Genomic DNA, 230,686 nt, shown 5'->3' with positions numbered 1-230,686 from the left:
CACCGAGAGGACTCCGGGAACGGACAGGCTGCCGTCGATTTCCGACGCGATCGAGATCCTTCCTGAGGGGGAGGCCCTCGATGAGCGGGGCGTCCTGGCGTTCGAGCTGTCCCCGGATGCCGTCGCTGCCGAGACGCTCGGAATCTACCGCTGGGATCCGTTCCACCGGCGCTGGTCCTACGAGGGGGGCGATCTGGAGGAGGGGGGCACGCGCCTGTCGCTCCATTTCCGGCGCTACGGTCGGTTTGCCCTCCTCCAGGACGCATCCCCTCCCGAGATCCTGGAGGTCGTTCCCGCTCCGGGCTCCCGCTCGACCAAGCGTCGCCCGTCGATCTCCGCGCGCGTGGAGGACCAGGGGAAAGGACTCAATTACGACGGCGTGACCTTCGAGCTCGACGGGCGAAGGCTCGAGTCGGAATTCGATCCCGATCGCGGAATCTCGAAGGTCCTCGATCCACCGAGCCTCCCCTTGGGTAAGCATCACCTCAAGGTCGTCGCCGTGGACCTGGCGGGCAACGCCTCGCAGCCGAGCGAAGCGGATTTCGAGGTGCTGCAGCACTAGGACCGCTCGCGACTACCCTATGATCTCGGCGTACACGCCCCGGACGGCGGCCGTGTGACGCTGAAACGTCTGCTTGACGTGAAGCGCACGCGCCTCCGGGTCGGGCGGAGCACCCTCGAAGGCCAGACCGATCTCGGCGAGCCCGGCCGGATCGTCCGGAAGTCCGCGCAGCGGCCGATCGTGGATGAGACGCATCTCGTGGTCCAGGGCGCGGAAGAACAGGTACGCCTCATAAAGCACCTGCATCCGTGAGTCGCTCAGGTGCCCCAGCCGGTTCAGCAGAGTGAGGAGTCTGATCGTGTCCTTGTCGGGAGGATTGCGCGCACCGTGACGCAGCTGCAGGAACTCGATGATGAAGTGAATGTCGAACAACCCACCCTCTCCCAGCTTCACGCTCCTGTGTACGTCTCCACGCGTCTCCTGGATGAGTCTCCGCCGCATGCCATCCACCGCCCCGCGCAGGACGTCCGGGCCCAGACGTGAGCCCCTTCCCAGGATCAGGGCCTCGAGCGTGTCCACCGCGCGCGCGCCCAGGCCGAGGTCCCCCGCCACCGGCCGGGCCTTGAGAAAGGATTGCATCTCCCACACCTCCGCGGCATCCCGGAAATAATCCTCGAGCCCGGCGAGCGTCGTGACCAGCTCCCCTTCCCCGCCGGAGGGTCGCAGCCTGAGGTCCACGCGATAGAGCTGGCCCTCGCGACTGAGCGACGAAAGAGTCCTGACGATCCGCTCGCACCAGACCCGCGCGAGCGTCAGGGCCCGGCCGCTCCGGTCGGTCTCCTCGCAGACGAAGACGAGATCCACATCGGACGCGTAGTCCATCTCGCGGTACCCGAGACGGCCGAGACCGAGAACGGCCAGGCGCAGTCCACGCGGGGAACGCCGTCCGCGCCCGTCGAGATCGCGGCGCATCAGTCCGACCGTCGCCTGCAGCGTCGCCTCCGCGAGATCGGAGAGGCTCTTCAGGACCTCCCGCAGCGTGACCTGACGGTTGATGTCGCGCAGCGCGATCATGGCGATGGCCTCCTGGTGACGTCGGCGCAACCCGGCGGCGACGGCGCGCTCGTCGCCGCCCCGACTCCCGGCCGCCAGGAGATGCTTGCGGTAGTCCGCGGCGTCCGGGGTGCGCACGATCCGCCCCCGGTCCTCGAGCGTCCTGAGGATCGCCGGGCGGCGAATCAGGAGGGCGGCGAACAGGTCGCTGCGTCCCAGAAGACGCACGGTCGGTCCAACCAGCGCGGGGCGGGACAGGAATCGAAGCAGCTCCCCCTCCTCCGCCACGATCGTCGAGAACAGCTTCTCGAGATTCTCCAGCGCGCGCCGCGGGTTCTGGGCCTCTCCAACGGCCGCGAGGATCAGCGGTCCGGTCTTGCGTATCGCCCGGCGCACCGCGGGTGCCACCGCCGCCGCCTGGAGGATCCTGCGGATCAGCTTGACCGGACGGAGCGCGATGACCGCATCGGTCAGGCCGGAGCGCCGCAGCCGTTCCCGGAGCGTGTCATCGTCGCAACGGTCGAGCCACAGGTCGAGTTCCGCTTCCTCGAGCCGAGCCTGGGCGGCCGCCCCCACGACCGAATCGTAGAACCGGCGCACAACCTCCCGATGTCGATCGAGCTCTTGAAGAAGGGCCTCGGCCTCCCGGCCTGGAAATGTGTCATGCAGCCGCATCCGGCGCGCCGTGAGCCGGAGCTCCTCGATCCGCCGGGGCAGGGTGGCCGTCTTCCTGTTCTGCCCGAGCTGCAGGCGGTGCTCGAGGTTGCGCAGGAAAACGTACGCCTTGTTCAATGCGGCGTACTCCTCGTACTCGACAAAGCCCTTGTCGGCCAAACGATGCAGGGCCAGGAGGGTGTTGCCCTGGCGCAGCCACGGATCCCTTCCGCCATGCTGCAGCTGGAGCGCCTGCACGGCGAACTCCAGCTCCCGGATCCCGCCGCGTCCCAGCTTGATGTCCCTGTCGGATCGTCCCTCTTCACTGAGCCGCGCGTCGATCCGGTCCTTCATCTGGACGATCTCCAGGATGAGGTAGGGGTCCGGATCGGGGCGGTAGACGAGGGGCTCGACCCCGGATGTGAAACGACGCCCGAGCTCCAGGTCCCCTGCCGCGGGTCGCGACTTGATGAGCGCCTGCCGCTCCCAGGCCTCCGCCCAGTTGCGGTAATAGGCGATCGCGGCGGAGAGCGGAATGACGATGTCGCCGTCGCGGCCACCGGGCCGCAGATCCAGGTCGACCCGGAACGCGTGCCCCTCGGGTCCCGAGCCCGAGATGAGACGGGTCACGTCGGAGGCCAGCCGGGCGAAGAATTCCTTGTTGCCGATGGACGCGGCGCCCGACGCCTCGGCGCCGGACGTCTCCCCGTCCCGCGAGAACACATACAGGAGGTCGATATCGCTGCTGTAGTTGAGCTCCCGGCCCCCCAGCTTCCCGAGAGCCAGGATCGTGAACGTGGATTCCGCGAGGTGGCCCTGATCGTCGCGGCAGGTCGGCCTGCCGTAGCGCGCCTCCAGGGGGGCTCGCGCCATGAGGAGCGCCCGATCCAGGAGCACGTCCGCCAGGAGCGACAGGGCGCCCGTCACGGCCGGCAGATCCGCGACCGACAGGAGATCGGCGAGCGCCACACACAGGAGCTCGCGCTTCATGAAGCGGCGCAGGACGAGCGATGGGTCCTGACCCGAATTCAGGTGGATGGAGCGTGCCAGATCCTGCTCGAGATCCTCGCGAGTGCGTGGTTCACGCGGCAGCCCACCCGCAGGAATGGCCTCCAGGAATTCCGGATTCTGGACCAGCAGGGACGAGAGGTAGGGGCTGAACCCGGCCAGCGTCAGAAGATTCGGGAGGCGGGCCGGGTCGATGGGACGATTCGTCTCCGCCCGCAACGCCTCCAGGGCCCGCAAGGCCGAGGCGGGATCCGGAAGCCGCTGCACCTCCGCGGCCAGGCGCGACACCTCGGCCCGCGGCAGGTATTCGGATAAAAGGGCCTTGAGAGCGGCCTCTTCCAAGGACTTCCTCCCCGCGCCGGCGGCGCCAGGGTGCCATCCTAAGCCACCCGCGCGGGTGAAGGCCCCGGGTTCCGCTTAAATGTCGAAATACAGGGAGAATTCGTAGGGGTGCGGGCGCAGGCGCATCGCGTTCACTTCATGCTCCCGCTTGTAATCGATCCACATCCGGATGTTGTCCTCGGCGAACACGTCCCCCTTCAACAGGAAGTCGTGGTCGTCCTCGAGGTTCTGGAGCGCCTGTTCGAGCGACCCCGGCAGTGAGGGGATCTGCTTCAGCTCCTTCGGCCCCAGGCCGTAGATGTCCTTGTCCAGCGGCTTGCCCGGATCGATCTTGTTCTCGACGCCATCGAGGCCCGCCATCAGCATCGCCGCGAAGGCCATGTACGGGTTGCACGACGGATCCGGCGGCCGGTATTCCAGGCGCTTGGCCGAGGGACTGTTCGAGATCATCGGGATGCGGATCGCGGCAGACCGGTTGCGGCGCGAGTACGCCAGGTTGACCGGCGCCTCGAATCCCGGCGTGAGTCTCTTGTAGGAGTTGGTGGTCGGCGCAATGAGGGCGGCCAGCGCCGGAGAATGCTTCAGAAGCCCGCCTATGTAGTGCAGGCCCATCTGCGAGAATCCGCCATAGCCATCCCCCGCGAACAGGTTCTTCCCGTTCTTCCAGAGGCTTTGATGGCAGTGCATGCCGGAGCCGTTGTCGCCGAACAGCGGCTTGGGCATGAAGGTGACGGTCCGGCCGCGCTTGATGGCCGTGTTCTTGACGATGTATTTGTACATGATGACATGGTCGGCCGCCCGCGTCAGGGTGTCGAAGCGGACGTCGATCTCCATCTGCCCCCCCGTCGCGACTTCATGATGATGCGCCTCGACCGACATGCCGGCGCGCTCGAGATTGAGCACCATCTCGGTGCGCAGGTCCTGGAAGTGGTCGTGCGGCGGGACGGGAAAATACCCCTCCTTGTGGCGGGGCCGGTAGCCGAGATTCGGTTTCTCGTCCTTGCCGCTGTTCCATTGTCCTTCGACCGAGTCGAGGAAGTAGTAGCCGCAGTGCGCCTGCTGGTCGAAGCGCACGTCGTCGAAGATGAAAAACTCGGCCTCCGGCCCGAAATAGATGGTGTCGGCGATCTTGGTGTATTGCAGATAGCTTTCGGCGCGCTGGGCGATGGCGCGCGGGTCGCGGCCATAACGTTCCTTGGTCACCGGGTCGACCACGTTGCAGATCAGGTTGAGCGTGGGGACCTCGGTGAATGCGTCCAGGAACGCCGTGTCCGCATCCGGGACGACGAGCATGTCGCTCTCGTGGATCGCCTGGAATCCCCGGATCGAGGAGCCGTCGAACCCGAACCCCTCCTCGAAGCTGCTCTCGGTCAGCTCGTGGGCCGGCACCGAGAAGTGCTGCCACAGACCAGGCATGTCCATGAAGCGAAGGTCGACAATCTTGATGTCGTTGTCCTTGACCATTTTCAACACGTCCGCCGGCTTTCGCATGGGGTCTGGCGTCTCCTTCGTAGAGAGGGGTCCGGGCCAAGAAGAGGGGGCGGATTATAGCACAGCGTTTCCGGGCGTCAACGCACCCGCCGCTGCGCGCCGCCTCGATCGTCCTTGTCGGAGCAACCTGCGAATGCTAGAGTAGCGCCCCGTGAGGCGACGACTCGCACCGGCGATCGTTTTCTTCGCGGTCCTGGCGCGCGGCGGTGCCGCGCACGCCCGGGATGCCCCGGCGCCGGTACCCGCCGCCACTCCTGCCGGGGAGAGCCGACCCACCGAGTCACCGGCTCCGTCCCCTTCGCCCGCTACGCCTCCCGCGGTTGACTGCCTGTCACGACCCCTGGAGGCGGGCGAGCGCGACATTCTTCTCCGGCTCGCGTGGCGCACTCTGTCCGGTCACCTGACCGACCACCCGATCAAAGACGCCGACCTGGAGGTCTACACGTTCACGCCGTGTCTCATGACGCCACGGGGCCTGTTCGTCACGCTCAAGAAGGGGGACCAGGTCCGGGGTCTGCAGGGGGAGATCGAGCCGACGCGCCCGCTCTATCAACAGGTGATTGTCTTCACACGACGGGCCGCGACCCGCGATCCGCGCTTCCTGCCCTTGACGGAGCGGGACCTCGGGAGCCTCACGGTGTCTTTGTCCATCATCGGCGTACGCCGGAAGGTGGCGGGACCCTCCGACATCCACGTGGAGAGCGAGGGGGTGTTTCTCGAAAAGTGGGGGCGTCGGGCGCTCTTCCTTCCTGGGATCGCCTCCCGACAGGGCTGGACAGCAGAAAGAACCCTCGACGAGTTGTGCTCCCAGGCGGCCCTGCCGAAAGGATCGTGGTCGGAATCGGCGCGCATCGAGACGTTCACGACGGACGAGGTGTCCGGCGGTCCGCCGGTCGATTCACCCGCCGCTCCGCCCCCTTCCCCGGAACCGTCATCGAGCCCGCCGGTTCGGACACCGCCCCGGCAATCCTGAGGGTGGGCCAGTCCGCTAGCGCCGTTTGTCGGACGCAAGGGGTACGATCGACGACTTGAACGTGTCGAGCAGCTTGTCGATCTCCCCGACGAGGGCCGCTTCCTTCTCCGGATTCGGGTTGACGCTGTCCGTTCCGAGGGCGCGGCCGTGCGCCAGCGCCAGGACGTAGTACTCGACGTCCTCCCGCCCGCCCCAGAAGACCTTCCCCCTGAAAGGGCCTTCGCCCAGGCGGCTCTTGACCGTGTCGAGCCAGCGTCCCTCGACGGACCATGTGCCGTCGTATTTCTTCCACTCCCCCTGCGTGACCTTGAGGCTGTCCTTCTGGAACTCGAATTCTCCGCACCAGCGCAGGTACTCGCGCAGGCGCTTCAGGAGCTCCTCCTGGTCCTTGACGCGCTCGTGTTTCTGGACCGACTTGTAGGCGACCACGATTTGAATGTTGTCACCCGCCGGACCGCTGCGCAGGCGGAAATAGCCGCTGTACTGATTCTCCCCCGGGGATGTGCCGATGATGCCGGTCGGGAAGCGCCCCTGCGCGCTCGCCGCGATCGGAGCGAACTCCCATTCCTTGCGGTTGGGCACCGCCTTGCCGAAGTCGAAGGTCATGTTGTTGTATTTGTGCAGGAAGCGCTCGAGGCCGCCGACCACGTTGGAATAGATGAACAGATCGTAGGTGTTGTCCTGCATCTTGGCGGTCTGCTTCTGTCCGCTCGGATCGGTGTAGGAAATCTCGATGCCGGGGAAGGTGATCTCGTTGAGGCGGCGCGCCAGCACGAGCTCGTTCGGGATGACGGCGTACATCCGGTTCTTGAACGTCGGCATCGACGCGAAGAAGACGTTGTTCTCCACCTTGCGCGCGGAGGACTGCTCTCCCGTCGCCTCGGTTCCCACGTCGCGCTGGTACGTCTCCTTGACCGACACCCCGTCGGGATACGTCTGCTTGAAGGTGACGTCGGTGAACGTCTGGCCGCTGATGTTGTAGATGACCATCTGGGTGACCAGCGAGAACTTCTCGGTTCCGATGTCGAACTTGGCGCCGTACGACGGGTAGACGCTGAACAGCGGCGTCTGGGAGGACGCCGGGCCGGCCAGCGCCAGGAGCCATGCTGCGCAGCCAAGGGCCGCGGCGCGGGAACGTGTCATGATCGCGAAACCTCCTCGTCGTGTGTCGATCGAAAGCGCAAGATTATAGCATGCGGAATTCGCGACTTCACGCGGACGCGCGGCGCAGCAACAGCGCGGCGGCGGCGAGGCAGAGGCACGCCAGCAGGTGGGACCACGAGGATTGGACGAAGACGTTCTGGGCCTCGTCGCCGACCGCCCCGAGGCAGACCGAAAGGATGTTGATCAAGGCATGCGCCACCATCGACGGAACGAGGGAGCCGGTGCGCTGCACGAGATAGCCCAGGTACAGACCGATGATCAGAAGGACATCGAACCGCCACGGATTGAGATGGAATCCCGCAAAGACGAGCGCCCCCACCACGATCGCCGTCCTGCCGCTCTCGAATGTCTGCCGGAGACCAGCCTGCACGAACCCCCGGAACAGGATCTCCTCGCAGACGCCCGGGACCACGCCAAGCAGCAGGAGCAGGAGGAGGAAATCCAGAGGGCCGTCGAACGACCCGAGGGATTCGAACAGGGCCCGCAGACCCTCCGGCAGGGGAAAGAGGCGGTCCTGCCACAGGACCGCGTAGTTGATCACGTGGTTCAGCCCCACGGCACCGAGAACGGCCCCCGCGAGCACCCGTCCACCCGGCCAGACGATCGGAAGGACGGCGCGGCGGTCCAGGTAGAACCAGCGGATCCCGAGGAGCACGGGCGCGGCGATGAAGAAAATCTGGGTCACCAGGATTCCCCAGCGGAGGCTTGCAATCTGGAGCGGGCGTCCCGGCAGGAGGTTGAGAAGCAGGACGAGCCCCAGGATCAGGGCGATTTCGAGGCGTTCCGGGGCGCTTCGCAGGGCGCGCACGGGATGGCCGAGCGTCGCGGGGGTCGGTGCGTCCACCGGTTCCATCGAGAGTGCGTCAGCGGGACAGTCGGACGGTGACCTTCAGGCTCAGACGGACCGGCCTGCCGTCGACGCTCGCGGTGACCGGCAGCTCGATGGTCTTCTCCTGGCCGGGTCCGATCGAGCCGATATCGATGCTGGAGGCGGCCGGCGCGGGAGTCTCCCAGTTTCCGTCGAGATCGATCGGCTCGTCGAGGTCGATCGGATCCTCGAACTCGACGCGCGGGGCAACGGCCCGCAGCGGCGCCGACGCCAGCGGGCGGGACGGGGCCCCCGCTCCCCCGGAGGCACGGGCAACGGCAGGCACCGGCTCGGCCTCCAGCTCCTGGAGGAGATCCTCCCCCAGGTCGACGGATCCGTCCTCCCGCTCCTCGATTTCGGGCAGGTCGATCTCGTCCACCAGATCGATGACGTCGTCCATCGGCGGCGCGGCGGCGCGCGAGGAGGGTGGCGCCGGGCGCGCGGCGCGGGAGGGCGGGACGCTGACGGCGGCTTCGGCGGGCTCCTCGATCTCCAGGGCTTCCAGGGCGAGGTCCTCCTCGGGCTGAGGCGCTGAGGGAGCGGCCGGCCTCGCCGCCGGTACAGGCCGGGCGGGAGGAGGTGCTATGGGCCTCGGTCCCTGCGCGATCGCCCGCGGCGGAGCCTCGCCCGCCGCCTCGACCGGCGTCGTCGCGTCCGGCGCCCCCGTGCCGTCGAGCTTGTACTTTGACGCCAGGTTGTTGAGAACCAGCTTGGTGATCGCCTTGAGGGTGTCCTCGACCCCGATCCCGGTGGTCGCCACGGCCTCGTAGAAGGGGGCGTTGTGACGGTTGATCTGGGCGTTCATCTCTTCGATCGACGCGAGGTGGGGCAGGTCACGCTTGTTGAACTGCATGACCAGCGGGGTCTCCTCGATGCGCAGGCCCATCTCGCGCAGATTGTCCTCGAGGTTCTTGTAGCTCTCGACGTTGGCCTCCAGCATCTTGGACTGTGAATCGGCCACGAACACCACGCCGTCGGCCCCCTTCAGGACCAGCTTGCGCGTCGAGTTGTAGAACACCTGTCCCGGCACGGTGTAGAGCTGGACCCGCGTCTTCATGCCCCGGATCCGGCCCAGCTCGAGCGGCAGGAAATCGAAGAACAGAGTCCGGTCCGTCTTCGTCGCGAGGGACAGCATCTTCCCCTTCTTGACGTTGTCAGGGAGCGACTCGTAGGTGAACTGCAGGTTCGTGGTCTTGCCGCAGAGCCCCGGACCGTAGTAGACGATCTTGGCGGTCAGCTCGCGGGTCGAATAGTTAAAGAGAACCATTCGCTCTCCGCAGGTCCGGGAATATAACACCCGCTCCGGGGGGAGTCAACGAACGGGCCTGCTGCGCCGGAAGCTCACGACCAGGGGAGAGACGGAGAGCCCCAGACGCGAGCGCAGGCGACCGGTCATGAACCGCCGGTACGGCTCGGGAACCTTCCGGCCATTCCCGAACACGATGAACCTTGGCGGCGGCCCTCCCCCCTGCGTGATGTAATAGAAGCGCACTTCCCGCCCGCCATCCGCGGGCGGCTGCTTCTCCGCGACGATCTCCTGGAGCGCGCGATTCAGCTCGGCGGTGGTGAAGCGTCTGAGACCTTCCTGTCGCAGGGTCTCAAGCGTGTCGAGGAGCCGATCGACCCCTTCTCCCTGGAGCGCCGACAGCGGCACGATCGGCATGTACGATGCAAATCCGAGCGTATCGCGAATCGCCTCCAGCCGCTTCGTCCGCGCCCCGCCGCTCAAAGGCACCAGGTCGATCTTGTTCGCCGCCACGACGGCCGGAATCCGGTCGTGGGCCACCAGCCCGAGGATGGTCTTGTCCTGGTGGTCGATTTCCGACGAGGCATCGACCAGGACCACGGCGATCGCGGCCTCCTGCAGCGCCTGTCTTGCCTTCAATACGCTGACCCACTCGATTTCTTCGGAGCGGCCGGAGCGCCGCCTGATCCCCGCGGTGTCGATGACCCTGTAGGTCACCCCGGCGTGCTGGAACAGAGCGTCGATCGGATCGCGCGTGGTTCCCGGGATCGGGGCCACGAGAACGCGGGACTCCTTCACCAGCCTGTTGAACAGAGAGGACTTGCCGACGTTCGGCCGACCCACGATGGCCACCGGCACACCGGACTGCTCGGCGGGGCCGCGCGGGCCCGGGAGCGCTCCGACCAGCCGATCGATGAGCTGGTCCAGACCTCGACCCTGCTCGGCCGAGATCGGGACGACCTCTCCGAGTCCAAGGCGGTAGGCGTCCGCTTCGAGCCCCTCCAGGGAGCCTGCGTCTATCTTGTTGGCGACGGGCACGATCGGCTTCCCTGAAGAGCGCAGGAGGCGCGCCACCTCGAGATCGAGCCCGGTGACTCCCGCGCGGCCATCCATGACCAGGAGGATCACATCCGCCTCGTCGACAGCCTTGAGCGCCTCCAGGCGCACTCGTCGAGTGAGGTCGTCGGTCTTGCCATGGACCACACCCCCCGTGTCCACCAAGGTCACGGCCACACCGAACAGGTCGCAGGTCGCCATCAGGCGATCGCGGGTCACGCCAGGGATGTCAGAGACGATCGCCTTCCGCCGGCCGAGCATGCGGTTGAAAAGAGTGGACTTGCCGACATTCGGCGCGCCCACGATGGCGACGACAGGTGCCGGCACCGCGGAAGACCTCGAGAAATCGAGCGCAAGTGATTGAAGCCGAATGGAATATAGCACAGACGGGCAATCGGCACGTCTTGACAGCCTCTGTCGTACCTGCCTATACTTTCAGTAATTTACGCTCGTTTGCTCTGCGTCGAACGGGAGGCCGGGGGATGATCAAGACCGATATCATTAATAATGTAGCCAAAAGCGCCGATATCACGCGCGTCAAGGCGGTGGTCGCCGTCGAGGCGATCCTGGACGCCATGAAGGAGTCGATGCGCCGGGGGGAGCGGATCGAGCTGCGCGGGTTCGGCGTCTTCCAGGTCAAACCGCGCAAGAAAGGGATCGGCCGCAATCCCCGGACGGGCACGGAAGTGCGCATTCCCCCCGGCAAGACGATCCGCTTCAAGCCAGGCAAGAACCTTCGTAACTTGAGGTAGCCCGGGGGCTTCCTGGAGCGGCGCTTCGGCAACGCCCGCCGCCCGCGGTAGAATGAACGCTCCAATGGAGAGCGCACCGCGGGTCCTCGATCAGTATCCTCCTGTCGGGCGCCCGACCCCGCCCGCGCCCCCGATCGTCATTCGCGTGTCGCGCCCCCGGCTGCCTGCGTGGGTCAATCTCGTATTCTTTTTGATGACCGTGGTCGCCACGCTCGTCGCAGGGACTCTCCTGACGCTCGATGACTACACGGGGAAAACAGTTCGGGACGTCATCCTCACGCCCGGACTCTGGACGATCGGGCTTCCGTATTCTCTGAGCCTGATCCTGATCCTCGGTTCGCATGAGATGGGCCACTATGTGGCTTGCCGACGCTACGGCATCGAGGCCACGTTGCCCTTCTTCATTCCCGCCCCCACCTTTATCGGGACATTTGGCGCAGTCATCCGGATCCGCTCACCGTTCACGAGCAGACGGGCCCTGTTCGACGTTGGCGTCGCCGGCCCGATCGCCGGCTTCGTGGTGGCGATGCCGATCCTGGCGTACGGTGTCTCGCGCTCGATGATCGTCCACCAGTTGCCCCGGCAAGACGACATCGCTCTGCCTTCCTGTCTTCTTCTCGAGCTGGCCTACGCTCAACTCTTCCGGAATCTTCGTCCGGGCGACGTCATCCAGCTCCATCCCGTCACCGTGGCGGCCTGGGTCGGGTTGCTCGCGACATTCCTGAACCTTCTTCCGATCGGACAGCTCGACGGGGGTCACATGCTCTACGCGCTGTCGCGCCGCCTGCACCGGCCGATCTCCTTCGCGGTCATCGTCGGCCTGATCGCCGGTGGTTTCTTGTACGGCGGGTATCATCTCATCCTGTTCGGCGTGCTCTGGGCGGCCATCGGTCCCCGGCATCCGCCCGTGGTCGACGAGGGAGAGCCGCTCGGGTTTGCCCGCGTGCTCGTGGCGCTCCTGGCCCTGGCCATTTTCGTGCTCTGCTTCATGCCACGCTCTCCCCGGCTGGTCTGATCCTCACGGACTCCCGGGGTTTCCCGAGTCCAGGCGTTCCACGAGCCAGTCGGACGAGCCGTCCGTGGTGAAACGGACCGCCCCGTCGCGATCGGTCCGGTACACTTCCACGCCGGCGTCTTCAAGCCTGCGCAGGACCTCCGCGTCCGGATGCCCCCAGGGGTTGGTCGCTCCCACGGAGATCACGCCCAGTTTCGGACCGACCGCCCGGAGGAACGGCCCGGTCGTCGAGGTCCGGCTGCCGTGGTGGCCGACCTTCAGGAGGTCCGCCCCGATCTCGCGCCCCTCGCCGAGCAGAATCGTCTCGAGCGCCGACTCCAGATCGCCGGTCAGGAGGACGCTGTGCGCGCCGAACGAGACACGCAGGACGAGCGAGTCGTCGTTCCTTGCCGGTCCGCTGACGTCGACACCGCGCCCCGGATTGAGCACGTCCACGCGGGTGCCGCCCAGGACGATGCGCACCCCCCTGCGCGGGAAGACGATGGCCCCGCCTCCCTCCTTCGCGAGCGCTTCGATCTCCCGCACGGCCGCATCATCCACCGGCATCCTTCCAAGCCACACGGCCGCCGGCGCGAACGACCTGACGACCGCCGCGGCCCCTCCCAGGTGGTCACGATGCGCGTGGGTGATGGCCAGGATGTCGATCTTCAGCACTCCCAGCGACCGGAGCGCCGGTGCGACGACCTTCGATCCGACGTCGAACTGCGAGCGCGCGAAGCCTCCTGCGTCGATGAGCATCGTCGGCCCCGCGGGGAATCGGACCAGAAGCGCGTCACCTTGCCCGACGTCGAGGGCGGTCACATCCAGGCGGCCGTTCGAAGCGGGGGCTCGTCCGGCCACCGCCGTGAGTGCTATCGCAAGAGCCAGGAAGAGCCAGGCCGCACGCCGGACCCACCCAACGCCGTGTCCCGCCACCACGATCGCGGCCTGTCCCATCAGGACCAGCCAGACCGGCGGAGGCAGAACGAAGAACGAGCACCAGGCCGGCGTCGAGACGATCGAGGTCGCCCGTTCCAGAACAAGGACGAGAGCGCCCGCGACGTTGATCAATTCGATCGCCACGGGATGGCCCAGCGGCTCGATGAGGCAGACGAGCAGGCCGACGACCAGGAGCAGGGCCGCGAGCGGAACCGCGAACAGGTTGGCGAGGACCGCAATGGGGGTGAGCGTCTGGAAGTGCCGCGCCGAGACCAGCGCCGTCGACAGCAGCGCCGCGGCCGACACTTTCAGCGACGCGAGAATCCAGCCGATCGATGCGCTCATCCCGACCCGCAGGCGTCCAGGTTCGCCGGGCGGCTGGACGTTCCCCGCCCCGGCGGAGCGTTGCGTGACGAGAAGGAGAAGGCCGAGCGTCGCCGCGACGCTCAGCTGGAAACCGGGGTCGAAGGCCCAGGCCGGGTTGGATAGGACGATGAGCAGCGAGGCGGTGCCGATGGCGTCCCTGCCGCGCACGCCCCTCCCCTGCACCGCACCGCCCAGGGACAGAAGGGACATCAGCGCCGCTCGAGCGATCGAGCCGCTGGCGCGGACGACCCCCCAATAGAGAAGCACGCACAGCGCCAGCACGACACGCCGCGCTCTCGGAGACAAGGGCAGGAGGCGCAGGGCCATGGCCGCAAGCCCGACGAGGAGCGCCACGTTGAATCCGGACAGAGCGACGATGTGATACACACCTGCGCGGATCAGACGATCCTGGAACTCGGGTGAGAGGTCGTCCCGTTCGCCGATCAGGAGGGCGGCGAGGAAGGGGACCGTCCCGTCGTCCCGGTCCTTCGCGGCTCGTCTCAGTGTCGAAAGGAAGGAGCGCCGCGCCATCGAAGGAAAAGCCGCGATCTCGTCGCGGTCGCCGCCCAGAACCTCGAGCAGCCGCGCGCTCTTGCTCGTGCCGACGAGATCGATCCCGCGCGCCCGGAGGTAGGAGGAATAGTCGAACGCCCCCGGATTCCGGAACGTCCGGGGGGGGCCGAGCCGGGAGCTGATCCGAACCAGGTCGCCGGGCCGAGGGCCAGGGGGGTCGGCAGGCCCCGGCGCGGGAGTTGTGATCCGGACCAGGATCGATCGTGCGGGCCTGCACAGGAACGGGAGACGACCGGGGATTTCGAACGTTACGGCGCGGACGGTGAGGGACAGCCTTCCATCGGGGAGATCGTCGGCGTCGAGGAGCCGTCCCACGATCTCGACCGGAGTGACCCCCGGTCTGAACCCGTGCTCGCTCCACGTGCGCAGCATCGAGGGAACCGGATCGGCCAGGCGGTGACCGACACCCGCGGCCGCTCCCAGAAGGAACGGCAGAACGAAGAAGCGAACGCGGCGGAACGACGGAATGACACCGAGAACAGCGACGGGAGCGAGGACCGCCGGCCAGTGGAGCGGCGTCTGAAAGGGAAGGACGGTCCCGGCCGCGAACGCGGCGGCCCGCGCGAGAGACGTCGGGCCGGACGAACCCTCCTGACGGAGCGGCGCGGAAGCCACGCGTACCGGTCCCCCGGGGCGGCTCTCCACGCGGCACGTTCGATTCTATCGTCGTCGAGCGGGACGGCGCAACCGTGCGGCGGCCGCGGCGCGCGGCTCAGTCGAACAGCGTCAGGCGAGGCAGTCCGGCGACTTGACGCAGAAGTGCTGTGAGGGCCGTCCGGCGCGTGCGTTCCCGGGCATCACGAGTCATGCGGTCGCCGGCCCGCCCAAGCGCCAGGTCCGCGGCGCGTTCGAGCGCGTCGAGCTCGGAATCCGCGATCGAGCCGCGCGCCACCGTCAGGAGGTCCTCGTCGAACCGGCGCAGCCGTTCCTCGAGCAGGTGCGGGTCCAGGACACCCCCCTTCACCTCCCTGCGAAGCTGCTTCAGCTCGGCCGCGACCCGCGCCAGGCACCCGACCAGGCGGTCTCGTCCCGCCCCGGACGCTCCTGCCATGGCGGCGCGGACACGCCGCGCCAGTCGTCCCAGGTGCCGGGCCGCAGCCTCCCCCCCGGCGGCAGCCGCATCCGCGGACGGCGGGCGACCCGCTTCGGCGGCGTGCAGGGCCTGGTACAGCCCGTGCAGGGACAGGACCTCCTGCCTGCAGTACGACAGCGAGTTGATCCGGCGTCCCGCGGGCGCCCGTCGCTCGAACGCGTCGAAGATGTTGTCGATCGCCTGCAGCACGACCCGCAGCGGGACGCCGAGGTCGATCCACTCGCCGATCAGACTCCAGTCGCGCGGCGACAGCAGCATCGCCGCACCTCGGCGCCGCACGAACGCTTCCTCGACGGCCCGGTAGTACGCGGCATTTTCATGCTGGGACGTCATCGATTCCGTTCGTGGATGATGCGCAGCCCCTCGAGAGTGAGATTGGGATCCAGGTCGTCGAGGACCGTGCGCAGATCGGCCTCGAGCGCCAGGACCAGTCCACCGGTTCCGATTGTACGAACCTTCTCTCCCATCTCCTGGCGCATGCGGTCGAGAATCCCCTGCACGAGGGCGATGTACCCATGGAACAGGCCGGCCTGGAGACTGTGGGTCGTGTTGCGTCCGATGACCTTCGGCGGGCGACGGATGTCCACGCGCGGCAGGCGCGCGGCCCGCTCGAACAGGGCCTCCGCCGAGATCGTCAGGCCCGGCGCGATGGCGCCTCCCAGGTACTCCCCCTTCGCCGAGATCGCGTCGAAGGTCGTCGCCGTCCCGAAATCGACCACGATCACGGCGCTCTTGCAGCGCTCGTAGGCCGCCACGCCGTTGACGATTCGGTCGGCCCCCACCTCCTGAGGGTTCTCGTACAGGATCGGCATTCCGGTCTTCACACCCGGCTCGACGAACAGCGGCCTGAGATTGAAGTAGGAGCGCGCCATGGTCTCGAGAACGCTGTTGAGAGGCGGGACCACCGAGGCGATGATGATGTGCTGGATCGCGGACACTTCGATTCCTGCCAGCGCCAGGAGCGTGCGCGCCTGGATGCCGTATTCGTCCACCGTCCGGTCACGGACCGTGGTCAGCCGCCAGTGCGCCACAAGACGGGCCGTCTCGTACACCCCCAGGACCGTGTTGGTGTTCCCGACGTCCATCACCAGGAGCATGGTGAGCCCTCCCCCGCTCTCGTGTTCCGTCCACACCACCGCCCGGGGCCCGCTCGCCCGAGCCTCAGGGCCACAACGACTCGACGATCTCTCCGAACGGAACGCGCACCGTGCGACCGTCCGGCAGCTTAAGGAGCAGCGCGCCCTCCTCGTCCACGCCGGCCACCTGCCCCTCGAGACGCCCCCCGGGGGACTCGACCACGACTGGGCGACCGTGGGGCAGCGCCGAGAACGATTCCCACTCGCGCAGCAGATCGGACGGTCGCCCGCCGACGAGCCTCGCGTAGCGCCGCTCGAACCCCTCCAGGATGGCAGCCAGGAGCGTGGTGCGATCGACCACCGCACCCGTCTCGATCGCGACCGAGGTCGCGCGTCCGGCCACTTCGGGACCGAAGTCCTCGACCCCCTGGTTCACGTTCAGGCCGATCCCGAGGACCATTTCCCGGATGATCGGATCGGAGCCTCGGGTCTCGCCAAGAATGCCGGCAATCTTGCGCCGACCCACCACGACATCGTTCGGCCACTTGATGGTCGCCTGAAGCCGGCAGACCTCACGCAGCGCGTCGGCCACGGCGACCGCCGCCGTGAACGTGAACAACGGGGCGCGCGGAGCCGGCACGTTCGGCCGCAGGACGAGCGAGACGTAGATCCCCAGCCGCGCCGGCGAGTGCCATGTCCGCTCGCGCCGGCCGCGGCCGCCCGTCTGCTCCTCGGCCAGGACGGCCGCCCCTTCCGGCTCGCCGGCCGCGGCCAGGTCGAGCGCCCGGTCGTTCGTCGAACCGATCGTCGGGTAGTAGAACACCCGGTGCCCGAACACCGCGGAGCGCAGACGCCCCTGCAGCGCGGCCGGGGTGAGGGCCTCGCGTGCTCCCTCGCCGCTCATGCCGGCCGGAGCTCCAGCGCCAGGTCGGCCGCCCGAACCGAATGGGTGAGAGACCCGAGTGAGATGCGATCGACCCCGAGGGACGCGATCGCCGCGATCTCCTCTTCGCGAATCCCCCCCGAGACCTCGAGGAAGGCGCGGCCGCGCGCCAGGGCGACGGCGCGCTCCAGAGTCGCGCGGTCCATGTTGTCGAGCAGGATGGCATCGGCGCTGGCGCGCAGGGCTTCGCCGACCTCGTCCAGGGTCCCCGCCTCGATCTCGATCGTCAGGAGGCGTCCGTCCCGGGCCATCCCGCGCCGGGCGCGATCGATCGCCTTCTCGACCCCCCCGGCCAGGCGCCAGTGGTTGTCCTTGATCAGGACCGCGTCGAAGAGCCCCTGGCGATGCGCCGACCCGCCGCCGATCTCCACGGCGTACTTGTCCAGGACACGCAGTCCCGGGGCGGTCTTGCGGGTCCCGGAAATCTGCACGCGGGCTCCGCGCAGGAGCCCGACGGCCCGCCGTGTGGCGACGGCGATGCCGCACATTCTCTGCAGGAAGTTGAGGGCCGTTCGTTCCGCCGCCAGGATGGAGCGCGCCGCCCCCTCGACCGTCGCGATGCATTCCCCCCGCTCCCGCAGCCCGGCATCGTCGCACCGGGGTTGGAAGTCGAGGGACTCGTCGACCTGGCGGAACGCTTCGCGCGCCACGGACATCCCGGCAACGACCAGGGGCTCGCGCGCCACGATGTCGCCGCGGGCTCGGACCCCCTCCTCGATCACGAGGCGGGACGTCAGGTCGCCCGGGCCGATATCCTCGTCGAGGGCCGCGCGTACCGCGCGGCGCACCACCTCGGGATCGATCATGGAGGAGCGGATTGTCCCACACGCCCCTGGGGGGGTCAACAGCCGCCCGCACCTCCCCCCGCCGCTCCATGTCCCGAAATGCCGCGCCCGCTGCTAATTTCCACGCTTTCGAGTCGCCCCTTCCTGCTGCGCGTTCCCCGCACCGATCGCGCACCCGCCCTGGGCTGTTCGCGCTTTGCGCCGTACTGTTGAGTGCAGAAGCATCCGCGCACGCCGCTCCCGCGCCGCTCGGGAGTCGAAGGATTCCTGGCACGTTCGTTGCTTCTGGTCTTCGAGCGGGGTGCGTGACTGCGACTGCCGACTCTCCGCCGCACGGAAGGCGCTCCGATCCGCGCCGCCCGGTCGCGGGGCCGAGGCGGCGCTCATGACCCCTCCTGTCACGGGGGGAAAGCAGCAGGGGCCTTCACCCGCACGGACTGAAGCGACGTCGAATCGAAGGCGTCGTCTACGGGAGGGCTCCGCCCATGAAACCGCTGTTGACCTGCCTGACCTCGTTGCTGCTTCTTGCACTCTCACTCGCTCCCCTCACCGCGCAGGAGCTGACGACGGGCACGATCACCGGCAAGGTGACCGACCTCGCCGGCCGGCCGATCGCGGGTGCGATCGTCATCGTGGTGTCGGAGTCCGGGACGCGCACCGCCACCACCGACGCGAACGGCGGGTACATCGTTCCGTTCCTGCGTCCCGGCTCGTACACCGTACGCGTCGAGGCCGCCGGCGGGTTCACGACGGTCATTCGGAGTGATATCGCCGTCGCGCTGAACCAGCGCCTGACGCTCAATTTCACTCTCGAGCCCGGCAAGACCGAGAGCGTCACGGTCCGGGGCGCGGCACCGCTCATCGACACCACCTCGACCGCGACCGGAACCAGCCTGAAATACGACGATTTCGCGAACGCCGTGCCGCTCGGAAGATCGTTCACCGACACCTACGCGGTCGCGCCAGGTGTCGTGAGCGGCCTCGGCACCGGTCAGGGCAACTATTCGATCAGCGGCGCGACCGGCCTGGAGAACTCGTATCTGATCGACGGCGTCAACATCACGAATACCGGGTTCGGGGGGATCGGCGCCTACAACATCGTGTACGGCTCCCTGGGCACCGGGGTGACCAGCGAGTTCCTGGACCAGGTCCAGATCAAGACCGGCGGCTTCGAGGCGGAGTACGGGCAGGCCCTCGGAGGGATCATCAACACCATCGTCAAGTCGGGCACCAACGACTTCAAGGGGAGCGTCGCCTGGTACGCCACGCCTCGCAGCTGGCGATCCTCCTATACACCGGTCGATCTCACGACCGGCACCTCCAACACCCTGGCCGAAAATGTCAACGATTTCGCCTTCTCGGTGGGGGGGCCGATCAAGAAGGACACGCTGTTCTACTTCTTCGCCTTCAATCCTGTGACCACCGTCGACAGCCGGCGCGCCAACAGCCTCGACAACCCGGCTTTCGCGCCGGCGCAGGCCGGAGTGTCGGTGTTCGACGAGGGGCTGCCGACGGGGTTCGGTGGGACGACCTACGCCACCAATCGGCTCGCCTTCCCCTCCTCCACGAACACTCTCGACCGGACGCGCCGGGCCGACAACTACGCGCTGAAGATCTCCTGGCAGGCGTCGCCCAGCAACCAGGTCGATTTCACCTTCTTCGGAGATCCCGCCACGGGAAGCGACGGCCCCCAGCGCGACAATGCGCCGCAGTTCACCGATTTCGCCACCGGCGGGGGTGAAAGCAAGATCCGCTTCGGTTCCAACAACCAGTCGATCAAGTGGAGCTCGGTCTTCTCGCCGAAATTCTTCATGGAGGCGCAGGTGGCCCGGCATGCCGGCGTGTTCAAGGAAACGTCGGCGGTCAACGACTACGACTACCGCGATCTGCGCAACCTGCTCGAGTTCACCCGGGGCGCCGACAGCTATAACGACCCGGCGCTCGGCATCCAGCCCCTGCAGATCAACCCCGTAGCCCCCAACCGGGGGGGCGTCGGCTTCATCACCAACCAGGACGACCAGAACACGGTCTACACCGTCAAGCTCACCAACATCCTGGGGACGCACGAGCTGAAATACGGCGTCGAGTACGACGACATCAGCTACCAGGAGACGCCGACCTACACCGGTCCCTCGTTCAACATCCAGCTGCCGATCAGCTACACCAACGGATTGCCGGTGGACAACAACGGGGACGGTGTGCAGGACACGATTTCGATTCCCACGCGGGGGGGCGCCACGGTGGACGTGCGCAACGGCGTAGGGGCCGACCCGGCGGTGGCCTTCGACAGCGGCAACCGGTTCCGGGTGACCCGCGCGCGGCTCGGCCCGGAGATCCCGCCCACCCTGTCCAAGGAGTCGAACCTGTTCATCGAGGACAGCTGGACGGTGGCATCGCGTGTCACTCTCAAGCTCGGTCTTCGATCGACCGAGGAGAGGGTCGAGGGTGCCGGAGCCTTCACCCTGCCGTTCTCCACCGAGACGGTGCAGAAGGAGACGTTTCCCGGCTCGGGGTTCTTCGTCCCGACCCGGATCTTCACACCGGGGACGTCGAGCTACTCGCCCAACGGCTATTCCTTCGCGGGGAACATCGCGCCGCGCATCGGCGTGTCCTGGGACGTCCGGGGAGACGGCAAGAGCCACGCCTACCTGAATTTCGGGCGGTACTACGAGAGGGTCCCGAACGACCTGGCGGTGCGCGCCTTCAGCAACGAGGTCGGCATCAGCCGGCAGGAGTTCAGCGACCGCGCCCTCACACAGCCGCGAACGATCCCCGGCGGCGCGAGCGAGTGCGTCAACAGCAGCGGCGTCGACACCGGCCTCGGTGGCTGCGCCACCCTGGCCTCTGTGTTCACGCAGGGGATCGACCAGACGGCGGTGGTGGGGGGCGTCAAGCTCCCGTACGAGGACGAGCTGTCGGGCGGCTACTCCTTCGAGGTCACTCCCGATTCGTCCTTCGAGGTGCGCGGCATCTATCGCACGCAGGGTCGTGTCCTCGAAGACGTGCAGGTCAACGCCATCGAGCAGACCCAGAACTTCTATTACGGAGTGGCGTACGGCTATCCCTACGATCCGTTCGGCGGAGCGAAGGGGGTGAACGGCGGGAAGAGCACCACCTTCCCGGCCACGCCGTTCGGGCAGTACCTCCTGGCCAATCCCGGGACGAAGCAGGTCCCCTCGGGCGGTATGTTCAATTTCCCGAAGCCGGAGCGCGTCTACAAGGCGCTGGAGCTCATCTACACCAAGCGCATGTCGGACCGCTGGTCCCTGTTCGCGAACTATCGACTGTCGAGCCTGGAGGGGAACTACGAAGGGCTGTACCGGAACGACAACGGGCAGAGCGACCCGAACATCACGTCGCTGTATGACTTTCCGAACTCACCCCTGATGTCCGGCCAGTTCCTCAAGGGCCCGCTCCCCGCGGATGCACGCCACGTCCTTCACCTCTATCCGACGTACCAGTTCATGAACAAGCTGCGTCTCGGGGCGAACTTCAGCTACAGCAGCGGCGTGCCCCGCACGTCGCTCCTGGCGCATCCGAGCTACCAGAACGCCGGCGAGATCCCCGGGATCGACCCCGTGTACGCCTATTGGGCCGATCCGATCGGCAACGGCAACGCCGGCGACTTCGTCCTGCGCACGACGTCCAGCCTGCCGGCGGCCCTGTCGGACGTGGACAACGTGACCCAGGCGGTCTTCCTGCAGTCCTACACGCCGGTCAAGCGGGGCAATGTGGGCCGCACGCCGGGAATGACGACCATCGATCTGCACGCCGACTATCCCGTGGACGTCGCGAAGGGGCGCATGCGGATCATGCTGGACGTCTTCAACGTGCTGGACCGTCAGACCGTCGCGTCGTTCGACGACGATATCGAGCTCAGGACGGGCGTCACCGACCCCGATTTCGGACAGCCGATTTCCTACATGGCGCCGCGCTCCTGGAGACTGGCGGCACGCTGGGAATTCTGAGACAGGGGGTGACGACCGGAGGCCGGATTTCAGCGGAGCGATTCGATCGTCCGGGAGAGCCTGTCGATCTTCTCCTGCAGCTCCTGGTGGATCCGCCGGGCCTTGTCGACGATTTCGGGCCGCGCCTTCCCCAGAAACTCGGCGTTCTGCAGCTTGCGGGCGTGCCCCTCCCTCTCCTTGTCGAGCTTCTCGATCTCGCGCGACAGACGCCGCTTTTCGGCTTCGAGATCGAGGATTCCCGCGAGCGGCACCGCGAGGTCCACGCCCGGCGCGACCGCCCGGGCCGCGGGCCCGGCGGTCGACAGGTCCGCCGAGGCGCTCACGCCCTCCAGGCGGGCCAGCGTGGCGATCGTGGCGGCGTTGGCCGCGACGATCGTCTGCGCCTCGCGATCGCGCGCATGGTACAGGAGGGGCACACGGCGCCCCGGGTCGACGTTCAGCTCGGCCCGGATGTTGCGCACCCTGACCACGATTTCCATCAGGAGAGCGATGTCCCGTTCCGCCGCCTCGTCGATGTGCGTCTCGTCGCGCTCGGGGTAGGAGGACAGCGCGATCGTCTCTCCACGATGGGGAATGCGCTGCCAGAGGTCCTCGGTGATGAACGGCATGACCGGGTGCAGGAGCCGCAGCACCGAGTCGAGGACGTGCAGGAGCACGGTTCGCGCCCGGGCCGCCTCGTCCGGCGGGCCACCGGGGAGCAGATGACGCTTCGCCATCTCCAGGTACCAGTCACAGTACTCGTGCCAGACGAACTGATACAGGGCGTTGGCGGTGTCGTCGAACCGGGACTCGGCCAGGCGTTCCTCCACGGTCCCTGCCAGGCGCGCCAGGCGGCTCAGGATCCAGCGGTCCTCGACGCGAAGCTGGTCGAGCGGCGGCAGGGGCGGCGGCGTCTCGATCGCCCCGGTCTCTCCCAGGTTCAGGAGGACGAAACGGGCGGCGTTCCAGATCTTGTTGGCGAACGCCCGGTATCCGACCATGCGCTCCTCGGACAGGGGCAGGTCGGAGCCCGGCGTGGCCATCGCCGCCAGGGTCAGGCGCAGGGCGTCGGCACCGTAGCGGTCGATCAGATCCAGAGGGTCGACGACGTTGCCGCGGGTCTTGGACATCTTCTGCCCCTCGGCGTCGCGCACCAGACCAGTGATGTACACCCGGTGGAACGGTTCGACGGTCATGAAGCGCAGCCCCATCATGATCATCCGGCAGACCCAGAAGAACAGGATGTCGAAGCCCGTGACCAGGATCGTGGTCGGGTAATAGCGCCGCAGATCGGGCGTGTCGTCCGGCCATCCGAGAGTCGAGAACGGCCACAGGGCGGAGGAGAACCAGGTGTCGAGGACATCCGGGTCCTGCCGGAGGGCCCGCCCGCCGCAATGCCGGCACGAGGCGGGGGCCTCGCGGGCCACGTGGATCTCCGAGCAGGCCCCGCAGTGCCAGGCCGGGATCTGGTGCCCCCACCAGAGCTGGCGCGAGATGCACCAGTCGTGGATTTTCCCCATCCATTCGTTGTAGCTGTTGACCCAGTGCGCCGGAGCGAAGCGCACCCGCCCGTCTGCGACCGCCCGGATCGCCTCGTCAGCGAGCGGTTTGACGCGCACGAACCACTGCGTCGACAGGTACGGCTCGACAATCGTATTGCAACGCTGGCAGCGTCCGACGTTGTGCAGGTGATCCTGGACGGACACCAGGAATCCCTGGGCGCGGAGATCCGCGACCACGCGCCCACGCGCGTCGAATCGATCGAGACCGCGGTAGGCTTCGGGCACGTTGTCGTTCATCCTCCCCTGCTCGTCCATCACCACGAGCGACGGCAGACCGGCGCGCCTGGCCGCCTCGAAATCGTTCGGATCATGGGCCGGTGTGATCTTGACGGCGCCCGTTCCGAACTCCTTCTCGACGAACGGGTCGGCGACGATAGGCAGGGCGCGACCCACGAGCGGGAGAACGACGGTCCTGCCGATCAGGGAGCGGTAGCGTTCGTCCTCGGGGTGGACAGCGACCCCGGTGTCGCCGAGCATCGTCTCGGGGCGCGTGGTCGCCACCTCGATCCCGCCCTGGCCGTCGGCCAGGGGATAGCGGATGGTCCAGAGGTGACCGTGCGTCTCCTGCGGGATCACTTCGAGATCGGAAATGGCGGTCCGGCAGCGGGGACACCAGTTGACGATGAATTTGTCACGGTAGATGAGCCCGGCCTCGTGCAGGCGGACGAACGCCTCACGCACCGCCCGCGACAGGCCCGGATCCATGGTGAATCGCTCCCGGGTCCAGTCGCACGAGCACCCCAGCCTCTTGAGCTGGTCGATGATGACCCCGCCGTACTCGTCCTTCCACTGCCAGACCCGGCGAACGAAGGCCTCGCGCCCCAGCGCCTCCCGGCTGGTCCCTTCCTTCGCCAGCTGCCGGTCCACGACCATCTGCGTGGCGATCCCGGCGTGATCGGTGCCCGGAAGCCACAGGACGTCGTCTCCGCGCATGCGCCGCCAGCGCGCCAGGATGTCCTGAAGGGTGTTGTTCAGGGCATGTCCCATGTGCAGGCGCCCCGTCACGTTCGGAGGCGGGATCGCCATGGAGAAGGAGGGCCGGGGCGAGTCGACGTGCGCCGTGAACACACCCAGCCTGATCCAGTGGTCGTACCAGCGCCCCTCGATCCGCGCGGGCTCGAATGCCTTGTCGAAATCCATATGCGGGATCACTCTGCGCAGTCCCGGACAGCGGGTCCGCGGACAAAAAAAGAAGGCGCTGGATTGCCTCGCCCGGGGCCTCCGGGGAGCGGGCCGGCGCCTCGGGGACTAAGAGCCGCTCTCTTCGATTTCCTTGATCCTTTTTCGGACAATGGCCTCCGCGACCCCGGGGACGACCTCCCAGGCCACTTCGCGCACCACGCGGTCCGCCAGACGCTCCACCACCTTCTCGGCGATGAGATCGATCATCTCCGGCGTCAGGGACGCTCCACGGCCGTCCCTCGGAGGTTCGGCCGGCATCGGCGCGGCCGCGGAGCGCGGCCTCTCCACCGGTGACGGATCGGTCGACCCCCGTCCTGCGCGCGGGCTCTTCTCGGTCGTGACCTCGGTGTCCTGCCAGGTCTCGGCGGGCGGCGCCTCCGGCGGCGGCGCCCAGCCGCCCGTCTCCGTCGGTGCCTCCCCGGTCACGGTCGTGGTCTCCGGAAGCGCTTCATCGACCAGGTCGAACTCGGCCTCGAACGATCCCCTGAACGATTCCTCCGCCGCCCCGGCCCTCCCCGCCGCTCCTGACCGCGCCGCAGGATACCCGCTTCCCTCGTCAGGGCGAGGCATCACCTCGTCCCGGCGCAGCTTGACGGTCGACGGTGCGGACGTGCCGGCCCCCACGTCGTAGCGATCGGGCACGATGTCATCCGCATCCATCTCCTCCCCGATCCCGACATCCGCGAACCCGACGAACGATCCGCCGGCCGACGGATCAGGGGGCGCCAGGGCAGGGTGCCGCGCCGTATCAGCGTCGAGGTCTTCGTCCGGAAGAGAAGAACCGGGGGGCGGCATTCCGGCCCCCGGGCTCAGAGACCCGCCGAGAGCGACCGGAGCAGCCTCGGGCGGCGACGGGCGGGGGGCCGCCTCGGGGGCGGGCGGAGCAGGGCGCATCCCTTCTCCTGCCCTGCCCGGATCGACGCGGTACACCTCCCCGCCCGAAATGATGTCCATCCGCCCCCCCTCGTCGTCGACCGAGACCGACGGTGTCGAGGCGATCAGCTCCTCGACCTTGGCGACGAGAGCCTGCGATTCGAACGGTTTCGTGATGTGTCCGTTGGCGCCGGCGGTGTCGGCGCGCTTCTTGTCGAACGGCTCGAATGTGCCGGTCAGGAGGAGCACGGGGATGCCGGACGTCGCCGGGCTGCGCTTGATCTGCTCGCACACCTCGTAGCCGTTCTTCTCCGGCATGATGACATCCAGGAGGACGATATCCGGGCGCACCTCGGCGATTTTCTTGAGGGCCTGCCCGCCGGTGCTGACGGAGACCACCCGGTAATCGGCTTCGGAAAAGGTCAGCTCCACCACCTTCTGGATGGTGATGCTGTCATCCGCCAGCAGGATCGTCTTCACCGGTCTCCCTCCTTCCGCGCAGCTCCGCCGCGGGCACGCCCAGCGAGGCGAACAGTCTATCCGTGTCGAGCAGGGCGACCGTCTCGCCGTGGACGCGGAGGACGCGCTTCACGAAATCGCCACTCATGACGCACCGCATCCCCTCCTCCTCCTCGCCCCCCTCTACGACGAGATCCACGCCCGCGCCGAGAAGACCGAGGGGGATCTCACCCCAGTCGCACACGATGAGCCGGTCGGCATCCGCCGACCAGCCGAGGGGGCCCGTGCGGTCCCGGCCGGACCAGAGCGACTCGAACCGGCGCAGGTCGTACACCGGCAACGCCACTCCTCCTCGCAGCGCCACTCCGCTCACGAACGGATGCGTTCCGGGCACGCGCACGACCCGGGGGCGATCCGTCACCTCGCGCACGAGGGCGAGGGGCAGGGCCGCGCCGGCCCCGCCGAGGTGGAACCCGATCAGGCGATCGTCCGCACGGACGCTCACAGGAGTGCGTCCTCGTCCAGGAGCAGCCGCGAACCCGCCCCGTCCGGAAAGACACCCCGGAACGCGCGACGCGGCTGCGCGAAGATGAACGCCGGGAGCGGGGCGATGTCGCCCGGAGACACCTCGCGGATCGATTCCGCGCCGTCGACCGCCACGACCCCTCGCCGCCGCGCACCTTGCAGCAGGAGGTACACCGGCGCAGGCCCGCGACGCTCTCCGGCCGCGGCGTGCAGATCGAAAAGCGGGAGGCGCTCGCCCCCGAATACCGCCTCGCACTCTTCGAGGTGGAAGCCGGTCTCGAGCGCCGGATCGACGATTTTCGTCACCGCGTCGGCCGGCACCGCGTAACGACCCTCTCCGACGTCCACCATGAGGAGTTTCATGACCTCGGCGCCCGCCCGAGTCAGAAACTAGCCCAAAGGGTGCACCCTGTCAAGGAAAGCGTGGTTCTTTCAGCGCCGGCGGGGAGGAACGTTGGCCTTCACCCAGTCGACGACCTCCTGGGTCGTCGCCCCGGGGGTGAACATGCGTCGCACGCCGGCACGCTGCAGCGCCACAATGTCCTCCTCGGGAATGATCCCGCCGCCGAACACCACGGTGTCGCCGCTGCTCTTGTCAGCGAGCAGACGCAGGATCTTGGGGAAGATCGTGTTGTGGGCCCCCGAGAGCAGCGACAGTCCGATTCCGTCGACATCCTCCTGCAGGGCCGTGGCGACGACCATCTCGGGGGTCTGGTGGAGACCGGTGTAGATCACCTCGAAGCCGGCGTCGCGCAGCGCCCGCGCGATGATCTTCGCCCCGCGGTCATGGCCGTCCAGGCCGACCTTGCCGATCAGGAGCCGGACCTTCCGTTCCGTGCCCATGTCTAGAATTGCACCCGGCCTTCCCGGTAGACGCCGAAGACCGCCTTGAGGGCGTCGCAGATCTCGCCGACCGACGCGTACCCGCGCACGGCATCCAGGATGGCGGGCATCAGGTTCTCCTTCGTGCCGGCGACGCGCGTCAGTCTTTCCAGCGTCCGCGCGTGGCTCCCGCTGTCGCGCCGCTGCCGCGTGGCGAGCAGACGGGCGACCTGCGTCTCCTCCACCCCGGGTCCGATCTTCAGGGTGGGCGCCTTCAGGACGTCCCCTTCGGAATGGCGGTTGACCCCGACGACGATCTTGTCGCCCCCGTCGACCTGGCGCTGGTACACGTAGGCCGCCTCGGCGATCTCGCGCTGCGGAAAGCCCTGTTCGATGGCCGCGACGATCCCCCCCATCTGGTCGATGCGCTTGATGTAGCTCCACGCCTCCTGCTCCAGACGATCGGTGAGCCACTCGACGAAATAGGAGCCGGCCAGCGGGTCGACCGTGTTCGCGACACCGCTCTCCTCCGCGATGATCTGCTGGGTGCGCAGCGCGATCCGGGCCGAGTCCTCCGTCGGCAGCGCCAGGCTCTCGTCGAGGGAGTTCGTGTGCAGCGACTGCGTCCCTCCCAGAACCGCGGCCAGCGCCTGGACGGTGACCCGCACCACGTTGTTGTACGGCTGCTGGGCCGTGAGGGAGCAGCCGGCGGTCTGGACGTGCGTCCGCAGCATCCAGGAGCGCGGGCTCTTCGCGTGGAAGCGGTCGCGCATGATGGCGCACCACATCCGTCGCGCGGCGCGCAGCTTGGCTATCTCCTCGAAGAAATCGTTGTGCGCGTTGAAGAAGAACGAGAAACGCGGCGCGAAGGCGTCGATGTCGAGCCCCGCGGAGAGGCACGACTGCACGTAGCCGATGCCGTCCGCGAGGGTGAACGCCAGCTCCTGGGAGGCGGTCGAACCCGCCTCGCGGATGTGGTAGCCGCTGATCGAGATGGTGTTCCATTTCGGCACGCGATCCGCGCAGAAGGCCACCATGTCGCTGATGATGCGGAGGGAGGGCGTGGGCGGATAGATCCATTCCTTCTGGGCGATGTACTCCTTCAGGATGTCGTTCTGCACCGTGCCTTCGAGCGCCTCGAGAGGGATACCCTGCTTCTCCGCAACGGCCAGGTACATCGCCAGGATCACGGCGGCCGGCGCGTTGATGGTCATCGAGGTGGAGACCCGGTCCAGCGGAATCCCCCGGAACAGGATCTCCATGTCCGCGAGGGTGTCGATGGCCACTCCCTCGCGCCCCACCTCTCCCTCCGCCAGCGCGTCGTCCGAGTCCCGTCCCATCAGGGTGGGCAGGTCGAAGGCCACCGACAGGCCGGTCTGTCCGTGTTCCAGGAGGTAGTGGAAGCGGCGATTCGTGTCCTCGGCGCTGCCGAACCCCGCGAACTGCCGCATGGTCCAGAGCTTGCCCCGGTACATCGTCGGGTGTACGCCTCGGGTGAAAGGCGGTTCGCCGGGGAATCCCAGCTTCTCGCCGGGGTTCCAGCCCTTCAGATCCTCCGCCACGTACAGCCTCTCGATCGGCAGGCTGCTGACCGTCGTGAACTCCTTCCTCCGCTCAGGCTTCCGCTCGAGCGCCGGGCGCAGAGTCCCTTCCTCCCAGTCCCGAAGACCGCGCGGGTTCAGGGTCGAGGTCCGGCCACCGTTCTTCGGCTTCATCTCAGTCCTCTTTCAGGATCTCCTTGGCGATCACCAGCCTCTGGATCTCGGACGTGCCCTCGTAGATCTCGGTGATCTTGGCGTCCCGGAACAGACGCTCGACGGGGTACTCGTTGATGTACCCGTAGCCGCCGTGGATCTGAACTCCATCTTTCGCGGCCCGCATGCAGGCCTCCGACGCGAACAGCTTGGCCATGCTGGTCTCAAGCGAGCAGCGTCTCTGCTGGTCGCGCAGCCAGGCGGCCCGGTAGGCCAGAAGGCGCGCCGCCTCGAGCTCCGTGGCCATGTCCGCCAGCTTCCACTGGATCGCCTGGAAGTCGGCGATCGGCTGGCCGAACGCTTCGCGCTGCCGGCTGTACAGAAGCGATTCCTCGAGGGCGGCCTGCCCGATCCCGATGGCCTGCGCGGCGATGCCGATGCGGCCGCCGTCCAGCGTGCTCATGGCAATCTTGAACCCGTCCCCTTCGGCTCCCAGGAGATTGTCCGCCGGGACCTCGCAGCCGTCGAGCACGATTTCGACCGACCCGGAGCAGGTGATGCCCATCTTGTGCTCCGGCTTGCCGAGCCGCAGACCCGGGGAGTCCCGCTCCACGATGAACGCGCAGATTCCCTTGTGACGCAGCTTGGGATCGAGAGTGGCGTACACGACGAAGGTGTGCGCCGCCACACCGTTGGTCACGAACACCTTGCTCCCGGTCAGCACGTAGCGATCCCCGGCGCGGCGCGCGAGGGTGCGCAGGGAGGCCGCGTCCGAGCCGCAGCCCGGCTCGGTCAGGCAGTACGCGCCGATCTTCTCGCCGCGCGCGTGCGGCGCCAGGTACTTCCGCTTCTGGTCCTCGCTCCCGTGGCGCAGGAGCGGCGCGCAAAAAAGCGAGTTGTTGACCGACAGGATCACGCCGGTCGAGGCGCAGGCCTTCGACACCTCCTCGATCGCGATGACGTAGGACACGCCGTCGAAGCCGGCGCCGCCGTAGGACTCCGGCACCATCATGCCGCACAGGCCCATCGCGGCGCAGCGTACGTAGTTGTCGTGCGGGAACTCCCGCGATCGATCGAACCCGGCCGCGCGGGGCTTGAGCACGTCCGTGGCGAACGAGCGCACGGTGTCGCGCAGCAGCTCCTGCTCGCGCGTCAGCTGGAAATCCATGGTCTCAGGTCTCCGTTTCGACCAGACCGTAGCGGTTGTCCCGGCGGCGGAAGAGCAGGCACACGCGCTGGGAGTCGGCGTCGCGGAACACGAAGAACGGGTCGCTCAGCTCCTGGAGCCGCACGAGCGCCTCCTCGACGGACATCGGTCTCACGGCGACCCTCCCCATGGGGACGACGACCGGTCCGTCGGAGGCGGCAGGCTCCACGACCTCGGACAGATCGGGTCCGCGCCGCAACGAGTCGCGCATCGCCCGGCGCTTGCGCCCCTTGGCAATCTTGGAGTGGTGCTTGCGAGCCTGGGCGAGCAGGCGATCGATGGCCAGCCCCAGCGATTCCTCGAACTCCGCGCCGTCCGCTTTGGCCGTCAGGGTCCCGATGCGCGCGTGCACCACGATCTCGGCCCGGTGCCGGTGCTTCTCCCGCGTGAGCACGACGTGCGCGTCGGGGCTCTCGTGAAGGATGCGCTCCAGCCTCGCGAGCTTCTCTTCGGTGAAGCTCTTGAGTCCCGGTGTCAGGTCCGCCTTCCGCCCCGTGAACAGGAGTGTCATGGATCACCCGATGTCTTCCGGCGGGTCCGGCTCAGTGAAACCCCTGCCGTCTCTCGTTGGAGGAGGGGATGCGCAGCTCCTCGCGGTACTTCGCGACGGTGCGCCGCGCGATCCGCAATCCGTCATCGCTCAGGATCTGAACGATCGCGGCATCGGACAGCGGCCGGCGCGGGTCCTCCTCCCCCACGACCTTCTTGATCCGCTCCTTGACCGCCAGTGACGAGACGTCCTCGCCCTGGGCGGAGCTGATGCCCGAGTGAAAGAAGAACTTCATCTCGTACAGACCGCGCGGTGTATGCATGTACTTGTGATTGACCACGCGGCTGACGGTCGATTCGTGCATGCCGATGTCGTCCGCCACATCCTTGAGGATCAGCGGTCGCAGGTGCTCGTATCCGAAATCCAGGAAACCCTGCTGGTGTTTCACGATGCTCCGGGCCACTTTGTAGATGGTCCGCTGCCGTTCCTCCAGGCTCTTGATCAGGCGGAAGGCCGAGCGAAACTTCTCGCGCACGTACTCGCGCGTCTCCCGCGTCACCTCGGTATTGTTGCGGTCGATCATGCGCCGGTAGAAGGGGCTAATGCGCAGGCGGGGCAGCCCCTCCTCGTTGAGCACGATGGTGTATCCCTTGTCCACCTTGAGGACGTAGACGTCGGGAATCACGTAGTTGTTGTTCACCGCGTTGTACTTCTTGCCCGGCTTCGGGTCGAGGTGTCGGATCGCGTCGACGTAGTGCATGACCTCGTCCAGGCTGCAGGCCAGGACCTGGGCCAGATCCTTGAACTTGCGTCCCTGCAGGAGATCCATGTGGTCCTTGACGATCGCCTCCGCGGGAGTCCCCTCCATGTCGTGGAACGCGAGCTGGATCAGGAGACATTCCTTCAGGTCGCGCGCCGCCACGCCGGGCGGGTCCAGCTCCTGGACCAGATGGAGCGCGTGCTCGACCTCCTCGGGCGCGAAGGGGCCCATCGCCGCGATGTCCTCGAGCGACACCCGGAGATAGCCGTCGTCGTCCAGGTTGCCGATGATGGCGCGCACGATCTCCTTCTGCTTCCCCGGCACGATGCTCATGTCGAGCTGCCAGAGAAGATAGTCGTACAGGCTCTGCGGCCGGCTGAGGATGTTTTCGAGCGGCGGCGCCTCGATCTCCTCGGACGGGGCCTGCGGTCTGTAGCTGAGATCCATGTAATCCTGAAAGTACGACTCGTAATCGATCTCGTCGAAGGGGTCCTTCTCCCTCTCGGGCTCCGGTGCCTCCGCGTCGGCGGGAGCGGCGGTCTCGGCGGCGGGCCCCTCCTCCCCCTCGGGCTTGTCCGGCTCCTGGCTGCCGTCCTGCTGCTCTTCGAGGAGAGGATTCTCCGTCAGCTCCTGCGTGACCTCTTCCTGCAGCTCGAGCTTGGTCATCTGCAGCAGCTTGATCGCCTGCTGCAGCGACGGCGTCATGATGAGCTTCTGCGTCATCCGCAGATTGAGCTTTTGTTCCAGTGCCATCCACTCCTCGCTGCCGGGGGAATCCCCGTCCGCGCGCCCGCCGCGTCACGCCCCGAGCCGGGGCCGTGTCCTTCCCGACCGCTCAGTCCGCCGGGTAGGCGCTCGGGGGCGCATCGACCGGCTCGCGATCCACGAGCCGGAAGTTCGCCCCCAGGTAGATCTCGCGCACCTGCGGATCGGCCGCCAGCTGATCGGGGCTTCCCTTACGGAAGATCCGCCCCTCGGCGATGATGTAGGCCCGATCCGTGATCCGAAGGGTCTCCTGGACATTATGGTCGGTCATCAGGAGTCCGATCCCCTTCGCTTTCAATTGATAGATGATTTTCTGGATATCCGCAACCGCAATCGGGTCGATCCCTGAAAAAGGCTCGTCCAGGAGCATGAACGAGGGCGAGATGACCAGCGCTCTGGCGATCTCGGCCCTGCGTCTCTCCCCTCCCGACAGGTTGTAGGCCGGGCTCTTCGAGAGGTGGGCGATCTTCAGCTCCTCGAGCACCGTGGCCGTCCTCTGGAGAATCTCCTCCCGGGGCATGTCGAGCGTCTCCAGGATGGCGATCAGATTCTCCTCGACCGTCAGCTTCCTGAAGATGGAAGGTTCCTGCGGCAGGTAGCTGATGCCGCTGCGCGCCCGGAGATACATCGGCAGCCGGGACACGTCGTGACCTCCGAGAAGGATGCGCCCCGCGTCGGGCTGGACCAGGCCGACGACACAGTAGAAGGTCGTGGTCTTGCCGGCGCCGTTGGGTCCGAGGAGACCCACCACCTCGCCGCTCTGGATGTGCAGGGAGATGTCGCGGATGACGGGCCGCCCGCGGTAGCTCTTGGTCAGCCCTTCAATGCTGAGTTTTCGGCTCAACCGACTGAACGTCCTTGGCTTCGGGCTTGAGGGTAATCCAAGTCCTGGCGCCACGCGCGGATTCGGTCAGAATCCTATCCCTCGCCAGATCGAATGTCAACGTCTGCCCCCGCAGCGTGCGGCCGGTGGCGGAGTCCACGACCTCGGCCAGCCCGGCTTCATCCTTGAGGACGAGGGTGTCGTCCGCCGCCCTGTACTCGGCCTCGCGCGCGGTGCCGAACGCCTGGTCACGCTTCACGGCGACGGAGCCCCGGGCTTCGATCCGATCGAGCTCGCGGACGCCGGCGCGCTCCTGGAGGTACGCGTCCATGGCGTCGGCGGTGACGGTGGCGTCCTCGCGCGTCAGATGGACGTTGTCGCGGTAGTGCCCGACCGCCTGCGCATCGTCATACACCATGCTGCCCGCTGTGATGGACGTCACGATCGGCCGCGATGGACCCGCGGTGCCCGCGGCGCGGCGCTGGGTGAAGCGGGCCATGACCTTCTCGGTCGCTCTCAGCTGCCGCGCCTGTTGTTCGAGGACGATCTCCTCCGCCTGGATGCTGTTCCCCTCCTGCCAGGCCCGGGCCGATCCCCCGTAGGTCGCGCGCTGCGCGCCCTGGTCGTACAGCAGGGTGCGGGCCTGGAACGAAACCGCGGACCTGCCTCCGAACCCCGGGGTGCCGGCCCCGCCCTTCGCGGCCGGCATCGACACGCTGCGCACGTCGCCCCTCGCCTCCAGGGTCTTCTGGGTAGAGTGCACGTCGATTTCCTGGGCCGCGATACGGTCGGTCGCGCTCTTGACGACCGGGTCGCCACGCAGTTCGACGAGACCGTCCGCACCGCGATAACGCGCCGATCGGCTCAGCGAGGTATAGGGTCCGGATGTCACCCGGCAGTTCCCGGAGAGCTCCACGACGCGGACGTCGCCCCCGGGTCCGGCAAGCTCGGCGGACAGGCCATCGGCCCGCATCTCGCGCGGCTCGCCGTCCGGACCGGCGGCGCGCGTCACCACCACGTCTCCGAACGCGTGCAGCTGGCGCACCGACTTGCGCCCCTCGTCGAACTGCACCTTGAGATAGTTGGAGTACAGCACGTCGCCGCCCCGTTCGAGCCGGACGTTGTCGGTGAACACCGCCGAGTCGGTCTCGAGCGCAGCGACCATGTCCCCCGACGAGATCGACGCCGGAAGGCCGGCCGTCTCCGCCGAGACTCGCAGGAGCACGCGGTCGGGTATCTTGATCTGCCGTTCCGCGAGCATGTAATTCATCCCGCGGCCCTGCCCGGAGAGGCCGCCGACGCTGAACACGATGTCGTCCGCCGTGAAAATCATGTCGCGTTCGTTGTCGTAGAACAGCGTGCCCGTGCTGAGTTTCAGCCCCTCGGCTTCGCTCTCCACGGTCACGTCCCCCGACAGCCGCGCCCGCCGCTCGGTGACGTCGAACTGTCCCTCGATCCCGGAGACCTTGACGTCGCCGCCGTGGTCATCGTGGATGAGGAGCTCGACGCCCTGGAGGAACTTGCGATCTCCGGCGAACCCCGTGACGCTCCGGGCCTTCAGGGTGAATGCCGGGCGTCCCTCGCGGCTGCCGTTCACCTCGAACTGATCGGACCGGTCGACCACCGGCCCCTGCGTGGCGGGCGTCGGGGAGCCGGGTTCCATCGTGATGTCGGTCTGGGGCGAGCCCTTCCGGCCGTAACTCATGATCACCGCCAGGCTGAAACCCGCCAGGACCAGGAGGATCAGGAAGCGCAGGAGCATGACCGCGCGCATGGGGCGCCAGTGGATCGTCTGCGTCTCGTGCCGGGATGCATCCTTCATGTCGCGTTCAACGCCCCTTGAAGGCGGGTTTGCGCTTTTCGACGAACGCCCGCGTGCCCTCGCGCATGTCCTCGGTGGCGCAGCACAAACCGAACAGGGCCGCCTCCATCGACAGCCCTTCCTCGAGTGTCATCTGCAGCCCCTCGTGCACGGCCTGCAGAGCGAATCGCAGGGCCGCCGGCCCGCGCGACAGGAGGGTCCGCGCCAGGGTCTCGACGGCGCCGGCCAGATCCGTCTGGGGCACGACGCGGTTCACCAGTCCGATGCGGTGCGCCTCGCGGGCGTCGATCGGCTCGCCCGTCAGGACCAGCTCCAGCGCGCGGCCCGGCCCCACCAGGCGCGCCAGGCGCTGTGTGCCCCCGTACCCCGGGATGATCCCGAGCGCCACCTCCGGCTGCCCGAGGCGGGCGGATTCCGAGGCCACGCGGAGCGTGCAGGCCATCGCAAGCTCCAGCCCGCCGCCCAGAGCGTATCCGTTGATCGCCGCGATGCTCGGCTTGCCCAGCCTTTCCAGCCGTCCCAGGACCGCCTGCCCCAGCCGCGCGTACGCCGCTCCTTCGACCGGGGTCTGCGACGACAGCTCGGCGATGTCGGCGCCGGCCACGAACGCCTTGTCCCCCATTCCGGTGACGACCAGCACCCCGATCGACGCATCCTGACCGGAGGCCCCCACGGCCGCGTCGATGTCCCTCATCGTCTGGCGGTCCAGGGCGTTGAGCTTCTCGGGCCGGTTCACCGTGAGGCGGGCCACGCCGTCCTTCGCCTCGTAAATCACCCGGGTCGAGCCGCTCATCGTCGCTCCCCGCCCACCGCCAGGAAATCGTTGGGCTTCGCCGGCTCGCTCGAATAGTCGTAGAACCCCTTTCCGGTCTTGCGCCCGTGAAACCCCGCCAGCACCATGCGTTTCATGAGCGGGGGCGGGGCGAACCGTTTTTCCCTGAATTCGTCGAACATGATGTTGGCAATGTAATACGTGGTGTCGATCCCGACCAGATCCAGGAGCGTGAAAGGTCCCATCGGGTGCCCGCAGCCGAGCTTCATCCCCTGATCGATGTCGGTGATCGTGCCCACGCCCTCTTCCAGGGCGCGAATGGCGTCCAGGATGTAGGGAACGAGCAGCCTGTTCACGATGAAGCCGGTCCGGTCCAGGGCGCGGATGGGGGTCTTCCCCAGGCCACGGGCGAACTCCAGGACCGTCTCCTCGACCCCCGGATCGGTCTGGATGGTCCGCGTGACCTCGACCAGCTTCATCAAAGGGACCGGGTTGAAGAAGTGCAGCCCGACGAAGCGCTTCGGCCTCTTCGTCTGGACCGCCATTTCCGTGATCGACAGGGAGGAGGTGTTGCTGGCCAGGATCGCCTCGGGCTTGAGGGTCCGCTCGAGGCTCTGAAACGCCTCCCGCTTCGCCCCGAGATTCTCCACCACGGCTTCGATCACGATGTCGCAATCGGCCAGCGCGGCGTAGTCGGTCGTCCCGGCGAGGCGGGACAGGGTGGCCTGCCTGTCTTCGGGTCTGACCTTGCCCCTGGCGACCCCGCCTGCGAGAAACTGGTCGATCCGCTTCAGGCCGGCGTCGACGAGCGCCTGCGTCACCTCCAGGACCGTCGTCGGGTGTCCGGACTGGGCCGCCACCTGCGCGATTCCGGAACCCATGAGCCCGCACCCCAGCACGCCGACCTTCTTGATCTGCATCAACGCACCTCCGACCCTGGAACGGGCCGCTGATGAGAATTAGCGCTTCGTGCCCCCGGCCGCCTCGACAACCACGGCGATCCCCTGGCCACCGCCGATGCAGGCGCTGGCGATGCCGTAACGCCCCCCCCGCCTGCGGAGCTCGTGGAGGAGCGTCAGGACCAGCCGTGTGCCCGTGGCCCCCAGCGGGTGACCGAGCGCGATCGCTCCGCCGTTGATGTTGACCCGGTCGCGATCCAGGCCGAGCTCCTTCTCCACGGCGAGGTACTGCGCGGCGAATGCCTCGTTGATCTCGAACAGATCGATCTCGCCGAGCGCCAGGCCGGCGCGCTCGAGCGCCATCCGGATGCTCGGCACGGGACCGATCCCCATCAGACGCGGCGGCACGCCGCTCACGCCGTAGGTGATCACCCGTCCGAGAGGCTCCCCTTTCAACCCTCGAGCCGCCGAGGGGGACGCCAGAACCACCGCCGCCCCCCCGTCCACGATCCCCGAGGCGTTGCCCGCGGTGACGAAGCCCCGTCCCTGGAACGCCGGCGGAAGTTTCGCGAGCACCTCCAGGGTGGTGTCCGGGCGTCGGTGATTGTCATCCGTCACGACGATCTCCTTACCCCGATCGCGCACGGTGACCGGGACGATCTCGTCCCTGAACCGGCCCGCGCGGAACGCCGCGTCGGCGGCCTGCTGGCTGCGCAGGGCGTAACGGTCCGCCTCCTCACGGCTGATACCGCGCTCGACCGCCAGGTTCTCGGCGGTCTGCGCCATCGCGCAGCCGCAATGCGTATCCATCAGCCCCACCAGGAGGGAGTCCTCGAGCTGTGCGTGACCCATGCGCAGCCCGGAGCGCAGACCCCGCACCACGTGCGGGGCCTGCGTCATGTTCTCCATGCCCCCGGCGAGAACCACCTCCGCCTCCTGCAGGCGGAGGAGCGAGGCCGCGGTGACGATCGACTGGATCCCGGAACCGCACAGGCGATTGACGGTCAGCGCGGGGACGGCGTCGGGCAACCCGGCCTTCAGACCGACGTGCCGCGCGCCATACAGGGCGTTGCCGCTCGTCTGCATGGCGTTTCCGAAGACCACGTGATCGACCCGCCCCGCGTCGGCACCCGAGCGCCGGAGCGCCTCGCGCGCGGCCAGAGCACCGAGCTCCACCTCGGTCAGGTCCTTGAAGAAGGTGTTGTACTCGGCCATCGGCGTTCGCGCGCCGGCCACGACCACGGCATCGAAGACGGGGGCCCGGCCGCTCATCGGCTCTCCTTGGGGCGCTCGACACCGGGGCCCAGGTGGTGGTCGGCGCGCTTGATCGTCTGTCTGAAATCCTGCGCCTCGACCTTGACCAGGTGGCACATCTCGTGGAGGCGGGAGTAGACCCGCGGCCCGATCCGCTCCTTGAGCGTCGTCCCGCGCCCGGCGGACGCGTCGTCCTGGTAGTTGGTGGTCACGAGCGTGGAGCGCCCCTCGTTGTAGCGTGTCGTCACGATGTGCGACAAGGTCTCCTCCACCCAGGGGCTGAATTGCCGGCCGCCTAGGTCGTCCAGCAGGGCGACTTCGCTCTGCAGCACCGGCTGCAGAAGTTCGAGCTCGCTCATGCCCGACTGGCGGTCGAAGGTCGCCTGCAGCTGCCGCAGCAGGTCCTGCACGTCGCAGAACAGGCACGGCACCCCCTTCTCGACTCCCAGACGCCGCAGCGTCGCCACGGCGAGGTGCGTCTTGCCGACGCCCGGCGGCCCGATGAGGAGCAGGCCGCGGTCGTTCAGGGGGTATTCCTCCGCGAAGCGCCCCGCCCAGGTCTTCGCCCCTTGCAGGGAGAGCTGGTGCGGGCCGTAGGCTGCGAAATTCTCGAACTCGCAGTCATGGTAGCGCCTCGGGATGCGCGCGCTCTCCAGGAACTCCTGGATCTCGGTGCGCCCGGACCGCGGGGCGCGCCGGCAACCGCAGGGCCGCGCGCGGCGGGCACCCTCGTGCTCGAGGATGACGAAACCGGTCCCGCCGCAATGCGCGCACGGGCCCTCGTCCAACTCGCCCATCGCTCACCTCCGCCCCGGCGCCGGCGCGCAACGGAAGGCGCCGGACACGCACCTAGTTGAGGTAGCCCTGGAGCTGCTGACACTTCTGCGAGCGGTTCAGCTTCTCGAGCGCCTGGGCCTCGATCTGCCGGATACGCTCGCGTGACAGCCCCATCATCTCCCCGATCTCCTTCAGGGTCTTCGGTTCCCCTTCATCCAGCCCGAAGCGGAGTCGCAGCACCTTCTGCTCCTTCGGGTCGAGCTCGCCGAGGCACGCATACAGGTGATCCTTGAGGGACGAGCGCAGCAGGGCCAGGTCGGCCGCCGGGATCACGTCCTGCTCGAGCTTGTCCGACAGATGGAATTCGTGCTCCTCGTCGATCACCGTGGACAGCGACACGTTCTCGTCCGCCACCTGAAGGAGCCCCGTGACCTCCTCGACCGGGATCTCCAGTTTGGCGGCAATCTCATCCGGCGTCGGGTTGCGCTCCAGGTCGAGGGTCAGCTGCGAGATCGTCTTGCCGATGCGGTACAGGAGGTTGGCCTGCTTCTGGGGGAGGCGGAACGCCCCGCTCTGGTCCGACAGGGCGTGGATGATGGCCTGCCGAACCCACCAGACCGCGTACGTGATGAACTTGACGTTCTTCTTCGGGTTGAAGCGCTTGGCGGCCTCGATCAGCCCGATGTTCCCTTCGTTGATGAGGTCCAGGAAAGACAGGCCGCAGTTCCGGTATTTCTTCGCGAAGCTGACCACAAAGCGGAGATTCGCCTCGACCAGCTTGCGCAGCGCCTCCTTGTTGTCACCGCGCTGGATTCGATCCCCCAGGACCTTCTCCTCCTCGGGGGTGATGCGCGGCAGCTTCGAGATCTCTTGAAGATACTTCTTGAGGGTCTCGGAAGAGCCTGCCGTCCGCCTGCTGGGCGCCCGTTCTTCTTCCACCCGTCACCTCTTTTCGACCTTGAAGGAACGCCCCGGGGCCGAAATCCTGACCAGCGCCCGTGACGATTCGATCGCACCCTCCTGCACACGCTTTCCCAATTCGTCCCGCACCTGCGCGACGAAGCGGTCCATCTCCTGCTGCATGGTCTCGATCTTGCGGCGCAGGTTCACGATGATCTCGACGCCGGCGAGATTGACCCCCAGATCGCGCGTCAGGTTCAGGATGAACGACAGCCGCTCCAGGTCCTCCTCCGAGTACAGGCGCGTGTTTCCTTGAGTGCGCGACGGCTTGACCAGGCCTTCCCGCTCGTAAAGGCGGAGAGTCTGGGGATGGACCTCGAACCGCCTGGCCACGACGCTGATCATGTAATAGGCCTTGTCCTTGTGCGCCCCCCGTCCGGCCCGGCGTCTCGCGCGAGGTTCAGAGGCGGATGCCACGGCGCAACTCCTCTCCCGGTGCCAACACGCCGAGCTCTCTGAGCAATTGCCGGGATTTTTCGTCCGCCGCGCGGGGGGTGACGATGTGGACTTCCACGTACTCGTCCCCGCGTCCGGAGCCTCGCATGAGCGGAGCGCCCTTGCCGCGCAGCCGGAATTTCTGGCCGCTCTCCGTGCCCGGCGGGATCTTGACGCTGGCCCGGCCGTCGATCGTCGGGACCTCGATCCGCGCCCCCAGGGCGGCCTCGGTCACCGTGATCGGCACGGTGCAGTGAATATTATCACCAATTCTTCTGAAGAAAGGGTGCGGAGCCACCTGCGTGACGATGAAGAGATCGCCCGGCGGACCGCCCTGCCGCCCGGCCCGTCCCTTCCCCGGCACGCGCACGCGAGAGCTGTTGTCCACGCCGGCGGGGATGGGGATCTTGATCGTCTCCGATCTGCGCAGCACGCCGCTCCCCTGGCAATTGCCGCACCCTTCGTCGCCGAGCACGCCCCCGCCGGAGCAGCGCCGGCAGGTGGTCGCGAAGCGAAGGAGACCCGAGACATGGCTGATCCGCCCCGTCCCCGCGCAATCCGGACACGGTCGTCGCGTGCGCGAGGGCACCCGTCCTGAACCGGTGCACCGCAGGCAGGAGGCCTCGGCTTCGATGGCCATCTCCGTCGTCAGGCCGTGGAGGGCGTCGAAGAACCCGAGGCTCAGGGCGCGTGTGATGTCGTCCCCCCGGCGCGGCCCTTGGCCCACGTGCGATTCTCCGTCACTACGGCCGAAGATCTCCGAGAAGAACGACGAGAGCCCGTGGCCCCCTCCGCCCAGGTCGCCGAGATCGAATCCGAAGTCCTGCGCGGAGCCGGAGGCCCAGGGGCGCGCCGCCACGCCACCCGGAGCGAACCCCTCCCCGTACTGATGCTCCCTGTCGTGCTTCCTGCGCCTGTCGGCGTCCGACAGGACGTCGTAGGCTTCGGTGATCTGCTTGAACCGTTCTTCCGCGCGCCTGTCCCCGGGATTGAGGTCGGGGTGAAACTTGCGCGCGAGCTTCCTGTAGGCCTTCTTGATCTCGCCCAGCCGGGCCTTCCTTTCCACACCCAGCACGGCGTAGTAGTCGATCACGACCTGACCTGCACTTTGATCGAATGCACCCGTGCGTCCGAGGACCTGGGCAGGACAACCTCCAGGACACCGCGACGCAGACGGGCGCTGACCTTCCTCTCGTCGACCGGGGCGGGAAGGTGCAGGGTGCGCGAGAAGGAGCCGTAGGGTCGCTCGACGCGCAGCGCCGAGCGCGCCTCCTCCTCGAGCGGACGGCGTCCCTCCAGCGTCACGATCCCTCCCTCGACGCGGATCGTCAGGTCGTCGGGCCGGACGCCGGGCACTTCGGACGTCAGGACGAACGACTCGCGGTCTTCGCGCAGGTCGATCGGAGGACTCCAGCGGGCCAGCCCCTCGCTCGATAAATCACCCTTGCGCAGGACCGACTCGAGCAGCCGGTTCAGGCGATCCTTGAGACTCATCAGGTCGCGGAGCGGGTTCCACGGAACGGACCTGTTCACGCCGCGCCGGGGACGCGCGGCGCGGACGCTCATCGCTTCGACTCGTCGACGTCGACGTACTCCGCATCGATCACATCCCCTTCCTTGTGAGCGCCCCCCGTCGAACCCGGAGCCGCGCCTCCCGGGGCGCCCTCCTCACCGGTCGCCGCTCCCGGCGAACCTCCGGGTTGCGTCCCCGACGTCCGGTACAGGACCTCGGCCAGGCGATGGGACGCCTGCTCGAGACGCTTCAAGGCCTCGTTGATCGCGTCTTTGCCGCCGCCCTCCATCGCCTTGCGCACATCCTCGATACCGGCCCGGATGGCGCGCTCGTCGTCGGCCGACACCTTGTCCCGGTTTTCCTCGAGGAGCTTCTCGATCTGGTAGACGCGGCTGTCGGCTGTGTTGCGGGCCTCGATGTCTTCTCGCTTGCGAAGGTCTTCCTCGGCGTTCGCCTTGGCCTCCTTCACCATCTTGTCGATATCGTCTTTCGCCAGGGTTCCGGTGCCGCTGATGGTGATCTTCTGCTCCTTCGAGGTCGCCATGTCCTTGGCGGAAACGTTCAGGATGCCGTTCGCGTCGATGTCGAAGGTCACCTCGACCTGGGGAATCCCGCGCGGCGCCGGCGGGAGACCGATCAGATGGAAGCGCCCGAGCGTGCGGTTGTCCCGGGCGAGCTCGCGCTCTCCCTGAAGCACGTGGATCTCGACGCTCGTCTGGTTGTCGGTCGCGGTGGAGAAGGTCTCGCTCTTGCGCGTGGGAATCGTGGTGTTGCGCTCGATGAGCTTGGTCATGACGCCCCCCAGGGTCTCGACGCCGAGCGACAGCGGCGTGACATCCAGGAGCAGGAGATCCTTGACCTCACCCCCGAGCACTCCGGCCTGCACCGCGGCGCCGATCGCCACGACCTCGTCCGGATTGACTCCCTTGTGCGGCTCCTTGCCGAAATACTGCTTGACCAGGTCCTGGATCCTCGGGATGCGGGTGCTGCCCCCGACCAGCACGACCTCGTCGATGTCCGAGGCCTTGAGACCGGCGTCCTTGAGGGCCTGCTCGACCCGCGGGATGGAGCGCTCGAAGAGATCGTTCGCCAGCCGCTCGAACTGGGCGCGCGTCAGCTTCAGCTGGAGATGTTTCGGTCCGGAAGCGTCCGCCGTGATGAACGGCAGGTTGATCTCCGTCTCCATCACCGTGGACAGCTCGCATTTGGCCTTCTCGGCCGCCTCCTTGAGGCGCTGCAGCGCCATGCGGTCCTTGGAGAGGTCGATCCCCTGGTCCTTCTTGAACTCGGAGGTGATCCAGTCCACCACGCGCTGGTCGATGTTGTCGCCGCCCAGGTGCGTGTCCCCGTTGGTCGATTTGACCTCCACCACCCCCTCGCCGACCTCCAGGATCGAGATGTCGAATGTTCCGCCGCCGAAATCGTAGACGGCGATGACTTCGTCCTTCTTCTTGTCCAGGCCATACGCCAGGGCGGCCGCGGTCGGCTCGTTGACGATCCGTTCGACCTCGAAGCCCGCGATCCTGCCGGCGTCCTTGGTGGCCTGGCGCTGCGCATCGTTGAAATAGGCGGGAACGGTGATGACCGCGCGAGTCACCTTCTCGCCCAGGTAGTCCTCGGCGGACTGCTTCATTTTCTGCAGGATGTGGGCCGAGATCTGCTCAGGACTGTAGTCCTTCCCCCGGATGCGGACCCTGACCGCGTTGCCGGGACCGGCCACGATGCGATAGGGCACCATTTTCATCTCTTCATTGACCTCATCCATGCGCCGGCCCATGAAGCGCTTGATGGAGAAAACGGTGTTTTCCGGGTTGGTGATCGACTGCCGCTTGGCCACCTGTCCGACGAGGAGCTCCCCCTTTTCGGTGAATGCCACGACGGAAGGCGTGGTCCTGGACCCCTCGGCATTCGGTATGACGACCGGCTTGCCACCTTCCATGATGGCGACGACTGAGTTGGTCGTCCCGAGATCGATGCCGATAATCTTGCTCATGTAAGTCCTCCTTGAGTCGATATATTCTTCTTAGCCACGTCGCAGTATAAATATTGAGTGTATCATTGTCAAGTTATTATTTGTGCTTCGTACGTTCAATAAGTCGTTATTTGTAAGTTACTTGTCAGGTAGACAGCTACCCGGATGGCGCACTGCTAATCTCGACTCGATTGACAGGATTCCCATCCGGCGCGAAGGAGATACTGTATCCACCGGGCGTGATCCGATACTCGAACGGTCTGCCGAGAGGATCCAGGATGGCCTGTGGCTTGAGAAGATGGCTCGTGACGAGATATCTCAGGTTCTCGGGATATCCCCGGTTAAGCAGGAAGTAGACCTGGATCGCGAAATCGACCCGCTGCATCCGGCTGAGGGTGATCGAACCCCGGATCGAGCGCGCCTGCTCCCCGCCGATGAGAGGATTCAGGTACGGCGCAGCCGCCTCCCCTCGCAGGAGCCCGCGCGCAATGGTTTCGGCGTGGCGCGTCACGAGGCCCCCCGCCAGGAGCACCAGGATCAGATACCCGAGGGCGACAAGCGCTCTGGAGGCTGCCGGGGTTCCGGAGACCGCCCGGGCCGGGGAGGCCGCCGGTGCCGTCCTGGGGCCGACGCTCTTGACCTCCTCGAGGAGCTGGCGTCCAATCAGTTCGTAGAGGAGCCGGCAGGTGTCGAATTCGCTCAGACTGCAACGCTCGACGATCTCCTGCACCGTGCGGTGGCCGTCCACCAGCTGGTAGACCTTGCGCTCTTCATCGCTCAAGGTGATGGCGCGGGCCGCGTCGTCCTTGCCCGCGGTCGCGGCGGCCCCCTTCGGGGCGGCGGCGATTTCGACGTTGGCGTGCCGGTAGACGGCCGAGAAGGATCGTATCCCCTTCTCTATCATCGGCCATTCGTCGAGAATGCGGGCGCCCTCCATGAGGATGCTCTCCGCGGACATCGGAACGACATGCTCCTTGTCGTAGTCGACGCGCTCCTCCTGCGAGAAGTCGTACTCGCCGTCGCGCCAACGGAACAGCCGGTGGACCATGTGGCTGATCTGGATCTGCAGGGCCTCCCGCAGAATGTTGGGGTCGATGAACTTGTTCTCGACCAGGATGTTTCCCATCCGTTTCAGCGTGCTCTTCTGGATGCGCAGGGCCTCCTGGAGCTGCGCCTCGGTGATGCGCCCGGATTTCACGAGCACGGTGCCGATCCTGTCCTCAAGCCTCCGGTGCAGCGCATCGGCCGAGACGACGTTCCCCTCGACGAACGAGACGGTGACCACTTCCTTGTCGCTCTTGAGAGTCAGCACGCCGGTCTTATGCTGGATGCCGATGAGCTGGAAGATGTCCGCCAGACTGAAATCCTTCAGCGTCCCCTTCAGCGCCATGCCGCGTCACTCCTTCTCGGCTTCCTGCGACGACAGATTTCCGATCAGCCAGACGAGCAGTCCGAACGAACCGAGCACCGCGTCGGCTCCCAGATTGGCCGAGGTGATCGCCTCCGCGGGGACGAGAAGCTGGTCCTTCAGGAGGATTCCCAGCCAGACCCCGCACCAGCAGGCAAGAAGGAGCGATCCGAGCCAGGACCTGCCGCCCAGGACATGTCCGCTCCCCGGGAGCGGAAGGCTCAGCAGTCTCCGCCCGACCCAGACGCGGCGCCGGTACCGCACGACCTCTTCCATCTTCCTGCTCTTGACGGTTGGCGCCAGCCCGTCGCGCAGGATGAACAGATGCACGCACTGGGAACAGTGGTCGGGGTCCTTCGAACCGACCCGGCAGCGCCGGCAGAACGGCCTCCCGCAGCGCCGGCACCGCCGCGCCGCGGTGGAGCGGGGCGCCACTCCGAACCCGGGAAGGATGAGCGCCAGAAGGAGCCCGGCTCCGCCGGCGACTGTCGCCGGGGCCGAGAGAGCGCGCGACCAGGTCGACCGCACGCCCTGCTCGAGCCGCAGCGAGAGCGCCCGCTTCCAGATCTCCGCGCGCGTGTATCCGAGGTCGGCCGGCGTCCTCTTGGCGCGACCTTCGTTCCCCTGCGCCAGAAGCGCGGTGACCAGCGCGTCGTCGATGCGTCGCGCGGCCTTCAGTTCCTGGTCCGCCGATTCGAGGTGGAAGGCCTCGAGATGGGCGAGGTGGCTGTTGTAATGGGCGATCGCGAGGGTCGGGTCGATGTCCCCCGCCTTCTTATACAGATTCTGGGCGATCGAGAACTCCTGGCGGAGCGCGTTCAAGTTGGCGAGATTCACCATGGCGCGCGCGTTCCCCCGATCGATTGCAAGCACCCGCTTGTACAGGTTCATCGCCTCGTCGAACCTTCCGGCCATGCGGTGCATCGAGGCCAGGACGAACGGAAACATCGGGTCGTCCGGATGCTCCGTGGCCAGCCGCTCGAGCGCCTTGAGATCCTGGACGTCGTAGCCTCCGCGGAGCGTTCGAATGAGCGCCCGCGCCCCGGGATCGACCGCGGTCCCCGCGATCCAGTCCACCACGCATCCCACGGGACCCGTCCCGATCAGCAGGCCCAGCGCCAGGAGCGCGAGGAGTCTCTCCGCCCTCCTGAAATAGGGAAAGAACAGCACCGTCCAGGAGGACAGGAGCCAGACGAACGGTGCCAGGACAAGAATCGGCAGCACCATGAGCGCCCAGCCCAGCAGACGCGCCGATTCGTCGGACAGGGTCCTCGCGTAGCGCTCCCGCAGGTCGTGGAAGAACGCCGGCGAAATGTGCAGACAGATCAGCAGGAGAGCAGCGGCGACTCCGAGACACAGCCCCAGGTAGACGATGAGCAGTCCATTGCCGGTCTGCTGGTACACGGAGTCCGCGTCGCTCACCCAGATCTTGAGGGCGGACCAGGTCTCTCCGACAGCCCCCGAAAGGTCCCGGTCCCCGCGCACGAGGGCGATCGCCAGACCCAGGTGGGCCGCGACCAGCGCCGGATCGAAACGGGACGCGAGCCGGAAATTCTCCTGCGCTCCGCGGTAATCACCCTCGTCCAGGTGGCGGCGGGCCTCGGCCAAGAAGGCCCCGGCGATCTGGGGCGCTCCCCTGAGCCCTTCGCGCTTCATGAAATCGAGTGCCGTCTCGATCAGTCGGGCGGCCTCGACCGATTCCCCGCGCTGCAGCAGCGCACGCTCCTTGAACCACAGTTCGGCGAGGACCTCGCGCGCGTTCACGCCCTCCAGGAGGGGCGCCACGTCGGCGGCCGCCGTCTCCCCTGAAGGACCCGCCCCGCCGCCGGCAGGCGGGGGGATCGTCCCCGGGTTCTGGATGATCGGGTGGTTCGGATCGAGGACGATGACCTCGGGCTCCTGCCCGCGCGCGGGAGCGACGGTGGACCCGAGGAGCAGCGCCACGGCGACGGTCGCCGGGCCGCGGGTCAAGCACCTTCTCATGAAGGACGGACGCTCGACCATGGGCGCAGGGCGCGCGGACGGCTCACGACGTCTTCGATGTCTTCTGCTTCTGGAGTTTGACGACCGCGAGCTTGAGATCGTAGAGAAGCGAATCCATCAGCCTCGCCTCGTCAGGCGTCAGGTTTCCGCGCGTTTTGATCTGGAGGGCCTGAAGGAGATCGATCACCTGCCGGGCGCCGTCGAGGTCCATTTCGACCTGGCCGCTGAAGGGGTTGGGCATCTCACCCAGATTGGCCGCGGCGGTCGCCGCCAGGTTGCGAACGAGCCCCACGAAGTGGGCCGACGCGGCCTGCTCCTCCCGGGTCGACGTCGCCGCAGCGGGAGGCTGAGCGTCCGCTGCGGTGACCCGCGAATGCCCCGGGGGCGCCGGGTGCGGAGGCGGGGACTCCTCGGAAGGCGCGTCGGGAGTCCGCCGCGTCCCGTCGGGCGTGAACAGGCGCCGATCGACGACGCGGATCTCCTCGCGTTTCCTCTCGTCCTTTTTCTCCATCATCGTGCCGCGTCTCCGCCACACCGTGCTCGCGGCGCGGAGGATAGCACCGCGGCGTAGCCCCGCACAAGCGCTCGTATCGCGGCGGCGTTTCCTCCCTGCCGTTGCTCCGCCCCCCGCGGTGGACTAAGATGCGCGGCGCGCCGGGGAGACTGTAGTGTCGGAGATGAAGCGACTCACGGAGATCATGGATCGCCTTCGCGGTCCCGACGGCTGTCCTTGGGATCGCGAGCAGACCTACGAGACGCTCGCAACTTTCCTCCTGGAGGAGACGTACGAGGTGGTCGACGCGATGCGTTCCGGCGTGCCGGCCGCCCACCGCGAGGAGCTGGGCGACCTCCTGTTCCAGATCGTGTTCCAGTGCCGCATCGCCAGCGAACGCGGCGAGTTCGACATGGAGGCCGTCATGCGGGACATCGGCGACAAGATCATACGAAGGCACCCGCATGTCTTCGGGGACACGCGTTTGGGCGATGCCGACCAGGTCCTCCGACAATGGGAGCAGATCAAGGTCGAGGAGCGACGCGGCAAGCCCGACGGCTCGATGTTCGGCAGCGTCCCTCCCGCGCTGCCCGCGCTCCTGAAGGCGTTGCGCATCTCCTCGAAGGCCGCGCGCGTCGGGTTCGACTGGGCCGATCTCAAGGGACTCCTCGAGAAATTCGAGGAGGAGGCCGACGAGATGCGCCGGGCGCTGCGTTCGAGGAAGCGCGGGGCGATCCGGGAGGAGATCGGCGACCTGCTCTTCACGATCGTCAATGTCGCTCGTCACGCGGACATCGACCCCGAGCTGGCGCTCCAGGATGCGAATCGAAAGTTCGTGGATCGATTCCGTTACGTCGAGGAGCGGCTGCGGAAGGAGGGCCTCGAGACGGCGCCCGAGAACAGGGGACGCATGGAAGCGCTGTGGGAGGAGGCCAAGAGGTCGCTCAAAAAAACTTCGCCTGGCCGAAGGTCCCCATCCGACGGAACTTCTGGTAGCGCGCCTCGACGCGCTCGGCGGGCGCCGCGCTCCTGAGATCGTCCAGCGCCCACGCCAGGTGCTCGTCGAGGATCGCCGCCTGCCTCGCGTGATCGGCCTGGGCTCCGCCCGGCGGCTCCGGCACGATGCCGTCGACGATCTCGAGTTCGCGCAGGTCCGGCGCGGTGATCCGCATGGCGCGGGCCGCGTCCTTGGCCTTGCCCTGGTCCGACCAGAGGATCGCCGCGCAACCCTCCGGGCTGATCACCGAATAGACGGCGTGCTCGAGCATCAGGATGCGGTCCCCCACGGCGATCGCCAGGGCGCCACCGCTGCCACCCTCGCCGGTCACCGTCACGATGATCGGGACGCTGAGACGGGCCATCGTGCGCAGGCTCGTGGCGATCGCCTCCGCCTGGCCGCGTTCCTCCGCCCCCTTGCCGGGGTAGGCGCCCGGCGTGTCGACGAACGTGAACAGCGGCCTCTGGAACTTCTCGGCCAGGTCCATGATGCGCACCGCCTTGCGATAGCCCTCGGGTCGCGGCATGCCGAAGTTGCGGCGGACCTTCTCGCGCGTGTCGCGTCCCTTCTGATGACCGAGGACCGCAACCGGCGCTCCCTTGTAGGACGCGAACCCGGCGACGATGGCGGGATCGTCCGCGTACTTCCGGTCGCCGTGGATCTCCACGAAGTCGGAAAAGAGAAGACGGATGTAGTCCAGGGTGTAGGGTCGCTTCGGATGGCGCGCCACCAGCGCCCTCTGCCACGGCGTCAGCCGCGCGTACACTTCCTGACGCAGCGCCTGCAGGCGCCGGTCGAGTCGCTCGATTTCGTCGGCGCGATCCTCACCGCCCGGCACGCCGGAGAGCTCCTCGATCTTCTTCTCCAGTTCGCGCAGCGGCCGTTCGAAATCGTCTTCCTCGGCGGCCATGCGAGGTAGTCAAGCACACGCCTCCGAACGTGTCAAGCAACCGGATCCGATCTGCGGCCTCCGTGTCGTCGATCCCGGAATCCGCGCGTCGTGTCTGCGGAGACGGGCGATCAGGCGCGCGGGTGGAAGTCGCGGTAGATCGCGCGCAGGCGCTCACGGTTGATGTGCGTGTAGATCTGCGTGGTGGAGATGTCGGCGTGGCCCAGCATCATCTGCACCGATCGCAGGTCGGCGCCGCGCTCGAGCAGGTGGGTGGCAAACGAGTGGCGCAGGACATGCGGACTGAGCTTCCCCCTGAGGCCGACGGCGCGACCGTGCTTCTTGAGAATCTTCCAGAAGCCCTGCCGGGTCATCGGACAGCCGCGGTTGTTGAGGAACAGCGAGGGACGGGCGGCGCCATTGAGAAGCCGGGGCCGCGCCCCGTCGAGGTAGGGGCGCAGGCGATCGGCCGCACCGCGCCCCAGGGGCACCAGACGCTCCTTGCTCCCCTTTCCGACGCAGCGCAGGTACCCCGCCTCAAGGCTCAGGTCGCGGACGCGCAGGGACACCATTTCGGAGACGCGCAGCCCGGTGGCGTAGAGAAGCTCGACCATGGCGGCGTCGCGCACGCCGAGGGGCGTCGAGACATCCGCGGAGGACAGGAGCTGGTCCACCTCCTCCAGCGTCAGGTAGCGCGGCAGGGACTTGGTGGTGCGGGGTCCGCGGACCTGCGCGGTGGGATCCTCGGCGACGATCTTCTCCATCACAAGGTACCGGTAGAACATGCGGACGGCGTTCAGGGCCCGGGCGATCGACTTGGGCGCCAGTCCTTCGGCCGAGAGGCGGCGCGCGAACTCGTTGATCTCCCCCTGGCGCACCTGCCGCGGGTTCCGCCCCTTGGCCTTGAGGTAGCGGCTGAATTTGACCAGATCGCGACCGTACGCGAGGAGAGAGTTCTTGGCGAGCCCGCGCTCGACCGTGAGATAGTGCACGAAATCGTCGATCAGGAAATCGGATTTCATCGAGACCGGCCCTCGAGAATCAGCGTGACCGGCCCGTCATTGACCAGCTCCACGGCCATGAACTCCCGGAACCGGCCGGTCTCGATTTTCAGCGGGCCCTGCGAGAGCTTCTCGACGAAGGCGCGATACAGCGGCTCGGCCTCCTCCGGTGGCGCCGCCCTTTCGAATCCGGGGCGCCGCCCGCGGCTCAGGTCGCCGGCGAGCGTGAATTGCGACACGACGAGAATCTCGGCGCGCGTCTCGAGGGCGGAAAGGTTCATCTTGCCGTCTTGATCTTCGAAGATGCGCATATTAAGCACTTTGTCGGAGAACCAGTCAAGTTCGCCGGCGGTATCCCCCTTCTCCACGGCGAACAACACGAGGAGCCCGCGGCCGATCCGTCCCGCGACCTCGCCACCGACGCGCACCTCGGCACGCGAAACCCGCTGCACGACCGCTTTCATCGTCCCGGCCCCAGTCCCGATCGCAGCATTCTCATTTCATCGTTGCCGAGCAGCGCCATCGCTCCGAAGTAGACCGCCCCCCCCCCCGCAATGAGGCCGCCCAGCGACAGGACCTTGGCGGCGAGACCGTGGAGAGCGACGACGTCGACGACCCGCAGCCCGAACATCAGGACCGCGGCCATCGCCCCCGCCGCCACGAGCGTGTGCCACGCCGACCGCGCCACGCCGGCGTCCAGGTACTCCCCGGCGCGGCGCCTGAGCATCCAGGCGAGCAACGCGCTGTCCGCGAGCGCGGAGATCGACGTGGAGAGCGCGATACCGCTGTGCCGCATCGGCCCGCGCAGCGCGAAGTTGAGGAGGAGGTGCAGGAAGAACGTGAGCGCCCCGACCTTGACCGGCGTGCGCGTGTCCCGATGCGCGTAGAACGCCGTAGCCTGGATGTTCACCGCCGCGAAAGGGAGCAGTCCGATGGAGTAATAGGCCAGGGCGCTGGCGGTCAGGAGGGTGTCCTCCCGGGTGAACCGGCCGCGCTCGAACAGGACGTGGATGATCGGCACGCGCAGCACGATGAGACCGAGGGTGGCCGGGACGGTCACGAAGAGAAGCAGGCGCATCGCCGTCGACAGCAGGCCGCGCACCTTCTCGGCGTCGCGATCCGCGGTGGCGCGCGACAGGGTCGGCAGAATCACGGTGGACAGGCTGATCGCGAAGATTCCCAGGGTCAGCTCGGTCACGCGGTTGGCGTAGTAGAGAAAGGAGACGCTTCCGGACTGCAGGGAGGTCGCGAACTGCGAGTCGATCACCAGGTTCACCTGGATGATGCCGACGCCGAACACGCGTGGCAGGATCAGCCGGCCCACCTCCTTGAGACCCACGAGGTCGAGGCTCGCGGGCGGACGCAGACTCATGCCGTGCCGCCAGAGCGCGGGGATCTGCACGATCAGCTGCAGGAAGCCGCCGATGAGGACCCCCACGGCGAAACCGTACGCGGGATCTGCGAAGTGGTTGCGCAGCCCCCAGGCGCAGGCGATGATGGCCGCGTTGAGCAGGACAGGGGTGAACGCCGGCAACGCGAAGACGTCGAACCCGTTCAGGATTCCCGACATGATGGCCGAGAGCGAGATGAAGAAAATGTACGGAAACATCATCCGGTTGAGCGAAATCGTCAGGGCGACCTTCTCGGGCGAGACCGCGAACCCCCAGGCGAGGGCCTTCACCAGAAGGGGCGAGAACGCGACGCCGAGCCCGGTGATGACGGCCAGGAGCGCCGCCATGGCGTACAGCACCGAAGCGGCGAAGCGCCACATGGCCTCGCGATCCCCGGAGCGGATGTAGCGCGCGAACGTCGGGACGAAGGCGGAGGTCAGGGCACCCTCGGCCACCAGCCGGCGCAGCATGTTCGGAATGCGGTAGGCGATGACGAAGGCATCGGAGGAGTTCGCCGCCCCCAGGATGGTCGCCTGCAGGCTGTCCCGGAAATAGCCGGCGATCCGGCTCAGCATCGTCACGACGCTCATCGAGCCGGCCGCGCGGATCAGCCCGCGATCCTTGTCCATCGTCCTCCCCACACTCCCGGGCTCGCCCGGGGCGGGGGGATTCTACGTGCCGCGCACGGGGCATGCAACCTTTCCGCCCGAGGGGTGTGGTAGGCTAGTGCACGGGAGCCTTTCGGACACAGGGGACGGCCATGGCAAGTCTCAACAAAGTCATTCTGATCGGTAATCTCGGACGGGACCCGGAGGTGCGCTACACGCAGAACGGCTCGGCCGTGGCAAACTTCACTCTCGCCACCAACGAAGTCTGGACCGACAAGGGGGGCGAGCGCCAGGAGCGTACCGAGTGGCACCGCATCGTCGTCTGGGGCAAGCAGGCGGAGATCGTGCGCGAGCACCTGACGAAGGGAAAGCAGGTCTACATCGAGGGATCGATCCAGACCCGCCAGTGGGACGATCGCGAGGGGAACAAGCGCCAGACGACCGAAATCAAGGCCCTGCGCGTTCTCATGCTGGGCCGGCCCGAGCCGGGCGAGGCCAAGATGAGCGCGGCCGCCTCCACCCCCGAGCCCGCGGGCGACGAGGCCGGACCGCCACCCGAGGACGACATTCCGTTCTGAGCACGTGCCCGGGAGTCGCTCGCGACTCCATGAGGCGTCAGCCGCGGCGCCTCGCGGCCGCGGCCGAAGGAGTCGTGCCGCGCCGCGGACGGTGCGCCTCCTTCCGCAGGGGTTTCGGGGCCGGGGGCGGCACGCGGCGCGTCGCGGCCATCCGGCCGCTCTTGGCGATGTTCACGAATCGACGCATGCGTCCTACGAGAGCTCTTCGACCTTCTTCTTCGCCTCGAACTGGTAATCGGAATTGGGAAAGTCGCTGACGATCTTCTGGTAGGTCTTGAGCGCATCCCCCCGGCGACCGAGCGCCTCCTGGCAGCGCCCCACACCCATGAGGCCCTCCTCCCTCGGGAAGAAACTCTGCGCGTCCTCGGCCAGGGCTTGGTACTGGATCAGCGCCTCCGAGGGATTTCCGTGGGCCTCCTTCAGGCGCGCCAGCTCGAAACGCGCCAGGGGCGCGAGAAAATCACCTGCGTATCTCGACAGCAGCTCCTGCAGCGCCTTGCCCGCGTCCTCCGTCTTTTTCATCTCGGCCAGCGCCAGCCCCTTGTAATACAGCGCCTTCGGAGCCGCGTGCGACGATCCATAGCGCCCGAGGATCTCGTCGGCCAGCTTCACCACCTCCAGGTCTTTCGCCTCGACCGACGAAAAGGTCCTTGCGCCGGGCGTGGACTGCTGGAGCGCATCGAGCGAGACCGACACGGGGGCCCGGTACGTCTGGATGATCTCTCCGAGCACGAACGAGGCCTTGTCTTCCCGGCCCGACCACCAGACCCAGCCTCCGAAGAGACCGGCCGCCAGGATGACCAGGGCCACGGTCGCGATCGCCAGCCGCCGGGCGTGGTTCTCGACGTAGAACGTGCCCCTCTCGATGGCCGTGACCAGTTCGTCGCGCTTGATCTGGTGTCGTTCCGTCTTCTTCATCGTCCGTTCCTTCCCTCTCCGAGGGATGGTGGGCCTGGCGTGACTTGAACACGCGGCACCCGGATTAGGAATCCGGTGCTCTATCCACCTGAGCTACAGGCCCCTCCGAAGACCCTCACTCTACCCGGCGGCGTGGAAGCCCGTCAAGGAGCGTCGCGGATCCACGGAGCCCTTTCGCGCGCGCGGCCGGGTGTGCGACACTTCCCCGCCCGCGACCGACGGGACAGGAGGACGGGTGAAACGAAGCGCGGCGAGGGGGATCTCTGCGGCGTGTCTGACCGTTTCCCTGGCGCTGGGCTGCCTGCCCCAGGCGCCCGCCCCGCCTTCGGCCGGCGCCCCGCCGGTCTTCGCCGCCGGCGCCGTCGCTTCGGGGGAGCCTGCGGCAACCCGGGTCGGAATCGAGATTCTTCGTGCCGGCGGCAACGCGGCCGACGCCGCCGTCGGCGTGGCCCTCGCTCTCGCGGTCGTGCACCCGCAGGCGGGGAACCTCGGCGGCGGCGGATTCGCGGTCGTCAAGACCGGTGACAGCGTGGCGGCTCTCGATTTCCGGGAGACGGCGCCCCGGGCCGCCACCGAGACGATGTTTCTGGACCGGAACGGCTCGCCCATCGATGAGGCGTCGGTCGTGGGTCCTCTCGCCGCCGGCGTCCCCGGGTCCCCCGACGGTCTGTTCGAGCTGCACCGGCGCTACGGCCGCCTCCCGTGGCACGCCGTCGTGTCACCGGCGCTCGCGCTCGCGCGCGACGGGTTCACCGTCACACCCCGGCTGCAGGAGGCGATCGAGTGGTACAAGGAGACCCTGGCGCGCTTTCCCGAGACGGCGAGGGTCTGGCTTCAGGACGGGAAGCCGCCCGCCGCCGGCAGCCTGCTCCGTCTCCCGGAGCTCGCGGCGACGCTGCGTCTCTACCTGGAGCGCGGGCCGGACGCGCTGACGTCCGGCGACGTGGCCGCCGCGGTGGAGTCGGCGTCCCGCGCACACGGTGGCGTCCTGACCGCCGCCGACCTCGCGTCGTATCGCCCCGTGTGGCGGGAGCCTCTGCGGTTCAAGGCCTTCGGATGGGAGCTCGCCTCGATGCCCCTCCCGTCCTCCGGCGGGATCATCCTGGCGCAGAGCCTGGCGATCCTCGAGACGCTGCGCTACCCGCAGCGCCCCCGGGGGAGCGCCGAGCGCGATCATCTCCTGGCCGAGACCTGGAGGCGGGCCTACGCCGATCGCTTCGTCCTCGGCGATCCGGAGAACGCGCGCGCGGGGGAGGCGCAGCTGCTCTCGGACGGCTGGATCGCCCGGCGCGCGGCCGACATCGACCCGTCCAAGGCGACTCCGTCCCGGGACATCCGTCCGTGGCCGGGACAGCCGGTGTCCGCCGCCGACGGCGGCATGAGGCCGGCGGCGACGACGCACCTCTCCGTGGCCGACGGCTCGGGGATGGTCGTGTCGTTGACTACGACGCTCAACGAGTGGTTCGGCTGCGGTCTGTACGTGCCCGGGGCGGGATTCTTTCTGAACGACGAGATGGACGATTTCGTGACCGCGCCGGGGCGTCCGAACCTGTACGGTCTCGTCCAGGGGGATGCCAACGCGGTCCGTCCCGGCGCGCGCATGCTCTCCTCGATGAGCCCGGTGGTCGCCTGGCGCGGTGGCGAGACGATCGCGCTCGGCTCGCGCGGCGGCTCGCGCATCCCGACGGTGATCACGCAGGTCCTGCTGAACCTGATCGTCGACGGGGATTCTCTCCAGATGGCGCTCGATCGGCCGCGCATCCACCACCAGTGGCTTCCCGACGAGATCGTCGCGGAAAAGGACGCGCTGTCGCCGGACGAGATGTCCGGGCTGATCCGCCGGGGTCACAACGTGCGCCCGTCGGACGGACTGGGCGAGGTGGCCGCCGTTCGTGTTTTCACGAACAGCCGCATGGAGGCGGCGGCCGACACGAGGCGGAACCCGGGCGGGGCGGACGTTCTGGCGGCACGAGAAGCGCCCGGCACGGCCGGACCGCCTCCCTGACACGCGTCCGTTCCCGGGATTCAGCGCGCCTGCAGCAGCCCGAGGACGGCCACGAGCGCCGCTCGCACGCCGGAGCGGATGGAGCCTTCCCGTTCCGGAGCGTACTGCGATGAGTGCAGAGACGGCAGCGGCTTGCCGTCGGGGCGGGTACTCTCGTCGATGCGTTCGCGCGGGATCGTCCCGAGGTTGAACATGAAGATCGGGATCCGCTCGCGGCCGTAATAGGTGAAGTCCTCCGATCCCATGACCGGCGGGACCTCGACGACCCGGTCGTCGCCGAAGGCCTTCTTCAGCTCCGCCACGGTGCGCCGGACCAGATCGGGATCGTTGACCGTCGCCGGGGTGCTCTCGCCGATCGCGATGTCGGGCGGCTTCGGCGCCCCCGCCCCCTGCGCCTCCGCCAGGACGTTGCGGCGAATCCCGTCCAGGAGCCTTCTCCGCGTCTCCTCGGTGTAGGAGCGGACGGTCAGCTGCAGATCGACCGTGTCGGGAATGATGTTGTGTTTCGTCCCCCCATGGATCGATCCGACCGTCACGACTGCCGCCTCGATCGGGTCGATCTCCCGCGCCACGATCGTCTGCAGGGCCATGACGATGCGGGCCGCGATCACGATCGGATCGACGGTCTTGTGCGGCGACGCACCGTGCCCCCCGAGACCGTAGACCCGGATGTCCACGCTGTCGACGTTGGCGAACGCCGGCCCGGCGCGGTAGCCGATGACCCCCACCGCCAGGTCCGCTTTCACGTGCAGGGCCAGGATGACGTCCGGACGCGGGAAACGGGTGAACAGGCCATCCTTGATCATCGCCTGGGCACCCATCACCCTCTCTTCCGCCGGCTGTCCGATCAGGATCGCCGTCCCCGACCAGCGTGCCTGAAACATCTTGAGCCCCCGTGCCAGTCCGACGAGCGTGGTCATATGGATGTCGTGCCCGCAGGCGTGCATGACCGGGACCTGTCGGCCGGTATCGTCGGTCGTCGTGACCGCGCTGGCGTAGGGAAGACCGGTCTCCTCCTTGACCGGCAGCGCGTCGAGGTCGGAGCGCCACATCACCGTCGGTCCCTTGCCGTTCCGCAGCACGGCGACGACTCCGTTCCCTCCGACCCCCGTGCTCACCTCGAAGCCGGCCGCCTTCAGCTCGGAGGCGATCCGCGCGGCCGTCTCCTGCTCGTGCAGGGACAGTTCGGGATGGACATGAAGGTCCCGGTACAGAGAGTCGAGGGAGGTGTACTCCTTGTCGATGAACGAATCGACGGCCGGCGCCGAAACACCCGCGGCGTGGACCGGTGCGAGGGACAGGAGCATGCAGGCGAGAAGGGACAGGCGCCGCAGGCCTCGGGAGGCAGGCATCAGTACTGGATCAGGCTGACGACGTCCATCCCCGGCAGACGGGCGCGTCCCTCGAGAAAGGCCAGCTCGACGAGGAAACCGGATCCGAGGACGATGCCCTCCAGGCGCTTCACGAGCCTGTGCGCCGCCGAGGCGGTGCCCCCAGTCGCCAGGAGATCGTCGACGATCAGCACCCTTTCCCCCGGGCGGATCGCATCGACGTGGATCTCGAGACGATCCTTGCCGTACTCGAGCTCGTATTCCTCCACCACCGTCCGCCACGGGAGCTTTCCCGGCTTCCGCACGGGCACGAATCCCGCCCCGAGACCCAGCGCGATGGCGGGCGCGAAGATGTAGCCGCGCGATTCGATGCCGACGACCTTGTCGATGCCGCGATCCTTGAACCGATCGGCGAGAGCGTTGAGGGCGTAGTGCAGGGCATCCTTGTCGCCCAGGAGAGGGGTGATGTCCTTGAAGACGATTCCCTTCTTGGGAAAATCCGGCACGTCGCGGATGTATGTCCTGAGGTCCATGCCGCCCTCTTCACGCCACGGTCAATGGCGGATCTCGAACCCGTCCATCTCGTTGTCCAGCGCCGACTCCGAAGCGGCGGCGTTGTCCACCAGCGCCCCCGCCGGCCCCCGCCGCAGGACCTCCTGGAACTCCCGGAGAGCGTCCTCCGTTCCCGCGGCCACGACTTCGACCCGGCCGTCGGGAAGATTGCGAACGTAACCGTGGATCCCGAGGCTCCTGGCCGCGCGCGCGGTGAAGAATCGGTATCCGACACCCTGCACGATACCGCTGACCAGGAACCGGGTGGCTTTCATCGTGAGAAGAGAATGGTCGGGGCGAGTGGATTTGAACCACCGACCCCCTGGTCCCGAACCAGGTGCGCTACCAGGCTGCGCTACGCCCCGACGGCTCAGCAAAGGAGAGCGGATTCTATGCGAGTGGCCGGAGGCCGGTCAAGGAGCGTCCGGGAGGACCACGCGGCTGCCGGGCACCAGAGCGTCCTGCCCGTCGTCGAAGCGGACCCAGGCCTTGGTTCCGCCGTCGTAGTCGCGCGCCAGGACGACCAGGCGGGCGGGATGGCCGAGGGCCGTGCAACGACCCTCCCCTTCCGCGTCCCGTCCCGTCAGCACGCGGATGAACGGGTTCCCGGCGCGCTCCGACCCGACGCTGGTCGGGCCGGCGTGTCCCGGATGGATGCGAGTCCCGTCCGGGAGGGAAAGAATCCGCAGGACCGCGCGGCGCGCATCCTCGAAGCCGCTGGCGCCGGCGCCGACGGTCCCCCCGAGCGACCCGGCGAACAGGCAGTCTCCGGTGAACAGACCGACATCCTCGAGGAGATATCCGGCGTGCCCCGCGGTGTGGCCCGGAAGCGGCACGACGCGAACGGTCAGGCCGCCCCAGGAGCTCTCCCCTTCCGGCTCGAGGGCCAGGGCGGAGGGGACGTGCGGAGTCTCGGGAGCGAGCGCGTACACCGGCGCCCCGGTCCGGCGTCCCAGCTCGGCGTGCCCCTGGATGTGATCCAGGTGGCGGTGCGTGGTCAGGATCGCCGCCACTTTCAGACGGTGACGCTCGATCGCCTGGAACAGGGGACGAAGCGGCGCGCCGCTGTCGACGATGACGGCGGTGCCCCCGTCCCGGTCCGCCACGAGGTAGGCGTTCGACAGCCATCCGGGATCCATGGATCGCTCGAGGATCATCCCGCGAAGTCTATACCCTGAATCACGGCGGGGACGCCGCGTGCCACTTGACGCACCCTCGCCTTGCGGGTAGCCTCAACCGCATCATGCCCGGCAAGCATTTCGACGATCTCGCCACCGGTCAGGTCCACCGGCACACGACCGGCCGGACGATCACCGAGTCCGACAACACGCTGTTCTGCGCGCTGACCATGAACACTCAGCCGCTGCACCTCAACCAGGACTTCGCGGCGAAAAGCGAGTTCGGCCAGAGGATCGTCAACGGGATCTTCACCCTCGGACTGGTCGTCGGTCTGACGGTCTCCGATCTCACGGAGGGGACGATTGTCGCGAACCTCAGCTACGACCGCGTGGTCCACCCTCGTCCCGTCTTCCTCGGCGACACTCTTTACGCCGAGTCGGAGATCCTCGAGACACGACCGTCGGCATCGAAGCCGGACCGTGGCATCGTCCGTCTGCGTCACCGCGGCCTGAATCAGCGCGGCGAGGTCGTGATCGAGGTGGACCGCACGGTGCTCTTCCTGCGGCGACCATCGCCGTGAGGCGCCCGGGACACCGGGCCGCCCGGCGATCCGGGCGGATCCCGCGGTCCGCCCCGGTCGTGGGGATCAGGCCCCGCCGCCGCGCCCTCCTGTTCTGTCCCGCCACCGATCGGAGGAAGCTCGAAAAGGCGGCGACCCTCGGGGCGGACGGCCTGATCATCGACCTCGAGGACGGGGTGGCGCGATCGCGCAAGGCCGAGGCTCGCGCGGCGGCGGCGCGCGCGCTCACGGAACTGGACTTCGGCCGGACCGAGCGCCTGGTGCGGGTGAATCCCCCCGGCTCCGGACAGGAGGACGACGTGCGGGCGACCGCGGGGGGCCGCCGGCCGCCGGACGGCTATGTCCTCCCCAAGGTCGATTCGGCTGCTCAGATCAAGGCGTTCGCCCGGTTGCTTCTGGGTGTCGAACGGCGGGCCCGGCTGCCGCCGGGGAGGATACGCATCCTGGCCATCATCGAGTCGGCGCTCGGGATCGTCAACCTCGCGTCGATCGCCGCGAGCGATCCGCGGCTGGACGCCCTGCTGTTCGGAGCGGAGGACCTGTGCGGCGACATGGGGGCCGTGCGGACGCGCGAAGGACGCGAGGTCGCGTTCGCGCGCTCCGCCGTGGCGATCCACGCGGCCGCGCGACGCCTTCAGGCGATCGACACCCCTTTTGTCGATCTGAAGGATATCCAGGGGCTGGTTGCCGAAACGCGCGAGGCGCTCAGCCTCGGATACACCGGCAAGATGGCCATCCATCCGGGACAGGTCGAGCCGATCCAGGAGACGCTGACGCCGCTCCCGCAGGAGGTCGAAGAGGCCCGGCGCCTGATCGACGAGCACGAACGACAGCAGGAGAAGGGGACGGGGGTGTTCGCCCTGGAAGGGCGGATGGTCGACATGCCGATGGTGCGCGCGGCCCGGGCCGTCCTGGCGAGGGCGGGCGCCGCCACGGAGGCTCGCGGTCGCCGATCCTAGGAACCTGCGCCGGCGTCAGGCTCCGGATCGATCTCGACCAGGACGCGGCTGCGCTCGACCACGTCCCCCGGCGCGCACGACACCGCCCGCACGCGGCCGGCGAATGGGGCGACCACCTTCATCTCCATCTTCATGGCCTCGAGAACCACGAGAGGCGCCCCGGCGTCGACGCGTTCGCCCGGTCTCACCAGGACAGCCGCCACCTGACCGTCCATGACGGCCGTCAGACGTCCGTCGAGGCCGCCGGCGACGCGTCCGCCCGCGCGCGGTCTCGCGGACCGCACGAGGGTCACCGGGTCGGCATCGTCGATCTTGACGATCAGGCGGTCGCCGTCCCTGACGACGATCGCCGCAACCGTGCGGCCGTCGATGCGAAGCTGAAACGACGGGTCGTCCGAGCGGATCAGCGCGACATCGAATGATCGATCGTCAACGCTCGCCCGAAACCCGCCGTTTCGCGTTTCGATGCGCACCGCCCTGATCGCCTCTCCCAGGCTGTAGCGCAGGAGCATCACGGCGCTCCCGTCCGGAAGCCGTCGCCGCGATCCCACGGGCTGTGGGAGTCCTCCTCCTCGTTCTCCAGGGGGGCGTCGAACCTCGCCGAATCCGACCGCGCGCGGAGGACGTCGACGACCGCCGCGACGACGAGCGCGTCGTCGGTCGGGGGGGTCCCCGCGGGACGCCACGAGGCCAGCTCCCGCTCGGTGAACGTCGTGGTCGCTTCGCCCTTCTGGAACAGGGGGTGCGCCAGAATCGCCCTCAGATACGCGATGTTGGTCTCGACCCCGAGGATCGCCGTCCTGCCGAGCGCCTCCCGCATGCGCTCGAGGGCCGCCGGCCTGTCCGGCGCCTGGACGATGATCTTCGCGACCAGGGAGTCGTAATACGGAGTCACGCGGTCGCCGGTCGCCAGGCCCGCGTCCACGCGGATGCCGGGGCCGGACGGAAAAGACGCGTGCAGAACCCTGCCGCTGCACGGAGCGAACTCGCGCGCCGGATCCTCGGCGTTCACGCGGCACTCGATCGCGTGCCCGCGCCGCGTGACCCCCTCCTGACGCACGGGGAGCGGTTCGCCGGAAGCGATGCGGATCTGCGCCTGCACCAGGTCGACTCCCGTGACCATCTCCGTGACCGGATGCTCCACCTGGATACGCGTGTTCATCTCGAGAAAAAAATACCGGTGGCCGCGGTCGACGAGAAATTCGATCGTCCCGGCGTTGACGTAGCCGCAGGCGCGCGCCGCGGTGACCGCGGATCGCGCCATCTCGGCGCGCTGTCCCTCGTCCAGGAGCGGTGAAGGCGACTCTTCGACGATCTTCTGGAAACGCCTCTGGATCGAGCACTCGCGCTCGAACAGATGGATGCACTCCCCGTGCGCGTCCGCCAGAATCTGCACCTCGACGTGACGGGCCTGGTCGACGACTCTCTCCAGGAACAAACGGGCATCGCCGAACGCCTTGAGCGACTCGCGCCGGGCGCTTGCGACGGCCGCCTCCAGGTCGTCGGGCGTGGCGACGACCCGCATGCCCCGGCCGCCGCCCCCGGCGGCCGCCTTCACGAGGACCGGATAGCCGATGCGATCCGCTTCGCGACGGAGCACGGTGGCCTCCTCCTCACCTGTCCCTTCCCAGCCGGGGATCACCGGAACGCCCGCCGCCGCCATGGCGCGCCGCGCGGCCATCTTGTCGCCCATCAGCTTCAGGGAGGCCGGACCCGGTCCGACGAAGATGAGACCGGCTCGCTCCACCGCCTCGGCGAACTCGGCGCTCTGCGCGAGGAAGCCATAGCCCGGATGGATCGCCTCGCAGCGGAAGTCGCGGGCCGCCGAGATCAGCCGATCCATGCGGAGATAACTCTCGGCCGCCGGCGCCGGACCGATCGGGACGGTCGTCGCAGCGACACGCGTGTGCAGGGCGCCGCGGTCGGCCTCGCTGGCGACGGCGACCGGCAGGATGCCGAGCTCGCGGCAGGCGCGCGCGATCCGCACGGCGATCTCGCCGCGGTTGGCGATCAGGAGCCGGGTGATAGGGCGGGACGGCACCGGATCACATCCGGAACACGCCGAAGCGCGTCGCCTCGATCGGGGCGTTCAGGCAGGCCGACAGGGCCAGCCCCAGAACGCGCCGGGTCTCCGGCGGGTCGAGGATGCCGTCGTCCCACAGGCGCGCCGTCGAATAATACGGACTCCCCTCGCGCTCGTAGCTGTCCAGGATCGGTTGCTGGAAGGTTCCGGCTTCCGCGGTCGAGAGCGGGGCCTCCCCCCGGCGGGCCCGCTGCTCCTTCTGTACGGTGAGGAGCACACTCGCGGCCTGCTCCTTCCCCATCACGCTGATGCGGGCGTTCGGCCACATGAAGAGGAAGCGGGGGTCGTAGGCCCGCCCGCACATCCCATAGTTCCCGGCACCGAACGACCCGCCCAGGATGACGGTGATCTTGGGGACGGCGGCGTTGGCGACGGCGTGCACGAGCTTCGCGCCGTCCTTGGCGATACCGCCCTCCTCGTACTCCTTCCCCACCATGAAGCCGGTGATGTTCTGCAGGAACAGGATCGGGATGCCACGCGCGGCGCACAGCTCGATGAAGTGCGTCCCCTTGAGGGCGCTCTCGCTGAACAGCACGCCGTTGTTCGCCAGTATCCCGACCGGGTACCCCTCGATGCGCGCGAAACCGCACACCAGCGTGGTGCCGTACAGCGCCTTGAACTCCCGGAAGCGGCTTCCGTCCACCATGCGGGCGATCACCTCGCGCGCGTCGTAGATCTCCCGGAGACTGCGCGGCACGATGCCGTAAATCTCGCGGGGATCGAAGATCGGCTCCTCGGGGGGGGCGACCTCGAGCGTCACGCGCTTCTTCCGGTTCAGGGTGGCGACGATCTGCCGCGCCCGGTCGAGCGCGTCCTCGTCGTCGAGCGCGTAGTGATCGGCGACACCGGACTTGCGCGCGTGCACGTCCGCCCCGCCGAGCTCCTCGGCCGTCACCTCACGGCCCGTGGCCGCCTTCACCAGGGGCGGCCCGCCCAGGAAGATCGTGCCGGTGCCCTTCACGATGATCGTCTCGTCGCTCATGGCCGGGACGTAGGCGCCGCCGGCGGTGCAGGACCCCATGACGACGGCGATCTGGGGAACGCCCAGGGCGCTCATGCGCGCCTGGTTGAAGAAGATGCGGCCGAAGTGCTCGCGGTCGGGAAACACGTCAGCCTGCAGCGGCAGGAACGCGCCGCCCGAATCGACCAGGTACAGGCAGGGCAGGCGGTTCTCCGCGGCGATGCTCTGGGCCCGCAAGTGTTTCTTGACCGTCATCGGGTAGTAGGTCCCACCCTTCACGGTCGCGTCGTTGGCGACGATGAGGCATTCGCGACCCGACACGCGTCCGATGCCCGTGACGATGCCGGCCGATGGGGCCTCATCGTCGTACATCCCGTGCGCCGCGAGCGGCGAGAGCTCGAGGAAGGGCGACCCGGGATCGAGGAGCCTTTCGATCCGATCGCGGACGAAAAGCTTGTTCTGCTGCCGGTGCCTGTCGTGCGCCGGAGCGTCGCCGCCGCGGCGGACCCGCGCGAGGTGGCTCTTCAGCTCGTCGGCGAGGGCCGTGTTGAATTCCGCGTTCGCCCGGAAGGCGGGATCATCGGTGCGGATTTTCGATTCGATCGGGACCATACCGGCCCGGAATCTTACAGGCAGGCAGGTGCGGGCGCAACCGCCGGGCCTCGTCCGGTCCCGGCTTCGAGCCGCGGAGCGCGCTCAGCCCAGCAGCCGGTGCGCCTCGGGGCGGATCAGACCGACCCTCCAGGCCCGCAGCCCCGGGATCTCCTCGGGCCGGTCGAGAGCCCCGGGACCGGCGGCGGCGAGGGCCTCGAGAGTGGATTGCGGACACAGGACCCCCGGATCCAGACCGAGCTCGGAGGCGCGCGTCTTGCGCCATTCACGCAGACGCTCCAGGCGGGCCTGGGATGCCGCCGACTTCCTGCGCGGGCGGCCGCGCGGCGGCACCGGGCGGTCCGCCTCGGGCACCTCGAGCCCCGCCTGGACGGCCTGAAGGATATCGGTCCCGATCCGGCGCCGCACGAGCGGGGTGACGCCCCGCACGCCGTTCAGATCGGAGGACTCGACCGGCCGCTTCTTCGCGAGCGCCAGGAGCGTCTCGTCGGAAAGAATCCGGAACTGCGACAGATCGGCCTCGCCGGCCCGCCGGTCGCGCATGGCGTACAGCTCGCGCAGCACCGCCGCCTCCTGGGACGGGAGATCGCGGGCCCCCTTGATGGTCCAGAACATTTCCGGGTCGAACACGCGCGGTTCCCAGGCGCGGCGCGCGACCAGCGCGAACTCTTCCTCCGCCCAGGAGAGCCGCCCGACGGTCTTGAGCTCGTCCATCAGGACCTGGCTCAGGCGAATCAGGTGCCGGACGTCTTCCGCCGCATAGGCCTTCTGGCGCTCCGTGAGTGGACGATGCGACCAGTCGTCGCGCTGCGATCCCTTGTCGAGCTTCTCGCCGAAGTAGGCGAGGAGGAGGCTGGCCAGGCCGATCCCGGTCTTTCCCAGAAGCTGCGACGCGATCATCGTGTCGAACACGGGCTCCATGTGGAAGCCGAAGTCCCGACGAAGATACAGGACATCCTGCTCGGCGGCGTGCAGAACCTTGACGGTGCGGCGCGAGCCGAGGACCTCCCCCAGCGGTTCGAGACGCTTCAGCGCCAGAGGATCGACGAGATAGACCGCCTCCCCGTCCGAGACCTGGATGAGGCAGCACTTGTGGTGGTAGTGGTAGAAGGAATCGGCTTCCGTGTCGACCGCCAGGGACGTCGCCCTCGACAAGGGCTCGGCCATGCGCTCCAGATCCCGTTCGCTGTCGACCCATACGTAGGACGCGTGGACCATCAGCTCCGCGCCTCGGGTGCGACGCGCGCCGCCAGGTGACGTTTCACCCACCAGACGACGCCGAGAACGAGAACGGCTCCGACGACCAGATCGAATTTCCGGAACTCGGACTCGAGCGCGTGCCAGCGCTCGCCCAGCGCGCACCCGACGTAGGCGAGGGCGTAGCAGAACGGGTAGGAGCCGAGGAACGTGTACACCGTGAACCGGACGAGCGGCATGCGCGCAAGTCCTGCGGGGAGGGAGATGAAGGTGCGGACCACCGGCATGAGGCGGCTGAAGAAGATGATGGGGCTGCCGTACCGGTTGAAGAGCCTCTCGGCGAGATCGAGATCGTGCCGCGAGATCAGAACGTACCGGCCGTATTTCAGGACGAAGGCCCGCCCTCCCCAGGCCGCGATCGCGTAGGCCGCCCAGGAGCCGAGTACGCACCCGGAGGCCCCCCAGAAGGCCGCGCCGTGCAGGGTGAATTCACCGCGGAACACGAGATACCCCGAGAACGGCATGATGATCTCGGACGGGAGAGGGATGGCGGCGCTCTCGACGGCCATCATCAGAAAAACCCCGAAGTAACCCAGGCTGCTGATGGCGGCGGTGATGAACGCCGCGACCCATTTCAGGACATCGGTGACCAAGCGGCTCGGCTCTCCTAGATGTCGAGATTCCAGCGGCGGACCAGGTCCATCACCTTGTAGTGGGTCAGGTCCAGGTGCAGCGGAGTGACGGAGACGAACCCGTCGGCGAGCGCCCTGAAGTCGCTCTCGGGCTCGTCCTCCCAGTCCGCCGACTGACCGCCGATCCAGTAGTAGGCCCGTCCCTTCGGGTCGATGCGCTCGATGACCCCCCCCGGGTAGATCCGCCGGCCCTGCCGGGTGATGCGCACTCCGCGCGGCGGCTGCCTGGGAACGTTGACGTTGAGCAGCGTGTCGGTAGGCATGCCGCGCTCCAGGATCTCCTGCGCCAGGACGCGCGCGAAACGGGCCGCCGCCTCGAAACTGATCGGGGCGTCCCTCCCGATCTCCTGCGAAATCGCGAACGACGGGAGCGACATCAACGTCGCCTCGAATGCGGCGGAGACCGTGCCCGAGTAGGTGATGTCGTCGCCCAGGTTGTATCCGCGGTTGATGCCGCTCACGACCAGCCGCGGGCGCCCCTCCTCCTTCAGGATCGTGTGGATCCCCAGGTAGACGCAGTCGGTCGGCGTCCCCTGCACGACGAAGTGACGCGGACCGCGCCTTTGAAATCGAAGCGGGTGATTCAGAGTGAGGGCGTGCCCCTGCCCGCTCTGCTCGCGGTCGGGAGCGATCACCCAGACGGCGCCCATCGGCGCGAGGCTCTCCTCCAACGCTTTCAGCCCCTCCGTCCCGTACCCGTCGTCATTGGTGATCAGGATGCTCAAGGGCTGCATGGGTCCCGCGACTTCTGGGACGACCCTCCCCTGAAGAATCGTCCCGGAGCGGCAAGGACCACGGCGCACGCGGCCCGTGCCCCGCTCCGGAAGCCGCCGGCTTGAACTGGATTGGTCGGGGCGACTGGATTTGAACCAGCGACCACCTGCACCCCAAGCAGGTGCGCTACCAGGCTGCGCTACGCCCCGAAATGTCCGCTGGGCCGTCCGTCACGTCCGCCCGGGACGGCGCCCCAAAGAATCGCCATTCTAGGTGTTGCGACGCGAGCGCGTCAAGCAAGCACGGACACGGTTGCCGCTGTTGCCCCACACGGGACGCGCACGCCCTGGCCGGGTGGGCCCCCGGGCGCCTCGGACTGGTCAGGGGACTTCCGTTGCCTATATTTGAGCATGGCGTGGCGTGGATACAGATCCGTGATCGCGGGACCCGCTCGACGAGCAGGGGTCGTGCATGACCGTGGAATGTCCTGGCCATCCCCGACGGTACAGCCGCTCGATCGGCCGCGCCCCGCGCCTCGTGCCGGCGGTTCTCTGCGCTCTGGCCCTGGCATTCCTGCAGCGCGCCGTCGCGCAGGAAAGCGCTTCCCCACTCGAATATCAGGTCAAGGCCGCTTTTCTCTTCAATTTCGCCAAGTTTGTCGAATGGCCCTCTGACAATCCGCGGGACGCGGAGGACGGCTTCGTGATCTGCGTGTTCGAGGACGAGAGCCTGGCGCAGGCGCTCGACCAGGCCGTCAGCGGCAAGACGGTGGAAGGGCGCGTCTTCCGTGTCCGGCGTCTTCAGAACCTGGACGACACCAGGTCCTGCAGGATGCTCTACCTGGGCGGAAGCGACACATCACGGCTCGTAGCACTCCTCAAGTCGGTCCGGACGACCGCCGTTCTGACCGTCGGAAATGCGCCGGGCTTCACGCGACAAGGCGGCATCATCAACTTCATCATGCAGGACAACCGCGTACGCTTCGAGATCAATCCCGAGGCCGCCGACCGGGCCGGTCTCCGGATCAGCTCGAAGCTCCTGCAGCTCGCGACGATCGTGCGCGACGCAGCGAACCTCGAGCACGAACGATGAATGTCACGATACCGGAGGGGAGGACAGGATGACTGACGATCAGAATGACCCGAGGTTATTTCCGCCGGCGCGGTATCTCCTGGCCATGGCAGTCTGGATCCTGTGCGCGGGGCGTGCTCTGGCGCAGCCGCTGCCCACCGATCTGACGCAGCTGCCGCTGGAGCAGCTGATGTCCATCGACGTGGTGTACGGCGCCTCCAAGCACGAGCAGAAGGTCACCGAGGCGCCGTCCTTCGTCAGCGTCGTCACCTCGGAGGACATCGCCCGCTATGGTTACCGCACGCTGGCGGACGTCCTGCGCAGCGTGCACGGGTTCTATACCACGTACGACCGCAACTACACGTACCTGGGCGTGCGCGGATTCAGCCGTCCCTCGGACTACAACTCCCGCTTCCTGCTGCTCCTCGACGGACACAGGATGAACGACGATTTCTACGGCAGCGCCTACGTCGGCACGGAGAGTCTGGTGGACGTCGACCTGATCGACCGGGTCGAGATCATCCGCGGCCCCAGCTCGTCCCTGTACGGCACGAGCGCGTTCTTCGCCGTGGTCAACGTGGTCACACGCAAGCCCGCGAGCTACCCGGGGCTGCACCTGAGCGGCGGGGGCGCGAGCTACGGCACACCCTCGGGAAGCGTCACGTTCGCGCGCGCCTTCGAGGGGGGGCCGTCGGTCCTCGCCTCCGGTTCGGCGTACGGGAGCCGCGGCCAATCCCTCTTCTACAAGGAGTACGACGATCCTCTGAGCAACAACGGGGTCGTCGACAAGGGCGACTACGATCGGTACCGGCGTCTGTTCACGACCGCCACGTTCAAGGACTTCACGTTCCAGCTCGCCTACAACAACCGGGACAAGGGCATCCCGACCGGGGCGTACGGAACGCCCTACAACGACCCCGACACGTCGACCCTCGACGAGCGGCGTTACTTCGACATGCGCTACGACCACACCCTGCCCTCGGGGACCGCGGTGCAGGCCCGCTTCTATTACGATCGTTACTACTACCGCGGCATCTATCCCTACTACTCACCCTATCCCACGATCCTGCACTACGTCGAGCATTCGTGGGGGTACTGGGTGGGGACCGATTCCAAGGTGACCCTGCGCCCGACGGCACGACAGACCCTCACGGGCGGCCTGGAGTACCGCGACAATCTCGAGCAGCGATTCCTCTGGAAAAACGTCGACCCGGGGCCCGTGGACTTCGACGACAGGCGGAGCTCCGCCGAAGGGGGCGTCTACGTCCAGGACGAGATCGCCGTGTCGAAAAGCGTGGCGCTCAACCTCGGATTGAGGCGCGACCAGTACCAGGTCTTCGGGGGCTCGACCAATCCGCGGGCGGCGATCATCTTCAACCCCGGCGAGCACACGACGCTCAAGGCCCTTTTCGGTGACGCCTTCCGTGCGCCGACCGTCTACGAGCTGTACTACGGATCCCACGCCAACCCGGACCTGATACCTGAGAAGATCCGCACCTTCGAGGGGGTCGTGGAGCATTATGCCCGCCAGAACCTGCTTATCGCCGGTTCCGTCTACAAATACCTGATCTCCGATCTGGTCAGCGTGAACACGACGACCAGCCTGTTCGAAAACGTGGACAGGGTGGAGAGCCAAGGGATCGAGCTCGAGATCGACAAGACGTTCCGGAGCGGCTGGGGCCTGATGTACAGCTCGACGCTGCAGGACAGCCGGGACGCCGAAACGCAGCGTCTGCTGACGAACTCCCCGCACCACCTGGCGAAGCTCAACGTGCATGTTCCCCTCAAGCGGGAGCGGCTGTCCGCGGCGCTCGAAGCGCAGTACACCAGCCGGCGCCTGAACCTCGGCGGTGATTACACCCCCAGCTTCACGATCGTGAACCTGACCCTGCTGAGCCGGCAGATCGCCAGGGGCCTGGAAATCTCCGCCAGTGTCTACAACCTGTTCGACACGACCTACTTCGATCCCGGGTCGGATCATCACGTGCAGGACATGCTCCAGCAGGACGGCAGGAATTACCGTCTGAAGATCACCTGGGGGTTCTAGGAGCGCGTTCGAGTCGCGGACCCCCGTAGTGCGGGACGGACCCCGCCTCTCTCCGTCCAGAGTTGCTACGCCCGCGACCCTGCCGATATAATCACCCTCCGTACGAGTCGCATCCGCGTTTCATCTTCCCTCCCGGCCAAGGAAGAGAATGAAAGCGATACGCAAGACGGCCCCCCGGCCCGGCGCCCTGGAATGGGCCGATGTTGACGTGCCGGCCTGCGGTCCTTCGGAAGTCCTGATGCGGGTGCGCGCGGCCTCGCTGTGCGGCACGGACGCGCACATCTACAACTGGGACGGTTCCGTGCGCGACATGATCCTCTCCACCACCGACCAGCTCCGCCGCCCGCGGATCATCGGGCACGAGTTCTGCGGCGAGGTCGTGGAGGTCGGACGCGAGGTGCGGGGGGTCGGCGAGCGCGCCTCCGAGCCGATCCGGGTGGGCGACCTCGTCTCCGCAGAGTCGCATATCGTGTGCGGACAGTGTTATCAGTGCCGCCGCGGACAGTTCCACGTCTGCACGCGGGAGAAGATCCTCGGCGTGCACCGCGACGGCGGCTTCGCGGAATACATCGCCCTCCCGGCCTCCTGCGCCTGGATCAACGACCCCGCGGTGGTCCCCGTGGAGGTGGCCTGCGTCGAGGAGCCGTTCGGCAACGCCGTGCACGCCGCCACCGAATACGACACGCGCGGCCAGTGTGTCGTGATCGTCGGCTCCGGACCGATTGGACTGTTCACGATCATCGTCGCCGCCGCCTACGGCGCCGCCCGCATCGTCGCGATCGACACGACCCCCTTCCGGCTCGACCTGGCGTCACGCGTCGGGGCCCACGCGACGCTCCGCTCGACACCCGCTCCGGAGGGCGACGCCGCGGCACGGGCGCTCGAGCGTGAGCGGCTCGTCGGCCTGATCCGCGAGGCGGCCTCGCCGTACGAAGCCGACCTCGTCTTCGAGATGAGCGGCCATCCGGACGCCATCGACACGGCTCTGCGCGCCGTGCGCCGGGGCGGCAAGGTCGTCCTCTTCGGTCTCCCGAAGCAGGCTGCGGTCACCTTCGAGCGCTATGCCGAGGACGTGATCTTCGGGGGCGTGACCCTCAAGGGGATCATCGGCCGGAAGCTCTTCGATACCTGGAAGCGCACGCGGGAGCTGGTGTCCCGGCCGGACGTGCGCGCGAAGATCCGCACCGTCATCACGCACAGCGTCCCGTTCGCGCGTTACGAGGAGGCGTTCCAGAAGATGATCGCGCGGGAGAGCGGCAAGGTCATCCTGCGCATGGACCAGGACTGAGGTCGATCATGAACCCACGGCTCGAGTCGTATCTCGAAGGCGAGATCCTCGCCCTCAAATCCAAGGGCATCTTCCGGATGCCTCGCGTGCTTCAGAGCGCCGCCGGGGCGCGCGTGCGCATGGACGGACGCGACATCATCCAGCTCTCGTCCAACAACTACCTGGGCCTGACGACGCACCCGAAGGTCGTGGCCGCGGCGCGCCGGGCGATCGAGGAGTTCGGCGCGGGGCCCGGCGCCGTGCGCACGATCGCGGGCACGATGTCCCTGCACCTGGAGCTCGAGACGCGTCTGGCACGGTTCAAGTCGACCGAGGCGGCGCTCGTCTTCCAGTCCGGATACACCGCGAACGTCGGGGTCGTGTCCACGCTGATGCAGGAAGGGGATCTCATCGTCTCGGACGAGCTGAACCACGCGAGCATCATCGACGGCTGCCGGCTCTGCAAGGCAAACCGGGCCGTCTACCGTCACCTCGATTACGACCACCTGCGCCAGATCCTGGGGGACGCCCGACGGAAGACGACGGGCAAGATTCTGATCGTGGCCGACGGGGTCTTCTCGATGGACGGCGACGTCTCGGACCTCCAGGCGATACGGTCCCTGGGGCGCGAGTTCGACGCCATCACCATGGTCGACGACGCGCACGCCACGGGAGTCATGGGGAAGAACGGCCGGGGGACCGTGGACCATTTCGGGCTGAAGGACGACTGGGACATCCAGATCGGCACCATGTCCAAGGCGTTCGGTGTGATGGGAGGTTATGTCTGCTGTCCTCGCCCCCTCGTGGAGTTCTACACGCACAAGGCGCGGCCGTTCCTCTTCTCATCGTCGCATCCCCCGGCCGTCATTGCGGCCTGCATCGCGGCGGTCGACGTGATGGAGACCGAGACGGAGCTGCACACGCGTTTGTGGGACAACACGCGCTTCTTCAAGGAGGGGCTCCGGCGGCTCGGCTTCAACACCGGCTCTTCGGTCACTCCGATCACCCCTGTGATCATCGGTTCCGGGGCCAAGGCGGCCCGATTCTCCGACGATCTGTTCGAGCGCGGTGTCTTCGCCCAGGGGATTTTCTTTCCGATGGTCGCCGAGGAGAAGTCACGCGTGCGAACGATCGTCATGGCCACCCACACGCGGGCGGACCTCGACGAGGCGCTCGGCGTCTTCGCCGAGGTCGGCCGGACCCTCGGGGTGATCTAGCGTCCGGGTCTTCTTACGGACCTTCGGCGTATCAGTTGGCGGGCTGCGGTCGCTCCCCCAGGTTGCCGGGTAGCGGGCCGGGAGTCGTGAAATACTCGGCGGGGAGCGTGTCGTAGACCTCCATGATCGGATGGAGGATCCGGAGCGTCGCTCCCCTGCGCGCGGAGGTCTTCTCCGGACAGAGGAGGACCCGTCCGCGGCGGGTCCATCCCTTCCAGTCCCACACGGTCGGCTGACTGCCGGGAGGGTCGTCCTGCAGGACGTACGACCACCTGTCCATGAGGTGCGTCCTGCGATTGACGTGCGCCCAGTAGCGGTCGCGCGGCGTCAGGCCGACGTCCTCGAACGTCAGCTCGACGAGGTCGTACTCCTCGCCGTCGCGCGTCTCCTCTCCGGCGTAGCCCAGGTGCACGCCCGGATCTTTCATCTTGTAAGGCATCAGGAGCCAGTAGGTGTCGTTGATCCACGCTTCGTACGCCTCCTCCAGGATCGGTTTGGCGGTCTCCGCGTCCATCTTCGAGGGCGCGGCCGGCGCCCCGCCTGCGGCGCGGGCCTCCGCGGGCAGCCTGTAGGCGTCTCCCTGTCGGGTGTCGACATTGAGGAGGACGACAAGCGGCGCGCCGTCCTTCCCGCGCGTCTCGTATCGCAGCCGCCCCTCCCAGCGGTCCCACAGGTGCGTCCGGTAGGCCACTCTCTTCCCGTCGCGCTCCACGGCGAAGGCAAAGTACACGAACCGCGTCTGCTCCCAGGCCTGGCGCCCGCCGAGCGCCGCCATCACCAGGTCGGCGATGACGATGGCCCTCGGGTCGGAGCGCGTGGGATCGAAGATCGGCGGGGAGGCAGGAGCCGCCAGCAGGGTGGAGAAGACCGCCAGGACCGCGCAGGACGCGCAGGTCCCTGCGCGTCTCACTTCTTCCCCCGCAAGCGGCGATCCGTATCGTCCATGACCTTGAGAATCTCCTCGAGCCGCTCGGTCACGGAGGACAGGAGCGAGCCGAGGGGGCGCGGCGGGTCGGGAATGCGCTCCGGCTCGTCGGCCGGCAGCGGCTCGAAGAGGTCGTCGAGGGCGCCCTGCCCCTCCCCCATTCCCAGCTTCTTGCGGGCCCCGGCGATGGTGAATCCTTCGTCATAGAGCAGACGCTTGATCTGCCGCACCAGATCGAGGTCCTTCTGGCGGTAGAGCCGCTGTCCGCTCCGGCTCTTCTTCGGGGCGAGCTGAGGGAATTCAGATTCCCAGAAGCGCAGCACGTAAGGCTGCGTGTCGGTGATCTGGCAGACTTCCCCGATCTTGTAGAACGTCTTGCGTGGCGTGCCGTCCGACATGGTCTGGACCCCGGGGGGCGGAACCTACGCCCCGGCGCCCCGGATTCTCCCACGAAAGCCGGGTGAGCGGCCTACAAAGTTGGTATCCGGGGCCGGGAACGGGACCCGGGGCGTGTCTCGGACACGCCTCTAGGCCCGCCCGTAACGGTCCTCGAGCCTGACGACATCGTCCAGCTCGGGCGTGCTCACCTCGAAGACCACGCAATCGGTCAGAGCCTCGAGGCGGTGACGCGTCCCTGGAGGCAGGTGCACGGACTCCCCCTCGGCGAGCATCCTCTGGGCGCCGGGATCGGCGTCGTCCGGGAGCAGGAGCCTGAGCCGTCCCTGGTACAGGTAGATGGTCTCGTCCTTGCGCTCGTGGTACTGCAGGCTCAGAGACTCGCCCGCGCGGATGCGCAGGATTTTCCCGGCGTAGTGCGTCGTGCGGGCGAACAGGAGCTCCTCGCCCCACGGCTTCGGCAGGCGTGTCACGCTCATGGCCTCACCTCCAGAACGGGTCGCGGATCGGTCGGTACGAGCTCCTGGACCCTGCGCCGCGCCAGCTCCTCGATCGCCTCGGCCGAGTCGAGCCTCATCGCCTCCTCCACCAGGCCACGGGCCTCGTTCAGGCCCAGGGCGCGGATCGTCTGCTTGACGGACGGGATGGCCGCGGGATTCATGCTCAGCTCGGTGATTCCCAGCCCGATCAGCACGACGGCCGCAGCCGGACGCGCCGCCATCTCCCCGCACACCGACAGGCGCAGCCCGCGCCGCGCGGCCGCTTCGACCACTCCGCGCAGGAGACGCAGGATGGCCGGATGCAGAGGCTGGTAGAGGTACGACACCGACTCGTTCCCCCGATCGATCGCCAGGGCGTACTGGATCAGGTCGTTCGTGCCGATCGAGAAGAAATCCACCTGCTCGGCCAGCCGGTCGGCGATGAGGGCCGCCGCCGGGACTTCGATCATCACGCCGACCGGGACGTCGGGATCGCAGGGGATCCGCTGCCGCAAGAGGTCGCGCCGCACCTCGTCCACGATGGATCGGGCCTTCAGGTATTCGTCCATGCCGCTCACCATCGGGAACATCATGCGCAACTTGCCGTGCGCCGCGGCGCGGAACACGCCGCGGAGCTGGGCGCGGAACATGTCTTCGCGCTTCAGGCACAGCCGGATGCCGCGCAGCCCCATGACGGGATTGCTCTCGCGCCTCTCCAGGATGGTGGAGAAGTACTTCTCGCCCCCGAGGTCGAGGGTCCGGATCACGACCTCGTTCGGCAGCGCCTTCTCGGCCAGTTCGCGGTACGTGCGGTAATGCTCCTCCTCTCCCGGCAGCCCCGGGGCCTCGCGCAGGTACAGGAACTCCGAGCGGTACAGACCGACCCCCTCGGCTCCGAACCGTCGCGCCGCGAGCATCTCCTCCGGGAGCTCGATGTTGGCCTGGAGCCTGACGCGCAGTCCCTCCTGCGTCACCGCCGGGAGATCCCGCAGCGCCATCAGGTCCACCTCGCGTTGCGCCCGTGCTGCGCGACGTTCCCGCCAGACCAGGGTCTCCTCCTCCGACGGATTCTGCAGGACCACGCCGTCCGTTCCGTCCAGCACCAGAAGGTCACCGCTCTGCACCCGGGAGCTGGCGTCCCGGAGCCCGGCCACGGCCGGGATTCCGAGGGCGCTCGCGATGATCGCCGTGTGCGAGGTCGGGCCGCCGCCGTCGATGGCCAGGCCGATGACGTGCTCCCGGTTCAGGCCCGCCGCGTCCGAGGGGGACAACTGGGCGCCCACGACGATGACGTCCTCCGTGAGCTCGGACAGATCGTGCCGCCTCTTGCTCCCCGTCAGGATCGCCTGGACGCGCGCCGCCACGTCCTCGATGTCGGTGCCGCGGTCCCGGAGCGCCTGGTCGCCGAGCTGCGAAAACACCTGCGTGTACCGCCCTACCACGGTGTGGAAGGCCCATTCGGCATTGACACGCTCGCGGCGGATGAGTCCGGCGGTCTCCTGCAGGAGCGTCCGATCCTTCAGGATCAGGATCTGCGCTTCGAACACTCGCGCGTACGGCTCGCCGGCCTCGCTGCGGACCCGGTCGCGCAGATGCCGGAGCTGGCGCCAGGCGCGCCGCACCGAGCGCTGGAACCGGAGCACCTCGCCCTCGGTCTCGCCGTCCGGAACACCCAGGCGGAATATGGCGACGTTCGGACCCTCCAGGACGAGCGCCCGGCCGATGGCGATGCCTGCGGAGACGCCCGTTCCCCGCAGCGTCGTCGACCCCTCGGGAGCCCCCCCGAACGACCTCACCGATCCTCCCCGAAACGCGCCTCGACCAGGTCGATCAGCTGGCGCAGCGCCTCCTGCTCGTCCGAACCGTCGGCGCTGATGGTCAGACGCGTTCCTTCGCTGCCGATGAGGGCCAGAAGACCCAGAATCGATTTCCCGTCCGCCGTCCGCCCTCCGTTCGCGATCTGGATACGGCTCTTGAACCGGCTGGCCAGCTGCACGAAGCGCGCGGCGGCGCGCGCGTGCAGTCCGAGCGCGTTCGAGATGACCGCCTCCCGGCAGATCACTCCTTCGTCCCCCCGCGTCCCGGCGACCCCAGGTACTCCGTCGCGATCGCGATCGATCGCTGGCCCTGCTCCTTGATCCGGGCCGCGGCCTCCTGGAGCGAGCACTTGTCCCGGATGTTGGCGTACTTGATCAGCATCGGCAGGTTCACACCCGTGACGATCTCGACGCCCTCACGAAGGTACGCCAGCGTGACGTTGGTCGCGGTCCCGCCGAACATGTCCGTCAGGATCAGGACGCCGCCGCCCGGATCGACATCGGCGATCGCCTGCTCGACGGCCCGGCGCGCCTGCGTCAGGTCGTCGTTCCAGCCGATCGTGAGGGCCTTCAGACCGTCCACCTTGCCGACGATGCGCTCCAGGGCCCGCACCAGTTCGAAGGCCAGCCCGCCGTGAGTGACCACCAGGCCGCCGAAGCGCGCCTCGCCCGCCGCCTCGATGACGATGGCCATCACTCCTTCTCCAGGTCCCGGTGCGACGCCTTCACCTCGTACCCCCTCGCGCGGAGCGCCTGGCTCACGGCCTCGGCCATGGCCACCGAGCGGTGCCGGCCGCCCGTGCATCCGATGGCCACGGTCAGGTAGCTCTTCCCCTCGCGCAGGTACTGGGGGATCAGGAACGCCATCAGGTCGACGATGCGCGCGCGGAACTCACGGTACTCCGGCATCGCCTCCAGATAGTCGATGACCTCGCGGTCCAGACCGCTCCTGCCGCGCAGCGTGTCCACGAAAAAGGGATTGGGGAGGAAGCGCGTGTCGAACAGGAGGTCCGATTCCGGTGGGACGCCGCGCTTGTAGCCGAACGAGACGATCGAGATCCCCATCGGCTGGGCCCCGCCGCGCGGGGCGAAGTGGTCGCGGATGTAGCGTCTCAGCTCGTGGACGTTGAAGAGGCTGCTGTCGATGATCAGGTCGGCCCGGTCACGCAAGGGCTGGAGCATCTCCCGCTCGCGCCGGATTCCGTCCTCGAGACCGCCCCCCGAGGCCAGCGGATGGGGACGGCGGGTCTCGGAGAACCGGCGCATCAGGGCCTCGTCGTCGGCCTCGAAAAACAGAAGGCGGCCGCGGCGTCCCGGTGTGCGGCGCAGGCCGTCGAAGATGGCCGGGAATTCCTTAAGGAAGGTTCCCTCACGCACGTCCACCACCAGGGCGGCGCGTCTCAGGTCCGGTCGCCGGGCGCACAGGTCGGCGAACACGGGGATGAGGGCGACGGGCAGGTTGTCGACGCAGAAGTAACCAAAGTCCTCGAAGGCCCGGATGGCCAGGGTCTTCCCGGAGCCGGAGAGCCCGGTGATCACGACGATCTCGAACTCGCGCTCGGGGGACGGCTCCGCCGCGCTCACGTCTTCCTCCCCAGGGCGTCCTGGATCCGCCCCGCCAGCTCCTTGGCCGCATGGTAACCCTTGCGCTTCAATAAGTGATGTCGCGCCGCGACTTCCAGCAGGATGGACAGGTTGCGCCCCGGACCGACGGGCATTTCGATGAACGGCAGCTCCACCCCCAGGATTGTGTGCTTCTTCTCATCAAGGCCCAGGCGGTCGTACTCCTTGTCCTCCTGCCACGGGTCGAGACGGACCACCAGGTCGAGGTCCTTCCGCTCGCGCACGGCGGCCACGCCGTAGAGGTCCTTGATGTTGATGATCCCGATCCCACGCAGCTCCATGTGGTACCGGCTGACCTCGGGACCGGTGCCGTTCAGGAGCGTTCCGACCCGGCGAATCGTCACCGTGTCGTCGGAGACAAGACGGTGCCCGCGAAGAATGAGTTCCAGGGCGGATTCGCTCTTTCCCACCCCGCTCTCTCCCAGGATCAGCACACCCACGCCGTAGATGTCGATGAGCGTTCCGTGCAGGGCTACCGACGGGGCCAGGCGCTCCTCGAGGTACCGCCCGAGAAGATCGATGGCCCGTTCGGTCGTGCGCGGTGTCGACAGGAGCGGGATGGCCAGGCGATCCGACGCCTCCAGAAGGTCGGGATGAGCCGCCTCGGCCTGCGTCAGGAGAAGGCACGGAATCGGGGAGTTCCCCAGTCGCTGGAGCAGGTGACGGCGCTGCTCGTCCGGGATACGTCCCAGATACACGGCCTCGCTTTTCCCCAGGACCTGGACGGCGCCTCCCTGCAGCGCCTCGGGCTGTCCGGTGAGAGCCAGTCCCGGCCGTTCGGGGACGGCGATGGTGATCTCGCGCTTCAGACCGCTCCGTCCCGCCAGAAGACGAAGCGTCAGCTCCGACGGGGCCTCGGCGAGCAGGTCACCCACCGGGAGCGTGGGACGGGGTGCTTCACGCTGGCTCAACCTCGTCCTCCGCGCCCCATCCAAGCCAGACTGGAGCGCTCCCGACAATGCCGCAAGTCACTGTCATTCTAGGACTTGGGCCGATGACTGTCAAGAAAGAGCCGCCGGGACGGCTGTCGAGGCCTTGGGGGTGGCCGGAATGTCCCGCATTGACCGCCCCGCTGCGGAATGATATGTTTCGCGGTGGAAGCGGGAGTTCCTGCCCGACGTATCCGGAGGCCGCGATGGCTTCGAAAAGAGTCGTCCACATCATCGGCACGGGGACCATCGGGGAGCCCCTCATCGGCCTGTTCTCCGACAGGAAAGACCTGCTCGGCTTCGACGAGGTCACCTTCCACAAGCGCACCCCTCTGCTCACGGATCGATCCAAGGTGGTCAACCTGATCAAGCGCGGCGCGCGCCTGGCGTGCGATGACTCGGCGCGGCGCGGATTCCGGGACATCGGCATCGAGCCGGGCTACGAGCACCACGAGGCGCTGCGCCAGGCGACCGTGGTGATCGACTGCACTCCCTCCGACGTCGGGCTCCAGAACAAGAGGGAGATCTACGAGAAATACGCGCACAGCACGCTGGGCTTCATCGCCCAGGGCTCGGAATTCGGCTTCGGCAAGATGTACGCCCGCGGCATCAACGATCGCACGCTGAAGAAGGGCGTCGACCAGTACATCCAGGTCGTGTCCTGCAACACGCACAACCTGGCGGTCCTGATCGACCTGATCGGCCTGCGGGCCGGCGGGGTCGACGACTTTGTCGAGGGTCGATTCACCTGCATCCGTCGCGCCAACGACATCAGCCAGGACACCTCGTTCGTTCCTTCGCCGCAGGTCAACCGGCACAAGGACGAACGCTTCGGAACCCATCACGCACGCGACGCATGGTACCTGTTCAACACCCTGGGTCACGAGCTCGACTTGTTCTCCTCGGCCCTCAAGGTCAACAGCCAGTACATGCACGCGATCCATTTCAACATCCGGCTCAGGAAGCCGACAACGGTCGAGGCGATTCTCGAACGGATCAAGAACGACGATCGCATGGCGCTCACGTACAAGCAATCCGCCAACTCGGTGTTCTCGTTCGGGCGTGACTACGGCCATTACGGGCGCATCCTCAACCAGGGCGTCCTGGTCGTGCCGACCCTGGCGGTGCACCGTGGCACCGAGGTCGTCGGGTTCTGCTTCACCCCGCAGGACGGGAACGCGCTCATCAGCAGCGTGGCCGCGGCGTGCTGGTTCCTGTATCCGGAATCGTACGAACAGAAGCTGAATTGCCTGAAGGACTCGATCTTCGACGAGGTCTGAGGGCGGGACGGGGGGACGGTGCTCCGCGGGCCATGGGGGCTTCCCCGGGCTCCGGTATCACCCCTCCGGCTTCTTCAAGACAAGCGCCGCGTTCGTCCCCCCGAAACCGAACGAATTGTTCAACGCGTAATTGACCCTCATCCTGCGCGCTTCGTTGGGGACGTAGTCCAGATCGCACTCCGGGTCGGGCGTGACGTAGTTGATCGTCGGTGGGACGATCCCCTCGCGTATGGCCAGCGCGACGATCGCGGTCTCCAGGCCGCCGGCCCCTCCCAGAAGATGTCCGGTCATCGACTTGGTGCTGCTCACGGCCACCGTGCGCGCCCGATCCCCGAAGACCTTCTTCAGGGCGCACGTCTCGACCGCGTCCCCCTGCGGGGTCGAGGTGCCGTGGGCGTTCACGTAATCGATGGCCGACGGATCGATCCCCGCGTCCTGGATGGCCCTGCGCATCACCCGCACCGGTCCGTCCCCGTCCTCGGAGGGGGCGGACACGTGAAATGCGTCACCCGACACCCCGTAACCGGCCACCTCGGCATGCACGGCGGCGTCGCGGCGCACGGCGTGTCCGAGCTCTTCGAGAATCACGATCCCGGCCCCCTCGCTGATCACGAACCCGTCGCGGTCCGCATCGAAGGGGCGCGAGGCACCCCCGGGATCGTCGTTCCGCGTGGACAGCGCGCGCATGGCCGAGAAGCCTCCCACGCACAGGGGCGCGATGACGCCCTCGCACCCCCCCGCGATCATGACGTCGGCGTCCCCTCGCTTGATGATCTCGAACGCGTCGCCGATGGCGTGCGTGCCGGTCGCGCAGGCCGTGCACGCCGCCTGGTTGGGCCCCTTGGCGCCATAGCGGATCGAGACCTGCCCCGACGCCATGTTGACGATCAGACCGACGATGAAGAAGGGGGAGATTCTGCGCGGACCCTCTTTCAGCAGGATGGCGTGCTGACGCTCGATCGAAGGGAGCCCGCCGATGCCCGAGCCGATGTACACGCCGACCCGGTCCGCTTCCGACGCCTCGACCTGGAAGCCGGCGTCCCGCATGGCGATCTCCGCCGCGGCCATGGCGTAATGGATGAAGAGATCCATCTTCTTGACATCTTTCTTCGGGACCCAGTCTTCGGGATTGAATCCCTTGACCTCTCCGGCGATGCGGCAGGCATAGTCGCTCGCGTCGAATCGGGTGATCGGACCGATCCCGCTTCGCCCTTCGAGCAGCGCCTGCCAGTTCTCCCGATTACCTATCCCCAGGGGTGAGACCATGCCCACCCCCGTGATGACGACGCGCCTGTCCATGTCGGTTCGCCCCTGCTGCCGGGCCTCAGGCGTGGGTCTGGATGTACTTGATGGCGTCTCCGACCGTGTGGATCTTCTCGGCGTCCTCGTCGCTGATCTCGATCTTGAACGCCTCCTCCAGCGCCATGACCAGCTCGACCGTGTCGAGCGAGTCCGCCCCCAGATCGTTCACGAAGGAGGCCTCCGTCGTCACCTCCTCGGGGTCGACGCCCAGCTGCTCGACGATGATGCCTTTGACCTTCTCCTCGATGTTCTGCGCCATCTGCTCCCCTCCATGCGGGACGCCCTCGAATGCCCTGTTCCTGTCTGCGCCGTCCGGGCCTTCGTTTGACGCCGGAACGGCAGGCTGATTATTGTTCGCCCCCATTCACATGTAAAGACCGCCGCTGATGTTGAGCACCTCGCCGGTGATGTAGGAGGCGCCTGGCGTGAGGAGAAACGCCACGCCCGACGCCACGTCTTCGGCCGTCCCCAGCCGGCCGGCCGGGATGTGGTCCGACATCGTTTCGCGGGCCTCCGGCGCCAGCGCCCGGGTCATGTCGGTGTCGATGAAGCCGGGGGCCACCGCGTTCACCGTGATCGACCTCGACGCCACTTCCCGCGCCAGGGATTTCGTGAAACCGATCAGCCCGGCCTTGGACGCGCAGTAATTCGCCTGCCCGGGATTGCCCATGAGACCGACGACCGAGCTGACGTTGACGATGCGGCCGTAGCGGGCCCGCACCATCGCGGGCAGGACCGCGCGCGTCATCTCGAACGCGCCGGTCAGATTGACCGTGAGGACCCGGTCCCAGTCCGCCCGCTTCATCCTGAGGAGGAGCCCGTCGCACGTGATCCCGGCATTGTTCACCAGATGATCGACGCGGCCGAAGGCCTTCAGAGCATCCCCCGCGGCGGCGGAGATCGAGGCCGCGTCCGCGAGGTCGATGGCGATCGCCCGGCAACGCGCCCCCCGGCCCTCGCACTCCCGGGCGACGCGCTGAAGATCGTCCATGCCGCGGGCCAGGAGGACCAGATCGGATCCCCTCGACGCCAGCTCCAGCGCGATGGCACGTCCGATGCCCCGCGACGCGCCCGTGACGAAGCTGACGCGCTCCTTGAGCTCGTCCCCGCTCATTCCGTCCGTTCCCCCGCGTGTTCGAGCTCGGCGCAGGTCTTCAGGAGCGTCGCCTGGTCCTCCACGTTCAGGGGCGCCGAGCCGGGGATGGTCCGTCTGACCAGACCGGAGAGCACGCGCCCCGGACCGACCTCGAGCATGAGCTCCGCTCCCATCTCCTTGATCTTCAGGACGCTCTCGACCCAGCGCACCGGCCGGGTGACCTGGTCGACGAGAGCGGCCCGCAAGGCGGCGGCCCGGGTCTCCGGCTGCGCGGTCACGTTCAGGACCACCGGGAGTTCCGCGTCCCGGAACGGCAGATTCTTCAAGTCTACGGCCAGACGCTCGCGGGCCGGCGCCATCAGTTCACAATGAAACGGTGCGCTGACCGGGAGGAGGACGATTCTCTTCGCGCCACGCTTCCTGCCCAGGACGGCCAGCCGCTCCACGGCCGCCGCGCTCCCGGCAACGACGGTCTGGTCCGGCGCGTTCAGGTTGGCCGGCGCAAGGACCTCGCCATCCGACGCGTCGCGGCACAACGACTCCACCTGCTCCAGAGGCAGGCCCAGGACGGCGGCCATCGCCCCGGCGCCGACAGGCACCGCCTCCTGCATGTACTCTCCGCGACGTCGCACGGTCACGAGCGCGTCCTCGAACTCGAGCGCCCCTGCCGCGACGAGCGCCGAGTACTCTCCGAGCGAATGCCCCGCGGCGCACACGATCGAATCCCGCAGGCCGCCGGGGGCGTGCGCGCGCAGCGCCGCAAAACCGGCGACGCTCGCCGTCAGGAGCGCGGGCTGCGTGACGGCCGTGAGCTTCAGGGTCTCCTCCGGGCCCTCGAAACAGGTCCGGGTGAGCGGAAAGCCCAGGGCCCGGTCGGCGCGATCGAAGAGGTCGCGCGCCGCCGGCTCCGTCTCGTAGAGGGATCGCCCCATCCCCACGCTCTGGGATCCCTGGCCCGGGAACAGCAGGGCCACCCCCCGGACGGAGCTCACCAGCCCCACTTGCAGACGGCCGCGCCCCAGGTCAATCCGGTGCCGAACGCCGCGAAGAGAAGGTTGTCCCCCTTGTGGACGAGCCCCTTGCGCACGGCTTCATCCAGGGCCACGGGGATCGACGCCGCCGAGGTGTTGCCGACGCGCTCGATGTTCACATAGACCTGGTCCTCCCGCAGGCCGAGGCGACTGCCCACGGCGTCGATGATCCGGCGGTTCGCCTGGTGCGGGATGAACAGGTTGACGTCGGCGGGAGCGAGACCGGCCTTCTCGAGCACCGCGCGGGAGGCTTCCTCCATCGAGCGGACCGCCATTTTGAACGTTTCGTTGCCGCGCATGCGGATGAAGTGGCGTCTCTCGGTCACGCTCCGTTCCGACGCCGGTTCGCGCGTGCCGCCGGCCGGGACGTAGATGAAGTCCGCCATGCCGCCGTCGGCGTGCATCTCGGACGCCAGCACCCCGTAAGGGGCCGCGCCGGGTGTCAGGACCACGGCCCCCGCGCCGTCGCCGAACAGGACGCACGTCGTCCGATCGCGCCAGTCGGTGTACTTCGACAGGAGTTCCGCCCCGATGACCAGGACGGCGCGGTAGTCTCCCGTGGTCACGAAGCGGTCGGCGACGGCCAGCGCGTAGATGAAGCCGGAGCACCCCGCGGCCAGGTCGAAGGCGGCGGCCCCGGTCGCCCCCAGATTGTTCTGGACGATGCAGGCCGTCGCGGGGATCGGCATGTCGGGGGTGACGGTCGCGCAGATGATCAGGTCGACCTCCGAGGCCGGAAGACCGGCCGCCTGGAGCGCCGCCTCCGCGGCCCGCGTCGCGAATTGCGACATGTATTCGTCGTCCTGCGCGATGCGTCGCTCGCGGATTCCGGTGCGCGAGATGATCCACTCGTCCGAAGTATCCACCATCCTCTCCAGGTCGGCGTTCGTCAGGACACGCGCCGGCAGGGACGAGCCCGTGCCCCGGATCATGGCTCGCCTCTCACCGCGCGTCATCGAGACTCCCCAGCTTCATGTCGCCGGCGGCGTGGATCCCGCCGCCCACGCCGCGGCTCGCAGTCATCCTGAGGATCTCGTCGTGGATGCGATCATTCACCCGGTTCCTCACGAAATCCTGCGTCACGCGCACGGCGTTCTTGATGGCCCGCACGGACGAGCCGCCGTGACAGATGATCGCCGCCGCCCGCACGCCGAGGAGCGGCACGCCCCCGTACTCGGCGTAGTCGACCTTCTTACGGAAATTGCGAAACGCCGGGCGCGCCAGGAAGTAACCCACCTTGGCCAGCGACGACTTGGCGATTTCCTCCTTCATGAAATGAAGGATCGCCTCCGCGGCGCTTTCGACGGCCTTGAGGGAAACGTTCCCGATGAACCCGTCGCAGACGATCACGTCCGCCTTGCCGTTGAAGATATCCCGACCCTCGACGTTGCCGATGAAGTTGAGAGGAGCCTCCTTGAGGGCGCGAAACGCTTCCCGCGTGACTTCGTTTCCCTTGCTGTCCTCCTCGCCGATGCTCATCAGACCGACCCTGGGGTTCGCAACACCGAGCGCTTCGCGGGCGTAGAGGTGCCCCATCACGGCGAACTGCACGAGGTGCTCCGGTCTGCAGTCGATGTTGGCGCCGACATCGAGCCAGACCGACGGTCCCTTGAGGTTCGGAACGACCGCGCACAGGGCGGGCCGCTCCACCCCCTCCAGGACGCCGCAGATCATCTTGACGGTGGTCATCACCGCCCCCGTGTTCCCGGCGCTGACCACTCCCGCCGCGCGCCCATCGCGCACCAGGGTCGCGGCGATGCGGATGGAGGAGTCCTTCTTTCTCCGGAAGGCGGTGACGGGCGACTCGTGCATCTCGACGACTTCGCTGGCGTGGACGATCTCGATCGGCAGCCCGCGGGCGCGATGCTTCGCGAGCTCGGACTCGATCGCCTCACTCCGGCCCACCAGAATGAGCCGCGCCCCGTATTCACGCGCCGCCAGGACCGCGCCGGCCACGGGATTCGAGGGGGCGAAATCGCCTCCCATCGCGTCGATGGCGATCGACATCTCCACGTGTGCACCCTTCCCGGACGCGTGCGCCGGAACGGACCTGGCTGGAAGACCGGCCGGCGGTGGTGAGGCGGCTCGTGCGGGCCGGCGGTGCGGACGTCCGAACCCCGTCCTAGATCTCGCCGACCTCGATGACTTCCCTTCCCTTGTAGAACCCGCAATGAGGGCAGACCCGGTGCGGCAGCTTGTCCTCCTGGCAGTTGGGGCATTTCGAAAGGATCGGACGAGTGAGAGCGTCGTGGGCGCGTCTCTTGTCGCGGCGCGCGCGCGAGTGACGGCGTTTCGGATTCGGCATGCGAGCGTTCCTTCCCTGTGTCTCTAGAGGAGGTTCTTCAGGACCCGGAGACGAGGATCCTCGGTCCTCTGCTCCGCGCAGGCGCAGTCGCCGCCATTGAGATTGGTCCCGCAACGGGCACAGAGACCGAGGCAATCCGGGCGGCACAGCGGTTTGAGCGGCAGACCAAGATACACCTGCTCGGACAGGAGCGTGCCGAGATCGATCCGTGCACCGTCATAGTGGACGCGGGTGACCATGTCGTCGTCGATCCGATTCCTCTCTCCCGCCGCCCCGTCCGGTACGGTCGTGTAGAACAGGTCGAACGGCAGATCGAGGGGAAGCGAGTACTCCTCCAGGCACCTGCTGCAGGAGAGATGGGCCGACGCGCTGATCCGGCCGGAGAACGACAGGCCGTCCTCGCGCTTGCTCAGCTCGCCGCTCAGATGCACCGAATCGACCTGGATCCCTTCGGCCTCTCCGGAAGGAAGCCGAAACCCTTCTACCGAGCGCCCGATCGACAGCCCCTCGGGCCCTATCTCCTTTGTTTCTATGTACATGACGGTTCGGTCCAGGCGGACGGCGCATTATAGCACGCAGGAGATCTTTGTCAATTGTGCGGGGGACAAGGGTTTCGGGGAGGGGGTCGGTCTATTTCTTCTCGAGAGCGCGGAGCGACGCCAGGGCCTCGGCGTGGGTCGGGACGAGCTCCAGCGTTTTCTCGTACTCCCTCCTGGCCTTGGCCAGGAGCCCGTGCGATTCGTAGAAATGCCCCAGGGCCACGAAGTGGCCTGGATTGAACGGCTCGAGCTCCGCGGCGCGCAGGAACGCGGTTTCCGCCCTCTTCTGCCACCGGTAGTCGGGGTTGCGCATCAGGGCCTGCCCCAGGAGACCGAAGACTGCGGCGTTCCGATCGCTGTACGACGTGGCGAACTCGCAGTAGCGGATGCAGTCGAAGTAGTCCCCCATCTTGAAGTAGTCCCTGGCCTTGGTGAAGAACTGCTCGGCCATGCGGCTCTTCTCCTCCTCCATCGACTGCTTCTCGGTCTTGGTCAGCTCCTTGCGGAGCGACAGGCTCTCCAGGTCGAGGTTGACCACCTTCTCGGTCCCCTGCCCCGCGGCCCTGGCCGCGAACAGCTTCTCCGATCGAACCTTGAGAAACGCTTCGAGGAGGCGCGCTTCGATGATCTGCAGCTCTTCCCGGAGGTCCTGTTGAACCTTTTTCATGAAACGCGCGGGCTGGAATCGCTCCTTGCGCTCGAGGTAGGCCGTCTTCACGCGCTCCTGGGTCGCCTCCTCGGTGATCCCGAGGATCGTCTGAGGCGTCCCCTGCTGGGCCACCCTGTAGAAGTCCGTCACCTCCGACCGCTCGCGATCTTCGCGCTTCTTCTTCTCTTCCTCGCCGCGCACGAGGTCCCGGCAGCTGAGGGGGCCGGCCGAGATCGCAGGGGCGAAATTGACCAGGCCGAGAATCAGGAGTCCGAACAGGAACCGCGTCGCGGCCTCCTCGTCGGCCTGGGGCATCTGCGCCAGGACGTCGCGAACCTTCGCCTGACCGTCCACGCGTGAGAGGAGGAACCCTTCGATGGGCGCCAGCGTCAGGCGGTCGACCGGGAGATAGACCTGGTCCGACAGCCGCAGGGTCCGATCCTGCCGCACGAGAGCCTCGCGGATGGACTCGAATCCGACCATCGAGCGCAGGGCCCGGATGATCATCTCGAAGCTGACGACAACGTCGCTCTCCAGAAGCCCCGCGGTCACCGGTCCCTCCTCGAACCGGTACTCGATGTCGTCCCAGCGGAACAGGGCGGTGAGGATGCACTGCGCGAGATCGCGGTTGGCCTGCTGCAGCATCGGGGAGGTCAGGAGCCCCCGGCGCGCGGCGATTTCACCCACCTGACGATCGTCCAGGCCCTTCAGCGCCTCGGCCTCCTCCGCCTGCATCCAGCCGCGCTCGACCAGGACGGCGGCGAGAGTCTCGTCCGCCAGGGAGGAGGACGCCGTCATGATCATGCCGCGATCGAGGAGAATCCTCTTCTCCACGCCGCTGCGCGACAGGTGAAGCGTGCCGGTCTTCTCGTCCAGATAGAGGTCGCGGATGAGCTCGGCCAGCGCGGCGGGAGAGCAGAATCCCCGCGGCGTCTTCGGAGCCTCCGACAGATCGCTGCCGGCGGGGGCCGCGGCCGTGTCCGCGCTCATGCGGCCGTGGCCCCGGCTCGCGGCGCCCCGGCTTTTCCCTCCGAGGGACCCGCCAGAGCGAGGGAGATGAAGACGGTCGTGCCTTCTCCGGGCTTGCTCTTCAGCCAGATGCTGCCGCCGTGGCACTCGACCGCGAGACGGCAGAACGTGAGCCCCAGCCCGGAGTCGTAGAGCATGCGCTTGGAGGTGTCCGATTCGCCCCCCACGAACTTCTCGAAGATGCGCGGTTGCAGGTCTTCGGGGATGCCCTCGCCCGTGTCGCTGACCGTGAGAACCACCGCGTCCTCCTCCCGCCGGGCGTCGATGATCACCTGACCTCCGCCCGGCGTGTGCTTGAACGCGTTGTTCAGAAGGTTGGCGATGACGCGGCTGATCAATTCCCGATCCGCCAGCGGCGACGGCAGGTCCGGAGGGACCCGGTTCTCAACGCGAATGTTGTCGCGCGCGCTCAGCCCCGTCATCTCGTCCACGTTTTCCTGAGCCAGGTGACGCAGGGTGACGCGCTCCAGGTTGAGCGGCATTTTCTGCTCTTCGAGCTTGCCGATCTGCAGGATGTTGAGGATCATCCGCATCAGCTGCCGGGCGCTCTCCTGCGTGCGCTGCAGCAGTTCTTTGAGCCGCGCGGGGTTCACGGTCTCCTCGCTCATCTGGATGAGCTGCACGTTGCCCATGATGCTGGCGAGCGGGTTCTTGAGGTCGTGGACCACCATCTGCATCATCGATTCCTTGAACCCTTCCATCCGGATGAGCTTCTGGTTCTTCTTCTCGATCTCCAGGCGATTCTTCTCCAGCTCGTCGTGCAGGGCCTTGACGCGCAGGACCGAACGCACCTTCGCGAGGAGCTCCACCTTGTTGATCGGCTTGCTCAGGAAATCATCGGCGCCGTACTCCAGCGCCTGGACCTTGTCCTCGAGCGCGTTCAGGGCCGTGACCATGATGATCGGCAGGAGCCTTGTCTCGTAGCGGTCCTTGAGCCTCTGGCACAGCTCGAACCCGCTCATCCTCGGCATCATCACGTCGAGCAGGAGCATGTCGGGCGGCGCCGTCTCGACGAGGCGAAGTGCATCCTCGCCGTTGTAGGCTTTCACAACCTGGTATCCGCTGCCCCTCAGGATCGATTCCATCAAGCGCACGTTGCGCTGATCGTCGTCGACCACGAGGACGGTGCCGCTCCGTTCCGCGGGGGCGGACGGGTCATCGGCCGGAAGAGAGGTCTTCATCTGGTCCATCGCGTCAGTTCGTGTCCGGGTTGCCGCCGCGCTGCAGGAAGGCGGCGATTTGGCGCGGGAAGATGCCCGGCTCGATCGGCTTCGGGATGTATCCCGCGCACCCTGCCTCCTTCGCCCTGACTTCGTCTCCCTTCATGACATGCGCCGTCAGGGCGACGACGGGTATGTCGCGGGTCTCCGGGTTGTCCCTCAGGAGACGCGCCGCCCGGAGCCCGTCCATCCCCGGGAGCTGGATGTCCATCAATATGAGGTCGGGACGGATGAACTTCAAGGCATCCAGCGCCTCCTCCCCGGTCGTCGATTCCGCGACCCGATACCCGCTCGCCTTGAGGATGTCGCGCACCAGCTTGAGATTGATGGGATTGTCCTCCACCACGAGGATGAGGTCGCCCTGCCGATCGGCATCGTGCGTCAGCCGGGTGACACCCTCCGGCCTTTCGGAGAGAGAGGCCTCCTCGGCCTGGGGACGGGGGCTCAGGACGCCCGGGATGGTGAAGGTGAAATCGCTCCCTTCGCCGAAGCGGCTCTCGAGCGTCACGCTCCCCCCGTGCATCTCGACAAACTTCTTCACCAGCGTCAGGCCGAGCCCCGTGCCCTGGTATCGGCGGGCGTACGAGCCGTCCACCTGGGTGAAGGCCTGGAAGATGCGCTCCTGGTCCTCGTCCTTGATGCCGATCCCCGTGTCGATCACAGACACCGCGAGCCGGTCCACCACGCGCCGGGTCCGAAGAGTCACGCGCCCGCCGGGATGGGTGAACTTGACGGCATTGCTCAGGAGATTGTTCATGATCTGCTTGACCTTGTTGCGGTCGGCGCGCACCTCGAGCGCAGAGTCCTCGACATCGAGGACGATCTCGATGTGCTTGCGTCCGGCTTCGACACGAAGCAAAGCCATCGCCTCCTCGCAGACCGGTCCGATCTCGAACTCTTCGGCGCTCAGCTTCATCTTGCCGGCCTCGATCTTCGACAGGTCGAGGATCTCGTTGATCAGCTCCAGGAGATGCCGCCCGCTCGACAGGATGTCCGCGACGTAGTCCTTCTGGTCCTCGCCGAGAGTGCCGGAGCCGGTGTCGAGCAGGAGCTCGGAGAACCCGATGACCGCGTTCAGGGGCGTGCGCAGCTCGTGCGACATGTTGGCCAGAAACTCGCTCTTGAGTGAATTGGCGCGCTGCAGCTCGAGGTTCGATTCCTGCAGCTTCTGGTTCACGACCTCCAGCTCCTGCGTGCGCTCCTTCACCTTGCGCTCGAGGTCGGCGTTCATCCGCTCGATGTCCTCGAGGTGCTGCTTCTTCTCCTCGAGCTTGTCCAGATACAGCTTGTACGAGTAGTAGATGAGCACGCAGAACGGCAGCGACAGGACGAACGAATAGATCCCGAAGCGCTGCAGGAAGTACGACATCCCGAGGGCCAGGGACCCGCCCGCGAAGAAGGACGGGGCCGACCACAGGAAGTTTTCGTGCCACACCTTGAACAGGTTCAGGCGCCCGCTGAGCGCCACGACCCCGGAGATGCTGTAGGTGTTGACCAGGTAGAAGACCAGCGTGGCGACCATGAGAGCGACCATCGGTACCACGCCGCCGCCCTGAGCGCTGCCGCCGAAGAGCACGTAGGTCCGGCAGGTGGCGAAGGTGGTGACCACGAACGAGGAAATATTGAAGAGCGCGCGGTAGAACTCCATCCTGGGCGTACGGATGAAGCACAGGCTGGCGATGCAGAGGATCGAGATGAGCACCGCGTTGGCCGTGCCCAGCAGGATCATCGTGGCCAGGATGAAGGGATGCGAAATCGACATCTCGACGCGCATCCCCAGGTGCACCGTGTGCGGCGCCATGACGGCGCCGATCAGGGCCAGCATCAGGAACTCGGTGTCGAAGGTGAGGGTGCCGCCGTGCAGGACGCCCAGCAGGATCAGCAGCGCGGCCGCGTAGGTCGCCAGGATGTAGAACCGGGTGCCCGGGTTGAGGTCTTTCATGCCCGCGTCTCCGGCCCCGGCGCGGACAGGCGCGCCTCCCACCGGCGGCGCACCTCCACTCAGTTCACCGGGCTCCGACCGATGTCGTACTTCTTGAGCTTGCTGTACAGGCTGGAGCGGTTGATGCCGAGCACGGAGGCCGCCAGCTTCTTGTTCCAGTTGCACTCGGCGAGTGTCTTCAGGATGTACAGGCGCTCGTTTTCGTGCAGGGAGAGCTTCACCTCGGCGCTTTCCGTGGTCCCGTCCTTCAGGTTCGGCGGCAGGTCGCTGATCTCGATCAGGTCCCTCTTGGAGAGGATCACGGTGCGCTCGATGACATTCTCCAGTTCGCGGACGTTGCCGGGCCAGGAGTACCGGGTCATCACGTCCATCGCGTCGCTGCTGAACCCGCGCATGCTCTTGCCGATCTTCTTGGCGACCTGTTCCAGGAACTCCATGCCCAGGATCGGAATGTCCTCCACCCGTTCGCGGAGAGGGGGAATGTGGATCGGAATCACGTTGAGGCGGTAGAACAGGTCGTTCCGGAAGCTGCCCCGCTCCATGCCCTCCTGCAGGTTCTTGTTCGTGGCGGCGATGACGCGCACGTCGACCTCGACGGTGTCCTCGCCTCCCACTCTCTCGAAGCGGCGCTCCTGCAGGAAGCGCAGGAGCATGAGCTGGGTCGCCGGGGAGATGTCGCCGATCTCGTCCAGGAAGATCGATCCTGTATCGGCCAGCTCGAAGCGGCCCTTTTTCTGCTTCACCGCGCCGGTGAACGCCCCCTTCTCGTGACCGAAGAGCTCGGAGTGAAGGATCCCCTCGGAATAGACCGCGCAGTTCGCCTCCACGAACGGCCGGTCGGCGCGCGGGGAGTTGTAGTGCAGGATGCGGGCCAGAAGGCCTTTCCCCGTGCCGCTCTCGCCCATGACCAGCACGGTCGAATCGGTGGCGGTCACCTCCTGGAGCACGTCGTGGATCTGTTTCATCTTGGGACTCTTGCCCAGGATGGCGCTGAACGTGTGCTGACTCTGCAGATTGCGTCTGAGCTCGAAGTTCTTCACCTTCTCCGACTGCAGCTCCTCCGCCGCGCGTCTGCGCTCGTATCCCATCTGCTTGATCTGCGCCGCCTTGTCCGCCAGGGAGAGGAGATCCTCCTCGGTCACGGGCTTGCGGAGATAGTCGTACGCTCCCTTGCGCAGCGCCACGATGGTCGCGTCGACCTCCGGATGGGCGGCGGACACCGCCACGGGCGTTTCCGGAGACGCTTCCTTGAAGCGCGCCAGCGCATCGAGCCCGCCCATGTCCGGCAGATCGTGGTCGACGATCACCAGGTCGAAGCTCTGCGCCTTCAGACGCTCCAGCGCCATTGCGCCGCGGTCCACCGCGACGACCCGGTGCCCGGCGCGCGTCAGCGCGCCCGATTCGGCGCGCACCGCCTCGCTGTTCGCATCGACGATCAGGATGTTGGCCTTGGGTGTCACGCTCCCCTCCGCAAGTGTCCAGAAGACCAGCAAGAACCGTTCCACGGGACACGGAGGGGAGAGGCGACGGAAGGCCCGCTCTATGAGACCCTTGCGGAGATCACGAACTCGAAACCGGCGGGCCGGGTCACGGGCCACGACGATTTTCGTAGCGGCGATGACGGAAAGTGTAATTCCGCGTTGTCCGTATGTCGCGCTCAGGGGCCGGGCCTGACCAGGGCCAGCACACGCGTCAGGTCGTCGACGGAGGCATCGAAGGTGAGACTCTCACCCTTGCGGAACGGTCCCGGCCGGAGCGGACGCACGATTCGCACCGCCTCCATCCCCAGAGCGCGGGCCCCGTCGAGCTCGAACCCGTTTCCGTCCCCGACGAAGAGACAGTCGGCCGGCCGAACCCCGAGGGCCCGGCACGCGAAGAGGTAGATGCGGGGGTCAGGCTTCAGGACACCGACGCGGAACGAGAAGACCAGGCGATCGAAGTGGCGCGCCAGGTCCAGCCGCTCCACCAGGAGAGCGGCCGTGGACGAGGCGTTGCTCACCAGGCCGAGCCGCAGCCGCCGGTCGCGGCGCAGCGGTTCGAGCGTGGGCAGAACGTCGGGATAGAGCGACGTGATCGTGGTCATGCGCTCCTCCAGGAGAGCGGCGCGCGCGAGCGTGGGGTCGGCCGGATGCACCCCGCAGTCCAGGGCGGCCTGCCGCAGCCGCGCCGTGAAATCGGGAAGCTCTCCCCTTTGGGCCCGGTCGCTGAGATCCGTCCAGGCCGCGATGAACCGCTCGGGATCGACACCCAGGAGACGGGCCTCTTCCCTTTTCCCCTCGAGATAGGCCTCCGAATCGATCCGCACGAGCGTGTCGAACAGATCGAAGAGCACCGCGCAGTGCGTGCCTTTGAGCATGAACACCTCCGCGGACGCCGGGGTCGAGGCGCGGCCCCGGGGTCCGGCGAGTGGCGTGCTATAGTAGATGAAGGCGTGGAGCCACGATACGTGCTGTGCTTTCCGGGTCGAAGCACCCTTCTCCTCGTGGCGGCCTTGTCTCTTGCCGGCGCGATGACCATGGCTTCCGCCGCGCCGGAATCGCCGGCCGCGTCCTCCCTCCCGCCTCCCGCCGACGCCTTCGTCCGTTCGGGTCTGAAGGACCTCCACGAGGGCCTCTACGCGAGAGCCGAGGACTCCTTCCGCCAGGCGGCCCGCGCTGCGCCGGGAGATCCCGCGCCCGATCTGTTCATCGCGTTCACCTTCTGGTGGCGCATGATTCAGGATCGGTCCGATCGGACGCTCGACGAGGCGTTTCTCCGGGCCGCAGGACATGTGGTCGAGAGCGGCGGAGTCAGGCTCGATACCACCCCCGGCGACGTCCGCCTCCTGACCTGCGTCGGCACGGCCCACATCCTGCGTTCGCAGGTGGAGGGCCTGCGCCGGAATTTCTTCAGGGCGGCGCAGGAGGCGAGACGCGGCAAGAAGATGCTCGAGGCGGCCCTGCAGATCGATCCGTCACAGCGGGACGCCCTGTTCGGCCTGGGCGCGTACAACTACTACACCGAGAGGCTGCCCGGCCTGGCGCGTGGTCTTCTGTTCATGCCCAAGGGGGACGCGGAGCTCGGTCTCAGGCAGCTCAAGACGACGGCTTCATCCAGCTCCTATTTCAACACCGACGCACGCCTTCTTCTGGCGTTGATCTGCGGCAGCAAGGTTGAGCAGTGCTACGAGGACGCTCTGGGTCATCTGAGCGCGGCGCTGGCCCAGGACCCGGCGTCCCCGCTCCTCCTCGGTTCCATCGGCGGCGTCAAGATGAGGCTGGGGTATTACCCCGAGGCGGTCCGCGCATTCGAAAAGGCGTTGTCCTCCGCTTCGGGCGAGAGCACCGAACGCCTGGAGCAGCGGCGCGTCCTGAAGGTGTATCTCGCCGAGGCCCTGACCGCCGACTGGCAGCTGGCGCGGGCCGGCGACATCCTCAAGGAGATCGGGGACCTCAGCGCGTTGCCGGCGCGGGAACGCCAGCTTTCCGAGCGCGTCACGACGGAGATCGCGCAGAAGGTGGGCGATCTGATGATCGCTCCGGCGCGCCTCCCGGTGGACGATCACCCTCCCGCGGACCAGGCGGCGAAGAATCCGCCCGCCTCACGCATGGCGGTCCGCGCGCGCGCGGCGCTCGCGGCGGTCGACCGCGGCGACGACTCGGAAGCGATCGCCCTTCTGGGGGCCCTCGCCGGGGCTCATCCGGGCGACCCCCTGCCGCGGTTTCTCATGGGGAAGATCCATTTCGACAGGGGCCGATTCGCGGACGCCGAACGGGAGCTCGATGCCGCCCAGGAGCGCGCCCCGGATCCTCCCGCCTGGATGGCGGGGTGGATCGAGCTCTACCGTGGTCTCGTGGACAAGGCCCGAGGTCGCCGCGCCGCGGCAGAGGCTCACTTCCGTGCCGCCAGCGAGGTCAGGCGATTCCGATCGGCGGAGCGCGGGATCCTGGAGCTTCAGGAAGGGGTGCCGCCCCACGCCCGCTGCCGGCCGTGAAGGCGGGGGGTCATCTCGGCAGTGCCCTGAGGACCCGCACGACGTACTGCTGAGTCTCGCGGAAGGGCGGGATCCCCTTGAACTGATCGACCGCGTCCTCTCCGGCGTTGTAGGCGGCCAGCGCCAGGCGGACCTGTCCGCTGTAGCGCGCCAGGAGCTCCTTCAGATAGCGCACGCCGCCGTCCACGTTCTCCACCGGATTGAAGGTGTTACGCACGGCAAAGCGCGCGGCGGTCTCCGGCATGAGCTGCATGAGACCCATGGCGCCGCGCGGCGACACCGCGAAGGCGTCGTAGCGCGACTCGACCTCGATCACGGCCAGGACGAGTCCCTCATCGACCTGATGCTTGCGCGCGATCCGCGCCGCCAGGTCGCGCAGCGCCTCCCGCTTGAACACCTCCCCGGGGGCGATCTCGATCGGTCCGTCGGCGTCGATGCGAGCCCCGGGGACCGCGAGGGCGACCGGCGCCGGAAGCGGCGGCTGGCCGGGGATCGGATCCGCGGGCGCCGGGGAGGCGGATCTCTCGGGAGGGGGGGACGGCGCGGGCTCGTGCCGGATCGCCACCACCTGCGCGTTCGGCAGGGTGATCTCCCCGCCTCCTTCGATCATCAGCAGGATCCGGTCGCCGTCCTTCCGATAATCGGTCACGGGGAGCGATCGACCGTTGCGCAGCAGCGCGACATCGGCGCGCGCGCCACCGACGGACAGGGCGAGCACGGCGAACGTCATGACGATTCGAAGACCGCGTGCCGCGAGGTTCGTGAACCATCCCATAAGATGCAGAGAGTATACGGCGTCCGGCCCGGTCAGGCAACGTCCAAGTGCCTCGGGATGCGGCTACTTCCGGTGAAATTCCTTCTCGATCTGATCGAGGCTGAGCCGCAGCAGGACCGGGCGGCCATGAGGGCAGGTCATCGGCATCGCCGTCCCCAGAAGATCGCCGACGATGGCGCGCATCCGGGGAGCGTCGAGCGGATGGTTGGCGGTGACGGCGGCGTGGCAGGCGGCCGTCGACAGGAGGCGGTGCCTGAGCCGTTCCAGGCCCTCGGGCCGGCGCCATTCCAGCACCTCGGCCAGGAGCTCACGCAGGAGCTGCGCCACGGTCGCTGCCGGGAGGAGCGCCGGGATCTCGTCGACGATCAGGGTCCCCTCCCCGAACGGGGCGACGGAGAGGCCCAGGGCCAGGAGATCGTCCCGTACCCCCTCGAACGCCTGGCGCTGGGCGGGACCGATCTCGACGGTCACCGGGAAGAGCAGCTTCTGTACGGCCACGCTCCCGGTTCGACTCTGGGCCATGAGCCGCTCGTAGAGCACCCGTTCGTGCGCCGCGTGCTGATCGACGATCACGAGTCCGTCGGGCGACGAGGCCAGGATGTAGGAGTCACGGAATTGAGCCAGGGGAGCCAGTGACACCGCGTCGAAGAGCCCCGCGTTCCGCTCCAAACCACCCATTCCGGCTCCGCCGCCGATCGGAGCGGCGGCACCCCGGGCACTCGTCCCGGGGGCGGTCTCTCCAGGAGGGATCGTGTCCGGCTCCACCGCCGAGGCGATTCCGTATCCCGTCCCCCGGAAGCCCGGCCCGGCCTCTGCGACACCCGGCGAGAACGAGGCCATCTGCTGGAATGGCCGCCTGACGCCGAGCCCTTCGAGCAAGGCCTCGCGCACCAGGTCGTGCACGGCTCCGGGCCGCAGAAATCGGACCTCCGCCTTGGCCGGGTGGACGTTGACATCGACCTCGTCCGGAGGCACCTCCAGAAACAGGAAGACGACGGGGTACCTGCCGCGCGGCAGGAGCGTGGCGTAGGCCGCCTGGACGGCGTGCAGGATCCGCCGATCGCGGATCGGCCGGCCGTTCACGAACAGGCTCTCGTCGGCGGACGTGGAACGATTCAAGCCAGGCGCCGACGCCAGGCCCACGATCCGCAGGGTTCCGGATCGCCGCTCGATCGGGACCAGGACCGCGGCCTCCGCCGCTCCGACGATCTGCGCCACGCGCACGCGGTAGTCCGCGGCCGCGGCGAAGCGCGCCAGCTCGCGCTCGCCGCTCGCGAGCGAAAAGGCGATGCCGGGGTGGGCCGCGGCGGTGCGGCTGACGAGCGCGGCAACGTGGCCGGTCTCGGTGGCGGCCGAACGCAGGAATTTTCGACGCGCCGGCGCGTTCTGAAAGAGCCCCTCGACCTCGACGGTCGTGCCGCGCGGGTGCGGCGCCGGCTCCACGGCCAGGATCTTCCCCGCCCTCAGGCGGATCCGCGTCCCCTGCGGGCCGCCGGTGCAGGTCGTCAGGATCACGCGCGCCACGGATGCGATCGACGGCAGGGCCTCCCCGCGGAACCCGTAGCTGTGGATCGCCTTCAGATCGGAGGCCAGGCGGATCTTGCTCGTCGCGTGGCGCTCGAACGCCAGGCGCGCGTCGTCCCGCTCCATCCCGGAACCGTCGTCGGCCACCCGGATCCGGTCGACGCCGCCGCCGTGGAGCGCGATGTCCACCCGGCCGGCCCCGGCGTCGAGGGCGTTCTCCAGGAGCTCCTTGACGACCGAGGCCGGGCGCTCGACGACCTCACCCGCCGCGATCTGGTTCGCGACGTTCGACTCGAGGATCCGGATCACGGGCATCCGCTTCGCTCTCCCCCGCCTACGCGAGCAGCATCTTCTTACCGCGCGAATCCGTGACGCAGAAGGTCTCTACGGTCGCCAGGGTCTTCTCGAGCTTGGCGATGTGGCAGATGGCGTCCCCGGGGTTCACCATCGGCATGGTCGTGATCCCGATGATCAGCCCCGTAAGAGGGGAACGGACCATGGACACTTCGCGACCGAACGGGTTGGTGATCGACGCGATCTCCTCCCCGGCATAGATGATCTCACCCGGGCGCACGACGATGTCGGCGATCCCCCCCTTCACGGACCGGACCCATTCCGACACCTTCACGATGACGCGGAAACGTGGCTCGCGCCGCGTGTCCTGCGTCATCCCGAGGGCCACGAGAACGTTGCGCACGCCGGCGACACCCCGCGCCACCATGTTCCGCTGGAAGCGGAACGTCTCCCCCGCCTCGAAGATGATGGTCGGCACGCCGGCGGTCGTGGCGGCGTGGCGCAGCGTGCGCGGCGGGCCCGGCGAATCGATGATGATCTCGGTGCCGAACGCGCGCGCCATCTTCCGGACGTCCTTGCACGACATGTCGGCTCGCACGTGCGGAAGGTTCGTCCGGCCGAGACTCGCCGTGTGCAGGTCGATACCGTACCTCGATCGCACGACGATTTCGGTGAACAGCGTGTGGGCATAGCGCGCCGCCGCGTTCCCCTCGGGGCTGCCCGGGAAATAGCGGTTCAGATCGCGGCGGCCCGGCAGGTAGCGCGTGTGGGTGAGGAAACCGACGCGATTGACCACCGGGACGCAGATCAGCGTCCCCCTGAGCTGCTGCGGCGTGTAGCCGGTCATGACGCGACGGACGATCTCCACCCCGTTCAGCTCGTCGCCGTGAATGGCCGCCGTCAGGAAGACGATCGGTCCGCGCTCCGCCCCGCGGATGACGATCACCGGAACATTGACCGGGGTGGCGGTGTAGTACTCGCTCGCCTTGAGGAGGATCTGCTCGATCGTTCCGCGGCGGATGTCCCGGCCGCCGATCTTCAGCGCCATGACTCGGGCACGCTCCTAGCTTTCGTTCGTCTTCCTGCGCTTCTTCGAGCGCGCGAACCCCGCCGCGTACTCGACTATCGCCAGCGCGATGTCGGCGCCCGTCGCTCTCTCCAGTCCCTCGAAGCCCGGCGACGAGTTGATCTCCACGAGCTTGGGCCCGGTCTGCGACTCGAGCATGTCCACGCCGGCTATCTGGAGCCCCATGACGCGCGTCGCCTCCAGCGCCACGCGGCGATAGGTCTCGTCCAGGTCCACGACGGTGCCCGTGCCCCCCCGGTGGACGTTCGACCGGAACTCGCCGATCGACGCCTGGCGGCGCATCGCGGTCACCACCCGGTCTCCCACGACGAAGGCGCGTATGTCGCGACCCTCCGACTCTTCGATGAACTCCTGAACCAGGATGTTCATCCCCAGGTTCCAGAATGTCTCCAGCACGGTCAGCGCCGACTGTTCGGTCTCGGCAAGAATGACACCTATCCCCTGCGTCCCTTTCACCACCTTGAGGACGGCCGGCGGTCCGCCGACGATCTCCAGGGCGCGGTGGATCTGGGAGGGGTCGCTCGCCATGACCGTTTTCGGGATGTCGAGCCCTTCCCGCGACAGGAGCTGCAGCGACCTGAGCTTGTCGCGCGATCGGGCGATCGGCTGGGAGTTGTTCACCAGCGGCACGCCCATCATGTCGAACTGATTGACGACCGCCAGCCCGTGCTCGGTGATCGAGGCGCCGATGCGCGGGACCACGACATCGAGATCGGACACCCGCGATTCGAGTCCGCGGTAATACATCTCAGGGGCGCGCCGGCTCAGCACCAGGACGCAGTGCAGAGGGTTCAGGACCCGCGCCTCGTGACCCAGCCGCAGGGCGCTCTCCACGAGGCGGCGCGTGGTGTAGAGACTACGCCTGCGCGACAGGATGCCGATGACCACGCTGCCTCCTGTCCGCGGCTCCCGGGTCCCGCCCGTCCCCTGACGCGCGACGCGCCCGCCGCCGGGCCGCCGTCGCGCGGGTCGTCGCACGCACTCCGTCCTCCTCGAGCGCGGCCTGGGCGGCGGCGAGGCGCGCGATCGGGATGCGGTACGGGGAGCAGCTGACGTAGTCCATGCCGGCCGCATGGAAGAACCGCACCGAGCGCGCGTCCCCGCCGTGCTCGCCGCAGATGCCGATCTTCAGACCGGGATGTGCGGCGCGCCCCCGTTCGATGGCGAGCAGGACGAGCTGGCCGACCCCTTCGCGATCGAGGGTCTGGAACGGGTCCTCCGCGAAGATCCCGAGGCGCTTCTCGTCGACGTAATCCGGCAGGAACCGCCCGGCGTCGTCACGCGACAGGGCCATGGTCATCTGCGTGAGATCATTGGTCCCGAACGAGAAGAAATCGGCGCGGCGCCCGATCGGCCCGGCCAGGAGCGCCGCGCGTGGCACCTCGATCATCGTGCCGACGAGACAGGGGATTTTCAGCTTCTGCTCCGCCAGAACCCTGGCCGCGACCTCGCGGGTGCGCCTCTCCACGAGCTCGAACTCCTTCGGATCCATGATCAGCGGATGCATGATCTCGGGAAGCACGCGGATGCCCCTGCGCCGCACGGCCGCGGCCGCCTCCACGATGGCGCGCACCTGCATGTCGAGGATTTCGGGGTAGACGAGGCAGACCCTGCAGCCGCGATGACCGAGCATCGGGTTGGCCTCGTGCAGCTGGGTCACCCTCAGGGCCACAGTCTCGAGCGGAAGATGCAGGCGGGCCGCCAGGGAGCGTTGCTCGTCCTCACCCTCCGGCAGGAACTCGTGCAGCGGTGGATCGATCAGCCGGATCGTGACGGGCCGACCGTCCATGGCCTCGAAGATCCCCTCGAAATCCTGGCGCTGGAAGGGCAGGAGCCTCGACAGGGCCCGTTCACGCGCCTCGGTCTCCTGCGCCAGGATCATCTCCCGGATAGCCAGCCGGCGCTCCGCGCTGTCGAAGAACATGTGCTCCGTGCGGCACAGGCCGATCCCTTCCGCGCCCATCTCGACCGCTTTGCGGGCATCGTAGGGCGTGTCGACGTTGGCGCGGACTCCCAGCCGCCGGGCGGAGTCCGCCCAGGCCATGACCTCGCGATAGGCCTCCGGAAGCTCGGGCCGGACCAGGGCCAGCGAGCCGTCGTAGACCCTCCCGACCGTCCCGTCGAGGGTGATCGACTCGCCTCGCCTCACGGTCCGCTCGCCGAGCCGGATCGTCCCCGCCTCCAGGTTGATCGACAACGCCTCGCAGCCCACGACACAGGTCTTCCCCCAGCCGCGCGCCACGACCGCCGCATGCGACGTCTTTCCCCCCGTGGCCGTCAGGATCCCCTGTGCCGCGTGCATCCCGGCCACGTCCTCGGGGGACGTCTCGCGCCTTACAAGGATGACCTGACGCCCGGCGCCGGCCGCCTCCTCCGCATCCCGGGCCGTCAGCACCACCTCGCCCGTGGCGGCCCCCGGGACCGCCCCGATCCCCGTGGCGAGCAGGCGCTTCTCCAGCTCGCCACGCGGCACCTCCGGATCGAGCACGGGGTAGAACAGGCGCTCGATGTCCTCCGGGGCGACGCGGCGGACGGCGTCGTCCCGGGTGATCAGTCCCTCTCTCGCCATGTCGCGTGCGATCCGGAAGGCCGCGCGGGGCGAACGCTTGCCCGTGCGGCACTGGAGCATGTACAGGCGGGCGTCTTCGATCGTGAACTCCAGGTCCTGCATGTCGCCGTAATGCCGCTCCAGGAGCCGCTGCACGCGCTCCAGTTCGCGGTAGACCGCGGGCATCCGTTTCTTCATCTCCCGGAGGGTCATCGGTGTGCGGATGCCGGCGACCACGTCCTCTCCCTGGGCATTCATGAGGACGTCTCCGTACGGGGACCGCGCGCCGGTGTTGGGATCGCGCGTGAAGCAGACCCCGGTGCCGGAGGTCGGCCCGAGGTTGCCGAAGACCATCTGCACCACGCTCACCGCGGTGCCGGGCAGACCGGTGATCCTCTCGACCCTGCGGTAGGTGACCGCCTTTTCCGCCAGCCAGGACCTGAACACCGCCTCGATGGCGCCCCAGAGCTGCTCCACCGGCTCCTGCGGCACGGGGCCGCCGGCCGTCTCGCGGATGTGCGCCTGCAGGCGCCGGCAGATCTCCTCCAGCGCTTCGGCGGGCACCTCGGTGTCCTTGTCGACACCGAGACGCCTCTTGGCCTCCTCGAGGTGCTCCTCGAGCGGGTGGCGGGGCAGGCCCAGCACGACACTGCCGTAGGCGGAGAGGAACCGCCGGTAGGAGTCGAAGGCGAATCGCCGGTTTCCGCCACGCTCCGCCAGGCCGAGCACCGTGCGGTCGTTCAGCCCCAGGTTGAGAATCGTCTCCATCATCCCGGGCATGGAGCGGGCCGCTCCCGATCGCACGGAGACCAGGAGAGGATCGCGCGCGTCACCCAGCCGGCGACCCGCGAGACGCTCCAGACGGGACAGGTAGACCTCGAGCTCGCGGCCGATGGCGCGCCGCAACGCCCCGCGACCCCGTTTCAGGAACAGTCCGCACGCCTCGGTCGTGATGACGAAACCGGCGGGCACCGGGAGGCCGATGCGCGTCATCTCCACGAGCCCCGCCCCCTTGCCACCCAGGAGATCGCGCATCCCGCCGTCCCCTTCCGCGCGACCGCGCCCGAACGAGTAGATGAATTTGCGCGGCATCAGCGTCCAGCCTCCCCGGGCCGAGCCTCCGCGCGATCGCGGGAGGGCGCGGTCCTGGCCGGTTCTCCCTCGACGACGATCTCGGAGAAGTCCCCCACCCGCAGGAACAGACGGGCGATCGACTGCAGGAGTCCGAGGCGGTTGTCCCGCACACGCGCGTCGTCGGCCATCACCAGGACATCGTTGAAGAATCGGTCGAGGAGCGGCCCTAGGCGGGCGATCTCCCGCAGCGCCTGCAAGGGGTCGGATCGCGCTTCCGCCGATTCGATCGCCGCCACCGCGGCGCGCAGCGCCCTGTCCAGAGCGCGCTCGGCGTCCTCACTCAGCTTCGCTGCCTCGTACCGGGACGCGGGCCGATCCTTGAGAATGTTCTTGATCCGCTTGTGGGCCAGGACCAGCGCCACGAAACCCGCGTCCTCCCGGATCGCATCGAGGGCGGCCATGCGCAGCCGCGCGTCGTACGGGTCGTCCGCCGAAGCCGCCAGGGCGGCGCGCACGGAATCCTGGCGCAGACCGGCCTCCTCGCCGATGAACTGCAATCGTCCCCGGTAGAACTCCAGGAGGGTCGCCCTGGCCTTCGACACCGGCACGCTTCCCTCGATCGCATCCTTTCCGTACGCGGCCAGCGCCCTGTCGAGCAGATCGCCGAGCGAAACCCGGACCTTGTTCTCGATCAGCAGACGGCACGCTCCCAGCACCGACCGCCTGAGGCCGTACGGGTCGCGCGAGCCGGTCGGCACGATCCCCAGCAGGAAGATCCCCGCCTGCGTGTCCAGGCGATCGAGAAGACCCACGATCGCCCCCTCGGGCGCGGGTGGCAGCGGGTCCTCCAGGCCGCGCGGCAGGTAGTGCGCGTAGATCGCCATGGCGACGCTCTCCGGACGTCCGTCGGCCCGCGCGTACAGCCCCCCCACGATCCCCTCGAGCTCGGGGAATTCCTTCACCATCTGGGTCGTGAGATCGGCCTTGCTCAGCCGGACCGACTCCTCCACCGCCTCCCGGGAGACTGCGGCGCCCGAGCGCTCGAACGCCTCGCGCACGGCGGAGGCCAGGAGGATCATGCGTTCGCACTTGAGCGCGTAGGACCCGAGCTTCTCGTGGAAGGTCACGCGCGACAGCTTGGCCGAGTGCTGTTCGAGGGGGACTCTACGATCCTCCTCCCAGAAGAACCGCGCGTCGGCGAGCCGGGCGCGCAGCACCCATTCGTTCCCTTTGCGGATGGCGCCCGTCGGGTCCCCCTGGGCGTCGGCGACCGCCAGGAAGCGATTCAGGAGCCGGTCGGAGCCCCCCCTCAGCGAGAACGATTTCTGGTGGTGGCGCATGGCCGTGACCAGGATCTCCTCGGGAAGATCAAGAAAGGAGGCGTTGAACTCACCGTCGATGACCTGCGGCCACTCCACGGAGTGCGTGACTTCGCGCAGCAGATCCGGGTCGCCCTCGACACCGGTGGACGAGCCCGGCGGCGCCGCAAGAATAGCGTTGTGACGGCGCGCTACCCTGATCAGGCTGTCCTCGATCAATCTGCGCCTCTCCTCGATGTCGATCTCCACCAGGTGCGCTCGAAGCAGCTCGCGATACTTCACCGAATGACGGATCGTGACCCACGTCTTCCCCAGAGAGCGATGCCCCAGGGTACGGTCGCCCGAGGGCACGCCCGCAATCGTCAGATCCACGACGGCGTCGTCGAAGAGCGCAATCACCCAGTGGATGGGCCTCACGAAGCGGAATTCGCCTCCGCCCCACCGCATGGTCTTGGGGAACGCGATCGATAGAACGGCGGGTGGCACCCTGACCGCCAGAATTTCGACCGCCGCCGACCCGTGCACCTCCTTGCGCACACCGACACACTCCCCCTTGGGGGTGGTGATGCGCTTCAAATCCTCCACCGTGACGCCCTGCGAGCGGGCGAACCCCTCGGCCGCCTTGGTCGGCCGGCCCGAAGCGTCGAACGCCGTCTTGACGGGCGGGCCGCTGATCTCCTGCACGGTATCGGGTTGCCGGTCGCGAAGGCCGTGCGCCATGATGGCGAGACGCCTCGGCGTTGCGAAGGCCTTGATGTTTTCGTCGATGTTGAAATCGATGTCCGGCAGGAGCCTCCCCGCTTCGAACTCGTTGAACAGGGCGAGGCGCAGGTCCCTCAGGGCGCCGTCGATCATCCGGGCAGGAATCTCCTCGGTCCCGATCTCGAGAAGAAAGACCCCACCGGCGCGGCCGCTCATCGGCCCCGCGCCTCCGTGGTGCCCGCGCGGTTCTTGAGGAGCGGGAAGCCGATGGCCTCGCGGGTCTTCAAGTATTCCTTGGCGCACCCGACCGAGAGCCGCCTCACCTTCTGGATGAACCCGGTCCTCTCCGTCACGCTGATGGCGCCGCGCGCTTCCAGGACGTTGAACGTGTGGGAGCAGCGCAGGGCGTAATCGTACGCCGGCAGGACCAGCCCGAGCTTGAGGAGCCTGTGCCCCTCCGCTTCATACTGATCGAACAGACGGTTCAGGAGCGTCACGTCGGCCGCCTCGAAATTGTGCTTCGAGAACTCGACCTCCTCCTGGAGCCGGACGTCGCCGTAGGACACGCCGGGCCTCCACTCGAGGTCGAAGACGTTGTCGACGCCGTTCACGAACATGCAGATGCGTTCGCTGCCGTAGGTGATCTCGACCGGGATCGGCGCGAGCTCCACTCCACCCGCCTGCTGAAAGTAGGTGAACTGACTGATCTCCATTCCATCCATCAGCACCTGCCAGCCGACGCCGGCGGCGCCGAGCGTGGGGGATTCCCAGTTGTCCTCATCGAAACGGATGTCGTGCGCCTGCGGCTCGATGCCGAGCGCGGACAACGATTTGAGGTAGAGGTCCTGCACGTCGGCAGGCGACGGCTTCAGGATGACCTGGAACTGGTAGTGCCGATAGACGCGGAACGGGTTCTTCCCGTACCGTCCGTCGACCGGCCGGCGCGAGGGGGAGCAGTAGGCCACGCGCCACGGCTCAGGCCCCAGGACGCGGAAGAAGGTGTCCGGGTGCATCGTCCCGGCGCCCACCTCGACGTCGTACGGCTGCTGCAGCAACGCCCCTTCCGAGGCCCAGTACTGCTGCAGAGCCAGGATCAGCTGCTGGAAATTGAGAGGCACATCGTCACCCGTTCCCGCTCATCCCGTCTCAGCGCCCCCGGCGCAGCGCGCGCAGAATCTCGTAGCTCTTGAAGCGCCGGTCGGTCAATTCGAAGAAGACGATTTCCGCCAGCTCCTGGAGCGGCGCCAGCGCCCGCGCAACCGCCTCCCGCCCGATCAGGGCCGCGGGCGCCGCCTTCAGGATCTCCGCCGCGGCCGCGAGAGCGTCCGCCTGCAACGGCAGCCCGCCCGGCAGACCGCCCGCGGCGCACGTCCGGCACAGGACGACGCCGCCCCGCCGATCGTACTGTCCTCCGCGCGACCCGAGTTCGCGTCCGCAGCGTCCGCACGATGACAGGGACGGCAGGACCCCATGCAGCCGCAGCGTCCAGATCTCGAAATACCGCGCCGCCCACGCCAGGTCGAGTCCGTCGCGAACCGCCCGCAGCACGGCGTGCAGGAGTCGGAAGTACGGCTCGTCCTCCTGCTGCTCCCGCGCAAAGGCGTCGGCGACCTCCGCCATGCAGGCCAGGACGGCGGCCCGTTCCGGCTCCTCCTGAAGCCGATAGAACGACTCGAGGAGATCCACCGTTTCGATGCGCGCGAGGTCGGCCCCCTCGCGTTCGAAGTACTGCAGCCGGACGCGGCTGAGTGGTTCCAGGTTGCTCCCGAACCGCTTTCGGCTCCGCCGCGCCCCCTTGGCCACCGCCCGCACCTTCCCGGCCGCGCGCGTAAGGAAGGTCACGATCCGATCCGACTCCCCGAGGGGGTGGGATCGGATGACCATCGCCTCGGTCTCCCTCACCGGCACCTTGGACCCTCTCTCCCTCCGCCGTCATCGGTCGGCGAGGTGGGGCCCGGCCACCACGAAGAAGGAGAGCAGGCCGAGCAGGTCCACCGACGTCGTCACGAACGGATTCGTGGCCACCGCGGGATCGATGTGAAGGGTCTTCAGGAGCATCGGAAGGACGGCGCCCAGGACCGACGCCAGTCCCATCGACAACCAGAGCGACAGCCCCACGGCGAGACCCTGGATTCGACCGAGCCCCATCAGCAGGATGGCGGCGATCCCCAGGAGCGCCCCGAAAATGAAACCCAGGAGGATCGCGATCCGAATCTCCTTGAAGATGACACCGCCCGCGACGCGCATGGAGATCCGCCCGGTCGACAGGCCGCGGGCCATGATGGTGGCCGCCTGTGTTCCGATGTTTCCGCCCATGCCGAGCACGACCGGAATGAAGCAGGCCAGGGGCGGCAGCGGCGTGTAGGCCTTGATGACGAGGGCGCCCAGGAGCCCGCCTCCGAACGCCGCGAACATCCAGGGAAGCCGGAGCCCGGACGCCTTCAGCGTCGATCGTGTCAGGCGCTCCTCGTCGGATGTGCCCGCCAGTTTGTAGATGTCCTCGGTCGCCTCTTCGCGCATGACATCGATGACATCGTCGATCGTCACGATGCCCGCCAGAACACCGTCGGTGTCCACCACCGGGATGGCCAGGAGGTCGTACTGAGACACGATCTTCGCGACTTCCTCCTGATCGGTCTCCGGACGGACGGTGATCACGTCGGTCGACATGAGCTCCTTGAGCTCGGTCGTCGGCGGGACCGACAGCAGCTTGCGCAGCGACAGCACCCCCTTGAGGCGGCCCTGCCCGTCCAGCACATAGAGGTAGAAGACCATCTCCGCCTCCTGCGCCTTCTGGACCGCGGCGATCGCCTCCTGCACCGAGGTGTTCTCCGGCAGGGCCAGATAACGGATCGTCATGATCCGGCCGGCGGTGTCCTCGTCGTACTCGAGAAGGTCCTGGATCTCCTCGGAGGCCTCCTTCTGCATGTGGGACAGGATGCGTTCCCGGACGTCTCCGGCGAAGCCCGAGAGAATCTCCGCCACCTCCTCTGAGGGCAGGCGCTGCAGGATGGGCGCCAGGTCCTCCGGACTCATATCCCGCAGGAGATCGGGCCGGTGCGCCGGATGGATCAGACCGAGCAGGGCGGCCGCCTGGGCCGTGGCGCGCTCGGCGAGAAGGCGGAATGTCGCCGACTTCTCCTCCTCGTCCAGGGACTTGAAGGCTTCCGCCAGATCGGCGGCCCGCACCTTGCCCAGCATGTTGAGGAGATGGACGGTGGCGCTCCGGCGGAGCAGTTTCTTGATCGACTCCACCAGGATCGTGCTGTCTTTCATCGCGCCGCCCTGTCTCCCCGAGAAGGGCGGTCATTCTATCGCAACGGCGGGACAACTACGACAGCGGCAGACCGATGAGCCGGAGCAGGGCCGTGTCGTCGCGCCAGCCCTTCTTGACCTTCACCCACAGGGAAAGATGGACGCGTGATCCCAGGTACTCTTCGACCGCGTGGCGCGCGGCGGTGCCGATCCCTTTCATCATGCGGCCGCCCTCGCCTATCAGGATCCCTTTCTGCGATTCCTTGTCGGTGACGATGGTGGCGTGGATGCGGGTCAGGCCGTTCTCCGCGCGCTCCACGAGATCGATCATTATGGCGGTGGCGTGCGGCACCTCCTGCCGTGTCTGCCGGAACACCTGCTCGCGGATCAGCTCGGCGACAGCCTGTCGCTGGGGCAGGTCCGTGAGCATGTCCTCGGGGAAGTGGGCCGGTCCCGGTGGCATCTTCGCCGCGATGACGGCCTCCAGCCGATCGCTGTTTTCACCGGTCAGGGCCGACACGGGAACGATTTCGTCGAACAGTCCCATGCGACCCGCCTCGTCCATGAGCGGCAGAAGAGCCTCCTTCGGGGCCAGGTCGACCTTGTTCAGCACAAGGAGGTTGCGCGATCGGGCCTGCCGCAGCAGATCGAACGCGAAGCGGTCGCCGGGCCCGAACCCCTCGGAGGCATCGACCAGGATGCCCACCACATCGACCTCGCGCAGGACGCGCGTCGTCAGCCGCACCATCTCCTCGTTCATGCGATAGCGCGGCTTGTGGATCCCGGGGGTGTCGATGAAGATGACCTGGAGCCCGGGACGGTGCAGAATGCCCCGCACCGGAAAGCGCGTGGTCTGCGGGACGTCCGAGACGATCGACACCTTCGCCCCGACCATCCGGTTCATCAGGGTCGACTTGCCCACGTTGGCGCGCCCGACCAGGGCCACGAAGCCGCAGCGAAACTCCTCCGCGATCGGCGCCGCCCCCCGTCGGGTCGCGGCCGCGGATCCTTCCTCCCTCTCGCTCATGGAACCGACCCTCCGCTGGCGCCGCCCGGAGCCTCGCCCCAGGGCAGGCGCCGTCTCTTCAGGGAGACCCGCGCGGCGCGCGCCAGGAGCGTCCCCTCCAGGCGTCTCATCTCGCCGGCGTCCTCCTCGTGATCGTATCCGAGCAGGTGCAGGTACCCGTGCGTCACGAGCAGCGACAATTCCTCTTCCACCGTCCAGCGGGCGCGCCGCGCCTGGCGCCGGGCCTGGGGCACCGAGACGGCGAGGTCCCCGAGGTGGGGACGACCCGGCTCGAGCTCGCCGCGCGCGGGGAAGGACAGCACGTCGGTCGTCCGGTCCTTGCCTCGGAAGACCCGGTTGAGGCGACGCACCTCCGCGTCGGAAGCCAGCAGGAGCGTGACCCCCGAGCGGGTCCGCCGGGTCGCCCGCAGCAGCCGACCCAGGAGGCGGGAGCAGCGCGGCGCGAAACCGCGCCAGGCGGGCCGCTCCACCACCACGTCTATTGTCCCCATCGCTTGAAGGTCGGCGGCGGTCCCTCGTGCGACCGGCTGCCGCGAAACGGCCGCTCCTGGACCTTCTCGAAATCGAATCCGGGATAGTCGATTCGGTGATGGTAGATGCTGCTGAGCGTCCTCAGGAACGCCGCCTCGGCCCGCTCGAGATCGGAAAAGGTCAGGTCGGACTGGTCGAGCTGATCGTCGAGGACGACGTCCGAGACGATTTTTCGGATCAGGCCCTTGAAGCGCGCCGGGGAGGGGTCCTCGAGCGTGCGGGCGGCCGCCTCGATGGAGTCGGACAGCATGAAGATCGCCGCCTCCTTGGTCTGCGGCTTCGGTCCCGGGTAGCGGAAGTCGGATTCCTGCACGTCCCCCGTGCCCGCGCCCCCCGCCTGCAGGGCCTTCTGGTAGAAGAAGTTGATCTTCCGCGTCCCGTGGTGCTGCGGGATGATGTCCAGCACCTCCTTCGGCAGGCCGTAGCTTTTCGCCAGCTCGTATCCCTCCTTCACGTGGCTGGCGATGACCAGGGCGCTCATGTGCGGGCTCAGCCGGTCGTGGCGGTTGTCACCCTCCCTCTGGTTTTCGATGAAATAGCTGGGCTTCAGGAGTTTCCCCACGTCGTGATAGTAGGCGGCGACCCGGCAGAAGAGCGCATTGGCGCCGATCGCCTCCGCGGCGGCCTCCGCGAGGGTCCCTACGATGACGCTGTGATTGTAGGAGCCGGGAGCCTCCACCGCCAGACGACGCAGCAGGGGATTGTTGAGATTCGACAGCTCGAGCAGCCGCACGTCGGTGAGGATGTTGAACACCGACTCCATGAGCGGCAGCAGGAACGAGACGAGGACGGCGACCAGGACCCCCCCGAAGAACCCGCCGCCCATCTGGAAGACGAGGTGGGACAGGGGCGGCGGCGTCCCCGGAAGACCGAGGAGAGCCAAAACGGCGACCGCGTTGATCGTGCCGAGCAGGATGCCTGCCTGGATCGGCGCCGTGCGCCTGCGATAGCCCGTGACGCCGTATACCGCGGCCAGGTTCCCGATCAGGCAGTAGACCAGAAGCGAGAGATCGAAACCGGTCATCATCCCGAACAGCATCAGGTAGAAGAGCGTGTAGGCGACGCCCACGCGCGGTCCGACGAGCAGCGTGATCAGCATCGCGCCCGCCGCCAGGGGCAGCATGAAGCGGTACAGCCCGGGATTGGCATACGGCTCCACCCCAAGCGAGCCGACGAGGTGGTCGAAGAGCCAGAGGAAGCCGCGATCGATGGTCAGGGCGATGACCGTCACCAGCACCAGAAGGGCGAACAGATGCCGCTCACGACGCTCCGTTTTCCGGTAGAAGTCGGCGTAACGGAGCATGAACAGGACGACGAGACCGAGCAGGAGGACCGTGCCGACGAGCGTCATCGGGCTCTTCTTCGAGGCGCCGCGATAGGCCAGGAGCATGCGGGCGGCCGCATCCCCCACCGCTTCCCCCCGGCGAGCGAGGAGCTTGCCTTTCGGGATGCGGACGATCAACGGTTCGATGCGCCCTTCCGCCTCCTGTCTCCGGGTCTCGCTCACGGCGCCGTCGAACACCAGGCTGGGCGTGATGAGGTCCTGCAGGAAGGGTCCGAGCGACTCCACCTCGCGCGGGGACGCTCCGGCTTCGCGCAGCGTCACGAGCGCCCGCCGGCGCGCCTCGTCGAGCGACAGGGTGCGATCGCTCGTGTTCTCATCCCACTCGTCCCCGGCGCGCGCGTCGCGCACCGTCACGCGACCCGATGCGGGGAGGAGAATGAGGCTCCCGACGATGGGCCGCTGGTACGCGCTGCGCAGGGCCTGCAGGAAGTGCTCCTCCGTCCGCACGTCGAACCGAACCGAGACCAGGTAGTCACGGGCCTGACGGGCCGCGGCCGTTCGCAGTCCGTTCTTCGCGGCCGGCGCATCGTCGGACGCTCCGCGGCCGGCGCGCCAGATCTCGAAGGCCTGCCGGGCCGAGCTCACGGCGTCGGCGAGAGCCTGACTGTCCAGGTCGTATACGGGAGGGACCATTCCTCGGGCCGCGTCGCGGACCTCCTTCGTCGCGGCGTCGTCCACGAATTCGCGCGTCTCTGGCGCGACGATGTCGGACGGTGCTGTCGACCCCGCCGGAAGGACCGGAGGCTCCTGCCGCAGCTGCCGACTCAGCACGAGGGGTGTCGCGGAGACGAGAAACAACGTGATCCACGCTGCGCGCGAGTCGTACACAGCCTCGAGAGCCGCGTGCAGGCCGGCGCGCGCGCGCTCGATGGATCCTCTCCGGCCCGGGTTGCCAGGGGACGGACGATCCGCTCGTGGCGTGGACATGGGGGCCGTCAGCGCCGCCCGGAGGGTTCGGAGGTGGACCGGGAGGATCGGCGTCGGCCCCTGGCCTGGACCGGGGCACCGGTCTTCGCGGGCTGGTTTCCGTTCCGGTACGCCTCGTAGGCCTTGATGATGCTCTGCACGAGCGGGTGCCGCACGACGTCCGTTTCGTCGAAGTAGACGAACCGGATCCCCGTCACGGACGCGACGACGGTCTGCGCCTCGATGAGGCCGGAAGTCCGGCCGGGCGGCAGGTCGACCTGAGTGACGTCCCCGTTGATCACCGCCTTGGAATTGCTCCCGAGGCGGGTCAGGAACATCTTCATCTGCTCGGATGTCGTGTTCTGCGCCTCGTCCAGGATGACGAAGGAGTTGTTCAGGGTGCGGCCGCGCATGAAGGCGAGCGGTGCTATCTCGATCGCTCCGCGCTCCATCTGCGCGTCCGCGCGGTCGCGATCGAGCAGGTGGTACAGGGCGTCGTACAGGGGCCGGAAGTAGGGATCCACCTTTTCCGCCATGTCCCCGGGCAGGAAGCCGAGCTTTTCCCCGGCCTCGACCGCCGGCCGGCAGAGAATGATGCGCTCCACCTTCTTCTCCGTGAGGTGTCCGACGGCCGCCGCCACGGCCAGGTAGGTCTTGCCCGTGCCCGCCGGACCGATGGCGATCACCAGATCGTTGTCCTTGATCGCATCGAGGTACAGCCTCTGATTGAGGCTCTTGGGAGTCACGTACCGGCCGTTTGTGGCCCGCAACCGCCCCGACGCGAAGAACTCGTGGAGAACGGCGGAACGGTTGTCACGCAGCAGGCGCGCGGCGATTTCCACGTCCCCTTTCTTCAGGGCGTACCCTCCCCGCACGACCATGGCGAGCTGATCAATGAGATTCGCGGCCAGGGCCTCCTTGTCCGGATCCCCCTGCACGGTTACTTCCGTGCCGCGCGCGGAGACACGCACGCCCAGGTCTTTCTCGATCGTCTTGAGGTTTTCGTCGTAGTGTCCGAAGACGTCGATGAGGAATTCTTCGGGGAGTGCGACTTTTCGCATTCGGCTCGGCGTGCCCCCCCGATCACCGGTGGAGACCTGAAACAGGGGTCTAACTTAACATCCGATCACGATGTTGTCAATGCAATCGCCACAGGGGGTCATCGCGTAACACTTGTATTATCAATTGGTTACTTCGATGGCGGTCGTATCGACGGGGGCATCTCGACACGAATCGAGAGATCCTTGAGCTGCCGCTCGGTCACGGGCGAGGGGGCCCCGCTCATCAGGTCGACTCCGCTGGCCGTTTTTGGAAAGGCGATGACGTCCCGGATCGACGGGCAGCCGGTCAGGAGGGCGGTCAGTCGGTCCACGCCCAAGGCGATGCCGCCGTGGGGGGGAGCCCCCATTCGCAGTGCGCTCAGGAGAAAGCCGAACTTCGATTCGGCCTCCTCCCGGCCAATCCCGAGGACCTGGAATACCTTGGCCTGCAGATCGCTCCTGTGGATCCGGATGCTGCCGCCGCCGATCTCCATGCCGTTCAGCACGAGATCGTAGGCGAGCGCGCGTGCGTCCAGGGGTCGGCTCTCGAGCAGCGGGACGTCCTCCGGGCGCGGCGCGGTGAACGGGTGATGGCAGGAGACCAGTCTCCCCTCCTCGTTGCTGTGCTCGAACAGGGGGAACTGGTGCACCCACAGGAGAGCGTCACGGGTTTCGTCGACGAGCTTCTCGGCCCTGGCGATGGACAGCCGCAGGCCGCCCAGAATCGTGCAGGCGGGCTTCCAGGCATCCGCCACGATGAGGAGAAGGTCGTTGTTTCCTCCGCCGGCGGCCTCGAGGACGGCCCGGCAGCCCGCCTCGGTCAGGTGCTTGAGGACCGAGGACTGGATGCCCCCCCCCGAGCTCTTGATCCAGATCAGACCCTTCGAGCCCAGAACCTTGGCCGCCTCCACGGTGTTGTCGATCCGCTGCCGCGACCAGATTCCGCCCCCCGGGATGGGCAGCGCCTTGACCACGCCGCCCTTGCTCACGCTGTCCGAGAAAACCCGGAAGGGACTGTTCGCGACGGCGCCGGTCACGTCCTTGATCTCGAGGGAAAAGCGGACATCCGGTTTGTCGCTGCCGTAGCGTTCCAGCGCCTCGCGGTACGACAGACGCGGGTAGGGGCCCCGGATGGAGCGGCCGGCGGCGCGGAATATCTCCTCCACGAGTCCTTCCATGAGAGGGTACAGCGCCTCCGGATCCGGAAACGACAGCTCGACGTCGATCTGCGTGAACTCCGGCTGGCGGTCGGCCCGCAGATCCTCGTCGCGGAAACACTTGGCGATCTGGAAATAGCGGTCGCAGCCCGCGACCATGAGGAGCTGCTTGTAGATCTGGGGCGACTGCGGCAGAGAGTAGAAGCGTCCCGGGTTGACCCGGGAGGGGACCAGGTACTCGCGCGACCCTTCCGGCGTGCTGCGCGTCAGGATGGGCGTCTCGATCTCCAGAAAGCCGTGCGCGTCGAGGAACTGTCTCGCGGCCAGGAGGATTCGATGCCGCGTTTCGAGGATCCGCTGCTGGCGCGGCCGGCGCAGGTCCAGGTATCGGTAGCGCAGCCGCACGTCCTCGGCGACGTTCGCCTCGTCGTTGAGCGGAAACGGCAGGGTCTCGGAGGTGTTCAGGACGTCGAGGCGCTCGGCTCGGACCTCGATCTCGCCGGTCGGCAGCACCGCATTCAGGTTCCCGGGACCGCGGGCCACCACCTGGCCGCTCACCGCGATCACGAACTCGGGGCGGAGGGTCTTGGCCGTCGCGAACGCCTCAGGGGCGGTCTCCGGGTTGAACACCGCCTGGGTGACTCCGAAGCGATCGCGCACGTCGCAGAACAGGAGCCCGCCGTGATCGCGCACGCTGTCCACCCAGCCGAGAAGACGCGCTTCGCGGCCGGCATCCTTCCCCCGGAGCGCGCCGCAGGTGTCGGTCCTCTGAGGGTACATCCCTGTTTCAGCCACCCATCATCTCCCCGAGCCGCGCGACCACGGTCTCTTCCGCGATCGTCTCCTGCGAGCCGTCGGACATGGTCTTGAGGGTCACGGAACGCTCCTTCACCTCGCTCTCGCCGAAAATCAGCACGAAACGGGCCCGAAGATCGTTGGCGCGGCGCAGCTGCGCCTTCAGGCTCTTGTCGGGAAGCGGGTCGAACACGACCCTTCTCCCCGCGGCCCGCAGCGCCCGCGCCACCAGCAGCGCCCGTTCGACACCCGGCTCTCCCACCGCGGCGATGAAGACGTCCGGACCCCCGCCGTCGACCGGGCGGGCCGACGGCAGCGCCATCACCAGGCGTTCCTCGCCGACCGCGAACCCGAAGCCCGGGACATCCGGGCCGCCGAGATCGCGGATCAGTCCGTCGTAGCGGCCGCCACCCAGCAGGGCGTTCTGCGCCCCCAGGGATTGAAGCGCCACCTCGAAGGCCGTACGCCGATAGTAGTCGAGTCCGCGCACCAGCCTCGGGTCGACCCGGTGACGCACACCATAGTTGCGGAGCAGGCCGAGGACATGGTCGAAATGCTCGCGACACGCGGCACAGAGAAAGTCCGTGATCGCCGGCGCCTGCGCCATCGTGGCCCGGTCCGCCTCCACCTTGCAGTCGAAGCAGCGCAGCGGATTGTCCACCATGCGACGGCGGCAATCCTCGCAGAGACCGTCCCTGCGCGGCTCGAGATACGCAAGGAGCGCAGCGCGATAGGCGGGACGGCACGTGGAATCGCCGACGGAATTGAGGACCAGCTCAGGGTCGTCCAGCCCCAGCCGGTGCAGGAATCTCATGAGCATCTCGAGCGTCTCGGCGTCGACGGCCGGGTGCTCGCTGCCGAACACCTCGACACCGATCTGGTGAAACTGCCGCATGCGTCCCTTCTGCGGCCGCTCGTAACGGAACATGGGACCGATGTAGTACAGCCTCTGCAGTCCCGATGCGCGGTGCATCTGGTGCTGGAGAACGGCGCGGGCCACGGGGGCGGTGTTCTCGGGACGCAGGGTCAGCGACCGGCCGCCTCGATCGACGAAGGTGTACATCTCCCTCGACACGATGTCGCTCCCCTCGCCGATGCCGCGCGCGAACAGCTCCGTGCTCTCGAAGATGGGCGTCCGTATCTCCCCGAACCCGTAGCGCTCGAAGATTTCGCGGGCGTGATCTTCCACGAGCTGCCAGCGCCCGATCTCCTCCGGCAGGATGTCGCGCGTGCCCTTCTGTGCCTCGATCATGATCCCTGCGTGCCCTGCACGAGGCATTCCCCGAAGACCGGACTGCCTTCCGGAATGCGCGCCGCGTGCGGTGCCTGGCGAAAGGGCGTGCAGAATAGCACACCCGTCCGTCCGGGCGGAAGGAGACGGGAGGTCTATAATGCCCGTGCGCGCGCGACGAGGTGTCATGAGACGGAGAGGGATTCCAGAAAGTGTCTCGAGGCGGCGAGGCCAGGCGTTCCTGGCCGCGCTTGTCGCGCTCACCCTTCTGGCCTGGCCGATCGAATCCGGGGCGGTGCGCCGGCAGCGGACGGTCTTCCTCAGCCAGCCGCCCGACTGGGCTCCCCAGGTCGACGAGGACCACAAGCAGCCGTCACTGGCCTTCCACCCGGCGTGGACCTGGAGCGGCTTCAAATCGCCGCTGGCGGGCGACCCGCTCGCGTGCGCGGGATCCATCGTCGCCGCAAGCCGGGACGGAGAGATCGCCGCGCTCGAGCCGATGAAGGGCGAGGCCCGCTGGGTGGCGGCCCTCGCCGAGCCCGTGATTCAGGGCCCCGCGAGCGACGGAACGCGCTTGTTCATCGCGACCTCCCGCGGCCGCCTTCACGCTCTCAACGGCAGCGACGGAGCCTCACTCTGGACGACGGACCTTCCGGCCGAGCCGGTGGTCGCTCCGCGGGTCCTCGGAACGCGCGTCCTGATCGGCACGGCAGACGGCAGTCTCCTGTCGATCGAGAAGGACAGCGGCCGGGTGGCGGCGACACGCCTGCTGCCCGGACGCGCCTCGACTCCTGCAGAGCCCGCGCCCGGTTCGGTGCTGGTCGGCACGGATCACGGGGCTGTCCTGGCGCTCGAGGAATCGAGCCTGGAGGTGCGCTTCCAGCGCGACATCGGTGTGCCGATCACCTCTCCTCCCGTGTTCGATGGCGCGCGTGTCTGGTTCGCCGCCGCCGACCGGACGGTCCGCTGTCTTCGCTTCCGGAGCGGCCGGGAGCGCTGGGTGGCGAGGACAGGGGCCATGTGCACCGCTCGACCGTTGGTTCTCGGTCCATATCTTTACGTGCTGAGCTACGACAACGACATCTACGTCTTCGGCAAGCGCAACGGCCACCAGCTGACCCGCGTCCGCCTCGGTCACCGACTGGATGCCGACGCGGTGGTGGCTCAGGACCACCTGTTCGTCGTACCGTTCACCGAAGCCAGCATCGTGGGGCTGACCCTGCCGGGCCTGCAGAAGGCCGGACGCTTCGATCTCCAGGCTCCCGGAGAATGGTTCACGACGGCCCCCCTCTGGCTGGCGGACCGGGTCGCGCTCGGCTACGGTCGCAGCGAAGGACGGATCCTCTCCCTGCTGGTCTCGAAACAGGTGGCGCAGCCGAAGGCGCCTGGCGCGAACAAGCCGGACGCGAAGGAGCCGGGGCCGGCTGCCCCGCCGGCGGCCGACGGGACATCGCCCCGGCACTAGGAGTGTGTCCTCTCAGGCGCCGCGCGCGGCCAGGATGCGTCGGCGGATCTCGTCTCCGGTCTCTCGTGTTCCGAGGTCCCCGCCGAGATCGCGCGTCGTGCGGCCCGCGATCACCGCGCCCGTGACAGCCTCCTCGAGAAGGCGGGCCTCCTGCCGGTAACCGATCTCCTCGAGCATCATGGCGGCCGAGAGAACCGCCCCCATCGGATTGGCGACGTTCTTCCCCGCGTACTTCGGCGCTGAGCCGTGCACCGGCTCGAACAGCGAAGTCCGGCCGGGATGGATATTGCCGCTCGCCGCGAGGCCCAGGCCGCCCTGCAGCTGCGCCCCCAGGTCGCTCAGGATGTCGCCGAACATGTTGCAGGTGACGATGACATCGAACTGGGACGGGTCCTTGATCATCTGCATCGCCAGCACATCCACGTAGAGATGGGACGCTTCGATGTCGGGGTAATCGGGGGCCACCTCCCGGAACGTACGCTGCCACAGGTCATGTCCGTAGGTGAGCGCGTTGCTCTTGTCCGACATCAGGACGCGCCGACGACCGCGGGATCGCGCGTACTCGAACGCGTGCCGGATGATGCGCTCCACCCCCTTGCGTGTGTTGATGTCCTCCTGGACGGCGAGCTCGTCGGGGGTCCCCTTCTTGAAGATCCCACCCATGCCCACGTAGAGCCCCTCGGTGTTCTCGCGGAAGATGACGAAGTCGATGTCGCGGGTCGTCCTCCCCTTGAGGGGCGTCAGACGCTCGGCGATGAGCCGGACGGGGCGCTGGTTGACGTACAGATCGAGCTTGAACCGGAGACCGAGCAGGATGTCGGCCGCGTGCCGGTTGTCCGGCACGCGGGGGTCCCCCAGGGCCCCCAGCAGGATGGCATCGTAGCCGCGCAGGGAGTCGAGGGCGGCGACGGGCAGCGTCTCGCCGGTCTTCAGGAAATGTTCCGCACCGTACGGCAGGAGGTCGAGATCGAGCGGCCGCCCCCCGACCTGCGCGGCGGCCCGCAGGCATTCGACCGCCTCGCGCGTCACCTCGACGCCGATACCGTCCCCCGGGATGACCGCGATGCGACTCACAGGGTCCGATCCTCCGGGGGGCTCCCGCCGAGGCCGAGGAGCCGGCGGATCCACGCGACGCGCGGCCGCGAGGGTCCCTCTTTCCCAGGGCAGGCCCCGGGCGGACGCTCGTCCAGACCCCGCAGAAAGTCCGCGGCGCGCGAGAACGCCTCGTCCACCTCCCGCGCCCCGGAGCCGCCGGAGAGCGACGCTCCGCCGGGAAGCTCCAGGACGGGGACCCGGCTGCCGTAGCGCAGCTGGAGCGCCGGATCGGCATCCACGTCGGCCTCGATGAGACCCACGCGGTGCCGGCGGGACGAGCGCTCCGCCAGCCGTCCAAGCGCGAAGCACAGCGGACAGGCGTGGCGGGTGTAGAGGACCGCGCCCGCCCTGCCTCTCACAGCACGCTCCGCCTGTACAGGAGACGGTGTCCGAAGTACAGCGCCAGCAGCCCCGTCCCCGCTCCGATCGCGTCGCTGACGACATCGGTGATGTCCGCGAACCGGTTCGGCACGAACATCTGATGGATCTCGTCGCTGATGGCGTAGCCGACGCAGAGGCCGAACGCAATCAGGAGGGTGTGCGATGACACCGATCGCGTCAGACCGTTGTTCAACGCCCGGGCCATCAGGACGGCGAGCCCCAGGTACTCCACCGAGTGCTCGAGGTAGTCGGGATAGGCGGCGGCCCACGGGATCTGCGACAGGCTGGAGAGATAGAAGATGAGGACGACGTACGCGAGGAGCGGGCCCCAGATCCACAGGGCGCGCAGGACTCTGCGGACGGGCATCACCGGATCGGGAACGGGTACATCACGTAGGCGAGCACGAGCGACAGCACGATCATCGATCCGCCCAGGATGAGGACGACGCGCATCCGGTTCTTCGCGTCATTCTGGGTCAGGAACGCGAAGAACACGGCCACCAGCCCCGAGAACACCACCATGTTGAGGAAGTGGCTTCGGATCATCCCGGACCCGTCACTCTTTCCGTCCGGTCGCGATGTCGAACGCGTCCAGGATCAGGAGGAGGTTCATCAGTCCCGCGGTGAGGAGGAAGGTGTTGCCGTACTCGTAGGTCACGCTGCGCACGCGCGCGCGCTGGCGGTCCACGAGCCGGGTGCGCCGGGGGTCTCCCTCCTCGCCGGGCAGGGCGTAGACGATCGTGCCGTAGGTCAGGTAGCGGCCGACGAGATCGAACGGACCCACGGCCACGTTGTCGAAGGTGGCCAGGAACGTGAGGGGCTGCCGCTCCTCGATGAGCGACGCCGCCCCGTCCGACGCGATCCCGAGGCCGAACGTGGCCGCCACCACGAGGAAGAATACCGCGGCGCGTCCCTTCTTCCCCAGGTAGAGATGGCCGAGACCGGGAACGAGCCATGCGAGCGCGCAGGCCACGAACGACCCCGCAGCGGAACGCGCCCTGGGCGCGGCCTGCTCCACCATCGTCTCGCTCACGCGGCTACTCCTTGACCACCCACACCTTCACCTCGGCGGTCACCTCGGGATGCAACCGGATCGGAATCGTATAGATCCCCAGGCTCTTGATCGGTTCCGGAAGCTGGATGCGCCTCTTGTCGACGACGATCCCTTCCTTCGACAGCGACTCCGCGACATCACCGGACGTCACCGATCCGTACAGCACGTCGCTCTCCCCCACCTTGCGCACGAGAGTCAGCGACAGCGCCTGGATCCTGCCCGCCAGCGCCTGGTTCTCCTCCTTCTCCTTCGTGAGCCGGACGACGTACCGCCGCTTCTCCCTCTCGATGACCTTCAGGTTCCCCGCCGTGGCCGGCAGGGCCTTTCCGAGAGGCAGGAGATAGTTCCGGGCGTAGCCATCGGCGACCTTGACGATCTCGCCGCGGCGGCCCAGCTTGTCGATGTCTTCCTTCAGGACAATCTGCATGCGTTCCTCCGGCAGGCCTTCAGGCGGCGCCTCTCAATCCGAGGTGAACGGAATCAGGGCCAGGATGCGCGCTCTCTTGATGGCCTGCATCAGCTTGCGCTGATGCTTGGAGCACGTTCCCGCGATCCTCCGAGGGAAGATCTTGGCGCGCTCCGGCGTGAAGGCCTGGAGGAGCCGGACGTCCTTGTAATCGATGAACTTGATCTTCTCGTCGCAGAATTTGCAGAACTTCTTCTTCCGGAACAGGAACTTCTTCTTGTACTGCTTCTTGCGTCCGCGATCCTGCCCTCGTCCGCCCGATTCTCTCGATTCCCTCATCGTCTCTCCTGTGCCCCGCTCAGGGCATCATGGGCGGCTCGAGAAGCTGCTCGTCGCGCTCCGGCCGCGGCCTCATCATCGGGGAAGGACCGAGCTGAAGCTCGCTTTCCACCCGCACCGCCATGTGGCGGAGAATCCTGTCGTTCATGCGGAACCGTCGATCGAGCTCCTTGACCAGCGTCGCGGGGCACTCGAGGGTCATCAGGACGTAGATTCCCTCCTCGTGGTGCCTGATCGAGTAGGCGAGCCGGCGCTTGCCCCACTTCTCAATCTTCACGGACTTGCCTCCGGCGGCCGTCACGACCTGCTCGTATCCCTTGATGAGCTCATCGACTTCCTCGTCCGTATAGGTCGGGTCGGCGATGAACACCGTCTCGTATTGTAGCATTGCGTGGACCCTCTCTTTCTAGACTGGACCTTCCGCCGCGCCCGAGCGCGGCGGTGCATTGAAGCGGTTCATGGCGGCCGTCACGCCCAGGAGGACGGCCGTCTCGGCGCAGTCCGCCGCGAGCCGCACCAGATCGGGAATTCGCGCGCGCTCAGCGCGACGGAACGGCGCCAGGACGAAGTCGGCGTGCGCCGAGGCGGGGTCCGCGGGACCGACGCCCACGCGCAGGCGGGAGAACTCCTGGGTTCCGAGCGTCTCGATGATCGACAGGAGACCCTTGTGGCCTCCGTGAGTGCCGCGCGGACGCAGCCTGATCGTTCCGAACTCGAGATGCAGATCGTCGCAGACCACCAACAACTCCTCCGGCCCCGCCTCCGCGAGGACCAGGAGCGCCGCCACCGCGGCGCCGCTTCGGTTCATGTAGGTCAAGGGGCGCGCCACGAGCACCGCGGCCCCGTCGATCCTCGCCCGGCTCACCAGCGACCGCGCCCGGCGCTCCTCGTAAGGGTGGCCGCGGCGCGCCAGAATCTCCTCGGCCACCTTGTAGCCGATGTTGTGGCGGGTCGTCTCGTACTCCTCGCCCGGGTTGCCCAGACCCACGACAACCTTCAACGCCCGCCGTCCTTCCCGCTCTACTTCTTCCCTTCCCTGCCTTCCGGCTTCTTGGCTTCCTTCTTCTTCGTCTCGTCGGCTTCGGTCGCCTCTCCCGCCTCCTCGTCCACGGCCTTGCCCTTCTTGATGACCTCGGGCTCCGCGGGGGCGGCCGGCGCGGCCTCGGCGGCCGGTGCCGCGACCTCCTCCTTGGCGGGCGGGGTGACCACGACGAGCGTCACGTCGGCCTCGCTCAGGATGCGATACTTGTCGCTCTTGGGGAGATCGGAGACGCGCAGCGCGTCGCCGATCTTGAGCGGTGTGACATCGATCACGATGTGCTCCGGGATGTCGCCGGGGAGGCAGGAGACCCGCACCTGGCGCGTCACATGGTCGAGAATGCCGCCGTCGAGCTTGACGCCCGCCGCCTCGCCCGTCGCCTGTACGGGAACGTCCACCTCGATCACTTCATCCATCTGGATGCGCACAAAATCGGCATGAATCAGGTTCCCCCGGACCGGGTCGACCTGATATTCCTTGATCATGACGTGTCGCCGGGCTTCCGTGTCGACCAGGCCGAGCTGGAAAATCGTATTGACCCCGGATTCAGAGCGGATGATCTCCAGGATCTTCTTCGGATCCACGACCACCGGGACCGCATCCTTCTTCGCGCCGTAAACGATCGCCGGGATCAGACCCTCGTGCCTCAGGCGGCGGGACGGGTTTTTCCCCAGCGTCTCCCGGCTCTTCACGTCGACCACGATTTCCTTCATCGCGCGTATCCTTCAGCGCCCGGGAGCGGCGCGCGCCGTCCCTGCGGCTCAAAAAACGGAACCTCCCGGCGTTCCGGAAGATCCCGCGGCCCGTGAGCCGGCGCCCGCTACACGAACAGCGAGCTCACCGACGAGTTCGTGTGAATCCTCTTGATCGCCTCACCCAGGAGTCCGGCCACCGAGAGCACCGTGATGCGCCCGGCACGACGCTTCTCCTCGTCGATCGGAATGGTGTTGGTCACGACCGTCTGCATCATCTCGGAGGCGCGGATGCGATCGACCGCCGGACCCGACAGCACGGCGTGCGTGAAGCAGCCGTAGATCCCCTTCGCGCCCTTGCGCGTCAGGGCTTGCACGGTGCCGGCGAGCGTCCCGGCCGTATCGACGATGTCGTCGACGATCAGACAGGTGCGACCGTCGACTTCGCCGATGACGTGCATGACCTTCGGCTCGTTCCCCTCGCCCCGCCGCTTGTCGATGATGGCGAGCGATGCATCCAGTCGCTTGGCGTACGCGCGCGCCCGCTCGACACCGCCCGCGTCGGGTGAAACGATGACCAGGTTCTTCAGGCCCAGCGCGGCCACATGGTCGATCATCACCGGCGCCGCGAACAGGTGGTCCACGGGAATGTTGAAGAATCCCTGGATGGCCGGCGCGTGCAGATCCATCGCCAGGATGCGATCGGCCCCCGCGGCCGTCAGGAGATCCGCGACCAGCTTCGCCGAGATCGGGACCCGCGGTTTGTCCTTGCGGTCCTGCCGCGCGTAACCGTAGTAGGGCAGCACCGCGGTGATGCGGGCCGCCGAGGATCTCTTGAAGGCATCCAGCATGACGAGGAGTTCCATCAGGTTCGCGTCGGCCGGCGGGCAGGTCGGCTGGATGACGAAGACGTCTGCGCCGCGCACGTTCTCCAGAATCTGGCAGTACGCCTCGCCGTCCGCGAAACGCCGGCATTCGGTGCGTCCCAGGGGGATCCCGAGGAAAGAACAGATCTCCTTGGCCAGCACCGGGTGGGCGCTGCCCGTGAACACCGTCAGGCCGTTCATGTCGGCCGGGCTCATCTCTTCGTGTCCTCTCCTGCGGACCCGCTTGCGCCCCGTGGTTGGGGCGGGAGGATTCGAACCTCCGGTCCTGGATCCAAAGTCCAGTGTCTTACCACTTGACGACGCCCCAACGATCGGCTCCTGATCCGGTCCGGTGTTACGCAGGTGTGGGATCGTCCGGGTGGGGGGTGGAGGATGGCTCGAGGCCCGCCGGACCGTCGGAACGATCGTCTTCGTCGCCGGCCGCGCGATCGGCTGCGGCACCGCCGCGTGCGAGGACTTCCTTGTACCTGGCCAGCACCTTCTCCTCGATCTTCCTGCGCGTGTCGTTGTTCAGCGGGTGGGCGATGTCCCGAAACGTTCCGTTTTTCCGCTTCTTGCTGGGCATCGAGATGAACAGCCCGTTGTTCCCGTTGATGATCTTGATGTCGCTGACCACGAAGCAGTCGTCAATGATGATGGAGACGAAGGCCTTCAGCTTGTCTTCGCCGACTGGAAAGACCCGGACCTCCGTGATTTCCATGCCCGGCGCCTCTCTTCGCTGTCCCGAGTGCTATAGCAAACCCGCGTGTCTCCGGTACTCCATCCGTCCGACGGGCACACACCGAACAGCGGCATGGCCCGAGGCCCCCACCGACGCGAGAGCTCGTCCCAGAGCGGCCGTGTCCCTGAAAATGCCGAAAACGGCCGACCCGCTTCCGGTCATGGAAGCGGCCGTTGCCCCCGCTGTCCGCAGGCGGTCCAGGATCTCCGCGATGGGAGGACAGAGGGAGCGCGCAAACGGTTCCAGGTCGTTGCCCGCGCGCACCCACATCTCGACCTCCCTCGGGAGGCCGCCCTGCAGGGTGTGTCTGAAGCGTGCCATGCTACTGATTTTCAAGCTAGATGTCAACGACGCCGAGGCCAGGGCGTAGACCTCCCGCGTCGCGAGAGGCACCCCCGGAAAGGCGAGCAGGATCTGGTACCCGAGAGCGTCCTCCAGGGGGTCGACGACCGTCCCCGTCCCCGTCAGCAGGGCCGTGCCGCCGTGCAGGAAGAACGGCACATCGGCCCCCAGAGTCGCGGCGATGGTCTCCAGCTCCCGTTCGGGCAGATCCAGGCCCCACAGCGAGCGCAGTCCGATCAGAGTGGCGGCGGCGTCGCTGCTGCCACCGCCCAGCCCGGCCCCCGCGGGAATCCCCTTCTGGATCCTGAGATGCGCCCCGCGCGGCGCCCGGCGAGGCGCGGGCAGGGCGGCTGCTGCCCGCCAGGCCAGGTTGTCCGGCCCGCTGGGAATCGCGGAATCGTCCACCTGCAGGGAGAGCCCCTCGTCCCGGGACTCGAGCGTGAGGGTGTCGTGCAGGCTGATCGTCTGCACGATCGTCTCGATATCGTGCAGGCCGTCGGGCCGCCTGCCGACAATCTTGAGGGAGAGGTTGATCTTGGCGTGTGCCTTCAGCCGGATCAGCGCGTCAGGCCGGCCTCTCCCCCCGGGAGACCCGGACCGGATGGAAACAGGGTGAGTGGTCTGCTCTCGAAGCCCTCGGGAACGTCCGGTGTGAAGATCGACTCGGGCACGTCGCTGGCCCACGGGCCCTCCACGGCGGCGAGATGGACGGTCGCGTCCTTCTTGAGGAGCCGCAGCTTCACCTGCCGGGGCCAGCGCGGTCCCAGCCCCTTTTCATAGTCGCCATACTCCGCCTCGAGGATGATAGCACCGGTGATCCCCTCGCTCACGGTCGCCGACAACAGCGTTCCGCCGCGATCCTCGCAGCGTGCCTGATAGCGGACGTCCGCGGGTGGGCAGCTGACCTGGTACCACGACAGCGTGCGGCCGAAGGTCGCCGCCGGGCGGGTCATGACCTCGACGCGCATCGATTCCTGCGCGCACATCGGACGTCCCGTCAGTAGCGCGACCAGCCCAGGCACGTCCACGGGCATCCCCAGGATCCTGTCGATCGCCTCCGCCGACGACTGCGTTCTCTCGTAGGCGCGGGCGGAGGGCAGGAGTGCGACGGTCTGGTCGGACGATGCCGCGAGGATCACCCGCGGGCCGCCTACGGGACCGAAGAACTCGAGACGAATACGATCCGGCGGAAGGATGGCGACGGCCACGCGAAAACGACCCTTGCCGCCGGGACCCTCCGCCTCCCCGCGGAACAGCGCCCGATACCCCCGCGCGCCCGCGGGAGATGACGGCGGCTGAGTGTCGGGCAGATGTGCGCCGGCGCAGGCGCTGGCAAGAAGGGCGAGGCACGCGACGGGCCCCCGCCACGCCGAGACTCTCCCCTTCCGCGGCCCCGGCCTGTCGATCACGGCGTCACGGGGCGGCCGCCCTGGGCTTTCAGGATTTTCTGCCGCACCCTCTCGGGCTCCTCGTGACCGCGCTGCAGCGCGGCCTGCCATTCGCGCAACGCTTCCTCCTCGCGTCCCGTGGCGATCAGGAGATCCCCGAGGTGCTCGCGGATCGTGGGATCGCTCCCGTCGGAGGCGAGGGCGGCGCGCAGGCTCTTTTCGGCGTCGGCGTAGAGCGCCAGCCTGAACTGGGCCCAGCCCAGAGTGTCGAGGTAGGCGGCGTTGTTGGGTTCCAGCGCCAGCGCCCGCTGCACGTAGGCCAGGGCCTCCTTCAGCTTGACGCCGCGGTCGGCCAGCATGTAGCCGAGGTAGTTGAGGGCCATCGCGTTCTTTGGATTGATGGCAATGGCGCGGGACAGGAGACGCTCCGCTTCGGCCGCGCGCCCTACACGCTCCAGGGCGGCGCCCCGCGCGAACAGCAGGCCATCGTCCTCCGGATGCTTGCGCGTGCCCTCCTTGAGGAACAGATCCGCCAGGGTATACCGCTTCCGGCGCAGCAGGGCCTCCGAGACGCGCCCGTACGCCTCGGAAGAGCCCGAGGCGTCCCGCAGGACTCCCCTGTAATAGTCACGCGCTCCGCCTTCGTCTCCCGATGCGATCAGGATCTCGCCCTGGAACACCTTGACGTCGAGGTCGGCGGGGAATCGTTTCCTCGCTTCCGCCGAGACACGGCGCGCCTCCGCGGGGCTGCCGGCCTCGAGCTCGGCGCGGCCGAGGAGCAGGAACAGCTCCGGCCCCGGCTCGTCCGCCGCATTGAGCGCCTGGGTGAACGCTTCCACGGCCGCGGCGTACTCGCGTCCGTCCATGTGCAGGATCCCGATCTGCGAGTAGACCAGCGCCAGGATCGCGGCCTCGCGGTCGGTCACCGCACCGCGACCGGTGGCGAGATCGATGATGTCCTGATACCCCTTGAGGGCCCCGGCCGCATCCCCCTCCTTGTGCTGGAGACGTGCCCTGTGGAACCGCGCCTCGAGATTCGCCGGCTCCTTCTGGATCAGCCGTTCATAGGTTTCGAGGGCGCCCTTGAAGTCCTCCGCGGCTTCGCAGGCCTGGGCCAGGGGCAGGAGCGAGCGGCTGTCCGCGGGATCGAGCGTCTGCGCTCTCTGAAGCTCGCGGATCGCCTCCTGATAGCGCCCCGCCAGCAGCTGCAGCGTGCCGAGGCGCGTGCGGACGTAGGCCGAATCGATATTCCCCTCCGACGCGGCCCGGTAAATCGCGATCGCTTCGTCGTATTTCTTCTCGAACTCAAGAAGGGAGGCCAGGGCGTCGGCGGCCTCGAGGTTCCCCGGGTCGCGCGCGACGGTCTGGCGCAGCAGGACCTCCGAGTCCGCCAGGCGTCCGGTGCGCGCGTAGACCTTCCCGAGGAGGAGCGACATCTGGCCGTCCAGCGGCCGCTTCCGCGCGTACTCCGAGAGCGTCTCGCCCGCCTCCTTCAGCCGGCCCGTGTGGTAGTAGAGCTCGGCGAGGGCCCGGCAGGTGTCCTGGTCGGCCGGGTCCGCCTGCAGGGCGCTGTGGTACTGCTCGATCGCCTGCGTCACCTGGGTGTCGGAGTCGCCGCCGTCCCGGGCGCGGCTGAGATGGATGTCCCCCAGGAGGCGGTGGGCTTCCCCGAGGTCGGGGTTCGCGGCGGCCACCTTCTCGGCGAGATCGGTGGCGCCGGCGAGGTCGTTCAGCGAATACCGCAGCTGGGCGAGCTCCAGCAGGAGCGACGGCGAGGAGTCGCTGGCCACCGCGTGCTCCATCTGCTCGAGCGCGTGCAGATAGTCGCGCGCCATGATGAGCTGCTGCGCCAGCGAATAATGATAGTACGCGTCGGGACGCGCCGGGTCCTTCCCGACCAGACCCTCGGCGGCCGACAGAGCGCCACCGGCGGCCCCCCAGAGCGCCAGGAGCAGCGTGATCCGAACAGCCCGATCCGCGCGATTCACTTGTGCTCCGCCGTTTCCGGCTCCTCGAAGCGCAACTTGAGCCTCCTGCTGATCGGACTCACGGATACCGTCAACTCCTTCTGCTCCCGGGGACGGAACTCCCCCTGTATCCCCTCGATTCCGTCGAACGTATGGCCGCTCGTGACCCGCACCTCGACGCGGTGGCTGCCCGCCGGCACCGACAGGGTTCGGACGAATCGCGTCTTGCTGCCGGTCCCCCTGAGTCTGTCCTCGAGGGTCTTTGCGCCGTCGATTCGGACCTCGATGCGCCCGGAATTGAAGCGGTGGGACAGGGTCACCCGGAGGCGGCCGGCCTGGGCCGGATCGGGCGCCTCCTGCGACGGGGCAACCCCGATCCCCGACAGGGCGGGGTCTGCGCCAGTCCGCGCGCCGGAGGGACTCGTCAGAAGACCCAGCGGCTGCGGCCCGCCCGAGCGTCGGGCCGGAGAACGGTACAGGAGGAAAGGGGCCGCGGCCAGGAGAACCAGGCAGACCAGGAACGCAATCCACCCGACTCCGAGGGGTGAGCCGTGTCCCGCCAGGATCCGCGCGAACCGCGGGGCCAGAAAAGTGACACCGCGCTTCCCCCCTTCGCCCGTCTCTGCGGCCGCCGATGCAGACTCCTCGCGTGAGACCAGAGTCGGTGGTGTCGATTTCTCCGCCGACTCCCGCCACTCGCCGACGGCGGTTTTCAGATCGTTCGAGAGGTCGGCGCAGCGAGGGTATCGATCGGAAGCGTTCTTGGAGAGCACCTTCCGGACGATCCGGTCGAACGGGGGACGCAGGGCGGGGTTGAGCTTGGTGGGCGGGGGCGGTTCAACGTTGACCACCTGATACGAGATAGCGGTGACGCTGTCGCCTACGAACGGCTTCTCGCCCGTGAGGAGCTGATAGAGAATGACCCCGAGGGAGAACTGGTCGGTTCGGCCGTCCACGTTGCTCCCGGTCACCTGCTCGGGAGACATGTAGTTCGGCGTGCCGAAGAACTTCCCAGGCCGTGTCAGACCGCCCGCAGCCAGGCGCGCGATGCCGAAGTCGAGGATCTTCGGCTGCCCGCTATCCGTCAGAAGAATGTTCGCCGGCTTGATGTCCCGGTGGATGACGCCGTTATCGTGGGCGTAATCGAGGGCCTGGGCCAGCTTCTCCAAAACGTCGGCCGCCTGGGCCAGCGGCAGACGTCCGCCGCCGGACAGGAGCTCGTGCAGGTTCGTGCCCGTCATGAATTCCATCGCGATGTAGGCGTCGCCGCCGTCCCCCTTCTCGCCGACGTCGTAGATCGTGACGATGTTCGGGTGGTTGAGGCGCCCGGCGACCTGGGCCTCGTGGTAGAAACGCTGCAGGAATTCCTCCTCCTCCCCCGGGCCGAGCGGGAAGGAGAAGGCGATCGTCTTGAGGGCCACCACGCGGCCGATCCTGGGGTCGCGGGCCTTGTAGACCACCCCCATGGATCCCCGCCCGACCTCCTCGAGGATCTCGTAGCGCCCAATCGTCTTCGGCATGCCCATCAACTTGCCTCGCTCCCCAGCGCAGGAGACGCCGCCCGCACCGCACGCTCTCCCGAACAGGCCGCGGGCCCGCGTTTTCTCAATATAGGACCCCCTCCGGGGATCGTCCAGAACGGACAGACGCGTGGGGCGCTTGGGGGGACCCTGGGCGAAAATTGCCGGTTCAGGCGGCCTTGCGCTCCGTGGAGAGGGCCTGTCCACGCAGATAATCGACCGCCTTCTTCTGCTGGGGGTCACCGGAATCCGTCAGCCGACCGTCGATCGGCACGTCCGGCTGGAGTCCCTGACCGTGCCATTCCTTGCCCGCTGGGGACAGGTATTTGCCGGTGGCCAGGAGCACACCGTCCCCGTGCTGCAGGGGCAGGAGCTTCCGCACCGCCCCCTCGCCCCAGGTGCGCTGCCCGAGGATTGGCGCGTCGCGGTCGTCGCGCAGCGCGGCCGCCAGGACCTCGCAGACGCCGGCGGTTCCCGGATCCACCAGGACGGCCACGGGGTTGTCCCAGGCCTGCCGGCGCCCGTCGGCGCGGAACGACTTGTCCCCCTCGTACCGATCGGCGACGGACACGATCCTGCCATCCCGGACGAACAGGCTCGCCGTACCGATCGCCTCGGCCAGCGCGTCCGAAGAGCAGCCGCGCAGATCGACGAGCAGGCGCGTGGCGCCTCGTCTCTTGAGGGAGGCGATGGCCTGGTCCACTCGCCGGGCGTCCCCCTCGCGCAGACCGCTGATTCGCACGATTCCGATCGCCCCCGGCTCCACGGAGCCGGAAGGCGCGGGCGGCGCCAGGACCTTGCGGACCAGGGTCACGGTCTTGCGCCCCGCCGAATCGACCGGGCTGAGGTTGATGGTCGTCTTGCTCCCCGGCTTGCCGGACAAGGCCTGCGTGGCTTCCCATACTCCGAGCTGGCGAGTGGACCTGCCGTCGATCGTCACCAGGACGTCACCTGTCTGGAGGCCGCCCTCCGCGGCGGGCGAACCCGGGGCGACCGAGACGACGATGATGTAGCCCCGTCGCTTCGACAGGCTGGCGCCGACCCCCGCCGGCCCGTCGCTCTCCCCCTTGTAGGCTCGCTCGTACCGCGCGGGCGCCAGGTACTCGTTGGCCGGGTCGAGCGATTCGAGCATCCCGCGGTAGGCTCCCTCCATGAGCACGTCGATCTGCACCGGCTGGACGTAGTTGTGCACGATCAGGTACAGCGCCTCGTTGAACAGCTTGAGGTAGCTGTAGGTCCCCTCCACGGCCACCACCCGTCCGATCATCGCGCCGGAGATGGTGAACAGGATCAGCGCTGTCGAAAGGACCAGCATGAGCTTTCTGTCGGTCGTGATCTTCATTTCACCTCCACTCCTCAGGGAGTCCTGCGGGTTTCCCGGCTCCCGCGCTGCGGGGGTCCCCTGCGCTGGGCCAGAGCGCCGGGCGCTCCTTTCAGCCACCGGGCCGGATCCTCGGGCTTGCCGTCGTGCCGGATCTCGAAATACAGCGCGGGCTCCTCGAACGACCCGCTCTGACCTGACCGGGCGATCAGGTCGCCCGTCGACACGTCCTCCCCGGCCGAGACCAGGCGCTCGTCCACATGACCGTAGATCGACAGGTAGGAATCTCCATGATCGATCACGACCATCTGACCGTACCCCTTGAACCAGTCGCTGAAGACGACGCGCCCTTCGTACACGGCGCGCACGGCCTGGCCCGGGGACGCGGCGATGTCGACACCGGGATGCGGGACCTCGGTGCTGAATCTGGGGTGACGAACGTTCCCGAACGGAACGGCGAACCGACCCCGGGCGGGCCACTGCAGCTGCCCGCGCTGGCGCGCGAAGCCCAGGGACGGCACCGGCCCGGTGGAGCCCGGAAGCTCCAGGCGATCGAGGAGGGCGCGCACGTCGCTCTCGACCTGGACGAGCTCCTGGAGGAGCGCCTTTTGCGACGCCTGTTCGCGCTGCAGGTCTGTCAGCACGTCCCCTTTCTGCCCGCGCACCTCGCGCAGCTCGCTCGTCTTCCCCTCCAGCTCGGCCTCCAGGTCCCTCAGTCTGTCGCCCTGCGTCTTCAGTTCTGCGAGGGCGGCATCCAGCCGCTCGCGGTCGGCGCGGTAGGTCGCCACGCGGTCAGCTTCGCCGAGACTCATCGCCTCGATCGCCCTGTACCCCGCGGCCACCTGCGCGGGCGAGGACGCCACGCTGACGACTCGCAGGTAACGGGCCGGACCGATCTTGTATGTCTCGCGCAGGTAGCTCCGGAGGGCGGTCTCGGTCTCCCGGAGCCGCTCCGCGTCGGTCTCCGCTTCGCGGCGCGCGACCCGCTCGCGCTCGGAGGTGGCTCGGACCTCTCCGCGCAGCGATTCGGATTCCCGCCGCAGGAGCGCCATCCGGAGGTCGAGCTCCTCGATCGCGTCGAGGACCGAACCGGCCGCGTTCTCGTTCTGCTCCAGGCGCTCCTTGAGATCCTGGATATCCTGATGGACCTTCTGCAGCCGCGACTCCTCTTCCTGGCGGCGCGCCTCGCGGCGGAGCGTCTCTTCCGGGGTCGCCGCCCGCGCCTCGACTCCCCGGCCCGCCGCCGCCGCGATCAGAATCAGCAGGGCCACCGCCATCGCCGGCCTCGCCGGGACGCCCTCAGCGCAGGAGCGATCGTCCATCGATTCCCTCGACAGGCGGAACGCCCAGGAGCGACAGAACCGTGGGGTAGATGTCCGCGATCCCCGGGTCGCCGCGAGCCAGGCTCACGTTGCTGAACAGGACCCCCGGAACGAGCGATGGATCGTTCGAACAATGATCACCGCTCCAGGCCTTCAGGTTGTCCTCGAAGATCTTCGGGGGGACCTCTCCGAGGGCGGTCTGCCAGCCGATCCGGTAGTGAGCCGTGTTGGCGGCGCGCAGATCGGGCACGACACGCGGGTCGAAACCCGAGTAGATCTCTTCCCGCCGATAGACGCGCAGGACGGGCTTCTCTCCCGTCTCCGGGTCCACCAGCGTCTCCAGCCCGCGACCGATCGCCGCGCGCACGTCATCGTAGTCGCGCCCGGGAACGACGCTTCCCTGCGGCTCGCGGCCCATGAGGTTGATGTAGATGTTGCCCAGTCCCATGGCATAGGCCTTGGTGCGTGACCAGTCCACGTACCGGAAGAACTCGCCGAGCTCCCCCTTGTCGAACAGATCCTCCAGCGTCTTGCCCCCGGTCGAGGTCACCTGCCGGAGCGTCATGAAGCCGTTCTTGACGAGCCAGGTGTTGTAATTCACACCGCGACGGAACGAAGCGAACCCGTGATCGGAGCAGACGATGAGCGCCGTCCTGGGCCCGATCCGCTTCTGCGCCTCACCGACGATCCGATCCATCCTCTCGTAGGACTTGGGAATCTCCTGGCCGTACTCGGCCGCCAGGCGCGCGTCGTACAGAGGGTGCCCGGGATCGTACAGCCGCCAGAGCATGTGGCCGATCCGATCGGTGAAGTCGAAAACCTGCACGTACAGGCGGTCCTCCCCTCGTTCCAGGAAGTGCTCCATCATCTGTTGCTGCTTCGCGGCCGTGAACTCCATGTCCTCGAGGAAGTGCCGCTCGTCGGTCAGGCCGGAGGGCAGGGACCAGGTGTCGATCGGCCAGCCCAGCGTTTTGAAGAGACCGAACTCCTTCACCAGCTCCTGCGCGAACGACCGCGGCCCGGTGAACGCCACCGGCTGGCACTCCGGATGGAAATTCAGCGGCGAGGCGTAGAGCCTCAGCTCCGGAGACAACGACAGGAGCTTGAACCGGATGATCCCGCGGAGCCCCGCCACCCGATCGACGATGGGATTCACATGAATCGGAGCGGTGAACCATTCGCTCCATTGCCCGACGCGCAGCGTCTGGCTGGCGCCCGCCACCTCGATGCTGACGTGGTCGTCGCGGGCCTCGATATGGATGGGGACATCGAGACGCCGCGGCACGCCGCGCGCCTGCAGGCGTTTCTCCATGTCGGCGCGAGCCGCCGAACGGGCCTGCCCCTCGAGGCCGCGGACCGCGTCGTCCAGGACGAAGTCGTAGAACGGCTGATTCAAGGGCCCGACGATGACGGTGTCGAGGGATCCCCGCTTCGCGCCCAGATGCACGATCTCGACGCTGAACTGGTTGTCGCGCAGCGACAGCGACGGATCGGACGTGTAGAGCGACGGCGATCCGATGCGGCCGCGCATGTCGGGGACTCCCAGGCCGGAGAGCATCCACTCGTCCTTGTGCTCCTCCGCCGGGAAGGTCGTGGGAACATTGATCACTCTCACCTTGAACCCGGCGTCCGCCGTGGCGGTCCAGAAGGGGGATCCCTTGCGGGGATTGGACGCGGTGGGAACCTCCTTCGGCAGATAGCGGAGCGAGAGGAACGCGGCTGCGGGGCCGCCTGCGGCACCCGCGACCAGCCCCACGAGGATCGCCGAACGCGCGCTTCGGCGCAGGAGGAGCCCGGCGGAGAACACGAGGACCGCGGACAGGACGGCACAGATCGATCCCAGTATCATCGCGTTGCGGTCGCCGAACAGGAGCGGTTTCCGACCGGCCTTGATCATGGCGAATTCAGGAAGGTACGTGCCCTCCGTGCGACGGAGAAAATCGAAAATCTCGGTCCGTCCAGGATTCAGTCCCGTCGTGAACGTCGCCCAGGACACCGGAGTCTGCGGCGGGTTCGTGGGCCGCAGCGGCGCATAGAATCCCTGGTCGCGCAGCGCCTTGAGATGGGGCAGCCTTCCCTCGGTCATGTAGCGCTCGACCAGGGCGGCGTCGGCGCCGTCGAATCCGAGGATGACCACCTTTTCGTAGGCCGCCCCCTGCAGGAACGGCAGCGAGATCAGCGCTACCAGGAGGAGGATTCCTCGTCTTTCGAAACCGATCCCCCTTCGGGATCCTGAAGCCAAGGGGAAGATCATCCGGCAGGTCAATGAGATACCGCATGGTTGCTCACGTGCAAATTATAGGTTAAAAAGTGCGGGCCTTCAACGTTGATCCCCCGTCTCTATTCCGCTAATATCTCCCGGCATATCTCGAGGGTCCGGGCTCTAAGTTCCAATCTTCCTAGAATTTCCGAGGTGTGGACGGGTGATTGCCGCGCTCGCAGCGAAGCCGGAGAAGCTGGTCGTCGGCGTCATGTCCGGGACCTCGGCCGATGGTGTCGATGCGGCACTGGTGCGCCTCCGCGGCAGCGGCGAGGGCCTCTCGTGGCGCCTCCTGCGGCACGAAACGCTGCACTATTCGGTGAAGGTCCGCGATTTGATCCTGCGCTGCTCCGAACCCGGGAGCGGCGACACAGCCTCGCTCTGCCGTCTGAACGTCCTTCTCGGAGAGTTGTTCGCGCGGGCGGTCGCGCATGTCGCGGAGCGCGCCGGTCTCGATCCTCAGTCGATCGATCTGATTGGCTCGCACGGGCAGACGGTGCAGAACCTTCCGGCGCCCGTGACCATCACCGGGATCACCGTACGCTCCAGTCTCCAGATCGGCGAGCCGGCGGTCATCGCGGAGCGGACCGGCATCACGACGGTGGCGAACTTCCGCGCGCGCGATCTGGCCGCGGGCGGACAGGGCTCGCCCCTCGTGTCCTTCGTGGATTTTCTCCTGTTCCACAACCGATCCCGGGGACGGCTGGTGATCAACATCGGCGGGGTGGCCAGCGTCACGGCCATTCCGGCCAATACGCCCCGCGATCGCGTTCTGGGGTTCGACACGGGTCCGGGCAACATGGTGATCGACGGGCTGGTCTCGCACATGACCGGCGGGCGGGAGGCCTTCGATCACGGCGGGCGCTACGGGAGAAAGGGGAAGGTCGCCGACGAGCTCCTCGCGCGCCTTCTCGATCACCCCTACCTGCTCACCCCGCCGCCCAAGGCCTGCGGACGCGAGGAGTTCGGCCGCCCCTTCCTGGAAAGCATCCTGAAGGAGAACAGCGCGCTGCCACCCCACGATCTGATCGCCACAGCCACCCGCTTCACCGCCGAGTCGATCGCCTTCGCCTGCCGCCGCCACATCATGCCGCACAACGTGTACGAGGAAGCGATCGTGTCCGGGGGCGGGGCGCGCAATGTCTACATGATGGAGCAGCTGCGGAACGCCATCCCGGAGCTCTCCATCAAGGAGAGCGACGAATACGGCCTGCCGGCCGCCGCCAAGGAGGCGGTCGCCTTCGCCCTTCTGGCCAACGAGGCGATCCACGGCGCGCCGAACAACCTGCCCTCCGTCACCGGCGCCTCGCGACCGGTCGTCCTGGGCACGATCGTGTTCGGACGCGCACCCCAGTGAGAGCCGCAGGTCGCGTGAGGCCTTCGCCCCTCTCACCCGCCGCGGCGGCCGGCCTCCTAGCCGAGTCGGCGGCCGAGGACCTGTTCGACGGCGCTGAGGGGGACGGCGCCGGAGCGGACCACGCGGGGTGGATCGGCCGTGAGATCGAGGACTGTCGAGGCCAGGCCGCCGAGCGTGGGGCCGCCATCCAAAATCAGCGCCACCTCGCTCCGGAGCGTCTCCTGGACCTCCAGAGCGGTCATGGGGGCCGGTTGTCCCGAGCGGTTGGCGCTGGTCGCGACAATCGGGGCGCCGAAGGCCGCGGCCAGCGCCGACGCCACCGGGTGCGAGGAGATGCGGATCCCCACGGTCGAACCACCCCCCAGAAGGCGCGGTGGCAGGGCCGGCGACGCGGGCATGACCAGGGTCAGGGCGCCCGGCCAGAATGCCGCGGCCAGACGCTCGGCGGTCTCGGAAAATTCGCGGACGCACAGCTGCACCGCGGCGCGGGTCCCGGCGATCAGCGGGAGCGCCATGCGGTCCGGCCGCCCCTTGGACGCGAAGATCCTCTCGACCGCCGCGGGGTTCCGCGGATCGGCGGCCAGGCCGTAGAACGTCTCGGTCGGGTAGACGACGAGTTTCGAGGCGCGCAGAAGCTCGGCGGCGCGGCCGATGATGACCGAGGAGGGGTGCTGCGGATCGACGTTCTGGACCTCAGTCACCGACACCACCTCCAACCTGTGCGCAGTGTGGGCCTGATTCTATCCGATCCGTTCGCTCCCGACTCAGGCCCTCGGGCGGGCGGGCCGGGGCATTGACGCGCGCGCCGCGCGAGCGCGCGATCGACAGCCCGCAGAATCCGGCTGTGAAGCGTGCCCGCGCCCTGGAGCGCGACCGGGATCGGAGGGAGCGTGAGCGCACGTTCGTCGCCTGGGGACTGCACCTCGCCCAGGAGGCGCTGCGGACCCGGGCCCCGCTCAGGCAGATCTTCATGACCCCGGCCCTTCCGGAGTCGGAGGAAGGGCGGGAGCTTGTACGCGGGCTGGGCGGGACCGACGCGCCGATGGTGCGCACCACGTCACGGGTCCTGGAGTCGATCGCCGAAGGAAGCGGCGATCAGGGCGTTCTCCTTCTGTGCACGCGTCCCGTTCTGGGACCGGAGGCGCTCATCCGTCCGGGGACCTCGCTCGTCGTGGCGCTGCATGGCGTGCAGGATCCCGGGAATGTCGGCTCGATCGTGCGGAGCAGCCGTGCTCTCGGCGCCTCCGGCCTGATCGTGCTTCCCGGTTGCTCGGACCCCTTCGGAAGTCGCGCCGTGCGGGCGGGGATGGGGGCGCAGTTCTCCCTCCCCATCGCCACCGCCGGGGTGCGCCCCTTCCTCGATCTCCTGGGGCCGGCAGGGTTTCAGCTGATCGCGGCCGACCGCGGGGGCCGGGATACGCCGAGTGAAGTCGATCTGAGCCTCCCGACCGTCCTCCTGCTGGGAAGCGAGGCGGCCGGCCTGCCCGACGATCTGCTTCGCGCCGCCCGGCGCCGGGTGCGCATTCCCATGGCCCAGGGCGTCGAGTCACTGAACGTCCATGCCGCCGCGGCGTCACTCCTCTACGAGGTCGCGCGGCAGCGCGAATTCCGCTTTCGACCGTGAGCGTTCAGGGGGTCCTGGTGTCCTGGCTCTTGCCCCGGCCGGGAGCCTGTCGTGACGCCGAGGCCTGCTGATCGCGCGAGAGCGGCAATGTGAAGGTGAACACCGATCCGTGTCCGACCTGGCTCGTGACCCTGATCGTGCATCCGTGGAGACGAAGGATGTCGCGCACGATGGAGAGCCCGATTCCGGTCCCCTCGTACTTCCGGCGCGGCGTCGAATCGACCTGGTAGAAGCGCTCGAAGATTTTCTCGAGCGCGTCCTGCGGAATGCCGACACCGGTATCGGCGACGTCCACTTCGAGGAACCCGCCCCCCCCCTTGCGCGCGGTGAGGGTGATCCGTCCTCCCTCCGTGTTGAACTTGACCGCGTTGGTCAGAAGATTGACCAGGACCTGCCCGATTTTCACGCGGTCGCCGCGCACCACGAGCTCATCGGTCTCGTACTCCGTCGTGACCGAGAGGTTTTTCTTGCGCATGCGCTCGCCCACCATCTCGATCGCTTCGTCGACGATCTGCCAGAGCGGGACATCCTCCAGATGCAGTTGCGTGTCCCCCTTCTCGATGCGCGAAAACGACAGGAGGTTGTCGATCATCTCAATCAATCTGTCGATGTTCTTGAGCGCCACGCCCAGTCCGCGCTCCTGCTCCGGCGTCAGCGGACCGAGACGCCGCTTCAGGATCATCTCGGTGTATCCCTTGATCGACACGAGGGGAGTGTGCAGCTCGTGCGAGACGTTCGCCAGGAGGCCGGACTTCATCTCGTCCAACGACCTGAGCTCGGCGTTCAGCGTCATGAGCTGCGCGTTGCTCTCCGCCAGGTTCTTCTGCGCTGACGCCAGCCCGCGGTGGGCGGTCTCGATCTCGGCCTTGGCCCTGGACAGCTCCTCGATGGTTCTGCGCAGCTCCTTCTCGCCCTCGACCCGCCGGGTGACGTCCCGCGCCGTCACGATCAGGCCCGGCGGGAGATCGGCCGTTCCCACGATGCGACCCGCCACCAGGTCGACGACCGCGCGCGGATCCTTGGTTTCCAGCGCGTCGAGGTGCGCCTCGTCCCCCGTCTGCGCCTCGCGCAGGAACGTCTCCAGTGCAGGGGCATCCGTGCGGGCTCCGAGCCGCTCGACGATTTCCCGGACCGACCGGCCGATGAGATCGCCCGCGGCGACCCCCCAGAGATCGCAGAAGGCGCGGTTGGCCAGGGTGACCCGGAGCTCGTCGCCCTGGGTCTCCAGCACCAGGATGCCGTCGCCGTTCGACTCCAGCGTAGCCTGCAGGCGCGCCTGGCTCCCGGCCAGGGCCCGCTCGAACCGTGCCCAGTCGCTGACGTCGGTCACCGTGCCCACGAGCGCCGCACGCCCCTGGAACTCGGTGCGCGCCCAGGCGAGCCGCACCTCGAGAGTCCGCGATCCGCGGGACGAGAGGAGGCAGCGCACCTCCCCCGCCGATTCCATCCCCGAGCGGGCCTGGCGCAGGACCTCGAGAACGCGGAGAAGATCGTGGGAGTGGACCAGCCGCGCCAGGGACGAGTCACGGAGCGCCTCGCGCTCTGTCCCGGCCATCCGCGCCAGGGCGGCGTTGGCGTACACGATCCGGTCGTCCTGGAGAATGAAGACGCCGTCGCCCATTCCTTCGACCAGGTTGCGGTAGCGCTCCTCCGATTCGCGCAGACGAGCGTGCAGCTCCTGTTCGGAGGTGAGATCGCGCGCCGCCAGGAGCATCGACGAACCATCTCCGGCCGCAGTTGCGATCGAAACCTGCGCTGTGAGGACGCTTCTGTCCCGGCGTTGCAAACGGACGGTCTCGGAGAACCCGGCCTCGCGCAGGGAGCGCCGCGCGAGCTTCGGCAGGACGCGGTCCCATTCCCCCTCGGAGAACAGCGCCTCGACGTGCCGCCCCGCGACCTCCTCCGGCGGCCAGCCCAGGAGAGACACCGCGCCCCGGCTGAAGAAGGTGACGCCCCAGTCGGCGTCCGTTCCGATCAGTGCGAGATCGGGCGGTCCGGCCGCGAATCCCTCGATGTCGGCCGAGCGTTTCTCGGTCTCGTGCAGACGAGCCCGCAGGTCCGCCAGCAGATGGTTCAATTCGGAGGTGAGGGGACGCAGCTCCGGCTCGGTCTCGGCGGGCAGGACGCCGACCAGTGGATGACGCCGCAACTCTTCCAGGTGCTCCTTGACCCGGCGGACCGACCGGCGCAGGAGGTGCACTGTGACGACCGCGAGCGCCAGGGCCACGACTCCCGACACGGTGGCGATCGCCGCCAGGACGTTCCTCGCAACCTCGTACGACATCCCCATGACTCTCCTAGGCCGAACCCTTCCCGTCCCGCGCGAGCACCGGAAAGGCCGGCGCCGGGCGGGCGAAATAGAACCCCTGCCCGTAGCGCACTCCGCACGCCCGCAGAGCCTGGTGCTCTTCCGCGGTTTCGATCCCCTCGGCGATGACCCGCGTGCGTGTCCGGGACGCGACCTGGAGCAGCGAATGCACCAGGTCCTGCTTGATCAGGCTCTGGTGGATGTTCTTGATGAGAGAGATGTCGATCTTCAGGAAGTCCGCCGGGACCTCGGAGATCGTCTGCAGCGACGAGTAGCCGGTCCCGACGTCGTCGATGGCGACCAGAAAGCCGATCCTGCGCAGACGATCCAGCTCGCGCCCGAACGCCTCGAAGTCCTCGATGGCGGTGCGTTCCGTGATCTCCAGCACCAGGTTGTGCGGCCGAAGGGCCACCTCCTCGAGCGCCGCCGCCAGATTCCTCTCGATCAAGCCCGGTGTCCCCAGCGTCTCGGGCAGGGAGTTCAGGAACAGCTTCTTGTCCGGATCGAAGCCGCGGGCGCCGAGCAACGCCTTCCGACGGCACAGAGCATCCAGTTCGCCCGACAGGCGGCTGGCCTCCGACGCGGTGAACAAGGCCTTGGGAACCGCGAAGGCGGTGTTCTCCGGGCCGCGCGTGAGAGCCTCGTAACCCATGATCGTCCCGAGATCCATGTCTACGATCGGCTGGTAATGCGTCGTGAGGAGCCCTTCGTCCATGATGGTCCGCAGCTCCGCGGCCCGCCGGACCTGGACCCGATCCGCGTCGCGCAGCGTCATGCCGCGCGCCTCGCGGATCCCCTGGTGGACCATCCGCTCGAATCGTGCGGACGGGTTCGGGTAGACCAGGGAGTACCCGACCGAGCAATCGATGGCCGGCGGGGTCGGGGCCCAGGTCGCGTCGGCCAGTCGGCCTTCGAGGTGGACGGTGAGGAGGGCGCAGGCCTCGGCCAGGTCCGGGACCCCCACCTCCCGGCCCCCCCGTCCTTCCCTGAGGAACAGAGTGAACGTGTTGCCGTACACGCCGTCGAGGGAGACGAGCGTGCTCTCCGGATAGAGTCGTCCCTTGAGCGATTTCAGCTGCGCCGCCACGCCCGTCAGGAAGCGGTCTCCGACCTCCCAGCCGTACATCTGCTCCAGGGCGCCGAACGCCGGGAACTCGACCACGATCACCCCCAGGCGCCGGCCGGCGCAGTGCATTTCCAGCTGGTCGAGGTGGAGGTTGTAGGAATACAGGCTGGTGACCGGGTCGAACAAGGCGCTCTTGAGCCGCAGGAAACCGGTCCGCAGGCGCCGCGTCTCGTCGGCCAGGCGCGCAGTCCCGGGATCGATCCCCGGCTTCACGCCTGCACCCTTGTCTCGAGCGAATCGAAGATGCGCCGGACGCGCCGCAGCAGATCCTCCGGCGAGAAGGGCTTGGTGATGTAGTCGAACGCTCCCTCCTGGAGGCCGTGGAGCCGGTCGCGCACTTCCATCTTGATCGAGAACATCGCCACCGGAATGGAGGACATCCTCTCGTCCACTTTCAGCATGCGCAGCACCTGCCATCCGTCCATGTCCGGCATATTGATGTCCAGGAGGATCAGGTCGGGGCGGGACTGCTCGAGCGTCCGCAGGGCCTCGGGCCCCGAGCGGGTCGGCAGGACACTGTAGCCGCCCCCCTCGAGCGCCAGTCGCGTCACGTCCAGGATGTCGGCGTCGTCATCCACCACCATCACGGTCTGCGGCATCGGCTCTCCGCTCTCGACTCAGGATCGCCCGCGTTCACCGGACTCCGGCCCGGAGGACGACTCCCCCTCGACGGTCGCTTCGTTCGCGTACCGATCGATGTGGCTCTGGTCACCCGGATCGATCTCGACGAAGCGCACGCCCACCCCCGGGATGAGGTGCGAGTCGGGATCCCGTGACACCTGGCGCACCACCACTCCCTGCGCGCGGACGCGCCGCTGACCCTCGGGTCCCGGCACCCGCAGCGACACACCGATCCGCTCGTCCATCGAGAGAGGCTCGGGCAGGGCAAGGAACAGACCGGTGCGGCTGATGTCTTTCAGGCGGGCCCGTCTCGGACCGGACGGCCCGGCGATCTGGACCCATCCCCGGGCGGTCCGCCTCAGACCTTCGCGGTGCGCCAGCCGCCCCAGGGACGACAACGCCAGCTCCAGCGCCCCGGGCTCGAGCGGACGCGTCAGGGTGAGGTCCGCCCCGGCCTCGCAGCACGCCTTCACATCGTCCCTGCCGCTCACGACCAGGACCGGGATGGCGCGAAGGGACGGATCCGACTTGAGCGCGCGCACGCATCCCGGGCCGTCCAGATCCGGTTTCTGCGAATCGAGGAGAATGAGGCTGGGCTCGACGTCCGTCGCCTTGCGGATGATGTCCGAACCGTCGTGAGCGCGCAGGATCTCGCATCCCAGGCGCCGCAGGAACGACGCTTCGAGCATCCTGAACAGGCCGGCGTCGTCGACCATCAGAACCCGGGACATCGGTCGCCGCATCGTGGGCCCGTCGAGACTAGGCATGCGTCGGGAGAGGAACACTTCCGGGAACAACCGCACGGGTCGCGGATTACGGCCGGACGATACCATAGTCCCGTCGGTGCGATCAAGAATCCGGTCGGCCCGGCGGCGCGCCGGGCGGCTCGTCCGTCGGGGGATCGGTTCCAGAGCGCGCCGTCTCAGTTCTGCGCGCCCGGGTCCGAGGCCGGCTCGCCCGTCTGCGGCCCGCCCGGGGCGGGCGCCGCCGGACCGCGTTCGGCCGCCCCCCTGAGCGGAATCCCGAGACGCTTCATCTTCTCGATCAGCGTCGTTCGCTTGATCTTCAACAGCTCTGCAGCCCGCGTCTTCACCCAGCCGGCGTGCTCGAGGGCCTGGTACAGCATCCGCTGCTCGTAGTTGGCGAGGACCTCGTCCAGCGAGAAGCCGTCCCCGCCGACGTGCAGGACCGGCATTTCCACGAGTCCTTCGTCCAGGATGTCCCGCGGCAGGTCTTCGGGGCCCAGCTCGAGCTTGCCGAAGGACAGGGCCACCGCCCGCTCGATGACGTTCTCCAGCTGCCGCACGTTCCCCGGCCAGGAGAAGTCCGCCAGGGCCTTCATGGCTTCCGGCGTGAAGCGCTTGGCGGGCACGTTCATGTCGTGGCAATACTTGGCGAGGAAGTGCTGGATCAGGAGAGGAACGTCCTCGCGCCGCTCGCGCAGCGAGGGAAGCTGGATGTGGATCACGTTCAGACGATAGTAGAGGTCCTCGCGGAACTTCCCCTCTTCCATCATCGTCTTGAGGTTGACGTTGGTCGCCGCGATGATGCGCACGTCCACCTGGATCTTCCGGGTGCCGCCGAGGGGCAGGAACTCTCTCTCCTGGAGCACGCGCAGCAGCTTGATCTGGAGACTCATGCTCATGTTGCCGATCTCGTCCAGGAAGAGCGTGCCGGTGTCCGCCGCCTCGAACCGGCCCGGTCGATCGGCGACCGCGTCGGTGAACGCTCCCTTGACGTGGCCGAACAGCTCGTCCTCGAGCAGCGTGTCCGGGATGCCTCCGCAGTTCACCGAAACGAACGGTCGATTGCGGCGGTCGCCGTTGAAGTGCAGGGCCCGAGCCACCAGCTCCTTGCCGGTCCCGCTGGCGCCCGTGATCAGCACCGTGCTGCGGCTGGAGGCCACCTGCTCGATGAGAGAGAAGATCCGGCGCATCACCGGGCTCTGCCCGATGATGTTGTGAACACCGTAGGTCGTCTCCAGCTGCCTTCTCAAGTAGACGTTCTCACGTCGCAGGTGACTGCGCTCCAGCACCTTGCCGACGACGAGGTGAACCTCCTCCATGCGGAAGGGCTTCACGATGTAGTCGACCGCACCCATTTTCATCGCCTTGATCGCCGTCTCCACCGAGGCATATCCGGTGATCATCACGACCGGCATCTCCGGCCGCAGAGCCGTGATCTCCTTCAAGACCTCCATGCCGTCGACGCGCGGCAGGACCATGTCGAGGATAACCAGGTCGAACGTCTCCTCGCGCACGGACGCGGCCGCTTTCTCCCCCGACTCCGCCGAAGAGATCCGGTACCCGGCCTCCAGGAGAGACTGCCCGAGGACCTGCCGCACCCCCTCGTCGTCGTCCACGATCAGGATCTTTTCCTTCACACGCTGCCCTCCCCAGTCCGCTGTCGTGCAAGGGACGAGCAAGGCGTGTGCCAGCGCGCCGACACCTCCTGATCGTCGTGGAATGTGCGGTGGACTGGGACGAAAGCGGGCGCGCGCGGGTCGACCCGTCAGAAAGGTGACACAAATCGTCAACCCGACGGCAAAAAAGCGTCAACGGGTCGCCTGCCTGTCAAGGGATCAGGCGAGCGTCAATGTGATGATGGACGGGCTCTCGACGAAAGCCCCGCCACCCGGGCGCGGCCGCGGACGGTGGAACCCTGGGTGACATCGAGGATAGGCGTGTCCATCTCTCCCTCGAACGCCCCGGTCGCGGAAAGACTGACGCGTGTCGAGACGCTCATCCGCCCGTGCGCTTCCCCCGCCAGGTCGACGCTCTGCGCCTGTACGTCGGCCTCGATCCGCCCGCCCCCCCTCACGCTCAGGCCGCCGCGGATCGCGATCGTGCCCTTGACGTCCCCGTGCACGACGACCGGCCCGTCACCGGACAGCCGGCCCACCACCCGCGTGTGCCGGCCGATCACCGTGCGGCCGCCCCCGGGAAGTCCCGGGACATCGAGTGGCACCGGCCCTCGTTCGGGCTCGATTCCGGTGCGGGTGCGTTTGCGGAACAGCATGGGTCGAGTCCTCGATGATGAAGAGGCCCCCGGCATGCGGGGCGGGAAAATCCTGGAGCGGGCAGCGGGAATCGAACCCGCGACACCGAGCTTGGGAAGCTCGTACTCTACCAGCTGAGCTATGCCCGCCCCTGGCGCGTCGAATCTAGCACCGGCTCTCTCACGGTGTCAACGAGACTGCGGCGCTCAGAGCGCGGCACGGATGAACCCGCCACCCAGGACGAGGTCGTCGCGGTAGAGGACGACCGCCTGTCCGGGAGTGATGGCCCGCTGCGGATCCCGGAAGGTCATGCGCGCGCACCTCTCCGGCAGCGGCTCGACCGTGACGTCGGCTCCCTTGTGGGTCGATCGGATGCGGGCGAGGGCGCCGATGGACCCGCCCGGCTCCTCGATCGACACCCAGTTCATGCGCTCGGCAATCAGGGTCAGGCGGTACTGCTCCTCGTCGCCGCCGACGACGACGCGGTTGGACTCCGGCTCCAGCGCGATCACATAGAGCGGCCCGCTGGAGACGAGCCCGAGGCCGCGGCGCTGACCCACGGTGTAGGACCCGAGACCCGCGTGCCGCCCGAGGACCCGGCCGCTCGAGTCCACGATGTCGCCCGGGAGGCCCGTGTCACCCGATTCCCGGCGCACGAACTCCCGGTAATCTCCGTCCGGCACGAAGCAGATGTCCTGGCTGTCCGGTTTGTCGGCGTTCGGAAGCCCGCGCCGGGAGGCGATCGCCCTGACCTCCGACTTGCTCATCCCCCCCAGGGGGAAGACCGCCATCCCGAGCTGCTCCTGATCGAGATCGAAGAGGAAGTAGGACTGGTCCCGATCCGGGTCGACCGCCTTCATGAGCTGGCGGCGGCCGCTCCCGGAATCGCGCCCGGTGCGGGCGTAGTGCCCCGTCGCCACGGTGGCCGAGCCGAGAGCGGCGGCCCTCGCCGCGAGGTGGCGGAACTTGGGACCGCTGTTGCACTGGACGCAGGGAACCGGCGTCCTTCCGCTCCGGTATTCGGACAGAAAATTGCCGATGACTTCGGTGCGGAACTCCTCCTCCAGATTGAGCACGTAGTACGGGATTCCCAGGCGATCGGCGACGGTCCGCGCGTCCTGCAGATCGCGCGGCGAGCAGCACCGACCATAGACGGGCCGTCCATCGCGACTCCGGTCGTAGAGCTGCATCGACAGACCCACGACCTCCTCGCCCGCCTCCTTCAGCAGGAGCGCCGCCACGGAGGAATCCACGCCGCCGCTCATGGCGACCACCGTTCGCTCCGCGGCGCGTGCGCTCACTCGAGGCTCTCCAGCTCGGTCGTCGTGTCCGTCATGATGAGCATCAGCCGGGTCCCGCCCACGCGGAACTCCGCTCGATTGTCGATCTCGGTCTGCGAGACCTTCACGTCGTTGACGAAGGTGCCGTTGGTGCTGCCGAGATCCTTGAGGACGACCCTCCCCGAGTGCACCTCGATGGCGGCGTGCTGCCGCGACACCTCGGTGTCGTTGAGCACGACGTCGGCGTCACCCCGTCCGAGGATCACCCTCGGCTTCTCCACCAGGAAGATGCGGCCGCTGTCCTTCCCCTGGAGGACCGCGAGCGACAGACGCTTGTCCCCCGGCATCGACAGGTCGCCCTGCGGGACCTTGCTGCTCTTCGAGAGCAGGTTGGCATCGTGATCGAGACGGGTCGTCTGATCGCCCGGATCCGCCGCGGCCACCGTGATGGTCGTCGAGCAGTGCGGGCAGCGCAGCCGGGCCGACGGTCGCCCCCCGAGCTTGGCGAGGTCGAAGTTGTAGCGCCTCGAGCAGCCGCTGCAGCTGACGATCATCCCCGGCTCCGCACGGCCCCCCGGGCCGCCGCCTTTCGGACCCGCTCGACCAGCCGCTCCAGGGTTTCGACGAACGTCGCGATCTCCTCCCGGGTGTTCGCCGGACCGAGGCTGACGCGGATGGACGCGCCCGCCTCCTCCGCGAGCCCCATCGCCAGGAGCACGTGCGACTTCCTGATCGTTCCGGCGGAGCAGGCTGCCCCGGAGGAGACGGCGATCCCCTCGAGGTCGAGCGCGAAGACCAGCGCCTCGGCCGCGACCCCCTCGAACGCCAGACTCGAGGTGTTCGGTACCCGCGGCGAAGCGCCTCCGTTGACGCTCGACCCGGGGACCCGGCGGAGCACTTCGCGTTCGATGAGATCGCGCAGCTCCGCGATCCGGGCGCGCCGATCCGCCAGGGTCCTCCGCGCGGCCCCGGCGGCCGCCCCCAGGCCCGCGATCGCCGGCACGTTTTCCGTGCCCGGCCTGCGGTTGAGCTCCTGCCCTCCGCCCCGCAGGTGCGGTCGCAAGGCCAGGCCGCGGCGGACGTACAGGGCTCCGATCCCCTGGGGCGCCCCGAACTTGTGGCCGGCGAGCGTCAGCATGTCCACGCGGAGCTCCCGCACGTCGATCGGCATCTTGCCCGCGGCCTGCGAAGCGTCGGTGTGCACCAGGATGCCGCGACCCGCCAGGAGGTTCCCGATTTCAGCGACCGGCTGGACGGTTCCGATCTCGTTGTTCGCCAGCATCAGCGACACGAGCGCCGTCCCCTCCGAAGCCGTTTCCAGAATGGTTCGGGTCTCGACGACGCCGTCGCGCGTCGGCCGCACGCGCGTCACCTCCAGCCCGCGCCGCTCCAGATCCTCGAACGGGCCCAGCACGGAGGGATGCTCGATGGCCGAGGTCACCACGCGCCGCGCCGACGCCGCGCACAGAGCCGCGCCGCCGTAGATCGCCAGGTTGTTCGACTCCGTCCCGCCGGAGGTCAGAACGATGTCCTCGGGCGAGGCGCCGATGAGCCGGGCCACCTCCTCGCGGGCCGCGTCGACGACACGGCGCGCCGCCCGCCCGGGGGCGTGAGGGCTCGACGCGTTCCAGGAAGCGTCGTCCAGGGCGCGCAGCATCGCTTCGCGCGCTTCGAGTCCGAGCGGGCTGGTGGCGTTGTGATCGAGGTAAATCCCGGGCATCGGGGAAACGTAGCACAAGCGCGGCGTCCTTGACAATATTGCGGAGTATGCTAGATTTCGGTCTTCCGCGCTCCGGCCAACCCGCTGGCGGCCAACGAAATACATCGATCCCGGGAGCCATGGAACCGCTCGACCTGAAGAACACCCTCAATTTGCCGCGCACCGACTTTCCGATGAAGGCGGACCTGCCGCGACGCGAGCCGGCCATGCTCGAGCGCTGGGACCGCCTGAATGTCTATGCCGCCCTCCGCCGCATGCGCGGCGGACGGCCGCGCTACGTCCTCCACGACGGACCGCCGTACGCGAACGGCAACATCCACCTGGGACAGACGCTCAACAAGATCCTGAAGGATCTCGTGGTGAAGTCGCGCTCCATGATGGGGTTCGATGCGCCCTATGTCCCTGGATGGGACTGCCACGGCCTGCCGATCGAGCACCAGGTCGACAAGGACCTGGGACCGAAGAAGGCCGCCCTGACCCCGCCGCAGATCCGCGCCGCCTGCCGCGCCTACGCCGAGAAATACGTGGCTGTCCAGCGCGAGGAATTCCGCCGGCTGGGGGTGTTCGGCGAGTGGCAGACTCCGTACCTGACCATGAATCCCGCGTACGAAGCGACCATCGTCCGCCAGGTCGGACGCTTCGCCGAGAACGGCAACATCTACCGCGACAAGCGATCGGTGCACTGGTGTCCACGTGACGCCACCGCCCTGGCCGAGGCGGAGGTGGAGTACGAGGATCACGTCTCACCGTCCATCTACGTCCGCTTCCCGCTCGACCCGGCCCCGCTGCTGAAGCGCTTCCCCTCCCTGGCGGGGCGCAAGGTATCGGTCCTGATCTGGACCACGACTCCGTGGACCCTGCCGGCCAACGTGGCGATCGCCCTCCATCCCGAATTCACCTACCAGTTCGTCGACATCGGGGAGGAGGTGCTGCTCCTGGCGGCCGATCTCGTCCCGACGGTCCTCGCTCTGAAGGGTCTCCGGCCCCGGGGCATCCTCGGAGAGGCGAAGGGTCGGAGCCTGGAGGGGGTCGGTCCCGCGAGGGCGCCGTACCCGTTCGCCTCCGGAGGGCTCTCGCGACTCGTCCTGGGCGACTACGTGACGCGCGACACCGGCACCGGCGCGGTCCACACGGCGCCGGGTCACGGGATGGATGATTTCCTGACCGGCCGCAGACACGGCCTGCCGATCTTCTCGCCCGTCGATGACCGGGGTCGTTTCACGAAGGAGGTCGGTCCCTGGGCGGGGCAGAGCGTGTTCGACGCCAACGCGGCGATCCTCAAGGACCTGGAGGATCGAGGTCTTCTGTTCCACGCCGCCACGATCAGCCACAGCTATCCGCACTGCTGGCGCTGCAAGGGGCCGATCCTCTTCCGCGCCACCGAGCAGTGGTGGATCGCCCTCGATCACGCCGACCTGCGTCGCCGCTGCCTGGATGCGATCCGCGGCGTGCGGTTCATTCCCGAGAGCGGCGCTCTGCGCATCGGCGGCATGATCGGCACGCGGCCCGACTGGTGCATCTCCCGTCAGAGGGTCTGGGGCGTGCCGCTGCCGTTTCCGTTCTGCTCCTCCTGCGGTCGCGAGATCGTCGATCCCGCGTTCATCGAGCGCACCGCCCGCCTGTTCCAGGAGCAAGGCAGCGACGCCTGGTTCGACCCGGAGCAGTTCGGGACGCTCGCCGAGGGGACGACCTGCCGGCACTGCGGGGGGCGGGAGCTTCAGGCCCGGAACGAGATCGTCGATGTCTGGTTCGAATCGGGGGTCTCCTACCTGGCCCTTCTGGGCGAGCGCGCCGATTTTCCCTGGCCGAGCGACCTGTACCTCGAGGGGAGCGATCAGCACCGTGGATGGTTCCACTCCTCCCTCATCATCGCGGTCAATGATCGGGACGAGGCGCCGTATCGCAGCGTCCTGACGCACGGTTTCACCCTGGACGGCCAGGGGCGCAAGATGTCCAAGTCGCTCGGCAATGTCATCCCGCCGCAGGACGTCATCAAGCAGCACGGGGCCGACGTCCTGCGTCTGTGGGTCGCGACCGTGGACTTTCTCGAGGACATGCGTCTGTCCAAGGAGATCCTCGACCGCAACGCCGAGGCCTACCGGAAAATCCGCAACACCTGCCGGTATCTCCTCGGCAATCTGTACGATTTCGATCCCGGGCTCCACGTGGTCGCCCCGCGCGACATGGAGGAGATCGACCTCTGGGTCCTGCATCAGCTCAACCACGTGATCGCACGGATGCGCTCGACGTACGAACGCTACGAGTTCCATCTCGCCACGCAGGCGATCCATCGCTTCAGCACGGTCACCCTGAGCGCCTTGTACCTCGATGTCCTGAAGGACCGCCTGTACACCAGGCCGCCCGACGACCGGTCGAGACGATCGGCCCAGACCGCCATGCGGCTGATCCTCGACTCGCTGGCGCGGCTGATGGCGCCGGTGCTGTGCTTCACCGCGGACGAGGTGTGGCAGGCGCTCCGGGGCGGGCGCTCCGGCGATCCCGTCGACGAGTCGGTCCACACGCAGGAGTTCCCGGTCGCGCTGGATCTGCCGCAGGACGACGGGATCGAAACCCGCTTCGAGCGGCTGCTGGAAACTCGCCAAGTCGTGCTGAAGGCGCTCGAGACGGCGCGCGCGGAGGGACGCATCGGGAACTCGCTCGAGGCGCACGTCGTGCTCCGGGCCACGGGCGAGCGGCTCGCGCTCCTGCAGCGCTACGCCGGGTTTCTCGAGGACCTGTTCATCGTGTCGGGGGTCACCGTCGGGTCCCCGCCCGCGACCGCCGTCCCGGGCGGCGAGGATGAGCCGCTCTCGGTGAGCGTGGAGCGGGCCGAAGGGCGCAAGTGCGAGCGCTGCTGGCATATTCGGAAGGATGTCGGCCAGGATGCGGAGTTCAAGACCGTGTGCGCGCGCTGCGTGCGCGCCGTGCAGGCCATCCTCGGCACGCGGAGGGCGGGGGTGTGAGCCGCTCCACGCTTCTCCGGATCGCCTACGCGCTCCTGACCCTCTCCGTCCTCCTCCTGGACCAGACGACCAAGGCGATGGTGGTGTCCCGCATGACGCTGTGGTCCAGCGCGCCGGTCGTCCCGGGGTTCTTCCACATCACGCTGGTCAGGAACAAGGGGGCGCTGTTCGGGCTGTTCCAGGATCTCCCGGACCCTTACCGCGGCACCCTTTTCACCGTCGTGCCCGTCCTGGCGATCATCCTGATGCTCGTGTTCCAGTACCGCACCACCATCCACGACACCGCGACGCAGACCGGGCTGGCGCTCATCCTCGGAGGCGCGTTCGGGAACCTCGTCGATCGCCTGCGTCTCGGCTACGTCACCGATTTCCTCGACGTCTTCGTGGGGGATCACCACTGGCCGGCCTTCAACGTAGCCGACTCCTGCATCTCCATCGGAGTCGCCCTCCTTCTGTTCGACCTTCTGGCGCGCGGCTGGCATCGAGAGCCGGCGCTGCCACCCGGGTGCTGAGATGTATCCTGTCCTGTTCGATCTCGACCTCGGACGATTCGGCAGGTTCACGGTCGGAACCTACGGGCTGTTCTATGCCCTGGGATTTCTGCTGGCCCTCCGCCTGGCGGTCGCCCTGGCCCGGCGCGATGGAATCGACAGCGCCCGCATCGTGGACCTCGGGATCGTGGCGCTCCTGGCCGGCTTCATCGGCGCGAAGCTGACGCTGTACATCATCGACGCGCGCTACTACATCGCTCACCCGGTGGAAATCCTGAGGAATCTCCGCTCGGCGGGTGTCTTCTACGGCGGGTTCGCCCTCGCGGCGGTGGCGGGGCTCCTGTATGTCCGCCGCTACCGCCTGCCTGTCGGGAAGGTCGCGGACCTCGTCGCCCCGCCCCTGGCCCTGGGCCAGGCGATCGGCCGCATCGGATGCCTGATGGCCGGCTGTTGCTACGGTCGGAGCTGCAATCTCCCCTGGGCGGTCACCTTCAGCGACCCGTCCGCCTTTCAGCTGACGGGGGTGCCGCTCGGCGTTCCGCTTCACCCGACTCAGATCTACCACGCCCTCGCAGACTTCTTGATCCTGGCGGCGACCCTGTGGTTGCTGAAGCGACGCCGTTTCGAGGGCCAGGTGTTCTGGGCGTACGTCCTTCTCTACGCGATCCTGCGCTTCGTCGTCGAGATCTTCCGGGGGGACGCGGCACGCGGTGTGTTCTTCGGCGGGAGCGTGTCCACGTCGCAGCTGATCGCCGTCCCGGCCGCGCTTATGGCCACCTTCATGCTGATCCGTCTCGGCCGCGCCCGCGGCACCACCGTCGCAGGGCGGCGGACTGCGTGACACGATGACGGGATCGCCCCGGTCCAGCGGGGCCGGGAGCCCGAAGAGCCTCGATCTCCCCCGGGAGGCCCGCGGGGAGCGCCTGGACAGGGTCCTCGCCTCTCTCCTTCCCGGGGAAAGCCGGGCTTCGTTGCAGCGCCTGATGCGCGACGGACGCGTGCGTATCCTGGGCCGGCCGGCGCGCCCCTCCTACACCGTGCGCGGGGGGGAGCGCATCGAGATCGAGATTCCGCCTCCCCGCCCCTCGCATCTCGAGCCCGAGGCGCTGCCGCTCATCATCCTGCACGAGGACACCGATCTCCTGGTCCTCGACAAACCGGCGGGACTTCCGGTCCACCCTGGAGCCGGCGCCCGCCGCACCACCCTGGTCAACGCCCTGCTGCATCACTGCAAGGATCTCTCCGTGATCGGGGGAGTCGAACGGCCGGGAATCGTGCACCGGCTCGACCGGGAGACGTCCGGCGTCCTTGTGGTCGCCAAGAACGACGCCGCCCATCGTTCGCTTGCGGCCCAGTTCAAGGCGCGCACCGTGAGGAAGCTCTACGAAGCCCTCGTCTGGGGCGATCCACGCGGGTTGGACGGCGTCATAGACGGGCCGATCGGACGTCATCCTTTCGCCCGGGTCAGGATGGCCGTCCGTCCGGATGGCCGCCCGTCTCGTACGGTCTTCAGGATCAGCACCTCGTTCGGCGAGGTGTCGTTCCTGGAGATCGAGCCTTCGACCGGCCGGACGCACCAGATCCGCGTGCATCTGAGCTTCATCGGCCACCCGATCGTAGGCGATTCGCTTTACGGAGGCAGGCGCCCGCTCCAGGATGCGCCGCGCGACGTAGCCGAGGCCCTCGCTGCCTACGCGGGACTGGCGCTGCACGCAAGGCGCCTCGGTTTCGCCCACCCGCGGAGCGGTGCGTGGCACGAGTTCACCGCGGCGCGTCCGGAGACTCTTCAGTCCGTTCTTGACCGGTTGAGTCGGGGCGCGCCGGGCGGGCCGTCTGATGAGGCGGGATCGCCATGAAGAAGGAGTTCGCCCTGATCGGGGCGGGGAGGCTCGGAAGGACGCTCGGCCGGCTCCTGATGCGGCACGGCTACGCGCCGACCGGATTGGCCTGCCGATCCTTGCGCTCGGCGCGCCAGGCCCGCGCCTTCATAGGCGCCGGAGAACCGACGGCCTCGAACGTGCAAGCGGCGGCCCGGGCGGGGCTCGTCCTCATCGCCACGCCCGATCGCGAGGTGGTTCCCGTGGGGCGCGAGCTCGCGCGTGCCCGCCTGCCGTGGGCCGGGCGCGTCGTGGCCCATTGCAGCGGCGCCGTCTCGTCGGCGGCGCTCGAGCCTTTGCGGCGGCGGGGTGCTCTGGTGGCCTCGGTGCATCCGCTCGCGAGCATCGCGGCCTCGCGCTCCGACACGGACTTCCAGGGGACTCCGTTCGCCATCGAAGGGGACCCGCGCGCCGTGCGCGTCCTCCGCAGGCTGGTCCTCGATCTGGGAGGCCTCCCCGTCACCATTCCACGCGAGGCCAAGGCTCTGTATCACCTCATCGCCTGCACCCTCTCGAACGACCTCGTGGCGTTCCTGGCGGCTGGCTTCGAGGCGGCCCGCGGCCTGGGGCTGGGAACACGACAGGCGGCCCGCCTCTATCTTCCGCTGATCCGCGGGACCATCGAGAACGTGGCGCGGCTCGGTCCCGTCAAAGCCTTGACGGGACCAATCTCCCGAGGGGACATCGCGACCCTTCGCCTGCACTCCGATGCACTGCGCACTCTTCCTGCGGACCTGCGGCGCCTGCACCGAATCCTGGCGCTGCGCTCCTCCGGGCTGGCCTTGCAGGCGCGCACCATCACACCCGAGATGGCCGGGCGGATCGCGCGCCTGCTCAGCACCCTTCCTTGATCTGACTCCGGCGTGAAATTACATTCGGGAAACGGGTCCGCCGGCGCGGAGTGCCGGTCGGTAATCACGTGCGTGCCGGGCGCCATTCGAGGTGAGGTGCGATGACTTTCGCTGGCCTGCAGGCGCTAACCGAAGGCCTTGCACATTCCGTCGGGGAAGGTCGGACTGGTCATCCCCGGAAGGCCGTTGCACTGCGGGTCGGCAGGCGACCCGGTCCACAGGAAGCAGCAGCCGCACGAGTCTCCGTTGCAGGCGAACTTGCCGAAATTGGAATCGGTGACGCCGACCAGCTTGGTGGGCCAGGTGGTCAGGTTCCCTTGACGATCGACCGCCTCGACCGTGAACGTGAGGGTCGACCCAGGTGGCGCCGAGGCGAGTGTTTCGGCTCTGTCACGCATGATGCAGTCTTTCAGGAGGGGTTGGACCTGACTGTTGACAAACGCGATCCTGCGCGTCCAGACGTCATCCTTGGCGGTGATGTCACCCGAGGTCACATCCCACGATGCCAGGGTGCAGTCGCAGGAGCCATCCGGATTGACGACACAAACATCCCCCACGGCGATGTTCTGCTGAGTGTTCTTGAACTTGCTGAATTGCCCGTCATCGAAAAGGACGAGCGTGGTTTCGGTCCGGGGGCTAGAACCGGTCGGGGGCACATAGCTCGCTCCCACCAGGAGAAGGTTGTTCTGCGCGGTCGTCGAATTGGGATCGGTCACGGTGACCTTGAAGATTGCTTCCCCATAGGTCCCCTCAATGAATATCCCCGGCTCGGTCGTGGGATTGTTGCCGATGAAACCCTTCCCCGCGTCGCTGTCGTACGTCCAGCCACCCCCGGCCATGGCCTGAAGGTCGGCACCGGCGCCGAGGTAACAGGCCTGCCTGACGACGATTTCAGTGAAGTCACACATGATGAAAGCCTTGGTGCCGAAGCCCGGCACCTCGTTCCCTGTGTCGTCGATATGGTCGAAGTTCACCGACCTCATGATGGGTGGATCGCCGAACAGCCGGCGTTCGGGGGCCGTGTCCTCGGTCTTGCTGCACGACAGAGCAGCGAGCACGGCCACGGGAAGAATGGCGGAGCGGATGGTCCTCGACGTCATCAGTTCGAAGTCTCCAGGGCGTCGGCGGCGTGGGTCGCGACGCGAGCCCGCGCTCGGGGGCGTCGGTGGCCCGGAAGGCCCGCAAATCAGCGACTTGGAGCGAAAAGGCACCGCGAACGCGGGCTAAGTGTACGGGGAGCCCCTGGTGGTGTCAAGGTCATTTCGGGCGCCTTGCGGCGCGCATACAGCATCGTGATCGGCCGCCATTCGGGCAGCGGACCCGGCCCCCGGATCGTGACCTCCGCGGGGGGGTCGCGATGAACGGAAAGAGCATTCTGAGCGGCGATCTGGGCGCCATCAACCTCGCGGACATTTTCGGTCTCCTGGGAATGTCCAAGAAGACGGGCGTCCTGAGGCTCATGCGCGGCGCGGAGACCCGCTCGCTGCACTGGGAGCTCGGTGAGATCGTCTTCGCGCGATCCAACTCGGTTCGCAACAGTCTTGGAAATTTCCTGGTGCGCAAAGGCATCATCACCCCGGAGCAGAACGCGGTCTCGGCCTCCAAGATCGACGAGACGACCCGGCACGGAAAGGTTCTGGTCCGGATGGGCTTCATCACGGCCGACCAGCTGCTGTGGGCGGTCAAACAGCAGGTTCTGGAGATCGTCTACTCCCTGTTCCACTGGCGCTCGGGTCTGTTCGAGTTCCTGGAGGGAGCGACTGACGCCAAAGAGAAGATCACCCTGTCGATGTCGACCACCAAGGTCATCATGGAGGGGATCCACCGCCTCGACGAGTGGGCCAAGATTCGCACCCTCTTCACCGACGACTCGCAAATCCTGGAAGCGGCCATCGGCCCCGAGCAGGTCGGAGCCCGGCCCGACCTCGGCACCGAGGACAAGAAGCTCCTGGCCCTGGTCGACGGCTCGCGGACCCTCGCGGAGATCGCCGGTCTGGCGAGACAGGGCGAGTTCGAGTGCTACTCGGTCCTGTTCAACCTGGTCTCCGCGGGCATCCTGCGCTTGCGCGGCGTTCAGGCCCAGGCCAGGCGGGCCGCCCGCTGAACCCGGACGACGGACCACCGCTTCACGCCGCGGACCTCTCCAACCGGACCACGCATTCCACGTGGTGCGTCTGGGGGAACAGGTCGAGCGGCACGACCGACCGCAGTCGGAAGGAGCCCTCCCCGACGAGGATCCCGAGATCGCGGGCCAGCGTGGCCGGATCGCACGAGACGTACACGATGCGCCTGGCTGCGGTGCGCGCCAGGACACGCGCCGCACCCGGGGGCAGACCGGTACGCGGCGGATCGAGGAGGATCGCGTCGAAACGCGTCTCCTCCAGAAGCTCCGCGAGTCCCTCTCCCACGTCGTGACACAGCCACCGGACGTTCCCGAGCCCCGCCCGGGCGGCATTGTCGCGGGCCGCGGCGACCGCCTCGCGCGACACGTCGATCGCCACGACCTGCTGACAGCGGCGGGCCATCGCGAGGGTGAAGAACCCCACACCGCAGTAGAGCTCCAGCACGGTCTCCTCTCGTCCCGCCTCGAGCTCCTTCTCGACGGCGCCGCGCAGGAGGCCCCAGGCCGTCGCGTTCGGCTGGAAGAACGCCCCGGCGGGGATCTTCATGCGGTCCCCGTCGACCTCCTCGAACAGATGATCCCGCCCGTGCAGGATCGACGCGCCGAAACTCCGACCGTGACGGTCGTGCTCCCGGCGCACGATGCCGACGATGCGTGGAAAGGCGCGCGCCGTTTCGCGCGCCAGACCCAGGAGCGCGGGAGGGTCGCCCCGATGCGTCTCCAGCGTGAGCAGGATCTCCCCTGTCGTGCGCGCCATCTGGATCCCGGCGCGACGCAGCAGACCCCGGCGCCTTCGTGGATCGCGTGGCGCCAGTCCCTTCTCCGCGGCCCGGCGCTCCAGGAAGGCCCGGATCCTGTTGGCCGCCTCGGGGATCAGGAGACAGGTCTCGACCGGCACGATATCCGCGGGATGGCCTGCCCTGTGCAGCCCGAGCCCCGACCGGCCCTCGCGCGACGCGCCCCAGTCGAAGTCGATCCGAAAGCGGTACAGCAGTGGATCGCCCGCCGCCACGGCCTCCCGCACGGGAGGATCCGAAAGACCCGCGACCCGCCGGAGGAGGGCGGTGACCTGCCCGCGCTTGGCCTCCGCCTGGGCCGGCCGGGCCAGGTGCTGCAGGTCGCAGCCGCCGCATTCACCATAGTACCGGCACGGAGGCGCGACTCTCAGGGAGGAAGGCGCGACGATTTCGATGCTCTCCGCATCGGCGTAGCCCTGACGGACACGGCGGATGCGCGCACGCACGGTCTCATCCGGCAGGGCGTTGTCCACGAACACGACATAGCCGGACACGCGGGCGACACCCTGGCCCCCGAAGGCCAGGTCCACGATCTGAAGCGTGAGCTCGTCCCCTTGGCGAACCGGCGGCGACACTCGACTCATCCTCCCGCCCCGGTGCCGCCTCGCGCGGGCGGAACGATCCGGAGTCCGCGCGCCCGCGACGCGCCAGGGGGCGCGGCCCGGAGCGGTTGTTCGGCCCGCCGGCACGACCTATATTCTCCCCGCACCATCATGAGGTGAGAGTGAAGCGCCCGCCAAGACTCGATACATCCCAGGACGAGCCGGACTCCGACGACCCCGCCCCGCAGGCCCCGAGGGCGCGTTCCATGCGGGACGTCGCGCCCAAGGACACCTGGACTCTGTTCAAGATCATGGGCGAGTTCGTGGAAGGATTCGAGACGCTCCGTCCGATCGAGCCGGCCGTCTCCATTTTCGGCGGGTCGCGCGTGCGCAGAGGCTCGCGTCATTACCGCAAGGCCGTCCAGGTGTCCCAGGCGCTCGCGCGCGAGGGGTTCTCGATCATCACCGGAGGAGGACCCGGAATCATGGAGGCCGCCAACCTGGGGGCGCGGCGGGGCGGCGGCCGATCGATCGGTCTGAACATCAGGCTGCCCTTCGAACACCGTCCCAACCGGCACATCGACACCCTGATCAATTTCAACTATTTTTTCGCGCGCAAAGTGATGTTCATCAAGTACGCCTGCGCCTACGTCGTCTTCCCGGGCGGATACGGAACTCTCGACGAGGCGTTCGAGGCGCTCACCCTGGTCCAGACGCACAAGGTGGACAATTTCCCCGTCATCATGATTGGTCGCGCGTTCTGGAAGGGAATGGTCGGCTGGATGCGTCGTGAAATGCTGGGAGGCGGAATGATCAGCCGGGACGATCAGCGCCTGTTCACCGTCACCGACGACGCCCAGGAGGTCTGCCGTCTCGTGCGCGAGGGGTGGCGGCGCCGTGCCCAGACCAACGGCCATCACCTGCGCACCTAGATCCCCGACCCGTCCTCTCGCTCCGCCTCTCAGTGAACCCGCATGTCCTCCTCCGGGACCGACATGTCCAGGAGCGGCCGGCGGCCGGCGAAACCGTCCGGAATTCGATGCCAGTATCCGATCCCGGGCTCACCGTACTTCCAGCACAGGAACACGATCTCGTTGTTGAACAGGCACGGAAAATCGATCAGGCCCGCCTCCGGGCCGTTCACCAGGCAGCCGCTCGCGTGAATCTGCTGCACCAGTGACTTGACCCTGTCGAAAAGCCGCGGAGCGATGCCCCGCTCCTCCAGATGCCTGGCGAGCTCCGGGCTGCCCGGTGGCAGGTCCGATTGTCCGGCCGCGCCCTCGATTTCCGTCCTGATCTCGCGGAACGTGCCCAGCAGGTCCTCCACGACCGGCCGGAGACCCGGTATCAATGCGTTCGCCTCATCCACCGTGAACAACCGCGCGAAGCCCTGTGTGGCGCTCATCGAGTTCGATCTCCCCATGGCGCTGATTCTATCCGGGCGCGCGCCCGCTTACAAGCGACCCGGCCGGGACTCCTCCGGCGGCGTCGGAAGAGTCCCGCTCTCGCGCAGGAACAGGCAGAGGTCGACTCCGGGCCGGAGCGGGTAGATGGACCGCGCGTAGCCCGGGCCCAGGAGGAGTTCCACCTCATCGGCCGCGTCGGAGCGCGCGATGACCACCGGGGCGCCGGGGCTCTCGGTGACCTTGCCGAAGTAGCTGACATCGGTGAAGTCGCGCAGATACCAGTTGAGCGGCAGATAGTCGGGGGACAGGATCTCGATCGGCAGGTCGCGTCCCTCGGGACGACTCCGCGCGAAGTCCTCGATCCGGGCCACGAGACGATTGACGTCGCGCCGCGTCTGCACGTAGACGAGCTCGCTCGTCCGATCGTCGTCGTAGCGCACGAACGACACCACGTAGGCCCGGCGCGCGGACATCCCTGCAAGCAGGGCGACCAGGAGACAGGCGAGCCGGCGGCGCGCTCCGCCCGATCGTCCTTCGTCGGCCGCGCCGACGTCGGGGAGTCCCCCGGTGAACACCGTCCCACCGAGGAGTGCCATGGGCAGGACGGCATTGAGGACCAGCCAGGGCGTCTTGTAGGGGATGGCGGAATAGGCGAGGAGGATGGCGCCGCTCCACCCCGTGAGAAACATCGCGAAGCGCTCACGCCTCCACAGGGCAATCGCAGTCCCCAAGACGGCCAGAAGGACGATCGCGGGCTCCTCCCGACCCAGGATCGCGAGGTAGTACCACCACGGTTTGCCGTGACCGTCGGCCCGCACTCCTCGCGCTCCCCACAGACGGATCGCCTCGAACGGGCGGACCAGCGCGGCGAGGTCGGTGAAGAAGTCACTGTAGAACGCGAGCGCCACCAGGCACGTCGTTCCGAGACACGCGACGATGGCCGCGCGACCGGGTCTTGGCAGGCCCGCGCCCCTCGACACCAGGAGTCCCGTGGCGAGCGCCAGGAAAGTCAGGCAGGCGGTCTCCTTCGTGGCGATCATCCCGCCGGCCGCGGCCCCGGCCAGCGCGAACAGCGTCGTCCGGCCCGAGACCGCCCCGCGGACGGCGGCCGTCACCAGGAGCAGCGTCAGGACGCCCAGGTAGATCTCATGGATGTTGTCGCGTGAGTAGTAGACCAGTGACGGGGACACGGCCAGGAGCACACCGGCGGCGATGGCCGCGGCGCGTCCCAGCTCCCGGCGCAGGAGCCACGGCAGTGCGGCCATGACCGTGCCCAGCAGGGCCGGTGTCAGGCGCAGCACGACCGTCGTCGTCCCGCACAGGAACAGCGGCACGACGCTCAGAACGTAGAGCAGCGGGCCGTGGTAGTTGGACGGGTCGTACTGGTAGACACCCTCCCGCAGCAGGCGGAGCAGGAAGATGACGTTCGTCCCCTCGTCGTGATGCAGAGGGCGGAGGTCCAGGCGCGGCAGGCGCAGGCTCCCCGCGAGCACGAGCAGGAGCCAGGGTGCCGCGCGCTCGAGCGCGCCGGGTCCGGGAGAACCGCCGTCCGGCCGCTCGCCGTTCATCGAGTCGCCCGTGCGCACACATCGTCGACCGAGTAGACCGCGGTCCCCTTGCTCGCGAAGACCGGCCGGGCCAGTCTCCCGAAATCGTCGACCGATGGGCCGTAGCGCAGCCTCTCGAGTCCGCCCGCCACGATCCATCTTGCGCCGTACCGGCGCAGTCGATCGCAGGCCTCCTGCGATCCGGGACGCGTGTAGACGAGGACGATGTCCGCCGTCCGTTTCTGGATTTCATCCCAGCCTCCCCGCCAGATCGCCTCGTGATTCCCCCAGCCCAGGACCGAAGGCACTCCGCTGAAGGTGGAGATTCTCGACGACCAGGTGTACGGCTCCCCCGTCTCCTCCACGAGCGCCTCCGCACCGCCCGCCGAGCGCGCCAGGAAGGCCGCCGCATCGGCATCCCCCGGGAGTCGAGCCCGGAACAGGGCCTCCGCGTCGGCGCCCGGAAGGAGCGCCGCGCGGGCCGCTCCCTCCTGACGCGCCGCCTCGTTCCGGCGCACCCGCAACCAGGCGGCCGTGCCGTACACCGGGTAGACGAGCGCCGCCCCCACCACCAGGGCCACGACCGCGCGCCCCGCCCACCGGCGGACGTCGAGCCTCGACCGGACCGGGCCGAGGAGTGATTCGATCCAGAGCGACGACGCCAGGGCGAGGAGCAGCCACGAGAAGCGGTAAAGCTTGAAGACCGTGTTCATGCGCGCCAGCGGTGTGGGGGCGAACAGATCGCGGACGTAGGCCACCTCGCAGAACAGCGCCGTCAGAAGGGCGCAGGCGCCGAACGCCACCGCCGCGCGATGAGCCGCACGGTCATCCTCCCCGGGACCCGGCCGGTCGCGGACCGTCCGCAGCAGGAGGGGCCCCCCGAGACAGAGAAGGAGTACGAAGGGACCGTACGCCATGAACCACTCTCCCGGAGCGCTCCGTACGGCGACCCGGCCGAGGCCGTGCCCGCCCAGCGCCAGTCCTTTCAGGAAGGGGATGAACAGCGGCCACGCGAGCGCCGCCGCGAGGAGGATGGACCCGATCCGGGCCGTTCGATGACGACCGCCCGCGCACGCGGCGATCAGCAGCGCGGAACCGAACAAAAGAGGATAGTCCCAGGGGTGCGCCGCCAAGACCGCCCCGCCCAGGAGCGCCAGGGCCGCAATGCGCCCGGCGGGGATGAAGCGATTCTCCGCCCCCCGGCCGGCGTCGGCGTGAGCCGGCGCATTCAGCGTGACCGCCAGGACGAAGGCCAGGGCCGTCACGAGGATCGGCATCGCCATGACGTACGGGTGCGGATCCCCCCACAGCAGGCTGAACCACGGGAATTCCGTGATCGTCCCGTCGATGGCCCGCGAGGACGCGAACCAGTCGAACGCCGCGGGTCGCAGGGCCCGGAGGCCCTGCCTCAGCCATTCCAGGTTGCCGGCCCCGAGTGCGAGAAAGGCAGCCCAGATTCCGCCGCGGGCGCGTCCGGTGAGTGTCACGCCGATGGCGAACGCGCCGGTCCAGAGAAGGGCATACGGCAGGGCGATCGCGCTGCCGAGCATGCGTGCCGGATCGGCGCCGCAGGCGCGCACCAGGAACGCCACGAGAGCGTATCCGAAGTGGTAGTACGCCGCCTGTCCGCCGGCGAACCAGGGATCCATGAGCGGCAGTCCCGGGGAGCGCAGGCAGGCCCGGAGAAAGGCGTAGTCCATGAAACGCTCGCTGTCGGGATCGACCGCCGGGTTGCGCTCCTCCAGGAGGACGAAGAGCAGCATTCCCAGGAGGAACAACGCCTCGGTGCAGGCGATGAACGCCGGCAGGCGGCGCGGCAGACCCGGCGCGGAGAGCTCCGCCAGGGCGCCCCCGATCCCCTGACGCCGTCGCTTCAGGAGGGACGGGATCCAGCCTGCCGCGGCGACCAGGACCAGCGAGCCGAGGGCCAGCGGCGTCGTGAGGGCGCGGCCGGACATCCAGGCCAGGATCCACGCCACCCAGGCGATCAGGACCAAGCCGAAGCAGCGGCCCACGGCATAGCCGCGGTCGGGCAGCGGGGCGAGAAGCCGTCGGACCATGGGAAATACGGCCCAGCCGCAGAGACTGACGATGACATAGGCCCGCAGCAGCTCGGACATGCGGGGGTCAATCCCCCAGGAACACCATGTCGAGCCGGCGCTGGCGCGGTCCGTCGATTTCCACGAGGAACAGGCTCTGCCAGGTCCCGAGCGACAGGGCCGAGTCCACCACCGGAAGCGTGAGCGAGTGGCCGAGAAGGACCGCGGTCAGGTGGGCGCGGGCGTTGTCGTCCACGCGGTCATGCTGGAATCCCTCCTGCGGCTTCACGAGATCGATCAGGGTCGCGACCACCCGCTCCAGGTCGCGCCGGAGGCCCGGCTCGTCCTCGTTGACGCACAGGCCGCACGTCGTGTGCGGCACGGTCAGAACGGCGAGCCCGCGGGTGATACGGGCCTGTGACAGCGCCTTCCGCGCCTCCGCGGTCACGTTGACGATGGCAGTCCTTGAGTCGGTCCTGATCTCGATCGACGCATTCGCGATCTGCACGGCTCTTTCCCCGCGGCGGGTTACTTTCCGCCGCCGATCAGGAAGGCCGCCGCGAGCGTGAAGTCGATCGAGAAAAACGGGTCGCGGTTGGTCACCTTGCCGTCTCCGTGCCAGTGGTAGCCCCTAAGGTCGAACCGGAGCGCGCCGCGCGGCTTGACGAAGTACTTGAACCCTCCGCCGAACCTGAGCGACGTCGAGCTCAGGCTGTCGGTGCCGTTGTCGATCCCGATGATCCCCAGACCAAAAGTCGCGAACGGGATCATCTTTTCGTGCCCCTTGATGAAGTACATGCGCAGATAGTCGGCGCTGATCTTGGTCACGTCGTAGGTGAGACCGGACACCCGCGAGTTGTTGGCGCTGACCAGGTCGTAGCTGCCTTCGAGCTCGTGCATCGCCTTGAAGTGGTACCCGCCGCGCGCCCCCCAGCCGACCCCGGTGTCGATATGGGAGCCGCCGGCATACTTGCTCGACACCACGTAGGCCCCGAACTCCCAGGTCTTATCCGTGTCGCGGGCGAAGACATGCGCAGGACCCAGGGCGGCGGCGAGGATCACGACCAGACAGGCAGGCAGGACGCGGCGGCGCGCGGGTGACATTGGGTTCCTCCCATATCCGGCCGGCGGACGGGACTCTCTTCGTCCGGCCGGGGACGCAGGAGTATGTCCTGCCGGGCCCACGGGATCAACTGGAAAATCGACTCGCCATCGGCCCGCGTCGTTTCTGCAGCAACGACCGAAGGCCTCCTCCGGCGGGCACTTGACAGAGACGCGCTTCGCGGCTACACACGCCTCTGTGAAGCGCGGGACGATCACGATCGTTCTGGTCCTCGCGGGTCTGGGCGGCCGCGGCCCTGGAGCCCAGGACACCGCGGCCGGACCTGCGGGAGCCCCGGTCCGCAGCATCGAGGTCGAGCTCGTGAATCCGCCGGGACGCCCGGGGACAGAAGCGGTCTTCCCGGCGGAAACCCTGCGAAGGGAGCTGCGGCGTGTCGCCGCGCAGGAGTGCGACGAGCACGCCGTCGAGGACGCGCTGGCGCGTGGGTACAGGTTCCTGGGGTACGTGCCCACGCTCACGGTCACCTGCACCGCGACGTCGCTGCGCGTGCGGGTGCGGGAGAGCAGTGCCATCGTCGGCCTCATCACCTTCGACCCCGCTGACCTGTCGCGCATCGGCGTCAAGCCCGATCCCGATTTCGAGGAGAAGCTCCACCTGTATCCCGTGCCCGCCGACGCGCCGCGCGCGGTGCTGCGCAGTCTGCTGCTGACGCACGAGGGTGACCTGTACAATTTCGAGCGCTATCGCGCCGACAGCGAGGCGATTACGAAACTCGGGTACGCCGTCGCCTTCATACCGGGCCAGCCCGCGGAGGGCTCCGATTACCCTCGCGGCGCCTATCTCCTGCAGAGTCTCACGCCCCGCACGCCCACCTCGAAGGGGGGCCACAAGACCAACTACATCGGCGGGACCGCATCGTACGGGCCGCGGGCGAAGGGGGCGGCGGGTCTGCTGTACGAGAAGGACCAGCTGTTCGGAAACTTCGATCGAGTCAGCGTCTCCCCCACCTACAACTTCGCGGCCGGAGGCAGCCTGTCCTACGACGCGCCGCTTCTGGCCCTGCGCGAGGCGCCGCGCCGGCTCTACGACCTCGAGCTGAGCCTGTTCTCCAATTTCACCCACAATCGCCAGCTCGGAGCCGTCGAGACCGACCAGCGTCAGACCGGGTTCTCCACGACCGTCGGGATCCGCCCGCTGCACCTCGAACCGCCGCATGCTTTGAGACTCGAGGTGGGTCTGAAGAGCGAGCGCACGGCGCTCGACCAGGTTCCCGCGGGAGAGGAGGAGGGCTCCACCGACACGATGGACATCGGCGCGACCTACGAATGGCGCCACACCTACGGCCGGCCGAGCCTGACCGCCCGGCTGACGCCCCGCGTCGATTTCTCCCTGCGCGCCCGCGGGGGCGAGAGGACCTTCGTGAGACCCGGCCTCGACGCAACGCTGCACGCACGCTTCCCGTCCGGGATCGAGACCCACCTGCACGCGGTCGGGGGGACGATCGATCGGCACGTCCCGTCCTTCGAGCAGTGGAGCCTTGGAGGCGCGAACACCGTCCGCGGCTTCCGTGAGGACTCGTTTCTGGGACGCAGCCTGGCCGCCGTGCAGGCGGAGATCTGGTTCCCGTTCCTGCGCCAGGGACCGATCGCCCCTCCACCCGAAGGACAGCCCTGGGACCGGCAAAACGCGCCGTTCGAGCCGCCCGCGGCCCGTCTGTTCAAGTGGGCCTTGTTCGCGGATGGAGGCTACCTGTCCGGCACGACCGTGGGCGGGGCGGCGGAGATCGCCGGTGTCGGGATCGGTCTCCGGTTCCTCGTGCCGCACCATCCGTTCGTGGTGAAGGTCGACTACGGACGGGGGCTGGGGACGGACGGCGGGCACGCCTTCCCTTACGTGTCGCTGGCCTACCGCTACTGACGAAAGAGACCGGCCCGGCGGCTCATCCGCCGGTGCCCGGCGTGAGCGCCATGCCGCCGAGGATCGCCGCAATGCACAGACCCTGCAAGGGGCCGATCCGCTCACCCAGCACGAGGCGCGCGAAGATCACCGTGATCACCGGATAGGCGCCGCTCAAGGGCGTCGTCAGGGACACCGGTCCGTAGCGCGTGGCGACGATGAAGCCGATGTCGCCGCCGGCCAGCATCCCCATCGGAACGAAGGACCGCGTCCACTCGCTCGCGCCCGCCGATCCCCGCCGCCCGCGCGCGACGCCGTACAGCCCCAGCGTCGCCATGCCTCCCAGGGTGCTGAACACCAGGACGTTCACTTCGTCGGCGCCGGGAAGGCGGTACGCCGCCTTCAGAAGCGTCGACGAGCAGCCCCAGAGGAGAAGGGCGACGAACGACAGAGGAATCCAGCGCGGATCGGTGATGGACTGCCCCGCGGGGGACGGAGCGTAGGACAGCCCGAGGCACCCGAGGATGACGAGCGCCACCCCCGCGTACTGCAGGAAGGAGAGTTGCTCGTGCAGGAACATGCGAGCGAACAGGATGGTCAGCGCAGGGTACGCCGCGCTGAGGGTCCCGACGATGGCGATCGGTCCGTGCACGATCGCCTGGAAGTAGAGCAGCCAGCCCAGGCCGTCGAGCAGGTAGGCGACAAGGCAGAACGCATCGAAGCGCGCGGCCGCCGACGAGAAGAGTTCCGTCCTCTGAAACAGTGCGTAGTACGACAGGTTCAGCACGATCTTCGCCACGACGAAGTAAAGACAGAAGCGGGCCGGCGGCACTTCTGAGATATATTTCTTGACCAGTCCCTGGCCGATCCCGTAGAGGAACAGGCTGACGAGCGTCGGTACGAGCCAGATCGCCATCGCGCGCGGTCTCCTCGAGGGGCGGGTGCGGGGGCGCCGCATCTTAGTCGAGCGTCCCGGCGCGCCGCAACGGCGGACGAAGCGGGGCCCCGCGCGAGTGGACGGTCATGCCCGGCGATCAGGAAGCCCAGCAACGGAAAAACGATCTGATGCGGCTCCTCACCGAGCGCCGCCGTGAGACCGAGACACGCTACCGCCAGGCCCTGTCGCAGCAGACTTCAGGCTCGGCGGCCGGTGACAACGAGGGGGTGCACGGCTGGAAGGCCAGCCGGGAGGGCGGGGCCGATCTCGCCGTGCTCCAGACCCTGGATCGAACCCTCCGCCAGATCGACGCGGCGCTCGCCCGATTGCACGCCGGTGGGTACGGCGCGTGCTCCTCCTGCTCGGACCCGATCCCGCTCGCCAGGCTGCAGGCGGTGCCGTTCGCCACCCAGTGCGTCCCGTGCCAGGAGCGCAGCGAGAGGAATTCTCGTTGAGCGACGCTCCCCCGGCCGGGCGCTTCAAGGCGCGCGCCGGACTCCTGGCCGTCATGGGCCTGATCTACGCCTCCGGGTGCGGCGGCCCCTACGGGACCGAGGACTACATCGGCCAGGTCGGTCCCGGACTGACCATCCTCCTGCTGTTCGTCCTCCCCTGGGTCTGGAGCGTTCCGATGGCCATGGCGACGGCCGAGCTGTCGACGCGGCGCCCCGTGGAGGGCGGCTATTACCGCTGGGTGCGGGAGATCTTCGGCGAGTACTGGGGTTTCCAGGCGGGCGCCTGGGCGATCATCGCCTCGTTCCTCGACAACGCGCTCTACCCCGTCCTGTTCGGCAAGTCGCTCGTGCACTGGTTTCCCGACATGCCGTCGTGGCAGCAGAACCTGGCCGCGGTCGGATTCATCCTCGTTCTGACCTTCCTGAACTACCGGGGCATCGAGATCGTCGGCGCGACCTCGGTGTTCCTGAGCCTGTTCCTGATGGCGCCGCTCGTCTGGATCGTGGTCGTCGGGGCGCTCCACGCCCACTTCAATCCATTCGTGCCGTTCCGCGCCCCGGGGGTGGACGGCCTCGACGGCTTCGGCTCCGGCCTGGCGCTGGCGATGTGGTACTACTCCGGGATGACCGAGATCAGCACGGCCGCCGAAGAGGTGAAGCGGCCGGCCCGCACGATCCCGCTGGCGCTGGTGCTCATCGTGCCGATCATCATCCTGAGCTATTCCGCCCCGACCCTCGCGGGGCTGGCGGCGGTCGGTCACTGGGAGGGATGGACGTCGGGCTATTTCGCCGAGATCGGCCGGATGCTCGGCGGCCGGCCCCTCGAGACCTGGACGTTCCTCGGCAGCGTGGCGAGCTACATGGTGATCTTCCTGGCCTACCTCGTCTGGTACTCCCGCCTCTGCTGGGCCATGGCCGAGGACCGATCGCTGCCCAGGATTCTGTCGCGGCTGCACCCGCGCTACGGGACTCCCTACGTCGCGCTTCTCCTGTACGCGGGGATCTACTCAGTGCTCGTCTGGGTCCCGTTCGAAAGACTCCTGGTGGTGGACATGTGGGTGACCGGGGCGTACTGCACTCTGACCCTGGCCCTCCTGGTGCGTCTGCGCTCGAGGGCGCCCGAGCCCATCTCCGGGTTCCAGGTGCCGGGAGGCAAGGCGGGCGCCTGGGTCGTCGTTCTCCTGCCGGCGTGCACCTGGGTCGTGGCGCTCTACGCCACCGCGCGCCAGGACTGGTTCGCCGGCACGATCGCCCTCCTGACCGGTTCAGTCATCTACGCGATCATGAAGCTGGTGCGTCGTCGCGAGACCGTGCCGCCGGCCGCCGGCTGACGCTGCGACCGCGGCACTCACAGGCGATCGAGATCCTCCCGGCCGATGTTCGGCAGCCACGGCCAGATCTCGTACTGGGCCGTCCCCGTCGCGACGAAGGGATCGTCGTCCCTCACCCGGTCGAGATGGGAAGGGGCCTGCTCGTCAGGAACACGCAGGAGCAGCAGACCGCCGTTGCGCGGGTCGAGCGGACCCGAGGCCAGGAGCCAGCCCTTCTTCTTCAAGTCCCGCAGGTAGTCCCGGTGGGCCTCGACGACCTTGAGAACCTCGTCCAGCGGCTTGCGATATCGCACGATCGCGATCGCGTACATCGGGTCCTCCCTCCTCGAAATCGGCCCGTAAAAGGCAGGTTGACCGAAGCGCATCCTGGTCGTATAAATGATGGAACGACGTTGGTCAATTCTCTCCCCGCTCGGCGCCGCACCCGCGGGAACCCAAGAGGAAGGAGAGAAGCCCATGCCTCCACACGTTCACCGATTCGCCCTCCTGCTGGCGCTTCTGTTCGCGACGTCAGGCGTGTCTTCGGCCGCCTACCGGGGATACGTCGAGCTTCCCTGGGTGCCGACCTTCTGTCTGCAGGAGTCTCATTTCCTGACGGATCCCTGCACGGGGAACCCTCAGTACCTGCTCGACGACCGCGGTGCTGTCAACATGGATCCCTATCTGTGCGAGTACGTCGCCGTGGACGGACCGAACGTCGGCATCGAGTGTCAGATCATCGCACCGCAGTCGGTCCTCGTGTCGCAGCCCCCGTGCCCCATCCCGTTCACGGATCTCTGGATCAGCGCCGACACGCCTCCGCGCGTGAATTGGAACCATGTCACCTGTGCCGTCTCTCACGATGTCATTCGCGGCGATCTTCCGGGGCTGTCCTCCGGGGGATCGATCATCGATCTGGGACGCGTGTCGTGCCTGGCCAACGACGTCCCGCAGGCAGCCTGGTGGTACGTGACCGGTCCGAGCGACCCGGAGTTGCCTCCGCTGGGATCGGCCTATTTCTACCTGGTGCGCGCCTTCGGGCTTCCCAGCGGCGACACCACCTACGGACATTCAAGCGATGGACAGGAGGAGATCCCTTTCTCCGGGGACTGCCCGCTCTGACGCGCGCAGGTTTCAGCAGGGACTGAGCTGGCAGCCGCCGGCGACGTTCTTGCAGTTGTAGGGCGAACCGGAGCTCTTGCAGCTCGGCCCTCCACCCGGCCCCTTCGAGCAGGCGCGGAATTCGCAACGCTGCGCCGCCAGCGCCTGGACTGCTCCCAGGTCGGCCAGCGCAGAGAGGTAGGGCATCGTCGGCTTTGGCGACAGACTGCTGAAGATCGTGATGCCGGAGATGACGGCCGCCAGGACAAGAACGCGAATCGCGAATCGTAATGCGCGCTTCATAGTTCCTCCTCCCGCTGGGTGGCCGCCGGTGCAGATTTGCCTGCAGGCGGAGATTGCGGAATCCAAAGAGATTCTAGTACCACGAGAACCCGCCTGGACAATACTTCGTCTCCGGCGCCGCAGCTTGGTCCCTAAAACGGCCACTGGAACGGGGCAGGGCGCGTAAGTCTGGCGTCCCCAACGGGATTTGAACCCGTGTTACCGCCTTGAAAGGGCGGTGTCCTGGGCCAGGCTAGACGATGGGGACGACCGGGGGGCGTATCCTAGCATGAGGCGCAGCGCGACCGGGCGTGGCCGGATTCCGCCCGGCTCCTATCCCCGCCCATCACGGCTCGGGTCGATTGACAGCCGTGCGGCGCGGGGGTATATGGACGTGAAGGAAGGGAGAGGCGCGTGTCGGAAAACCTCGCGCAGCGCTGCGTTCTCGTCATGGCGCTGTGTCTGCTGATGGGCTGCAATCACAATGGTCGTCGCATCGGCGGCATCACTCCCGCGAGCGTCACCATCGCCTGCTATTCGTGCGACGGCTCCGGCCCCATCCTCCAGCTTGAAACTCCTCTCGATCCGCACCTCAATCTCTGTTTCCCTGCCGCACCCTTCGCGATCGGATGCTGGTACGGCTGCCCCGCGCCCGGTATCGAGAACGGCCAGTGTCCGAACCAGACCCCCTGAGGCGCGCTCCGGCATGACCCGGGCGTCGCATGCGGATACCATCGGCGTGGGGAGCGGGATGGTGAGCCGTGCTGGACTCGAACCAGCGACCCTCTGATTAAAAGTCAGATGCTCTACCGCCTGAGCTAACGGCCCGCCCGCGGTGGAGTATACGTCAGGAGCCGACCTTCATCTGCGCCCCCCCGCAGGGACGGCGGGGAGTCTGTAGTATCATCGCGGCAACGGCGGCCCCGCAGGCGTTTCAGGGAGAGCGACGATGGCCGAGACGATGACGCGAGGGGAGATGCGGCTCGATGCCACGCTGCCCGGATCCGCCTACTGCGACCTGGAAGTCCTGGAGCGCGAACGGGAGCTGATCTTCTACCGCTCCTGGCTGTGCGCCGGGCGCGAGGAGAGGATCAAGGATCCGGGCGACTTCTTCACCGTGCCGGTCGGACGCGAGAGCGTGATCGTCGTGCGTGACCGGGACGGGCGGGCGCGCGCCTTCTACAACGTCTGCCGGCATCGCGGGGCGCGGCTGTGCAATGTGGACGAGGGACGTCTCAAGGGGGCCGTGACCTGCCCATACCACGCGTGGACCTACGCCCTGGACGGGAGGCTCATCGGCACGCCCCATCTCCACGAGTGCGAGGGGTTCCGCAAGGAAGAATTCTCCCTGCATCCGGTCGCGATCGAGGCGTGGGGCGGGTTCCTGTTCATCAACCTCGAAGGGGAGCGGGCCACGCCTCTGGCGGAGCACCTGGGGTCGATCCCGGAGCGCCTCCGGCGCTATCCGCTGGCGACCCTGCGCGTCGGGGCGCGCGCCGCGCACGAGGTCGAGTGCAACTGGAAGATCCTGGTCGAGAATTATCAGGAGTGCTACCACTGCCCGGGTGTGCATCCCGAGCTGTGTGACCTCGTCCCCCTGTACCGCAGGGGTGTCGTGGATGCTTCCGGGTCTGACGACGTCGCCTACTTCCGGGAAGGGGCCTGCACATTCACGCTGACCGGAACGACCCGGCGGCCGTTCCTGTCGGGCCTCGACGACGAGGAGAAGAGAAAGTACGACGGCGAGATGATCTATCCCACCTTGATGCTCAATCTGTTCCCCGACTACGCGCAGTACCGCGCCCTGTGGCCGCTGGCGCCGGCCCGGACGCTCGTCGTGACGGAGTGGCTGTTCGAGCCCTCCACCATGGCGCGGGACGACTTCGACCCGCAGGATGCCATCGAGTTCATCGACCGCATCGCGCGCCAGGACTGGGACGTGTGCGAGCTCGTGCAGAAGGGGGTCGCCTCGAGAGCGCACCGGCACGGGGTCTACGTGCCCCAGGAGATGCACGCCGGCAGGTTCAAGGCCTGGTACCTGGAGCGGCTGCAGACGTAGCGGGCGCCGGGAAACGGCGCCGCCAGACCCGCTGCGCGAAGTAGGCCAGAGGACCGCTCGCGAGTCCCAGAAGCCCCAGCCAGAGCATTTTTCGCCCTCCGATCGGCACCCCCAGCCAGCAGATTAGGAACGGTCCCGCGCAGATCGCCAGGGCGCCGGGCCATCCTCCAGGGACCTTGAAGCGGCGCGGCAGATCGGGGCGGGTCTTCCGGAGGCGCAGGAAGGTCATGTAGAGCAGCGTGTAGATTCCGACGTTCAGCCACTGGTTGTAGACGACGATGTCGACGAATCCGTCGGTCACCAGCGCGATCGCCGTATAGACCGCCCCGTCGAACAGGAGCGACACCCAGGGCGCGCCGTGCCGTCTTCCGACGGCGGAGAAGACCGCGGGAAAGCGGCGCTCGGCGGCCAGCACCATCGGCACGCGGGTGTTGACCATGAGAGCGGCATGGAACAACGACACGTTGGCGAAGAGCGCCGCCAGGGCGATCCAGGCGCCGAGCCACTCCCCCCCGAGCCGGAGGCCCAGGGTCGAGAAGTGGTGGTCCGGCCACGACGCGTAGTCGCGATCGACCGCCGAGGCGACCACGACGGGAAGCAGATATCCGAGGAACACGCACGGGATCGCCAGAAGGTACGCGCGGCCGTAGGTCCGCGTCGGGTCCTCCACTTCCCCCGCGACGACCGAGACCGAATCGAGCGTGTTGTAGCACCACATCCCGAGCATCAGCGCGAGACCGAGTCCCTCGAGCGTGCCCTTCCCCTGGGCCACGAGGGGTGTCAGGGCGTGCAGTGTGAAGTGCGGCGCCCCGAGGAGCACGAACGCGGCGAAGGGGGCCATGATGAAGAGCGAGAACCCGACCGCCAGCCGTCCGCCCGCCTTGATGCCGCGCAGGTTGATGCCGACGAACAGCCACACGAGCGCCACCCGCACCAGGCGCTCCTCCCAGAACCCGAGCTCCGGCCACCAGTACTTCAGATACTGTCCGAACTGGATCGGGTAGATCGCCGTGTCGGCCAGCATCTTGATCCAGTACCAGAACGCGGCCTGGAAGCCCCAGAAGCCGCCGAACGCCATCTCCACCCAGCGGAAGAAGCCGCCCTCCTCGGGGATGGCGCTCGACAGCTCGGTGGCCACAAGGGCATGCGACAGACCCCAGAACAGGAGTCCGACGACGAGCATGAGGGCGGCGGCGCCGGGGCCGCCGTCGCGCACCATCGCCTCCAGGCCGAACGGCCCCGACGACACGAACACGAAGATCGTGCCGGCGAGCGTGACGACGCCGAGACCGCGGCGGAGCCTCGCCGGGGTTGGAGCGTTCATCGATGCGGGAACCGAGTCCGTCGACATCCGTCACCGGGGTTCGGGTGAGTCTCGGGGCCATCTTATCCGCACGCGATGGCAGACAAAAAGAGGGGGTCCCGAAGGACCCCCTCGATACTCTCGTCGCTCAGCCGGCTACGGGCAGCTGATCGGGGAGATCTCGACCGCGTTGTTGAGGCCGCGGCCGAGCACCGTCTTCGACCCCGTGGTGTTCCTGTGTCCGACCAGGTAGTAGATGGCGTTGTTCACGGCCGGGACCAGGGAGCTCGTGACCGACATGTTGCTGCCGATCGGTAGCACCTGCGGCATGTTGCACTGCAGCGTCGCCAGAGTCGCGAGGGTGGTATCCGGCGGGTTGGGCGTCCCCGAGGAGCCGTCGTCCGACCGCGCGCCTCGGAAGACGTCGTACCCCGCCAGCGGTGCGGGTTGCGGCCGCGAGGCCCAGCTGATCGTGGTGATGCCGGTGGTCCTGTCGTGAGTCACGCCGCAATCGAACGCACCTCTCGTCGAGGGACAGTTCGTCGGCGCCGTGCTGGCCAGCACGATGTCGGCGCCGTCCCCGGTGTAGACCCTGATCGTCATGCTGGTGCCGGTGAGCGTGGTGCACGCCGGGTTGCTCGTGCAGCGCGCCAGGACCTGGTACGTGGCGTCGCCCGTCGGGGAGTCCTTGAAGGTCGGATTCCCGGAGTAATCGTGGAAGAGGGCGCCGTTCTTCAGGACGCGGTACTGCACTTCGCCGTCCACGCAGCCGCCAGGATTGGTCGTGCCGGCCGTCGAGAACGTGATGCTCTCTCCATTCTCGTAGATGCCGTTGTGGTTGGCGTCGTCGGCCGTGAGGGCGACGACGAGACCCTTGTCGCCCGGGGTCGGGTCGCACTTGCCCGCCGGGGTGACCGGGCAGGTCGAGGCTGGCGGCGCCTTGATATCGCCCACCGGCACTACCTGCTGGGTGATCACACCCGTGATGCGGATGTCGTCGATCCACCAGCCGTCCTCGTTCAGGCTGTCCTGCCAGCACGAGCCGCCGCCGCAGCCATACGTCTGGTAGTCCTGCGACGTTCCGCTATTGTCGAACTCCCAGCCTTGGGCGATCCAGCGGATCTGGACGCGCGCGCCCAGGTAGTTCGACAGGTTGAACTTGCTGCTCACCCACAGGGCACCGCTCGGCGGCGCCAGAGACCCCTGGACGCCGGGACCCGGGCAGCTCATCGTCGAGCCTGTGCCCCAGGCGTTGCCGCAGTGCGACCAGACGCCGAGCGGGTAGCACATCGTCTCGTGGACGCCCCTTGGCGCGGGCGGCGCCGAACCGGTGTCTGTCGGCGTCAAGTTGCAGTAGAACACGTTGCCGTACTGGCTCCAGACGTACGGCGTGTGATCGTAGACGTTCTCGAACGGGACCAGCTTGTCCCAGGGTCCCCAGTCGTCCCCCGATCCCGGGGTCGGATCGGGGTTCCTGTCGGAGCGGATCTGGACGTCGCCGTAGTCCTGGGACTGGCCGGTATGGACGTTCGACTGGCTGTTATCCATCATGTCGGCGATGTGGTAGAAGGAGAGCAGCAGGTCCGTCCCCACCGGCAGCGGCGTCAGGTTGATCGGGTTCGTGGTGTACGCGGCCAGGGCGCGGAACGACGTCGTGTCGGACAGACGTCGCGAAAAATCAACGTGGCGTCCCCAATGCAGCGAGTTTCTGCCCGAGAACGCCATCACACCGTCCGGAGGCGTCCGCATCAGGTCGGTTCTTGACCCGACCACGTGTGGCGCGTCGCATTCTCCAACGGGGCAGTGGATGTGCCAGTCCATGTCGTTGTCCGATTGGATACTGCACTCGTTGTCGGCTGGCGGGATTGGATACCCGAAGCAGCCGATGCCGGCGAGCGAGTTCAGACCGCCCAGCGCCGACCCGACCGTGTATCCGAACGTGTCGTTGAGCTGGAGGTTGCGCCCGTCGCTCAGATCCACCTTGCCGTTGCCGTCGAAGTCGGTGTCGAAGTCCTCGACCAGCGTGCCGGCGGGAACGCCCGGACGATTGCTGGGCTGGGCTGTCACGACCGCTCCGGTCGGGAGGTCCAGATCCAGGAGGGTCGAGATGCCGACCTTTCGGGTCGTCCCGCGGGCCTCGCGCGAGCTCAGGCTGAGGGTGAAGTCCCCCCTCGCCGGGTTGGCGGAGGAGGTCGTCTGCGTGGAGGCCGAGACGGTGTATTCGAAGTACCCCAGGCCGCCGGGTAGTGTGGATGTGTCGAGGGTCACGCCGACCGGCAGAGAGCCGACCACCATGGACGGCTTGCTGACGCACTGGATGTCGCTATCGTCCGTCGCCAGGAAGAGGGTCACGTCGGTCAACGGGAACGGACCGGCGTTGCGCACCGCAATGGTCATCCGGCATTTCTCGCCGCTGTCGCAGAATGCGTCGCCGTCGCCGTTGATGTCGTGCACCATGGCCGCCTCGACGACGATGTTCGGCAGCGCCACCCGGCCGCAGTTCGCCAGCAGGGCGAATGACAGGGCGTCATCCGGGATGCCGTTGTTGTCGCCGTCCACCATGAAGGGGGAATCGCAGGCATCCCCCACCCCGTCGTTGTCCTGATCGGCCTGGCGGTTGGTGTTCGGGATGATCGCCGGGTTGGGAATCGTCGGGCAGTCGTCGAGGGCGTCGGGGACGCCGTCGGTATCGAGGTCGTCGTTGACTAGCCCGCAGCTCCCGCTGTTGGTGATGCCCTGCCTCTCGCAGGTCTCGACGCCGCACAGGTCGCCCGCGCCACCGTGGCAGTCCGTGTCCGTAGTACAGATCACAGCCGACAGGCTGCAGGTCTTGATGCAGGTGCACTGCTGCGTGCTGCTCGTGCAGATGTTCTTTATATTCTCCGCGCACACGCCGCTCACGGGACACTGGCTGTTCGTCGTGCAGATGATGTCGCTGGAGCGGCTGCACGAGCCCGTCGCCAGCGTGGTCTTGACCGCTCCGACGCAGTCGCCGTCGCAGGCGTCGCCAATCCCGTCCGGGCCGTCCGCGTCATGCTGGTTCGTGTTCGCAGTCCGGACGCAGTTGTCGAGACGGTCCTGGACGCCGTCCCCGTCCCGGTCGCCGTTCTGATTGCACGCCGCCCCCCTGGTGGTGCTCCCCTGCGCCAGAGTCTGGAGAGGGTTGTAGACGTCCGGGCAGTTGTCGAGCGAGTTCACGACCCCGTCGAAGTCGATGTCGTCGAGGTCGCAGGCATCTCCCACGCCGTCGCCGTCCGAGTCCTTCTGGTCGACGTTGGTATTGCCGGGGCAGTTGTCGCAGATCGAGCCGATGCCGTCACCGTCCACGAGGCAGACGCCGCCGGTCCCGCAGTCGGCCGCAACCCTGCACGGCTTGCCGGAGTTCGTGCCGGCCGTGCAGGTGCCGTCCTCCTGGAGCGGGTTGTAGTCGAACGGACAGTTGTCGGCGTTGAAGGCGACACCGTCACCGTCGAGGTTGTCGAAATCGGTCTGTCCCGTCGTGCCGTTGCCGTTCGCATCGCACCCGGGGTCCAGGTAGTAGAAGATGAGCTGGGTGTCGCTCGTGGACACGTACAGGAGCCCGGGCTCGTTCAGGGACTGGCTCACCGTGACCGTCCCCGTGAACAGACCGGAATTCGCCGGAACCTCCGGGATCGTGAACGACTCATGCGGATGGAGCGCCGTCACCACCCCCGTGCTGAACAGGCGGGCGTCGCTGTTGGACGCAGCGAGCACCTGCACCGAGCCCACGCCGGCACGCTTGGGGTCGTTGACCGTGACGGTCAGGGAGTCGTTGCATTCATAGAGGACGCTCCTGTCGACCGACAGCGTCGCGCACTGCCCGCCGGCCGCAGAGCCGCTCAACTGGCACGTGTCGTTCACGCCGCCCGTGCACTGCGCGTTGCTGGTGCAGGCCACGCCCGTCAGAGTGCAACGGTTCAGGAAGCGGTTGCAGGCCGGGGTATGCGGGGGGACGAACTGGGCCTCGTCAACCGGGTGCCGCTCGTCCCACTCGAACACCACGTCGTCGATGCCCATGCCATAGTCGGCGGTCGCCCCCTCCAATTCCACGTTGTAGAAGCCGATGCCGATCTCCCAGCGCACCCCCGGGTTGACGCTGAAGGGGGTCACCGCGCCCGACGGCCCGCCCTGCCCGGTCACCGAATAGACGAAGCCGCCCGCGTAGCCGACCAGGGTGAAATCGACGTTGCGCACGGGGCCGTTGGCGCCGTTGTCCCAATCCCTGCAGGGCTGCTGCAGGCACGACTGGATCACCGGCGCGGTCGAAAGCGGGTACGGCAGCAGGTCCGGCGGAGCGCTCGGCATGGGGGAGGTGCGGGTCGGGACCGAGACGAACCCTCTGAACCCGGTCTCGTCGCCGTCCACTTTGTTGGCGGCGACCGAACCGTTCGGGTCGGTCGTGTTCCCGAAGGTGCGCGTCGCGTTCTTCTGCGAGGAATCGAACCCGAAGTCGCCGGTGGCCCCGAAGAAGCCGACCTGGTAGTCGATGCCGCCGTAGGCGAGATCGAACTCCTGGCACATGAGACACGCCCCGGTGTCGTCGTCGACGTTGTTGTCGACGTTGAAGCTGCCGCCGGTCAGGGAGTCGAACGTCTCGATGTTGAGATTGAAGCCGAGGCGCTGGAATTCGGCGGAATAGGGGAGGTTGCGGCCGTCGAGCGTCTGGTGCACCTTGGCGATGATCGGCGACACCAGGAAGTCCTCGATGAACTCGGCCGACGGAGGTGTCGCCGGGTTCGCAGCGAGGATGTAGGTGTCGCAGTTGTTGCCGGTCCCGGGGGTCGTGGGATCGCCGTCCCCTGTGTGCCAGATGCCCGCCCCGTTGTTCTGGAACCCGGCAAGGTTGGGGTCGACGAGATCCCGAATGGCCGATTGGAAGCCGCACTGCCCGAAGGTCACGTATTCCCAGGTCAGCGATCGGGCGGTCGGCCCGGGCCGGCTGGAGGGGTGCCGGAAGCCATTCCAGCCGCCGCTGTTGAGATCAAAGCTCCAGGGCACCTTGTCCCCGGCGGCGGTCGGTGTCGGTCCGGTGCTCGAGAACAGAATACCCTTGTCGAGCACTCCGTTCGGAATGACGTCGAACTCCCCGCCGTCCAGGATACCGTTACCGTTCAGGTCCTCGCCGAGGGTGTTGGTGACGAGGCCGCCCGCGGTCCCGGGGATGAACATCGAGCTGAAGGTGATGTCCTCGTCCGGGTTGACGATTCCCAGGAACGGGTCGGTGATGTCCGGCCGGTCGATCTGGAGATTCCTGTTGAAGTCGCGGATCTCCCGCCCGCCCCCCGGGAAATCGGTCGAATAGTGGAATGTCTCGTTGTCCGAGTTCAGGGCGTGGCGGAACGTGTACGCCTGGCGCGGAAGCTGGATCTGACCCGACGTCGACTGCAGCGTGACCGTGAGATCCACCACCCGGTTCGCTACGGCCACAGCGCCCAGCGCCGCAGGGTCCACGCGCAGCGCGAAGGTCACGCCGGAGATCTGACCGGCGGGCAGGTGTCCGATCGACTGCGGCGAGTTCAGCACCCGGATCGCCGAAGCGCCCGGCCCACCGGCGGTGAGCGTCGCCGACACGTCCGAGAAGTCCTGGTCGCGGTTCGAATTCAGGAAGGTAACCGAGTAGGTGATGTTCTCACCGGAGTCGAGGAACTGGTCGTTGTCGCAGCCGCCGCCGATGAAGTCCTGCTGCGTGTCGTCCTGGTTCTCGATGAGGAAACGCCAGGCGAGCAGGTTGGGCGTGCAGGAGATGCGTGCGGACGCCTGCGCGTCGCGCGGCGTGTCGGTGTAACGGACGCGGACGAAGTACGGCTCGTCCGACGTGGTGCCATTGGTCTCGAGGATGCCGTTCCCGGGCACCGCCGGCTTTCCCTCGCGCAGCGGCAAGGGGGCCGAGGAGAAGGTGCTGCCAGCTCCGCTGAAGCCGAAGCCGTTCTCCGTGTCCACGACCACGCCGTTCTTGTTCACGACCTCGAAGACCGACCCGGCGGTCACGCCGCCCGCGCTCGCCCCGGGATCGAAGATGGTCGCCTTGACCTGGTCCGCACAGCCGTACAGGCTCTTGTCCAGGGTCGCGGTGCTCGCCGGGAAGGTGCGCGCGGTGCCGGCGATCGTCTGCGTGCCGATGCCCTGCACGGGGCCGGCGATCACAAGACCGTACGGCTGCCCTTCGGCGTCCAGGAACCCGTCGCCATCCGTGTCCTCCCCCGGATCCAGGCGGCCGTTGCCGTTTCCGGTGCAGGTGCCCGTAAGCAACCCCGTACAGCATGCCGCCGGGTCCCCGGCAGCTCTGCACTGGGCGTTCGACGTGTCCTCCGACGCGCCCGTGAGCACTGTGATCTGACCCGCCGTGGCACCTCCGACACCGCGCTTCACCCGCACCCGCCACGTGCCGGCGACCAGCTGAGAGTCGGAGGGATTGCCGTCCCCGTCCGGATCGGCGGACAGGTGCACCGCCTCGACCGGGTTGCGCGTGTCGGAGACGTCGGTGGCCGCGGGCGGACGCGCCAGACTCCACTGGCCTTTCTTGACTCCCCCCGCCATGTAGCTGTTACCGTCGTACACGACGTCATCGGGGGTGTCCAGAGTGCCGTCCGGGCCGGGCGAGACCACTTCCAGGTCGATATCGTTGACCAGGGCCCCCGCCGATCCCGCCGCGCTCGGCGGGTCGGCCCACGCCAGGGCGATGCGCAGCTGACCGCGGTCCACGACCCGTGAGCTCCCGACCGTGCGGGTGCTGTCCGAATCGACCTTGAACAGGTGCTCGATGACGGTCCGCGTGTTGTTGATCCCCTGCTCTCCGGTGGCGATCTCGTCGTAGACGATCAGACCGGCGGACGGATACTCGATGGTGTTCGGCGTGCCGATTCCCTTCCCCTTGGGCCAGTTCGCGAGCGGCAGCACGGACGTCAGGACCGGCCGGCCGTACCCCTGCTCGTTGTTGCCGATCACGCCGACGGTGACCCCCCCGATCGGACTGGCGAAATTGAACGCACGGGTGAACGCCAAGGTCGAGTCGTTGGGGTTCGGATATTCCGTCTCCAGGAACTCGAGGAAATTGGCGGACGCGACGACCGCCGCCTTCACCAGCGGTCCGGAGACGTTCGGAACGCGGTCCCCGGTCACGCGCGCCCCGGTCGGGTAGAACCCCTGCGCGAAATAGTCGCGGATGAGGGCCGCCTGCCCGGCCACCTCGGCCGAGGCGAAGGAGGTCCCGAAATTCGCGTCGTCGAGGATGGCGTCGACCGGGCCCAGGTTGTCGTTGTCCCGGCTTCTCCAGACGGCGACCGAGATGGTGTTGACGGCGTTGAAGAACCCGGTCACGTCCGCGGCCACTCCCACGACGAGGGGCGCCGTCCGCAGCGATCCGGCCGTGGCCGGTCCCTTGGACGTGAAGTTCAGGACGTTCTCCTCGAGATTCGAGCTGAACTGCGTCTGCACGTCCTGGAAGTGCCCGCCGACCGAGATGAGGTCCTTGGCCGTCGCCGGGGGCGAGACCTGCAGCGGGCGGGGGATGTTCGGATCGTTGTCGCCGACCGAGCCGTCGAACAGGTCCGGATACTGATTGTGCTGCTGACCGTTGAAGTTCGAGAACCACTTCTGCACCTGGTTCGTTCCCTCGTGCCCGACCGGCGCGAACACCATGTAGTCCCGGTTGTTGACCAGGAACTGATCGATGTCGTGGGCCTCCTGCGGATAGGTCCCGTCCGACAGGTTCTGCAGGAGCAGGTCGAAGTTCGGGGTGCCGAACGGCATCACGTGCAGGTGGACCTCGTTCGCGCCACCTGTGATCCCGGCGCAGGTGCCGGTCCCCCCGCTCTTCGGGCAGATCGCCAGATTCAGCCGATCCAGGAGCGAGCCCGGCAGGACGTTGCCGCCGTGCTCGATCATCTCGTTGGTCGTGCACAGAAGGGGCAGGGCGGCGTCCTGCAGGAGGATGCGGGCGCCCCTGGCGACGCCGTCCATCTCCAGGTTCTCGTATTTCGGGCGGATGTTGACCGTGGTCTTCGTGACCCTGAACCCGACCGAGGTCCCGTCGCCCGCGATGACTCCCGCCACGATGTTGCCATGGGTGCCGCTGCCGGACAGGGTTCCGTCGCAGCTCGTGCCGTTGTCCTGGACGTTCTGGATGGCGTGCACCTTCCGGTGGGCCGCGCTCGGCATGGAATGGGTGATGTCGCCCACCTGGGTGGCCGTGTGCGAGAACTGCACGGAGTCGGCCGAGATCCCGTTGTCCGTCACCGCCACGATCTGCGGAGGGACCGCCGCGGTATCGTTGTTATATCTCTGCAGCGTGCACACGCCCCCCGGTGCCGGGCCGGTGCAGGTGCCGGTGCCCGCCCCCGTGCAGCACGCCGTCGGGTTTCCGGCCGCGACGCACTGGGTATTGCTCGTGCAGTCGTTGTTCGTCGCGCAGGTCCGGGTCGGGGACTGCGTGCACAGCAGAGCGCCGCTCCCGCCGCCGTCCACACCGACGTCCTGGTACGGCTTCTGGAACGGCAGGTTCTCCTTGATGTTTCCGACCATCGCGGTCGTGGGAGTCTCGACGTTCATCAAAGCGAACTCGGAGCGCTCGTACACGTAACGGACCCGCTTCTGGTGCGCCAGGCGGGAAATCTTGGAATAATGCACGCTCGTCTCGTAGGACAGTCCGTCGATCGCAAACTGCGCGGCGGAGCCCGGCCCGGCCACCTCTTCGACCTCACGCCGCGCTTCGCTCTCGGACGTGCCTCCGAAGAACACCACGATCACGTCCAGGTCCTCGCTCCTGGCCCGTGACGCCTGGATCATCGGCATCCGTCCCAGGCGGGGATCGACGCGGAACGCCGCGAACCAGGGCATCGCCGCCTCGACGAACCCCGCAGCCCCGACGGCGGACTCCGCTCCCTGCGGGATCTCCACCAGCAGCGTGCGGCTCTCCATCAGGTCGTGGACCTTCACCCCCATGCCCTTCAGATCGCTCGCGATGTCATCCATGGAGCGCGATTTCAGGGCCGCCTCGCTGATCTGGAGGGCATCGAAGCCGGGAGCGATCTCCCCCCGCTTGCCGGCCCCGAGACGCCGCCCCGGCGTGTCCGCGAGGAGAGGCGCCTTCGATCGCAGATCCGCGATGGCGCCCGGATCGATGAACCCGATCGCCGTGTCGATCATGTGCTTTCGTTTGTCGTGCGGAGGGGTCAGGACAGGCTGGATGGCCAGCAGCGGAGACAGACCGGGCTTGCGCTCGTTCGCCGGCGGCCGGAACACCTTCTTGGCGAACTCCATCTCGCCGTACTGCGCCGGATCGAGGTTCTGTTGCCGTGCCTGCACGCTGCCGTCGCGGGACGCCCAGGTGGCGAAACTGACGAGGGCGAGGGCGCCGAAAACAAGCGCCGACGCCAGCACCGCACTGGCAAGCGACCGCCGCTTCAGGCTGCAACCCATGGAGACCTCCTTGGAAATGGACGAATGCTTAGCGGGATTAGGGCCGGTGGACAACGTGTCTGTTTTATTCAAGCAGAGTTCGCCACGACGGAAGAGGCGCGACGAACAGGGAAGGGGGTCCCCGTGCGGTCAGGCCGCCCGTCTCTCCATCGTCATGTACGGTGAAACGGTACCGCTGTCAACTTGATTCGAGCGGTCTTCCCGCCCCCTCCGGAAGGAGCCTCCGGAGAGGCCTTCGGGCGGCCCCTCCTGAGGGGGACGCGCCGTCGCCGTCAGAGTCCCAGGGTGGAGGCGGTGCGACGGATGTGCGACAGGACCGAATCGACGTCGGCGTTCCGTGTCAGGTAGTTGAACACTCCGAAGCGGAAATAGACGGTCCGGTCCATCGCGATGGTCGGAAACCAGGCGAAGCCGCGTCTCTCGACTTCCTGCTGGATCAGGACCTGCACGCGGTTCAGGCGGGCCCGCAGGGACGGAGCGGCGCGCCCCCTCGGCGCCAGACGGCTCGCCCAGCCGGGCAGGTACCGGAAGCACAGGCTGGCGCACTCCACAGGGGCAGGGTGCGGTTCCAGCCAGCTCCTGCGACGCACCTCCCCCTCCAGGTGACGCGCCACGTCCATCGTGTGATCCACCAGCCGGCCGAGGCCCTGACGGCCCAGCGACTTCAGGCTGAACCAGAACCGCAGACCCCGGAACGAACGGGAGCCCTCCAGGGAATAATGATAGAAGTCGAGCCGGCCCGCCTCCGCCTCGAGGTCCTTCTTGAGATACCCGGGCTCCGTCGTGAAACTCCGGTTCAGCCTGCGTCCGTCGCGCACGAACAGACCACCGAGGCTGAACGGCTGGAACAGCCACTTGTGCGGATCGATCGTGACGCTGTCGGCGAGGTCGAGACCGTCCAGGCGCGCCGCGAAGCGATTGGAGAAGAGCAAGGCACCGCCGTAGGCCGCGTCCACGTGAAAGTGCAGACGATGAGCCCGCGCGATCGCGGCAACACCCCGGAGCGGATCGATGTTCCCGGTGTTGGTGGTCCCCGCGGTCGCCACCACGGCCATCGGCACGAGTCCCCTTCCGACGTCGCGCGCGATTGCGGAGGCGAGATGATCGAGACGCATCTTCATTCCTGCGTCGGCTTCGATGCGGACCAGCGCCTCCTCACCCAATCCCAGGAGATCGAGCGAACGGGCGATGGAAAAGTGCGCCTGCTCGGAAGCATAGACCCTCAGCCGACCCACCATCCTGCGCGGCAGACCGGTGGTCCTCGTCCTGATTCCGGTCACCCGGTCGCGGGCCATCTTGAGAGCGATGGCGTTCGCCACCCCTCCCCCGCTCGTGAAAACGCCGAAGGCGTCGCGACCGAACCCGATGAGGTCGTTCATCCAGCGGACGAGCCGCATCTCCAGGTGCGTGGCCGAGGGGCCCGCCTTCCAGGCGTCGACCGACTGGTTGAGGAAGGCGACCGGCAGCTCGGCGAAGGCCGCGACCGGAAGGGGGGCGGGATTGAACAGGCCGAATATCCTCGGATGCGACATGTGCATGGAGTGGCGGAACACTTTCCGCCGGCACTCCTCCAGGACTCGGACAGGAGACCGTCCGCTCTGGGGAAGCGGCTCGTCGAACAGGCGATCGAGCTCGGCCTTCGAGGCTCCGCTGTAGGTCGCGCGCGAACGGCTGTAGATGTGATCGAGAGTGGCATCGAGGACCCGCCGTCCGAAGCGGGCCGCCTGCCCGCGCGTCAGAAGGAGGGGATCGAGAGGATGTGCCATGAGGGAAGGATCACCCCGCCGCCGGCTTCGATCCGACGCCGAACCAGCGCCGCCGCGCCGTCACCGCGACCCGCCGGTCGACCGCCATCCTGGCCTCCGCCCAGCGCGCCAGCCTCACGAACGGCAGGCCGAGCACGAAGTAGATCGCCGCGGTGAGCAGTCCGATGCCGATGTAGTCGTAGTAAGTGGAGGCGAGCTGACCGTACACCTTGGTCAGCTCCACCATGGTGATGACCGAAACGATCGACGAGTCCTTGAAGAGGGCGATGAAGTCGTTGGTCACCGGCGGAATCACCAGCCGCAGGGCCTGGGGCACGATGACGTGACGCAGCGCCTGGGTCTGGGTCATCCCGAGGGACAGGGCGGCCTCGCTCTGGCCGCGCGGGATCGCCTGGATGCCGGCCCTGTAGTTCTCCGCCTCGTAGGCGGCGTAGTTCAGACCGAGTCCGAACACGGCGGCGAAGAACGGTGTCAGCCTGATGCCGATGTTCGGCAGTCCGTAGAAGATGAGATAGAGCTGGATCAGGAGGGGCGTGCCGCGCACGACCTCGATGTAGGCCCGCGACATCAGGGCCACGGGGCGCGGCCCGTAGAGGTACGTGAGGGCCAGGAGGAGTCCGAGTGTGACGGCCAGCGTCATTCCGGTGATCGAGATCACGAGCGTCATCGTCGCGCCCCGGCCCAGGAGCGGGAGATAGCCGAGGTACTGGCGGAACCGGTCGCGCCAGGGGCGCTTTTCCGCCATGGTCCGGGTGAACTCCTGAAGAGCGCTCGAGGAGCCCGCGAGTTTTCCGAACAGCGTCTCGGTCTCCACGTTCCACAACCCCCACTTGTCGTAGATCCGGCGCAGCTCTCCGTTCTGAACGAGCCCGACGAGGGCCTCGTTCAGGTCCTTCAGGAACCGCGTATCGTCCGGGCGCACTCCGATGCCGTACTCCAGATGGCCGATCGGCGGCCCGGTGAACTTGAGCGCGGGGTTCGGCCGGCTGTAGTACATCGCGATCGGCCAGTCCATGAGGACGGCGTCGAGCCGGCCGTTGGCCAGGTCCTCGTACGCGTTGATCTGCCCCTCGTAGCTCCGAATCTCGATGCCGCCCTCCTGTTCGAGCATCCGCTGCGCCAGGGAGAACTTCAGTGTTCCGACCGTCCGCCCTTTGAGATCGGCCATGCCGTTGATCGAGGACTCGTCCTTGCGCACGCTGAGCTGCTCGGAGGTGGCGTAGTAGGGGATCGAGAAACGGATGACCTGCTGGCGATCGAGCGTGATCTCCAGGCCGTTGAGCGCCACGTCGTAGTTGCCCCGCAGCAGTCCCGGTATCAGCCCGTCCCACTGGTTCTGCACGAAGACCGGCGGGCGGCCGAGGCCGCGCCCGAGTGCCGTGGCGAGGTCGACCTCGAAACCGACGATCGTCCCCGGATCCTTGGGATCGGGATAGACGTAGGGCGCTCCTCCCTCGGAATCGGCGCCCCAGCGGAGAGGCTCGGCGGCCGTCGCCAGCGTCGCTCCGCCCGCGATCGCCAGGGCGGCCAGCGCCGCGAATCGTCGCCGGCCCCTCCGCGCGGCGGCCGCGCGGGCGGAACGGGTGGGGCTCACAGGAAGCCCTTGAGAAACTCGCGCGTGCGCGGGTCGTGCGGCGCGCCGAAGATCTGGGCCGGAGGACCGGACTCCACGAGACGGCCTTCGTGCATGAACAGGATGGTGTCCGCGGCGTCGCGCGCGAAGCGCATCTCGTGGCTCACCACGACCTGCGTCATTCCCTCGTTGTGCAGTCGTCGCATGATCTGCAGGACCTCGTTGACCAGGGTGGGGTCGAGCGACGACGTCGGCTCGTCGTACAGCATCACCTTGGGCGCCATCGTGAGGGCGCGCGCGATCGCCGCGCGCTGCTGCTGGCCCCCCGACAGTTGCGACGGATAGTAGTCGAGCCGATCCCCCAGGCCGACCTTGATCAGGAGCCCCCGCGCCCGTTCGTAGGCCTCCTCGCGGCTCATCCTCTTCACCACGATCGGCGCCTTCGCCGCGTTCTCCAGGGCGGTCATGTGCGGGAACAGGTTGAAGCTCTGGAACACCATTCCGACCTCTTCCCGAAGCCGGCGGAGTCTCTGCTTGATGTCGCCCGGGACCGCGCCGTTGTGCCGCTCCAGCGTGATGTCGGCGATGTGCACCCGGCCGGAATCGAACAGCTCGAGACCGTTCAGGCAGCGCAGCAGGGTCGACTTGCCGCAGCCGGACGGGCCGATGATCACCACCAGCGCGGACTCGGGGACGGAGAAGCCGACGCCGCGCAGAGCCTCCGCCTCGCCGAAGCTCTTGCGCAGGTCCTCGACGGTGATGAGGTCGCGACCCGGACTCTTCATGATCTCTCTCCCCGCCGCGCGTCGCAGCCCGCGGAGCGCTTTCAATTTCGGGGACGGAAGGCTAGCATGGTGCGGGCGCACGCGGAAGGCCCGAATCCCGCAAGGAGGGTCCATGGACAGGACCGACTACAGGATGGAGACCGTTGCCGTTCACTCGGGCGAGCGCCGTCCGGGCCCGGAGGGCTCGGTCGTGTTCCCGATCTACCAGGGGACCGTCTTCTCGATGGAGCCGGGGACGGACTACCACGACATCCGTTACATCCGTCTCAACAGCACTCCGTCGCAGCGTGCCCTGCACGATCGCCTGGCGGCCCTCGAGGGGGCCGAGGCCGCCGTCGCGACCTCCTCGGGGATGGCGGCGGTCACCACCATCCTGCTCGCCTTTCTCAAGAAGGGGGATCACCTGCTCGCCGGCAGCTGCCTGTACGGTGGCACGCACGATTTCCTGACGCAGCACCTGGACGACCTCGGGCTTTCCTGCTCCTTCGTCGACGAGCGGCGCCCCGAGACCTGGAAGGGGGCCGTCAGGCCCTCGACCCGCCTGTTCCTCGTCGAGACGATCGGCAATCCGCTCATGCGGGTGCCGCGCCTCACGGAGGTCGTCGAGTTCGCGCGCCGCGAGCGCCTCACTTCGGTCATCGACAACACCTTCGCGAGCCCGGTGAACTTCCGGCCCCTGTCGATCGGCTTCGACCTCTCGTTCCACAGCGCCACGAAGTACCTGAACGGCCACTCCGACCTGGTGGCAGGCTGCGTGCTCGGCAGCGCGGAGCGGGTCGAGCGCGTGCGCCGCATGCTCAATCTCCTCGGCGGCACCCTGGATCCGCACGCCGGCTTCCTGCTGGCGCGCGGCACCAAGACCCTGGCTCTGCGGGTCAGGGCGCAGAACGCCAACGCGCTGGCGGTGGCGGGCTTCCTCGCGGCGCACGCCAAGGTGAGCGAGGTGAACTACCCGGGTCTCGAGACGCATCCGGACCACGCGCACGCGCGTCGTCTCCTGTCCGGTTTTGGGGGGATGCTGAGCCTGCGCCTCGCGGGCGGAGCGGAGGCGGCCCGGCGGCTCATCGCGTCGTTGCGCATCCCCTACTTCGCGCCCAGTCTCGGAGGAGTCGAGTCGCTCATCACCCAGCCGGCCCTTTCGTCCCACGCGGGGATGAAGCGGGAGGACCGGGAGCGGCTCGGGGTGACGGACGATCTGGTGAGGGTGAGCTGCGGGATCGAAAGCCCCGACGACCTCGTCGACGATTTCCGGCAGGCGCTGGACACGGTGTAGCCCCCGTCAGGAAGAAGCCCGGACCGGCTGGCGCACCGGCAGCCAGCGATCGATGCGCCCTTCCGGCCGCACGATGGTCCCGTCCCGCTGCGGCGAGGTCGAGATGATGCCGATCCCGCATCCCACGACCTCCTCCAGGCGTTCCACGTAGCGGCGCGCCTGCTCCGGCAGGTCTGCAAAACGGCGGGCCGTCGACGTGTCCTTTTTCCAGCCGGGCAGAACTTCATACACCGGCCGGCAGGCGCGGAGCACCGCGGGATCGGTCGGCGGGAAGTCGATCCGGCGGCCGTCGTGCTCGTACGCCACGGCGATCGGGATCTCGTCGAAGTCGTCGAGAACGTCGAACAGGGTCAGCGCCAGGCACTCGACCTGGTTGATCATCACCGAGTAGCGCGCCACCAGGGCATCGAACCAGCCGCAACGCCTCGGCCGGCCGGTCGTGCTGCCGAATTCCCGCCCTCGCTGCCGGATGCGTTGACCGGTGTCGTTGTCCTGCTCCGTCGGGAACGGCCCCTCCCCGACCCGCGTGGAGTACGCCTTCAGGACTCCGATCACGCCGTCGACGCGGATCGGGCTGATCCCGAGGCCGGTGCAGGCTCCCCCGGCCGTCGAGCTCGACGAGGTCACGAACGGGTACGTTCCGTGGTCCAGATCGAGCATCGTCCCCTGCGCCCCCTCGCACAGGACGACGGCCCCCTCGTCCAGCCTCTCGTTCAGGAGACGGGAGGTGTCGGCGACGAACGGCTTCATGAGGGCCCCGAACTCCAGGAACTGCTCCGCCACGGCGCCGGGATCCGGGCTCCACTCCGCCGGAAGCCGGCCGCCGCCTGCGCCCCCGGCCATCCGCGCCAGGCTCTCCACCTTGGCGCCTAGACCCGCCGCGTCCCCCAGATCGGCCACCCGCAGGCCGTAGCGACCGGCCTTGCTCTCGTAGGTCGGGCCGACCCCCAGCCGTGTCGTGCCGATCTTGCCGTTCGGCACCCCCTCCTCGCGTGCGATGTCGCGGCCACGGTGGTACGGGAGGATGAGGTGCGCCCGGTCGCTGATGCGCAGGTTGTCCTCGACGCGCACGCCGGCCTCCCTCAGGTCGGCGATCTCCTTGAGGAGGGAGGCGGGCTCGATCACGACGCCGTTTCCGATGACGCACAGGACGCCGTCCCTCAGGATGCCGGACGGAACGTGGTGCAGGGCGAAGCGGCGGGACCCCACGCAGATCGTATGCCCCGCGTTGGGGCCGCCTCCGTAGCGCGCCACGATGTCCACGCGCTCGGTCAGCAGGTCGACGATCTTTCCCTTGCCTTCATCACCCCATTGCGTACCGACTACGACGTATCCGGACATCCGTTCTCCGTTTTGGTTCGCCGGGATCGACAAAGGACGGGCCCGCGGGAGGGTTCCTTTGCCACGATATGCTAGCAGAAAACGGGGAGGTCCGATCGAGGGCGGGCGGGACGATCAGGCGGCGAGGATCTGCTGCACCCTGAACAGCAGAGAATCCTTGATCTGCTCCTTGTCCAGGAAGCCGGTGACCCCGGCCGCCTGCAGGAAGTCGAGGACGTCCTTCTTGAAGACACCGCTCATGATCAGGATCGGAATTTCCTTGACCCGGCCGGTCTTCTTGATCTCCCGCAGCACGTCGAAGCCGGTCATCTTGGGCATCAGGAGGTCGAGAAGGATGAGGTCGGGGTGCTCGTTCTGCACCAGCTCGAGCGCCTGCCGGCCGTCCTCCGCTTCGAGGACGTCGTACCCGGCTGAGGCCAGGAGGCGCGCCGCGATTTTCCGCACCGTGGCTGTGTCGTCCGCCACCAGGATCTTCTTCCGGTGCTCGGTCTTCTCGAACGAATCGGCGCTCGACGAAGACTTGACCTCGTCCTGCACGAGATCGATCCGCACGATCTCCTGGCAGGTGTTGCAGAGGTACTTGACGACGCGGGACTGCCCGTCCACCTCGCGCAGGCGGATCACGGTCTTGCAATGCGGGCAGCGCACGACCACGGCGGCCTTCCTGCAGACCCCGGGGGCGCTCCGGCCTGCCCCGCCACGGGGCCCGCAATCAATAAGTTAGGTCCAATCCGGAGCGATTGCACGCCCGCCCCCCGAATTGTGGGCCCCCGGTCGCTGTGCTAGACTTCGAGCCGTTCCGCGAGTTTCCGCTCTGGAAAGCGCACGGAGCCACGCCGGGATGCCCTCCATAATCGAGCTCGACGGAGCACACCTCAGTCTGGAGCAGATCGCGACCGTCGCGAGGGGCGGCGCGCGCGTGACCCTGGGCGCTGCGGCGCGCGCCAGGCTCGAGCGCGCCCGCGCGGTCGTCGACCGGATCGTCGCCGCCGACCAGACGGTCTACGGCGTGACCACCGGGTTCGGCCTCCTCAAGGACATCCGCATTCCGCGCGAGCGGCTGGAGGAGCTGCAGCTCAACCTGATCCGCAGTCACTGCGCGGGGGTGGGGAGCCCGCTGCCGGCTCACGCAACCCGCGCGCTGATGCTGCTGCGCGCGCACGTCCTTGCGCGGGGTCATTCGGGGGTCAGACCCCTGGTGGTGGAGACCCTCCTCGCCCACCTCAACGCCGACCTCCTGCCGATCGTCCCGGAGCAGGGTTCGATCGGCGCCAGCGGCGACCTGGCGCCGCTGTCCCATCTCGTCCTGGCGCTCCTCGGCGAAGGGGACGCCGTGCTCCGGGGCACGCGGATGAAGGCGTCGGCGGCCCTCGAGAAGGCCGGGGTCGAGCCTCTGCGCCTCGGACCCAAGGAGGGTCTCTCTCTGATCAACGGCACGCAGTTCATCGCCTCGGTCGGCGTCCTGGCGCTCCTCGAAGCGGAGAACCTGGCGGCCGTATCCGACATCGCCGGGGCCCTGACGCTCGAGGCCTTGAAGGGGAGCCACCGCGCCTTCGACGCGCGTCTTCTTGACGTGCGGCCGCACCCCGGACACCTGGACAGCGCCGCCAACCTCCGGGCCCTTTTGGAGGACAGCGACATCGCGCGGTCCCACGCGGGGTGCAGCCGCGTGCAGGACGCCTATTCGCTGCGCTGCATGCCCCAGGTCCATGGCAGCGCGCGCGACGGCATGCGCTTCGCCCGATCCATCCTCGAGGTGGAGGTGGACGCCGTCACCGACAACCCGATCGTCTTTCCGGAGGAGGGGGACGTCGTGTCGGGAGGCAATTTCCACGGCGAGGCGCCGGCGCTGGCGCTCGACCTGCTGGCGATCGCAACCGCATCCCTGGCGTCCATCTCGGAGCGGCGCATCGACCGGCTGATGAATCCGGTCCTCAGCGGCCTGCCGCCGTTCCTGACGCGCGAGGCCGGTGTCAACTCGGGCCTGATGATGGCGCACGTCACGGCCGCCTCCCTGGTCTCGGAGAACAAGATCCTCTGCCATCCGGCGAGCGTCGACTCCATCCCGACCGAAGCGAACCAGGAGGACCACGTTTCGATGGGACCGATCGCCGCGCGCAAGGCGCGACTGGTCGTGGAGCACGCGCGCCAGGTCCTGGCCATCGAGATCCTGTCCGCCTGCCAGGCGCTCGATTTTCTCGCCCCCCTGCGCCCCGGGCGGGGGGCGCGGGCCGCCTGGGAGGCGGTGCGGAGCGTCGTTCCGTTCATGGAGACCGACCGCGTGATCGCCGACGATATCGGCTCCGTCGATCGCGCGATCCAGGACGGGACCGTCCGCGCGGCCGCCGAGAAGGCCGCGGGGAGACTGCGATGAAGCACCAGGCCGCCGGGGCCCGCCTGGTCCGCGCCCCCCGCGGCGCGTCCCTGACGTGCAGAGGATGGACGCAGGAGGCCGCCCTGCGGATGCTGATGAACAACCTGGATCCGGACGTGGCCGAGAAGCCGGACGAGCTCATCGTGTACGGCGGCACCGGCAAAGCGGCGCGCACCTGGGAGTGCTACGACGCGATCGTCAGGACGTTGCGGGACCTGGAGGACGACGAGACCCTCCTGGTGCAATCCGGCAAGCCGGTCGGCGTGTTCCGAACGCACCGGCTCGCGCCGCGCGTGCTCATCGCCAACGCCCTTCTGGTCCCGGCCTGGGCCACGTGGGAGCGTTTTCGCGAGCTGGACCGGAAGGGGCTGACCATGTTCGGCCAGATGACGGCCGGCTCCTGGATCTACATCGGCAGCCAGGGGATCCTGCAGGGGACGTACGAGACGTTCGCCTCGGCGGCGAGGAGATTCTTCGGCGGCAGCCTCGCGGGACGACTCCTCCTGACCTCGGGCCTGGGGGGGATGGGGGCCGCCCAGCCGCTCGCCGGGACGATGAACGGTGCTGTCGTGATCGCCGTCGAGGTCGATCCGGACCGCATCCGCCGCCGCCTCCGCACGCGCTACCTCGACCGCCAGGCCGACACCTTGGAGGAGGCGCTCGCGCTGGCCCGGGCGGCGATCGAGAAACGCGAGCCGCTGTCGATCGGGCTCCTGGGGAACGCGGCCGACGTCCTGCCCCGTCTGGCCGAAGGACCGCTCGTGCCCGACCTGGTCACCGACCAGACCAGCGCCCACGATCTCCTGAACGGCTACGTCCCGCACGGTCTTCCGTACGAGGAGGCGCTGCGCCTGCGCCAGGACGACCCCCGCGAATACCTGGCCCGCTCGAACCGGTCCGTCGCGGCGCACGTGCGCGCCCTGCTGGTCCTCAAGAGGAAGGGGGCCGTCGTCTTCGATTACGGCAACAACATCCGCCAGGAGGCGAAGCAGGCGGGCGTCGACGACGCCTTCGAGATTCCCGGTTTCGTTCCCGAGTTCATCCGGCCGCTGTTCTGCGAAGGGAAAGGCCCGTTCCGCTGGGCGGCCCTGTCGGGCGAACCCGAAGATATCCACCGCACCGACGAGGCGGTCCTTTCGATGTTCCCCGAAGACGAGGCGCTCGGCCGCTGGATCCGCCTGGCGCGCGACCGGGTCGCCTTCCAGGGGCTGCCGGCGCGCATCTGCTGGCTGGGATACGGCGAGAGGGCCCGTTTCGGACTGAAGATCAACGAGCTCGTGGCGCGCGGCGACCTCAAGGCTCCGATCGTGATCGGGCGCGATCACCTCGACGCGGGCTCCGTCGCCTCCCCCAACCGCGAGACCGAGGGGATGCGCGACGGCTCGGACGCGATCGCCGACTGGCCGATCCTCAACGCCCTCCTGAACACCGCGGCGGGCGCCTCCTGGGTCTCGGTGCACCACGGCGGGGGGGTCGGTATCGGCTACGCGCTGCACGCCGGCATGGTCGTGGTCGCCGACGGCACGAAGGAGGCCGCCGCCCGCCTCGAGCGCGTCCTGACCACCGACCCTGGAACCGGCGTGATGCGCCACGCCGACGCCGGTTACCCGGAAGCGATCCTCTTCGCCAGACGCAGCGGTCTCAAGCTGCCGATGATCTGAACCGTCGCCGCCGCGCTAGAATGCGCCGATGCAGGCGCCGAGACCCGGACGGGTCGTTCTGAAAAAAGGCCGCGAACGGCGCGTCAAGGCCGGGCACCTCTGGGTGTATTCGGGGGAGATCGAAAAGGTCGGCGACGGCACCGCGCCGGGCGACCCCGTGGAGGTGGTGGATCACCGCGGCCGCTTCCTGGCGGGGGGCTACTACAACCCCGCCTCGAACATCGTGGTCCGGCTCCTGACCCGCAGGAAGGAGGAGCCTTTCGACGGTGAGCTCCTGCGCCGGCGCATCGCCCAGGCCGTCGCCTATCGCCGTCACTTCTATCCCGCCGGTGAATCCTGCCGTCTCGTCTTCAGCGAGGGGGACATGCTCCCGGGGTTGACGGTGGATCGCTACGGAACCTGCCTGGCGGTGCAGATCTCAACCCTCGGCATGGAGCGCCTGCGCGCGGACATCGTCTCGGCGCTCCAGGACGCCGTGCACCCCCGGGGCATCTACGAGCGCAGCGACCTGCCGGTGCGCGCGCGCGAGGGACTCGAGTCGCGCACCGGGCTGCTGTCGGGGGAGGTGCCGGACGAGATCGAGATCGTCCTGGACGACCTGCGTTTTCTCGTCCGCTTGCGCTCCGGCCAGAAGACCGGCCTGTACCTCGACCACCGTCTCAACCGGCGGGCCCTGCAGCCTCACGCCCGCGGCCGCCGGGTGCTCGACGTCTTCTGCAACACCGGATCGTTCGGCCTCTACGCGCTGAAGGCCGGCGCCGAGCGCTGCACCTCGATCGAGATCTCGGCGGAGTGCCTCGACCTGGCGCGGCGCAACGCCGCCCTGAATGGACTGGGCGAGCGCTGCGAATGGGTCGAGGGCAATGCCTTCGATCACCTGAAGGATCTCGACCGGCGCAAGGAAAGGTTCGGGCTCCTCGTCCTCGATCCACCGGCGTTCACCAAGAGCGCCGGCGCCGTCGAGGCCGCCGTCCGCGGCTACAAGGAGATCAACCTGCGCGCCTTCCGTCTGGCGGCGCCAGGGGCGATCGTCGCCACATCCTCCTGCTCCTACCATCTCGGACCGGAGGAGTTCCTGCAGGTGCTGCGCGACGCCGCCGCCGACGCGGGACGGGACGTCACCCTCGTCGAGATGCGGAGCCAGGCGCCCGATCATCCGGTGCACCTCTCCGTCCCCGAGACGCGGTATCTGAAATTCGCCCTCCTTCTGGTGCGCGCCTGAGGTCCCTGCCGCCCCGGCCGCGCGAGTTGACACCCCGGGGGGGCGCCGATAGACTACCCGACCGGTCCGGACGCACCGCGTGGTGTCGCGGGGATGGTGCTTCCCTCCAGGCCGGTCCCGGGTCCACATGGCCATCGAGAACCCTGCCCTTTTAGCCGTCACAGCACTTCTCGCGGCGGCCGCGATCGTTCTCGGGCTCGCGCTGCTGCGCCGCGCACCGCGCGTGGCGCCGGGGCCCGACCCCACGGTCGTCTTCCTGCAGCAGGAGATCGGACGTCTGGCCGGGCAGGTCGCGCAGATCGGCGCGCAGATTCCCAGGGACGTCGGTGTCTCGCTCCAGCAGATCACAGGGCAGATGTCGCAGCGACTCTCGGAGAACGCCCGGTCCCTGCAGAAGGCCAGCGCCGACACCGGCAGGCTGATCGCCGACATCAATCACCGTCTCGGCGAGCTGGGGCGGAGCAGCCAGGAGATCCTGGCCCTGGGGCAGGACATCCGCGGTCTGCAGCAGATCTTCCAGGCTCCCAAGATCCGCGGGGGCCTGGGCGAAATCGCTCTCGCGTCGCTCTTGCAGCAGATCTTCCCGGCCGAGCAGTTCACCCTGCAGTACACCTTCCAGGACGGACAGACGGTGGACGCGGTGCTGCGCATGCCGGGCGGCATGGTGCCGATCGACTCGAAGTTTCCGCTCGCGGGATTCCGCCTGATGCTGGACGCCTCCGCGCCCGAGCAGAAGGATCGCGCACGGCGGCAGTTCGCGCGCGAGGTCAAAAAGCACATCGACGACATCGCCGAGAAGTATCTCCGCCCCTCGGAGGGGACGCTCGATATCGCCCTGATGTACATCCCTGCGGAGAACATCTTCTACGAGCTCATCACCCGGTCCGAAGAGGCCGGCGAGGAGGACATCAGCGCGTACGCCCTGAAGCGCCGCGTGATTCCGGTCTCCCCCAACAGCATCTACGCCTACCTGCAGGCCGTGGCGTACGGGCTGATGGGGCTGCGCATCGAGCAGCGGGCGCGCGAGATCCTCAAGGGGCTGCAGCAGCTCAACGGGGATTTCGTCATCTTCGGCGACTCGTTCAAGAAGGCCCAGAGACACCTGCTCAACGCCCAGAGCGCCTTCGACGAGGCCGGACAGCACGCCGGAAGACTGGGGGACAGGCTCCAGCAGTTCGCCAGCCTGGCGGAGACGCCGGCCGGCGACGAGCCTCTCCCTGCCGGGCCCGTGCATGCCGAGGATCGCTTCCGGACCCGGGGTCTCGAGCCATGACGCCGATCGCCCCGGGAGGCAGGACCCGCGCGCGTCTGTTTCTCGCGGCCCTCCTTCTTCTCGTCCTGGCCGTCCCGGTCCGTGCCGCCAAGATGTTCTCGCTGAGCCTGGACGAGGTCGCCAACGGCCGCGCCGAAGTGGTCGACCTGACCCACATTCTCCGCGAAGGCACGCCGCTCTTCCCCGGGGGCGTCCCCTTCAGCCTGGAGCCTCTGACACAGCTCGCCGACGGCTACTACATGAACTCGTTCGTGTGCGGCGAGCACACCGGCACGCACGTCGACGCCCCCGCCCACTTCGGGAAGGGCCTCCCGACGGTGGACGAGATCCCGCCGACGCGCCTGGTGAGCCAGGGAGTCATGATCGACGTGCAGTCGAAGTCGGCGGCCAATTCCGACTACATCCTGACGCTCATCGAGCTGCAGGACTGGGAGAAGGCGAACGGACGGATCCCGGCGCGCTCCCTCGTGATCCTCAACACCGGCTGGCACCACCGCTGGGAGAGCCCGGACCGCTATTTGAACCGCGATGAGACCGGCGCCATGCACTTTCCCGGATTCTCAGCCGACGCGATCCGGTTCCTCCTCAAGGAGCGCGACGTGAACGGGCTCGGGACCGACACCGCCAGCATCGATCCGGGCAAGTCGGCCACCTTCGAGGCCCACAAGGCGCTCCTCCTGGCCGGGCGTTATCAGGTGGAAAACCTCGACAATCTCAGCATCCTGCCCGTCCGGGGTTTCAGTGTCATCGTCGCGCCGATGAAAATCAGCCGCGGTTCAGGCGCCCCGGCGCGCGTCCTCGCCATCGTGCCGCGCTGAACCGCGGGTCGCGCGCTCCGCGCCGAACGCCAGGCGGCCCCGGCGGACCGACACGGAACATCCGCCTGCTCGTCGAGTACGAAGGGACGCGCTACGCCGGCTGGCAGGTCCAGAAGGGGCAGCGCACCGTGGCGGGCGAAATCCTGTCGGCCATCCATGACCTCTTCGGAGAGGCGCCGAAGCTGATCGGAGCGGGACGCACCGACCAGGGCGTGCACGCCGAGGGGCAGGTGGCGAACTTCTTCACCCGCTCGACGCTGCCCTCCCCGGCGATCGCCGAGGCGCTGAACGGGACGCTGGCGGCGGACATCAACGTTCTGGAGGCCCGCGAGGTGCCGATGTCCTTCCACGCGCGGCATGATGCGACGGCGCGCCGGTACCGCTACCAGATCGCCACGCGCCGCTCCGCCTTCTTCAAGCGTCTCATCTGGTGGGTCCGGCAGCCGCTCGACCCCCGGGCGATGGAGCAGGCGGCGCAGACCCTCCTCGGCCGCCACGATTTCACCTCGTTCGCGGACCGCAGCGCCGAGATCACCGAGCCGCGCGTGCGGGTCTTCCACTCCGCAGTGCGGCGCGGAGATTTCCTGACCTCCCTCACCCTCGAAGCGGATCATTTCCTGCCGCGCATGGTGCGGCGGGTCGTGGGGGTCCTGGTCCAGATCGGTCTCCACAATCTCCCCGTCGAGGCCATGACGCGGTTCCTGTCGGAAACCGTTGACGACCCCGCCGCCTGGACCGCTCCTCCTTCGGGTCTCTTCCTCGAGCGTGTGCTCTACGCTCCCGAGACCGGCGGCCGGGACGCCTCGCGCGCCACGACCGCCCCCTGACGTATTGCCGCGCCCGGTGCCGGCCGCTATACTCGCCCCGCGCCGCACGTGCGGCGCCCGACCCCTTGACCCGAGAGGAGACTTCATGCGGACCCCCCACCGCCCGATCGTCGTCCTTATGTTTCTGCTGCAGCCGCTCGCGGCCTACGCCGCCCCCGCCCCGCCGGTCGCCGGCCTGAAGCGTGTTCTCGACGCAGCCGACCCGCATCGCATCGATGCCGATCTGCGCTTCCTCGCCGACGACGTCATGGAAGGCCGGGGCACCGGCCAGAAGGGTGGACGGCTGGCGGCGCTCTATCTCGAGACCCGGTTCCGTCTCCTCGGGCTCGCGCCGGGCGCCTCGAAGGACTCCTACCTGCAGGAGGTGCCCCTGGTCGGGATCGAGACCGATCGACAAAGCCGCCTCGCGATCCAAGGCGGCGCGCGGACCTTCGAGGCCCGCTGGCTCGAGGACTACGTCGCGAGCGCGGAGACGCAGAAGGAGACCGAGGAGATCGACGCGCCCCTGGTCTTCGTCGGGTATGGCATCACGGCGCCCGAGTACAGGTGGGACGATTTCAAAGGGGAGGACGTCCGGGGAAAGGTGCTGGTCATGCTGGTCAACGATCCACCCTCCGATGACTCCGCGCTGTTCGGCGGCAAGGCCCTCACCTACTACGGTCGCTGGACCTACAAGTTCGAGAGCGCCGCGCGCGCGGGGGCCGCGGGTGCGATCCTGATTCACACCGACGATTCGGCGGGATACGGCTGGAGCGTCGTGCGCAATTCCTGGGGCCGCGAGCGGCCCTACGTCGCCCTGTCACCCGGCGGCCCGCCCGCTCTCCAGATCGCCTCCTGGATCACGGAGTCCTTCGGCCGCGACATCCTGAAGGCGGCCGGCCAGGACTTCGATGTCCTCCGCCGGGCGGCCGCGACCCGCGAGTTCCGTCCGGTGCCCCTGTCGCTGCGCGTGCAGGCGACGATGGTCACGAAGATCCGGCCGATCATGACGTGGAACGTCGTCGGTCTGCTGCGCGGCTCCGATCCGAAGCTGCGCGATCAGGCGGTCGTCTACACCGCGCATTACGATCACCTCGGGCGCGGCAACCCCGAGGATGGCGACGATATCTACAACGGCGCCCAGGACAACGCCTCGGGCGTGGCCACGCTCCTGGAAACCGCGCGGCTGTTCACGCTCTTCCCGAGAGCGCCGCGGCGCAGCGTCCTGTTCATCGCCTGCGCCGCCGAGGAAGGCGGTCTGCGCGGCTCCGAGTACTACGCCACGCACCCGATCATCCCGACGCACCTGACCGCCGCCAACATCAACATGGACGGGACGCCCGTGTGGGGCCGTCCGGCCGACTTCACCTTCCTCGGGGCCGATCGCTCGACTCTGAGGGACGTCGTCGACGAGGCCTCCAGGGCGCTCGGTTTCAAGGTGGTCGCCGACCAGCATCCCGAGCAGGGCTCGTTCTACCGCTCCGATCAGTTCAATTTCGCCAAGGTCGGAATTCCCGCCTTCAGCCTCGACCCGGGGCTCGATTACATCGGCAAACCCAAGGGATACGGTGAGACGATCTGGAAGGAGTACGAGGAGAAGCGCTACCACCGGCCGAAGGACGAGTACGATCCGTCCTTCGATCTCTCCGGGTCGGCAGAGAGCGCGCGCATCGCGCTCTACGTCGGGTACAGGGTCGCCCAGGTCGATGGCATGCCGCGGTGGAACAAGGGGGACGAGTTCGCGGCCGCCCGGGCCTCGGCCCTCGCGGCGACCTCGACCACGTCGGGGAAATAGGCGCGCTCCCGCGTCACGAGGCGCGCACGTCCTCCCCGCCCGCCACGGATAGTGTCGGAGGGCGGCTCCCGCTCGCTTCGGGCACCTCTTCGACGGCGGCTCCGGCGTAGCCGCAGCTCCGCCTCAGGAAGCGCCGGCGATCGCGATCGTATTCTCCGGCGCAGTACACGCCGCGCCAGGCCATCCCCTGGGGGCGGGCGATCTCGATCGTGAACAGATCCCCGGAGCCGCACCCAGGGCAGCGCGCCAGGTCGGCGTCCTGCGCCCGCGCGGCCGGCGTCAGCGGACCGGCCATCGATTGTTCTCCCGGATGAATCGCCGCCAGATATACGTCGCCGGAGGGGGTGCGTCAAGAAGGATGTGGCGCGCCTTGGGCGCGGCGTTCGCGAGTGTCCCCCGCCGCCGCCCCGCGGTCGGCGGGATGCGCGGGCTCATCGCCCGGGATGGCGTCCCCGGCCGCCGCGCGCAGGGGTCTCCCCGGGGACGCCCTCCCACCCGCCCATTCGCGGGCGGGCGATTCAGGGAAGAAGTCGCCCGAGGACATCCAGGGTTTCCCGCACCTCGTCGTCCGTGTTGAAGAAGTGCGGCCCGAGACGCAGACCGACACCGGGACGCCAGTCCACCAGGACGCCGCGCTCCCTGAGGCGGAGGGCGATGTCTCCGGGGCGCTCGACGGCGATCATGACGACTCCGCCGCGCTCACCGTCCTGAGCCGGACTGTTCACGGTGAAGCCGCGCTGACGGGCCGCCTCGATGAGCCATGCCGTCCGGCGCCGGGACTCGGTCGCGATCGCCTGCAGCCCGACCTCCAGGACGATGCGCAGCCCCTCCCGGCACGAGTACAGGCCGGGAACGTTGGCCGTCCCCTGGGCGAACCGCCGCACCGAGGCGTCGTACCGCATCGGGGCGTGCTCGAACAGGAACGGCTCCGCGTGCGCGAACCAGCCGGTCAGTCGAGGCTCGAGCGTTTGGATCCGATCGGGCCTCACGTACAGGTAGCCGCAGGAGGGACCTCCGCACAGCCATTTGATCGTGCCGCCGATCATGAAATCGACCCCCCAGCCGTCCGCGTCCATCTCGAGGACACCGGCCGACTGGTAGGTGTCGAGGAGGACGAGGGCGCCGACGCGGCGCGCCTTCTCGACGATCGGCCGCGGGTCGAGACGGTGCGAGCTCCTGTACGACACGTGCGACAGCGACACCAGGGCCGTGCTCTCGTCGATGGCGTCCAGCAGCCGGTCCATCGGCGTCGTCAGGCCGTCGTCGGAGGGAACGATCGTCACTTCGACGCCCGACCGGCGCTGCGCCTGCCAGACGTACCCCGTGGTCGGAAAGTCCAGGGCGGAGGTCACGACCTTCCGTCTGCGCCCCGCGCCCAGATCGAGGCACGAGATCACGGTGGAGAGCGCCACGGACGTGTTGGGCTGCACCTGCACGGTGCCGGGCCTCCCGCCCAGGACACGCGCGATGAGATCGCCGACCTCGGCCGACAGGTCCCACCAGTGCTCCGTCCAGACGTCCTCGCGCACCTGGCGTTCCCAGAGATCCACGTAGGTCAGAAGCGCCCGGCGCGCGGCCCGCGGCACCGGGCCGAGACTGTGGCTGAGGAGATGAATGCCGGTCTCGAGCGCGGGGAACTCTCCCCGTAGGCGGTCGGCGGGCAGGGATATGGGAGTCGTCTCCTCTTCCGTCGGCGGATCGTGCGTTCACACCCGCATCAGGCGCCGGGGGAAGAGCGCCCGCGGATCGCCGGGCTACCCGGGGTGCTCAGAGAATCAGCAGGCCGTCTGCTGGCACTCGCCGCCTGCGAACCGGCAGTTGTAGCCGTGGACCTTGGAGCAATGCCCGAAGCGGTTGCAGCCGGTGTTTCCGCAGGTGGACGGTGCGGCGTACACGCTCCCGGCGAACAGACCCGACAGTGCGGACGCGTAAGGCGACGGTGCCGGCATCGGGGCCGCAGCAAGGACCGCCGCCAGGAGAACCGTCACGAACACCAACGCCGCACAACGCACAGCCAGGTTCGAGGGACGGCGCATCCGAGGACCTCCTGCATCGCCCGCAGTCGACCGTCGACCGCGGGTTGTCCCTTTTCATCTACCACGAATCGGGGTGCGGGCGCCAGGCCGTCTCGAGGGAAGGCGGTTCCGTTCAGGGACAGGATTGGTGGACGGCAAGGGGATCGAACCCTCGACCTCCGCGTTGCGAACGCGGCGCTCTCCCAGCTGAGCTAGCCGCCCACTTTCGGAAACGAACGGCGCGATGAAGGCGTGGTGGGCCGTGCTGGATTTGAACCAGCGACTTCTACCGTGTGAGGATAGCACTCTCCCGCTGAGTTAACGGCCCGCACCGCGCGGGATTATAGCATCGGCGGGCCGCGCCCGCGGACACGCCGGGTCCGATCTCACAGGCGGTACCCTTCGAGCACCTGGTCGGCGACCGGCGGCACCAGCAGCCGCTCCTCGCGGCCGTCCCGGCGGGCCGCCACTTCGACGAGCGCCTCGTGGCGGCGGTCGGAGTAACGCGCCGTGATCGAAGCGATCAGGATCTTGAGGTCGTCGTCCGGCTCCCCTTCGACGACGGTGATCGGGCTGCCGCAGTCGAGCGCCTCGAATCGCCAGCCGGGGAGTTCGAAGCGCGACAGGAACTGGTTCTCGCTCTGGTCGCGGGCGACGATGATCTTCACCTGAGGCGACAGACGGAAGTGCCGTCCCACCTTGAGGAGGATCATCTCGTCCTGCCGGATCTGATCGGGTTCGCTGTAGAGCTTCTTGTCGTGGAAGCGGCGGGCGAAGTTCTCATCGGCCAGATAGCAGCATCCCCCGGCCGGCTGCGGGTAGTCGCTGATCCCCCAGGTGCGGCTCCACTCCATCTGCTCCTTGCGCGATCGGCCGGAGATCCCGAGGAGTCTGTCGCGCTCCACCCAGCCGAGCTGCTCCGGCAGCGTGGGCGGCAGATGCCTGGCGGACAGCGGCCGCAGGAGGTATCCCTCGATCCCGCATTCCTTCTCGATGAGACGCAGGGATTGCATGTGCTGCGACATCGGCCGCTGCCCGAGGACTTCACCGGTGAACACGAAGTGTCCGCCATGCTCGCGCATGTACTCGGCGGCTCCGTGGATCATGAAGATGCGGCAGTCGATGCACGGATTGGCCTTGGCGCCGTATCCGTGCTTCGGATTCAGGACCATCTTGAGATAGGCCTCGCCGGCGTCCAGGACTTCGATCGGGATGCCGAGATCCGCACCGGCCCGCAGCCCCTCGTTGCGCATCCGCTTCGGATCCTCGTCGGGTCGGGCCATCGCCCGGCGATGATCGTTCATGCAGAACCCGGTGGAGTAGTGCAGCCCGATGACTTCGATCCCCTGCTCGAGAAGGACGCGTGCGGCCAGCGTGCTGTCGAGGCCCCCGGAGAGCAGACCGATCGCCCGCACCTTCTCCGGTCGCCCCGCCGGTCGATCGGTCATCGAGTGAACCCTCCCTGGCGCGCCTTTCTCACGAACAACCGGTACTCTCCCCGTTCCTGTCTGTGACCCAGATAGTCGTTCCCGGTGGAGCGGCACCAGGCCGGCATGTCGATCAAAATGACGCGGTCGTCCGACAGGATCTCCAGGGTCCGTCCGGCTCCCATCTTCCTGAGTCTCTCCGCGGTCTTGATGATCGGCACGGGGCAGTACAGGCCGACCGTGTCGATCCTTTCATCCGCCTCGAGCGGCGCGTCCATGCTGACTCCCGCCCGCCGGCGCGCGGCCGGTCGGGGAAGGGCGTGATCTTATCAGATCAACGGTCGCCGGGCGCGCCCTCCGCGGGGCGCGGTGCTGTGGCGCGCGCCGGGCCCAGGAGGTGTCGCGATCCTTCGATGGTCGCCTGGTGCACGAAAACGCGCGGCAGGTCCGAGGACGGCCGGAGCCCAAGAAGATCCTCTTCGAAGTCCGCCCTCAGCTCGAGCGACAGGTCGCCCCCCTCGGAAAGGACGAGACGGAACGTGCCGATCGGGTCGCGCCGCGGTGCGATCTCGCTGAAGGTGTATCGGTGGCGCAGTGTTTCGCCGCGTCCCGGCACACGGAACCCGGAGCGGGAGGAGAAGACATAGCTGACCCGGTCGGTCGCGAGAGGGGCCGTGAGGTGCGTCGTGACGAGTGTTTCGCCGGCGCCGGTCGTCTGGACGGCGTCGGCCGCGAAGTCGATCTCATCGCCGGGGAACGGCATCTCGATGCGCTCCGTCGTCTCCTCCGGATCGACGGCGTGGCCTCCCCCACCCTGGAGGCGCACGCCGCGCAGGCGGTCGGTCGATCGGATCGTCGCCACGGCCCGTCTGCCGTTCAGATCGACCCGCTCCCGGACTCTCACCACCTGGCGGTTCCGGAAGTCGTAGGACGGCAGGATCGCGTTGACACCCAGGAGGACGAGCGACAGGGCGAGAGCGGCCAGACCGACGTGACGCCCGGACAGCCACCACCAGACGCGGCTGTGCAGGCAGTCCTGGTACGAGGCGACGTGCGCCAGGTACAACGCCAGAGGGAACGTGACCGAAAACAGGATGCCGAACAGGAGGCGAGGGGACGGCGACACGCCGCCCAGGTCGACCAGCGTGCGGTAGTCCCGGAGCGCCAGCAGACAGAAGAACGGCGCCGCGGCGCCCAGACCGAGTGCGAGCCTCCGGCCGGTGCTGTCGAAATTGCGCGAGGCCAGGAGCATCAGGATCGGCACCGCCATGATGGCCGCGATCTCGGGAAACCCTCCCCGCAGGGCCGCCGCCACCCAGGCGACCGGCACGATGAACGCCGCCGCCAGATAGGGACCGGGCTCGACGGTCGGCTTGATCCGTCGGAACAGGTTGAGACCGAGCCAGGAGGTGAGCAGCGTCCAGGCGATCCCCTGGGCGACGTGCAGTCCCTGGTGCGCCATCCAGGGATAGCGCACTTCGTGGATCCGCTCCATGACCCTTTCGGACAGGAACAGGCCGGACAGACCGATCGCGGTCGCCGCCCCGGTCACAATCAGCACCCGCAAGGTCTCGATGATGGCGCGAGGCCTGGCGACGACCCGGAGGCGGACGAGCGCCAGGAGACCCCAGCCGAGGAGGGCCGCGCACGAGAGGATCAGCAGCGCGTTCGAGGGAAGCAGAAATCCCCTCCCGAACAGCATCAGGGGAAGATAGTGCGGATCGTCCTCATCCGTGGCGGGCGACGCGTCGAGGTCCTGCAGGATTCGGCCGACGACCCGCACGGCCCGATCGAGCGCCGCCGGGCGCACCCCGTTCACCCCGTCTTCCGTGGTGTGGTAGGCCCAGGCCGGAAACGTTCCGAGGACGAGGAACGCCGGGATCTTCCGCTCCAGGAACGCCTCGTGGTCGGCGCTGAATGGCAGATCGAGGAACCTCGGAGCGAGAGTCCAGAGCGGTCGCGCCACGACGTCCCGCGTCCCGGTCTCCCGGGCGGCGCGCAGGAGCAGACGCTGGGCCCAGAGCGCGGGCGGTTCCGGGACCGGACCGACGAGAAGCTCCCCCCGGCCGACCATCTCCAGCGCGATCATGACGCGCACCGGCGACAGGTCGGAGTGCTCGGCGTAGTAACGCGATCCGAGGAGCCCCTCCTCCTCCGCGCAGAAGGAGATGAAGCGATAGGTCAGCCGGTGCGGCCCACGCACCACGATGCGCGCAACCTCCAGGAGGACCGCCAGACCCGAAGCATCGTCGTTGGCTCCGGGGACCGCCACGTTCCTCGAGTCGTGGTGCGCCGCCAGGACGATGGTGTCGCGCGTGGCTCCGGGCAGCTCGCCGATCACGTTCCACGAGCCGACCGATCGCTCCCCCTCGTCGAAGGTCGCGATCGGCACGGCCTGCCGGGTGACGGCGAGCCCGGCGCTCTCCATCTCGCGGGCCACGTATTCGATGGCGCGCCCGTCCGCGTCCGTGCCGCTCCTGCGCGGGCCGACCTTGCCCGCCAGCTCCAGCACATGACGGAAGGCGGCGGCTCCGGCCGTGCCGTCCGGCTTCCCGGCGCGCGCGGGCAGAGACGAGAGGACCAGGACGACGAGCGTCGCGCACATGGCGCGCAGGCCCCACCGGTCCAGGGAAGATTCCGGCTGATGCGCGCGGACAGGATGCCCGCGGACGATGCGCGTGTCGGGGCTCACGTTTGTTGACTCACGGGCGGGCGTAGATTAGCATAACGATTCGCCCGGGGAGACGAGCAGCCTCCTCTCCGACACCCGATGTCAGCCACGCGATTGCCCAGCGACACGGCCGTCCCCGGCGCCGCCGCGGCCCTGTTGCGTGCGACCCCCATCCTCCTCCTGGTCTTCGAAGGGCTGGTCCTCATCGCGTCGTGCGTCGATCTGTCGCGGGGCTTCGCCCTGCTGGGACCATCGCAGCGGATCGCGCTGATGGTGTGCGCCGGCATTCCCCCGCTCGTCGCCGTGTGGCCATGGCGTCCCCGCGCCGGACGCCTGCGCGCGCCTCTTCTGGCGATCGCCGCGGGGTGCCTCGCCCTCGGGGGGCTCGGACTGCTGGAGAACCGCGGCGCCCGTCTCATCCGGGAGCGCTGGGACGCCTCGGCGCGGCAGCGGCTGGAGACTCAGGCCCGCGCCATCGAAGCGGATTTCGGGTCGTTCCTCGCCGACCTGTCCCGGCCGCTCGAGCGGGGCCGCGCTCCATTCGCAGATCGTCGCTCCGCGTTCGTTCTCGCGGAGCGCGTGCGCTCGTCGAGCGTCCTGCCCCAGGAGCTTCTGGGTTCGTCCATCTACCGGGACGATGGGTCCGTCGTGGCGTGGGACGGGAACAGCTCGGAAGCGCCGCGGACCCTCCTGGCCCGGCCCTGTCCGGGGCCGGTCTACGGGATCGGGGGCCGCGAAGCCTCGCGCCGCCTGTACGCGGCGGTCTGCTCCGGCGATGGCACGCGCTGGGTCGCGGAGTTCGTGCTCGAGCCGCCCGGGGAGGGAGAGCCCCGGGACGCCGCGGGAGCGCAGCTGTCCTTCCTGCCGCGCTGGCGGGATGCGGGCCCCGCCACCGTCCGATTCCGGGAGAACCCTTCCGAGATGGATGACCTGGCGCAGCTCTTCGAGCGGCAGGGAGACCGCCACTGGGGACGCCTGGGCGGCGAAGGGGCGCTGTCCCTCGCCTTTCCGCTGCGCGCCCCGGATGGCGGACGGCTCGCGATCGTCAACCTGCGGGATCGCCGCGCAACCCAGGAGATCGGCGATCGTCGCCGCCACCTGCGCCTGGCAGGCGGACTCGCGGCCGCCGCCGCGGTCCTGTTCGGCTGGTGTCTTCCGCTCCGGGCCGGCGTCATCCGTTCTCCGATCGGGCGGGTCCTCGCCGGGTCGCTCGCACTGTGGACGATCCGCTTCATCCTGCTCATCATGGCCGACCCCTCGAGTCTGCCTCGCCTCGCCGCCTACGACATCTCGATCTACGCCTCCTCGGGGTACGCGGGACTTCTGCGCTCGCCCGCCGATCTTCTTCTGACCGCCGCCATCTGCTGCGCCCAGGCGTGGATCTTCGGGCTGGCGCTGCGCTCGATGCGCACCGAGGAGCATCCCGGCCGGCGTCGGCGGACACGGCGTGCTGCGCTCCTCGCGACCGTCGTAGTCGCGTGCGCGGCCGGGGCCACCCTGCGTGTGGTGCTGGATCGCCTGGTGGTCGACGCGCGGGTCGACGTGAGCCGCGTGGAGCCGGGCGAGTTGCTGTCGCCGCGCTTCCTGCTGCAGGCGTCGCTCTTCCTGCTGGTCCTGGGGGCGGGATTCGTGCTGCTCGCGCTTCTCGAGCTGGCCCTGCGTCACGCGGACCGTCCCGGCGACTGGAGACTGCTCCGCCTGTTGCGGGGGGCCGAGTCGGAGGGGATCCCGTTCGCGCTCCGGTCGGCCGGCTTGGTGCTTCTCCTGACGATCGCGTACGGCCCCGTCCTGCACCACTCGTACGATCGTCTGCGCCGGGCCTATTTCGATCACGAGCTGCGGCCTCTGGTGCTGGACCAGAAGCAGATGCGCCGCCAGGCCCTGCGCGAGGCCCTGTCTCTGGCCCGCGATCCGGACTTCGCGGCGGTCGCGGCCCTCGCCGCCGAGGGATCCGATTCGGCGCCCTACCGTCTCTGGCACGCGACACCGGTCGCCGATCGCGGCCTGGCTTCGTCCCTTCGCGTCTTCGATTCCCATGGTGCGCTGCTGGGCCGCTTCGCCCTGGACTTCGCGCCGATGCTCGAGGTTCCCTTCGAGGAGGCCCGGGCCGCCGTCGGTCGGGGCGTCGTCGAGCTGCCGTCGCGCCCCGAGATGACGGTGCACAAGCCGGCGATCGTCGGGGCGTTCTGGGTCGGTGGCGCGCGCTTGCCGCTCCTGGTCGTCCTGACCGTGTCGGACGACTACGACAACCTGCCGATCCTCGGCGGCGGGACTCTGGGCGCCGGGCTGTTCCGGGCGCCCGCCCCCTCGCGCGGCAGTCCCGAGATCCTGCGAACGGAGCCGCTCGTCGCCGTCTTCACGCCGTCCTTGGCACCGCTCTACGAATCGGGCGGCGAGATCCCCGCACCCTCCCCGGAAACGCTGGCCGCGGTGGACAAGTCCGGGCGCGCCTGGCGCACGGACGATCTGCGGGGAGGCCAGGCGTTCATCCTGTATTTCCGCGGGCCGAAGGAGATCTTCGCCCTGGCCCACCTGCACCCGAGCCGCACGACCATCCTGGCCGGTACGCTGCGTCTTTTCCTCCTGAACGGCTTTCTGGCGCTTCTGGTCGCCGGGGTCGCCCGCGCCGTGGCCTGGGCCGCCCGCCCCCGCTTGCCGCGGCTGACCCTCGGGGCCACCTACTCGCGGCGTCTGGTGACCGTGTTCCTCATCGCCGGACTGCTGCCTCTTTTGACCCTCGCCTTCTTCGCCACACGATCGACGACACGCGAGATCGACAGGGACATCACTACGTCCGGGCTCGCCTCGCTGCAGGTGGCGCGGCACGTGGCCGAGGACTACCTCACCGTCACCCGCCCGGAGGAGGGCGGGGTGATCGACGACGACGTGGTCTTCTGGCTGGGGCGAATCGTGCGGCAGGACATCAACGTGTACCGGGACGCCGAGCTGCTGGCGACGAGCACCCGCGAGCTCTACAGCTCGGGTCTGCTCGACGAGCGCATGAACGGACAGTCCTACCGCGCCATCTACCTCGAGCGGGAGCCGTTCTTCCTGGCCGAGGAGAAGTCGGGCGACCTCGATTTCCTGACCCTGGCGGCTCCGATGCGCATCGACCGCCAGGGGACCATCGGCGCCATCACCATCCCCCTCATCGAGCACAGCCGCGTGGCCGCCCGCCGCGAAGGAGAGATCGAGGACGCCGTCCTGATCGTCACCTGCTTCGCCATCCTCCTTCTGGCGATCGTCGGCAACCTCCTGGCGCGGCGGGTGTCCCGGCCGGTCGCCCTGCTGTCGCGCGCCGCGCGCCGCGTCGCGACGGGCGATCTGGACGTCCGGGTCGAACGATCCGGCGGGGACGAGACGAGGGTCCTCGTCGATGCCTTCAACCGCATGGCCGGCTCCCTCAAGCGTCAACGCGACGACCTCAGGCGTCGCGGCGATTACATCGAGAAGATCCTGCGCAGCGCCACGACCGGTGTCGTGTCGATCGACGGCTCGGGGACGATAATCACGATCAATCCCGCCGCGCAGGGTTTCCTGACCGGGAGCCTCGGCGCGCCGCAGGGCGGGCAGGATCTCCCCGGGCACCTGGCGCGCGATCCCGCCGTAGCGCCTCTCCTCGCGGCCCTGCGCCGGGCGCTTCTGGGACAGGCCGAGGGCGAGGTCGAGGTGGAAATGCCCCGCCCGAGCGCGGACCCACCCTCGGGCCTCGAGAGCGCGGGGCCGCGCCGCATGCGGGCCGTGTTCATACCCTTCGCTCCGGAGGAAGGACGGCCGCCGGGGCTGATCGTCCTCCTGGAGGACGTCACCGAGATCGTGCGCTCCGGCCGTCTGGCCGCCTGGGCGGAGATGGCCCGGAGGGTGGCGCACGAAATCAAGAATCCGCTCACGCCGATCCAGCTGTCGGTCGAGCACGTGCGACGGGTGTTCAAGGCCAAGGACGCGCGTTTCGAGTCGGTCCTGAACGCCTGTCTCGACAACATCCAGAAGCAGGTGGCCGTGCTGCGGGAGATCGCCTTCGAGTTCTCCACCTACGCACGGCTGCCGCAGCTGCGTCCGGAACCTCTCGCGGTCGCCGCTCTCATCGCGGAGGCGCTCGCACCCTACGTCAAGGCCTCGCCGGCGGGGATCGTGATCGAGAGCGACGTGCCGGCCGACCTGCCGCTCGTCACGGTGGACAGGGCGGTCATGGTGCGCGCCCTGATCAACCTGATCGAAAACGCGCTGCAGGCCATGCCGTCTGGCGGCAGGCTGGTGGTCGGAGCCTCGGTCGCTCGCGGAAGACGCGGAGACGCCCGGGTCGCCATCCTGGTCACGGACACAGGCGAGGGGATCCCGGAGCATATCCTTCCACGGCTGTTCGAGCCCTACTTCTCGACCAAGAGCGGCGGCACGGGCCTCGGCCTCGGCCTGGCGCGCCGGAGCGTCGAAGAGCACGGCGGCACGATCGAGATTCGATCGCGCCCGGGGCGTGGCACCGTGGTGACGCTCACGCTGCCGGCGAGCGCGGTTGCGGTCGGCCCGGGACCCGCGCACGCTCCCGGTCCGCGGCAGGCGGGCGAATGAGGGGTGTGACCGCCCGCGTCGCCGTCGGCATCATCCTGGCGGCCCTGATCCCTCACCTGGCCTGCGAGAAGGAAACGCACCGGGCGGCGCGCAGGGCGTTCCAGGACATCCTGGCGCGCGATCTGCCCGCCGCCGAGGAGGCCGCAGCCCTCGAAGAGTTCGTGCGCGCCTATCCCGAGCCGAAGACCAACCCGAGCCTGGTGCGCGCCTGCGGCATCCTCGCCGAATTCCACGCCCGCGCCGGCCGGCCGGACATCGCGGCGTCGTGGTACGAGCGCGCGGTGCGGGCCAGCCCGGACGATCCCGATCTCCTGAACGCCCTCGGGTACCTCTACGCGCGCAACCGGATGAACCCGGACCGGGCCGTCACCGTCCTCGAAACGGCGGTGCGCCTGGCCGAGGAGCGGCAGTACGCCCCCCGGCGTATGGGGTTCATCAAGGACTCTCTGGGGTGGGCCTACAGGATGCGGGGCGACCTGCCCCTGGCTGTCGCCCTCCTCGAGGAGGCATCGAGACTGGCCCCCGGTGTGGGCGTCATCCAGGAACACCTGGCGGAGGCGTACCACGCAATCGGCGAGCGGGACAAGGCGGTCGCGATCGACCTCGATCTCTACTTGAAGACACGAGGCACGGACGCCGCCCTGCGCGAAACGCTTCGCGCCATCGGGCGGGAGGGGGGACGCGCCTACGCGAGGGAGATCGATCGACGCATCGAATCCGGCCTGAGGGATCTCCTGGACGCGGACCGCAGGGAGACGGAAGCGGCCGGGGCAAGACTGGTCAGGCTCCAGGCCGCCGACGGGCAGACGCTGTACGGGTCCCTCTATCGTCCGCGGGATCGTCCGGCCGGTGGAGCCTCGGCCGCGAGCGCGCCGGCCGCGGGGGTCCTCCTCCTCCATCCTCTGGGATCGAGCCGGTCCGCCTGCGCCGCGGCGGCGAGCGCCCTGGCCGGGAGGGGTCTCGTGGCGCTGGCCATCGATCTGCGCGGCCACGGGGCCAGCGTCAGCACGTCCCTCCCCGACGCGCACGCTTTCAGCGCTCATCTCGGCGACAGCCTGCGCGACGCCGAGGGGGACGTGCGCGCCGGTCTCGTGTTTCTGGCCCGTCAGCCCGGAGTCGACCGGCGCAGGCTGGGGATCGTCGGTGGGGGCCTGGGGGCGCTCCTGGCGGCGCGCGCCGAGCTCCCGGAGGGAGACGACGCGCGCCCGAGGGCCCTGGTCCTCATGTCCCCCTGGGGACGCCCCGACGCCTACCGCGCTTCTCTCGCGCGTCTGCCCGCCGGCGCGGTCTTCCTGATCGCCGGCTCAGAGGAGGGAACACCCCTCGCGACGACGCGCGCGCTGGCGGTTCCCGCCGGCGGCGAAGCCCCGCGCAGTCTGATCGTCTCCGGACCGGGGGCGCACTTCGAGCTCACCTCGACGGACCCCGGGCTGATGGCGACCCTGGTGTCCTTTCTTGAGACACGCCTGGCCTCGCAGGGGCGCGCCGCGGGTCGGGGCGGAGGGGGCTAGCCCCCTCCCCTCTCAAACAGGCTCGAGCAGGCGGTGGGCCGGGGCGCTCTCGAGGATCGAGGCGCCCCGTTGAATCAGTGCGGTGGTATCGCTGTCCGCGCGCGCTGTGAAACGATCGCGATACTCCTTGCTCACCCAGCGGACCTCCGCGTGGTACTCCCCGGGGTCCTCCAGGCTGCGCAGCATGACCTGGCTGATGAAGCCCCTGGACCTGCGCATCAGCTTCAGCGCGTCCTGATTCAGCGCCTCGAACTCCTGCTCCTTGCCGTTCTTCACGCGGAAAGTCACGAGGTCCACGATCATGTGCGCTCTCCTAACGGGCGCCGCGGGTCGCCGCGGTGGATGCGGGCGCGAAATTCACATCGGCGCCGACCTCGAGGGCGTGCTCGAGCACGGCGATGCGGCGGATATCGAGGTTCAGCGCGATGGGGCGGTCGCCGAACCTGTAGAGGTCTTCGAGGAGCTCCGGGACCTCGAATTTCGGAAACGAATCCTTGAGGTCGATGCCCCCGAACCCCGGGAGCTGCACCGGCAGACTGGAGACCACGATGTAATACCTGCCCCGGGCCGCGTCGTGATTCAGCGTGAACACCGGCTGGATCACCTGGTCCACTCCAAGACTGTTCCCCCTCAGGCGAATCTTCAGGGTCGCCCGCGAGTCGAGCAGCTGCAGCTCGCGAGGCTCAGAGAGAGTCAGCTCGACCTTCAGGATCTGGTTACCGACGCTGAACGTGTAGGGTGTCGCCGCCTTGAGCCAGTCGAGCAGGGCGTTCTCGGTGATCGTGAGGCGCACGTCCGAGCGTGCGGCCGGCGGGACGGGAGGCGGTGCGGCGGCAGCCGCCGCCCGAGCATCAGACGGAAGCGTCCCGCACACCAGGACGGCCGCGAGGCGGTACGCTCGGAATGTGTCTTGTTTCCACACTCGTGTCGGACCTCGCAGGGAGTATAGCATGCGTCCCCGGACACGCCTCTAGCCCAGGTCGCGCGCGCGCGCGAGCGCCCGGAGCTTGGCGAAGGCCGCCTCCGGGGGGAGCCGCCCCAGGTCGGAGGCGGTCCCGAGGACGAGCCGATCGGCGGGCGGCAGTCCCGGGACGGACCGCAGCAGCGACGCGATCTCCTCGGCGCTCTCGGCGGGCTCGGTCCCGCCGTCCACCAGGCCCAGGCCGAGCATGAGAGTCTCCGGGAACGGCGTGTCGCGCAGCAGGTCGAGACTCGCCCGACCGCGCACGCAGTCGAGGCTCAGACAGGCGAGACGCTTGAGGCGCGCGATGCCGGGATAGATCCCCCGGATGTCCCCGCCCTCGAGGTGGAGGCAGAGCCTCAGGGTGACGCCGCGTCCCAGGACCTCCCACAGTCGGGTGAAGGTCGGGAAGTCCTCCTTCTCCAGGAGAATCGCCGGCTCGTCGACCTGGATCCAGGTGGCGCCGGCCGCCTGCAGCGCCTTCAGCTCGAGGTTGAGCGCGATGGCGAACCCCACCGCCAGCGCCATCGGGTCGTTGTATGCGCGGTCCTCGGCGATGCGCGAGAGGGTATAGGGGCCGAGGAGCACCGGTTTCACCGGCCGGCTGCTGCCTCCCTTCGCGAACAGGAAATCCTCGGTCAGGATGGGCTTCTTCCAGGCGACCTCCGAATGGACGACGGGCACACGGTACGACCCACCGCTCCCTGGGAGATCCTGCCGCTGCTCTCCCGGTGCCACCCCCTCCAGGCTCCCGGCCACGTGGGTCACCGGATCCGTCCTGCGCACGAGGCCGTCGGTCACGAGGTCGAGACCGGCCCGGATCTGGGCGTCGATCGCCTCGCGCGTGACCCGATCGAGCGCCGCCCCCTCGAGGCGGTCGGGAGTGTCCGGTGTCCTCCAGGGGAACGAGCCGTTGTTCGTCGCGATCATCAGGGTCTCCGTGGCCGAAGTCAGGACGAACGGGAGCGCTTGCGGCCGGGCGGCTCGCGGCGGGGCACGAACGCGATACCGTCCGGCTGCGCGCCGACCGGTATCGTCTGCGCCACCTCGAACCCGGGAATGGAAATGACCGACACGGTGTTCGAGTCGTTGTTGCAGACATAGGCGCGCGAGCCGCTGGCGTTGGTGGTCACGCCGCCGGGTCTCCGCCCGACGGTCACGGTCGTCTTCACCCTCCGCGCCAGCACGTCGAGGACGGTGACGTCGTTCGAGGCGCGATTGGTCACGAGGGCGGTGAAGGAGTTCGGAGTGACGGCCACCCGGATGGGCGTCTGGCCCGTCGGCAGCCGCGCCAGGACGGCGCCGCTGCCGGCGTCCAGGATCGCGACCTGGTCGGTCCTCTGCAGCGCCGCCAGCACCCACTTGCCGTTGGCGGTCGCGGCGATCCCTTCCGGCCCGTCCCCCACGGGGACATTCTTGAGGATGCGCAGGTCGGGCAGCCCGAGAAGCGTCACACTGTCGGAATCGACGTTCGCGGCGTACGCCTTCTTCCCTCCTTCGAGGACCACGACCATGTGCGGCCGCGCCTGAGTCGTGGTGACCGAGCGCATCACGACGTCGCGCGCCGCATCGATCAGGAAGAAGCGCCGGCTGCCTTCGCTCGTCAGGAGCAGGGATCGACCGTCCGGCGTCATGGCCAGTCCGTGCGGCGTGTCGAATCGGTCCGAGCGCAGCGTGCGCGTCACTCGCAGGGCCGCAAGGTCGACCACCGAGACGGTCTTGTCGCGCACGTTGGACACGTAGGCCTTCCGGCCGTCCGGCGTGGCGACGACCTCGTGCGGCTCCTTCCCGACGGGGATGGTCGCGAGACGCCTGTAGGACGGCACGTCGAGCACCATGAGGCTGTCCTCGCCCTTGTTGAGGACGAGGAGACGTCCTTCCGAGGGAGTCTCTCCCGGCTCCTGCGCGGCGGCGACGCTCCAGACTCCCTGCAGTGTCAGGAGACCGCAGAGGATCAGCGAAGCGCGAAGGCGCCGCCCCGGTCCGTTCCACCCCGAAGATCCCATGCCCACACCTCACCCCAGTCGGCGGGGTCCGTGGATTCTAACCGAGCAGGCCTCCGTTGCGCACGGCGGCGGTCAAGCGGGACCGCGCCAGGGCCGCCTTGCGGAAGCGGGCCGACGTCCCCGTCCTCAGGGAAGCCCTGAGACGCCCGAGCTCCCCGATGACGTCGTCGAGGGCGCGCGCCGCGGCCCGACGGTTGGATTTCAGGATGCCGTTCCAGAGGTCGGGGGGGCTGTCGGCGAGACGACTCATCTGCCGCAGCGCCGGACCGGCCAGGTGCAGGAAGGGTCGAGCCTCGCGGCTGCAGGCGGCGTTGGTCAGCGCCACGCTCACGAGCTGCGGCAGGTGGCTGAGGCGGGCGACGATGAGATCGTGCGCGCGCGGATCGAGGAGGGCCGGGCGGGCCCCGAGACGCGTCACCAGGGCCGACAGCCGACGCACGGGACGGGTGGCCGCGAGGCCCGCCGGACCGGAGCCGCGCCGGCGCCCGGCCGCGCGCCCCGCGGGGCAGAGCACCCAGGGGGCCCCCGCGAACAGGCGGCCGTCCGCGTGCTCGATCCCGGAGCGCTCCGAGCCGGTCATCGGGTGCCCCCCGACGAAGCGCGCCCGCAGACCGAGGCGACGGACGACGCGGTCGATCTCCTGCTTGGTGCTGCCGACGTCGGTGAGGATCGCTCCCGGAGGGAGGCCGCGCGCCACACGCGGGAGAGCTCGAAGTATCGCGTCCACCGGCAGGGCGAGCACCACCAGGTCGGCCCCCGCGAGACCCTCTTCCAGGTTCGTGGTCGACTCGTCCAGGGCACCCCGCGCGCGCGCCCTGCGGAGCACCGGCTGTCGGTCGATGCCGACCACCCGCACGCCGCGTAGGGACCGCCGCAGCGCCAGTCCCATGGAGCCGCCGATCAGACCCACGCCCACGATCGCGATGCGGCGGAACGGCGGCGCCGACGTCCGGCTCACGGCCGTCAGAGGGTCCGGCCGATGGCCGGCGCGATGATCCGGAGCTGGGCCATGAGCTCCGCGAACTGCTCCGGGTAGATCGACTGCGGGCCGTCCGAGAGAGCCGCCTCCGGCTCGTGGTGCACCTCGACCATGATGCCGTCCGCGCCGGCCGCCGCGGCCGCGCGGGCCATCGGGATGACCTTGTCCCGGAGCCCTGTGCCGTGACTCGGGTCGGCGAGGATCGGAAGATGGCTGAGCTTCTTGATGATCGGGATGGCCGAGATGTCCATGGTGTTGCGCGTCATGTTCTCGAACGTGCGGATGCCGCGCTCGCACAGCATGACGTCGCGGTTCCCGCCGGCCATGATGTATTCCGCCGACAGCAGCCATTCCTGGATCGTGGCGGAGAGACCGCGCTTGAGCATCACAGCCTTGCGCTGCTTCCCCAGTTCCTTCAGGAGATTGAAATTCTGCATGTTGCGCGCCCCCACCTGCAGGATGTCGGCGTGCTCGGCCACCAACCCGACCTGGCTGGTGTCCATCACCTCCGTGACCACGAGGAGACCGTGCCGGTCCGCCACCCGGCGCAGATGGCGCAGGCCTTCCTCTCCCAGGCCCTGGAAGGCGTAGGGGGAGGTGCGCGGCTTGAAGGCCCCCCCGCGCAGGATGCGGGCCCCGTACCGCTTCACGGAGCTGGCGATGATATCGAGCTGCTTCTCGCTCTCGACCGCGCAGGGCCCCGCGATCATGATGAGGTCGCGGCCGCCGATCAGGACGTCGCCGATCCGGATGACCGTGTCCTCCGGCTGGAACGTGCGTCCGGCCAGCTTGTACGGCTCGGTGATTCTCACCACTTCGTGGACACCCGGCATGATCTCGAATTCCCGGGAATCGAGCGGTGTCCTGCTGGCGCCCACGACGCCGATCACCGTCCGCGTGGTTCCGGTCGACCGGTGCGCGTCGTACCCCTTCTGGGTCAGCGCGGCGATCACCTTCTCGATCTGATCCTCGGTGGCGTGCTCGTTCATCACGATGACCATGGCGTTGCCTCGCTCCTCATTCTCACGGCGTGCAGCGACTCCCTCTCAATCCTGATGCCCTTCCGGATCGGCCGGGTCCGGCGACACCCCCCCGACCGCGTCGTTCTCCCTGCCCCGGTCGGTCGCGATGCGCTCGATCCGGCGCGATTCGTCGATGATCCGCTCGAACAGCCTGCGCAGCGCCTCGGACTGCAGCGGCCCGGAGTTCGTCCTCTGCACGTTGCCCAGGACCTCCTCCTCGCGCGCCGGCTGGTAGATCGGCAGGGCGCGCTCCTGCTTGACGCGCCCCAGCGCGATGGCGCATCCGGCGCGCTCGTTGAGCAGCGCCACCAGCCTGCGATCGATGGCGTCGATCCTCCGCCGCAGATCCTCCATCGGGTCGACCGGCGCCGGCAGACGCCGGACGCCCGTCCTCTCGACGCCATCCTTCTCCCCCCGACGCTTCCGTCGCGTCATCTAGGATTCTGCCGCCGGACGGAGATGCAGCGACGCCTGCAGCGTCCGGCAGAACTCTTCGACCCGCTCCTCCAGACCGGCGGAGCCGGCGTGCTCCTCGATGAGCCGCACCAGGGCGCTGCCCACCACGACGCCATCCGCGAAGTCCGCGATCCTCCTGGCCTGCTCGGGGCGGCTGATGCCGAACCCGACGGCGATCGGCAGCCTCGAGGCGTCCCGCGCCGCCCGCACCTGCGCCTCCAAACCGGGCGGCAGGTCCTCGCGCGCCCCGGTCACGCCCGTCCGCGAGATGACGTAGATGAACCCGCATGCGTTCCGGCAGATCCGTTCGATCCGCTGTTTCGACGAGGTCGGCGACAGCAGGAAGATCAGGTCGACGCCCCTCGGGCGGAGGGCCGCCTGCAGCTCGTCCGCCTCCTCCGGGGGGAGATCGGTGACGAGGACACCGTCCACGCCCGAGGAGGCCGCGGCCACCGCGAACGACTCGAGACCCATCCGATGGATCGGATTGTAATAGGTGAAAAGGATGATCGGCGGGGCCCCGTCGGCTCGCAGCCGGGCCGAGAGATCGAGGCAGGTGCGCATCGTCACTCCGTTGCGCAGAGCCCTCTCCGACGCCCTCTGGTTCACCGGACCGTCGGCGATGGGGTCGGAGAACGGCACGCCGATCTCCAGGAGGTCCGCGCCGGCGGCGGCGAGCCCCCGCGCGATCGATCGCGTCCTCGCCAGATCCGGGTCCCCCGCCGTGATGTACGGGATGAGACAGCAGCGTCCGTGCGCTCGAGCCTCGGCGAAGGCCCGCGCAATGCGTCCCTCCCCGGGCGGTTCCGGTGCAACGGACGGGGTCATGCTCCCTCTCCCTCGAGACTCGCGAGATGTCCCACGTCCTTGTCACCGCGTCCCGACAGGTTGACGATGATCAGGCGGCCCAGCCGGCCGTCGCCCCCTTCCCGCAGCAGGTACGCGACGGCATGCGCCGATTCGAGCGCCGGAATGATCCCCTCCGTCTCCGCCAGGGCGTGGAAGGCCTCGAGGGCCTCGCTGTCCGACACGTGCGTGTACACGACGCGGCCCTGATCGCGGAGGTACGCGTGCTCGGGGCCGACGGCGGCGTAGTCGAGCCCCGCCGACACCGAGTGCGTGGGCAGGATGTTGCCCGCCTCGTCCTGCAGCAGGAAGGTGCGGGTGCCCTGCAGAACCCCGAGACTCCCCCCCGCGAATCGGGCGGCGTGGCATCCGGGGTCGAGGCTCGTTCCACCGGCTTCGACGCCGATCATCCGCACCTGGCGATCGTCGAGGAAGGCGTGGAACAGCCCGATCGAGTTGCTGCCCCCGCCGACGCAGGCCAGAAGGCAGTCCGGCATCCGTCCTTCCGCCTCCAGGATCTGCAGCCGTGCCTCGTGGCCGATGACCGACTGGAAGTCGCGAACCATCGCGGGGTACGGGTGGGCTCCCAGGACCGAGCCGAGGATGTAGTGCGTGTCGTTGACGTGGGTCACCCAGTCGCGCATCGCCTCGCTGATCGCCTCCTTCAGCGTGCGGCTGCCCGCCAGGACCGGCTTCACCTCCGCCCCGAGAAGACGCATCCGGTAGACGTTGAGGGCCTGGCGGCGCATGTCCTCGTCACCCATGTAGACGGTGCAGCGCAGTCCGAACAGGGCGGCGACCGTGGCGGTCGCGACGCCGTGCTGCCCGGCCCCCGTCTCGGCGACGACGCGCCTCTTCCCCATACGGCGCGCCAGGAGGGCCTGTCCGAGCGTGTTGTTGATCTTGTGCGCGCCCGTGTGGGCGAGGTCCTCGCGCTTCAGATAGACGCGCGTGCCGCCGCCCAGCCGGGTCGACAGGGTGTCGGCCCGGTACAGGGCGGTCGGGCGCCCGGCGTAGGTCCGCAGATAACGGTCGAGATCCTTCAGGAACCCCGGGTCGCTCCGCGCCTGGCGCCAGGCCTCCTCCAGCTGCTCGAGCGGGCTCATCAGAGTCTCCGGGACGAAGCGCCCCCCGTAGGGACCGAAGCGCCCGCGGGCGTCGGGGGTCGTCATCCGTTCTCCTCCACGTTCATCGCCGCCTCACGCACCCTTTTCATGAACGCGCTCAGGAGCCTGCGGTCCTTCTTCCCGGGGGCGCTCTCGACGCCGCTGCTGACGTCGATGCCGTAGGGACGGGCCGCGGCGATCGCGTCCCCCACGTTGACGGGCGTCAGTCCCCCGGCCACGATGACCCGGGCGTACGCCGACGTTAGGCGCGCCACGGTCCAGTCGAACGTCGTCCCCGTTCCACCCTTTCTCCCCGGCACGTGGGCGTCCAGAAGGCAGGTCGAGGAGCGGTAGCGCGACACCGACTCGGGCACGAAGTCCGGGCCGACCCGGTGCGCCTTGTACCACGGCAGGGCGATCGAGCGGCAGGACTCCGGCGGCTCGTCGCCGTGCAGCTGCAGGCACGTCAGCCCGGCCAGGAGCGCCGTCGCTTCCATGACACGCGGCAGCTGGTCGGCGAACACGCCGACCCGGGACGTGAACGGCGGCACCGCGGCGCACAGGTCCCGGGCCTGCGCCGGCGTGATCCGCCGCGGGCTGTCCTCGACGAAATTGAAGCCGAAGGCGTCCACGCCCAGCTCCACGCCCAGAAGGACGTCTTCGAGCCGCGTGAGCCCGCACAGCTTGACGCGCACGATCATGACGTCGTGTCCCCGAGGAGACTCAGGAGCGCCGCGCCCGGGTCCGGCTCGCGCATCAGCCGCTCACCGATCAGGAAGGCGTGGTACCCCGCCGCGCGCAGCCGATCGATGTCCTGCCGCGTCTCGATGCCGCTCTCGCTGACCCGCACCGCGCTGCCCGGCAGCCACTCCGCGATGCGCAGGGAGTTGTCGATCGACACGGAGAGGGTCTGAAGATTCCTGTTGTTGACCCCGATCAGAGTGCCGCCGCAGTCGACCGCGCGCCGCGCCTCCTCGTCGGTGTGCACTTCCACCAGCGGCTCCATGTGGAGCGAGCGCGACACGCCGATGAGGGTCGTCAGATCCCGGGATGGCAGGATCCGCACGATCAACAGAAGCGAGTCGGCCCCCAGCACGCGGCTCTCGTACACCTGGTATTCCTCCAGGATGAAATCCTTCCGGAGCACTGGCACCGCCACGGATCTCTTGGCCTGAGCCAGGTCCTCGGGTGTCCCGAGGAAGAAGCCCGACTCCGTCAGGACCGAGAGCGCGACGGCGCCCGCCGACGCGTACGCCTGGGCGACGCCCGCCGCGTCGGCGCGCGCCTGGATGGCTCCCCGGGAGGGAGACGCCTTCTTGATCTCGGCGATGATGTTGATGTGCCCCTCGCGGCGCAGGGCCGCCGGCAGGTCCCGCGGGGGCGGGGCGCTGGTCGCGAGCTCGATCAAACGGCGCGGCGACACGTTCTCCTTGTCGCGCGCCACCTGCGCCCGCTTCGCCTGCACGATCCGGTCGAGAATGTCGGCCATGCCCGAGCCTCCCCCGCTGCCTGTCAGCGCGTCGCGTCGTCGATCGGGCAGAGCGCGCGCAGCCGCTCCACCACGTTACGCGCGGCCCCCGAGTCGATCGCCTCGGCGGCCTGCCGCGCTCCCTGGACCAGGTCGGTCGCGCGCCCCGCGACCAGGAGCGCCGCCGCCGCGTTCAGAAGTACGACATCGCGGCGCGGGCCGCGCTCCCCGTCCAGGATGCCGCGCGCGATCCGGACGTTCTCGGCGGGATCGCCACCGAGAAGATCCCGGAGACGGGCGCGCCCGAGCCCCGCGTCTTCCGGCACGATCTCGCGAACGCGGATCTCGCCGCGATCGAGCTCGGCGACCCGCGTCTTGCCGTGCAGGGCAATCTCGTCCAGGCCCTCGCCATGCACCACCATGACCCGCTCCGAGCCGAGCTCTCGCAGGACCTCCGCGACGATCTCGAGGCGCGCGGGATCGTAGAGTCCCAGGAGCTGGTGGCGCGCGCCGGCCGGATTGGTCAGGGGCCCGAGCAGGTTGAACACGGTGCGAACGCCGAGCTCACGGCGCACCGGCGCCGCGTGACGCATCGCGTCGTGGAGACGGGGCGCATACAGAAATCCGATCCCGATCTCCCGGAGCGATCGTTCGACCGTCTCGGCCGGGACGTCGACGCGGATGCCGAGGCCCTGCAGAAGATCGGCGCTGCCGCAGCGGCTGCTGACCGAGCGGTTGCCATGCTTCGCCACCACGACGCCGGCGGCCGCGGCCACGAACGCCGCAAGTGTCGAGATGTTGAAGGTTCCGGCGCCGTCGCCTCCCGTGCCGCAGGTGTCCAGGATGACGCGGGCGTCGCAGCGCACCGGCGTGGCGCGCTCGCGCATCACGCGGGCGAACTCCGTGATCTCCGTCACGGTCTCCCCCCGCATCCGCAGGGCGATCAGGAGGGCCGCCAGGCGCGCCGGCGGGAGCCGTCCGTCCATGATCCCCTCGAACACCTCCCGGGCCTCACGCGGCTGCAGACGGCCGCCTTCCAGAAGCCCCGTGACGATGGCCTGGAGAGCGTCGTCCTTCACCTCCGCGCCGGCCACGGTTCCTCCAGGAAGTTCTTCAGGAGTCTCTTGCCTTCATGAGTGAGCACCGACTCGGGATGGAACTGCACTCCTTCGGTCGGATGTTCGCGGTGCCTCAACCCCATCAGGACCCCGTCCTCGGTGCGCGCCGAGACTTCGAGTTGCGCCGGGACGCTGTCCGGTGCGATCACCAGCGAGTGATAGCGCGTCGCCTCGAACGGGTTCTCGAGACCGCGAAAGATCGTGCGTCCGTCGTGCGCGATCCGGCTCGTCTTGCCGTGCATCAGCGACGGAGCGCGCACGACGCGCCCGCCAAATGTCTGTCCGATGGCCTGATGGCCGAGGCAGACCCCGAGGATCGGCACCTTCCCCGAGAACGTCCGCACGGTCTCGAGGGTGATGCCCGCCTGGTCGGGGGTCTTGGGGCCCGGGGAGAGGACGATCGATTCAGGACGGCGCGCCGCGATCCCCTCCACCGTGATCCGGTCGTTCCTGTACACCTCCACCTCGGCTCCCAGCTCCTGAAGGTACTGGACGAGGTTGTAGGTGAACGAGTCGTAGTTGTCGATGACGACGATCACGCCCGGGCCTCCGCGCGCTCGATGGCGTCGATGAGCGCCCCGGCCTTGCTGACGCACTCGCGGTACTCCTGCTGCGGCACCGAATCGGCCACGATCCCGGCCCCCGCCTGCACGTGCGCCACCCCCCGCGCCAGGACGGTCGTCCTTATGGTGATGCAGGAATCGAGGTTTCCCGAATAATCGACGTAGCCGATGGCACCGGCATACGGGCCGCGCCGGCTGGTCTCGAGCTCTTCGATGATCTCCATGGCGCGCACTTTCGGGGCGCCGGAGACCGTGCCCGCCGGGAAGCAGGCCAGCAGGCCGTCGAACGCGTCCCGGTCGGCCCGCAGCCGTCCGGTGACCTCGGAGACCAGATGCATGACGTGCGAGAAACGCTCCACGCCCATGAAGCGGCTGACCTCGACCGTGCCGGGCCGGCTGACGCGCCCCAGGTCGTTCCGGCCGAGGTCCACGAGCATGACGTGCTCCGCCCTCTCCTTGGGGTCGGTCCGCAGCTCATCCTCGAGGGCCAGGTCCTCCTCCTCGTCCCGCCCGCGCGGCCGCGTGCCGGCGATCGGCCGGGTCCTGATCCTGTCCCCCTCGACCCGGACCAGCATCTCCGGCGAGGCGCCCGCCAGGGCCACCTCGCCGAAGTCGACGTAGTACATGTACGGCGACGGATTGATGCGCCGCAGGGCGCGGTAGATGGAGAACGGCGCGGCCGCGGCCCGCCGCTCGAAGCGCTGCGACAGGACCACCTGGAAGATGTCGCCCGCCCGGATGTAGTCCTTGGCGTGCCTGACATTCTCCTTGTAGAGCGCCTCGCTGATGTTCGCCTTCCAGCGACCCCGCCGGTGCCGCCGAGGCGCCGGTGCCGGCGCGGGGCGGAGCAGCAGCCTCTCCATCGCCTCGATGCGCCGGCAGGCCGCACCGTGGCGCTCGCGCAGGGCGCCGGCCCCCAGAGGACGGCCCCCCTCCTCCGTCCGGATGTTCGAGACGATCTGGATCCGCTGCTTCAGGTGATCGAACGCCAGGACCGTGTCGTAGATCCCGAACATCATGTCCGGGAGGCGCACGTCGTCCTCGATCGAGCGCGGCAGCCGCTCGAGGAGCCGCACGACGTCGTATGACAGGTAACCGACCGCCCCGCCCGTGAAGCGCGGCAGATCCCCCAGGCGCACCGGCCGGTTCCCGGACATCGCCCGTCGCAGCGCCCGCAGCGGATCGCCGCCCGACAGTTCGCCGTCGACCGTGGAGCGCACGAGCGCCGTGGGATCGCGTCCGAGGAACGAGTAGCGGGCGATCGCCTCGCCCCCTTCCACCGACTCGAGGAGGAACGGCTGGCGCGCTCCCCGCGCGATGCGGAGGAAGGCGGCGACCGGCGTGAGCAGGTCCGCCTCCATCTCGCGACACACCGGGATGATATTGCCCTGGCGCGCCAGTCCGGGGAGATCCGCCGCATCGACGCTGAAGCCGTTCGTCAACGGTCCCCCCTGCCCTTGTCCTTCTCGAAGATCCCGAGCGTGCGCGGCACTTCGAAGACGACCTGGATCGGGTCGTCGAGCCCGCTCACCTTGAAGAGCAGGCGCAGGGGCACGCCGTTGAGACCCGATTGCGGGACCGGGAAGTAGAGCACATCCTCCATGTAGGCCTGCGGCGGGAGCGATACCTTGTCGATGAGCAGGGAGCGCGGCCCGGACACCGGGTAGAACCCGCTCTCGACATAGGTGTAGAGCCCGGCGCCGATGGACGTGAACTGGCGGTTCTGACGAAACAGCCGCCGGTCCAGCTCGAGACGCGGGTAGTTCTCCGACAGCTCCCGGGCCGGCACGATCGAGTACTGGTTCCCCAGAGGATCCTCGAGCGTGAACGATTCGCGCGTGATCTCGAACGTCTTCTTCGACCGGTTGATGACCTGCACGAACAGCGGGAAGTAATGTTCGTTGCGGATGAACCGGGCGGCCTCGACCCCGACCACCATGCGGGCGACCGTTCCCTCTTCCTTGTAGTTGAACGGGCTCAGCTTGTCGCTGTACGGTGACACCACATTGGGATTGCGTTCGACGGACGCGCATCCGGAGAGAAGACAGGCTCCGATCAGGGCGAACGTGATCGGCACTCGACGGGACGCTCGTGTCTCATGCATCGCGGTTGACCTCATCCTGAACGACAGCGTGACGCGCCGTGGGGCAGGCACGGACGCCCTGCAACGGGACGCACTCTCCCCCGGGTGCCTGCGCATCCCGGGAGCGGCGGGTCGGACGCGTCCCGCCGGCGCCTCGGTCAGCGCCACCAATAATAAAAGTAGTTTGTGATGTGGAACAGGGCGGAGCGACGGGGCCGTGCCGCCTCGCGGATCGTGAGGTCCACAAAGTCGTCCTCGCCGGCGGGCCTGGCGTACACGGCGGTTCTCCCGAAAGAAGCGCCGTTACTCTACTGCACACCCTCCGGGCTGTCAATCGCGTGGGACAGGCAGAGGCCCGAGGCAGGACCCGCGGCGACAGGCCCGTCGGCGCGCTCAGCGATGTCGCGCCCGCCGGGAGCGCCGGCGCACCGGGCGCGCCCGCGCCGGGCGAGTCTTCGCAGGACGCGCCGGCGCGGCCGCGCGGGGTCGGGGGCGGGCGGGCCCGGTGATGGGCGCCTCGTGTCCGAGGATCCTGAGAGCCGTCTCCTGCATCAGCTTGATGGGGGCCTCTGTGCCCGTGAACAGGAGGAACTGCGCGGCCGCCTGCGCCACGAACATCTCGACTCCGTCGACGATGTGGTGCCCGCGCGCCAGCGCCTCGCGGAGAAGCCTGGTCCGGGGAGGGTTGTAGACGATGTCGTAGACCCAGGGGGCGGCGATCCAGGAGGCCGGCAGGGGGGACTGCTCAGCGTCCGGTGCAAGTCCGACGGAGGTGGCGTTGATCAGGACATCGCACGGGAATCGCCGCAGTCGATCCCAGGGAAGATGCCGAACCCCGAAGGCCCGCGCCAGATCGCGGCCGCGACCGGCCGAGCGGTTGAACAGCGTGACCCGGCCTCCCTCGGCGGAAAGACCATAGACCAGGGCGCGCGCCGCGCCCCCGGCGCCCATGAGCGCGACGCGGGCTCCGCGCAGCGTCATCCGCCGGCGCAGCGGAAGAAGAGCCGCCTCCACGTCGGTGTTGTGCCCCTCGAGGCGGTTCCACACCTTCACGACCGTGTTGACCGCCCCGACGCGCCGCGCGGTCTCGTCCAGCGCGTCGAGGTGCGGCAGAATCGTCTCCTTGTGGGGCAGCGTGACGCTGAAGCCGGCCAGGCGCAGCTCGCTCAGAAGAGGCAGGAATTCCGCGAGCGTCCCCGCCTCGAACGGCAGGTAACGGTAATCGAGACCGAGCGCCGTCAGGGCGGTATTGTGGACCCACGGCGACAGGGAGTGGGCGATCGGCGACCCGAGGACACCCAGCAGTCGGGTCGTGGGGCCGATGCGATCGAAGCGGTACACATCGAACAGATCCTCGAGCGCCACCTGTCCTGAAGAGCTGCCGGGCGCGCCCCGGCGCGGCGCGTACACGGCCGCCGACCCCCACAGGCGCGCCAGGATCCGGCTCGGCACTCCCTTAGGCCCCATGCAGAAGGACACCAGCTGCCCGGGCTCCGCGGTCCTCAGGAGGTCGCGCACGCGCAGGACGTCCGAGGCGGCATCGGCGAGCGTCACGATCTTGAGAAGCGCGTCCCTTCCGGCCGCTCGCATCTCCCGATGGAGCCCCTGCAGGTCGGCGGGCGTCCCCTGGAGGTCGTGGTACGAGAGGATGCGCCGGGAGCGCCCCGGTCCTGTCAGCAGGTGCAGGTCCTGGCCGCCGTACTCCAGGTCGACGTAGTCCACACCGGCCGTCAGGGCCCTGCGCAGGAGCGGCTCGCGATCGGCGGGCCGGGCGCGCCCACCCTGCTGCCGGCTGCGCACGGTGATGAGCTTCGGTTTTCCCGGGAGACGGAGCAGACGATCCGCATCCAGATCTCGGACGAGGTCGAGACGAAGCTCAACGATATCCGCCCGCGGATCGGGCGACAGGTAGGCGCTGCGCATCGCCTCGGTGGTGTCGCAGGCCACCACCTGGACGACGAGGGAGCGGGGCGGCACGGGATCCTCCGCCGGGCGGCGGCTCAGGACGGGTCGGCGCCGCGCGGAAACAGCGACGTGCTCAGGTATTTTTCACCGCGGTCCGGCAGGAGCGTGAGAATGTGCCCTGTTCCGATGCGCCGGGCGATCGCGAGGACCGCGAACATCGCGGTCCCCGACGAGATGCCCGCGAAGATCCCTTCCTTGAGAGCCAGCTCGCGCGCGGTGCGGCAGGCGTCCTCGTCCGTGACCGTCATGCGCTCGTCGACGAGCGACCAGTCCATGATCTCCGGCACGCGCGACTCGGACATGTTCCTGAGGCCCTGCTGCGTGTGCTTCGTCTGCGGCTCGACCGAGACGACCCGCAGCCTCGGGTTCCGCTCCTTGAGCCGGCGCGCCATGCCGACGAGCGTGCCGCACGTGCCGAGCGTCAGGACCAGCCAGTCGATCCGCCCGCCCGTCTGGAGCCACGCCTCCTCCGCCGTTCCCTCGTAGTGCGCGCGGACGTTGTCCGGGTTGACGTATTGTCCCACCCGGAAATACTTCCGCGGATCCCCGGCATGCATCCGGTCGGCGAGATCCCACGCCTCGTCCGAGCCGCCGTCCTTCGACGTGAACACGATCTCGGCCCCCAGAGCCAGCAGGATCTGCCGTCGTTCGACCGAAACCTTCTGCGCCATGGTGATGACGACCGGGTACCCCTTGACCGCGCCCACCAGCGCCAGACCGATCCCGGTGTTGCCGCTGGAGGACTCCAGGAGCGTCATGCCCGGCCTGAGCTCCCCGCGTCTCTCCGCCTCCTCGACGATCCGCAGGGCGATCCGCTCCTTGACGCTCCCCATCGGATTGAACCCTTCCACCTTGGCATGAATCACGATACCCGGTTCGCTGAACATCCTCCGGATGCGCACGAGCGGCGTGCTGCCGATGGTGTCGAGGATGCTGTCGCAGGCGGCGGGAACGTCCATGGCGGCGGCATTATAGTGCACCGTCGAAGAGCGTGTCCCCTGGCGCAATTGACAAGAGCGTCGGCGCGACGCTAGCATTTCACGTTGCGCGTCACGCTTCGAGGAGGCAGGATGACCGAGCAGACCGCGGCCAAGTTGACGAGCCACGCCCGTTCCGGGGGCTGAGCGGCCAAGCTCAGTCCGGTGGACTTGAGCGAAATCGTCAGGGAATTCGCCGGGGCGGCCAAGACCGACCCCAACCTGCTCGTCGGCTTCGAGACCGGCGACGACGCCGGTGTGTACCGCCTCACCGACGACCTGGCGCTGGTCCAGACCGTCGATTACATCACGCCGGTCGTGGACGATCCGTTTCTCTTCGGCCAGGTCGCGGCGGCCAACTCGATCTCCGACGTCTATGCCATGGGTGGCCGCCCGCTGACCGCCATGAACTGCTGCAATTTCCCGGCTAAGAACATCGACAAGGCCTCCCTGCGCAGGATCCTCGAGGGCGGCTTCAGCAAGATCAAGGAGGCCGGTGCGACGCTGGTCGGCGGGCACACGGTGCGTGACGATGAGCTGAAGTACGGCCTGTCGGTCACCGGGCTCATCGATCCCAGAAGGATCCTGACCAACGCGGCCGCGCGGCCCGGGGACCATCTCGTCCTGACGAAGCCGATCGGCACCGGCGTCATCATCACGGGGTACAGGCGGGGGGCGGTGTCCGAGGAGCTCCTGATGCGCGCCGTGAACTGGATGGCGGCCTTGAACCGGACGGCTTGCGAGACCATGCTCGAGTTCGACTCGCACGCCTGCACCGACATCACCGGCTTCGGTCTGAGCGGCCACGCCCTGGGCATGGCCAAGGCGAGCAAGGTCAGGATGCGGCTCCGCTTCCCGGACATCCCGAAGTACGAGGAGAGTCTGGACCTGATCGGACAGGGTATCGCGACATCCGTCACCGGCTCCAACATGCAGGTGGCCCAGGACGCCATGACCTTCTCCGGCACGTTCAGCGACGACGAGAAGTGGCTGATCGTCGACCCGCAGACGTCGGGCGGCCTGCTCATCACTCTGCCGGCCGACCAGGCGCCTGCGCTCGTCGCGCGACTGCGCGAGCGTGGCAACGCGATCGCCGCGGTGATCGGCGAGGTCGTTCCGGCCGACGGCCGGCCCGGCCTCGAGTTCCTGAAATAGACCTCCCCGCCGACCTGTCCTAGAGCGTCGACATCGGATCGATGTCGATCACGAGGTTCTCCACGTTCGGCTTGATCCGGTCGAGCGCCTGCAGAGTGTCGGCGACGGTCGCCTGCAGGTCCTTCCGGTTCGGGGCCTTCACGATAATCTGCACGCGGTAGTCGCCGCGCAGACGCTCGAGGGGGGCCGGCGCGGGGCCCAGGACCTGGATGCGCCGCCCCGCCAGTCCGCGGAGGATCCGCGCGATGCCCCCCGCCTCCTCCCGGGCGCGCTCGAAGACTCGTCCCTTGACCAGCAGAACCGCAAGCGCGGCGTAGGGCGGGTAGTTCATGGCCCGACGAAAGGTCAGCTCGCGGGCCGCGAAGCCGGCGTAGTCGTGATCGCAGGCGTGACGGATGGCGTGATGGTCGGCATAGTACGCCTGCACGATCACTTCACCGGCCCGCTCACCGCGGCCGCTGCGCCCGGCGACCTGCGCCAGGAGCTGGAAGGCCCGCTCCCCCGCCCTGAAATCGGGGAGCGCGAGAAGGGCGTCCGCGGCCACGACCCCGACGAGAGTGACGTTCGGGAAATCGTGCCCCTTGGCGATCATCTGGGTGCCCAGCAGGATGTCCACCTCGCCGCGCTCGACGCGCGTCAGGAGACTCTCCACGGCACCCCGGCCGCGCGCCGTGTCGCGATCCAGTCTGGCGACGCGCGCCCCCGGCAGGGCGGTCTTCAGGACCTCCTCCAGCCGTTCGGTGCCGGTCCCGCCGAAATGCAGGTGCGCGCTGCCGCAGATCGGGCAGGCCGAAGGGACCGGTCTGCTGTCGTCGCAATAGTGACAGTTCAGGCGCTTCCGGCGCAGGTGCAGCGTCATCGGGATGCTGCACTGCCGGCACTGGACCTGCTCCCCGCAGGAACGGCACAGGACGAAGGTGGAGAAGCCGCGCCGATTCAGCAGCACCAGGCTCTGCTCGCCCCGCCGCAGGCGTTCCTCGAGTCCCGCGATCAGCCGCCGCGACAGGATCGTTTCCCGCCCGACCTCCTGGAATTCCCGCCGCATGTCGACACGCTCCACCAGCGGCAGACCGGCGCTGCCGATCCGTCCCGGAAGCGACAGCATCCGGTAACGGCCGCGCCGCGCCTGCAGGAAGGTCTCCATCGACGGCGTGGCCGACCCCAGGATGACGACCGCCTTCGCCAGCTTGCCACGCAGGATCGCCAGGTCGCGGCCGTTGTAACGAGGGTGCTCCTCCTGCTTGTAGGAGGCGTCGTGCTCCTCGTCGACGACGATCAGCCCGAGTCCGGGGATCGGGGCGAACACGGCCGAGCGCGCTCCCAGGACGACGTCGACCCTGCCGTCGCGGATGCGCCGCCACTCGTCGTAGCGCTCTCCGTCCGTCAGACCGGAGTGCAGGAGAGCCAGGACCTCTCCGAACCGCGAGCGCATCCGCCGCGCCAGAAGCGGGGTCAGTCCGATCTCCGGCACCAGGTAGAGGGCCCTGCGCCCCGAGGCGACGGCCGCCTCGATCGCGCGGAGGTAGATCTCGGTCTTGCCGCTCCCCGTCACGCCGTGCAGGAGGAACGGGGAGAAGCTCTGCGACTCGAGGGCTTCCCGGATCGTCTCGATCGCCCGCGCCTGGTCCGGAGTGGGCGTGACAGGCACCCGCGGCTCCAGGGCCATCTCGAGGGACGCTGGACGCCGGGGTGACTCGACCCCCTCGATGCTCACACGCCCGGCCGCCTCGAGGCTCCGCAGCGTCGCGCGCGGAGCGCCCGCAAGGCGGAGGAGATCGGCGACCGGCATTGTCCCGCCGTGCCCGGTCAGGACGTCCAGAAGACGCTTCCGGCGCCTGCCACGCGGAGCCTCCTCCAGATCGAGGACCGTCGCGTCGCCAGGGACGGGCACCCTTCCTCCCCCGGGTCTCTCCCGCAGCAGGGCATGCTCCTCGACGCGCGGTCGCAGCCCGGGGGACGTGGCGATCTCGGTCACCTCGACGAGACTCCCCCGGCGGAGCCTCTCCAGGAGGGCCGGCTTGAACCGCGGGCCGACCCGGCGCTTCAGGTCGGGCAGACGGAGCGCGGCACCGTGCGCGGAGGTGAACTCCGCGACGACCCCGAGGATCTCCCGCGCCAGAGGGTCCGACGCGATACGGGGGAGCGAAGCGTCCAGGAGAACCCCGCCACCGCCCCCGAGCGCGGCACGACCGGCGGCGGTCATCGATACGACCTTCTCGACGCGGGCCTTCATCCCCGGCAGGGCGGATCGGATCATTTCGCCCAGGGACGACACGTAGTAGTCCGCGGCGAACCGGGTCAGCTCGAGGACCTGCGCGTCCAGGACCGGCTCGGAATCGAGGACCTCCTCGATCGGCTTGAGCGGAGGGGACGTTCCCCGATCCTTCCCCGACTCGTGCACGTCGAGCAGGTACCCGGTCAGCAGACTCCGGCCGAACGGAACGATCACGCGCACACCCGGCCGGCAGCGCGGGGCGAGCGCGGGAGGGACCGAGTAGGTGAACAGGCGTCGCACCGGCCGCGGCACGGCGACCGAGGCGACGAGGAGGCTCATTCCGGTGTCTTCAGCTCGGCCATGACCTTCTTCATGTCGTCCCAGACCTCCCTCTTGGCGGAGGGATTACGCAGAAGGTAGGCCGGGTGGAAGGTCGGCATGACGCGGATGCCGCCGATATGATGGAACGTCCCGCGGAGCCGCGTGATGGTGTCCCGCGTGCCCAGGACCGTCTGCGCAGCGGGCGTTCCGAGGCAGACGACCACGCGCGGTCGGATCGCCATGATCTGCTGGAACAGGAAGGGTGAACAGGTGGCGATCTCGTCGGGCAGCGGCGTGCGGTTCTCCGGTGGCCGGCATTTCACCACGTTGGCGATGTAGACGTCCTTTCGCTCCATTCCCATCGACTCGATGATCCGGGTGAGGAGCTGGCCGGCCCGCCCGACGAACGGCTCCCCTCTCAGATCCTCATCGGCCCCCGGACCTTCGCCGACGAAAAACAGACGCGCCTTCGGATCGCCAACGCCGAACACGATGTTGGTGCGGTTGCGGTGCAGCCCGCAGCGGGTGCACTCGCCGAGATCGTCCCGGACGATTCGCAGCGCCGTTTCCGAGTCCGGCGCCTCGGGCGCCCGCGCAGCGGCGAGCGGCGAAGTCGCTCGTTCGGCTCCACGACCGCGCCCCCCCGCAGCGGATGGCGCGGGGACGTCGACATCCTCCACCCCCCCGAACAGGCCGGCCTGCGCGCCCCTGCGGCGATCCTCCGGGGCCGCCCCGGAGCGGGCGGCGGCCGGCGGCTCGGACGCGACCGACCGGCTCGCCGCCCGGGGGACCGGCAGATCCTCCACGCCCAGGAGACGCAGCCACTCGAGCCGCGCCCGCAGAGTCCCAAGGTCGTCGTGTGCCTGCATCAGGGCGCCTCCGGCCGGGCGTCCGCCGGGCGACGGCGGGGCCGCCCCGCATCCCCTTCACGCAGCAACCGCTCCGCCAGGTCGAGAATCCTCGACGCCATCGCCTCCTTGGACATCAGGGGCAACTCGGTCCTGCGTCCTCCTGCATCGATCGCCAGGGCGCGGTTCGTGTCCGCTTCGAATCCCTCCCCCTCCCTGCCGATGCGGTTGGCGACGACCAGATCGAGGTTCTTCTTCCGGAGCTTCTTCAGCGAATTCGACTCGAGGTCGCCGGTCTCCGCCGCGAATCCGACCAGGACCTGCCCCGGCTTCTTGCGCCGTCCAAGCTCCTCCAGGATGTCGGGAGTGGGCATGAGGCGCAGAAGGATGGCGCGATCGGCGCCGCGCCCCTTGAGTGCCTTGCGACGCAGCGACTCCTTCTTGATCTTGCCGCGGGAGCGCTCCTCGGGACGGTAGTCGGCGACCGCCGCCGCCTTGAGGACGAGGTCGACGCCGGGGGCCTGGTTGAGGGCGGCGCGGAACATCTCGTCCGCCGTGATCACCCGGACGAGGCTGGCTCCCGCGGGCGGAGCGAGCATCGTCGGGCCCGAGATCAGGGTGACCTCGGCGCCGCGCGCCAGCGCCTCGGACGCGAGGGCGTACCCCATCTTTCCGGTGGAAGGGTTGCTGAGGAATCGGGCCGGGTCGAGCGCCTCGCGCGTCGGCCCCGCCGTCACGAGGACGCGGCGGCCTTCAAGCGACCGCGGAGTTTTTTTTTAACGACCGCCAGCGCGGCGTC

Annotated in this window: 200 protein-coding genes, 9 tRNA genes and 2 pseudogenes (2 of these 211 cut by a window edge); 43 read left to right on the top strand and 168 right to left on the bottom strand. The window is 68.1% G+C overall.

The window, feature by feature from the left end; translation table 11 throughout:
* Positions 1 to 562: the 3' end of a peptidoglycan DD-metalloendopeptidase family protein gene (locus VEW47_14235; GenBank protein ID HYS06339.1), read on the top strand. 1,865 nt of this gene lie to the left of the window's left edge; only the last 562 of its 2,427 coding nucleotides appear in the window; its start codon lies beyond the left edge, outside the window; it ends in the stop codon at positions 560 to 562.
* Positions 563 to 574: 12 nt separating this feature from the next.
* On the opposite strand, the gene VEW47_14230 is transcribed toward VEW47_14235, so the two are convergent.
* Both VEW47_14230 and glnA read right to left on the bottom strand, forming a co-directional pair.
* Positions 575 to 3,559: a hypothetical protein gene (locus VEW47_14230; protein ID HYS06338.1), complete on the bottom strand. Its 2,985-nt coding sequence runs from the start codon at positions 3,557 to 3,559 to the stop codon at positions 575 to 577.
* A 75-nt stretch (positions 3,560 to 3,634) separates the two neighbouring features.
* Complete coding sequence (gene glnA / locus VEW47_14225) at positions 3,635 to 5,050, bottom strand: type I glutamate--ammonia ligase (GenBank protein HYS06337.1); 1,416 nt, start codon at positions 5,048 to 5,050, stop codon at positions 3,635 to 3,637.
* A 151-nt stretch (positions 5,051 to 5,201) separates the two neighbouring features.
* Here glnA and amrA point away from each other — a divergent pair, with 151 nt between their 5' ends.
* Positions 5,202 to 6,023: an AmmeMemoRadiSam system protein A gene (amrA, locus tag VEW47_14220; GenBank protein HYS06336.1), complete on the top strand. Its 822-nt coding sequence runs from the start codon at positions 5,202 to 5,204 to the stop codon at positions 6,021 to 6,023.
* Positions 6,024 to 6,038: 15 nt separating this feature from the next.
* On the opposite strand, the gene VEW47_14215 is transcribed toward amrA, so the two are convergent.
* The 4 genes and pseudogenes from VEW47_14215 to der form a co-directional block, all read right to left on the bottom strand.
* A complete protein-coding gene (locus VEW47_14215; protein HYS06335.1) occupies positions 6,039 to 7,166 on the bottom strand; it encodes a hypothetical protein in 1,128 nt (375 codons plus the stop codon).
* Positions 7,167 to 7,233: 67 nt separating this feature from the next.
* Positions 7,234 to 8,031, bottom strand: a complete 798-nt coding sequence (locus tag VEW47_14210) for a type II CAAX endopeptidase family protein (protein ID HYS06334.1) — start codon at positions 8,029 to 8,031, stop codon at positions 7,234 to 7,236.
* A gap of 724 nt (positions 8,032 to 8,755) precedes the next feature.
* A pseudogene (locus VEW47_14205) lies at positions 8,756 to 9,322 on the bottom strand (GTPase domain-containing protein).
* A gap of 45 nt (positions 9,323 to 9,367) precedes the next feature.
* On the bottom strand, positions 9,368 to 10,684 hold the full coding sequence (der, locus tag VEW47_14200; protein HYS06333.1) for a ribosome biogenesis GTPase Der: 1,317 nt from the start codon (positions 10,682 to 10,684) through the stop codon (positions 9,368 to 9,370).
* Between the two features lie 155 nt (positions 10,685 to 10,839).
* On the opposite strand from der, the gene VEW47_14195 reads away from it, so the two are divergent.
* Complete coding sequence (locus VEW47_14195; protein ID HYS06332.1) at positions 10,840 to 11,109, top strand: HU family DNA-binding protein; 270 nt, start codon at positions 10,840 to 10,842, stop codon at positions 11,107 to 11,109.
* A 64-nt stretch (positions 11,110 to 11,173) separates the two neighbouring features.
* Positions 11,174 to 12,124: a site-2 protease family protein gene (locus VEW47_14190; GenBank protein ID HYS06331.1), complete on the top strand. Its 951-nt coding sequence runs from the start codon at positions 11,174 to 11,176 to the stop codon at positions 12,122 to 12,124.
* A 3-nt stretch (positions 12,125 to 12,127) separates the two neighbouring features.
* On the opposite strand, the gene VEW47_14185 is transcribed toward VEW47_14190, so the two are convergent.
* The 5 genes from VEW47_14185 to nadC form a co-directional block, all read right to left on the bottom strand.
* The gene (locus VEW47_14185) at positions 12,128 to 14,596 is read right to left on the bottom strand and encodes a DNA internalization-related competence protein ComEC/Rec2 (protein HYS06330.1); all 2,469 of its coding nucleotides are present in this window, start codon (positions 14,594 to 14,596) and stop codon (positions 12,128 to 12,130) included.
* A 97-nt stretch (positions 14,597 to 14,693) separates the two neighbouring features.
* Positions 14,694 to 15,407, bottom strand: coding sequence for a hypothetical protein (locus tag VEW47_14180; protein ID HYS06329.1), 714 nt, complete (start codon positions 15,405 to 15,407; stop codon positions 14,694 to 14,696).
* Positions 15,404 to 16,171, bottom strand: coding sequence for a type III pantothenate kinase (locus VEW47_14175; GenBank protein HYS06328.1), 768 nt, complete (start codon positions 16,169 to 16,171; stop codon positions 15,404 to 15,406). Before VEW47_14175 ends, VEW47_14180 begins: the two co-directional genes overlap by 4 nt.
* 64 nt (positions 16,172 to 16,235) lie before the next feature.
* Positions 16,236 to 17,054, bottom strand: a complete 819-nt coding sequence (locus VEW47_14170; protein ID HYS06327.1) for a biotin--[acetyl-CoA-carboxylase] ligase — start codon at positions 17,052 to 17,054, stop codon at positions 16,236 to 16,238.
* On the bottom strand, positions 17,051 to 17,899 hold the full coding sequence (nadC, locus tag VEW47_14165) for a carboxylating nicotinate-nucleotide diphosphorylase (GenBank protein HYS06326.1): 849 nt from the start codon (positions 17,897 to 17,899) through the stop codon (positions 17,051 to 17,053). Before nadC ends, VEW47_14170 begins: the two co-directional genes overlap by 4 nt.
* Positions 17,900 to 18,363: 464 nt before the next feature.
* Between nadC and VEW47_14160 the strand changes: the two genes are divergently transcribed.
* On the top strand, positions 18,364 to 21,846 hold the full coding sequence (locus VEW47_14160) for a TonB-dependent receptor (GenBank protein HYS06325.1): 3,483 nt from the start codon (positions 18,364 to 18,366) through the stop codon (positions 21,844 to 21,846).
* Between the two features lie 29 nt (positions 21,847 to 21,875).
* Here VEW47_14160 and VEW47_14155 read toward each other — a convergent pair whose 3' ends face one another.
* The 23 genes from VEW47_14155 to VEW47_14045 form a co-directional block, all read right to left on the bottom strand.
* The gene (locus VEW47_14155) at positions 21,876 to 24,527 is read right to left on the bottom strand and encodes a valine--tRNA ligase (GenBank protein ID HYS06324.1); all 2,652 of its coding nucleotides are present in this window, start codon (positions 24,525 to 24,527) and stop codon (positions 21,876 to 21,878) included.
* Between the two features lie 108 nt (positions 24,528 to 24,635).
* A complete protein-coding gene (locus VEW47_14150; GenBank protein HYS06323.1) occupies positions 24,636 to 25,922 on the bottom strand; it encodes a response regulator in 1,287 nt (428 codons plus the stop codon).
* A complete protein-coding gene (locus VEW47_14145) occupies positions 25,897 to 26,406 on the bottom strand; it encodes a chemotaxis protein CheW (protein HYS06322.1) in 510 nt (169 codons plus the stop codon). The genes VEW47_14150 and VEW47_14145 overlap by 26 nt, the downstream gene beginning before the upstream one ends.
* Complete coding sequence (locus VEW47_14140; protein HYS06321.1) at positions 26,403 to 26,789, bottom strand: chemotaxis protein CheW; 387 nt, start codon at positions 26,787 to 26,789, stop codon at positions 26,403 to 26,405. The genes VEW47_14145 and VEW47_14140 overlap by 4 nt, the downstream gene beginning before the upstream one ends.
* Before the next feature lie 69 nt (positions 26,790 to 26,858).
* Positions 26,859 to 27,269 (bottom strand): cobalamin B12-binding domain-containing protein, encoded by a 411-nt coding sequence (locus tag VEW47_14135; protein ID HYS06320.1) that lies wholly within the window; start codon positions 27,267 to 27,269, stop codon positions 26,859 to 26,861.
* Positions 27,270 to 27,271: 2 nt separating this feature from the next.
* The gene (locus VEW47_14130; GenBank protein ID HYS06319.1) at positions 27,272 to 28,963 is read right to left on the bottom strand and encodes a methylmalonyl-CoA mutase family protein; all 1,692 of its coding nucleotides are present in this window, start codon (positions 28,961 to 28,963) and stop codon (positions 27,272 to 27,274) included.
* A 1-nt stretch (position 28,964) separates the two neighbouring features.
* Positions 28,965 to 30,110, bottom strand: a complete 1,146-nt coding sequence (locus VEW47_14125; protein ID HYS06318.1) for an acyl-CoA dehydrogenase family protein — start codon at positions 30,108 to 30,110, stop codon at positions 28,965 to 28,967.
* Positions 30,111 to 30,114: 4 nt separating this feature from the next.
* Entirely contained in the window at positions 30,115 to 30,660 is a 546-nt protein-coding gene (gene raiA / locus VEW47_14120) for a ribosome-associated translation inhibitor RaiA (protein ID HYS06317.1), read from the bottom strand.
* A 31-nt stretch (positions 30,661 to 30,691) separates the two neighbouring features.
* Positions 30,692 to 32,152 (bottom strand): RNA polymerase factor sigma-54, encoded by a 1,461-nt coding sequence (gene rpoN / locus VEW47_14115; protein HYS06316.1) that lies wholly within the window; start codon positions 32,150 to 32,152, stop codon positions 30,692 to 30,694.
* A gap of 82 nt (positions 32,153 to 32,234) precedes the next feature.
* Positions 32,235 to 33,008, bottom strand: coding sequence for an LPS export ABC transporter ATP-binding protein (gene lptB, locus VEW47_14110; GenBank protein ID HYS06315.1), 774 nt, complete (start codon positions 33,006 to 33,008; stop codon positions 32,235 to 32,237).
* Positions 32,986 to 34,809, bottom strand: a complete 1,824-nt coding sequence (locus VEW47_14105) for an LptA/OstA family protein (GenBank protein ID HYS06314.1) — start codon at positions 34,807 to 34,809, stop codon at positions 32,986 to 32,988. Before VEW47_14105 ends, lptB begins: the two co-directional genes overlap by 23 nt.
* A 7-nt stretch (positions 34,810 to 34,816) precedes the next feature.
* Positions 34,817 to 35,602, bottom strand: a complete 786-nt coding sequence (locus VEW47_14100) for an enoyl-CoA hydratase-related protein (GenBank protein HYS06313.1) — start codon at positions 35,600 to 35,602, stop codon at positions 34,817 to 34,819.
* Positions 35,599 to 36,501 (bottom strand): 3-hydroxybutyryl-CoA dehydrogenase, encoded by a 903-nt coding sequence (locus VEW47_14095; GenBank protein HYS06312.1) that lies wholly within the window; start codon positions 36,499 to 36,501, stop codon positions 35,599 to 35,601. Before VEW47_14095 ends, VEW47_14100 begins: the two co-directional genes overlap by 4 nt.
* Positions 36,502 to 36,540: 39 nt before the next feature.
* Positions 36,541 to 37,752 carry an acetyl-CoA C-acetyltransferase gene (locus VEW47_14090; protein ID HYS06311.1) on the bottom strand — a complete coding sequence of 404 codons (1,212 nt, stop codon included), beginning with the start codon at positions 37,750 to 37,752 and terminating at the stop codon, positions 36,541 to 36,543.
* On the bottom strand, positions 37,749 to 38,531 hold the full coding sequence (locus tag VEW47_14085) for an ATP-binding protein (protein HYS06310.1): 783 nt from the start codon (positions 38,529 to 38,531) through the stop codon (positions 37,749 to 37,751). Before VEW47_14085 ends, VEW47_14090 begins: the two co-directional genes overlap by 4 nt.
* 52 nt (positions 38,532 to 38,583) lie before the next feature.
* Entirely contained in the window at positions 38,584 to 39,450 is an 867-nt protein-coding gene (locus VEW47_14080; protein HYS06309.1) for an RNA polymerase sigma factor RpoD/SigA, read from the bottom strand.
* A gap of 3 nt (positions 39,451 to 39,453) precedes the next feature.
* On the bottom strand, positions 39,454 to 39,816 hold the full coding sequence (locus VEW47_14075) for a helix-turn-helix transcriptional regulator (protein ID HYS06308.1): 363 nt from the start codon (positions 39,814 to 39,816) through the stop codon (positions 39,454 to 39,456).
* A gap of 55 nt (positions 39,817 to 39,871) precedes the next feature.
* The gene (locus tag VEW47_14070; GenBank protein HYS06307.1) at positions 39,872 to 40,999 is read right to left on the bottom strand and encodes a J domain-containing protein; all 1,128 of its coding nucleotides are present in this window, start codon (positions 40,997 to 40,999) and stop codon (positions 39,872 to 39,874) included.
* Positions 40,996 to 41,472 carry an Hsp20/alpha crystallin family protein gene (locus VEW47_14065; protein ID HYS06306.1) on the bottom strand — a complete coding sequence of 159 codons (477 nt, stop codon included), beginning with the start codon at positions 41,470 to 41,472 and terminating at the stop codon, positions 40,996 to 40,998. The genes VEW47_14070 and VEW47_14065 overlap by 4 nt, the downstream gene beginning before the upstream one ends.
* Entirely contained in the window at positions 41,469 to 43,412 is a 1,944-nt protein-coding gene (gene dnaK / locus VEW47_14060; GenBank protein ID HYS06305.1) for a molecular chaperone DnaK, read from the bottom strand. Before dnaK ends, VEW47_14065 begins: the two co-directional genes overlap by 4 nt.
* 136 nt (positions 43,413 to 43,548) lie before the next feature.
* Entirely contained in the window at positions 43,549 to 44,781 is a 1,233-nt protein-coding gene (locus tag VEW47_14055; GenBank protein HYS06304.1) for a DUF4388 domain-containing protein, read from the bottom strand.
* 6 nt (positions 44,782 to 44,787) lie between these two features.
* Positions 44,788 to 46,770, bottom strand: coding sequence for a tetratricopeptide repeat protein (locus VEW47_14050; protein HYS06303.1), 1,983 nt, complete (start codon positions 46,768 to 46,770; stop codon positions 44,788 to 44,790).
* Positions 46,771 to 46,825: 55 nt separating this feature from the next.
* The gene (locus tag VEW47_14045) at positions 46,826 to 47,296 is read right to left on the bottom strand and encodes a DUF1844 domain-containing protein (GenBank protein ID HYS06302.1); all 471 of its coding nucleotides are present in this window, start codon (positions 47,294 to 47,296) and stop codon (positions 46,826 to 46,828) included.
* 163 nt (positions 47,297 to 47,459) lie between these two features.
* On the opposite strand from VEW47_14045, the gene mazG reads away from it, so the two are divergent.
* Complete coding sequence (gene mazG, locus VEW47_14040) at positions 47,460 to 48,308, top strand: nucleoside triphosphate pyrophosphohydrolase (GenBank protein HYS06301.1); 849 nt, start codon at positions 47,460 to 47,462, stop codon at positions 48,306 to 48,308.
* Here the strand turns inward: mazG and VEW47_14035 are convergent.
* The 4 genes from VEW47_14035 to murJ all read right to left on the bottom strand — a co-directional run bounded on the left by VEW47_14035 (position 48,220) and on the right by murJ (position 52,182).
* Entirely contained in the window at positions 48,220 to 49,182 is a 963-nt protein-coding gene (locus tag VEW47_14035) for an acetyl-CoA carboxylase carboxyltransferase subunit alpha (protein HYS06300.1), read from the bottom strand. The genes mazG and VEW47_14035 overlap by 89 nt on opposite strands.
* 110 nt (positions 49,183 to 49,292) lie before the next feature.
* Positions 49,293 to 50,183, bottom strand: coding sequence for a site-specific tyrosine recombinase XerD (xerD, locus tag VEW47_14030; protein ID HYS06299.1), 891 nt, complete (start codon positions 50,181 to 50,183; stop codon positions 49,293 to 49,295).
* A complete protein-coding gene (gene dtd, locus VEW47_14025; GenBank protein HYS06298.1) occupies positions 50,180 to 50,626 on the bottom strand; it encodes a D-aminoacyl-tRNA deacylase in 447 nt (148 codons plus the stop codon). The genes xerD and dtd overlap by 4 nt, the downstream gene beginning before the upstream one ends.
* The gene (gene murJ, locus VEW47_14020) at positions 50,623 to 52,182 is read right to left on the bottom strand and encodes a murein biosynthesis integral membrane protein MurJ (protein ID HYS06297.1); all 1,560 of its coding nucleotides are present in this window, start codon (positions 52,180 to 52,182) and stop codon (positions 50,623 to 50,625) included. The genes dtd and murJ overlap by 4 nt, the downstream gene beginning before the upstream one ends.
* 131 nt (positions 52,183 to 52,313) lie before the next feature.
* Between murJ and VEW47_14015 the strand changes: the two genes are divergently transcribed.
* Positions 52,314 to 52,739: a single-stranded DNA-binding protein gene (locus tag VEW47_14015; protein HYS06296.1), complete on the top strand. Its 426-nt coding sequence runs from the start codon at positions 52,314 to 52,316 to the stop codon at positions 52,737 to 52,739.
* 37 nt (positions 52,740 to 52,776) lie between these two features.
* On the opposite strand, the gene VEW47_14010 is transcribed toward VEW47_14015, so the two are convergent.
* From VEW47_14010 to VEW47_14000, 3 genes are all read right to left on the bottom strand, one after another.
* On the bottom strand, positions 52,777 to 52,926 hold the full coding sequence (locus VEW47_14010) for a hypothetical protein (GenBank protein HYS06295.1): 150 nt from the start codon (positions 52,924 to 52,926) through the stop codon (positions 52,777 to 52,779).
* Between the two features lie 5 nt (positions 52,927 to 52,931).
* Positions 52,932 to 53,657, bottom strand: a complete 726-nt coding sequence (locus VEW47_14005) for a tetratricopeptide repeat protein (protein ID HYS06294.1) — start codon at positions 53,655 to 53,657, stop codon at positions 52,932 to 52,934.
* A gap of 26 nt (positions 53,658 to 53,683) precedes the next feature.
* Positions 53,684 to 53,760: transfer RNA gene (locus tag VEW47_14000), tRNA-Arg, on the bottom strand.
* Between the two features lie 132 nt (positions 53,761 to 53,892).
* Here VEW47_14000 and ggt point away from each other — a divergent pair.
* Entirely contained in the window at positions 53,893 to 55,662 is a 1,770-nt protein-coding gene (gene ggt / locus VEW47_13995; protein HYS06293.1) for a gamma-glutamyltransferase, read from the top strand.
* Between the two features lie 20 nt (positions 55,663 to 55,682).
* On the opposite strand, the gene VEW47_13990 is transcribed toward ggt, so the two are convergent.
* The 5 genes from VEW47_13990 to VEW47_13970 form a co-directional block, all read right to left on the bottom strand.
* Positions 55,683 to 57,014 (bottom strand): amidohydrolase, encoded by a 1,332-nt coding sequence (locus tag VEW47_13990; GenBank protein HYS06292.1) that lies wholly within the window; start codon positions 57,012 to 57,014, stop codon positions 55,683 to 55,685.
* Positions 57,014 to 57,526 carry an adenine phosphoribosyltransferase gene (locus tag VEW47_13985; GenBank protein HYS06291.1) on the bottom strand — a complete coding sequence of 171 codons (513 nt, stop codon included), beginning with the start codon at positions 57,524 to 57,526 and terminating at the stop codon, positions 57,014 to 57,016. The genes VEW47_13990 and VEW47_13985 overlap by 1 nt, the downstream gene beginning before the upstream one ends.
* Before the next feature lie 21 nt (positions 57,527 to 57,547).
* On the bottom strand, positions 57,548 to 57,820 hold the full coding sequence (locus VEW47_13980) for an acylphosphatase (GenBank protein ID HYS06290.1): 273 nt from the start codon (positions 57,818 to 57,820) through the stop codon (positions 57,548 to 57,550).
* A gap of 13 nt (positions 57,821 to 57,833) precedes the next feature.
* Positions 57,834 to 57,910: transfer RNA gene (locus tag VEW47_13975), tRNA-Pro, on the bottom strand.
* A gap of 48 nt (positions 57,911 to 57,958) precedes the next feature.
* Positions 57,959 to 58,684: an MBL fold metallo-hydrolase gene (locus VEW47_13970; protein HYS06289.1), complete on the bottom strand. Its 726-nt coding sequence runs from the start codon at positions 58,682 to 58,684 to the stop codon at positions 57,959 to 57,961.
* A 104-nt stretch (positions 58,685 to 58,788) separates the two neighbouring features.
* On the opposite strand from VEW47_13970, the gene VEW47_13965 reads away from it, so the two are divergent.
* Positions 58,789 to 59,244, top strand: a complete 456-nt coding sequence (locus VEW47_13965; protein HYS06288.1) for a MaoC family dehydratase — start codon at positions 58,789 to 58,791, stop codon at positions 59,242 to 59,244.
* On the top strand, positions 59,241 to 60,203 hold the full coding sequence (locus tag VEW47_13960) for a CoA ester lyase (GenBank protein HYS06287.1): 963 nt from the start codon (positions 59,241 to 59,243) through the stop codon (positions 60,201 to 60,203). The genes VEW47_13965 and VEW47_13960 overlap by 4 nt, the downstream gene beginning before the upstream one ends.
* Here the strand turns inward: VEW47_13960 and VEW47_13955 are convergent.
* The 7 genes from VEW47_13955 to VEW47_13925 form a co-directional block, all read right to left on the bottom strand.
* Positions 60,200 to 60,754, bottom strand: a complete 555-nt coding sequence (locus tag VEW47_13955; GenBank protein HYS06286.1) for a biotin/lipoyl-containing protein — start codon at positions 60,752 to 60,754, stop codon at positions 60,200 to 60,202. The genes VEW47_13960 and VEW47_13955 overlap by 4 nt on opposite strands.
* Entirely contained in the window at positions 60,715 to 62,244 is a 1,530-nt protein-coding gene (locus VEW47_13950; GenBank protein ID HYS06285.1) for an acetyl-CoA carboxylase biotin carboxylase subunit, read from the bottom strand. The genes VEW47_13955 and VEW47_13950 overlap by 40 nt, the downstream gene beginning before the upstream one ends.
* Before the next feature lie 4 nt (positions 62,245 to 62,248).
* Positions 62,249 to 63,859 carry a carboxyl transferase domain-containing protein gene (locus VEW47_13945; GenBank protein HYS06284.1) on the bottom strand — a complete coding sequence of 537 codons (1,611 nt, stop codon included), beginning with the start codon at positions 63,857 to 63,859 and terminating at the stop codon, positions 62,249 to 62,251.
* Positions 63,860 to 63,943: 84 nt separating this feature from the next.
* Positions 63,944 to 65,077 (bottom strand): HRDC domain-containing protein, encoded by a 1,134-nt coding sequence (locus VEW47_13940; protein HYS06283.1) that lies wholly within the window; start codon positions 65,075 to 65,077, stop codon positions 63,944 to 63,946.
* A complete protein-coding gene (locus VEW47_13935; GenBank protein ID HYS06282.1) occupies positions 65,077 to 65,709 on the bottom strand; it encodes a DedA family protein in 633 nt (210 codons plus the stop codon). Before VEW47_13935 ends, VEW47_13940 begins: the two co-directional genes overlap by 1 nt.
* Before the next feature lie 14 nt (positions 65,710 to 65,723).
* Positions 65,724 to 66,482: a 5'/3'-nucleotidase SurE gene (gene surE, locus VEW47_13930; protein ID HYS06281.1), complete on the bottom strand. Its 759-nt coding sequence runs from the start codon at positions 66,480 to 66,482 to the stop codon at positions 65,724 to 65,726.
* Positions 66,483 to 66,594: 112 nt separating this feature from the next.
* Positions 66,595 to 66,671, bottom strand: a tRNA-Pro gene (locus VEW47_13925).
* A gap of 262 nt (positions 66,672 to 66,933) precedes the next feature.
* On the opposite strand from VEW47_13925, the gene VEW47_13920 reads away from it, so the two are divergent.
* From VEW47_13920 to VEW47_13905, 4 genes are all read left to right on the top strand, one after another.
* A complete protein-coding gene (locus VEW47_13920; protein ID HYS06280.1) occupies positions 66,934 to 67,554 on the top strand; it encodes a YfiR family protein in 621 nt (206 codons plus the stop codon).
* Positions 67,555 to 67,582: 28 nt separating this feature from the next.
* Positions 67,583 to 69,580 carry a TonB-dependent receptor gene (locus tag VEW47_13915; GenBank protein ID HYS06279.1) on the top strand — a complete coding sequence of 666 codons (1,998 nt, stop codon included), beginning with the start codon at positions 67,583 to 67,585 and terminating at the stop codon, positions 69,578 to 69,580.
* Positions 69,581 to 69,728: 148 nt separating this feature from the next.
* On the top strand, positions 69,729 to 70,868 hold the full coding sequence (locus VEW47_13910; protein HYS06278.1) for an alcohol dehydrogenase catalytic domain-containing protein: 1,140 nt from the start codon (positions 69,729 to 69,731) through the stop codon (positions 70,866 to 70,868).
* 8 nt (positions 70,869 to 70,876) lie between these two features.
* Entirely contained in the window at positions 70,877 to 72,064 is a 1,188-nt protein-coding gene (locus VEW47_13905) for a glycine C-acetyltransferase (protein ID HYS06277.1), read from the top strand.
* 31 nt (positions 72,065 to 72,095) lie between these two features.
* Here VEW47_13905 and VEW47_13900 read toward each other — a convergent pair whose 3' ends face one another.
* From VEW47_13900 to hprK, 8 genes are all read right to left on the bottom strand, one after another.
* Entirely contained in the window at positions 72,096 to 72,974 is an 879-nt protein-coding gene (locus tag VEW47_13900; protein HYS06276.1) for a hypothetical protein, read from the bottom strand.
* Complete coding sequence (locus VEW47_13895; protein HYS06275.1) at positions 72,971 to 73,387, bottom strand: MerR family transcriptional regulator; 417 nt, start codon at positions 73,385 to 73,387, stop codon at positions 72,971 to 72,973. Before VEW47_13895 ends, VEW47_13900 begins: the two co-directional genes overlap by 4 nt.
* Positions 73,388 to 73,516: 129 nt before the next feature.
* Entirely contained in the window at positions 73,517 to 73,864 is a 348-nt protein-coding gene (locus VEW47_13890) for a cupin domain-containing protein (GenBank protein ID HYS06274.1), read from the bottom strand.
* Positions 73,861 to 75,660, bottom strand: a complete 1,800-nt coding sequence (gene ptsP, locus VEW47_13885) for a phosphoenolpyruvate--protein phosphotransferase (protein HYS06273.1) — start codon at positions 75,658 to 75,660, stop codon at positions 73,861 to 73,863. The genes VEW47_13890 and ptsP overlap by 4 nt, the downstream gene beginning before the upstream one ends.
* A complete protein-coding gene (locus tag VEW47_13880) occupies positions 75,657 to 75,926 on the bottom strand; it encodes an HPr family phosphocarrier protein (GenBank protein ID HYS06272.1) in 270 nt (89 codons plus the stop codon). Before VEW47_13880 ends, ptsP begins: the two co-directional genes overlap by 4 nt.
* Positions 75,923 to 76,375, bottom strand: coding sequence for a hypothetical protein (locus tag VEW47_13875; protein ID HYS06271.1), 453 nt, complete (start codon positions 76,373 to 76,375; stop codon positions 75,923 to 75,925). Before VEW47_13875 ends, VEW47_13880 begins: the two co-directional genes overlap by 4 nt.
* Complete coding sequence (rapZ, locus tag VEW47_13870; protein HYS06270.1) at positions 76,375 to 77,265, bottom strand: RNase adapter RapZ; 891 nt, start codon at positions 77,263 to 77,265, stop codon at positions 76,375 to 76,377. Before rapZ ends, VEW47_13875 begins: the two co-directional genes overlap by 1 nt.
* Complete coding sequence (hprK, locus tag VEW47_13865; GenBank protein HYS06269.1) at positions 77,262 to 78,215, bottom strand: HPr(Ser) kinase/phosphatase; 954 nt, start codon at positions 78,213 to 78,215, stop codon at positions 77,262 to 77,264. Before hprK ends, rapZ begins: the two co-directional genes overlap by 4 nt.
* Positions 78,216 to 78,439: 224 nt before the next feature.
* On the opposite strand from hprK, the gene VEW47_13860 reads away from it, so the two are divergent.
* Positions 78,440 to 79,513, top strand: coding sequence for a hypothetical protein (locus VEW47_13860; GenBank protein ID HYS06268.1), 1,074 nt, complete (start codon positions 78,440 to 78,442; stop codon positions 79,511 to 79,513).
* A gap of 57 nt (positions 79,514 to 79,570) precedes the next feature.
* Here VEW47_13860 and fabF read toward each other — a convergent pair whose 3' ends face one another.
* The 13 genes from fabF to VEW47_13795 form a co-directional block, all read right to left on the bottom strand.
* A complete protein-coding gene (gene fabF, locus VEW47_13855) occupies positions 79,571 to 80,812 on the bottom strand; it encodes a beta-ketoacyl-ACP synthase II (protein HYS06267.1) in 1,242 nt (413 codons plus the stop codon).
* Between the two features lie 25 nt (positions 80,813 to 80,837).
* A complete protein-coding gene (acpP, locus tag VEW47_13850) occupies positions 80,838 to 81,074 on the bottom strand; it encodes an acyl carrier protein (GenBank protein HYS06266.1) in 237 nt (78 codons plus the stop codon).
* Between the two features lie 105 nt (positions 81,075 to 81,179).
* A complete protein-coding gene (gene fabG, locus VEW47_13845) occupies positions 81,180 to 81,929 on the bottom strand; it encodes a 3-oxoacyl-[acyl-carrier-protein] reductase (protein ID HYS06265.1) in 750 nt (249 codons plus the stop codon).
* The gene (gene fabD, locus VEW47_13840) at positions 81,926 to 82,903 is read right to left on the bottom strand and encodes an ACP S-malonyltransferase (protein ID HYS06264.1); all 978 of its coding nucleotides are present in this window, start codon (positions 82,901 to 82,903) and stop codon (positions 81,926 to 81,928) included. Before fabD ends, fabG begins: the two co-directional genes overlap by 4 nt.
* The gene (locus tag VEW47_13835; GenBank protein HYS06263.1) at positions 82,900 to 83,874 is read right to left on the bottom strand and encodes a beta-ketoacyl-ACP synthase III; all 975 of its coding nucleotides are present in this window, start codon (positions 83,872 to 83,874) and stop codon (positions 82,900 to 82,902) included. Before VEW47_13835 ends, fabD begins: the two co-directional genes overlap by 4 nt.
* 10 nt (positions 83,875 to 83,884) lie before the next feature.
* Positions 83,885 to 84,949 carry a phosphate acyltransferase PlsX gene (plsX, locus tag VEW47_13830; GenBank protein HYS06262.1) on the bottom strand — a complete coding sequence of 355 codons (1,065 nt, stop codon included), beginning with the start codon at positions 84,947 to 84,949 and terminating at the stop codon, positions 83,885 to 83,887.
* A 115-nt stretch (positions 84,950 to 85,064) separates the two neighbouring features.
* Positions 85,065 to 85,247 (bottom strand): 50S ribosomal protein L32, encoded by a 183-nt coding sequence (gene rpmF / locus VEW47_13825; GenBank protein HYS06261.1) that lies wholly within the window; start codon positions 85,245 to 85,247, stop codon positions 85,065 to 85,067.
* Positions 85,248 to 85,270: 23 nt separating this feature from the next.
* Positions 85,271 to 85,786 carry a DUF177 domain-containing protein gene (locus tag VEW47_13820; protein ID HYS06260.1) on the bottom strand — a complete coding sequence of 172 codons (516 nt, stop codon included), beginning with the start codon at positions 85,784 to 85,786 and terminating at the stop codon, positions 85,271 to 85,273.
* Positions 85,787 to 85,877: 91 nt separating this feature from the next.
* A complete protein-coding gene (locus tag VEW47_13815) occupies positions 85,878 to 87,425 on the bottom strand; it encodes a DUF4388 domain-containing protein (protein ID HYS06259.1) in 1,548 nt (515 codons plus the stop codon).
* Positions 87,422 to 88,645, bottom strand: a complete 1,224-nt coding sequence (locus tag VEW47_13810) for a response regulator (GenBank protein HYS06258.1) — start codon at positions 88,643 to 88,645, stop codon at positions 87,422 to 87,424. Before VEW47_13810 ends, VEW47_13815 begins: the two co-directional genes overlap by 4 nt.
* Positions 88,646 to 88,658: 13 nt before the next feature.
* Positions 88,659 to 90,626, bottom strand: coding sequence for an ATP-binding protein (locus VEW47_13805; GenBank protein HYS06257.1), 1,968 nt, complete (start codon positions 90,624 to 90,626; stop codon positions 88,659 to 88,661).
* Positions 90,627 to 90,685: 59 nt separating this feature from the next.
* Positions 90,686 to 92,086 (bottom strand): sigma-54 dependent transcriptional regulator, encoded by a 1,401-nt coding sequence (locus tag VEW47_13800; GenBank protein ID HYS06256.1) that lies wholly within the window; start codon positions 92,084 to 92,086, stop codon positions 90,686 to 90,688.
* Positions 92,087 to 92,283: 197 nt separating this feature from the next.
* Entirely contained in the window at positions 92,284 to 92,982 is a 699-nt protein-coding gene (locus tag VEW47_13795; GenBank protein HYS06255.1) for an HAD family hydrolase, read from the bottom strand.
* A 75-nt stretch (positions 92,983 to 93,057) separates the two neighbouring features.
* On the opposite strand from VEW47_13795, the gene VEW47_13790 reads away from it, so the two are divergent.
* A complete protein-coding gene (locus VEW47_13790; protein ID HYS06254.1) occupies positions 93,058 to 94,599 on the top strand; it encodes a tetratricopeptide repeat protein in 1,542 nt (513 codons plus the stop codon).
* 10 nt (positions 94,600 to 94,609) lie between these two features.
* On the opposite strand, the gene VEW47_13785 is transcribed toward VEW47_13790, so the two are convergent.
* The 15 genes from VEW47_13785 to hisS all read right to left on the bottom strand — a co-directional run bounded on the left by VEW47_13785 (position 94,610) and on the right by hisS (position 115,233).
* The gene (locus VEW47_13785) at positions 94,610 to 95,374 is read right to left on the bottom strand and encodes a transglycosylase SLT domain-containing protein (protein HYS06253.1); all 765 of its coding nucleotides are present in this window, start codon (positions 95,372 to 95,374) and stop codon (positions 94,610 to 94,612) included.
* Positions 95,375 to 95,437: 63 nt separating this feature from the next.
* Positions 95,438 to 97,213, bottom strand: coding sequence for a DNA mismatch repair endonuclease MutL (mutL, locus tag VEW47_13780; protein HYS06252.1), 1,776 nt, complete (start codon positions 97,211 to 97,213; stop codon positions 95,438 to 95,440).
* Positions 97,214 to 97,232: 19 nt separating this feature from the next.
* Positions 97,233 to 98,240 (bottom strand): succinylglutamate desuccinylase/aspartoacylase family protein, encoded by a 1,008-nt coding sequence (locus VEW47_13775; protein HYS06251.1) that lies wholly within the window; start codon positions 98,238 to 98,240, stop codon positions 97,233 to 97,235.
* Positions 98,241 to 98,255: 15 nt separating this feature from the next.
* Positions 98,256 to 99,167 (bottom strand): RimK family alpha-L-glutamate ligase, encoded by a 912-nt coding sequence (locus VEW47_13770; GenBank protein ID HYS06250.1) that lies wholly within the window; start codon positions 99,165 to 99,167, stop codon positions 98,256 to 98,258.
* Complete coding sequence (gene ppdK, locus VEW47_13765; GenBank protein HYS06249.1) at positions 99,136 to 101,919, bottom strand: pyruvate, phosphate dikinase; 2,784 nt, start codon at positions 101,917 to 101,919, stop codon at positions 99,136 to 99,138. Before ppdK ends, VEW47_13770 begins: the two co-directional genes overlap by 32 nt.
* Positions 101,919 to 104,138, bottom strand: coding sequence for a glycine--tRNA ligase subunit beta (gene glyS, locus VEW47_13760; protein HYS06248.1), 2,220 nt, complete (start codon positions 104,136 to 104,138; stop codon positions 101,919 to 101,921). The genes ppdK and glyS overlap by 1 nt, the downstream gene beginning before the upstream one ends.
* Positions 104,135 to 105,040, bottom strand: coding sequence for a glycine--tRNA ligase subunit alpha (locus VEW47_13755; GenBank protein HYS06247.1), 906 nt, complete (start codon positions 105,038 to 105,040; stop codon positions 104,135 to 104,137). The genes glyS and VEW47_13755 overlap by 4 nt, the downstream gene beginning before the upstream one ends.
* Positions 105,041 to 105,068: 28 nt before the next feature.
* Positions 105,069 to 105,830, bottom strand: coding sequence for a DNA repair protein RecO (recO, locus tag VEW47_13750; GenBank protein ID HYS06246.1), 762 nt, complete (start codon positions 105,828 to 105,830; stop codon positions 105,069 to 105,071).
* A gap of 24 nt (positions 105,831 to 105,854) precedes the next feature.
* A complete protein-coding gene (mgtE, locus tag VEW47_13745; protein HYS06245.1) occupies positions 105,855 to 107,198 on the bottom strand; it encodes a magnesium transporter in 1,344 nt (447 codons plus the stop codon).
* 55 nt (positions 107,199 to 107,253) lie between these two features.
* A complete protein-coding gene (gene era, locus VEW47_13740) occupies positions 107,254 to 108,204 on the bottom strand; it encodes a GTPase Era (protein ID HYS06244.1) in 951 nt (316 codons plus the stop codon).
* A complete protein-coding gene (gene ybeY / locus VEW47_13735) occupies positions 108,201 to 108,695 on the bottom strand; it encodes an rRNA maturation RNase YbeY (protein HYS06243.1) in 495 nt (164 codons plus the stop codon). The genes era and ybeY overlap by 4 nt, the downstream gene beginning before the upstream one ends.
* Positions 108,683 to 111,007 carry an HDIG domain-containing protein gene (locus VEW47_13730; protein ID HYS06242.1) on the bottom strand — a complete coding sequence of 775 codons (2,325 nt, stop codon included), beginning with the start codon at positions 111,005 to 111,007 and terminating at the stop codon, positions 108,683 to 108,685. Before VEW47_13730 ends, ybeY begins: the two co-directional genes overlap by 13 nt.
* Before the next feature lie 8 nt (positions 111,008 to 111,015).
* Positions 111,016 to 112,047, bottom strand: a complete 1,032-nt coding sequence (locus tag VEW47_13725; GenBank protein HYS06241.1) for a PhoH family protein — start codon at positions 112,045 to 112,047, stop codon at positions 111,016 to 111,018.
* Between the two features lie 128 nt (positions 112,048 to 112,175).
* Positions 112,176 to 113,978 (bottom strand): aspartate--tRNA ligase, encoded by a 1,803-nt coding sequence (gene aspS / locus VEW47_13720; protein HYS06240.1) that lies wholly within the window; start codon positions 113,976 to 113,978, stop codon positions 112,176 to 112,178.
* Positions 113,971 to 115,233: a histidine--tRNA ligase gene (gene hisS, locus VEW47_13715; GenBank protein HYS06239.1), complete on the bottom strand. Its 1,263-nt coding sequence runs from the start codon at positions 115,231 to 115,233 to the stop codon at positions 113,971 to 113,973. The genes aspS and hisS overlap by 8 nt, the downstream gene beginning before the upstream one ends.
* 163 nt (positions 115,234 to 115,396) lie before the next feature.
* On the opposite strand from hisS, the gene VEW47_13710 reads away from it, so the two are divergent.
* A complete protein-coding gene (locus VEW47_13710; protein HYS06238.1) occupies positions 115,397 to 116,674 on the top strand; it encodes a PQQ-binding-like beta-propeller repeat protein in 1,278 nt (425 codons plus the stop codon).
* Positions 116,675 to 116,686: 12 nt separating this feature from the next.
* On the opposite strand, the gene VEW47_13705 is transcribed toward VEW47_13710, so the two are convergent.
* The 20 genes from VEW47_13705 to VEW47_13610 form a co-directional block, all read right to left on the bottom strand.
* Positions 116,687 to 117,748: a 3-isopropylmalate dehydrogenase gene (locus VEW47_13705; GenBank protein HYS06237.1), complete on the bottom strand. Its 1,062-nt coding sequence runs from the start codon at positions 117,746 to 117,748 to the stop codon at positions 116,687 to 116,689.
* Entirely contained in the window at positions 117,745 to 118,128 is a 384-nt protein-coding gene (locus VEW47_13700; protein ID HYS06236.1) for a glutaredoxin family protein, read from the bottom strand. Before VEW47_13700 ends, VEW47_13705 begins: the two co-directional genes overlap by 4 nt.
* Positions 118,125 to 118,517, bottom strand: a complete 393-nt coding sequence (locus tag VEW47_13695) for a VanZ family protein (protein HYS06235.1) — start codon at positions 118,515 to 118,517, stop codon at positions 118,125 to 118,127. Before VEW47_13695 ends, VEW47_13700 begins: the two co-directional genes overlap by 4 nt.
* Positions 118,517 to 118,696: a hypothetical protein gene (locus VEW47_13690; protein ID HYS06234.1), complete on the bottom strand. Its 180-nt coding sequence runs from the start codon at positions 118,694 to 118,696 to the stop codon at positions 118,517 to 118,519. Before VEW47_13690 ends, VEW47_13695 begins: the two co-directional genes overlap by 1 nt.
* Before the next feature lie 10 nt (positions 118,697 to 118,706).
* Entirely contained in the window at positions 118,707 to 119,183 is a 477-nt protein-coding gene (locus VEW47_13685) for a DUF6677 family protein (protein HYS06233.1), read from the bottom strand.
* Between the two features lie 4 nt (positions 119,184 to 119,187).
* On the bottom strand, positions 119,188 to 119,631 hold the full coding sequence (rplI, locus tag VEW47_13680; GenBank protein ID HYS06232.1) for a 50S ribosomal protein L9: 444 nt from the start codon (positions 119,629 to 119,631) through the stop codon (positions 119,188 to 119,190).
* 33 nt (positions 119,632 to 119,664) lie between these two features.
* Positions 119,665 to 119,949: a 30S ribosomal protein S18 gene (rpsR, locus tag VEW47_13675; GenBank protein HYS06231.1), complete on the bottom strand. Its 285-nt coding sequence runs from the start codon at positions 119,947 to 119,949 to the stop codon at positions 119,665 to 119,667.
* A 19-nt stretch (positions 119,950 to 119,968) separates the two neighbouring features.
* Complete coding sequence (rpsF, locus tag VEW47_13670) at positions 119,969 to 120,337, bottom strand: 30S ribosomal protein S6 (GenBank protein ID HYS06230.1); 369 nt, start codon at positions 120,335 to 120,337, stop codon at positions 119,969 to 119,971.
* Between the two features lie 18 nt (positions 120,338 to 120,355).
* Positions 120,356 to 120,949 (bottom strand): aminoacyl-tRNA hydrolase, encoded by a 594-nt coding sequence (gene pth, locus VEW47_13665; protein HYS06229.1) that lies wholly within the window; start codon positions 120,947 to 120,949, stop codon positions 120,356 to 120,358.
* A gap of 20 nt (positions 120,950 to 120,969) precedes the next feature.
* Complete coding sequence (locus VEW47_13660) at positions 120,970 to 121,701, bottom strand: 50S ribosomal protein L25 (protein ID HYS06228.1); 732 nt, start codon at positions 121,699 to 121,701, stop codon at positions 120,970 to 120,972.
* A gap of 107 nt (positions 121,702 to 121,808) precedes the next feature.
* The gene (locus tag VEW47_13655) at positions 121,809 to 122,762 is read right to left on the bottom strand and encodes a ribose-phosphate pyrophosphokinase (GenBank protein ID HYS06227.1); all 954 of its coding nucleotides are present in this window, start codon (positions 122,760 to 122,762) and stop codon (positions 121,809 to 121,811) included.
* Between the two features lie 38 nt (positions 122,763 to 122,800).
* Positions 122,801 to 122,874: transfer RNA gene (locus VEW47_13650), tRNA-Gln, on the bottom strand.
* A gap of 27 nt (positions 122,875 to 122,901) precedes the next feature.
* The gene (gene spoVG, locus VEW47_13645; GenBank protein HYS06226.1) at positions 122,902 to 123,267 is read right to left on the bottom strand and encodes a septation regulator SpoVG; all 366 of its coding nucleotides are present in this window, start codon (positions 123,265 to 123,267) and stop codon (positions 122,902 to 122,904) included.
* 30 nt (positions 123,268 to 123,297) lie between these two features.
* On the bottom strand, positions 123,298 to 124,182 hold the full coding sequence (ispE, locus tag VEW47_13640) for a 4-(cytidine 5'-diphospho)-2-C-methyl-D-erythritol kinase (GenBank protein ID HYS06225.1): 885 nt from the start codon (positions 124,180 to 124,182) through the stop codon (positions 123,298 to 123,300).
* Between the two features lie 5 nt (positions 124,183 to 124,187).
* Positions 124,188 to 124,838, bottom strand: a complete 651-nt coding sequence (locus tag VEW47_13635) for a hypothetical protein (GenBank protein HYS06224.1) — start codon at positions 124,836 to 124,838, stop codon at positions 124,188 to 124,190.
* Between the two features lie 197 nt (positions 124,839 to 125,035).
* Complete coding sequence (locus VEW47_13630; protein HYS06223.1) at positions 125,036 to 127,006, bottom strand: tetratricopeptide repeat protein; 1,971 nt, start codon at positions 127,004 to 127,006, stop codon at positions 125,036 to 125,038.
* Complete coding sequence (locus VEW47_13625) at positions 127,003 to 128,505, bottom strand: serine/threonine-protein kinase (protein ID HYS06222.1); 1,503 nt, start codon at positions 128,503 to 128,505, stop codon at positions 127,003 to 127,005. Before VEW47_13625 ends, VEW47_13630 begins: the two co-directional genes overlap by 4 nt.
* A gap of 169 nt (positions 128,506 to 128,674) precedes the next feature.
* Positions 128,675 to 129,847, bottom strand: coding sequence for a S41 family peptidase (locus tag VEW47_13620; GenBank protein HYS06221.1), 1,173 nt, complete (start codon positions 129,845 to 129,847; stop codon positions 128,675 to 128,677).
* A 14-nt stretch (positions 129,848 to 129,861) separates the two neighbouring features.
* Positions 129,862 to 131,103: a peptidoglycan DD-metalloendopeptidase family protein gene (locus VEW47_13615; GenBank protein HYS06220.1), complete on the bottom strand. Its 1,242-nt coding sequence runs from the start codon at positions 131,101 to 131,103 to the stop codon at positions 129,862 to 129,864.
* Between the two features lie 22 nt (positions 131,104 to 131,125).
* Positions 131,126 to 133,390 carry an alkaline phosphatase family protein gene (locus tag VEW47_13610; GenBank protein ID HYS06219.1) on the bottom strand — a complete coding sequence of 755 codons (2,265 nt, stop codon included), beginning with the start codon at positions 133,388 to 133,390 and terminating at the stop codon, positions 131,126 to 131,128.
* 181 nt (positions 133,391 to 133,571) lie between these two features.
* On the opposite strand from VEW47_13610, the gene VEW47_13605 reads away from it, so the two are divergent.
* Positions 133,572 to 134,765 (top strand): anhydro-N-acetylmuramic acid kinase, encoded by a 1,194-nt coding sequence (locus tag VEW47_13605; protein ID HYS06218.1) that lies wholly within the window; start codon positions 133,572 to 133,574, stop codon positions 134,763 to 134,765.
* Positions 134,766 to 134,821: 56 nt separating this feature from the next.
* Here the strand turns inward: VEW47_13605 and VEW47_13600 are convergent, their stop codons facing one another.
* Entirely contained in the window at positions 134,822 to 135,466 is a 645-nt protein-coding gene (locus VEW47_13600) for an L-threonylcarbamoyladenylate synthase (protein ID HYS06217.1), read from the bottom strand.
* Positions 135,467 to 135,609: 143 nt separating this feature from the next.
* Between VEW47_13600 and VEW47_13595 the strand changes: the two genes are divergently transcribed.
* Positions 135,610 to 136,389: an RNA methyltransferase gene (locus VEW47_13595; GenBank protein ID HYS06216.1), complete on the top strand. Its 780-nt coding sequence runs from the start codon at positions 135,610 to 135,612 to the stop codon at positions 136,387 to 136,389.
* A 4-nt stretch (positions 136,390 to 136,393) separates the two neighbouring features.
* Here the strand turns inward: VEW47_13595 and VEW47_13590 are convergent, their stop codons facing one another.
* From VEW47_13590 to VEW47_13545, 10 genes are all read right to left on the bottom strand, one after another.
* Positions 136,394 to 138,673 carry a PAS domain-containing sensor histidine kinase gene (locus VEW47_13590; GenBank protein HYS06215.1) on the bottom strand — a complete coding sequence of 760 codons (2,280 nt, stop codon included), beginning with the start codon at positions 138,671 to 138,673 and terminating at the stop codon, positions 136,394 to 136,396.
* A gap of 13 nt (positions 138,674 to 138,686) precedes the next feature.
* Positions 138,687 to 140,036 carry a bifunctional diguanylate cyclase/phosphodiesterase gene (locus VEW47_13585; protein HYS06214.1) on the bottom strand — a complete coding sequence of 450 codons (1,350 nt, stop codon included), beginning with the start codon at positions 140,034 to 140,036 and terminating at the stop codon, positions 138,687 to 138,689.
* A complete protein-coding gene (locus tag VEW47_13580) occupies positions 140,033 to 140,422 on the bottom strand; it encodes a response regulator (protein ID HYS06213.1) in 390 nt (129 codons plus the stop codon). The genes VEW47_13585 and VEW47_13580 overlap by 4 nt, the downstream gene beginning before the upstream one ends.
* An 18-nt stretch (positions 140,423 to 140,440) precedes the next feature.
* Positions 140,441 to 141,175 carry a response regulator gene (locus tag VEW47_13575; GenBank protein HYS06212.1) on the bottom strand — a complete coding sequence of 245 codons (735 nt, stop codon included), beginning with the start codon at positions 141,173 to 141,175 and terminating at the stop codon, positions 140,441 to 140,443.
* 191 nt (positions 141,176 to 141,366) lie between these two features.
* Complete coding sequence (locus tag VEW47_13570) at positions 141,367 to 142,827, bottom strand: sigma-54 dependent transcriptional regulator (protein HYS06211.1); 1,461 nt, start codon at positions 142,825 to 142,827, stop codon at positions 141,367 to 141,369.
* 209 nt (positions 142,828 to 143,036) lie between these two features.
* Positions 143,037 to 143,411: a polymer-forming cytoskeletal protein gene (locus VEW47_13565; protein HYS06210.1), complete on the bottom strand. Its 375-nt coding sequence runs from the start codon at positions 143,409 to 143,411 to the stop codon at positions 143,037 to 143,039.
* Positions 143,412 to 143,515: 104 nt separating this feature from the next.
* Positions 143,516 to 143,591, bottom strand: a tRNA-Gly gene (locus VEW47_13560).
* A 57-nt stretch (positions 143,592 to 143,648) separates the two neighbouring features.
* A complete protein-coding gene (mnmA, locus tag VEW47_13555; GenBank protein ID HYS06209.1) occupies positions 143,649 to 144,743 on the bottom strand; it encodes a tRNA 2-thiouridine(34) synthase MnmA in 1,095 nt (364 codons plus the stop codon).
* On the bottom strand, positions 144,740 to 145,276 hold the full coding sequence (locus tag VEW47_13550; protein ID HYS06208.1) for an FHA domain-containing protein: 537 nt from the start codon (positions 145,274 to 145,276) through the stop codon (positions 144,740 to 144,742). Before VEW47_13550 ends, mnmA begins: the two co-directional genes overlap by 4 nt.
* Entirely contained in the window at positions 145,273 to 146,460 is a 1,188-nt protein-coding gene (locus tag VEW47_13545; protein HYS06207.1) for a cysteine desulfurase family protein, read from the bottom strand. Before VEW47_13545 ends, VEW47_13550 begins: the two co-directional genes overlap by 4 nt.
* 101 nt (positions 146,461 to 146,561) lie before the next feature.
* On the opposite strand from VEW47_13545, the gene ileS reads away from it, so the two are divergent.
* Genes ileS through VEW47_13520 form a run of 5 tightly spaced genes read left to right on the top strand, consistent with a single transcriptional unit; the run spans position 146,562 to position 152,624 of the window.
* Positions 146,562 to 149,405 (top strand): isoleucine--tRNA ligase, encoded by a 2,844-nt coding sequence (ileS, locus tag VEW47_13540; GenBank protein ID HYS06206.1) that lies wholly within the window; start codon positions 146,562 to 146,564, stop codon positions 149,403 to 149,405.
* On the top strand, positions 149,402 to 149,917 hold the full coding sequence (lspA, locus tag VEW47_13535) for a signal peptidase II (protein ID HYS06205.1): 516 nt from the start codon (positions 149,402 to 149,404) through the stop codon (positions 149,915 to 149,917). Before ileS ends, lspA begins: the two co-directional genes overlap by 4 nt.
* A 1-nt stretch (position 149,918) precedes the next feature.
* Positions 149,919 to 150,737: a prolipoprotein diacylglyceryl transferase gene (gene lgt, locus VEW47_13530; GenBank protein HYS06204.1), complete on the top strand. Its 819-nt coding sequence runs from the start codon at positions 149,919 to 149,921 to the stop codon at positions 150,735 to 150,737.
* Between the two features lie 4 nt (positions 150,738 to 150,741).
* Positions 150,742 to 151,752, top strand: coding sequence for an RluA family pseudouridine synthase (locus tag VEW47_13525; GenBank protein HYS06203.1), 1,011 nt, complete (start codon positions 150,742 to 150,744; stop codon positions 151,750 to 151,752).
* On the top strand, positions 151,749 to 152,624 hold the full coding sequence (locus VEW47_13520; protein HYS06202.1) for a Rossmann-like and DUF2520 domain-containing protein: 876 nt from the start codon (positions 151,749 to 151,751) through the stop codon (positions 152,622 to 152,624). Before VEW47_13525 ends, VEW47_13520 begins: the two co-directional genes overlap by 4 nt.
* Before the next feature lie 125 nt (positions 152,625 to 152,749).
* Here VEW47_13520 and VEW47_13515 read toward each other — a convergent pair whose 3' ends face one another.
* Positions 152,750 to 153,724 carry a hypothetical protein gene (locus tag VEW47_13515; GenBank protein HYS06201.1) on the bottom strand — a complete coding sequence of 325 codons (975 nt, stop codon included), beginning with the start codon at positions 153,722 to 153,724 and terminating at the stop codon, positions 152,750 to 152,752.
* Positions 153,725 to 153,981: 257 nt separating this feature from the next.
* Here VEW47_13515 and VEW47_13510 point away from each other — a divergent pair, with 257 nt between their 5' ends.
* Positions 153,982 to 154,728 carry a DUF4388 domain-containing protein gene (locus VEW47_13510; protein ID HYS06200.1) on the top strand — a complete coding sequence of 249 codons (747 nt, stop codon included), beginning with the start codon at positions 153,982 to 153,984 and terminating at the stop codon, positions 154,726 to 154,728.
* A gap of 22 nt (positions 154,729 to 154,750) precedes the next feature.
* Here VEW47_13510 and rlmD read toward each other — a convergent pair whose 3' ends face one another.
* On the bottom strand, positions 154,751 to 156,118 hold the full coding sequence (gene rlmD / locus VEW47_13505; GenBank protein ID HYS06199.1) for a 23S rRNA (uracil(1939)-C(5))-methyltransferase RlmD: 1,368 nt from the start codon (positions 156,116 to 156,118) through the stop codon (positions 154,751 to 154,753).
* 233 nt (positions 156,119 to 156,351) lie between these two features.
* On the opposite strand from rlmD, the gene VEW47_13500 reads away from it, so the two are divergent.
* Positions 156,352 to 157,017 carry a TIGR00730 family Rossman fold protein gene (locus tag VEW47_13500; protein HYS06198.1) on the top strand — a complete coding sequence of 222 codons (666 nt, stop codon included), beginning with the start codon at positions 156,352 to 156,354 and terminating at the stop codon, positions 157,015 to 157,017.
* A 29-nt stretch (positions 157,018 to 157,046) separates the two neighbouring features.
* Here VEW47_13500 and VEW47_13495 read toward each other — a convergent pair whose 3' ends face one another.
* From VEW47_13495 to VEW47_13475, 5 genes are read right to left on the bottom strand one after another with little or no spacing between them, the layout of a single operon-like run.
* A complete protein-coding gene (locus tag VEW47_13495; protein HYS06197.1) occupies positions 157,047 to 157,490 on the bottom strand; it encodes a DUF2203 domain-containing protein in 444 nt (147 codons plus the stop codon).
* A gap of 48 nt (positions 157,491 to 157,538) precedes the next feature.
* Positions 157,539 to 159,059 (bottom strand): flippase activity-associated protein Agl23, encoded by a 1,521-nt coding sequence (locus tag VEW47_13490; protein ID HYS06196.1) that lies wholly within the window; start codon positions 159,057 to 159,059, stop codon positions 157,539 to 157,541.
* Positions 159,056 to 161,158: a DUF2298 domain-containing protein gene (locus VEW47_13485; protein ID HYS06195.1), complete on the bottom strand. Its 2,103-nt coding sequence runs from the start codon at positions 161,156 to 161,158 to the stop codon at positions 159,056 to 159,058. Before VEW47_13485 ends, VEW47_13490 begins: the two co-directional genes overlap by 4 nt.
* A gap of 7 nt (positions 161,159 to 161,165) precedes the next feature.
* Complete coding sequence (locus tag VEW47_13480) at positions 161,166 to 161,585, bottom strand: secondary thiamine-phosphate synthase enzyme YjbQ (GenBank protein ID HYS06194.1); 420 nt, start codon at positions 161,583 to 161,585, stop codon at positions 161,166 to 161,168.
* Between the two features lie 20 nt (positions 161,586 to 161,605).
* Positions 161,606 to 162,181, bottom strand: a complete 576-nt coding sequence (locus VEW47_13475) for an outer membrane beta-barrel protein (protein ID HYS06193.1) — start codon at positions 162,179 to 162,181, stop codon at positions 161,606 to 161,608.
* A 196-nt stretch (positions 162,182 to 162,377) separates the two neighbouring features.
* On the opposite strand from VEW47_13475, the gene VEW47_13470 reads away from it, so the two are divergent.
* Entirely contained in the window at positions 162,378 to 164,057 is a 1,680-nt protein-coding gene (locus tag VEW47_13470; GenBank protein ID HYS06192.1) for a BamA/TamA family outer membrane protein, read from the top strand.
* A 22-nt stretch (positions 164,058 to 164,079) separates the two neighbouring features.
* Here the strand turns inward: VEW47_13470 and VEW47_13465 are convergent, their stop codons facing one another.
* Positions 164,080 to 164,952 (bottom strand): EamA family transporter, encoded by an 873-nt coding sequence (locus VEW47_13465; protein ID HYS06191.1) that lies wholly within the window; start codon positions 164,950 to 164,952, stop codon positions 164,080 to 164,082.
* A 107-nt stretch (positions 164,953 to 165,059) separates the two neighbouring features.
* Between VEW47_13465 and VEW47_13460 the strand changes: the two genes are divergently transcribed.
* Both VEW47_13460 and VEW47_13455 read left to right on the top strand, forming a co-directional pair.
* Positions 165,060 to 165,428, top strand: coding sequence for a TraR/DksA family transcriptional regulator (locus VEW47_13460; GenBank protein HYS06190.1), 369 nt, complete (start codon positions 165,060 to 165,062; stop codon positions 165,426 to 165,428).
* Complete coding sequence (locus VEW47_13455; protein HYS06189.1) at positions 165,425 to 166,759, top strand: APC family permease; 1,335 nt, start codon at positions 165,425 to 165,427, stop codon at positions 166,757 to 166,759. Before VEW47_13460 ends, VEW47_13455 begins: the two co-directional genes overlap by 4 nt.
* Before the next feature lie 17 nt (positions 166,760 to 166,776).
* Here the strand turns inward: VEW47_13455 and VEW47_13450 are convergent, their stop codons facing one another.
* Positions 166,777 to 167,070 (bottom strand): YciI family protein, encoded by a 294-nt coding sequence (locus VEW47_13450; protein HYS06188.1) that lies wholly within the window; start codon positions 167,068 to 167,070, stop codon positions 166,777 to 166,779.
* A 145-nt stretch (positions 167,071 to 167,215) separates the two neighbouring features.
* On the opposite strand from VEW47_13450, the gene VEW47_13445 reads away from it, so the two are divergent.
* A complete protein-coding gene (locus tag VEW47_13445) occupies positions 167,216 to 167,860 on the top strand; it encodes a hypothetical protein (protein ID HYS06187.1) in 645 nt (214 codons plus the stop codon).
* A gap of 12 nt (positions 167,861 to 167,872) precedes the next feature.
* Here VEW47_13445 and VEW47_13440 read toward each other — a convergent pair whose 3' ends face one another.
* Together VEW47_13440 and VEW47_13435 are read right to left on the bottom strand one after the other, a co-directional pair.
* Positions 167,873 to 168,142: a hypothetical protein gene (locus VEW47_13440; GenBank protein HYS06186.1), complete on the bottom strand. Its 270-nt coding sequence runs from the start codon at positions 168,140 to 168,142 to the stop codon at positions 167,873 to 167,875.
* 169 nt (positions 168,143 to 168,311) lie between these two features.
* A tRNA-Glu gene (locus VEW47_13435) sits at positions 168,312 to 168,389 on the bottom strand.
* Between the two features lie 146 nt (positions 168,390 to 168,535).
* Between VEW47_13435 and VEW47_13430 the strand changes: the two genes are divergently transcribed.
* Positions 168,536 to 168,814, top strand: a complete 279-nt coding sequence (locus VEW47_13430; GenBank protein ID HYS06185.1) for a hypothetical protein — start codon at positions 168,536 to 168,538, stop codon at positions 168,812 to 168,814.
* 59 nt (positions 168,815 to 168,873) lie between these two features.
* On the opposite strand, the gene VEW47_13425 is transcribed toward VEW47_13430, so the two are convergent.
* A tRNA-Lys gene (locus VEW47_13425) sits at positions 168,874 to 168,949 on the bottom strand.
* A 121-nt stretch (positions 168,950 to 169,070) separates the two neighbouring features.
* Between VEW47_13425 and VEW47_13420 the strand changes: the two genes are divergently transcribed.
* On the top strand, positions 169,071 to 170,180 hold the full coding sequence (locus tag VEW47_13420; protein HYS06184.1) for an aromatic ring-hydroxylating dioxygenase subunit alpha: 1,110 nt from the start codon (positions 169,071 to 169,073) through the stop codon (positions 170,178 to 170,180).
* On the opposite strand, the gene VEW47_13415 is transcribed toward VEW47_13420, so the two are convergent.
* From VEW47_13415 to VEW47_13395, 5 genes are all read right to left on the bottom strand, one after another.
* Complete coding sequence (locus VEW47_13415) at positions 170,146 to 171,504, bottom strand: APC family permease (protein HYS06183.1); 1,359 nt, start codon at positions 171,502 to 171,504, stop codon at positions 170,146 to 170,148. The genes VEW47_13420 and VEW47_13415 overlap by 35 nt on opposite strands.
* Positions 171,505 to 171,639: 135 nt before the next feature.
* Positions 171,640 to 180,921 (bottom strand): thrombospondin type 3 repeat-containing protein, encoded by a 9,282-nt coding sequence (locus VEW47_13410; protein ID HYS06182.1) that lies wholly within the window; start codon positions 180,919 to 180,921, stop codon positions 171,640 to 171,642.
* Positions 180,922 to 181,193: 272 nt separating this feature from the next.
* Positions 181,194 to 182,687, bottom strand: a complete 1,494-nt coding sequence (locus tag VEW47_13405) for a pyridoxal-dependent decarboxylase (GenBank protein ID HYS06181.1) — start codon at positions 182,685 to 182,687, stop codon at positions 181,194 to 181,196.
* A gap of 10 nt (positions 182,688 to 182,697) precedes the next feature.
* Positions 182,698 to 184,281: an ABC transporter substrate-binding protein/permease gene (locus VEW47_13400; GenBank protein HYS06180.1), complete on the bottom strand. Its 1,584-nt coding sequence runs from the start codon at positions 184,279 to 184,281 to the stop codon at positions 182,698 to 182,700.
* Positions 184,278 to 185,045: an amino acid ABC transporter ATP-binding protein gene (locus tag VEW47_13395; GenBank protein HYS06179.1), complete on the bottom strand. Its 768-nt coding sequence runs from the start codon at positions 185,043 to 185,045 to the stop codon at positions 184,278 to 184,280. Before VEW47_13395 ends, VEW47_13400 begins: the two co-directional genes overlap by 4 nt.
* A gap of 112 nt (positions 185,046 to 185,157) precedes the next feature.
* On the opposite strand from VEW47_13395, the gene VEW47_13390 reads away from it, so the two are divergent.
* A complete protein-coding gene (locus tag VEW47_13390; protein ID HYS06178.1) occupies positions 185,158 to 186,318 on the top strand; it encodes a PLP-dependent transferase in 1,161 nt (386 codons plus the stop codon).
* Between the two features lie 6 nt (positions 186,319 to 186,324).
* Here VEW47_13390 and VEW47_13385 read toward each other — a convergent pair whose 3' ends face one another.
* Together VEW47_13385 and VEW47_13380 are read right to left on the bottom strand one after the other, a co-directional pair.
* Positions 186,325 to 187,659, bottom strand: a complete 1,335-nt coding sequence (locus VEW47_13385; GenBank protein ID HYS06177.1) for an adenylosuccinate synthase — start codon at positions 187,657 to 187,659, stop codon at positions 186,325 to 186,327.
* A gap of 114 nt (positions 187,660 to 187,773) precedes the next feature.
* The gene (locus tag VEW47_13380; GenBank protein HYS06176.1) at positions 187,774 to 188,313 is read right to left on the bottom strand and encodes a response regulator; all 540 of its coding nucleotides are present in this window, start codon (positions 188,311 to 188,313) and stop codon (positions 187,774 to 187,776) included.
* Between the two features lie 187 nt (positions 188,314 to 188,500).
* Between VEW47_13380 and hutH the strand changes: the two genes are divergently transcribed.
* From hutH to VEW47_13345, 7 genes are all read left to right on the top strand, one after another.
* On the top strand, positions 188,501 to 190,033 hold the full coding sequence (gene hutH, locus VEW47_13375) for a histidine ammonia-lyase (protein ID HYS06175.1): 1,533 nt from the start codon (positions 188,501 to 188,503) through the stop codon (positions 190,031 to 190,033).
* A complete protein-coding gene (hutU, locus tag VEW47_13370) occupies positions 190,030 to 191,694 on the top strand; it encodes a urocanate hydratase (GenBank protein HYS06174.1) in 1,665 nt (554 codons plus the stop codon). The genes hutH and hutU overlap by 4 nt, the downstream gene beginning before the upstream one ends.
* Positions 191,695 to 191,722: 28 nt before the next feature.
* Positions 191,723 to 192,916: a class I SAM-dependent rRNA methyltransferase gene (locus VEW47_13365; protein HYS06173.1), complete on the top strand. Its 1,194-nt coding sequence runs from the start codon at positions 191,723 to 191,725 to the stop codon at positions 192,914 to 192,916.
* 127 nt (positions 192,917 to 193,043) lie between these two features.
* On the top strand, positions 193,044 to 194,189 hold the full coding sequence (locus VEW47_13360) for a DNA recombination protein RmuC (GenBank protein ID HYS06172.1): 1,146 nt from the start codon (positions 193,044 to 193,046) through the stop codon (positions 194,187 to 194,189).
* Complete coding sequence (locus tag VEW47_13355) at positions 194,186 to 195,007, top strand: cyclase family protein (GenBank protein HYS06171.1); 822 nt, start codon at positions 194,186 to 194,188, stop codon at positions 195,005 to 195,007. Before VEW47_13360 ends, VEW47_13355 begins: the two co-directional genes overlap by 4 nt.
* Positions 195,004 to 195,834, top strand: a complete 831-nt coding sequence (gene truA / locus VEW47_13350) for a tRNA pseudouridine(38-40) synthase TruA (GenBank protein HYS06170.1) — start codon at positions 195,004 to 195,006, stop codon at positions 195,832 to 195,834. Before VEW47_13355 ends, truA begins: the two co-directional genes overlap by 4 nt.
* A gap of 85 nt (positions 195,835 to 195,919) precedes the next feature.
* Positions 195,920 to 197,608: a M28 family peptidase gene (locus VEW47_13345; GenBank protein ID HYS06169.1), complete on the top strand. Its 1,689-nt coding sequence runs from the start codon at positions 195,920 to 195,922 to the stop codon at positions 197,606 to 197,608.
* Between the two features lie 13 nt (positions 197,609 to 197,621).
* On the opposite strand, the gene VEW47_13340 is transcribed toward VEW47_13345, so the two are convergent.
* The 8 genes from VEW47_13340 to VEW47_13305 all read right to left on the bottom strand — a co-directional run bounded on the left by VEW47_13340 (position 197,622) and on the right by VEW47_13305 (position 203,742).
* Positions 197,622 to 197,903, bottom strand: coding sequence for a hypothetical protein (locus tag VEW47_13340; GenBank protein ID HYS06168.1), 282 nt, complete (start codon positions 197,901 to 197,903; stop codon positions 197,622 to 197,624).
* A 223-nt stretch (positions 197,904 to 198,126) separates the two neighbouring features.
* On the bottom strand, positions 198,127 to 199,194 hold the full coding sequence (locus tag VEW47_13335) for an aminotransferase class V-fold PLP-dependent enzyme (protein ID HYS06167.1): 1,068 nt from the start codon (positions 199,192 to 199,194) through the stop codon (positions 198,127 to 198,129).
* 189 nt (positions 199,195 to 199,383) lie between these two features.
* A complete protein-coding gene (locus VEW47_13330) occupies positions 199,384 to 199,644 on the bottom strand; it encodes a hypothetical protein (GenBank protein ID HYS06166.1) in 261 nt (86 codons plus the stop codon).
* Between the two features lie 125 nt (positions 199,645 to 199,769).
* A tRNA-Ala gene (locus VEW47_13325) sits at positions 199,770 to 199,845 on the bottom strand.
* 31 nt (positions 199,846 to 199,876) lie between these two features.
* Positions 199,877 to 199,951 (bottom strand) — tRNA-Val (locus VEW47_13320).
* Positions 199,952 to 200,009: 58 nt separating this feature from the next.
* Positions 200,010 to 201,071 carry a hypothetical protein gene (locus tag VEW47_13315; protein HYS06165.1) on the bottom strand — a complete coding sequence of 354 codons (1,062 nt, stop codon included), beginning with the start codon at positions 201,069 to 201,071 and terminating at the stop codon, positions 200,010 to 200,012.
* Entirely contained in the window at positions 201,068 to 201,328 is a 261-nt protein-coding gene (locus tag VEW47_13310; protein ID HYS06164.1) for a sulfurtransferase TusA family protein, read from the bottom strand. The genes VEW47_13315 and VEW47_13310 overlap by 4 nt, the downstream gene beginning before the upstream one ends.
* Before the next feature lie 56 nt (positions 201,329 to 201,384).
* Entirely contained in the window at positions 201,385 to 203,742 is a 2,358-nt protein-coding gene (locus tag VEW47_13305; GenBank protein HYS06163.1) for a M28 family metallopeptidase, read from the bottom strand.
* A 78-nt stretch (positions 203,743 to 203,820) separates the two neighbouring features.
* On the opposite strand from VEW47_13305, the gene VEW47_13300 reads away from it, so the two are divergent.
* Together VEW47_13300 and VEW47_13295 are read left to right on the top strand one after the other, a co-directional pair.
* Positions 203,821 to 208,287: an ATP-binding protein gene (locus tag VEW47_13300; protein ID HYS06162.1), complete on the top strand. Its 4,467-nt coding sequence runs from the start codon at positions 203,821 to 203,823 to the stop codon at positions 208,285 to 208,287.
* Positions 208,284 to 209,798: an alpha/beta hydrolase gene (locus VEW47_13295; GenBank protein ID HYS06161.1), complete on the top strand. Its 1,515-nt coding sequence runs from the start codon at positions 208,284 to 208,286 to the stop codon at positions 209,796 to 209,798. Before VEW47_13300 ends, VEW47_13295 begins: the two co-directional genes overlap by 4 nt.
* Before the next feature lie 12 nt (positions 209,799 to 209,810).
* Here VEW47_13295 and VEW47_13290 read toward each other — a convergent pair whose 3' ends face one another.
* The 17 genes from VEW47_13290 to VEW47_13210 all read right to left on the bottom strand — a co-directional run bounded on the left by VEW47_13290 (position 209,811) and on the right by VEW47_13210 (position 225,330).
* A complete protein-coding gene (locus VEW47_13290; GenBank protein ID HYS06160.1) occupies positions 209,811 to 210,101 on the bottom strand; it encodes an antibiotic biosynthesis monooxygenase family protein in 291 nt (96 codons plus the stop codon).
* Between the two features lie 10 nt (positions 210,102 to 210,111).
* Positions 210,112 to 210,591: a hypothetical protein gene (locus VEW47_13285; GenBank protein ID HYS06159.1), complete on the bottom strand. Its 480-nt coding sequence runs from the start codon at positions 210,589 to 210,591 to the stop codon at positions 210,112 to 210,114.
* A gap of 177 nt (positions 210,592 to 210,768) precedes the next feature.
* Positions 210,769 to 211,689 (bottom strand): hypothetical protein, encoded by a 921-nt coding sequence (locus VEW47_13280; GenBank protein ID HYS06158.1) that lies wholly within the window; start codon positions 211,687 to 211,689, stop codon positions 210,769 to 210,771.
* A gap of 20 nt (positions 211,690 to 211,709) precedes the next feature.
* A complete protein-coding gene (locus tag VEW47_13275) occupies positions 211,710 to 212,765 on the bottom strand; it encodes a hypothetical protein (GenBank protein ID HYS06157.1) in 1,056 nt (351 codons plus the stop codon).
* Between the two features lie 37 nt (positions 212,766 to 212,802).
* Complete coding sequence (locus VEW47_13270) at positions 212,803 to 213,723, bottom strand: prephenate dehydrogenase/arogenate dehydrogenase family protein (protein ID HYS06156.1); 921 nt, start codon at positions 213,721 to 213,723, stop codon at positions 212,803 to 212,805.
* A 5-nt stretch (positions 213,724 to 213,728) separates the two neighbouring features.
* Positions 213,729 to 214,745: a 3-deoxy-7-phosphoheptulonate synthase gene (aroF, locus tag VEW47_13265; protein HYS06155.1), complete on the bottom strand. Its 1,017-nt coding sequence runs from the start codon at positions 214,743 to 214,745 to the stop codon at positions 213,729 to 213,731.
* Between the two features lie 45 nt (positions 214,746 to 214,790).
* On the bottom strand, positions 214,791 to 215,201 hold the full coding sequence (gene pheA, locus VEW47_13260; protein ID HYS06154.1) for a chorismate mutase: 411 nt from the start codon (positions 215,199 to 215,201) through the stop codon (positions 214,791 to 214,793).
* A complete protein-coding gene (gene trpA, locus VEW47_13255; GenBank protein ID HYS06153.1) occupies positions 215,202 to 216,050 on the bottom strand; it encodes a tryptophan synthase subunit alpha in 849 nt (282 codons plus the stop codon).
* Complete coding sequence (trpB, locus tag VEW47_13250) at positions 216,047 to 217,240, bottom strand: tryptophan synthase subunit beta (protein HYS06152.1); 1,194 nt, start codon at positions 217,238 to 217,240, stop codon at positions 216,047 to 216,049. The genes trpA and trpB overlap by 4 nt, the downstream gene beginning before the upstream one ends.
* Positions 217,237 to 217,875 carry a phosphoribosylanthranilate isomerase gene (locus tag VEW47_13245; GenBank protein ID HYS06151.1) on the bottom strand — a complete coding sequence of 213 codons (639 nt, stop codon included), beginning with the start codon at positions 217,873 to 217,875 and terminating at the stop codon, positions 217,237 to 217,239. Before VEW47_13245 ends, trpB begins: the two co-directional genes overlap by 4 nt.
* A complete protein-coding gene (gene trpC / locus VEW47_13240; GenBank protein HYS06150.1) occupies positions 217,872 to 218,663 on the bottom strand; it encodes an indole-3-glycerol phosphate synthase TrpC in 792 nt (263 codons plus the stop codon). Before trpC ends, VEW47_13245 begins: the two co-directional genes overlap by 4 nt.
* A 23-nt stretch (positions 218,664 to 218,686) precedes the next feature.
* Positions 218,687 to 219,736: an anthranilate phosphoribosyltransferase gene (gene trpD / locus VEW47_13235; GenBank protein ID HYS06149.1), complete on the bottom strand. Its 1,050-nt coding sequence runs from the start codon at positions 219,734 to 219,736 to the stop codon at positions 218,687 to 218,689.
* Complete coding sequence (locus VEW47_13230; protein HYS06148.1) at positions 219,718 to 220,299, bottom strand: aminodeoxychorismate/anthranilate synthase component II; 582 nt, start codon at positions 220,297 to 220,299, stop codon at positions 219,718 to 219,720. Before VEW47_13230 ends, trpD begins: the two co-directional genes overlap by 19 nt.
* Positions 220,296 to 221,765, bottom strand: a complete 1,470-nt coding sequence (gene trpE / locus VEW47_13225) for an anthranilate synthase component I (protein HYS06147.1) — start codon at positions 221,763 to 221,765, stop codon at positions 220,296 to 220,298. Before trpE ends, VEW47_13230 begins: the two co-directional genes overlap by 4 nt.
* Positions 221,762 to 222,427: a hypothetical protein gene (locus tag VEW47_13220; GenBank protein ID HYS06146.1), complete on the bottom strand. Its 666-nt coding sequence runs from the start codon at positions 222,425 to 222,427 to the stop codon at positions 221,762 to 221,764. The genes trpE and VEW47_13220 overlap by 4 nt, the downstream gene beginning before the upstream one ends.
* 372 nt (positions 222,428 to 222,799) lie before the next feature.
* The gene (aroE, locus tag VEW47_13215) at positions 222,800 to 224,383 is read right to left on the bottom strand and encodes a shikimate dehydrogenase (GenBank protein HYS06145.1); all 1,584 of its coding nucleotides are present in this window, start codon (positions 224,381 to 224,383) and stop codon (positions 222,800 to 222,802) included.
* A gap of 23 nt (positions 224,384 to 224,406) precedes the next feature.
* Positions 224,407 to 225,330 carry a cysteine synthase family protein gene (locus VEW47_13210; GenBank protein HYS06144.1) on the bottom strand — a complete coding sequence of 308 codons (924 nt, stop codon included), beginning with the start codon at positions 225,328 to 225,330 and terminating at the stop codon, positions 224,407 to 224,409.
* 177 nt (positions 225,331 to 225,507) lie between these two features.
* Here VEW47_13210 and selD point away from each other — a divergent pair.
* Positions 225,508 to 226,503: pseudogene (selD, locus tag VEW47_13205) on the top strand (selenide, water dikinase SelD).
* A 19-nt stretch (positions 226,504 to 226,522) separates the two neighbouring features.
* Here selD and priA read toward each other — a convergent pair.
* The 4 genes in view from priA to VEW47_13185 are tightly spaced (each overlapping or abutting the next) and all read right to left on the bottom strand, a layout consistent with a single transcriptional unit that may run on beyond the window.
* Positions 226,523 to 229,057 carry a primosomal protein N' gene (gene priA / locus VEW47_13200; GenBank protein HYS06143.1) on the bottom strand — a complete coding sequence of 845 codons (2,535 nt, stop codon included), beginning with the start codon at positions 229,055 to 229,057 and terminating at the stop codon, positions 226,523 to 226,525.
* On the bottom strand, positions 229,054 to 229,908 hold the full coding sequence (locus tag VEW47_13195) for a uracil-DNA glycosylase (protein HYS06142.1): 855 nt from the start codon (positions 229,906 to 229,908) through the stop codon (positions 229,054 to 229,056). The genes priA and VEW47_13195 overlap by 4 nt, the downstream gene beginning before the upstream one ends.
* The gene (locus VEW47_13190) at positions 229,908 to 230,624 is read right to left on the bottom strand and encodes a phosphopantothenoylcysteine decarboxylase (GenBank protein ID HYS06141.1); all 717 of its coding nucleotides are present in this window, start codon (positions 230,622 to 230,624) and stop codon (positions 229,908 to 229,910) included. Before VEW47_13190 ends, VEW47_13195 begins: the two co-directional genes overlap by 1 nt.
* Positions 230,621 to 230,686, bottom strand: partial view of a flavoprotein gene (locus VEW47_13185; protein HYS06140.1) — the 3' end only. The gene runs 615 nt beyond the window's last position; the window shows 66 of its 681 coding nt (coding positions 616–681); its start codon lies beyond the right edge, outside the window; the stop codon is at positions 230,621 to 230,623. The genes VEW47_13190 and VEW47_13185 overlap by 4 nt, the downstream gene beginning before the upstream one ends.

This window comes from Candidatus Dormiibacterota bacterium (assembly GCA_035635555.1).
Classification (GTDB): domain Bacteria; phylum Acidobacteriota; class Polarisedimenticolia; order Gp22-AA2; family Gp22-AA2; genus Gp22-AA3.
Note: the sequence above shows the minus strand (reverse complement) of the source record. Positions and strands in the feature narration are given on the sequence as shown.

What these genes read in the sequence shown, in the direction of transcription:
- VEW47_14180 (HYS06329.1), bottom strand. Translation starts at nt 15,407, where the DNA reads ATGACGTCCCAGCATGAAAATGCCGCGTACTACCGGGCCGTCGAGGAA.
- VEW47_14190 (HYS06331.1), top strand. Translation starts at nt 11,174, where the DNA reads ATGGAGAGCGCACCGCGGGTCCTCGATCAGTATCCTCCTGTCGGGCGC.
- rpsF (HYS06230.1), bottom strand. Translation starts at nt 120,337, where the DNA reads ATGCTACAATACGAGACGGTGTTCATCGCCGACCCGACCTATACGGAC.
- VEW47_13730 (HYS06242.1), bottom strand. Translation starts at nt 111,007, where the DNA reads ATGTCCACGCCACGAGCGGATCGTCCGTCCCCTGGCAACCCGGGCCGG.
- VEW47_13490 (HYS06196.1), bottom strand. Translation starts at nt 159,059, where the DNA reads ATGAACGGCGAGCGGCCGGACGGCGGTTCTCCCGGACCCGGCGCGCTC.
- VEW47_13820 (HYS06260.1), bottom strand. Translation starts at nt 85,786, where the DNA reads ATGTACATAGAAACAAAGGAGATAGGGCCCGAGGGGCTGTCGATCGGG.
- aroF (HYS06155.1), bottom strand. Translation starts at nt 214,745, where the DNA reads ATGGTCATCGTGATGAACGAGCACGCCACCGAGGATCAGATCGAGAAG.
- VEW47_13655 (HYS06227.1), bottom strand. Translation starts at nt 122,762, where the DNA reads ATGAGCCCGGCCGACATGAACGGCCTGACGGTGTTCACGGGCAGCGCC.
- VEW47_13785 (HYS06253.1), bottom strand. Translation starts at nt 95,374, where the DNA reads ATGGGATGGTTCACGAACCTCGCGGCACGCGGTCTTCGAATCGTCATG.
- lgt (HYS06204.1), top strand. Translation starts at nt 149,919, where the DNA reads ATGTATCCTGTCCTGTTCGATCTCGACCTCGGACGATTCGGCAGGTTC.
- VEW47_13390 (HYS06178.1), top strand. Translation starts at nt 185,158, where the DNA reads ATGGACAGGACCGACTACAGGATGGAGACCGTTGCCGTTCACTCGGGC.
- VEW47_13300 (HYS06162.1), top strand. Translation starts at nt 203,821, where the DNA reads ATGTCAGCCACGCGATTGCCCAGCGACACGGCCGTCCCCGGCGCCGCC.
- VEW47_14055 (HYS06304.1), bottom strand. Translation starts at nt 44,781, where the DNA reads ATGGCGCTGAAGGGGACGCTGAAGGATTTCAGTCTGGCGGACATCTTC.
- VEW47_13500 (HYS06198.1), top strand. Translation starts at nt 156,352, where the DNA reads ATGCGGGACGTCGCGCCCAAGGACACCTGGACTCTGTTCAAGATCATG.
- VEW47_14095 (HYS06312.1), bottom strand. Translation starts at nt 36,501, where the DNA reads ATGCAGATCAAGAAGGTCGGCGTGCTGGGGTGCGGGCTCATGGGTTCC.
- VEW47_14195 (HYS06332.1), top strand. Translation starts at nt 10,840, where the DNA reads ATGATCAAGACCGATATCATTAATAATGTAGCCAAAAGCGCCGATATC.
- VEW47_13450 (HYS06188.1), bottom strand. Translation starts at nt 167,070, where the DNA reads ATGTACGCGATCGCGATCGTGCGATATCGCAAGCCGCTGGACGAGGTT.
- raiA (HYS06317.1), bottom strand. Translation starts at nt 30,660, where the DNA reads ATGACACTCCTGTTCACGGGGCGGAAGGCGGACCTGACACCGGGACTC.
- VEW47_13345 (HYS06169.1), top strand. Translation starts at nt 195,920, where the DNA reads ATGCGGACCCCCCACCGCCCGATCGTCGTCCTTATGTTTCTGCTGCAG.
- VEW47_14155 (HYS06324.1), bottom strand. Translation starts at nt 24,527, where the DNA reads ATGGATTTCGACAAGGCATTCGAGCCCGCGCGGATCGAGGGGCGCTGG.
- rpsR (HYS06231.1), bottom strand. Translation starts at nt 119,949, where the DNA reads ATGAGGGAATCGAGAGAATCGGGCGGACGAGGGCAGGATCGCGGACGC.
- VEW47_13875 (HYS06271.1), bottom strand. Translation starts at nt 76,375, where the DNA reads ATGGCCATCGTCATCGAGGCGGCGGGCGAGGCGCGCTTCGGCGGCCTG.
- plsX (HYS06262.1), bottom strand. Translation starts at nt 84,949, where the DNA reads ATGTCGATCGCCATCGACGCGATGGGAGGCGATTTCGCCCCCTCGAAT.
- VEW47_14160 (HYS06325.1), top strand. Translation starts at nt 18,364, where the DNA reads ATGAAACCGCTGTTGACCTGCCTGACCTCGTTGCTGCTTCTTGCACTC.
- VEW47_13520 (HYS06202.1), top strand. Translation starts at nt 151,749, where the DNA reads ATGAAGAAGGAGTTCGCCCTGATCGGGGCGGGGAGGCTCGGAAGGACG.
- rpoN (HYS06316.1), bottom strand. Translation starts at nt 32,152, where the DNA reads ATGGCACTGGAACAAAAGCTCAATCTGCGGATGACGCAGAAGCTCATC.
- acpP (HYS06266.1), bottom strand. Translation starts at nt 81,074, where the DNA reads ATGGCGCAGAACATCGAGGAGAAGGTCAAAGGCATCATCGTCGAGCAG.
- VEW47_13965 (HYS06288.1), top strand. Translation starts at nt 58,789, where the DNA reads ATGCCCGGCAAGCATTTCGACGATCTCGCCACCGGTCAGGTCCACCGG.
- mazG (HYS06301.1), top strand. Translation starts at nt 47,460, where the DNA reads ATGAAGCGACTCACGGAGATCATGGATCGCCTTCGCGGTCCCGACGGC.
- VEW47_13625 (HYS06222.1), bottom strand. Translation starts at nt 128,505, where the DNA reads ATGCCGAAGACGATTGGGCGCTACGAGATCCTCGAGGAGGTCGGGCGG.
- VEW47_13355 (HYS06171.1), top strand. Translation starts at nt 194,186, where the DNA reads ATGACGCCGATCGCCCCGGGAGGCAGGACCCGCGCGCGTCTGTTTCTC.
- hutH (HYS06175.1), top strand. Translation starts at nt 188,501, where the DNA reads ATGCCCTCCATAATCGAGCTCGACGGAGCACACCTCAGTCTGGAGCAG.
- trpA (HYS06153.1), bottom strand. Translation starts at nt 216,050, where the DNA reads ATGACCCCGTCCGTTGCACCGGAACCGCCCGGGGAGGGACGCATTGCG.
- VEW47_13550 (HYS06208.1), bottom strand. Translation starts at nt 145,276, where the DNA reads ATGATCGTCAGCTGCAGCGGCTGCTCGAGGCGCTACAACTTCGACCTC.
- mutL (HYS06252.1), bottom strand. Translation starts at nt 97,213, where the DNA reads ATGCCCGTGATCCGGATCCTCGAGTCGAACGTCGCGAACCAGATCGCG.
- VEW47_13835 (HYS06263.1), bottom strand. Translation starts at nt 83,874, where the DNA reads ATGATCCGGGGCACGGGCTCGTCCCTGCCGGCGCGTGTCCTGACGAAC.
- glyS (HYS06248.1), bottom strand. Translation starts at nt 104,138, where the DNA reads ATGAGCGGCCGCGCCGGTGGGGTCTTTCTTCTCGAGATCGGGACCGAG.
- rpmF (HYS06261.1), bottom strand. Translation starts at nt 85,247, where the DNA reads ATGCCGAATCCGAAACGCCGTCACTCGCGCGCGCGCCGCGACAAGAGA.
- nadC (HYS06326.1), bottom strand. Translation starts at nt 17,899, where the DNA reads ATGATCGATCCCGAGGTGGTGCGCCGCGCGGTACGCGCGGCCCTCGAC.
- priA (HYS06143.1), bottom strand. Translation starts at nt 229,057, where the DNA reads ATGAGCCTCCTCGTCGCCTCGGTCGCCGTGCCGCGGCCGGTGCGACGC.
- VEW47_13905 (HYS06277.1), top strand. Translation starts at nt 70,877, where the DNA reads ATGAACCCACGGCTCGAGTCGTATCTCGAAGGCGAGATCCTCGCCCTC.
- VEW47_14075 (HYS06308.1), bottom strand. Translation starts at nt 39,816, where the DNA reads ATGATCAGCGTCGTGGCCAGGCGGTTCGAGGTCCATCCCCAGACTCTC.
- mgtE (HYS06245.1), bottom strand. Translation starts at nt 107,198, where the DNA reads ATGAAAGACAGCACGATCCTGGTGGAGTCGATCAAGAAACTGCTCCGC.
- VEW47_13985 (HYS06291.1), bottom strand. Translation starts at nt 57,526, where the DNA reads ATGGACCTCAGGACATACATCCGCGACGTGCCGGATTTTCCCAAGAAG.
- VEW47_13920 (HYS06280.1), top strand. Translation starts at nt 66,934, where the DNA reads ATGACCGTGGAATGTCCTGGCCATCCCCGACGGTACAGCCGCTCGATC.
- VEW47_13615 (HYS06220.1), bottom strand. Translation starts at nt 131,103, where the DNA reads ATGGCGGTGGCCCTGCTGATTCTGATCGCGGCGGCGGCGGGCCGGGGA.
- VEW47_13580 (HYS06213.1), bottom strand. Translation starts at nt 140,422, where the DNA reads ATGCCGCAGACCGTGATGGTGGTGGATGACGACGCCGACATCCTGGAC.
- VEW47_13940 (HYS06283.1), bottom strand. Translation starts at nt 65,077, where the DNA reads ATGGTCCACGCGTCCTACGTATGGGTCGACAGCGAACGGGATCTGGAG.
- VEW47_14010 (HYS06295.1), bottom strand. Translation starts at nt 52,926, where the DNA reads ATGCGTCGATTCGTGAACATCGCCAAGAGCGGCCGGATGGCCGCGACG.
- VEW47_13295 (HYS06161.1), top strand. Translation starts at nt 208,284, where the DNA reads ATGAGGGGTGTGACCGCCCGCGTCGCCGTCGGCATCATCCTGGCGGCC.
- murJ (HYS06297.1), bottom strand. Translation starts at nt 52,182, where the DNA reads ATGGACAAGGATCGCGGGCTGATCCGCGCGGCCGGCTCGATGAGCGTC.
- VEW47_14035 (HYS06300.1), bottom strand. Translation starts at nt 49,182, where the DNA reads ATGGCCGCCGAGGAAGACGATTTCGAACGGCCGCTGCGCGAACTGGAG.
- VEW47_13690 (HYS06234.1), bottom strand. Translation starts at nt 118,696, where the DNA reads ATGATCCGAAGCCACTTCCTCAACATGGTGGTGTTCTCGGGGCTGGTG.
- VEW47_14100 (HYS06313.1), bottom strand. Translation starts at nt 35,602, where the DNA reads ATGAGCGGCTCGACCCGGGTGATTTACGAGGCGAAGGACGGCGTGGCC.
- VEW47_13275 (HYS06157.1), bottom strand. Translation starts at nt 212,765, where the DNA reads ATGGGATCTTCGGGGTGGAACGGACCGGGGCGGCGCCTTCGCGCTTCG.
- VEW47_13695 (HYS06235.1), bottom strand. Translation starts at nt 118,517, where the DNA reads ATGCCCGTCCGCAGAGTCCTGCGCGCCCTGTGGATCTGGGGCCCGCTC.
- VEW47_13795 (HYS06255.1), bottom strand. Translation starts at nt 92,982, where the DNA reads ATGCTCAAAGGCACGCACTGCGCGGTGCTCTTCGATCTGTTCGACACG.
- VEW47_13465 (HYS06191.1), bottom strand. Translation starts at nt 164,952, where the DNA reads ATGGCGATCTGGCTCGTACCGACGCTCGTCAGCCTGTTCCTCTACGGG.
- VEW47_13890 (HYS06274.1), bottom strand. Translation starts at nt 73,864, where the DNA reads ATGAGCGTGACACGCCTGCCGAAGCCGTGGGGCGAGGAGCTCCTGTTC.
- fabF (HYS06267.1), bottom strand. Translation starts at nt 80,812, where the DNA reads ATGGACAGGCGCGTCGTCATCACGGGGGTGGGCATGGTCTCACCCCTG.
- VEW47_13210 (HYS06144.1), bottom strand. Translation starts at nt 225,330, where the DNA reads ATGGACGTTCCCGCCGCCTGCGACAGCATCCTCGACACCATCGGCAGC.
- ileS (HYS06206.1), top strand. Translation starts at nt 146,562, where the DNA reads ATGGAACCGCTCGACCTGAAGAACACCCTCAATTTGCCGCGCACCGAC.
- VEW47_13440 (HYS06186.1), bottom strand. Translation starts at nt 168,142, where the DNA reads ATGAAGCGCGCATTACGATTCGCGATTCGCGTTCTTGTCCTGGCGGCC.
- VEW47_13475 (HYS06193.1), bottom strand. Translation starts at nt 162,181, where the DNA reads ATGTCACCCGCGCGCCGCCGCGTCCTGCCTGCCTGTCTGGTCGTGATC.
- VEW47_13445 (HYS06187.1), top strand. Translation starts at nt 167,216, where the DNA reads ATGCCTCCACACGTTCACCGATTCGCCCTCCTGCTGGCGCTTCTGTTC.
- dtd (HYS06298.1), bottom strand. Translation starts at nt 50,626, where the DNA reads ATGAAAGCGGTCGTGCAGCGGGTTTCGCGTGCCGAGGTGCGCGTCGGT.
- VEW47_14085 (HYS06310.1), bottom strand. Translation starts at nt 38,531, where the DNA reads ATGGGCGAGTTGGACGAGGGCCCGTGCGCGCATTGCGGCGGGACCGGT.
- VEW47_13945 (HYS06284.1), bottom strand. Translation starts at nt 63,859, where the DNA reads ATGGTCCCGATCGAATCGAAAATCCGCACCGATGATCCCGCCTTCCGG.
- VEW47_13395 (HYS06179.1), bottom strand. Translation starts at nt 185,045, where the DNA reads ATGAAGAGTCCGGGTCGCGACCTCATCACCGTCGAGGACCTGCGCAAG.
- VEW47_13220 (HYS06146.1), bottom strand. Translation starts at nt 222,427, where the DNA reads ATGCATGAGACACGAGCGTCCCGTCGAGTGCCGATCACGTTCGCCCTG.
- VEW47_13620 (HYS06221.1), bottom strand. Translation starts at nt 129,847, where the DNA reads ATGAAGATCACGACCGACAGAAAGCTCATGCTGGTCCTTTCGACAGCG.
- rplI (HYS06232.1), bottom strand. Translation starts at nt 119,631, where the DNA reads ATGCAGATTGTCCTGAAGGAAGACATCGACAAGCTGGGCCGCCGCGGC.
- VEW47_14170 (HYS06327.1), bottom strand. Translation starts at nt 17,054, where the DNA reads ATGAGCGGCGAGGGAGCACGCGAGGCCCTCACCCCGGCCGCGCTGCAG.
- spoVG (HYS06226.1), bottom strand. Translation starts at nt 123,267, where the DNA reads ATGGAAATCACGGAGGTCCGGGTCTTTCCAGTCGGCGAAGACAAGCTG.
- VEW47_13290 (HYS06160.1), bottom strand. Translation starts at nt 210,101, where the DNA reads ATGATCGTGGACCTCGTGACTTTCCGCGTGAAGAACGGCAAGGAGCAG.
- VEW47_14105 (HYS06314.1), bottom strand. Translation starts at nt 34,809, where the DNA reads ATGAAGGATGCATCCCGGCACGAGACGCAGACGATCCACTGGCGCCCC.
- fabG (HYS06265.1), bottom strand. Translation starts at nt 81,929, where the DNA reads ATGAGCGGGGACGAGCTCAAGGAGCGCGTCAGCTTCGTCACGGGCGCG.
- VEW47_13990 (HYS06292.1), bottom strand. Translation starts at nt 57,014, where the DNA reads ATGCCTGCCTCCCGAGGCCTGCGGCGCCTGTCCCTTCTCGCCTGCATG.
- VEW47_13460 (HYS06190.1), top strand. Translation starts at nt 165,060, where the DNA reads ATGCCCGGCGATCAGGAAGCCCAGCAACGGAAAAACGATCTGATGCGG.
- VEW47_13195 (HYS06142.1), bottom strand. Translation starts at nt 229,908, where the DNA reads ATGCAGGCACACGACGACCTTGGGACTCTGCGGGCGCGGCTCGAGTGG.
- VEW47_13340 (HYS06168.1), bottom strand. Translation starts at nt 197,903, where the DNA reads ATGGCCGGTCCGCTGACGCCGGCCGCGCGGGCGCAGGACGCCGACCTG.
- VEW47_14175 (HYS06328.1), bottom strand. Translation starts at nt 16,171, where the DNA reads ATGCTCCTGGTGATGGACGTCGGGAACACCAACACGGTCCTGGGGGTG.
- VEW47_13775 (HYS06251.1), bottom strand. Translation starts at nt 98,240, where the DNA reads ATGGCGCTGAAGATCGGCGGCCGGGACATCCGCCGCGGAACGATCGAG.
- VEW47_14215 (HYS06335.1), bottom strand. Translation starts at nt 7,166, where the DNA reads ATGACACGTTCCCGCGCCGCGGCCCTTGGCTGCGCAGCATGGCTCCTG.
- VEW47_13980 (HYS06290.1), bottom strand. Translation starts at nt 57,820, where the DNA reads ATGAAAGCCACCCGGTTCCTGGTCAGCGGTATCGTGCAGGGTGTCGGA.
- VEW47_14005 (HYS06294.1), bottom strand. Translation starts at nt 53,657, where the DNA reads ATGAAGAAGACGGAACGACACCAGATCAAGCGCGACGAACTGGTCACG.
- VEW47_13330 (HYS06166.1), bottom strand. Translation starts at nt 199,644, where the DNA reads ATGCGCCGTCCCTCGAACCTGGCTGTGCGTTGTGCGGCGTTGGTGTTC.
- VEW47_14065 (HYS06306.1), bottom strand. Translation starts at nt 41,472, where the DNA reads ATGAGCGTCCGCGCCGCGCGTCCCCGGCGCGGCGTGAACAGGTCCGTT.
- VEW47_13590 (HYS06215.1), bottom strand. Translation starts at nt 138,673, where the DNA reads ATGTCGTACGAGGTTGCGAGGAACGTCCTGGCGGCGATCGCCACCGTG.
- VEW47_13525 (HYS06203.1), top strand. Translation starts at nt 150,742, where the DNA reads ATGACGGGATCGCCCCGGTCCAGCGGGGCCGGGAGCCCGAAGAGCCTC.
- VEW47_14130 (HYS06319.1), bottom strand. Translation starts at nt 28,963, where the DNA reads ATGAAGCCGAAGAACGGTGGCCGGACCTCGACCCTGAACCCGCGCGGT.
- hutU (HYS06174.1), top strand. Translation starts at nt 190,030, where the DNA reads ATGAAGCACCAGGCCGCCGGGGCCCGCCTGGTCCGCGCCCCCCGCGGC.
- dnaK (HYS06305.1), bottom strand. Translation starts at nt 43,412, where the DNA reads ATGAGCAAGATTATCGGCATCGATCTCGGGACGACCAACTCAGTCGTC.
- VEW47_13805 (HYS06257.1), bottom strand. Translation starts at nt 90,626, where the DNA reads ATGAAAGACCTCAACCCGGGCACCCGGTTCTACATCCTGGCGACCTAC.
- VEW47_13895 (HYS06275.1), bottom strand. Translation starts at nt 73,387, where the DNA reads ATGTCGGACGGCACGCCACGCAAGACGTTCTACAAGATCGGGGAAGTC.
- VEW47_13575 (HYS06212.1), bottom strand. Translation starts at nt 141,175, where the DNA reads ATGTCCCGGGTTCTGATGGTCGACGACGCCGGCCTGTTCAGGATGCTC.
- VEW47_13515 (HYS06201.1), bottom strand. Translation starts at nt 153,724, where the DNA reads ATGACGTCGAGGACCATCCGCTCCGCCATTCTTCCCGTGGCCGTGCTC.
- VEW47_13315 (HYS06165.1), bottom strand. Translation starts at nt 201,071, where the DNA reads ATGACCGATCGACCGGCGGGGCGACCGGAGAAGGTGCGGGCGATCGGT.
- VEW47_14090 (HYS06311.1), bottom strand. Translation starts at nt 37,752, where the DNA reads ATGAGCGGCCGGGCCCCCGTCTTCGATGCCGTGGTCGTGGCCGGCGCG.
- VEW47_13495 (HYS06197.1), bottom strand. Translation starts at nt 157,490, where the DNA reads ATGAGCGCCACACAGGGCTTCGCGCGGTTGTTCACGGTGGATGAGGCG.
- VEW47_13810 (HYS06258.1), bottom strand. Translation starts at nt 88,645, where the DNA reads ATGAAGACCTCTCTTCCGGCCGATGACCCGTCCGCCCCCGCGGAACGG.
- VEW47_13415 (HYS06183.1), bottom strand. Translation starts at nt 171,504, where the DNA reads ATGAACGCTCCAACCCCGGCGAGGCTCCGCCGCGGTCTCGGCGTCGTC.
- VEW47_13660 (HYS06228.1), bottom strand. Translation starts at nt 121,701, where the DNA reads ATGAAGGAAATCGTGGTCGACGTGAAGAGCCGGGAGACGCTGGGGAAA.
- VEW47_14015 (HYS06296.1), top strand. Translation starts at nt 52,314, where the DNA reads ATGGCAAGTCTCAACAAAGTCATTCTGATCGGTAATCTCGGACGGGAC.
- era (HYS06244.1), bottom strand. Translation starts at nt 108,204, where the DNA reads ATGAGCGAGAGGGAGGAAGGATCCGCGGCCGCGACCCGACGGGGGGCG.
- VEW47_14125 (HYS06318.1), bottom strand. Translation starts at nt 30,110, where the DNA reads ATGGATTTCCAGCTGACGCGCGAGCAGGAGCTGCTGCGCGACACCGTG.
- VEW47_13910 (HYS06278.1), top strand. Translation starts at nt 69,729, where the DNA reads ATGAAAGCGATACGCAAGACGGCCCCCCGGCCCGGCGCCCTGGAATGG.
- VEW47_14135 (HYS06320.1), bottom strand. Translation starts at nt 27,269, where the DNA reads ATGGGCACGGAACGGAAGGTCCGGCTCCTGATCGGCAAGGTCGGCCTG.
- ybeY (HYS06243.1), bottom strand. Translation starts at nt 108,695, where the DNA reads ATGGGGACAATAGACGTGGTGGTGGAGCGGCCCGCCTGGCGCGGTTTC.
- VEW47_13915 (HYS06279.1), top strand. Translation starts at nt 67,583, where the DNA reads ATGACTGACGATCAGAATGACCCGAGGTTATTTCCGCCGGCGCGGTAT.
- VEW47_13725 (HYS06241.1), bottom strand. Translation starts at nt 112,047, where the DNA reads ATGCGAAAAGTCGCACTCCCCGAAGAATTCCTCATCGACGTCTTCGGA.
- VEW47_13405 (HYS06181.1), bottom strand. Translation starts at nt 182,687, where the DNA reads ATGGCACATCCTCTCGATCCCCTCCTTCTGACGCGCGGGCAGGCGGCC.
- ppdK (HYS06249.1), bottom strand. Translation starts at nt 101,919, where the DNA reads ATGCCGCGCAAATTCATCTACTCGTTCGGGCGCGGTCGCGCGGAAGGG.
- VEW47_13970 (HYS06289.1), bottom strand. Translation starts at nt 58,684, where the DNA reads ATGGATCCCGGATGGCTGTCGAACGCCTACCTCGTGGCGGACCGGGAC.
- VEW47_14045 (HYS06302.1), bottom strand. Translation starts at nt 47,296, where the DNA reads ATGATGGAGAAAAAGGACGAGAGGAAACGCGAGGAGATCCGCGTCGTC.
- glnA (HYS06337.1), bottom strand. Translation starts at nt 5,050, where the DNA reads ATGCGAAAGCCGGCGGACGTGTTGAAAATGGTCAAGGACAACGACATC.
- VEW47_13365 (HYS06173.1), top strand. Translation starts at nt 191,723, where the DNA reads ATGCAGGCGCCGAGACCCGGACGGGTCGTTCTGAAAAAAGGCCGCGAA.
- VEW47_13815 (HYS06259.1), bottom strand. Translation starts at nt 87,425, where the DNA reads ATGAGCGCGGACACGGCCGCGGCCCCCGCCGGCAGCGATCTGTCGGAG.
- VEW47_13510 (HYS06200.1), top strand. Translation starts at nt 153,982, where the DNA reads ATGAACGGAAAGAGCATTCTGAGCGGCGATCTGGGCGCCATCAACCTC.
- VEW47_14140 (HYS06321.1), bottom strand. Translation starts at nt 26,789, where the DNA reads ATGAAACTCCTCATGGTGGACGTCGGAGAGGGTCGTTACGCGGTGCCG.
- VEW47_13385 (HYS06177.1), bottom strand. Translation starts at nt 187,659, where the DNA reads ATGTCCGGATACGTCGTAGTCGGTACGCAATGGGGTGATGAAGGCAAG.
- pheA (HYS06154.1), bottom strand. Translation starts at nt 215,201, where the DNA reads ATGACGCGACGGAAGCGTCGGGGGGAGAAGGATGGCGTCGAGAGGACG.
- surE (HYS06281.1), bottom strand. Translation starts at nt 66,482, where the DNA reads ATGCAGCCCTTGAGCATCCTGATCACCAATGACGACGGGTACGGGACG.
- VEW47_13420 (HYS06184.1), top strand. Translation starts at nt 169,071, where the DNA reads ATGGCCGAGACGATGACGCGAGGGGAGATGCGGCTCGATGCCACGCTG.
- VEW47_13710 (HYS06238.1), top strand. Translation starts at nt 115,397, where the DNA reads ATGAGACGGAGAGGGATTCCAGAAAGTGTCTCGAGGCGGCGAGGCCAG.
- VEW47_13245 (HYS06151.1), bottom strand. Translation starts at nt 217,875, where the DNA reads ATGATCGTGCGCGTCAAGCTGTGCGGGCTCACGCGGCTCGAAGACGTC.
- trpB (HYS06152.1), bottom strand. Translation starts at nt 217,240, where the DNA reads ATGACGACCCCCGACGCCCGCGGGCGCTTCGGTCCCTACGGGGGGCGC.
- VEW47_13310 (HYS06164.1), bottom strand. Translation starts at nt 201,328, where the DNA reads ATGGACGCGCCGCTCGAGGCGGATGAAAGGATCGACACGGTCGGCCTG.
- VEW47_13485 (HYS06195.1), bottom strand. Translation starts at nt 161,158, where the DNA reads ATGTCCGAGCTGCTGCGGGCCTATGTCATCGTCAGTCTCTGCGGCTGG.
- xerD (HYS06299.1), bottom strand. Translation starts at nt 50,183, where the DNA reads ATGAAATCCGATTTCCTGATCGACGATTTCGTGCACTATCTCACGGTC.
- VEW47_13860 (HYS06268.1), top strand. Translation starts at nt 78,440, where the DNA reads ATGGCTTCGAAAAGAGTCGTCCACATCATCGGCACGGGGACCATCGGG.
- VEW47_13410 (HYS06182.1), bottom strand. Translation starts at nt 180,921, where the DNA reads ATGGGTTGCAGCCTGAAGCGGCGGTCGCTTGCCAGTGCGGTGCTGGCG.
- VEW47_13280 (HYS06158.1), bottom strand. Translation starts at nt 211,689, where the DNA reads ATGATCGCGACGAACAACGGCTCGTTCCCCTGGAGGACACCGGACACT.
- trpC (HYS06150.1), bottom strand. Translation starts at nt 218,663, where the DNA reads ATGGCCGACATTCTCGACCGGATCGTGCAGGCGAAGCGGGCGCAGGTG.
- VEW47_13360 (HYS06172.1), top strand. Translation starts at nt 193,044, where the DNA reads ATGGCCATCGAGAACCCTGCCCTTTTAGCCGTCACAGCACTTCTCGCG.